Here is a 230,686-nt window from a genome sequence, read left to right as displayed (position 1 = left end):
AAAGAATTCCATCACATTATCTAAAAGCTTTAAAAGGAACTAAAGGATTTTATGAAGCTAGAATTATGTTAGGCTCAGATATCTGGAGAGTTTTTTGCTTTTTCGATAAAGGAAGGTTAGTAATTCTATTGAATGGTTTTACTAAAAAATCTGAGAAAACCCCGAAAAAGGAAATTGATAAAGCCTTAAAGTTGATGGAATCATATTACCGGGAGAAAAACAATAAATGATGGAAACAAAAGACTGGAAGACAATAAAGGATGAAGTTTACGGAGAGAAAGGAACTTCAAGACGAGATGAACTGGATCGGGATTTCGAGTCATTTAAAATTGGACTCATGCTAAGAAAAGCTAGAGAAGAAAAAAATCTGACTCAGGACCAATTAGCAGAGAAAATTGACAAAAAACGAACTTACATTTCCCGGGTAGAAAATAATGGAAGTAACCTCACATTGAAAACCCTGTACGACATCGTCGAAAAAGGTCTTGGGGGAAAAGTGAAAATTTCCATAGAAATGGAAAAATAGAAAGAGATCCTGAAACAAGTTCAGGATGACACAGCAGAACATGTCTTGGCTCTTGGCTCTTGATTCTTATAGCGCAGCGGTCTTCTAAACTATTCCCCCACAAGCTTTAAAATGACCTCTTTATTCACCTCATGTCCGCCATCAAAAGGAATAAACTTCAGGTTCTTTGGGAATAGCTCGCGTATTCTCTTTTCTTCCGACTCCAGAAACTCCTTATTCACAAATGGATCTTCAGTCCCGTAGACGAAGGAGATCTCTGTACCTTCCAAAAAGGCAAAATCCTCTGGCTTTAATTCCTTCGGAATTCTTCCGGAGTTTAGAATGAGTTGTGACGGGCTGATCTTTCTTCTCGCCATCCACCGGGTTACGACAGAGACGCCCTGGGAATATCCAAAAAGTACAAGGTTTTTGGCCCTTTTTAGACCTTCATTTTCATAGACCTCATCGAGGTATGCCAGCACATTCTCAATTTCCATCTCAGTATTCTCACGTGTAGCCCAGGAAGCTCCAACATGCTCATATTTGCCATTGAGGTAGTACTTGGAAGGCGCCTGTGGTGCAATGATATAATTCTTTTCCTGGTTGAAGTGCCTAAAGTACTTCAGGAAATAACGGCTCAGGTAATCAATGCCGTGGAAAACCACCCACACATTTTCAGTTTTGTCGGTAAGTTGATTTAATGTGCTATAGGTATTGGTAGAGCGATAAGAAACTTGCTTTTCATCCATATTATCTGACGGTTTTGTACTTTTACAAAGAAACCAATCTATTTGCTATGACCAAAGAGGAAACTCACGCGCTGTTGAAAAAGATATGCAAAAATACCCTCATGGAAACTCTTGACATCGAGGTTTCTGAAGTAGGGGAAGATTATCTCATCGCCAAAATGCCCGTGACTCCAAAGGTCCATCAGCCAGATGGCGTGCTGCACGGAGGCGCGACCGTCGCTCTGGCCGAGACTGTAGGTAGCATGGCCAGCTTCGTTTTTTTAAATACCGATGATTATTACGTGCGCGGAATCGAAATTTCTGCCAATCATATAAAAAGCATTTCTGAAGGTTTTGTTTACGCCAAAGCCACTTATCTTCATAAAGGTCGTACCACGCAACTTTGGAGCATCAGGATTACAGATGAAGCCGAAAATCTGATTTCTATAGTAAAATTGACCACTATTACCCTTCCGAAAAAGAAAGACAATGCCTGAAGCTGAATTTTTTAATCGGCTGGAGATGCAATATGCTTCAGGTTTGCCTTTTGTAGCGTACCGGAAGCCAATTCTGAACGGAAGTTCCGGAGAAGTGAAGGCTTTCCTGCAGCAGGATGATCAGCTTAATAACACTGAAGATTTTACCGAAAGCGGGTTTGTTTTTGCCCCTTTTGACACCTCAGAAAAAACGATTCTTTTTCCTGAGAATGCTTCGGAAAAACACATATTTGAACAGGTAGTTCCTGAAGAAGTTTCGGCTCCCGTGGCCTCTCAAAAAGGGAGAATTTCGGAAGAAAAAATGTCGGCTCACGTGCAGCTGGTAGCAAAAGCCGTTGCAGCTTTGAAAGCAGGAGAAATGGAAAAGGTTGTGCTTTCCCGAAAGGAAGAGGTGGAATTGGATAACCCGAATCCGCTGAAGCTGTTTAAAGAGCTATTGAAAGCTTATCCAACAGCTTTTGTGTATTGCTGGTTTCATCCAAAAGTCGGCTGCTGGCTGGGCGCGACACCCGAAACTTTGCTGAAGGTAACAGGCACCCGTTTTAAAACCATGGCCCTTGCCGGTACTCAAAAATATTCCGGAACCATGGAGGTGGAATGGGGCGATAAAGAAAAGCAGGAACAGCAATTTGTTACTGATTCAATAGTAGACAACCTTAAATCTTCAGGTGTGGAAGATCTGGAAATATCAGCTCCTTATACTGCAAAGGCAGGGAATCTACTACATATTAGATCTGATATATCTGGCAAAATTCCAAATTCCAAACTCCAAATTTCAGAAAATTCCGGTACAGACGTTCCGCGGAACGTCTCTGCCATTTGGCTCAATATCATCTCGGCCCTACATCCAACACCGGCTGTATGTGGCCTGCCAAAGGAAAAGGCTAAAGCCTTTATTCTTGAAGAAGAAAATTACAATAGGGAATTCTACACCGGATTTCTGGGGGAATTGAATCTTCAGAAAAATGTACAGCGAAGCAGGACAAGAAGAAATGTGGAGAACCTGGCTTATCGTGCAGTAAAAAAAGAAACCGATCTTTATGTGAATCTGCGCTGTATGAAAATTGAAAATGGCAAGGCAGTACTTTTTGTGGGTGGTGGGATCACCAAAGATTCCGTGCCCGAAGATGAGTGGCAGGAAACCGTGAATAAGTCCGAAACGATGAAGAAAGTGCTGTTGAAGTAAATAAAAGTTTTACCATGCCTAACAGCCCCGAAGCTTCGGGACTGTTAGGTCTCCAAAAAGATAAATTTTGAAACATCCAAAAATACCAGTTGCCCGTTCTATAGTTGCACTTTGTGAAGCTAAGGGAATACATCACGTAGTGATCTCTCCCGGCTCCCGAAATGCGCCATTAACTACCGGGTTTGCATATCATCCCAATATTAAAACTTACAGTGTTGTAGATGAGCGATGTGCGGCTTTTGTTGCAATAGGAATGGCGCAACAGCTTCAAAAACCTGTGGCTGTGGTCTGCACCTCGGGCTCTGCATTGCTTAACTATTATCCGGCGGTAGCAGAGGCTTATTACAGCGACATTCCCCTGGTAGTGATCTCTGCCGATAGGCCTGTAGAACGTATCGATATTGGTGACGGCCAAACCATTCGCCAAAAGAACATTTTTGAGAACCATATATTGTACTCGGCCAATCTTCATTCAGAATTAGTCCTGGAAAATGAAGCCAAAGATAAAAAACTTCAGCAGAAACAGTTCGAAAGTAGAAAGCACAATGAGCGGGAGATCAATCTGGCGCTGAATAAAGCTATTGAAGAAAAAGGTCCGGTGCATATCAATGTTCCTTTTTATGAGCCGCTGTACGGTACCGTTGAAGATGTGGAGGTAAATCCGATCCAGATCCTGCCGGAAATTATCGAAAGGACCTATTCCAAAAATCAGCTACAGGCTTATGCTGATCTCTGGAATAAGGCTGCAAGGAAAATGGTAATTGTTGGAGTGTCTTCTCCAAACGCTGTGGAGCAGGAATTCCTTGACCGGCTGGCAAATGATCCTTCGGTCATTGTTTTTACCGAAACCACTTCTAATGTGCAACAGGAGAAATTCTTTACCCGGATTGATACCATAATTGGGCCTATTGAAAAAGACGATAATAAAGAGCAACTGTTTGATAACCTGCAACCGGAGATCCTTCTGACTTTCGGCGGAATGATTGTTTCGAAAAAGATAAAAGCTTTTCTACGCAACTATCAGCCGAAACAACACTGGCACGTGGATCCAAAAAAGGCATATAACACCTTCTTTTGCCTGAACAAGCATTTCGAGACTTCAATAAATTCCTTCTTTAAACAATTTTTTCCGCTTAGCGAGATTTCAGAAAGCAATTACGCAGAATACTGGCAGGAGGTAAGAGGCAGGAGGAAAGAAAAGCATGAGGACTACATGGGAAGGATCCCATATTCAGATCTAAAAGCTATGCAACAGGTGATTCCCTCTGTACCCGAAAATTACATCGTGCAACTTGCGAATAGTTCTACAATCCGGTACGCGCAACTTTTCAGGTGGAAAGAGAGTTTGAAGATTTATTGTAACCGCGGTACCAGCGGGATTGATGGCAGTATCTCAACTTCGGTAGGAGCTGCAATGATTTCAGAAAAACCAGTTTTGATGATCACCGGCGATCTCAGCTTTTTTTATGATAGCAATGGGCTCTGGAACAATTACATTCCGAAGAACTTCAGGATCATCATTTTAAATAACCGGGGAGGAGGGATCTTCAGGATATTACCGGGTGATAAAAATTCTGAAACTTTTGATACTTATTTTGAGACCGTGCACGACCTGACAGCAAAACCTGTTTGCGATCTACATGGATTTCAATATGCTTCAGCAAAAACTTCAGAAGAAATAGAACAGCAGTTAAATGGCTTTTTTGACATCTCAGAAAACCCGAGAGTTCTGGAGATCTTCACTCCGAGAAAAGTGAATGACGAGGTGTTGCTGGAATATTTCAGCTTCGTAAAATAGCCGTTTATTATAAGTAACTTTGCCAAAAATATTTTTATGCTTGCCATTGGAGAATACCATACATTAAAGATCGATCGCGACACAGAGCCAGGATTGTTTTTAAAAGACGATGATGGCAATGAAGTTTTGTTGCCAAATAAATACAAACCGGAAACATTTGAGATAGGGGATGAGCTTGAAGTCTTTGTTTATCTTGACCACGAAGAGCGGCCTGTTGCTACTTCTCTTAAGCCTTTCGTGAAGCTGGATGAATTTGGTTACCTGAAATGTGCAGAGGTGAGCGAGATAGGAGTTTTTATGGACTGGGGGCTGGAAAAACACCTTTTTGTGCCTTTCAAGGAACAGGCAATGAAAATGCGGGAAGGAGAACGTTATCTTATCTTCTGTTATCTTGATGAACTTACTGGCAGGCTGGTGGGTTCTAATAAAGTAGACGCATTTTTGGATAATTCCCAGCTAACAGTTGAGGCTTTTGAAGAAGTTGACCTCATAGTAGCCAATCCCACAGAATTGGGATGGAATGTTATTGTAAATGAGATCCATAAAGGGTTATTATACAAGGATGATGTTTTTCAAAAACTTCATGTTGGTGACAGGTTAAAAGGTTACGTCAGGAAGACAAGACCAGACGGAAAGATCGATATTACTCTGCAGCGTCCGGGATTTCGTAGCATAGAACCTAATGCGCAGGAGCTTCTTAGCTTGTTAGAGGTAAAAGGCGGCTTCCTTGCACTTACCGATAAATCTTCACCTAAAGAGATCGAGAGAGAGGTGCAAATGAGCAAGAAAAGCTTTAAACGTGCCCTTGGAAATCTTTATAAGCAACGAAAGGTTGATATTAAAGACAACGGAATCTACCTTAAATAGGGGGTGTAATTAATTCCTGGAGAACTATATCTTCTTCTTGAGAAAGGGGTATAACCCTGGCGGAAAATAGGAGACTGCATTTCTTCATATGCCGGAATCTTTTTCTTACCGGTATAGATATCGAAGTTTGAACTGCGGTCGTGAATTCTTATATCATTGGTCACTTCAATAAGTGACTTTTCCCCGGTGCTAAGGCCGGGCATGGGTGATTCCATTTCAACTATGCCTTTTTCTTTTTCAAAGCGCTGCTGCTCCATCATAGCGATTAGATTCACCTGTCTCTTTTCATCTTTTTTATCAAAGTTGACCTCCATAAGAGTGAATTTTGATTCAGAAAATTCACGTACAGGCATGGAAAGACTGGGACGTACTTCCCGGGCGCCAATATATATACTCTCTGAGGTATCAAATTCCTGTGAATACCCGCTGATGGTTAATAAGAAGCCTGTCAGTAGGAGGAGTTTTTTCATTTGATTTGCTGTTTGGAAACTTAGAATCAAAAACTGTACAATTTTTAATATACTTAAGCTGAAAGATAAGATTTTTAAAAGCTTTACAGCTATTAATCTTTTACGCGAATAAAGAATTATAAAAATCCTATTTTTGAGTAAAATTAGATACTTATGACCAAACCAGATTATAAAACAGCCAAAGATTACGAAGATATCACCTATAAAAAATCCAATGGTGTTGCACGAATTGCATTTAACAGGCCCGACGTGAGAAATGCTTTTAGACCTAAAACTACCAGTGAATTATATGATGCATTTTACGATGCCCAGGAAGATACTTCAATAGGTGTCGTATTATTGACCGCAGAAGGTCCTTCTTCTAAGGATGGGGTGTATAGTTTTTGCAGCGGCGGAGATCAAAAGGCGCGTGGTCATCAGGGATATGTGGGCGAAGACGGGATGCACCGCCTAAATATTCTGGAAGTGCAAAGATTAATAAGATTTATGCCTAAGGCTGTTATTGCAGTGGTTCCGGGATGGGCAGTAGGTGGAGGCCATAGCCTTCATGTGGTCTGCGATCTCACTCTTGCCAGTAAGGAACATGCGATCTTTAAACAGACCGATGCCGATGTCACAAGTTTTGACGGCGGATATGGATCTGCTTACCTGGCTAAAATGGTGGGACAGAAAAAAGCCCGCGAAATCTTCTTTTTGGGAAGAAATTATTCGGCCCAGGAAGCTTATGAAATGGGAATGGTCAACGCGGTAATTCCTCATGATGAATTGGAAGACACTGCTTACGAATGGGCGCAGGAGATCCTGGCAAAATCACCAACCTCTATAAAAATGCTGAAATTCGCCATGAACCTTACCGATGACGGGATGGTTGGCCAACAGGTATTTGCCGGAGAAGCAACCCGGCTGGCATATATGACAGATGAGGCCAAAGAAGGTCGAAATGCCTTTCTTGAGAAAAGAAAACCTAATTTTGAAAAGAAATGGATCCCATAAGCACCCCACAATTTTCAAATTTTGAAGTAGATGTTGCAGCTCTTCCCAGGTATGAAGAAGTGGAGCTGCATCCCATATCTAAAAAATACCTTGTAAAACTGCAGGTTGGAACTACAATTTCCTTCCTGTTTTTTGCGGTGGGATTAATTGTAGCTTATAAGCTTTCTTCCCCCGAATTTCACAATTATATTATTTGGGCAGGACTGTTCATTTTACTCATTTTTGGATGGACGATTTTTAATAATCTTATGTATGTGAAAAAAAGTGGTTATGCACTAAGGGAACAGGATATTATTTTTAAACGCGGATTTCTTTTTGAACGAATTACAGTTGTTCCCTTTAATAGAATTCAGCACGTTTCTGTAGAACGTTCTTTCCTGGATAAAATGCTGAAGATTTCTACAGTAAAGGTTTTCACTGCCGGAGGTTCGGGAAGTGATGTAAGTGTTCCGGGAATTAAACCTCAAACTGCAATTTCTGTAAAAGAGGAAATTTCGGGACGAATATACAATCATGCCTAATTATAATTTTACTGAGCCTCAACGGCAATCGGGCGTGGGGCTTGTGCTCATCTTTGCGACGTCTCTCTACCATATCGCCCGAAACTTGTGGGTAGTAGTTTTTTATTTTGCGTTCAAGGAAGTAGACCAGCGTACTCTGTTACTTGCAGGTGCAGGATTTATTCTGATATTATTAATAAGCCTGGGATATAGTATCAAATACTTTCTGAATTTCAAATTTCACATTGACGAGAAGAATGAAGAATTCGTGCTTCAAAAAGGGGTTTTTTCGACAGATGTTATTAATATTCCGTTTCAGAAGATACAGCAGGTAAATTTCCGCAGAAACATTCTTCAGCGTGTTATTGGGGTTTACAGTGTTGTTGTGGAGACAGCGGGAAGCCAGGATAAGGAAGTTGAAATAAAAGCACTTTCAGAAGAAAGAGCCAATGCATTGGCAGACCTGCTCATGGCTCATGCTGAAGAAGAAAGGGCAGTAGTACAGGAAGAAGATACAAATCTGGAAGTGGGAGAGGAAAATAAGTCTTCTACTTCTAAAGTGCTACCTGAGTGGGAGCATAAAGTAAGCTTGTTAACGCTTATAAAGCTTGGCCTTACCTCTAATTATTTGCGAGGAGTAGGAATAATTATAGCATTTTATTTTACCCTGCGGGAGCAATTTATGTTTAATGATGAATTGTCTGCTCAACTTCAGGAGCCTCAAGTTTACTGGGCACAGGGGAAATTCATGCTAATTATTTTCCTTTTGATCGTGGGAATGGTATTTACAGTAGGAGAGACGGTCATCAAATATTTTGGGCTCCACCTGCAAAAATTCAGGGATACCTTACAGGTGGAAATGGGCCTTAGAAATAACACCAAAGTAAATTTACGCGCGAGCCGAATTCAGCTTTTGCAAGTCTTGACCAACCCTATTCAAAAGGCAATGCGGCTTTACCAGGTAAAAATTTCTTTAGCCAGTAGCGAAAATGATCTTGAGAAGAACCAGATTAAAATTGTAGGCTTACCACCCGATGTGGTCTCCCAGGTTAAGGAATATTTTTACAAAAACAGGATTCAGGAAGAGTTTACTATTCTTCCCAGTAAATTTTTGCTTTTAAAGAAAATTTCGCGGGGATTAATCCCACTACTCGTAGTAGGCGGGCTTCTTCTTTATTACGTAGAAATGATAACTGTATACTGGTTCCTTTCAATTTCTGCTGCTTACTTACTTTTGTTGGTCTTTTATAATTTTCTTTATTATCGAAACCTCAAACTGGGCGTATCTAAAGAGTTTTTGATCAGGTATTCTGGTGTTTGGATAAAGAAGGAGCAATACCTGGAGATATTCAGATTGCAGGCGATTTCTGTATCTCAACCAATCTGGTACAAAAGAAGGGGGCTTGTTTATCTAACTTTTCATTCGGCCGGAGGGGATATTCAGTTTCCAATAGTAAGGAAGGATGAAATTCAGGCATTAAAGAATTACCTGCTCTACAAAATTGAAAGTACCGAAAAGCACTGGATGTAATTTTTTATGAATTTTGTTCTGAATTCTTCAATTTATCCTCTCTCATTATCACTAATTTAGTTATTATGAAATAAATTATGAAGTTGTAAGTATCTGAAAATAAATTAATTAATCCTGTATTTCTTTTCTGAAGATTGTTTAAATTTAAGTATAAATCTAAAGCTTATGGAAAAGATCTACACCTTATTATTTCTACCTTTTTTGCTGTTTATTAGTTCCTGCAGCCTGGATTCTGTAAGGGAGAATTTTTTTAAAGAAGGGGAAAACGGCTATAATTTCAGGGAGAGCAAAGCCGCCTGGGATGATTTAAAGAAGAAGAACGGTAATTCCTATGAATACACTTTTTTAGAGGAATCGTGGACGGGAGTGGGAAGTGAGACAACTATTATAATTGAAAGAGGTAAAGTAGTTGGCAGGTATTATGAGGCCTTTATTATTTCTGCTGAAAATGGAACTAAAACGATCACAGACACATATGAAGAAACTTCCCGTAAAGAAATTGGAAGCCATGCTGCTGGGGCACCACCTCTTTCTATGGATGATCTTTATAAAACCTGTATTTCTCAATATTTGACCGTGGATCCAGACGCAAATGAGGTCTATTTTGAAACAAATGAGACCGGAGTGATGATTCTTTGTGGATTCAGTTCCTATGGCTGCAATGATGATTGTTACGTAGGGATAAGAATTTCAAAATTTACCTGGAGATAAGAAAAAAGGCCACGTCTTGAAAAGAGGTGGCCTTTTTAATATCAAACGTTGCTCTACTTCAATTGTGGAAATTGCGCAGGATTGGACTCGTGCATGATGTCATACACCTTCTCAAAGATATCTTCTACAGAAGGTTTTGAGAAATAATCTCCATCTGTTCCGTAGGCAGGTCTATGATCTTTTGCAGTAAGAGTTTGGGGTTTACTGTCAAGATATCTCCACGCGTCCTGTTCTTCCATGATCTTTTGCATAATATAAGCCGAAGCACCTCCGGGAACATCCTCGTCTATGACAAGAAGTCGGCTTGTCTTCTCAACGCTTTTTACAATATCTTTATTAAGATCAAAAGGAAGTAAAGACTGCACATCAATAACTTCGGCGCTTATTCCAACTTCCTGAAGTTCACGTGCAGCTTGTTCAACGAGTCGCAAAGTAGATCCATAGGAAACCAAAGTAATATCATCACCTTCATTCATGGTTTCCACCACACCAAGCGGAGTTTTGAATTCTCCAAGATTATTTGGCATTTTCTCTTTTAGACGATATCCATTAAGAGATTCTACAATTAGAGCAGGTTCATCACTTTCAAGAAGTGTATTATAAAAGCCTGCCGCTTTGGTCATGTTTCTTGGTACCAGGACGTGGATTCCACGAATTAAATGAAGAATACCACCCATAGGGGAACCACTGTGCCAGATCCCTTCCAGGCGATGGCCACGCGTTCTTATGATGAGCGGTGCTTTTTGCTTTCCTCTTGTTCTGTATTGAAGAGTAGCCAGATCATCACTCATGATCTGCAAGGCATAAAGAAGATAGTCGAGATATTGAATCTCGGCGATTGGACGCAGACCTCTCATTGCCATTCCTATTCCCTGTCCCAGGATAGTTGCTTCACGAATCCCGGTGTCGGCAATTCGCAATTCTCCATATTTTTCCTGAAGTCCTTCCAGTCCCTGGTTGACATCTCCAATTTCTCCTGTATCCTCTCCAAAAATGAGAGTTTCAGGATATTTTCCAAAGATCTTATCAAAGTTCTCTCTTAAAACAAGCCTTCCGTCTACTTCTTCAGTGTTGTCGTCATAAGAAGGAGCAATTGCTTCGATTTTAAGAGCATTAAACTCTGAAGAACTGTAAAGGTGGCTGCTGTATTGTGGCCGCACCTCTTCAGTATATTTTTCAATAAAATTAAGTAACTCCTGTCTTGCTGGAGATTCTTCTCCTCTTAAGAATCGCAGAGCTTTTCTACTTGCAACAAGAATATCCCTTTTTAGAGGTTCCTTATTCCCTTGAAGTTCATTTTTTAGCTGAAGAATAAAATTTTTATTCTGGCTGCTCTCGGCAACTCTTTGAAGTACAGGTATAACATCCTGCAATTTATTCTTTACAGGAGCTGTATGAGCTTCCCAGGCTGCTTTCTTGCCATCTCTTACCTGCTTCTTAATATCTTTTTCAATATCCTGAAGCTCCTCATCTGTAGCTATATTGGTTTCTATCATCCACTCCCGCATCTTTATGTTACAGTCGTGTTCACGTTCCCATTGCAGTCTTTCTTCACTTTTATACCGCTCATGCGAACCCGATGTGGAGTGCCCTTGCGGCTGGGTAAGTTGCTGGACGTGGATCAAAACAGGAATATGCTCTTCACGGGCGATTTTATTCGCCTTCTCATAAGTTTCTATAAGAGCAGGGTAATCCCAACCGTTAACTACAAAAATTTCATAGCCATTGTTTTCTCCTTTATCCCGCTGAAAACCTTTTAATACTTCGGAAATATTTTGTTTTGTAGTTTGGTGCTTTGCATGCACAGAAATCCCATATTCATCATCCCATACATTCATTACCATTGGTACCTGTAGTACTCCGGCTGCGTTAATGGTTTCCCAGAACAACCCTTCACTGGTACTGGCATTACCAATAGTTCCCCAGGCAATTTCATTTCCATTTTTGGAAAAATTTTCTGAATCTATGCCTTCAACATTCCGGTAGATCTTGGATGCTTGTGCAAGTCCCAATAGTCTTGGCATTTGTCCTGCAGTAGGAGAAATATCTGCACTGGAATTTTTTTGTTCGGTAAGGTTTTTCCAGGTCCCATCATCTTTTAAACTGTGGGTGGCGAAATGTCCTCCCATCTGTCTTCCGGCCGAACTGGGTTCCTGGTCAATATCTGTAGTGGCGTATAAGCCGGCAAAAAACTGCTGGATATTAAGAGCGCCAATTGCCATCATAAACGTTTGATCCCTATAATAGCCTGAACGGAAATCTCCATTTTCAAAAACTTTTGCCCATGCCAATTGCGGCACTTCCTTGCCATCACCAAAAATTCCAAACTTGGCTTTGCCGGTAAGTACCTCGCGCCTTCCCAAGAGACTACATTCCCGGCTGGTTACCGCCAGTTTGTAATCACTTAATACCTGCGCCTTAAAATCTTCAAAAGAAATCTCACTTTTTGAGGATGTTTCACTCTGCATAACACGTTTTTATAATTAGCACAAATGTACAGAAAACAATGATTATTTACAATTCAACGATGTGCGTGATTATTTATTTTTTAATAACTAAAAGACGATATTATTGAGATTCTTTTAATAAAAAGAGAAGCAGGGGATAATCTTTAATTAAACCAGAATTTTTTAGAACCAGCTTCGGGTAAACAATCCTGCCAGGGTTTGAATATCCAAAGTGGCAATAAATCTTATCTTTTGATCATAATTGCCTTCTGCAAACTCCCATCCTTCACTGGAGTGGACCGGCAGGAAGATCTCAAAATAATTCTGAACCAGACTCAGTCTTATACCGGAATCGTAAAGCAACTTGGCGTACTGATTTTTATTTTTAACAAGCCCCACATCGCTATAAGCATAGATCCATTTCCAAAGAGTGATATTTCCGTTTATGGTGGTGATCCATTGGTTGGCAAATTTAGGCTCAAGCATAGACTTGAAACCACCTTCTGCCAAAATAATTTGCTGGCTGAATAATCCCGAGGTTTCACTCCTTCCGTAGTAATTATAATCAAATAGATAATCTGTGGGACGGTCGAGTGCAAAACTGAAATAATCACTGTTGGGCATGTCATTGTACAAAAATGCTCCTCCGAAGAACCTCAGACTTATTTGTCGGTCACTTTTTAACAGCTTTCGGTATTCAAGGGTCAAAGAAGATTTGCTGAATTGCTGTGCTACCTGAAAGTCAACAGATCCCGAGAAATGGGTGACCAAACCAGGGTTGCTGTACAGGTAATTTATATTGAACACACTGTAATCTGGCACCTCAAGGTTTGTCAATTCATTTTCGTCTCTGTAAACATTTACGTTGCGCACCATTATTCTTTCTTTGGGACTTTGTCTCAAATAGGAATCTCTAAAATATAATGACAGGTAGGGAGTAAGACGTTGGTACATGAGGTCATAACCAAAGGAAAACCTACTTCCTCCTATACCATAGTTTATCAGGTATAAATCCTCATCAAAGAAAATTTTATGTGACACCCCGGCGCTCCCAACAATTGTTTTGCTTTTTGATGCATAAAAAGGAGACAGGTTATACTCAAAATTTCTATCGAGGACGGTTTTATTATAAACTTTAAGACCCAACGCCAGGCCGTCATACAGGTTATACTGGAACTCGGGCATGAAGAAAACCTGTTGATAACGGGGATCTTCAATATCCTTAAACAGACGAAACTGCAGGGGCCGGTTCATTATTCCTCCTACGGTTCTGTAGTTATTTCTCCTGTTAATTTCGGGAACAATTCCTTCATGATTGACTGCTACCTGTTCTATGCGCGTCGCAGGAATGTATACAGTACGTACGTCGGGAGAATGTTCGACCCAGGTTTTATAAACGATTTCATCATCATTAAGGCCGTATACCTGGATAGGAGCAGTCGTTCCGGTTTTATTCCTAAGGGTGATACGAAGTGAATCTCCTTCTCTGGAAAGACTACGTATTTTAAAATCGATTTTATCTTTGGTCGAAACATAATCATTAAAAAACCAGCTCACATCCTTCCCGGCATTCGAAGTAAGAATATCACGGAAATCTTCGGCTTCCACCGGTCTCAGTTTGTAACGTTCAAAAAATTCTTTAATGGAATAGGGGATAGTATTATCTTCCAGGAATTGATCAAGATATTTAAAACCAACACCTGCCTTAAAAGGGTTGGCTAAATTTTTATTAAACTTTATCAAGGAATCCTGAGGAGAGCTTAAAGGTTGATCCAGATGTTTACGAGCAATGAACAAATACATTAAAGGGTACTGATCATTAAATTCCAGGGTGGAAGCATGAAACCAGCGGATGCCAAAAACGTCACTCAAACTCCCCATTAATTTTAGATCTGGATAAAATTCATCAATGTATTCCATCATCATATAAATGTGGATTCCGTCGAAGATCCATTTTTCTTCCCGCGGATTTAACATGAGGGAATTTTCCAGGTAATTTTCTGTGATGTTTTTGAGTTGTTTTAATTCATAGCCAAAACCATCTGGAAAGGGTCTCAAAAATTTTGGCAATTGATTAAGCCCAAACACAGGGTTTGAAGCGTAATCCTGCTGGGTTGCCAGTATAACGGGATGTGGATAGGAACCTAAATTATTTTGAAGGAAATTTACAATTCGGTTGACAAAGAAAGCTTTCATACCAATGTTAACTCCGCTATCGGTAATATTTGTCAGTACATGAAGACTGTCTACTTGAATATCATCAAAAATAGCCTCTGTGGTAAGATGTAATTCTGTGTCAAATCTTTCTTCCCCAGTTAAAAAAACTGTTTTTTGATCTCCTTTGGGTTCAATCCCTTTCATCTTTAAAGCAGATATAGCTGAAAGGTTGGAAGGGATTGTTAATGCTATATCCAGATCCAGTTTAGGAAGATGGAGATCATTCATATTCTTATGGCTGTAGACTTGCCAGCCATCATTGTATACTCCGGGAGCAATGAACCAATATCTCAACTGGTAGTTTCCCTTGTTTTGATATCCATAACGGGTGAATTCATCGCTGGGGATCTTTATACTGTAATTTAAATTAATGGTATACTTTTCCTGCGGAGCTATGGGTTGTTCGGGAATAATCCTGATCAGGTCGGGCTGGTCCTTTGGCCGCTCCCATCTGAGGAGGTTTAAGGAATCTCCCATAATTGTATTTATGGTAGTTCCTCCTCTTTTATAATCCCGGGCGAAATGAAAATCCCGATCATAATCTTCGAAAAACCTACGGGCAAGTGGCGTTCGTGTGTCTGAAAAAGCATTCATCCAGTCGCTAAGATAGATCTCCCTTAAAGTGTCGCTACTGGTATTCCTGTACTCCAGTTTTTGTTTTATGTACAGGGATTTTATAGTATCGTTGAGCTCTGCTTTAATAAAAACATTATGTTGCCCGAAAAGAGGTAATGTGAGGAAGGCAAACAGAGAAAAAACAATGAGTTTTGTGTTCAAATTTTCTAATGGAGATAGTAGTTCAGACTAAAACGATAATGTGATGCAAGATATTATTTCAAAGCACAATATGGAACATCTTAAAAGAATAATTCCTAAGTTTAAAAAAAAATTAGCATAGTGGCTAAGAGATAAGAGTGCTTCAGACAAAAAAAAATCAGCCTTGTCAAAAAGGCCGATTTTAGAAAGAATTTTTTCCGAAGGGAATTTTAGAAATTAGGACTAAGATTGTATTCGTCATAGAACTGGTCCAGAATTTCGATAACCTCATCGGCAGAGTCAACTACCTGGATGATATCAATATCCCCACTGCTAATATTTTGAAAATTATCAAGTAGAGTGCTTCTCACCCAATCAATCAAACCTCCCCAAAAATCTCTTCCCACCAGGATTATTGGGAATTTATCAATTTTATTGGTCTGGATGAGAGTGATGGCCTCAAATAATTCATCAAGAGTACCAAACCCACCCGGCATGACTACAAATCCCTGAGAATATTTTACGAACATCACCTTTCTTACAAAGAAGTAATCGAAATTGATGTTTTTGTCATTATCTATGTAAGGGTTGTCGTGTTGTTCAAACGGAAGGTGGATATTAAGACCTACAGAGGTTCCACCGGCAAGATGAGCACCTTTGTTTCCCGCCTCCATGACTCCGGGACCGCCTCCTGTTATTATTCCATAACCGTGCTCCACGATTTTTTTAGCCACTTCTTCGGTCAATTTATAGAATTTGTGATCTGGTTTGGTGCGGGCAGATCCAAAAATAGATACACAGGGGCCTATCTGACTTAATTTTTCATACCCATTAACAAATTCCCCCATGATCTTGAAGATCGCCCAGGAGTCATTCGTTTTTATTTCATTCCAGCTTTTATTTCTTGTTTCTGTTCTCATAAAATTTTCAAATTGCGGCTAATTTAACTCTTTTTGAAGAAAACTTGCGGTGTAGCTTTTCTTGTCTTTTGCAACTTCTTCGGGAGTTCCCTTTGCCACTACTTTTCCTCCTTTTTTTCCTCCTTCATAGCCAATATCAATAATATAATCGGCCATTTTAATTACGTCCAGATTGTGCTCAATAATAAGGACAGTATTCCCTTTATTTGCAAGTCTGTTCAGAACCTCCATTAAAACCCTAATATCTTCAAAGTGGAGACCTGTGGTGGGTTCATCCAGAATATAAAATGTGTTGCCGGTATCCCTTTTTGAAAGCTCTGTGGCAAGTTTTATTCGCTGGGCTTCCCCGCCGGAGAGGGTAGTGCTTTGTTGTCCCAGAGTAACATATCCCAGTCCCACATCCTGGATAGTTTTTAATTTTCGATATATCTTCGGAATGTTCTCAAAGAAAATCACAGATTCATTAATGGTCATTTCCAGCACATCAGATATAGATTTGCCCTTATACCTTATTTCCAAGGTCTCGCGATTAAATCTTTTACCCTGGCAGGTTTCACATTCGACATACACATCTGGCAGGAAGTTCATTTCAATAACACGTAATCCACCACCTTTACATGTTTCGCATCTTCCGCCTTTTACATTGAAACTGAAACGGCCCGGTTTATACCCACGTATCATAGCTTCGGGAGTTTTTGCAAAAAGATTCCTGACTTCAGAAAAGACTCCTGTATAGGTTGCAGGATTAGAGCGCGGTGTACGACCAATGGGAGTCTGATTAATGTCTATCACCTTATCAATATGTTCAAGACCTTTAATACTTTTATAAGGCTTTGGTTTTTTTACTCCATTAAAATAATGAGCGTTCATAATAGGATAAAGAGTCTCATTAATTAAGGTGGATTTCCCGCTTCCGGAAACCCCTGTTACAGCGATCATTTTCCCTAAAGGAAAACTTACCGAAACGTTTTGAAGATTATTTCCGGTTGCGCCTGTGAGATCGATTTTTTTACCATTGCCTTTTCGCCTCTTTTCCGGAACCTCAATTTTCATGCTTCCGTTAAGATAATTAGCAGTAATTGTATTGTGCTTTCTAATTTCCTGTGGAGTACCCTGACTAATGATCTCTCCACCGTGTCTTCCGGCTTCGGGACCAATATCAATTACATGATCGGCCCTCTCAATCATGTCTTTATCATGCTCTACCACAATGACCGAATTCCCCAGATCTCTTAAAGACACAAGAGAATTTATTAATTTTTCATTATCCCGCTGATGCAGTCCTATACTTGGTTCATCCAGAATATAAAGAACCCCCACCAGCTGGGAACCAATTTGTGTTGCTAATCTAATTCTTTGGGCTTCTCCTCCGGAAAGGGTTTTGGACCCGCGGTTTAAAGAAAGGTAATTTAGACCTACGTCGACCAGGAATTGCAAACGAGTACTTATTTCCTTAATAACTTCGGAAGCGATCTTCTGTTGTTTTTCTGAAAGTTCCTTTTCTAGATCTTTAAACCAGTCAGCAAGATCTATAATGTCTTTTTGTGCGAGTTCTGCAATATTTTTTCCATTCACTTTAAAATAAAGAGACTCCTTTCGCAGGCGTGTGCCCTCACATTCGGGGCATTTGATCTTATCCATATATTCCTTTGCCCAACGGCGCAGGGAAGTGGATTCATTTTTTTCATAGGTCTCCTCAATAAAAGTGGCAACACCTTCAAAGTCAATTTTAAATTCTCTTGTAATCCCAAGGGATTTTGAATCTTTAGTAAATTTTTCCTTACCGCCAAACAGAATCATATTCAGCGCTTCTTTAGGAATCTTCTCTACAGGATCTGAAAGGCTGAAATCATAACGATCGGCAATCAACTGTAGCTGATTAAAGATCCAATTCTTTTTTTGTGGTCCATGCGGGGCAAGAGCCCCATTTTTTATACTTTTTGAGGGATCTGGAATTAACTTCTTTTCGTTTACCTTGTGTAGGGTGCCAATCCCGTTACAAACAGGACAGGCTCCTTTTGGAGAATTGAATGAAAAATTGTTGGGTTCTGGATTGGCATAGGAAATACCCGAAGAAGGGCACATAAGATTCCTGCTGAAGTATTTGATCTCACCACTATCCTGTTCCATCACCATAAGAACATTGTCACCATGATACATGGCAGTTTTTATGCTTTCGAAAAGACGTTTTCCAGAGTCTTCATTAGAAGTAACCTTTATTCGATCAACAACAATTTCAATATCGTGGATCTTGTAGCGATCGAGCTTCATTCCTTTTACTATATCCCGAATTTCCCCATCGACCCTCACTTTAACAAACCCCTGCTTCGCAATTTGCTCAAAAAGTTCTCTGTAATGTCCTTTTCGGGACCTTATAACCGGAGCAAGAACATTTATCCTTTTCTCTCCAAAATTTCTGGAGATCAAATCCTGTATTTGCTCATCATTATAACTCACCATCTTTTCGCCGGTGTTATAGCTGTAAGCATCACTGGCCCTTGCAAAAAGCAGCCGTAGGAAATCATATATTTCGGTAATTGTTCCTACAGTACTTCGGGGACTTTTGCTTGTAGTCTTTTGTTCAATAGCAATAACAGGAGAGAGGCCGTCAATTTTATCCACATCGGGTCTTTCAAGTCCTCCAAGAAACTGGCGGGCATAGGCGGAAAATGTTTCAATATACCTGCGTTGTCCTTCGGCATAAATAGTATCAAAAGCAAGGGAAGATTTGCCTGAGCCAGACAAACCGGTGATCACTACCAGTTTCTCCCTTGGGATCTTTACATCAATATTTTTTAAATTATGTACCCGGGCACCGAGTATATCAATAAATTCTTCTGTTACTCCCATGAAATTTTTTTGCAAGGTGCAAAGGTACTGAAACTGCAGTTATTAGGAAAGAAGATGGAATCAGGATAATCTCTCCCACAACATCAGTAAAACATAAATTTTTTCTGATTAATTATTTCTTAAAATTAGCTTTTAAAAGTAAAAATTAGTGTTAATGAAAACCTGAAATGTAGGAATATTAATGTTTTAACTTATTAAAAGTCAGATTATTACTACATAGTTTTGGGATTTATTTTGAAGTAGCTTCCATATCTTTACTAATGAAGATGTATAATATTATTTGCTTTAAATAAATTAAAATACTGTCAAAAGTAGGGGGAATGGCAATATGGAAAATAAATTACTATTACTAATTACTAAAAACCGGGATCTAGCCGATAATTTTGAAAAAGAAGTAAACTGTTCCTTTAGTATTTCTCAAGTGAACAATATTCATGGCGGCTATTCTATAGCTCTTAATATGCTTCCAGATATTATCCTGGTTGATTATTCTTCTCTGGGGCTTGAAAGTCTTAAAAACCTCAGCAATTTTAAATCTACCCATTTTCTTAATAAAAGTTTTCTTTTTCTATTAGGAGACCAGGAAAATAAGAGATTTTTAGATCAGAATTTTAAAGATACCGTAGATGAAATTATCTATGACAAAGGTTGTTATCGTTCTATTGTAAAGGAGATAGAGGAAGCAGTAAAAATTAGAGGTTGCCTTACCAATTACTGGAAAGATTCTTTTATGGGGCTTTTTAACCTGCTGGAATATCCAGTAATACTTTTACAGGATGAAAAAGTTGTGGCCATGAATGATACCTTTAGGAAAGACTTTTTTATTACAGGAAAACAAGAAATTACTCTAACAGATCTGGTAGTTGAAAGAAATAAGAGTAAGGTTAAAGAGACTCTCAGGAAATTTTGTAGAGGCAAACACATGAAAGCTACTACTAAAACTTCTCTTATTATGAATGAAAAAATAAGGGAAGCTAAAATAACTTTTTCAAAACTTGATAAAAATCTTGGTGGACAAATGATCATGATGATCAATTTTACCGGGAATGATTTTCCTCTTAAAGAAGAGGTAGGCTCCAGTTCTCCCGAGACAGAAAAGTATTTTTCCAATTACTGTAATCAGGAAGAGCAGTATTTTACAAAGAGGGAAAAGGAAATTATTGCTTTATTATGTAAAGGTTATAAAACGAAAGAAATTTCTGAGGCTTTGTGCATCTCTGCAAAGACGATTGAGAAACATCGGGCTAACATAATACGGCGCACACATTCAGGAACTATATTAGAAAGTATAATTTATGCTCTAAACCATAAAATGATAGAAATTTGAATAAAAGTAGGGTTTTCCCCCATTGCTTTAGGTTCAGATAAATCCTACATTTAACAGGAATTCTGTTAACACTCTCCCCCCCATTACTCCCCCCTATAATTAAGCAAGTTCATACTTGAGACTATATTTATTAACCATTCTAAATTTCATTAATCAAAAACCTTTTAATTATGAAACACCTTAAATTATCAATGGCATGGCTGGCTGTGCTGGCATTAATCTTTACTTCGTGTAGTAAAGAGGAATCCGACTCCATTACAGGGGATCAGGACAAAATTCAATTGACCTTTGGCTCTTTATTAAATGATTTTAATGATCAAAATAAGCAGGCAGAGCCCGGAGTTTGTACTGATGGTACACCAGGTTATGTACTGGTAGGAATTACAGAGGGAGATGATCCCGATAGCGTTAACTTTATAGATGATGGAGATCCTGGTGATGGTGACGATTTAATCCAGGTAGATCTTAAAAATAATGGAGGGAATTGGGAAACCGAATATTCTGATCTATTAGCTTTACCTGCCGGTGATTATCACCTTCAGCATTTTATAGTTTATTCAGAAGATAATCAGGTTTTGTGGGTTGCGCCCAGAGTGGGAGGCGCATTCGAGGATTATGTAGACAATCCTTTGCCACAGCTTATTTCACTTGCAGCCGGAACTAAACCTTATATTTCTGTAGATGTATTGTGCTTTATTCCCAGAAGTGAAGAAGCCTATGGCTATCCTTTCTTTGACTTTGATGTTGTTGAAGTGGAAAATAGCTACTGTATATTCGTGAATTATTGCTGGGATGAAACCGGTCGTGACTATCCTGCTCATTTCTCTGTAGAGGTATGGTCTGATGAATTTGATGGAACAGAGGTTACACTAAGCAATTATATGAATACTATAACAATGTCGGGTAATAACCCTGCTGCTTCTGTGTTGTGCCTTGCCTTACCAGATCTTGGTGACGATACATATTATGCAAGGGTAACTGTTCGTGATCATGAGTTACTCCCGTACGTGTCGAATTCTGAAGTTGATTATTACGAATTCACCTTTACTCAGGATGATATCGAGAATCAGGAATTAATGGTTCCAGCATATAGACATATTCGATTTGAGTGTGGTCAAGTTCCTCCTCCAGGTGATGATGATGATGATGATATACCCAATGATACTGACAACTGTCCTAATGTGTATAATCCCGATCAAACCAATTCAGATGGAGACAGTCACGGAGATGCTTGTGACAACTGTCCTAATGATGACAACGAGGATCAATTGGATTCTGATGAAGACGGAGTAGGTGATGTTTGTGATCCATGTCCATATGATCCTAACGATGAGTGTAATGTACCAGGTGGATGTGATACAGCCTTCATGTTTGGTGATGTTGAACTTAACAGTCTTAATTATCCAGGAAACAACTGGGGCTGGGGACTTGAAATAGATTTCGATGAGTTCGAGGATGAATATTTTGAAGGAGATGGAGTGTGGATCTTCCCATTGTATGCAGGTGCTGGTCAAAATGACATTGAAAAGGCATGGGAAGCAGGCTCTATTATCGTCACTGTTGTAGGTGAATCATTGAATGTGACTTTTGATCTTAACACTGGGGTTACCATGAATGAATCACATATTTGGTTTTCAAATGATTCATGGCCAGAAAGCAGAGCTCCCGGTCAATTTGACTTGGGTACCGACACTTTTAACCTCGTAGGAGAGGGGCCTTATTACCTGATCGTACACGCAGAAGTATGCGGTCCTGAAGCAGATTAATTTTTATATCTAAAAAATCCGTCCCGGGGGACCGGGACGGTATTTACAACAATGCCTTTTACAAGGTCTAGTATTTATTAACCATTCTAATTATTAATTAAAACTCAATTTATTATGAAAAATTTTAAAATTTCAATTGCCTGGTTGGCAGTTTTTGCGATGATCTTTACCTCGTGTAGTAAAGAGGAAGCTGGAGTAATCTCTGATGATCCTGAAACAGTACAATTAACTTTTGGTGCACTGTTGAACTCTTTTAATCAACAAAATAAACAGGCCAGTTACGAATGTGATTCAGAGGCGGTACCTGCATATGTTATGTTAGGATGGTCTACCGAAGAAGATGCCGGAATGGACGATTATGATCTTATTCAGGTAGATCTTGTTAACAACAATGGATCCTGGGAAACAGTTTATTCTGAAGATCTAGCCGTTCCTGCAGGCACTTATTATTTACAACATTTTGCAGTCTATGACGCAAGTGATGAGGTGCTTTGGGTAGCTCCACGTGAAGGGGGCGCTTTTGCCTCTGAGGTAGATGATGCTCTTCCTTTGACAATTGAATTGGCAGCTGGAACAAAACCTTATATTGATGTGGATGTTCTTTGCTATTTTGCCAGAGAAGAAGTAGCCTATGGTTATCCTTTCTTTGACTTTGACGTTATAGAAGTTGAAAATAGCTATTGTGTATTCGTTAATTACTGTGACCTCGTTGGTGAAGGTGCTACAGGAAGAGAGTATCCAGCTCATTTTAGACTTGATATCTGGTCTGATGGATTTGGAGGTTCTGAACTAGTAACTACTGGAATGAATGAAGTTGATATGACTGGAGACTGGCCAGCTGCTTCAGTACTATGTGTTGCTTTACCTGAAATTGTAGGAGAAGATCTTTATGCAAGAGTAACTGTTTTAGATGATGGACAGGCATATACTCCTGAAGCTGGAGATGTTCATGAATTCAGAATTTCTCAGGCTGATCTGGATGATATTGAGGCTGGAACTCCAGGTTATCAACATTTCAGAATTGGTTGTGATGGAGATACTCCTCCTCCAACAGGATGTATCCCTGCACCGGTAGACGGATGTGTGACTTTATCTTTTGCTGAAACCGTAAGTATTGAAGGTTTCCCAGTTAACACTGATCCGTTCTATCCATTAATGTATAATAATGAACAAGTGGGAGTAATAACTTTTGATCTTGAGTCAGCCGGAGCTTACAGCATGGATGCTTCTATTGATCTCTATGAAGGTTGGACTGCGACTGATGTTGAAATCTCTTTACCCGATTTTGTTAATACAGATATCTGTGTTCAGAATATAGAGGAGAATGATTTCCTTGTGACTTATATGGTCGATGAGAATGTGGTTGTTGATGGAATTAACTTCCCCGTGGCTGTTGAGTTCGATGCAAACATCTGTTTTAATGGTGTAGACTAATATTCAAAAGTTCTTTTAAAACAGTTTAGAATTCTGAAAGCCGTCTGCTTTAGTAGACGGCTTTCAATATCAACGTGTAGTTGAAAATGCTATTTTTTAAGCCAAATTTCTTATCAACAAACTTATTTTTAAAACAATCTATTATGAAAAGAATTAGATACTTAATATTCTCAATGTTTGCTCTAACATTGATATTTACTTCTTGTAGTACAGAAGAAACAAAAGTTAATACTGATGATTCTGAAACAGTACAAGTAACATTTGGAGCTTTACTTAATTCGTTTAATGAACAGAATAAGCAAGCAGATGCTGAATGTAGAGATGGAGTAGAACCAGCCTATGTTATGTTAGGTGGATCTACAAACATGAATGCAGAAATGGGTACTTATGACCTTTACAAGGTAGGACTTATCAATAACAACGGATCATGGGAAACTGCATATTCTGAAGATCTGGCCCTTCCTGCCGGTACTTATTATCTGCTGCATTTTGCAGTATATGATGCAAACGACCAGGTGCTTTGGGTTGCTCCACGCGAAGGGGGAGCCTTTGAAACAGAAGTAGACGATGCACTTCCACTTAGAGTTGATCTTGTGGCCGGAACCAAGCCGTACATTGATGTTGATGTTCTATGTTATTATGCCAGGGAAGAAGCAGCTTATGGATATCCTTTCTTTGACTTTGATGTTATTGAAGTGGAAAACAGCTACTGTATATTCGTTAATTACTGTGATGACGGTACCGGGCGTGAATATCCGGCATACTTCCAAGTTGAAGTTTGGTCGGATGAGTATGATGGTACACCTGTAGTGTTATCCAATAATACAAACACTATTACTCAAGCAACCACAGGTTGGCCCGCAGCTTCTGTACTTTGTATTGCACTACCAGATTTAGGTGACGATACTTTTTACGCGAGAGTAACGGTGCTTAACCATCCCGATCTTGACTATACTGCTGATCCTTCCGACGTTCATCAATTTACATTTACTCAAGCCGATATTGACGGTCAGGAGCTATTTATCCCTGCCTATAACCACATTAGAATTAATTGTGGCGGAGGTCCAGGTGATGTTTGTGATACAAATGTTAGATGCGAACTTAATCTAGAAAATCCTTTAAGTGAAAATTGTAAGTTTACTTACCTTGAAGATTCTGAAGAAGGTTGGGTAAGAATTGACAGCGCGACAGATATCGATCTTTTAGCTTTAATAGGAATGGATGAAGTTGAATTAGGTGCTGTAGATGCGTCGTTGATCAATAATGACGAGATCAGGTTGATTTTAGACACTCCTTACGGAGATAGCGATAGAATGTCGGCTTACGCAGTAGAGGTAAGGCCAAATTCAGGAGGCGCAATGAATACAACCTGTTGGGAAACTCAATGTGCTAACGTTGTGAATGAGTATGGCGAAATTTCCATGACTTTTGACGGCTTCAATTATTCATATCCATTTTATATAAAAGTCGAAACGATTAATTGTTACGATCTGTAGATCTATTCTATAGAAAACAGGGAAAGGGCAACTGGAAAGTTGCCCTTTTTTTATACCCGAAAATTAAATACTCCGAAGCCTGCCGCTTTAAAAACACTATAGAATAAAAAAAATAGATTAAAAGCTTCATAAGACCGGGAAATATTTTTAATAAGTAGCACCAAATTGCATCTTCGCTAAAAAATATAATTGTTAGAGCTGAAGCATGAGAAGACGCGCTTTTAAGTTCATGTTATTTGAAAAGATATATCTAAAGATTATTGTCCGTTTAATAATTACAATGGCAAATAAAACTTGTTTAGAAATAGAGGAGCCCTAAAAAATCATTTTCAGGGTTATGGATCCGGTAAATGGCTTTATTTTCCTCTGCAGAACTTCGGTTTTGACAATCCTGCACAATTAGCAAATCCAATTATTAACAAGAGTATTTTTTACTCTTATGCATAGATTTAAATAAACCTAGTCCGGGAGTATTTTTAAGTTTGGATTTTTATATCTACCAATTCAAGAATTGCAATTGACGAAAAGTCTAGGAATTTGTTACGGGCAACGGCTTTACCAAAAATCAATAGTTGATAATCTCACTTATTTTGTCAAGGCTTTAAAAATTAATTTTCTGAAAATAATTATCTCGTAAGAATTTTCCTATATAATTAAAATTCAGAGTGTTAAAGTTTATTAAAGTTATCTTAAAAGAATTAAAATTTTTATTTTTACCTAAGTTAGATCTGATCAGGTTCTAAAGTTTTAAAAACAAATATTAACACTAAAACTTTTTGTAAAATGTAAAAAAACTCTATGCTCTCATTTCGAATTTTCCTTAAATAGTTAAATTACTATTTAACCTTTTTTTGGCATAGTTATTACAAGGTGTAAAAGCATCATATCGATATTAAGATTTTATTTTGTTTTTAAAAGCATTGTATTTAACTAAAACCTTACGCTATCAAAACACTAAAAAAAATGAGTAACACTAGAATTCCCAAAGTTCAATTGTTACACAAAACAGAAAACCTACTTATGAAAAATTTTAAATTCGCATATATACTTCCTGCAATTGCTTTATTTGCATCTTGTGCAAAGGATAACCCTAACGACCTGGATGAACTAAATGGAACTGATTCTTCCATTAAAGCCTCCAATGAGGAAATGGTAGAAGTTGCCAGTCCAGAGCCGGGCCCGGTAACAGAAGTATTTTACGCCGGTCAGAAAATACCTGTTGAAGAAGTTGGTGGAAATTATGTTTATCAGGGGGATATTATCCTCTCTCCTGACATGGTCACCCATGAAGAAGTAAAACTCGTCTATGAGAAAGATGAAGTACCTTCTGGTAATAAGAGTGTTGGAAGAACTTCAGGAAGATGGCCAGATAACACGGTCTACTATGCTATTGAAAGTGGACTTGATAATAAATCCAGAGTCTATGAGGCTATTAAGCACTGGGAGGCAAACACTAACCTTAAATTTGTGGAAAGAACTTCTCAATCCAGCTATATCTATTTTGTAACTGGCTCAGGTTGTTCTTCATATGTAGGAAGGGTAGGAGGAAGGCAGAATATTACCTTATCGTCCTCTTGTTCTACAGGAAATACTATTCATGAAATAGGCCATGCCGTTGGTCTATGGCATGAACAAAGTCGTGTGGATAGAGATCAGTACATTACTATTCACTACGATAACATCCAGAGTGGAAGAGAATTTAACTTTCACACTTATTCCGCACAAGGTATGGATGGAGACGAGTTTACCAGTACACTTGACTTTGGATCCATCATGATGTATGGAGCCTATTCTTTCTCAAGTAACGGTAAGCCTACTATCACTACAAAAAATGGGGGTACTTATTCTGTTCAAAGATCCAGGTTATCAACTGGAGACAAAACAGGGATTAATAATATGTATCCATACCAGGGAGGAGAGACAACGACCACTCCTGAAACTTATGTCAATGGAGAGTACTATACTATTGAAGGATTAACAGTGCTAAGGTTTTACAATGGATGGTATTATCTAGGGCCATATGGTATGAGAGCAGTAGAGCTTAGAAACGGAATTTGGTATTACAAGTAGACAAAACAACCAGATATAAAAAAACCCGGCTAATTAGCCGGGTTTTTTTATATCTGGTTGTTAATATGACCAACTTCCTGCTGGTTTTGTTCCTCCTCAAATGTTTTTTTTCTATTAATAAGTGGGAATTAATTCCACATTTTTTCGGGTGAGGTTGTAGAAATTTTCTACTTTACTTAAAGGCTCTCCTGAAATCGAAAGGACTGGATTTTATTTTATATAATTTTTAGCTGGAATTTTCGATAAGTAGGGAATTCCCTTATTGTGTTGGTTATCAATTTCATATATATTTACTGAGTTAGTTGCGACAAATATCGTGTAACTAATACTCCCTTGTTACTCCCCCCCGGCAAAGAAAAAGTTGATTTATTCCATTCTGTGATCATGGGTTGTCTAGTATCCTGTAGAGTTGAATTAAAATTATTCTTTTTCAGACGAAAATGTGCTGGATGTAATGCTTCGTCAGTTCCCCTTTTATTAAAACCGGAAACATGTATTTATTAACCAAAACCATTAAATTATGAAAAATTTTAAAACTTCCATGGCCTGGTTGGCCATGTTTGCAATGATTTTCACCTCATGTAGTAAAGAGGAAGCAGGAGTGATCTCTGATGATCCTGAAACCGTACAATTAACTTTTGGTGCACTGTTGAACTCCTTTAATCAACAAAATAAGCAGGCAGTTTACGAATGTGATGCGGAGGCAGTACCCGCTTATGTGATGTTGGGATGGTCTACCGAAGAAGATGCCGAAATGGACGATTTTGATCTTATTCAGGTAGATCTTGTTAATAATAATGGATCCTGGGAAACAGTTTATTCTGAAGATCTAGCCGCTCCTGCGGGCACCTATTATTTGCAACATTTTGCAGTTTATGATGCAAGCGATCAGGTACTTTGGGTGGCTCCACGCGAGGGAGGATCTTTTGCTACTGAGGTAGATGATGCTCTTCCTTTGACTATTGAATTGGTAGCTGGGACAAAACCATATATTGATGTTGATGTTCTATGTTACATAGCCAGAGAAGAAACTGCTTATGGATATCCTTTCTTCGACTTTGACGTTGTAGAAGTAGAAAATAGCTATTGTGTCTTTGTTAACTATTGTGACGATGAAACAGGACGTGATTATCCAGCTTATTTCAATATTGATGTATACACTGATGCCGCTATGACAGATGAAGTTGGTATTTCTAATGATACGAATGTGATTACAATGGCAGGAGATTGGCCTTCAGCATCTGTGTTATGTTTTGCATTGCCAGATCTTGGAGATGAAACTTACTACGCCAGAGTAACTGTGTTGAATCATGATGATCTCGACTACACTGCAAATGAAGGAGATTATTACGATTTTGAAATTACTCAGGCCAGTATAGATGCACTGGAAGTACAAATACCAGCTTACCATCATATAATTTTTGAATGTGGTGACACTACAGAATGTAATCCTAATGATCCTGATGCAGATTGTGATAATGATAATGTACCCAACTCTGTAGACGAATGTCCCGGAACTCCTCCTGGTGTTCAGGTAAACGAGCTAGGTTGTGAGGATATACAAGTTCCTGGAAGAGATATCGTGGTATTCAACGATATTAATCTTTTTAAAAATAATTTTATGACAGATCCCGACAATGTGAGACTGGTCCAGAATCTCGTGACTTATACTACAGAGGGATCGAGGAATGATGGCGACGTTGTAATAATGGACTTTGGACGGGGTGCAGAATGTGCTACCGAAAATGGAAATGGCGAATGTGTTGAAGGCAATTGGGATACCATGAGAAATACGATCCAGAACGAAGGTTTTTCTATCACTGATATTTATTCTACTTCTGGTTCTATAACCTCTATCCCAAGTGATGTTAAAATTATTTTTCTTGTTATGCCAACTGTGGACTATACAGTTGAAGAAATTAATACCCTTAAAGCATTTGCTGCTCAGGGAGGTAGAATTGTTTTTGTTGGTGAGTGGGATGGTTACTATTCTTATATTACTGTACAAAATCAATTTCTCCTAAACATGGGAGCTGTTCTACACAATACAGGTGGAGCTGTAGATTGCGGCGCTGTTGAACTTCCAGAATCGTCTAATCGTTCCCATCCCATAATGGAAGGGGTTGGAAGTGTATTAATTGGTTGTGCTTCGGTTATTGAACCGGGTCCTAACGATTTTGCTTTATTCTATGATTCATCCAATACCCAAGTATTGGCAGGAGTAGCAAAAATAGATGTTACCCCGCTTGGAGGAATGGCGAGTCCAACAGGGGTCTCTAAAAAGACTCTTAATAATAGAACAAATGATCTTAATTCAAAATCCTCCTCAGGATATTAGATCAATAAAATATTTTCTAAAACCCGGCTTTTTGCCGGGTTTTTTGATTTAAATTTTGCAGAATGTTAATTTTATGGTTTTATAATCGTTTGGACGTTAGCTGGTTCCACTTTGATACTGTGTAAATTTTCCACATCTTACTCCTCAAATATGAGGTATTTCTACACAATGATTTTTATTGATAAGATTCGCGTCTTTCTACTGTAAATTATTCTGGTTGAAATTAAAGCTTACCATAGATTTAAAATACCGCATGTAAAAATGACTATTTTGAAAATCTACAGGGAAGAAATTTTTTTGCAAGAATACTCCTGCAGTTGAGGAAAAAATTCCTGGAATTCTTCAGAGAAGTCATCGTAATGCTCTTGAAGATCATTGACTGCACGATCCATTTGAACAATATTTTTCGTCCTGATGTTCATTTGATATAAGATCCTGGCAATTCCTTCAATACTCGCATAGCTCAATAACCAGTTTTCAGAAATCATGTAAGGAAGGAATCTTTGAATAGGAGCAGGTAAAAGATCAAATTTCCTTTTTAGCAATTTATAAAAAGTAGCAACAAAATTTTCCAGCGGAATTTCGGAGTATTCCTCCCAGCGGGAAGCAAGAAAGTGGTCGTAATAAATATCCACAATTACTCCACTGTAGTGACTGTAATTCTTGTGTAATTTTGCAGAACTTTTCTTTACAAGAGGATGAGAATCGGTGTAGGAATCAATAGCCCGGTGCAGGAGAATGCCTTTTTGAACTTCAGGAGGATAGGCGAGGTACTTTTTTCCTTTAATGGAATCCGCGATAAAATTCCCCAGGATTACATCTTCATTGTTTCCGGAGAGATATATATGAGCTAGAAAATTCATACAGGCTAAGGTAATTAATCTCTCTGTTTAATTTTTGTTAAGGTTTGTGACGGCTTCAGAAGGACTGTATCTTTGTGCTGCCTTGATTTTTTTGCTGAATTCCTTCCGCAGAAAAATAAGTTTAGAAAATGGCATTTTTGACAAACCTTTAAAATAAGTCTATGACTCTTATTAAATCTATTTCCGGAATTCGCGGAACCATTGGAGGAAAACCTTCAGAAAATCTTACACCTATCGATGCAGTGAAGTTTGCTGCCGCTTATGGAAGCTGGCTCAAGAACAGCCGTAAAGGGAAAAAAACGACGGTAGTAGTAGGTCGGGATGCAAGGATTTCGGGACATATGATCCAACAACTGGTAATGAATACACTTACAGGCCTGGGGATTGATGTTATTGATCTTGATCTTTCGACAACGCCTACGGTTGAGGTTGCAGTTCCAATGGAAAAAGCAGATGGGGGAATTATACTTACCGCAAGCCACAATCCAAAGCAATGGAATGCTTTAAAGCTGCTCAATGAAAAAGGCGAGTTTTTAAGTGGAGATGAAGGAGCTGAAATTCTGGAAATAGCAGAAAATGCCGATTTTTCTTTCGCAGAAGTGGATGACCTGGGAAAAGTAAAGCGAGTGGAACATTATATCGATACTCATATTGAAGAAGTGGTAATGCTTCCCTTGGTTGATGCTAAAAAAATTGCTGAAGCAGGATTTACTGTTGCAGTAGATGGGGTTAATTCCACAGGTGGAATCGCTATTCCGAAATTATTGAAGAGGCTGGGAGTGAAGGTGATTGAACTTTATTGTGAACCAACCGGGGAATTCCCTCACAATCCCGAACCTTTGAAAGAACATCTATCTGACATATGTAATGTTGTGAAAAAGCAACAGGCAGATTTGGGAGTTGTAGTAGATCCAGATGTTGACAGGCTTGCTTTTATAACTGAAGAAGGGGAAATGTTTGGGGAGGAATACACTTTGGTGGCTTGCGCAGATTATGTTTTAAGTAAAACCCCAGGAAATACCGTTAGTAATCTTTCTTCTTCACGTGCTCTTAAGGATATCACCATAAAACATGGAGGTAGTTATGAAGCCAGTGCTGTAGGTGAGGTAAATGTTGTGGAATTAATGAAGAAGAACGATGCCGTCATTGGTGGTGAAGGTAACGGAGGTATTATCTATCCAGAGCTTCATTATGGTCGGGACAGCCTCGTAGGAGTAGCTCTGTTTTTGACCTTTTTGGCAGAAAAGAAGATGAAGGTATCTGAACTGCGAAAGACCTACCCTTCATATTTTATGAGCAAGAATAAAATAGAACTTACTCCGCAGCTTGATGTAGATAAAATTTTACAGCAGGTGGAACAGAAATATTCAGGGGAGCAGGTAAGTACGGTAGACGGTGTGAAAATAGATTTTCCGGAACATTGGGTACATCTTAGGAAATCCAATACAGAACCTATTATAAGAATTTATACCGAGGCAAAGAGCCAGGAGAGGGCAGATGAAGTAGCTCAAAAGATGATCGGTGAAATAAAAGAGATTGCTAATCTTTAATGATTACAGCATCCCGGGATTTTGGAGCATTCCTATGTTTCCATCTTTTGTGAGTCCATAAGTAGTAACGGGGCTCCTGTTTGATTTGACTTTCCAGTTTATCAAAATAATTCCGGGTGATGAAAAACTGCCGTTCCTTAGCCGGTTCATATGAAATGGTTTTAAAAGAGGCTTCATAATAGCCTCTTTTAACTTTTTCTACATGTAGGTAAACTACTACCATATCCAGGGAATGGGATAAATGTTCCAACCCCAAAAATACAGGTACATCTACTCCCATAAAGTTTGTCCAGGCTCGGGCCCGGGAGATTTTTGGGGATTGATCTGCGATCATTGCATAAACTCCGCGAATTCCCTTTTTTTCATTTTCAGTAATTACCCTTGTCGCCTTGGTTGTGGAAATAAGAACACCTTCATAGCGACCTCTAATGTCTTTGGCAAGTTGATCGAAATAACGGTTTTTCACCTTTTTATAAACCCCGAAACCTTTATAGTCCAGCCCGTAAAGCTGCAGGGCATTCATCCATTCATAGCTGGCGTAATGTCCGCAGGCTAAAAGGATACTTTTATTCATGTCCCTAATCTTCTGAATTTCTTCAATGTTGGTAAATTTAAATCGCTTTTTTAGCTCTTCATTGGAGATAGAGAGACTTTTTATCATTTCAAGAAACATATCCACCATATGCCGGTAAAAGTCTTTCCTAATCTTTTTAAGTTCAGTGCCCGATTTTTCGGGAAATGCTAGTTTCAGGTTTTCTAGTACCGTCTTCCTTCTGTATCCAACCAGGTAAAAAACAACAAGAAAAACAAGATCCGAAAAGAGGTAGAAGAGCCTGAAGGGAAGAATTGAAATAAGCCACAAAAACGGGTAAACCAGCCAGAAAACTAAACGCTGCATGAAAAAGTCATTTAGGCAAATATATGGTATATTTGGCACTAAATTTTAGCATTAATGGGAGATTTCGACCTGGTTACCATTCTAGTCATAGCAGCCAATATTATTTTTTCGTTCAAAGGTTTTAAGGATCATTCGTTTTTCGAAAAATACAAATTCAACTCTGCAGCGGTAAAAAGGGGTGAGAAGATAAGGATCCTGACTTCAGGATTTTTACATGTAGATACTGCGCACCTTTTTCTTAACATGCTCACCTTGTTCTTCTTTGCCGATATAGTAATTGCCTCGCTTGGCAGTATTAGTTTTTTGCTAATCTATTTTGCCAGTTTGCTTATTGGTAATTTACTTTCCTATTACTTTCATAAAGATGAATTACAATATAATGCTGTAGGAGCCAGCGGCGCCGTCTCAGGGATTATTTATGCCGGTATATTGCTTTACCCGGAAATGAGCCTTTATATGTTTTTTATCCCCATTCCTATCCCGGGATACGTTTTTGGTATTGGCTACATGCTGTACTCTATTTACGGAATGAAAAACAGGATAGGAAATATTGGCCACGATGCACACTTCGGAGGTGCTGTAGGCGGTTATATTCTAACCCTAATTCTTGTGCCGCAATTGTTTACAACAAGTTTGTTGATGGTTATTTTACTTGCAATTCCCATTGTTTTACTTTTTTTCCTACAAAAAACCGGGAAAATCTGACATTGGCACTGAAATTGAAATTTCAGAATTAATTAATTCAATAATTATGAAAAAATATCTTCTCTTAATTGCCATTTTAGGATACTCATTAGGTTTTGCTCAGGAAAAACCTATTCCTTCAATTTCTGTACTTGGAACCGGAACTGTAAACATAGTTCCCGACAAAGTTCTTATCAATTCCAGAATTGAACATACTGGAAAAACAGCTGCAGATGTTAAGCGGAAAAATGATAAAGTGGTAGATCAGGTCATTAAATTTTTAAAATCCCAGGGAGTGGTCTCAAAAAATATTCAAACCGAATATATAAGGCTCAATAAAGAAGTTAATTATAATACAAAGGATACAATGTATTCTGCCAATCAGGCGATTTCTATTGAATTATTGGATCTGAAGGATTATGAAAAGATCATGTCTGGTTTACTTGATTCAGGATTGAACAGGATTGATGGTATTGAATTCAGGACCTCTAAAAAAGATGCTCTCCAATCTGAAGCCCGGAAAAAGGCAGTTTTGAATGCAAAAATGAAGGCTGAAGAATATGCAACTGCCTTAGGGCAGAGTGCGGGCAAGGCAATTCATATTTCGGAGGTGCAAACAGATCATTATCAGCCTGTTTACAGGGTGATGGAAATGAAAGCTGACAGTGCGGAGCAACAAAGTATCGCACCGGGAGAAATGGAAATTACAGTAAAGGTCAATGTTGAATTTCTACTTAACTAAAATATAGTATTGTAATAAAAAAAGGGTGCCCATGGGCACCCTTTCCAATTTTAAATGTAATTAGCTTCAGAAAGCCTAGTTATTTAAAACCTCACCAACTTTTTCTCCAAGGGCTTCTCCTCTTAGATCTTTTGCAATGATGTTTCCATTTTCATCTAAAAGAAAGGCTGCCGGGATAGCCCGAATTCCGTATTCCACTGCTACAGGATCCTGCCAGAACATTAGATTGGAGACATGGTTCCATTCTCCAAGATTATCATCTTCAATAGCCTGGATCCATTTTTCTTTTTGCCCGGGACGGTCCAGGGAAACCTGGATGATATTGAAGCCTTGATCGTGATATTTCTTATATACTTCCACAATATTTGGATTTTCTACACGACATGGTTTACACCAGGAAGCCCAGAAATCCACAAGGGTAACCTTTCCAAGAGCATCGCTTAAAGCAAGCTCATCTCCCTGTGGGGTAGGAGCACTAAAATCAGGAGCTTTGCTGCCCACAGCGGTTTTACTCATTTTATCGAGGCGTGTTTTTACTGTTTTTGCCAAAGGAACCTCTTTAACTTCGGGACTTAATTGATTATAAAACCCCATTAATTCTGAAGAAGAGAAAGCTGAAATATTCAACATGTCCTGCAGGATCATTACAGAAACAATAGAATTAGGATTTGATTCGATCAATTCAACTTTCGCCTGTTTATCTTCCTCAAATAACTGTTGCTGAAAAGTCTGTAAGTTTTGCAGGGTAACAGAATCCCTGTTCATCATTGCTTCTCTAAGGGCTGTTCTGTTATCTCCCATTTTCCTGCTTACCTCTCTCACATTCTTAAGGTAGGAGGTTAGTACTTCATTATCTTCTCCTCCAGAAACTTCTGAAGAATAAATACTGTCAGGATACACTTTGAAATCTATAGGTGTATTATCAGCAATATAGACCACGTTTCCACGGGTTCCTTCAATGGTTAGGAAGCTAATCGTAGGTTTTTCTATTTCAGGAAGATCTAATTCGAATTTGCCATCCTGGACTTCTATAGTATCCAGATGCACAACCTGGGTGTTACTGTCATTTAATTCTGAAACAATAACCTTTTGCCCGTCGGGAGCATTCTGTACTGTTCCACTTACACGGTAGCCCTCATTTTCACTTTCACAAGCGGCAAGGAGAACAACCAGTCCAACTAATAAAATTTTACGCATAATTTGTTACATTTTGCACAAAAATAAGGAAGTTAGTGGAGAGAGAATGGTGGAATAGATAAATTAATGTTAATATGAACAAGCGCTACGGCAGCGGGTTCAAAATCCAGTAATTTTAACATATGAAGAATCAAAAGGAATTTCCCCTGGAAATAAAGATCAGTTTTCACAAGATCATTGAGCAGTATCGAAGGCAACTGGAGAATGAATCAAGCAAGATATCCAAAGAGTATCTGGGAAAGATACTAGATTATATTTCCGGTTTTCCTGTTCTGGAAGATGGAATTGAGAACTCCGAATATCTGAATAAATTAAAAGATCCTATTAGGATCCTCATGAAAGATCTGTTTCCGGAAATCCTTTCGGGCACCCAGATCAAAGCGATTTCTGTTCCTTTTCACAACATCATATTTAATTCTACTCTTAAGTTTAGAGAGATACTGGCGGGTGCGGGAAAAGATTTTAGCTTAAATATGAGAGATCTTAGTGAAGACCTTGAATATATATACGCCTGTATTCTAATCCTCAATAAGTATTATGGTTATGACATGGATTTTTCGAGACCGTTATACTATGATATACCCGATGAAAACGGCATTTTGAGGCACTATAGAATTGAACTTGATTCCCATTTTATGGAGCTGGAACCGGGCGAAAATGCTTGTGAAATAACTAAAGACGATGTTGACGAATTGATTCAGAATATTGAGAATGTGGAATTCTGGAAACAAAAATTCCCACCTAAAAGCTGGATTTTTAAGGGTTTCACCATAATTACTCTTACAGATGTGACTGTTGATGATGCGATCTCCGATTTAAAAACAACTTTATTGCAAAGAAATACTTCAGGAAATGAAGAGATGGAGAAGTTTGAGGAGATTTTCAAATCAATATACAAGATTCCAAATCTTCGGGTGGGATTTACCATGTATAACGAACAAGAATCTACTTTTGAGAGAATGATGGGTAATCGTTCTCCAAGTTTTTTACTTCGGGACAAGAAAGCGGTGGACTGCAGGAAAGCTCTTGAGGAGGAAGCTTATCAAAAACTTGTGAGGGAACATAATTACTTCAGCATTCCAAATGTCACAAAATTTTCTGCAAACTCTTCAGAAAATCTTTTGGCAAAATCCCTTAATGACGCAGGTGTGAAAAGTGCCATTCTGGCTCCTATTGCTAAAAATAATATTTTGCTGGGCATGCTTGAGTTGGTCTCTTTTGAAAAAAATGTGCTCAACAGCATAAATGCCACAAAACTTGAAGATATCTTACCTTATATAGTAACGGCTGTAGAACGCAGTAAGGCAGAGTTCGAAAATCGCGTCAAGGCTGTAATACAGAGTGAATGTACTTCCATTCATCCCAGTGTTTTATGGATTTTTGAAAAGGAGGCAAGAAAATTCATCAAAGATCTTGATGAAGATGGGCTTGCATCTTTTAAGGATATCACGTTTGAAGATATTTATCCTTTATATGGAGAGATTGATATTGTCGCATCTTCGGAAGCGCGTAATGAAGCCATTCAAAAAGACTTGCTTGATCAACTGGAATTCATTACAAGTATAGTTTGCCAGGCTGAAGAAATCGAAAAACTGGATATTTATGAGCAGGTGAAGTTCCGTATAAAAGAATTTCAGGATGATCTCGCCGACAGTTTGAGCACCTCAAGTGAACAAAAGGTTTTCAATTTGCTCCAACGGGAAATAGATCCTGTTATGGCACATATAGAAAAACAGACACCGCTTTTAAAGGAAAAAGTAGGTGATTACCGAAAAAACGTGAATTCTGAAACAGGGATAATCTACAATCATCGAAAAAATTATGATGAAGCCGTACAGCAAATTAATCGCACGATGGCCCGTTACATTGATCGTAGACAAATTGATGCCCAGGAGATATATCCACATTATTTTGAACGATATAAGACCGATGGGGTAGAGCATAATATTTATATAGGGGCAGCTCTAACAAATAAAAAAGCCAAACCTTTTGACGAGGTGTATCTATTTAACCTGCGTTTGTGGCAATTGAGCACCATGTGCGAAATGGAAAACCGCTTCTACCAAATACAGGAAAATATGCCTTTGAAACTGGAAGCTGCTTCCCTGATTCTCGTATATAATACAACGCTTTCTATTCGGTATAGGATGGATGAAAAACAATTTGATGTAGATGGAACCTACAATGCAAGGTATGAGATCATCAAGAAAAGAATTGATAAGGCAAATGTAAAGGGGGCCGAAGAAAGGGTGACTCAAAAAGGTAAAATTGCCATTGTGTATTCTAATAGAAAAGATGAAAGGGAGTATTTGCGCTACATCAAATATTTGCAGTCCAAACAGTATCTAGGAGATAAGGTAGAAAAATTAGAGCTTGAAGATGTACAGGGAGTAATTGGTCTAAAAGCCATAAGAGTAGAAGTTTTATACCACTTAAAAAATGAACAACACGAAGAGCAGATCTTCACGTATGAAGACCTGGAAAAGGTGTTAGGCAAGATAGTAGGCGGCAATAAAACTGAGAACCGAGAGGATGATTCCTACCATAAAGATAGTATAAGTAATCCTTAAAAGATAATATTTTCGGTTTAGTACCACTCCCAGCATGTAGAGGTCCTTCATTAGAGATTCATAAACGTCGGTTTGGTTTTCAAGTATTTCGTGCATGGCCCACTCAAACTGTTCATAAGGCATACGATGAAAATTTCCGAAGAACAGCACATTGACATCTCCATTCTTTATTTGCTCCCGGGTGAATTCTCCCGAGGTTACATTTGGACGGGTTGACATTATTGCTCCTATTATCGAGGCGACGCTAAAGATCATTAAGATAAAAACCGGGAGCATCATAACCGTACTTGAGTTGGCAGGGGAAGTGAGATCGGGAATGAAATTAGCAATGGCCAGGGAAATGATGATGGCATTGACCGATAGGAGTATGTTGGCTTTGGCATCTGCAATATCACTTAATTTAAGATGATTTCGCATCGTGACTCTAAACAGGGTCTGTATCCCACGGTCTGGGCTCTTATCTTTATATTTTACCTTAAGCCGGGCTTTGGCTTCTTCTTTAGCTAATTTCTTTTTAGCTTTTCTTTCTTTATTGAGTAGGTCGTATAGATTTTTATCTTTTTGTTCCTTCCAGTTCTCCCTCGCGTACTGCGTGTAATATTGATGCCGCTCGGTAAATAGTTCAATATTTTGTTCAATCCATTCCTGGTGTGAATAATTTTTGATCTTCTGAAGTTTTAACTCCTGCCGAAGAAATTCGCTTGTTTCTTCGAAGTAATCTTTTGCGAGGTGAGACGTGTCAGCATCTTTAATGATTTTCTCATCAAGCTCTTTTGGCTCCGCCTGCATCCTGGAAGCCATAATTATCCTGGTAACATCTTCAATAAGCGCCTTGTCTGCATTCTGCTTTTCCAGCCACTCTCTGGCTATTTCTGCACTTTTTTCTTCGTGACCTGCATATTCTTCGATATAACCTGTGTCATGTAACCAGGCAGCCAGGAGTAGCGGCTCCTCGTGTTTAACATGAATTTCAGATTTTTCGATTAATTCTTTAGTACTTTTAACGACCCTCTGAGTGTGCTTAAAATTGTGATAAATGAATGTATTGGGTAATTTTTTTCTGAATAAATCCTGTACAAATATTTCAGCTTTATCGGTAAGAGTTGTCATTCAGTTGTGGTTAGATTTGCACCAAATTACAAAAAAATCCCCCCAATAGTTTTGTATGAGAAAAAATAACAAATTTCTAACACTGGTATTGTTTATTGCTATTACCGCCTGTTCTCCGCACTTAAATCAGCTTTATTACGCCGAAGATGAACCTATAGAAGATTTTGGATATCCTGAGGATAAAGTAGTTGAGAAATCATTTTATCTTTTGGGAGACGGAGGTTATTCCCCTCCTGGAGGTTCTTCTGAAGCATTACTCGCTTTTAAAACCTATATCGACTCAGTTAAGCAGGTTGGAAATTATACCATTTTTATTGGAGATAATGTTTACCCTGCAGGTCTTGTTGCAAAAGATCACCCCGATAGGGAGCTTATGGAGTACCGTCTGGATGCTCAAATAGATGCTGTAGAAAATTATGACGGCAACCTCTTTTTTGTTCCGGGAAATCATGATTGGTATAACCAGGGATTGACCGGCCTTAAAAGACAGGCGGACTACTTAAGAGAAAAACTGAATAGAGAGGATGTCTTTTATCCTGAACCTGGCTGCGGATTAGCTTCTTTTGAAGTAAGCGAGAATATTCAGGTCGTGGTGGCTGATTCTCAATGGTTTTTGGAAGATTGGGATGAGCACCCAAAAATAAACGATGACTGTGCTGAAATTAAAACCCGGGAAGCCTTTTTCCAGGAAATTGACAGTGAATTAAAGAAGAACCAGACAAAAACTGTTGTATTTGTTATTCATCATCCCCTCTATACTAACGGGCTTCATGGAGGAAACTTCAGTTTAACAGATCACCTTTTTCCTACCCAACGTAAACTCCCATTACCGATACTTGGAACTCTGGCGAATTTTATAAGAACTACAGGAGGAGTCACCAGTACAGACCTCCAAAATGAAAGGTACAAAGGAATGAGAAAACGAATTGAAACTATTGCTTCCCGGTGGGGGAATGTAGTTTTTGTTTCGGGGCACGATCATTCTATACAGTACATTGAACACGACAAAATAAAACAAGTAGTGTCAGGATCGACTTCCAAGGCATCTTATGTAGGATTAGGGAACGATGGATTGTTTGCTTATTCGGGTCAGGGATTTGCCGCTCTGGATATTTTTGAAGATGGGTCCTCCTGGGTTAGTTTCTATGGGAGCGTAGATAAGCGACCTAAACTTTTATATCAAAAAGAAGTTATCGCCGCACCGGAACCTTTTAATATTGATACTTTGTCTACTTCTTTTCCCCGCAGTGTAGTGGAGTCGGTTTATGAACCCAGGGATACTAATGTATCTCAGGCCTATGAAAGTATATGGGGAGACAGGTACAGGGATTTGTACGGGACAGGAGTGGAGGTTCCCGTTGCCGTTCTGGATACCTTGTACGGCGGACTTACTGTAGAAAGAGCAGGCGGTGGTCATCAAACGCGATCTCTAAGATTAAAGGATAAGCAGGGAAGAGATTATAACATGCGGGCACTTGAAAAAAGTGCCGTGCAATTCCTTCAAACGGTTGCCTATAAAGACACTCCTGTAGAGACTAAATTCGAAAATACCCTTGCCGAAGATGTAATTAAAGATTTTTACACCTCTGCGCATCCTTATGCTTTCCTTGCTATACCAACATTATCACAGGCAGCAGGGATTAATCATACGAATCCGCAGTTGTTCTATGTTCCCAAACAGAAAGCTCTTGGAGATTTTAACAGTGAGTATGGGGATGAGTTGTATATGATCGTGGAGCGACCCGAAGGAGCCTGGACAGGTTATGAATCCTTTGGTAGGCCAAATCACGATATTGAAAGTACGGCGGGAGTTTTTGAACGTCTGCGAAGGGACGAGAAATACACTCTTGACGAATCTACCTATATAAGAGCAAGAATATTTGATATGCTTGTGGGGGATTGGGATCGGCATGAAGATCAATGGAGATGGGCTGAAATTGAAGATGAGGAAGGAAATCACCTTTTTAAACCCATACCCAGAGACAGGGATCAGGTTTTTTCTAATTTTGATGGTGCCTTTTTGAATACCTTAAGAGGATTAACAGGATTTGCCAATCAATTTGCTGTTTATGATGAAAACATTGTTGATATCGAATGGTTTAATTCGGCCGCTGTTGGTCTGGATAGAAGCTTAATTCAAAATTCCAGTAAAGACGAATGGCTAAGGCAGGCGGAGTTTCTTCAGGAGCATGTTACAGATGAAGTAATTGAAGAGGCCTTTGAAAAGCTTCCGAAGGAAACCAGGGGCGAATCTACACAACGCATCATAAAAAATCTCAAAGCAAGAAGAGATAATTTGGTGGATATTACCAGGAGATACTACAATTATTTTGCTGAATTTGCCATAATTTCTGCCACAGATAAAGATGATCACATTGAGGTTGAACGTCTTCCTGAAGGCAAAACCCGTGTATCAATTTACAGGATCAAAGAAGGGGAGAAGGCAGATGTTGTGAGCAACAGGGTATATGATTCTCAAGTGACCGAAGAATTGTGGATCTATGGCCTTGATGACGACGATATTTTCGAGGTTTATGGAGAAGCTTCCTCTTCAATTCTTGTGAGGATTATTGGAGGACAAAATAATGATATTTACAGGATCAAAAATGGCAAAAATGTGAAGGTTTATGATTACGAATCTTTGCCTAATACTGTGGAGATCAACAATGGAGCAGATATTACTTTTACAGATAATTATGAGGTAAATGTCTTTGATAAGGATCGGAAAATATTTTCTACAAGTGCCATACTTCCGGTAGTTGGATATAATCCCGATGATGGATTTCAGGTTGGCTTAAGCACTTCCTTTACTAAGTATGGTTTCCGTAGAAATCCATTTACAGCCCAACATAGATTTAAAGCGGGTTATTATTTTGCCACTCAAAGTTTTGATTTGCGTTACCAGGGTGAATTTGCCAATGTTTTTGGAAACTATAATTTTCTTGTTGGAGGACATTTTACGAACCCCAGTTATACCCGTAATTTCTTCGGATTGGGAAATGAAACTGAAAACTTTGAAGAAGAACTTGGAAAGGACTACAATCGGGTACGTATTAGTAGAATTGGTGGAGAAGCGGGAGTGGTGAAAGATTCACCCTTTGGGCGTTATTATAAATTAGCAGCAACTTTTGAAGGGGTGCAGATAGAAGAGACAGTGGATCGTTTTCTCTCTTCGGAATATATGAAGGAAACCAATTTTTTTGAACGGCAATATTTTGCAGGTATTGAAGGTGTTTTTCGCTATGAAAGTTACGATGATGTGCTTAATCCTTCAAATGGAATGAAATTCGAATTCATTGGTGGTGGAAAAATGAATACCGGAGAGACAGAGAATATTTACGCTTTTATAACACCGTACCTTGGGTTTTATAAAGCCATAAGTCAAAATAATAAGTGGGTTATAAATACCCGCGTAAATGCAGAAGTTCTTTTTGGTGATGATTTTGAATTCTACCAGGCTGCTACTATAGGTGGGGCCGAGAATTTAAGAGGATTTAGAGAAGAACGTTTTACAGGAGAAAGCGCTTTTGTTTGGGGTAATGATCTAAGATATAGTTTTGACGAGTTTAAAACTTCTTTTATTCCTCTTCAAATAGGGGTATTTGCCGGATATGATCTAGGCCGGGTGTGGTTGGACGGAGAGAATAGTGATCTTTGGCATGACAGCTACGGCGGCGGATTTTGGATAACCGGAGCAGATGCACTTTCTGCTAAAGTGAATTTATTTTCGGGAGGGGAAAAACTACGTTTCAGTTTTAGCGTGGGTATGAACTTCTAGTTTTCACCGGGAGAGAATAAGAGGATGATTTTTAACCATCTTTATATTGATATAGGAGGTTAAAATCATCCTTTTAATTACCCTTTTTGAAACCTAGAAATTTCTAATATTTTATTTTCAGAAGATGTTAGGCTTATCAGTTAAACCAGATAGAGCAAATTTTCTTTCCGATTTTTCAGAGCCATTAAAAAAGCCTTTTAAAGCGGACTTTTTCTAATAAAGAATAATCCGCTTTTTTCTTTTATGGGAGTTTCGGTTTAAGATTCTCCTTCAGAAGAAGGTTTTTGAATATTTAACCTGTTATTGAATTCCAAGGTTCGTATTGGGAATGGAATATTGATGTCGTGTTGATCGTATACCTTCTTTATAGCGATAATAGCAGCGCTTCTTGCTAAAAGTATATCTCGATTTGAAGTTACATTACTCCAGAATCTAACAACAAAATTAATGGAACTGTCACCAAATTCATTATACATAAATTCTACTTCCTCGCCCTTTTTTTGAGGGTAAAGTTCAGAAAGGGTATTAATGGTAATAGTCTTTACGAGTTCAAGGTCGGAGTTGTAAGCCACACCGCAATTCACCATTATACGGGATCTTGAAGTGCGGGAAAAGTTTTTAAATGGCGCATCGATAACCTGTGAGTTAGGAATAACTACATAATTATTATCTGCTTCCCTTATTACAATGCTCCTAAGGTTTATTTCCACAACTCTCCCGGCGTAACCATTATTCTCAATCCAGTCTCCAATTTGAAGTTCAGGAAGGAAACTTAATAGGATACCTGAAAAGGTATTGTTTAAAGTTCCCTGCAGGGCGAGACCTACGGCCAAACCGACTACCCCGGCACCTGCCAGAACAGAAGTAAGAATTGTATTCAAATTTAGCAGCCCCAGTGCAACAAAAAAACCAATTGCAATAACCACCACCTTCATGATCTTGATGGTTATTTCGCGAATTGAGGCTTGTCTTACCTTGAACCGCAGGAGCCTGTCCAGCAATTTTCCAAGATACTTTGCTGCAAAAACAAAAAGGATAAATACTAAAACCGCTAAAATGAAATTAGGCAAACCCAGGATTATTGAATCCAGCCATTCGCCTAATTTCTCCCAGATCCCTTCTACGGAATCCTGAATATCAAATCTTTTCGCCATTTATACTATACCGGCTTATGTTGTTCGGAAGTTTTCATTTTCCATGCATCCAACATCCAGCTGGTTTTTTCCAGTTCTCTAATATAAGCTCCAATGAGATCAATAGTACCTTCATCTCCTCCTTTATCAGCCACTTCCACTACCTTACGCATTTGTTTTAAAAGGGTGCCATGATCATCCAAAAGGTTTTTGATCATTTGAGAGTCAGAGAGATCAGATTTTGATTCCTTCAGGTTAGATTTTTCCAGGTACTCACTTAAATTACTGGTAGGTTGATATCTTAGCGTAAGTATACGCTCAGCGATCTCATCAACCTTTATTTTTGCGTCATCATAAAGCTCTTCAAATTTTTCGTGAAGGTCAAAGAAATTCTTCCCTATGACGTTCCAGTGATAATTACGGAGTTTCTGGTAATATAAATGATAATCGGCTAACAGAACATTAAGTTCCTGAACTGTATTTGACGTCTTTTTAGCGTCTAGACCTAAATAACTCATAGTTTTTGTTTATAGTTTTTGTGATTAGTATTCAAATATACAATTAGTATAGGGTAAATCCAAGTTTATTCTGAAGTTGGGCGATTGCTCTTAAGATCCAGTTTTTTCAATAGTTCTTCTGAAATTTGACCTGAAGTGTAGTTAAAGCCATCTACGAGAACACCTTTTCTTCCCGAAGATGTGGTAATTGCATAAATAGTAGCTTCATCTCCCGGGTTAGAAGCCCCTTCGAATCTATACACTTCATCTACCACAAATTTTTGGTTGAAAAATTTCTCCCTTTCTTCACTGGATTTTATTTTCTCATCAAGAAGGTTAAAATCTTCTTCGTATCCTTCTTCAGTCCTCAACATATTTAGGGTTTGAGACAGAGTTCCTTTTTGTTTCATTATTGCCTTTTTTGGTTCAGGATTAAATTACGTTCAAGGTTTCATCTTTGCAAATGGAAGGGCTGGTTTAGTAATTATTTAACGCAGCTACTTCTCGCCGTCTTTTTTGCCAAAATTGAAAAAGCCAAAGGGTAGGATTAAAAGGAAGAAAAAGTACCAACCGGTAAGGAGACCAAAGATTGTAATAAGGGCAGCAATTATGTAAAACCAGTAGCTGGTAAAAAATTTCATTTCTAACTCATTTTAAATTAATATATAAATTTCGGCTGAAGTTTCAGGCTAAAAATACCTCAATTAACGCGGCTTTATTACATTTGTGATTAATCCCTATATTCTTTTCAAAATGAAAACCAGAATTACCCTGAAGGAACTGGCTAAATTGCTGAATGTATCTGTGTCTACAGTTTCAAAAGCATTAAATGACAGCCCTGAAATTAGTCCTAAAACAATTGAAAGGGTAAAAGAGCTGGCAGCTCTGCACAAGTACCGCCCTAATCCTACCGCCGTTAATTTGAAAAGCAGTAAAAGTGGAACTATAGGAGTTATTATACCTAATATTGCGAATTCATTTTTTGCGAAAGTTCTCTCCGGGATGGAGGCCAGTGCACAACGTGAAGGATTGCAGGTGATAACCTATATTTCTAATGAATCTCATGAAAGGGAAAAACAAATAGCCGAAATGCTTACTGCTGGCTTCGTGGATGGAGTCCTTATAGCAATTGCTGAAGAAACCCAGAGAAAGAAAGATTTTGATCACATTATGAATATTATACAATATGATATTCCGGTAGTGCTTTATGATCGTATTGATTTTGACATGCCGGTGGATAAAGTAGGAATTGATGACAGAAAGATCTTTTATGATGCAACCCGGGATCTTCAAAGTAAAGGCGTGAAAAAGATCGGTTTGGCTACTTCCATTCACCATATGGGAGTGGGTAAGGCACGAATTGAAGGTTACCGGAAGGCTTTGGGTGAAGACTATACCTTTTTTATCGCTAATTCGGCCAAAATGGAAAGTCTTAAGGAAAAGATCTTAATTATGATATTAGAGGATAAGGTCGAAGCTGTCTTGTGCAGTGATTTTGATAGTACAATGCTTACCTACAGGCTCGCTTATGAAAATAAATTAATCATTCCTGAAGATCTGAAGATCATTGGGTTCATACGGGGAGGATTAGCTAAATATCTTACTCCGTCGGTTAGTTATGTTGATCAGTCTCCCGATAAAATAGGGGCAAAGGCAATGGAAGTCCTTATTGGAAGGATCAATAGAAAAAAAACGGGTCCAAAAGAAAAAATTTTAATCGATACTGAAGTAGTGCACTATGAATCTACCCAGTTTCCGGAAAAAGAAGCTTCTTTAAGAGGAATTTAATAAAAACCTTACAGCAAAGTTTTACCTTTGACGGCAAATTAAATAATTAACCCAAATTTTATTAAATGAACAGCAAACAATTTGAATTGCTCAGTTCTTCAAAAGTATTGGTCACCGGGGGTGCCGGATTCATAGGTTCCAATCTCTGCGAGAGCCTTTTGAAATTAGATGCCAGGGTAGTTTGTCTTGATAACTTTGCTACCGGAAAAAAAGAAAATCTTTCTGCAATTATTGATCATAAGAATTTCAATTTAATTGAAGGTGATATTAGAAATATTGAAGACTGCAAAAAAGCAGTCTCAGGAGTAGATTATGTGTTACATGAAGCTGCGCTGGGTTCAGTACCTCGCTCCATAAATGATCCGATCACCAGTAATAATGTCAATGTTTCCGGATTTGTAAATATGCTGGTTGCAGCAAAGGATGAAGGGGTGAAAAGGTTTGTTTATGCTGCAAGCTCTTCAACGTATGGAGATTCTGAAGCTCTCCCAAAAGTGGAGGACAAAATTGGAAAACCTCTTTCTCCCTACGCTATTACAAAATATGTGAATGAATTGTATGCAGATATTTTTCATTCTACTTATGGTCTGGGCACCGTGGGTTTACGTTATTTCAATGTCTTTGGAAGAAAACAGGATCCTCACGGGGCATATGCCGCTGTTATTCCAAAATTCGTCATACAGTTCATGAAGCATGAAAGTCCCGTAATTAACGGTGATGGCACCTACTCCAGGGATTTCACTTATATAGATAATGTCATCCAGATGAACCTGCTTGCTTTGACTACAGACAATAAAGAAGCACTAAACCAGGTTTATAATACAGCAGTAGGGGACAGGACGAACCTTAAGGAGCTCACCGAGCTTTTGAAAAAATATCTTACCCAATACGACCCTGAAATAGCAAATGTGGAAGTAAAACATGGACCCAATCGGGCAGGGGATATACCGCATTCCCTGGCTTCAGTAGATAAAGCAAAAGAATTATTAAATTATGATCCCAAGTATAGAATTGAAGATGGTCTGAAAGAGGCTGTTGACTGGTACTGGGAAAATTTAAGATGAAAAGTTGCTAGAAATGGGCATTAGAATTAATGTTTTTTCTTTCTTCATCACCACATGGGTGCATTCATTATAGTTTTATGAGCGAGCAATTCGAAATTATTTCTTGGGATACCGATTTTTTTAATTTTAATGTGGCCAGACTAAAAGCCGATACACTTAAAGACAGGAAAGGCTTAACCTTATTAGAAGAGATTTATAACGAGGATATTAAGCTAGCTTATTATGTGAGTGAAAATCCCTTATCTGAAAGTCTTAAGGAAAATCCTTTTTATAAGTTTTATTTGGTAATGACGAGAATTCCTATCGTTAAACAGCTGAATGAAGTTAACGATTTTCATAGAAATATCAGTTTTTATTCTGACGATTATCCCGATGAGGACCTAATAAAATTAGCTCAATTAGCGGGAGCTCAGGGGAGATTTGGAAATGATCCCAATATTACTAAAGAGCAGTGTGATGAAATCTTTGAAAATTACATAATCAATTCAGTGAACAAGAAAATGGCCACAGAGGTCTTGGTGTACAGGGAAAATGAAAGGATAATTGGATTTTCCACTTTAAAGGTAGGAAATGGGATCGGATATGCTCCTCTTTTTGCGGTTGCCCGGGAATACGAGGGAAAAGGTATTTCCTTTGCATTGATGAGAGCAGCAGAGTCAGTAATGTTTTCAAAGGGAGTAACAAAGGTATTAAGCGGCACCCAAAATTTAAACAAAAAAGCATTAGCAATTTATAAACGTTACGGATTTGAACTTAAAGAGCCCGAGTACGTTTATCATTTATGGCAAAAATAATTTTATGAAAGACGAAAAAAGAATTGCACTTATTGGGTTAGGCTATGTAGGCCTTCCCTTGGCAAGATTATTTGCTACGAAATACCCGACAATTGGTTTTGATATTAACAGAAAAAGAGTAGAAGAACTCAGGAAAGGGAAGGATACAACTCTTGAAGTTGAAAATGATGAATTGCAGGAAGTACTGGTGGAATCCCCTTCTAATGAAAATGGGCTGTACTGCACTGCAGAACTTGAGGATATCAAAGACTGTAATTATTTCGTGATCACTGTACCTACACCTGTAGATAAAAATAACCGGCCTGATCTTACTCCGCTGTATAAAAGTAGTGAGTCTGTGGGAAAAGTTCTTAAAAAGGGTGATATCGTAATTTATGAATCTACAGTTTTTCCTGGAGCAACTGAGGACGAATGCGTTCCGGTGTTGGAAAGAGTGAGCGGCATGAAATTCAATGAAGATTTCTTTGTAGGCTACTCTCCGGAAAGAATTAATCCGGGAGATAAGGAGCATACGGTAGAAAAGATCTTAAAGGTGACTGCGGGCTCTACTCCTGAAATCGGGAAAAAGGTAGATGAGCTTTACTCTTCAGTAATTACTGCCGGTACCCATCTGGCACCCACGATAAAAGTGGCCGAAGCAGCAAAAGTAATTGAGAACTCTCAGCGTGACATTAACATTGCCTTTGTCAATGAACTTGCGAAAATCTTTAATATGATGGAGATCGATACCCAGGCGGTATTAGAAGCAGCCGGCACCAAGTGGAACTTTCTTCCGTTCAAACCAGGTTTGGTTGGTGGTCATTGTATTGGAGTAGATCCTTATTACCTGGCACAGAAAGCTCAGGAGATCGGTTACCACCCTGAGATCATTTTGGCAGGAAGAAGAATGAACGATTCCATGGGACAATATGTTGCCTCGGAAGTTGTGAAGCTAATGCTCCAGAATGATCAGAAGGTGAAAGGAGCAAATATTCTTGTACTGGGAATAACTTTTAAAGAAAATTGTCCGGATGTACGGAACACGAAAGTGGTAGATGTCATTAAAAATCTGAGAGAATACGGTACCAATATCACTATCTACGACCCACTCGCAGACACGGACGAAGTGCAGCATGAATATGGCCTCACCACTACAAAAGAATTGCCTAAAGAAAAATTTGAAGCAGTTGTATTGACTGTTGCCCATAAAGAATTCCTGGATCTCGACCTCGATCAGTTCAAAAACGGACAGACGGTGATCTATGATGTAAAAGGAGTGTTGGGGGGCAGGTGTGATAAAAAGCTTTAGCCTCCAACCCCTATAGGTGAGCGATGAACCATTAAAATAAAATCTGATATTTTAAAGGATCTGGATTCTAAAAAATCCAAAAAATCCGCAAAACCCTTTAAGATCAGTGAAATCAATATCATGAAAATAAAAAACATATGTTGCATTGGCGCCGGTTACGTAGGAGGGCCTACAATGGCAGTAATCGCGCAGAAATGTTCAAAAGTTAAAGTTACTGTCGTAGATATTAACGAAAAGAGGATAAAGCAATGGAATGACCCCGATGTCCAAAACATCCCTATCTATGAACCTGGACTTTCTGAAATTGTTGAAGAGACAAGAGGAAAAAATTTATTCTTTTCTACAGATGTAGACAGGGCGATAGATGAGGCCGATATGATCTTCATTTCCGTAAACACACCAACAAAGACTTATGGAATTGGTAAAGGCATGGCTGCCGATCTTAAATATATTGAGCTTTGTGCCCGTCAAATTGCGGCAGTAGCTAAGAATGACAAAATAGTAATTGAGAAATCCACGTTACCGGTAAGAACAGCAGCTGCCCTGAAAAATATTCTGGATAATGCAGGAAACGGAGTAAAGTACCAGATCCTTTCCAATCCCGAATTTCTTGCGGAGGGTACTGCAGTTGAGGATCTGAGAAATCCGGACAGGGTATTGATCGGTGGGGATGTGGAAACCGAAGAAGGTCGGGAAGCAATGGATGCCCTGGTGAATATTTATGCTTCGTGGGTGCCCAAAGAGAGGATCCTGACCACCAATGTCTGGTCTTCAGAATTATCCAAACTTACTGCAAATGCTTTTTTGGCGCAAAGAGTATCTTCCATTAATGCAATTTCAGAATTATGTGAGAAGACAGGAGCCGATGTGAATGAAGTTTCCAGGGCTGTTGGAATGGATAGCAGGGTAGGATCAAAGTTCCTGAAGGCTTCTGTAGGTTTTGGAGGATCCTGTTTTCAAAAGGATATCCTGAACCTGGTTTATATCGCCAGAACCTACAACCTTCAGGAGGTTGCTGATTACTGGGAGCAGGTCATCATCATGAATGACCATCAAAAAAGGCGCTTTGCCGCCAATATGGTCCAAACCATGTACAATACTGTTGCCGGTAAAAAAATTGCCTTACTTGGCTGGGCCTTTAAAAAGGATACCAATGACACCCGTGAATCGGCAGCGATTTATGTAGCCGATTATCTCCTCAATGAACAGGCGGAGATCGTGGTTTATGACCCAAAAGTGACAGAAGAGCAGATATATTCAGATCTTGACTATCTGGGAAGCCGTAGCGGAGATGCCAACCGTCAGGCAGTAACGGTTGTAGATTCGCCCTATGAAGCTTGTGAAGATGCACATGCCATTGCGGTACTTACAGAATGGAATGAATTCAAAGAACTGGATTGGCAAAAGCTATATGATCAGATGCTGAAGCCTGCCTTCCTGTTCGATGGTAGGAGGTTGCTGGAGCCAAAGACGAAAAAGGAAATAGGCTTCGAGTTTTATGCTATAGGAAATTAACAGAGTTCAATTTTCTCTTTTAACCCTTTAATTTGATTAAAAAATAATTGAACAATGATGAATAATCCAAACCTTCAAACCGCGATCATGGCAGCTCTTAAGGCAGGACGAGCTATTATGGATATTTATAAGGAAGAGGATTTTCAAATAGTGCAGAAAAAAGATGAATCTCCTCTCACAATAGCTGATGAACGAGCGAATGACATCATTAATAAGTATTTAGTTCCTACTGGTATTCCAATTATTAGTGAAGAGAATAAGCAAATATCTTATGAAAAAAGGAAAAACTGGACTAAATGCTGGATAGTTGATCCTCTTGATGGTACAAAAGAATTTATAAAACGGAATGGGGAATTTACGGTTAATATAGCTTTAATTGAAGAGGGTAAGCCAAAGTTAGGTGTCATATATGCCCCGGCATTGCAAATGCTATACTTTGCTGATGTTAACGACGGGAAGGCGTATCGGGTGTCTGTCAATACGACTACAGAGCAATACGAAAAATTCAAGGATGGAACTGAAGAAATTCGACCTAAGGCGGCAGGTACTTTTATAAAAGTGGTGGGGAGTCGCTCCCATATGAATCAAGATACTCTTGATTTTATTGAAGACCTGAAGAAAAAGGGAAAAGAGGTTGAAGTGGTTTCTAAAGGCAGTTCCCTTAAGTTTTGTCTTGTAGCTGAAGGTGCTGCCCAGATATATCCGCGTTTTGCACCTACCATGGAATGGGATACAGCTGCGGGGCAGGCTATTTGTGAGGCTGTAGGTTTAAAATGCCTTCTGAAAAATTCTGGAGAGTCAATAACATATAATCGGAAAAATTTGTTAAACGACCACTTCTTCGTCTCCTATGAAGGATAAATCCTATAAGCGTCACCTGGCCAAAGCCGTGACCTGGAGAATTGTTGGTACGTTAGACACCATAGTACTGGCATGGTTAATTTCCGGGGAGCCTGTGATAGGATTACAGGTAGGTGCTGCTGAAGTAATTACAAAAATGATCTTGTACTACCTTCACGAGCGTGTTTGGTTTAAGGTGAAACTCGGGATTAAGAAAAATGGTGATGATAGTAAGAAACGTCACATCGCTAAAACCTTTTCCTGGCGCGCGATTGGAACTATGGATACGATGCTACTTGCCTGGATTATTTCGGGAAACCCAATGACAGGAGTAAAAATTGGTGTTGCTGAAGTGGTTACCAAAATGGTTTTGTATTACCTGCACGAAAGAATATGGTATCGTATAGATTTCGGTCTCCCCAACCGAAGAAGCAAAGAAGCAAAAACAGTGATGTATGAAAAATGAAAAAAGAGAAAACTTAAGAAAAGTAGAGAGTGGAACTATTAAATGAAAAAATTAAATCCCAAAGCCCAACCCCGAATTTGAAAACTTCGCAAACAAAATTAACAAATCAACAAATTAACCAATTAACCATTCACGAATTAACCAGTTAACAATTCCCCATGTCTACCAATATTACCAAACATAATTACCATATCACCAGGAATGATCACAACCGACAAAATGGTCATAATTCATTTGTGATTTGGTTTACAGGACTTTCAGGTTCGGGAAAATCCACCATAGCAAATAATCTTGAAAAGGCACTATTCCACAAAGGAATAAAAACCTATTCCCTTGACGGGGATAATATACGTAGTGGTCTGAATAAAGGACTTACATTTTCTCTGGAGGATCGAAAAGAAAATAACAGAAGAATAGCTGAAGTGGCGAAATTATTCATGGATGCTGGAATCGTCACCGTTACGGCTTTTATTTCACCCTTGAAGCAGGATAGGGAGGAAGCGAGAAAAATAATCGGGGAAAGTAATTTTTTAGAAATTTATGTAAACACTCCACTCTCTATTTGTGAAGAAAGAGATGTCAAGGGGCTCTACAAGAAGGCCAGAGCCGGAGAAATTGAAAATTTTACAGGAATTAGCTCTCCCTATGAAGCTCCTGAAGAACCTGCTTTAGAGATCAGGACGCAGCAAATGTCCATAAATGAATCCATTGAAAAGATTACAGAATATTTAAAGGTAAAACTAAAAAATAATGAGTAAATATTATTTGAATTATTTGGATGAACTGGAATCAGAGGCAATTTATATTCTTCGGGAAGTTTGGGCCCAATTTGAGAATCCGGTAATTTTGTTTTCGGGAGGAAAGGATTCGATCCTGGTTACTCATTTAGCTAAAAAAGCCTTTTATCCTGCAAAGATTCCTTTTGCCCTGATGCATGTGGATACCGGGCACAACTTTCCAGAAACAATTAAATTTAGAGATGATCTTATTAATGAATTGGGAGTTAAACTAATTGTAGGATCTGTACAGGAATCAATTGATAAAGGAAGGGTAGCTGAGGAGAAAGGGAAAAATGCGACAAGAAATGCTTTACAAATCACAACCCTGTTAGATGCTATTGAAGCTAATAAAGTTGATTGCGCAATAGGCGGTGGTAGGAGAGATGAAGAAAAAGCACGGGCTAAGGAACGTTTTTTTTCTCATCGGGATGATTTTGGCCAGTGGGATCCAAAAAACCAGCGTCCGGAACTTTGGAACCTGCTAAATGGGAAGCATTTTGAAGGTGAACATTTCAGGGCTTTTCCGATAAGTAATTGGACAGAAATGGATGTCTGGAATTACATAAAAAAAGAAAATATTAGTATTCCGTCCTTATATTTTGCTCATGAACGAGAGGTTATTTGGAGAAGTAATTCCTGGATTCCGGTTTCAAAATTTTTAACAATGGAAAAAGGCGAAAAATTAGAAACGAAAAAAATTCGTTTCAGGACCCTTGGTGATATAACCATTACGGGAGGAATTGAATCTGATGCCGACACGCTTGAAAAAATAGCTATGGAAGTTTCGGCAATGCGGAAAACTGAACGCGGAGACCGATCGGATGACAAACGGAGTGAAACGGCTATGGAAGACCGAAAAAAGCAAGGATATTTTTAGATAATAAACTATTATGGAAATCAATAATAACCAATTACTTAGATTTACAACAGCAGGAAGCGTTGATGATGGGAAAAGCACCTTAATAGGACGGCTACTATACGACTCTAAATCAATATTCGAGGACCAGCTTGAGTCTGTTGGTAATACCAGCGCGAAAAAAGGTTACGATGGGATAGATCTTGCTTTGTTTACAGATGGTTTAAAAGATGAAAGAGAACAGGGGATTACTATTGATGTGGCCTATCGTTACTTCACCACCCCTAAACGTAAATTCATAATAGCCGATACACCTGGGCACATTCAGTATACCAGGAATATGGTTACGGGTGCTTCCACTGCTAATGCCGCGGTTATCCTGATAGATGCACGTCATGGAGTAATTGAGCAAACAAAGCGTCATTCTTTTATTGCGTCCTTATTAAATATTCCGCATTTGATTGTTTGTATTAACAAAATGGACCTGATAGATTTTTCTGAAGATGTTTATAACAAGATTGTGGGACAGTTCGAAGAATTCTCTTCTAAACTTTTGATGAAAGATGTTCGATTTATTCCAATTAGCGCTTTAAATGGAGATAATGTGGTTAATAGGTCGAAAAACATGGAATGGTACCAAAACGGCACATTATTAAGTACATTGGAGAATCTTCATATTAGCAGTGATATCAATAAAATTGATGCACGGTTCCCGGTCCAAACCGTACTGCGTCCGCAAAATGAGAAATTCAGGGACTATAGAGGATACGCAGGAAGAATTGCCAGCGGAATTTACAGGGTAGGGGATGAAGTTGCCGTGTTGCCTTCTGGTTTTACCTCAAAAATCAAATCAATAAACGCCGGGAAACAGGAGGTAGATGAAGCTTATGCTCCAATGTCTATTGCGATGACATTAGAAGATGATATTGATGTAAGCAGAGGAGACATGATTGTAAAAAAGAACAATCAACCTGAACAGGAACAGGAGTTTGACGTAATGCTTTGCTGGTTAAACAATGAGGCCATAAAACCCCGAACAAAATATACCATCATGCATACTACCAATGAGGAAAGGGCGATGATTAAAGAGGTGGTTTATAAAATGGATATCAATAGTTTTGAACGGGATAGTGAAAATTCAACATTAGAAATGAATGATATCGCCAGGGTGAAAATTAGAACTACCAGAAGTCTTATGCTGGATTCTTATAGGGATAATCGGATTACCGGAAGTATAATTCTAATAGATGAAAACACTAATGAAACAGTAGCAGCAGGTATGATTGTGTAATTTATAACTATATAAATATGAAGTTTATTTCTATTATGGCAGATGAACGTAGTGGATCCACTTTCGCCGGGACTTACGCTCAATATTATGGCAAAAAAGTCTTTTATATCGGTGAATTGGATAATGGTCTTATAAGAATGGTTCAAGGAAGAAATGGTACTTGCAGTTGTGGAGCAAAATATTTGGACTGCCCAGTGTGGGGACAAATCATGCTAGATGTGCAAAAAGGTGTGGATCTAAAAAAGATTATAATGAAAATTCAGGAAATTACAGGAGCTGAGGTTATTGTTGATTCTTCAAAAGATATTAGTTATCACCAAAAATTTAGAGATATTTTTGGTAATAACCATTCCACCATTCATATCAAAAGAAATCCAAAAGGAGTCATTTTGTCACGAATGAAAAGCAGAAAGAGGAGAATTAAAAAAGGAAACCATCCAAAACCTCACATTGCCAATAAGTATAATTCCATGATGATTTACGATTGTATTACGTGGTCATATCGAAATTCATGGATGGAAAATTTTAAAATAAAAGGTAATAATTTGGACTTGACATACGACCTTCTAGATGTTGAATTACCTTCGAAGCTTTTAAAATTTTATAAAGAAAATGAAATAGAAGTGGAGAAAAAAAAGAAAGATGATCATATAATAATGGGAAATAAATTTACCCGAATGGGTGATATTGAAAGTGATATTAATGTGAGTCATTCGTGGGTAAATGATTTGCAGCTATTTCAAAAGGTTATTGTTGATGTTTCTACTTTACCGGTACGTCTTTGGTATAAATATAAGTTTAGAAAAACCGCTTGATTAGGAGATAATTTTAAGTCTTTAATTTTAGGGGAATAGGCCTTCAAAAATTCTTTCCAGGGAAAAGATAATTATCCACACAGGTCCTCATAAAATAGAAACTATCTTTCTGCAGCACCACTATCCTTAATAAGCGATCTTTTAAAGGTATTTTATAATTTAATTTAAGTAAGTATTAAAATGATTCACATATGAGACAACCAAATGAAATTAAGATTCTCGTCACCGGTGCTGCCGGATTTATTGGGTTTCATCTGGTTAAACAACTAGTGAATCTTCATTACAAAGTTGTAGGTTTGGATAATCTAAATTCATACTATGATGTAAACCTTAAGTTGGACAGATTGAAGGAACTCGGAATTCCTGAAGAATCAGCAAAGTGGTATAATCGACGGATAACTAGTTCTACCAATGATAAATTTGTCTTTGTAAAATTAAATCTTGAAGATAGGGAGAAGCTTCCACTACTATGTCAGGAGGAAAAATTTGATATTGTCTGTAATCTTGCAGCCCAGGCCGGGGTTCGTTATAGCATAGAAAATCCGGAAGCTTATATTGACAGCAACCTTACAGCATTTGGAAATTTACTGGAGTGCTGCCGTCACAATAGGGTTAAGCGGCTTATTTACGCCAGTAGCTCCAGTGTATATGGACAAAATGAGAAAATTCCTTTTTCAACAGAGGACAGAGTGGATAAACCGGTAAGCCTTTATGCAGCTACAAAAAAGAGCAATGAATTGATGGCTTATACCTATAGCCATTTGTATAATTTGGAGACCATAGGTCTTCGTTTCTTTACGGTCTATGGCCCATGGGGAAGACCCGACATGGCAATGTTTCTTTTTACGGATGCAATAAGTAAAGGAAAACCAATCAAAGTCTTCAACAACGGAGACCTGGAAAGAGATTTTACTTTTGTTGACGATATTGTTGAAGGTATGGTCAGGATTATTGAAAAAGAAATAATAAATAAGAACGAAAATTATTCCCTTTACAATATCGGCAACAGTAAACCTGTCAAACTGCTTGATTTTATTAATGAAATTGAGAAACAGCTGGGGAAAATTGCAGAAAAGGAAATGTTACCTATGCAACCTGGGGATGTAGAACGTACCTGGGCAGATGTTACCTCTCTTCAGGAAGATTTCGGTTATAACCCGGAAACTTCTATTTCAGAAGGGGTGAAAGCATTTGTGAACTGGTTTAAATCCTATTATAATTAGAAGGAACTTATCAACCCAGTAAGGATTCAAATTTTGGACTAATTTTTTTCATTTCTTTAAGATAAAGCTACCTATTGTAGTGACTCAGAAACTCTATCTTTGCAGCAATTAATAATTTTGATCTAATCTCAATTTATAAGGCAGTATAATGAAGTTTATATTTATTTTTTTGATTAAAAGTTTTATTTAAATAAAAGATAATTGATAAAAAAATTCGTTAAAAAATATTTCGAAAGCTTTGCTTTTTTCTATTCTTTTCTCGGTTACAGGATTTTTATAATTGTAGGATTTAACCTTTTAATTGGGATTTTGGATGGCTTTGGTTTGACCATGTTTTTACCTTTGTTACAAATGGTAGATGGCTCTTCCAATGTAGATTCCGACAGTATGGGGAAGTTAAGTTTTCTCGTCGATTTTCTTCAAAATTCGGGAATACCCTTAAACCTTTTTAGTGTTTTGGTTTTTATGGCCTTTTTCTTTTTTGCAAAAGGAATTACACAGTATCTGGCCGGCATTTATAAGGTTAGTGTGCAACAATGGTTCATGAAAAGGTTAAGAGTGAGTAATATAAGGGGACTCAATAACCTTTCTTATAAATATTTTGTTACTTCAGATGTAGGACGTATACAAAATACACTGACAGGGGAGATAGGCCGAATTTCCATAGCCTTTACTAATTATTTCAAAGCTCTGGAATATGGTATTCTGGTTATGATTTATATGGCATTTGCGTTTAGCGTTGATGCCCAATTTGCTGTTTTAGTGACTATTGGTGGGGTTCTCACTAATTTTTTATATAAGAGTTTATATAAGAATACCAAAGGAATATCCCGAACCCTTACAGGAGAAACCAATGTCTTTCAGGGATTAATTATTCAAAATGTTGCCAACTACAAATATTTAAAAGCTACAGGCTCTTTAAAAAGGTATGCTGAGAAATTAGAGGAATCCGTAAAGGGCATTGAAAAAAGCAATAAAAAGATTGGTAAACTTGAGGCTTTGTTAACAGCAGGAAGAGAGCCAATTTTAATAAGTGTTGTAGTAGCTGTCATCTTTATTCAGACGACCTATCTGGGATCACAATTGGGTCCAATTTTAATTAGTCTTGTTTTCTTTTACAGAGCCTTGAATTATCTAATGCAGATGCAGGTAAGATGGAACAAATTTCTTTCAGTCTCCGGTTCTTTGGAAAATATTGTTGATTTTGGAAAGGAATTAAGGGCTAACAAAGAAACAAAAGGTAAAGAGGAGCTAAAAGGACCCGTGGAAAGGTTTCAGTTAAGAGATGTTTCATTTTATTATGATGAAACCATTGTGATAAATAAGATCTCTCTCGAAATTAATAGTAAAGAAACCGTGGCTTTTGTGGGGGAAAGTGGTAGCGGAAAAACCACGTTAGTAAACATCATAGCCGGTCTTCTGCCAATAGACAGAGGAGAGTTTTTAATAAATGGTTTGAATAGCAGACAAATGGATGTTAGGAGCTTACAGAAGCGTACCGGATATATTACCCAGGATCCTGTAATATTTAACGACACAGTATTTAATAACGTTAGTTTCTGGGACGAAAAAACGGAAACCAACCTGAGGAGGTTCTGGAAGGCGGTACAGCAGGCTGCCATTCTCGATTTTATTGAGGAGCTTCCGGACAGAGAAGATGAAATTCTTGGCAATAACGGTACAAATTTAAGCGGTGGTCAAAGACAGCGAATTTCCATAGCAAGGGAACTTTATAAAGATGTGGAAATCCTCATCCTCGATGAAGCCACTTCGGCTTTGGATTCGGAAACAGAGCGTGCCATCCAGCAAAATATAGATGAGCTTAAAGGGAAATATACCATATTGATTGTAGCTCACCGAATTTCGACAGTGAAGAATGCAGATAGGATTGTAGTTATGAGTAAAGGAAAAATTACAAATATTGGAGCTTTCAAGTCACTTATTGAGTCATCCCCTTATTTTAAGAAATTGGTGGAGCTCCAGGAAGTATAAATTATCATAATATGAAAGGAATTATATTAGCGGGCGGTGCAGGTTCAAGATTGTACCCCATTACAATATCTGTTAGTAAGCAACTTTTACCGGTATATGATAAGCCAATGATCTATTATCCGCTATCTGTATTAATGCTTGCAGGGATCAGGGAGATCCTGTTTATAACCACTCCTCATGATCAGGCAGCTTTCCAAAAACTTTTAGGGGATGGTTCCCATGTGGGTTGTAATTTTCAATATACCATTCAGGAGGAACCGAATGGTCTTGCTGAGGCCTTTACTATAGGGGAAGAGTTTATCGGGAATGATAAGGTGGCCCTGGTATTGGGAGATAATATTTTCTATGGAAATGGATTTGGTAGTTTGTTGCGTAGTAAGGTTGATGTGGACGGCGCATCTGTGTTTGCTTATCCAGTCCGCGATCCGGAAAGGTATGGAGTTGTTGAGTTCGATGAAGATCAAAAAGTAAAAAGTATCGAGGAAAAACCAAAAATACCAAAATCTAAATATGCCATACCGGGTTTATATTTTTACGATAACAAGGTTGTGGAATATGCCAAACAGGTAGAACCATCGGCAAGGGGAGAGAAAGAGATATCTACAATAAATCAAATGTACCTGGAGGCGGGAAATTTGGAAGTGGGAGTAATGACCCGGGGGATGAGCTGGTTTGATACCGGGACAGTGGAATCTCTTGATGATGCAACAGAGTTCATACGTGTTCTTCAAAATAGACAAAGTACTATGATAGGATGTATAGAGGAGGTGGCGCTAGTTCATAAATTTATAACGAAAGTAGATTTTGAAAAAGCAATAGACAGGTATGGCAAAAGTAAATATGGTGAGTATTTAAAAAATTTGCAAAATGAAAGCTGAAATAATTGACTTACCAAAATATGAAGATCCTCGAGGAAATTTATCCTTTTTAGAAGAAAATAACCATATCCCTTTTAAAATTGAAAGAAGTTTCTGGATATATGATGTTCCGGGGGGAATGACACGTGGAGGCCATGCATTTAAAGAACAACAAGAATTTATTATAGCCTTATCCGGAAGTCTGGAAGTTAGGGTTGATGATGGGAAGCATAGTGACATTTTCACACTTAATAGATCTTATTATGGACTATATGTGCCAAAGGGTTATTGGAGACAAATGCAAAATTTTAGCACAAATTCGTTAGTTATGGTTTTAAGCTCTACTGTTTTTTCTGAAGAGGATTATATCCGTGATTATGATGACTTTTTAAAATTTAAAAATTAGTATGAAAACTTCTGTTTACGATTGCTCTGTTGTAGAATTGCCCAAGCACAGCAATAGATCTGGAAATATCACAGCTATACATAATCACATCAATATTCCGTTTGCCATTAAAAGAGTATTTTACATTTATGATATTCCTGGAGGAGAAAACAGGGGAGCCCATGCACATATAGAATGTCATCAGTTTCTTATAGCCGCAGGGGGAAGTTTTGAGGTCGAATTGGATGATGGAATTAATAAACGAACGATAAATTTGAATAGACCTTATTTTGGACTTCACATACCACCTGGAATATGGGCGGCTGAAAAATCTTTTTCCTCCGGAGCCGTTTGTCTGGTTTTTGCCTCTCACGTCTATGAAGAGGAGGATTATATTAGAAATTATGTGGAATTTCAGGAACTAAAATTAAAAGAATGATAGAGTGACTGTAAATGTTATGATTCCCAGATCTAAAGAATATCCGGAAGCTTCTGAGATTTGAATAGACAATGAATTGAAATATAGGATGGTGATTTTAATCACCCATACTTGGATCTCTTCATATTCCACTCCGAATTTGGACATTAGAGAAAGGTTTTTCATAGAGGGTAGTATTTTTGATTTTTGCATCACAAAAATTTTATGAAGAAGATTATATAGGGTTATAACTAATATTTAAATTACATTGAATGAAATATTTTGTTGGACAAAAGGAGTCCGTCACTAAACAAATAACAGAAGCGGATGTAAAGACTTTCGCTTCTATCTCAGGAGATATGAACCCTGTACATTTAAGTTCAGAATTCGCGCAGAAAACTATATTTCGCAAACCTATTGTTCACGGAATGCTTTGTGCGAGTTTGATAAGTAGTGTTTTGGCGAATAAGCTTCCTGGTAATGGAACAATTTATTTAGGTCAAGATTTGCGTTTTCTCGCTCCTGTTTTCCACGGAGATGTTCTTACTGCTGTGGTAGAAATAGCTGAAATTCTTCCTGAGAAAAAACACCTCATTTTTGAAACTTATGTCGTTAATTCAAAGGGTGTTAAAGTAATAAAAGGAACAGCAAGAGTTAAACCTTCTAATTTCGAGACGTAAGATGATAAATAGAAATAGAATTGATGTGCTTTACCGTTACAGTCCCTTTTCTGTCGATAGAAATATTGATAAAAAAAAGATTATTGCGTCATGGACTAACATGTTAACAGAAAGAAAAAAATACATTTTTAGTTACAATTCTGAGAATGTCGAATTCTACTTTGATATAAATAAATGGGAATCCGATTACTTCGGTTTATCTTCTGTTGTTTTGTATTTTATTAACTACGGAAAGGCAGACAGAAATATTTTACAAGAGGCTTTTGTTGCATTCAAACAAAATCTCAAATCAAAGCTACCTCATGGTTATATTATAACCACAGAGATACCTTCTGAAGACAATTTCATTCTTCAATTTTTAAATTCCATTAAGTTTCGTACTGTAGAAACTCGACTACATTACTTAAAAAGTGATTTGGAAAATTTAAATTTATCACGTTTTTCTATTCGGGAAGCAACTAAAGGTGATATTCGAAATTTAAAGAAGATAGCTATGTCAATGAGAAATGACTTTGATCGATTTCATTCTGACTGGTCTTTTGACAATGAAATAGCTGATAATTATTTATCCACATATATAGAGAATTCAATAAACGGTTATGCTGATCTTGTTATTGTTCCTGACGACCCTGAAGTACCTTCAGATTCTTTTTTAACGGCCAATTTCTTAGAAGATCATTGGCCGGAATTAAATTATTCTATTTCCAAAATGACTTTATCTGCTGTGTCCTCTACTACTAATAAAGGATGGTATAAAAAATTGATATCGGAAATGACTTATCTACTAAAAGAACGTGGAGCTAAGTCAATTTTTATGAATACGCAATCTACTAATATTGCAGTGCTAGTGACATGGGAAAAGCTGGGCTATAGGATTGGAAGAGTCTCACATATATTAACTTGGAATACAAATGATTAAATTTTTAGATCTTCAAAAAATGAATGCCTCTTATGCACCTCAATTAAAAGAGGTGGCTTCTAAAGTTATAGATTCCGGCTGGTATCTACAGGGAGAAAATCTTAAAGCTTTTGAATTTAACCTTTCTAAATTTACTGGCAGTGATTACTCTGTGGGTGTAGGAAATGGTTTAGACGCACTTCGTTTAATTTTTAAAGCTTATTTGGAAATGGGATTTATGGCGGAAGGTGATGAGGTCATTGTTCCTGCCAACACATATATTGCATCCATTTTAGCAATTACAGATAATAGGTTAAAGCCTATATTTGTGGAACCTAATTTAGATTCTTATAATCTCGACATTTCAAAAATTGAAGAAAAAATCTCTTCCAGAACAAAAGCTATTATGGTTGTTCATTTATATGGACAGGTATGTTGGAGTGAAGATTTGGAAAATATTTCTGAAAAATACGGTTTAAAAATAGTAGAGGATAATGCTCAGGCTATAGGTGCAGAATTTAGATATAGTAACGGGAACATAAAAAAAACTGGTACGTTGGGCGATGCTGCAGGTTTTAGTTTTTATCCTGGTAAAAATCTTGGAGCTTTAGGTGATGCTGGTGCGGTAACTACCGGTGATAAAGAGTTGAGTGAAATTATTCGTGCTATAGGCAATTATGGTAGTAAAGAAAAATATATAAATGAATATCAGGGTTTAAATAGCAGAATGGATGAAATTCAGGCTGCATTTTTAAATGTAAAACTTAAATTTATTCAAAGTGATAATCAAAAGCGACGGGAAATAGCTGAAGATTATTTAAAAAATATCAACAATACGTCCATTACTCTTCCATTTATTGAGGGTGACATATCCAATAATCAATCCCACACTTGGCATTTATTTGTCATTCGTACATCTAATAGAGAAAAATTAGGAGAATTCTTGCACCAAAACGGTATTCAATCATTGGTTCATTATCCTATACCACCCCACAAACAAAAGGCATATAAACAATTTAACCATCTCGACTTACCCATAACTGAAAAGATTCATAGAGAAGTTTTAAGTCTACCTATAAGTCCGGTTTTAACAAACAGTGAAACATCAGAAATTATAAATGTTATTAATGACTTCTGAACCAATTCGTAAAATTATAAAATATTTTGCTGGTTTTGCTGGAGTAGGTGGCATTGTTACTTTAATATCTTTAATTGGAATCTATATTTTTATTGAGTTATTTCAATTTCCACTTCTTATAACATACATTGGTATTTACTCTGCGACTATTTTGCTTTCATACTTGTTAAATTCTCTGCTGGTATTTAAATCATCATTAAATACAAAAAAAGGAATAAAATATATTGGTATATACTTGTCAGGAATGATTTTAGGCGTGGCCGTTCTTTGGATTTTCGAAAAAATTTTACCTTTTGATGATTATATTCTGGCGTATGCTGTAATTCCTATTACCATGATTTGGAATTTTGTTTTGTCTTATCTGTTATTTAAACCCTCTTCAGTATGTTAAGTCTTATTTTATTATCATATCATAGTAATGAGCGCTTGCAAAATGTATATCACAGCGTCTCAAATATTCTATCCAAAGAAGATATCAAGTTCGAATTAATCATTATTGACGATGGTTCTACAGATAATTCCTTTCAAATTGCAAAACAACTGGAATTGGAAAATAAAAATGTCAAGGCTTTCCAATTAAGTAAAAATTATTCATCCCATTATGCCATTTTTGCTGGTTTAGAGGTTAGTCAAGGTGATTGTGCTATGCCTATACCAGATGATGAGCAGCAACCATACGCCAGCATTGTAGATATGTATCGTCTTTGGGAAAACGGATCTAAAGTTATAATACCATATAGAGAGAAAAGAAATGATGGTGTTATAAACGATTTATTATCAAATACCTATTACAAAATAATCAACTTATTGTCAGATGTCAATTTTCCTAAGGGAGGAGCTGATTCTTTTTTTATTGACCGGGAACTAATAGATTTAATTAATCAGAGGATTCATCCAATTAATACTTCAAGTATAATTGAAGTTCTCCGGTTAGGATTTTCACCAGAATTTTATCCTTACGAGAGGGTTAAAGGTGTAAATACCAAAAGCCGATGGACTCTGAGAAAAAAAGTGCGATTGTTTAAGGATACCTTCTTTTCCTCTTCCACCTGGCCGGTAAAGGTGATTACTAATTTAGGACTGTTTTTCTCTTTGGTCGCCTTCCTGATTATTTTATCTTATACATACATTCGCTATTTTGGCAATCCTTTATTTTGGGGCGAACTTTTACCAGGCTGGACCAGTACAATAGTCATTGTTTCCTTTTTTAGTGGACTAATATTATTTTCTTTAGGAATAATAGCTGAATATATTTGGCGTATCTATGAAGAAGTAAAAGATCGACCCGGTTATATAATTAAAAAATAGAATAACTTAGTTCTTTTCGGGTTCTTAAATATTTTTTTCAAAATTATATCCCCTATTCAAAGCATTTAGCTATTACTGCGAAACTACCTCAATTAAAAATCTTCCCAATGGGTACTGTAAATTCAAAAGCCCTTACCTTCTTTCTTATAGGTTTTTCAATCGTTTTTTTAAATTTTTTGCCCTTAATTTATTTAGGGAAGGATAGCTATGTAATGGTCCACGATAATCTTGATGGCGCAATACCAGCCTATAAATTTATTGCAGAAAGTGGTATGCTTTTTTCGTCAAATGTGTCTTCTGTGAAAGGAGCAATGGGAGTATTGCCACGATTAGCACATCCCTCAGAAATGGATTTTATAACCTTGTTATATTATTGGTTAAACCCTTGGTGGGCCTATTTCACAAACCTGTTATTGATTCGGGTTATTGCTTATGTTTCCATGTTTCTGTTACTCTTTAATTTCACTAAAGAAAAAACCACAAAATCAATATTCTTGATTACCTCCTTTTCCCTTTTATTTTCATTGTTACCATTCTGGCCTTCCGGCGGACTTTCCGTGGCAGGTCAACCCTTAATCTTATACTTGTTTCTATTACTTTTTAGGAAAAATAAACACTGGTGGATTTTTGCTCTAATATTTATTTATACTTTTTACAGTAGCCTTGTATTATCCGGGCTCTTTCTCGGCTTTGGCTTGTTTTGCTGGTTGGTGTGGGATATGCTTAAGAATCGAAAGATAAATTTCCATTTTCTCATTGGGTTTGCAATACTGGTTTTAGGCTATGTATTTTCAGATTATCGGCTATTTCTATCCGTTATAGATCCCGGGGATTACGGTTTTATAAGTCACAGGGAGGAAATGGTTCCGGTATTCCATACAGAATTATTAGGAAAGATTCGTAGTTTCTTTTTGAACGGTCATTACCATGCCGCTAAGTTACCCCTTGTTTTTGGAGCCTTGATCCTTGTTTTATCCCCGCTGGTCTTATTAATGAAGAAATATAGAGATAATTTACTTGTTATATTTTTAGTAGCTACATATTTGTGTGTTTTTTTTGCTTCCGTTTCTAAATGGGAAGGAATCTCATTTCTATATGATCAAATGCCGTTCTTAAAAGCTTTTCAGATCACCAGGTTCTTTTCCTTAATCCCGGTTTTAATTTTTGTGACTGTTTACCTGCTTTATAATAAACTTTTATTAAAAAGTAAAGTCCTCATAGGAGTGGGTACTTTTATACTTCTCTTCGCGTTTGTTGACATAGTGAGGATGGATATGAATATTAGGAATTTAGCTAAAGAAAGTATAGGTCTTGAAGTAAAGGATCCCACCTTTGAAGAATTTTATTCAGATGCTCTATTTAAAGGAATAAAGGAAAAAATAAATTTTGACGATGCAAAGGTGCTAACTTTCGGAATCCATCCTGCAGTGGCACAGTATAATAAAATAACAACTCTGGATGGTTATTCGTCTAACTACCCTTTATACAAGAAACGCCAGTTTTTAAGCTTTTTAGGCGAGGATTGGGTTAATGAAAATCCTGAGAATTATAATTATATTCAGGATTGGGGAAGTAGATTATATATCCTTCAGGATAAATTTCAAGATCAGGTCCGATATAAATGGGAGGCTGAAGCTAGCCAGGAAACTAAACTGCAGCTAAATTGGGGACTTATTAAAACTTCAGGAGTTCAATACCTGCTTTCTACTAATCCCATTTTAGATGAAGAAGTTTCTTTAGTTGAAATTTTCGACGATTCAAAGTCAGCCTGGAAAATATTTTTATATCGCTTGTGAAAAAAAGTAATTTTTATAGTTTTAATTGTTCCGATAATCAGGTTCAGCAATTTTAAATTTTTCAATAACCAGAGTTGGCTAATAGCGATTTTTAATCCCAATACTGATTGGATTTCCTGTTAAAGTATAATTAAATTACCTGATCTTATCTCACGTTGAGTTTTAAAGTTTTTATCTTTAAAAATTCTTAAAAATGATACTCATATATGTTAGATTTATCTGGTAAATCTGTCCTTATTACGGGCGGAACAGGTTCCTTAGGAAAAGCATTAACTGCACATATTCTAAAAAAATCCCCTCAGATTAAAAGACTCGTCATTTTCTCCAGAGATGAGCAAAAACAATTTGAAATGGCACAGGATTATCCTTCCTCCGAATTCCCTCAACTTCGTTTTTTTATAGGGGATGTGAGGGATTATGAAAGGGTGAAGAGAGCTTTTCGTGGAGTGGATTATGTAATTCATGCGGCAGCTATGAAGCATGTCCCAATCGCCGAATACAACCCAATGGAATGTGTGAAAACTAATATTCTTGGGGCAGAAAATATAATCAATGCCTGTACCGATACAGGAGTGAAATCAGTGGTGGCCTTGTCAACAGACAAAGCAGCGGCGCCAGTCAATTTATATGGTGCTACAAAACTGGCTTCCGATAAATTATTTGTTGCAGCCAATAATATTGTGGGATCTAACCCTATTCGTTTTTCTGTCGTTAGATATGGTAATGTAATGGGGTCCAATGGTTCTGTGATTCCTTTCTTTCTTAGAAAAAGGAAAGAAGGAATTCTTCCTATTACCGATCCTACCATGACCCGCTTTAATATTTCATTGCAGGGTGGCGTGGATATGGTCATGCATGCCCTTGAGAATGCCTGGGGTGGTGAAATTTTTGTCCCGAAGATTCCTTCATATAAAATTACAGATGTGGCCGAAGCGATAGGGCCCGACTGTGAAAAACCGGTAATTGGGATTCGCCCAGGAGAAAAAATACATGAAGAAATGATTACTTCTTCAGATTCCTTCTATACCTATGACCTGGGGAAATATTACGTCATCGTTCCTACTACCCATCGCTGGAAAGTTGAAGATTTTGTAAATGAATTCAATGCAGAAAAAGTACCCATGGGCTTTCGGTATAATTCTGGAGAAAATACAGAGTGGGAGTCTGTAGATAAATTGAGAAAATTAATCAAGGAGCACGTGGATCCTACATTTGAAGTGCCGGCTTATGAGAAATAGTATTCCTTATGGTAGACAAAATATCACTCAGGAAGATATTGAAATTGTAATCGAAACTCTTAAATCAGATTATTTAACCCAGGGTCCAAGGATTGCCGAATTTGAAAAGGCTTTTGGGCAATATTGCGGGAGTAAATATGCGGTTGCAGTCTCCAATGGAACTGCAGCATTACATCTTTGCGCATTGGCTTTAAATGTAAGGGAGGGAGATAAAGTGATTACCACACCAATAACTTTTGCGGCATCAGCCAATTGTGTTAGATATTGTGGGGGAGAGGTAGTTTTTGTCGATATAGATCCGGAAACTTACCTACTGGATATTGAAAAAGTTCGTAAACTACTTGAATTTTCTCCAAAAGGTACTTATAAGGGAATTATTCCTGTAGATTTTGCCGGCAGGGCTGTAGACTTGGAAAAATACAGGTCTTTGGCAGATGAATATAATCTTTGGATCATCGAAGATTCCTGTCATGCACCCGGTGGTTTTTTTACTGATTCTTTAGGTAATAAGCAGGTGTGTGGCAACGGAAAATTTGCAGATCTTTCTATTTTCTCCTTTCACCCCGTTAAACATATTGCCAGTGGCGAAGGAGGGATGATCACTACAGATGATAAGGGCCTGTATGAAAAATTACTTCAGCTAAGAACCCACGGAATAGTAAAAGATGATGAAAAATATCAAAATTCAGTAGAATTTGCCCAGGGGACTGAAAAATCTCAATTCTCAGATCTTAATTCTCAAGTCTATCCCGGATGGTACATGGAAATGCAGGATTTGGGGTATAACTATAGAATAACCGACTTCCAGGCTGCTTTAGGATTGAGCCAGCTAAAAAGAGCAGATGAAGGACTGGAGCGACGCCGGGAAATAGCTTTAAAGTATGAACAGGCTTTCAGGGAAAAAGAGTTTATAAAGGGACAGTCCGGTATAGTAAAGGGACATGCATATCATTTATATGTCATTGAAGTTGAAGACAGGCTTGGATTATACAATTTTTTAAGGGAACAGAAAATTTTTGCTCAAATACACTATATTCCATGTCACCTGATGCCTTATTACCGGGAGCGGGGATGGAAAGAAGGTGACTTGCCTAATTCCGAAACCTATTATAGAAACTGTATTAGTTTACCTATGTTTCCTGCTCTTACGGATGATGAACAATCTTTTGTAATTGAAAAAGTCAATTCTTTTTATGATAAAAAATAAAATTGGATTAGGGACGGTACAATTCGGCTTACCTTATGGTATTTCAAATACCAAAGGACAAACTTCCCCTCAAGAAGTGAAGAATATTCTGGAGTTGGCGAAGAGGGAAGGAATTGATCTTCTGGATTCAGCATCAGCCTATGGAAATGCAGAAGAAATTTTAGGCAAAAATGATCTTCAGAGTTTTAGAGTGGTCTCTAAGTTCCTACCAGCTGCTGCAGGAAAAAAAATTGAAGAGCAACTTGATCAAACGCTAAATAATTTAGGCAAAAACTCATTATACGCTTATTTAGCACATAAACCTTTACATCTTTTAGGGTCTCCGGGTGAGTGGGAGCGCCTACAGGAATTTCAGCAGAAAGAAAAAATTCAAAAAATAGGCTATTCGCTTAACGAACCCGAGGAACTAGAAAGGTTACTGGATGCCGGATTAATGCCAGACCTGGTTCAAGTTCCTTACAATTACTTTGACAGGAGATTTGAGGATCAAATTGTTGAGTTGAGAAAGAATGGTTGTGAGATTCATACCAGGTCTGCTTTTTTGCAGGGCCTTTTTTTTAAAGATCCCGAAGAATTACCCGAATATTTTCAAGATGTGAAGTTAACAATTCAGGAACTACAGGAACAAAAAGAATCGCTAGCGGGGAAACTTTTGAAGTTTGTATTAGAACGATCTTTTATTGATCGGGTAATTGTAGGAGTAGAAAACAGTAATCAACTGCAACATAATCTTCAGTCTGTTTCTGCCGAAGGAAAATTACCCGAACTTAGCAAAGTAATTTCAGAAAACATTTTAATTCCTTCCAGATGGCCGAAAAAATAAAATTAGGAGTAATTGGAATGAGCGAAGGGAATGGGCATCCATACTCCTGGAGTGCTATATTTAATGGATACGATCGGGAATTTATGAAAGAATGTCCTTTTCCTGCTATTCCTGCATACCTGGAAAAACAAAATTTTCCGGAAGATGGTTTGGGGGAATTTGGGGAGGTAACTCATATTTGGACTCAGGATAGGGAAATTTCAGATCATATTGCCAAAGCTGCAAAAATTCCCCTCGTAGTACAGGAAATTGAGGACCTGATAAACAAGGTTGATGCGGTGCTTTTAGCAAGGGATGATTCTGAAAACCATCTTGAGATGGCGAGGCCATTTCTCAATGCCGGTTTACCGGTTTTTATTGATAAGCCTTTTGCGATTAAACTTTCAGATGCAGAGAAAATGCTTTCCCTTAAACAATATGAAAGTCAGATTTTCACCTGTTCTGCGATCAGATTTGCTGAGGAATTAAGGTTGACGGAGTTGGAAAAAGAGGAATTGGGGAAAATCTTATACATAGAAGCAGGAATTAGTAAATTATGGGACACCTACGCTATTCATGTTCTGGATCCCATGCTGGTACAGATTCCAGATAGAGGGGAATTAAAAGAAGTGAAGACCATTAAAAATGGTGAAATCCATCAGACTTTAATATCATGGGAGAATGTAAGTGCGTATGTAAAAGTTACCGGCCCGCATTCAACCCGACCTTCACTGATTTTTTATGGTCAAAAAGGGAAAATAGAAAAAAGTTTTTCCGATACATATTCGTGTTTTAAAAGCTCGTTACTTCACTTTATAAAACAGGTTAAAAGTAAAAAGTTACTTATAGAAGAAAAAGAAACTATGGAACTGGTAAAAATTTTAGAATGGGGAAAGAAATAAAGATATTATTGGTGGGACTGGGCTCCATAGGTAGAAGGCACCTAAAACATCTTCAAAAGATCAAAGAAGTGCGTCCTGCGGCTTTACGTACCAGGAAAGGGGAGTTGTCTAACGAAAGTGGAATTCAGGAATTTTTTAGCCTGAAGGATGCTTTAAATTTTAAGCCTGATGGTGTAATTATTTCAAATCCTACTGCCTTGCATGTTGAAACAGCACTTCCTTTCCTAAAAAATGGAATTAAAGTTCTGATAGAAAAACCTATTGATACTTCAATTGAGAATGCTGAAAAATTACGTCCATTTGAAAATTTTATCCGTGTCGCTTATTGTTTGAGGTTTCATCCTCAAATCAACTTTTTAAAAAAAACTTTTGAAGAGGAGCGACCTTTTAAAGTTGGATTTAAACGATCTTTTTATTTACCAAACTGGCATCCTTACGCCGATTACCGGAAGGAATATACAGCTTTAAAATCTTTAGGCGGGGGAGTGATTAGAACCTTGAGTCATGAGATAGACTTATCTTTGGATTGGTTTGGAATGCCCGGAGATATTGCAGGAAGAGTAGATAAAATTTCCTTTTTAGATATTGATACCGATGATTATGCTTTTTTCACCTTTAAAAGCGGAAAAAATACCCGGATAAATTTTGAATTGGATTTTTTCTCTCCTGCTAATGTTAATCAGGGAGAAGCATTTACGGTTAATGGCAAGTATGAATGGAGTAGTCAGGGTGTATATTTTACATCTTATGAGAAGGGAGAAAGAGAAATGGTTTTTTCAATTCCCCCTGAAGAACACCTGGAAATGTATCAAAATCAAATGGAAGATTTTTATGATTTTATAAAAACCGGGGAAAGTAAAAATACCAGTCTGGAAGAAGGAATAAATGTCTTAAAAATAATTGAGCAAGTTGAAAACAAATAGAAAAGTAATTGCAATTATACCGGCACGGGGTGGCTCAAAAAGAGTTCCCAAAAAGAATATTATCGATTTTAATGGAAAGCCCCTTATTGCCTGGACCATAGAAGCAGCAATGGAATCAGGCTTATTCGACAAAATTATAGTAAGTACAGATTCTGAAGAAATCGCTGAAGTTTCTAAAAAATTTGGTGCCGAAGTGCCTTTTTTGAGGGATACTGCCGCAGATGATCACAGTCCGGTAAGTGACGCCACCCTCCGAACCATCCTGCAATTAGAGGAGCAAGGGGAGTTTTATGATGATGTGGTACAGTTATTTGCTGTTTGTCCATTGCGGAACGCGGGAGATATCAAAAACAGTTATAATTTTTTCTTAGATAAGAATGTTCCATTTGCACTTTCCTGCTATAGGTATGTCTGGATGAATCCATGGTGGGCGGTAACCCTGGATAAAGAAAATAAACCTGATTGGATATTTAAGGATAAAAGAAAGAGATCCCAGGATCTACCTGATCTTTACTCACCTACAGGAGCTATCTGGATCGGAAAAGTAAGTAATTTAAAAAAGGAAAAATCTTTTTATGGGAAAGGTCATGTGTTTTGGGAAATGGATTGGAAAAGAGCGGTAGATATTGATAACTATGATGATATTGAACTGGCTACAGCTTTAATGAGTCTAGGTGTAAAAGGCAATGAATAGGTTTAAAACTAAAAAGGAATTTATTAATGGATTGGCGGATTTGGAGGCGCCGAAAGGCTTTTCATGGGATCTTATAGGAGAAAAATATGCCCCCGATATAGTGAGGTGGAGAAATGATCCGGAAATTCTATCTTTTATGGAAATGGATAATAAATTAAAGCTTGAAGAGCAACTAAGATTTCTGGAAAACTATGATTCTTTTGATAGAGTAGATTTAATTCTTTCGGCAAAAAAACCGGTGGGAGTATTTAATATTAAAAATTTTGAAAGTCATCCTGAATATGGTGCCATTATGGGCGAAGCTGATTATAGGGGAAAAGGTCTGGGATCTCAGGTAAAGCTCTTGATTTTTAAATATTGGTTCATTACATTGAACAAGGAAGAAATCTTTGTCAAGAACAAATTGTCAAATAATAAGGTCATAAAATCCAATGAAGGTTGGGGTTTTGAAAAATACAGAGAAGAAGGAAATTACATTATGCTCAGGTTGAAAAAACAGGATTTTCTTGATAAAAAACTTCAGTCATGAAAGTTTATTTTTTAACTGAATATTCTAAAAATGTAGGTTTTGGACATTTAAGCAGATGTTCCTCCCTGGCAGATGCTTTTCTTTTAAAAAATTATGAGGTTCTATTTTTAATAAGGGAGTGGACAGATGAATTGCTGGAACTTGATTATCCGAAGAAAAGAATAGAGTGGAAAGACATAGATCAGTTAAAAGCACTAGTCTCTGAAGAAGATCTTATTGTTTTTGATTCATACAGAGTAGATAAAGAAGTTATTGACTCTATTGCTGCAAAATTTACCCATGTAGCTTCAATTGCCGATTCAAAGATGAATTATGCCAGCAATGGGGTGGTAGTAATTGGAAGTGTTTATGGAAAGGAAATTGATTTTCCCTCGTATGTAAATGGAACAGAGTATTTAGCAGGACCCGAATACGTGCTTTTCCGGAAGATATTCTGGAACATTGAAAAAAGAAAATTAAGAGACTCAATTGAAACGGTACTAGTTAGTCTTGGAGGTCACGCTAACAAGAGGGTGCTGGAAAAAATAATAAGCGTTTTATCGATCCATTTAGATTCTGCAAGCATAAAAATTTTAGGTCATGCAGATATTGAATTTTCGGAAAGGACAAAAAATTTGGGCTTTTTAAAACCTTCAGATTTGTTAGAAGAATACCTTACTGCAGATCTGGTGGTCACCAATGGAGGACAAAGTCTTAACGAGGTTATTCTGCTGGGAATTCCTGCAATTGGTATTTCTATTTTCGATAATCAAAGTAGGAATTTGCACACCTGGAACAAATTGGGAGTGCTAAAGAACTATTTAGATGCAGATTCTGAAAGTTTTCCTGAAGATCTGGAAGACTCCATTACTGATATTAAGAATCTTTCCGCTCGTATGCGACGAACTTCAAAAGGGAATGGAATCTTGGACGATAAAGGCGCTTTAAGAGTAGTAGAGCACATAGAACAAAAATGGAAGAACATAGAGGAGGATGGTTTTGAGAAACGATAGCCATCTTTCTAGAAAAACAAATAAAAGGAAAAATGAAAGAAAGCAATTTATATATTATAGCAGAACTTTCTGCCAATCACAACAATGACTTTAATTTGGCAGTAAAGACCATTGAAGCCATGGCTAAAGCTGGAGCTGACGCGGTAAAAGTTCAGACCTATACTGCAGATGCGATGACTATAGATGTAAAGGATGAAGATAACCCTTATTTTAAACCAAAAGAATCGGGTTTGTGGAAAGGTTATCGTCTTTACGATCTTTACACCGAAGCCTCAATGCCTTATGAATGGCAGCCAAAGCTTCAGAAAATAACTGAAGATCTGGGGATGGAATTTTTCAGTTCTCCTTTCGACATTAAGGGGGTTGATTTTCTTGAGACGCTAAATGTTCCCAAGTATAAAATCGCATCTTTTGAAATTACCGATATACCTTTAATTAAGCATGCAGCTTCCAAAAAAAAACCCATGATCATTTCTACCGGTCTTGCGGAGATTGAGGATATTGAGTTGGCGGTACAAGCTTGTAGAGAGGTAGGGAATGATGATATAACATTGTTGAAATGTACTTCTCAATATCCTGCTACAGTGGAGGACGCCAATCTCTTAACTATTCCCGATCTTGAACAAAGATTTAAGGTAAAGGTCGGGGTTTCTGACCATACGATGGGTAGTATAGTTCCCATAGTAGCTGTTAGTCTTGGTGCTAAAGTTATCGAGAAGCATTTTATTTTAGATCGCTCATTGGGTGGGGCAGATTCAGCTTTCTCTATGGAACCGGAGGAATTTGCTGAAATGGTGAAAGCAGTACGGGAAGCAGAAAAAGCATTGGGAGAAGTCGTTTACGAAGTAACTGAACCTAATAAACTACGACGCAGATCACTTTTTGTTGTTAAAGACATAAAACAAGGGGAGATTTTTACAGAAGAACATATAAGGTCTATTCGACCGGGTCATGGACTTGCTCCCAAGTATTATGAAATTGTATTGGGACAGAAAGCGATGCAAGATATTAAGAGAGGTGAGCCTCTAAAAGAAGAACATTTTTCTAGTTAGATAAAAATACAAGGAATGAAATCATTTATAATTTTATCTGAAAAGAAATGGCATAAAGCACTTTTTGATGGATTAAAAGAAAGAAATCCAGATTTTAACTGGATTCTCCTAGACAAAAAAGATGATTTTTCTCTTGATAAGTTACAAACAATTGAGCCTGAAAAGATATTTATTCCTCATTGGTCTTATATTATACCTGCAGAAATTTATGAAAATTTCGAGTGTGTAATTTTTCATGAAACAGATCTACCTTTTGGTCGGGGTGGCAGTCCGATCCAGAACTTAATTTCCAGGGGCATTAATGACACAAAAATTTCTGCATTAAAAGCTGGAAAAGGTTTAGATACGGGGCCAGTATACTTAAAAAGAGAATTAAATCTTAATGGTACAACGAGAGAAATATTTATTAGGTGTTCCGCCATAATCCGTGAAATGATCGAGGAAATAATTTATAATGAAGTAACGCCTTTGCCACAGGAAGGAGAAGTTGTAAATTTCAAAAGGAGAAAGCCTGAAGATGGGAATCTAAACTACCTTAAAGAAGTTAAAAAAATGTATGATTACATAAGGATGTTAGATTGTGAGGGATATCCTCCAGCATTTATTGAAAACGAACACTTTCGTTTTGAATTTACAAGAGCTTCCTTACAATCAGATAAAGAAATACTGGCAGATGTTAGAATCATTAAAAAATAAAAGAATTTTAGTAGTTGCAGCACATCCCGATGATGAACTCTTAGGATTAGGAGCAACTATGTATCAACTGAATAAATATTACTCTTGCAAAACCCGCGTGGTCATTTTGGGAGAGGGAATAACTTCAAGAGCTGATGAAAGAGACCCTGAAGTGTGGGAAAAAGAATTGAGGATTCATAATGAGAATATAAAAAGTGCGCAGCAGGCAATAGGCTATAATTCCGTAAAAACCTATAATTTGCCAGATAACAGGTTTGATACCGTACCGCTTTTAGACATTATAAAAATTATTGAAAAAGAAAAGAACGATTTTCAACCTGAAGTGGTTTTTACTCATCATGGTGGTGATGTAAATATTGATCATCAACGTACCTTTGAAGCGGTGGTAACAGCCACACGTCCCGTAAAAGGTGAAGTTGTGAGAACAATTATTACATATGAGACTCCTTCAGGTACCGAATGGCGTGCATCTACAGACCCGAGACATTTTATTCCAAATATGTTCGTGGAAGTTAATGAAGAGGCTGTAAAAGCAAAAATAGCAGGTATGGAAAGCTATGAATTTGAAAAAAGGAAGTATCCCCATCCAAGATCACCTGAGGCTTTAAAAATTCATGCACAGCGGTGGGGAATAGTAGTGGGAAAAGAATTTGCTGAGGCATTTTCAATTGTAAGATGTATATCTTGATTTTTTAAAAACTTTCTTAAAGGGGGGATTTCCAATGGATCAAATTTTCATACGAGTTGACGGTAATGTCGAGTGGGGTATTGGGCATTTAATTAGAAGTTTAGGCTTAGCTCATATGCTAAAAAAAGAATTTTATGTCCATTTTTTTTGTCTCCATGTGCCCCAGAGTATCGCAGAGGAAATTCGAAAAGACTTTATATTCCATAAAATATCTACCGAGGAAGAATTTTTGTCGGAAATCACTGGAGCAGAAATAGTTGTTCTTGACCACTATCGCTTAGGTTCTTCCTATCAAAAAAAAATAAAAAATTTGGGAGCAAAATTGGTATGTATAGACGATAAACATGATCAGGAATTTTTTGCCGACCTAATTATCAATCATTCTCCTGCAGTACAAGTTAACCATTATAAAGCTCAAGATTATACTTCTTTTGCCTTAGGACCTGAATATGCATTGCTAAGGCCTTCTTTTTTTAAAAATTTTCATGAAATAGAAAAGAAATTTTCCAAGAAAAACATATTTATCTGTTTTGGAGGAGCAGATTATAAGAATATCTCAAAACAAATTCTTGAGCAGGTAAGTTCTTTTGACTATTTTGAACAAATTACTGTAGTAGTTGGACCAGCTTACCTTCACCAAAAATCTCTAAAAAGTTTGGTGGATGAAGATGAGCGAATTAATTTATTGGATTCAATTAATGAGGAAGAGATGCTATTAGCAATGGCAACTTCGGGGTTAGCCATTGTTCCTGCGAGTAATGTGTTATATGAAGTAGCGGTAACAGGTGCTCAACCTATAATTTACTTTAATGCAAATGTACAGCATGAATTACATGAATATCTTTTGAATAATAGCAGGGCTCCTTGTTTAGATGTGCATGATTTTGATCCACACGCTTTAAAAGTAGCTATAATCAAATCTCTGAATCTTAATAACAAAGAACCTTTCTTTCTCAGAGAAAAGATCTTAAATTCTCCAGGTAATAATTTAAAAAAAATTAGGCAATTGGTGAATTCTTCAGCTTCAAAAATTAGAATTCGATAAATAAAGTGGTAATATTTAAGGTTTAGATGGCCGTAAAATAAAATAAAATGGAAATTGCAAATTTTAGGATCAAAAAGGGAGGACCGGTTTTTATAGTGGCAGAATTATCTGCCAATCATGGTGGAGATATTGAAATTGCCAAGGAATCTATAAGAGCGGCTAAACGGGCAGGGGCAAATGCGGTTAAGCTTCAAACCTACACCGCTGATTCTATGACCATTAATGTTAAAAGAGATGATTTTAAATTAAAGCAAGGGACAGCCTGGGATGGTTATTACCTTTATGATCTGTACAAATTAGCATACACTCCATGGGAGTGGCATCAGGAATTGTTTAGAACTGCAAAACAAGAAAATATAATTTGCTTTTCCAGTCCATTTGATTTTAAAGCAATTGAATTACTAGAAGAATTAAACACTCCGGCTTATAAAATTGCTTCTTTTGAAATTACAGACATTCCATTAATTGAGGAGGTGGCGTCCAAAAAAAAACCTGTAATTATTTCTACAGGAATTGCCGGTGAAGATGATATTGCTCTGGCCATAGAAACTTGTAAAAAAATGAGAAATAATAACATTGCCCTCTTGAAATGTACTTCTCAGTATCCGGCACCAATTGATGATGCAAATTTGAGTATGATACGAGATCTGGCCAGAAAGTACAATGTGATAAGTGGTCTTTCCGATCACACCATAGGAAATACGGCTCCGATTGCCGCCACTTGTTTAGGGGCACAAATTATTGAAAAACATTTTATTTTAAATAAGGAAGTAGGAGGGCCTGATTCTTCTTTTTCAATGGATGAAATAGAATTTACTTCTATGGTTAAAGCAGTTCGGGAAGCCGAAAAAGTGGTGGGCAATATTGACTATAAACTTAGCGAAAATCAAAAAATTGCCAGGGAATTTTCAAGATCGCTTTATGTAGTTGAGGATATAAAAGCAGGAGAAGATTTTACAACAAAGAATGTGAGGTCTATCAGGCCGGGTTATGGTTTGCATCCCCGCTACTTCAATGAAATTCTTGGTAAAACATCTTCAAAAAATATTGAGCGAGGTACAGCTTTAACAGAAGAGCATCTGGATTAAAATTTTGATATATGACCCGAAGAAAAAGGCTTTTCATTATCGCGAATACCACGCATTACCTTAATATTAAAACTTATATTAAAACCCATTCACCAGCAGATAATTTTGTAGTTCTTACCATACGGCGTTTTAAAGGCTACAGCGATTTTTATGATAGAATAAAGCATGATCCTGATTTTGAATTACTTAAAATTATATTTGTCGATCAGAAAAAGAAATTTCCTTTTCATTATTTAGATATTTTCTCCATTATGGGGAATATAAAAGGAGTAAAACAAAAACACCCTGAATTTGACGAAGTTCTTTTTTCCAATTACAATTCCTGGGTTCAGCATTATCTGCTAAATCAATATAAGCTTATTAAGCCTATACTTATTAGTGATGGAACCGGAATTTTTACAATTGCTGATTTAAGAAAAACCAGTATTGCAATTCCTTTTGCGGGGAGTAAATTTTTTATTAATAAGGTTTTGGGGCTAAAACCACTCGAGAGCTTACATTTTTATTCCCAGGTACCTGTAAATGTTCCCGACCATGATTCAGTAGAAATTTTCGGGTTTTCAGCATCAAATTCAACTACTGTTGATGAAGAAAAGGTTTATTTTGTTGGAAGTCCTCTGGTGGAATTAGGATACCTTGAAAAGCAAAATCATATTGATTTTCTTCACCGGATAAAAAACCAGTTTGAGAATAGTAATTTTATCTATTTTTCTCATCGTAGAGAAAAGGAAGAGAATCTTGAGGATTACAAATTTTTGGGGAAAATCACGCGAGATAGTATTCCGTTTGAAGAAAGAATGGAGAAAGAGGAAGAATTACCTGGAATAGTTATCTCATATATTTCCTCTATTTTAATTAATCTACCTCAGGTGTATCCACAGGTAAAGTTTTACTATCGATCTTTAGATAAAAATGATCTTAACATCAATATGAACTTCAAAGAAAGGTATATTGAATTGACGGAAAATTTCAAAAAAATGGAAGGAGATAATTTCAAAGAATTAAAAGTTCAATAATTAAATTTATGAGGAATTTTTCAGTTATAATACCTACCTACAATAATGCAGTTACAGTAATAAGATCTATTAATTGTGTTATTAACCAAACCTTCACCAATTGGGAATTAGTGATTGTAGATGATGGTTCAACGGACGATACAGAAAAACAAATTTCACCATTCTTAGAAGATGATCGAATAAAATATATAAAACAGAAGAATCAGGGAGTTACTGTAGCGAGAAACAAAGGAGCTTCCGTAACAACAGGAGAGTTTATTTGTTTTCTCGATAGTGATGACGTAGTAAGTGAGAATTGGTTACAAGATTTTTATGATGTGAAGAATGCTAAAACAGGTTATATAAGTTGTGGTTACATCATAAAGGGTGAAAAATTATTTCCAAGAGTGAAAAATAAAATTTCAGATGCAAAATATTCTTCTTTAGCAGGCACTTTTTCGGTAAGAAGAGATGTTTTTGATCAAATAGGTGGCTATGATATCTTATTGATACAAAGTACAAATTGGGAAATGACTGCTCGTGCTATAGAAAATTGTAAAAAACGAAACCTAGGAATTGACTATACCACGAATTGCAATTTCGAATACATTATGCATAATGATCCTATGTATACAAATAATCGTGATAGACAAAGAGCTGAGGCCACTTTATATTTACATAATAAGTATAAAGATTCAGGAATTCTTCATTTTAGAAAAAATGGGTTTTTAAAATCTTCAGCAGTAAATTATGTGAGGGTAGGTGAAATAAAAAAAAGTAGAAAGGTATTTCATAAGCTATTAAAAGAAGATTTTTCATTAAAAAATGTGGCTAACTTAATAGCTTTTGAAATTCCATTCTTAAGAAGAAAATTGTGGCTGAGAAAATCTCCAAACAAAAAGTAGATAAATGAAAGTTTTATTTGTAATAGACACCATAAATGGGTCGGGTGCCGAAAGAAGCCTTGTAGAAATATCCCAACATTTTGAGAAATACACTCCGGTATTTGTACATCTATATAAAGGAGACCAATTAAAACCAAATTTGGAAGAATCGGGAATAAAAGTTTATTCCCTAAATATTCCCGGACCAAGGAATTTTTCAAAAGCAGCAAAGGAACTGGAAAAAACCTATGATAAGGAAAAACCAGATATTATCCATTCCACCTTGTTCCGGTCAGATGCGGTGACCCGTAAACTTAAATCAAAATATGATATTCCGCTGGTAAGCAGCTTTGTGAACAATTCTTATAATAAATTAAGGTTTCAAAATCAACCACTTTCTATGCAACTTAAGTTAAAACTGGTTCAGTTTTACGATACCTATACTTCAAAAAAAGTTGATTTTTTTATCTCTAATTCAGAAACCATTAAAACATCCAAAGCTAAATCTACCAACGTGAATTTAGATAAGGTTAAGGTGATTTACAGGGGAAGGGATGTGGATAAGTTTGCAAACGTAGGGAAGACAGAAGAGTTGATAGGGTTAAAAAGATCCCTAGGAATAATAAATCAAAACGTACTCTTAAATGTTAGCAGGCTTATTGAAAGAAAAGGGCAATTGGACCTTGTAAATGCCATGCCGGCTATTTTAAAAAAATTTCCTGATACGGTGCTTTTAATTGCAGGCCACGGGGTTTTTGAAGAAAAATTAAAGAACCGGACAAAGGAACTTGGTATCGAAGATAAAATCAAGGTATTGGGAAGACGACGGGACGTTCCACAACTACTGGCAATTGCAGATCTTTTTGTATATCCAAGTTATTTCGAAGGTTTGCCAGGAGCCCTTATTGAAGCAATGCTGTCTGAAAAGATAATTGTATGTTCAGATATTCCCGAAAATATGGAATGTGTGAATGACAAATCGGCCATTATTTTTAAAAGGGGAAATGTTGAATATTTAACCCAAAATGTCGTAAAGGTACTGGGAAATAGGCAGCAATTCGAACCTTTGGGAAAAGAAGCAAGGAAGATTGCCGTAAAGAAATTTGATATAGACAAGGTTGCTATGGAATATGAAAAAACCTACGATCAATTACTTGGTGTAAAAATTTAATGAAAATAAGTAAGGATCTATAATGAGGGAAAAATTATACAGTGTTTTAAGTAAATTTCATTTCTTCTTTAAAAAGAAGTATGCCCGGCAATTGAGAGTGCTGGCATACCATAAAGTACCGGATGAAGTAGCCTTCGAAAAGCAGGTAATATATCTAAAATCCCAGTATAACATCATAGGTATTCCCCAACTACTTTCCCATTTTGAGGAAAAAACGCCTCTGCCTAAAAATGCCCTGTTAATAACCTTTGATGACGGTGATATTAGTGTTTTAAGGAATGGATTACCAGTCTTAAAAAAATACGGTTTAAGCAGTTCTTTGTTTATTATTACCGGTCTTGTAAATACTTCTGAAGATGTATGGATAAAAAGAGTAGAGGCAAAGGAGATGAAAGAAGGAAAAACATACCGGCAGGCCAGGGAAATGGTGAAGCATTTTAAACAACTATTAAATGCAGAACGCATTGAAAGGATGAAGGATTATCCCAAGGTTTTTGCTGAACAATTAAACAGTGATGATTTAAAAGAAATGCAAAGAAGTGGGATGTTTATAGGTAACCATACCCATACCCATCCTATGTTGGACAGGTGTACCACAGATGAGATTTCAGAAGAATTAATTAAGGGAATGAAGGTCTTCGAGGAGTTACACTTACCGGGCTTTAATATATTTGCTTATCCAAATGGCAATGCCGATAAACAAACCACTAAAGTACTGGCAGATTTCAACATGAAACTGGTCTTTTTATTTGACCATAAAATTAATGGTAAGATCCTAGATCCTCTTCATATCTCGCGAATTCGGGTAGATAGTGATACTGAAATGGCAGAATTTAAAGCAAAAGTATCGGGTGCCCATCCCTTTATTTTTAATTTGAGAAAAGGAGATTAAGTAAAAATTATACAATATGGAGTTTAGGGAAATTGATTATGCGCAGGATATTAATGAAATAATTGATTTGCTGAACGCTAATTTTGAGACAAATCATACAAAAGAGGCCTTTCTTTGGAAACATTTTCACAACCCTTTTGGCAAATCATATGGCTTGCTTGCAGTAGATGATCACAAGATTGTGGCTTTGAGGATGTTTATGAGGTGGGAATTTTGCTGTGACAATAAAATTATAAAAGCTATTCGTCCTGTAGATACTTGTACAGATCACGATTATAGAGGCAAAGGACTGTTTAAGAAAATTACTCTTCAGGGTCTGGAAAATATCAAAGATGAATACGATCTTATATTTAACACGCCGAATGAAAATAGTAAACCCGGCTACCTTAAAATGGGATGGAAAGAAATTAAAGGTAGTCTCACGTATAAGGTAGGTGCAATAAATTTTTTAAAGCAGGCGCAGCCTTTTAAAAATGTGAGTTCAAGTGATATAGATTTTCATAATTCCTGGTTGGAAGGCGTTTCTTGCCAAACCAATATTTCAGAGCAATACTTGGAATGGCGATATCGGGATCCAAATTATAAAATAGCTAAATTTTCAGATGGGGGAATTGTAATTTATAAGTTGACCAAACTTAAAGGAATAAATACGATCATTTTAATAGATGCTTACGGGCACCAGAAGACCCTTAATAGCAGAGTTCGTTCTGTATGTTTGAAAAATGCTGCAATGGCGGTTTATTATTTCACCAATTTAAAAAATCAGCAATTGACTTTTATTTTTAAAATAAAAAAGGGACCCCAAACGGTAGTCTGTAAAGACGACCAGTTCGGAATTAATGAAAAAATAGATTTTTCTGTAGGTGATCTTGAGGGGAGGTTATAATAAAATTAATAGATGAAAATTCTTCAATTGGTTACAAAAAGGCAATATAGGGGCGCAGAAGTTTTTGCTGCAAACTTAAGTGCAGAATTAATTAAACTTGGCCATGAAATAATATTTACGGGTTTGTATAAAAATGAAGTAAATATTCTGGAGGTGAACAAAGCAGATAACCGGGATCTTTCCCCTGCTAAAAGTGGTAGTTTCTCATTTCCCCTTCTAAGAAGCCTTGTAAACCTGATAAAGGAGAAAAAGCCCGAAATTATTCAATGCAACGGTTCAGATACTTTAAAATATATGGTCGCGGCTTCTTTTTTTATTCCTAAAACCCCAATAATTTATCGTAACATTAGTATAATTAGCGAATGGCTTTCCAATCGTCCCAAACATTTGATCTATAAAAGTATATTTAAAAGAGTGGATCATGTCTCTTCAGTAGGAGATCAGGCTATAGAAGATCTAATAACTACTTTCAATTACCCCCGAAATCAAACTTCCGTAATTAGAAGAGGAATCCCTGTTAAAGAAATTGATAATGCAAAGCAGCGGGCAATACTTATTAATGAGTTAGGTTTAAATGAAAAAGACCAAATTTCCATGCATATTGGAAATTTCAGTCCTGAGAAGAATCACCAGTTCCTTCTTAATATTTTTACAGAACTAAAGGATACCCATCCACACCTAAAGCTAATTTTAGTAGGGACGGGCGATCTTTTTGAAGAAATAGAAAAGCAAATAGCTGAAAAAGACCTGCAACAAACTATATTTTTAACCGGTTTTAGAAAGGACATTCCTGAACTACTGGCTGCTGCAGATTGTTTTCTTCTTGCGAGTAAAATCGAAGGTGTGCCGGGCGTAATCCTGGAAGCGGCCGCCCAAAAAAAACCTTCAATTGCAACGAATGTCGGCGGAGTTAGAGAGGTTTTAAAAAACGAAGAAACAGGATTTATTATTGATGACTTTGATCAAGATGAATTTGCGAGTAAACTTATTCTTCTAATGAATGATGGGGGATTGAGAGCCGAAATGGGGGAAAATGCCTACAAACTGGTTTTAACAGAGTTCAATCCAAAGAACAATGCCCAAAAGTTTGAGGATATTTATACTCATTTAAATTTAGATTATAAGAAAAATTAATTTCCGGGTACGAACAACTGTTCAGAGTTTTCCATTTATTTTAATGAATCTCAGATAAATTCCTCCAAATGATTTCCTAAAATTCTTAAATAAGAGTTGATAAAAGTCCCTGAACGATTTTATCATCCACACATCGAAAAAGCTCTTTTTTGTAATTGCGTTTAAGTAAATTTCTGAAAATTAATTACTTAAAACTTAAATTATGAAAAGGATTTTTATTTTATTTTTCATTGTGTCGCTGACAGCATGTTCGGTGGATACTGAAATTTCAGATTTGAACTCTGAATATGAGGAGCTGAATGCTACAGTAAACATATCAGAGGAAGATTGTTCCTGGATTTCTTATGATTTTGAAGAATATGGACAGGTCTCTGTTATTAATGATGAGGATTTAATTTATATCAAGCTTGTAGCATCATCAGGCTATGAATTAACTTCTGCAAAGATGCATGCTGCAGAAGTCAGTGAAAGCGGATCGAGAACGGGCAATTTTCCTACCGTAGGAAATGGCAATTTACCTCCCGGTAAGATGGAATTTAATAAAGATGCAGTAGCTGGAAGTAATGAAATCATCTTTGAACTGGATAAATTAAAATATGATAGTTCAGAAATTCTAATTGCAGTACAGGCAACTTTTACCCAGGGAGAACACACCTTTAGTGCCTGGGCAGGAGATGAAGAAGGTAAAGCAGGAGGATGGTTGTATTTTCAATATGATTTCCAAAACTGTGAGCAATGTAAAGAAGAAGTTTACGCTGGCCCAGATTATGATATTACTTTTACTACTGCATACCAAATGAAAGATTTGGATACCGGTGCAAAGATTGATAGATTTTTTGCAAATCTTGTTACAGAAAATGAGAATAACGACATAACTTTGCTACAGGGAACCTTTGAACCAAGTATACAAGATTTCAAAAATCAGTATTTAGTTGAGGGAAAGAGAGAGTTTATAATAACCTATACCGTAGGTGAAGGTGTTTGTGAAGATTCGGCTGCGATTAAAATTGAAGTTGAAGAATCAGACGAGGCGACTATAGATATTCAAGTTATAGAAGAATAGATATTTTTTTTCAAAATTATATAAGCTGCTCACATAAAAAAGGGGGCAGCTTTTTGTTTTGGATCTTTCCCATCCTTGAAGGGGATGAAAGATATGGACTACTAATAATACTTAAAATCTTACAAAGATAGTGATAAAAAGGAAAATTCCTCTCCCTTTTATCGATAATATCAGTTCTTTAGCGATTAGTTATGCAAAGACATAATCTTTGTTTTAAGTTTATATCATAAATCTAAATTAATTGCCATGAAAAAAATTTTACTATTTGCTTTAGCCATAGGCTTAATCTCCTGTTCTAAAGAGGAACTTGATTTAAATGAAACGGAATTCAATGAATTAAATGCCATTGTAGAAACCTATGGATGTGCAGGGCCTGACGATTCCAAGACCGTTACACCACAGTTTGTGAATGAAAATCTTTACACAGCAGCACGTATAAAAAGATTTTATTTAGATTTATTAGCTAATGACGTTAGTAGAAATGGGACGTTTAATCCTACAATAAGTGAAATTGCAACTGCTTATTTAGATAACCCATTAGGAGATTTCACTACAACTTATACTGTTAACGATGATATCTGTCAGGATTCTGTAAATCTAACGCTGACTGTAGCTGAGCCTGTAGAAGATGTCTGTAATGCAAATGCAGGGTCAGATCAAACACGAACTATTACTCCTGAATTTATCCAAGAAAACCTTTATACTCAGGCAAGGATTAATAGATTTTTCCTAAACATGTTGGATGAAGGAGTTAGTGAAACGGGAACATTTAATCCTACGGTTTCTGAAGTTATAAACGATTATTTAAATAATGGTTTAGGTACGTATACTACTACTTATACCGTTGGTGAAGGTGATTGCCAGGATTCAACAGATCTTACATTAATTATCGCAAAAGCTTGTGATGTAAATGCAGGTTCTGATAATACGATCACTGTAACTCCACAATATGTAGATTCAGAATTGAATACTGACGCCAAAATTGATAGATTCTTTTTGAATCTATTAGATGAGGGTATAAGTGAAACTGGTAGTTTTTCTCCTAGTATTCAGAGTATCAAGGAACAGTATATAATGAACGGCAATGGTACCTATACAACTACTTATACTGTTGGAGAAGGTAGTTGCCAGGATTCAGCTGAACTTACTCTAATTGTAGAAGATGCATGTACTATAAATGCGGGAGCAGATAAATATGTTACAGTAACTAATGCATTTGTTAAGAGTAACCTTTATACGGCAGCAAGAATTAAAAGATTTTATCTAAACCTATTAGATGCTGGTGTTAGTAAGGAAGGAACATTTGATCCTACAATTTCTCAAATTGCATCAAGTTATCTTGAAAATAATATTGGAGAATTTACGACCATTTACACTGTGGGATCAGGAGATTGTCAGGATACTGTTGATTTGACAATTAATATTGTTGAATAGATAGATGAAAATTTTATTAGAAAAGAACGCCCAAAGAGGCGTTCTTTTTTTATGTGATCAATTTTGTTCCAGTTTAAATAAATTGAATAAAAACACAGTTGATTTAACAGAACGAAAAAATTGGATGCTGATGGAGATAACTTTTAGTTTATTTTATGTGTTTTGAGGTTGGACACATTCGCTTATTCCCGTAGTTTTGTGTTTCTTCAAATCTACCTAAAAACTTAATGGGAAAAATCAAAGTACTTCACATAATTAAGTCTCTTGGAAGAGGGGGGGCAGAAATGTTACTTCCTGAAACCCTTAAATTACACGATCAAGAAAAATTTGAATTCCATTATCTTTATTTCCTTTCCTGGAAAGATCAAATGGTAGAAGCTATTAAAGCAGCGGGAGGTAAAGTGACCTGTTTCGAAGCAAGCGGAAATATCAGATTAATGTTGCAGCATAAAAAGGTATTGACCTATTGCAGAAAGGAAAAAATAGATCTTATTCACTGCCATTTACCTTGGGCGGGATTTTTAGGAAGATCTGTTCATTTTAGACTTAAGATTCCACTTTTGTATACAGAACATAATATGCAGGAAAGATATCATCCCGTTACAAGAACAATCAATAAATTGACTTTTAATTATCAGTCTGCAGCAATCGGAGTTTCTAATGATGTTTCAAATTCAATTGAACATAATATAAAACCAAAAATTCCTGTAATCACTTTATTAAACGGAGTGAATACAGATGCTTTTGTAAGGTGTCCCGGAGCTGGCGAAGATATAAGAAACCAGCTCGGAATTCCTGCCGATTCAATTGTCATAGGAAACGTGGCAGTTTTTCGGTTTCAAAAACGTATTGTTGAGTGGTTGGAGGTATTCAAAGATCTGTCTAAGAATAACAACAGGGTATATGGAATTGTAGTTGGAGCCGGACCTCTGGAGGATGAAATTAAAGCTGAAGCTAAGAAACTTGGTTTGGAGGGGAAAGTATTTTTTCCCGGACTTATTACAGAAGTTAAGCCATATTTTTCCATGATGGATATTTTTATGATGAGTTCTTCTTTTGAAGGCCTTCCTATTGCCTTACTTGAAGCTATGAGTATGGAATGTGCTGTTGTAAGTACAAATGCCGGAGGAATAAAGGAGGTGATTACCGATAAGAAAGATGGACTTTTATGTGATGTTGAAGAATGGCAGAGTTTATCTAATCTTTGTCAGGTGCTAATAGAAGATGAAGCTAAGCTATTGGATCTTAAAAAAGCTGCCCGAATGAAGGTGGTGTTAGATTTTAGTTTGGTAAGAATGGTAAAGGAACTCGAGGATCTGTATGTAGACCAAATGTGAAACTTAGGAAGGTGAATCTTATTCTTGAATGGTTTTTTGTCCTTTTGCAGATCCTATAAAGCCAAATAATATAACTTTTTTTTAAAAATATGGTGATAAGAAAGGCCACAGAAACAGATATTCCTGAAATTCTTAAGGTGCTGAAGGCGAGCTTAGGAGAAACTTCGTCAAGAAAAACAAAAGATGTATGGAAATTTAAGCATGTAAATAATCCTTTTGGAAAATCTCTGGTCCTAATTGCCCTCGAAGGAGATGCTGTTATAGGTGTACGTGCATTTATGCGATGGAAATGGCAGCGGGGAGAGAAAGTTTATTCCTGTTTTCGTGCTGTAGATACTGCTACGCATCCCGATCATCAGGGGAAAGGGATCTTTAAAAAACTTACCTTGGAAGCTATAAAAATTGCAAAAGTTGAAGGAGGGAATTTTATTTTTAATACTCCAAATGATCAGAGTCTACCAGGTTATTTAAAAATGAATTGGAAGGAAGTCGGCAAACTTAAGGTTACTATTTCCCCGACCAGTCCTTTTTTGTGGTTTAAGAAAGTGAATATAAAATATGATATAATAAGATTAGCTGGAAAGGAAGATCTTAATAACTTATGTGCGGGTAAAAATTTTAATATATCTCGTGAGGGAACTGAATTTTTTACACCTAAAACAATGGAGTATCTTTTCTGGAGATATGAAAATAATCCTTTACAGCAATATGAAGTCTTTTCAGATAATGGGTTATACCTTGCCGGATATATTAAAATAAGAAATTATTCCAGGGAATTAAGAATATCCGAAATTATTGTTTCTGATGATGCAAAACTTACAAAAGCTCGTAAAATGGTGAAGGCCTGGGCTAATAAATTTGGAGCTACAGTAATTAGTGCGGCAGAAGATCATGAACTTTATTCAAAATTGAAATTTTCTGGAGGCTACGGGCCGGTTATGACCGTAAGAAAGTTGAATTTATCTTCAAATGAAGATGAAGAAACCAAAGAGCTAAATAATTATAGATATAGTTTAGGTGACTTAGAGTTATTTTAGATGATTGGAGCCATATTTCTAGCGTTGTTCTTATATCTGGTAAATCAGGGGATTTTTGGGTTTTTTCGCAAGAGGCATAAGTTTTTTTCCATTTCTCTATTAAACAAATTATATTTTTATCATTTAATATTTTGGTTAACATATTATATCTATGCGTTAAACAATCCTTCGGATTCTAAGAACTATTATAGAAATACCCGCTCGTTTACAGGAGACTGGTTTGATCTTTATGGTACCAGTACTACCTTTATTGATTTTATAGCTTACCCTTTTACGAGTGTTCTGGATCTTCCCTACGTGGTAGTAATGGTGATATTTTCCTGGATAGGGTATCTTGGTTTTATATTTACCTACCTTTTTATTAGAGAAAATATTCCGGTTAAGATCAAATTATTTAAACGCTGGGATTTCTTATTCGTCTTACTGTTTTTGCCAAATATGCACTTTTGGACATCATCGCTCGGAAAAGGGTCAGTTATATTTTTAGGGATCATGATGTTTGTATACGCTTTAAAAGAACCAAAGAAGAGGTGGTTTTTTATGGTTTTGGGAGCTTTAATCACATATCATGTCAGACCCCATGTTTTCATGTTCTTGGCAATTGGAGCAGGTCTCGGATTCATGAGTGGAAATAAAAAAATTTCCATGCCACAAAAAATATTGGCCTTTGTTATGATGATTGGAATATTAATTTTAATTCAAGACCAGGTTTTGGCAGTTGTAAATCTTAATGAATCTGAAAATGTTGTGGAAGATTTTCAAGATTTCACCTCGTCCAGAGCGGAAGGCTTGAGTGAGGATGCAGGGTCTGGAGTTGATATGGCTAATTATCCTTTACCTGTAAAGTTATTTACTTTTTGGTTTAGACCATTGTTTTTCGATGCTCCGGGTATTCTCGGTCTTATTGTGTCAGCAGAAAACCTGTTATATCTTATCTTAGCTTTTAAGATAGTGAAAAGAGATTTTATAACTTTTATAAGGAAATCACCTTCCTTGGTTAAAATGAGTTTCGTAGTATTCTTTATGACTTCCCTTGCTATGACTTTTGTAATGTCTAACCTTGGAATTATAATGCGGCAAAAATCTATGGTAATGTATTTTCTTTTTTTCGTTATCTACTACTATTTGGCAAGCAAGAAATATCAAAGAATTTTAAAGATCAGAGAAATCAAAAGAAAAAAAGGTGAAATAATAAAGGTAACATAGATCAAAGCACGAAAAGACTGGTTTAATAGCTAAAAATTCCTGCTCTATTTGTCTTTAAATTTTTATAATAAATTTATGATCAGAAGAATAAGCAACAAGTTTTGATCTTTTGAAATTCCTCATCTTTATTTTAAAAGTTTAGCTTGTGAAGGAATTAAACTTTAGATCCAAATAGTTTTGAATCTGGAAAATTTTAATGAATTGTGAAAATACAAGGAACAGCGGATGATAAAAAACTCTTCATACTCTTTTTGAATGCCAATTGATCAACATCTTATTAAAAATTGTAAAAAAGTTTAAAGGCTTATGAATAATGGGCATTTAGTTATTTCTTTAGATATGGAGCTTCTTTGGGGGATTTTTGATAAAGTGGATTACAGAGAGCGAGAAACCTACTTCAGAAATACCCGTAGAATAATTCCACAAGTATTGAGAATATTTAGAGACTATGATATCCATGCTACATGGGCTGTTGTTGGAATGCTTTTTAATAAAAATTGGAAAGAATGGGAAAATAATATTCCAGAAAGACTACCAAAATATACTGAAAAACAACTCTCTCCCTACATTTTTGCAAATTCCATTATAGAAGCACCAGGTACAGAAAAATATGTTTTTGCCAGGGATCTAATCCACATAATTCAAAAAACACCATTTCAGGAGATAGGTACCCATACTTATTCGCACTTCTACTGTTTGGAGCCGGGACAAGATGTTGAGGATTTTAAGCAGGATTTAAAAAAAAGTATTTTGCTTGCCAGGAATATGAATATCAATTTAAGATCTCTTGTTTTTCCTCGAAATCAATTTAATGAGAAATATCTTGAGGTTTGCCGGAATTTAGGAATTGAAAGTGTTCGTTCAAACCCAGAAGACTGGTACTGGAAAAATACCCAAACCGATTCCCTTGTCACGAAAGTTTTCCGAACAGGAGATGCATATTTTGGTCCTAGGAATAAGTCTTATTTTTACACAAAAGAACAAAATAACCCTATATCTCAGAAAGCAAGTAGGCTATTGCGTCCGCATTCCCCGAACAAAATTTTAAATACTTTAAAAATTAAAAGAATCAAATCAGAAATGACATATGCTGCCCGTAATAAACAGATTTATCATTTGTGGTGGCATCCCCACAATTTTGGAAACTACCCTGCTGAAAATATTAATGATCTTAAAATTATTCTAGACCATTTTAAATTGTGCAAAATGAAATATAATTTTCAATCTGCCAACATGAATGAAATTAATACAATATTTAAAGAGCAAAAAGATTAAAAAGAGAATTCCATTGAACAGTTGACTGTCATTCAAGGTTTAATAAAAATTTCATTTTCATATTTTTATTTCTGACATAATACCGAACATATTCGTTTCAAATTTAAAGTTTTTTATTAACAATTATTTAAGGTCTTCCATTTCTAAAATGTATGGTTTTACCTCAGGATTCATTCTATGCCCAAACTCGTTCGTATTACTACCATTCCACTTTCTCTTGAAAAACTTCTGGAAGGACAGCTTTCTTTTATGAATGATTACTTTGATGTGATTGCAGTTTCGGCCGAAAAAGAACGGCTTGAAAAGTATGGTCGGGAGAATGGTGTCGGCACCTTTCATGTAGAAATGACAAGAGAAATTACTCCTTTAAAAGACCTTAGAGCAGTGTTTAGGCTTTACCGGTACTTTAAAAAAGTTGAACCAGAAATCGTTCACACTCATACTCCAAAAGCAGGAATTGTGGGAATGTTGGCTGCAAAGATGGCGGGAGTGCCAATACGGTTACATACCGTTGCCGGAATGCCCCTAATGGAAACTGTTGGTATTAAAAGAAAGATACTTGAGCAGGTGGAGAAGTTTACCTACAGTCTTGCATACAAAGTTTATCCTAATTCCCATGGACTGAAGGAAATTATTTTAAAGGAAGGTTTTGTAAAGAAGGGGAAACTTAAGGTTCTGGGAAAAGGCAGTTCCAATGGTATAGATACCGTCTATTTTGATCCGGACCGATTTTCCGCAGAAAACAAAACTTCCCTGCGCAAGGCATGGAAGATACCCGAAGATGACCTGGTATTTATTTTTGTTGGTCGACTGGTTTCGGAAAAGGGTATTAGCGAATTGGTTTGCTCTTTCCAAAGACTGCAACTTCAATTTCCGAAAATGTCATTGCTTCTGGTGGGACCTTTCGAGGAAGAACTGGATCCACTTTCTCCTTCAATTCATAGAATAATCGAGAAACATCCAAAAATCACTGTTACGGGTTACCAGGTTGATGTGAGGCCATTCCTGGCAATTTCTGATATTCTGGCATTTCCAAGTTACCGGGAAGGATTTCCTAATGTAGTAATGCAGGCGGGAGCAATGGAGCTTCCTTCAATTGTAAGCGATATCAACGGCTGTAATGAGATCATTTCAGACGGGATTAATGGTATTGTAATTCCAGTTAAAAATGAGAAAAGTCTTTTTAAGGCAATGGAAAAACTGGTTGCAGATGAAAAATTAAGGATGGAACTCTCTAAAAATAGCCGGGAAAAAGTTTGTAAAGATTATGAACGCAAAGAATTCTGGCATATTTTGTTAAAGGAATACAAAACCTTGGAGCAGGAAATTACAAAAGCCTAATTTAGCCAACCAGGAAATTTCCTAACTGTATATGTACAGAAACATTATTAAACCTTTGCTCGACTTTTTAGCTGCTTTCACTGGATTATTGCTCCTCAGTCCTTTCCTGCTTTTCTTAACTTTGTTACTTACCATTGCAAACCGGGGAAACCCATTCTTTCTGCAACGGCGTCCGGGAAAGAACGGAGAAATTTTCCGAATTATTAAATTCAAAACCATGACAGATGCTAAAGATTCTGATGGAAATTTGCTTCCCGATTCTGATAGACTAACAGCAACCGGAAAATTTGTGAGAAAGACTTCTGTAGATGAAATTCCACAATTGATCAATGTTCTTAAAGCAGATATGAGTTTGGTGGGTCCTCGCCCTTTACTCCCGGAATATTTAGAGCTTTATACTCCGAGGCAGCAGAAACGACATTTGGTAAGACCGGGAATTACCGGTTGGGCACAGGTCAATGGAAGGAACGCAATTTCCTGGAGCAAAAAACTGGAGTTGGACGTTTGGTATGTAGAGAATTTATCTTTTCTGGTGGATATAAAGATATTGTGGATGACCTTCCTAAAAGTTATAAAATCTGAAGGGGTGAATACAGCGAACATGGCTACAACAGAGCCGTTTAATGGAAATAATTAATGAATATCTACGGTGCCAGCGGACATGCAAAAGTGATTATTGATCTTGTTCATTCAAGGATGGAAGAGATCCACCATATTATTGATGATAATAAGGCGATAACCGGAATATATGAATATCCAGTAGTTCATGAAATAACACCTGAAATTCTCAAGAAAAAGACCATTATTGCGGTAGGGAATAATCTAATTCGAAAAAGAATTGCTTTGAGGCTCAAAGGAAATTTCTTTCGGGGTATTAGCCACGCCACGGCAACTGTAGATAAATCAGTGGAATTAGGGAATGGTTCGGTAGTCATGGCAAATGCCGCCATTAATGCCGATACAATAATTGGAGAACATTGCATCTTAAATACAGGTAGTATCACCGAACATGATTGCCTGCTTGAAGATTTTGTGCATATTTCGCCCGGTGCTGTTTTGGCAGGGGGAGTGAAAATTGGCGAAGGTTCCCATATTGGCATGGGGGCTTTAGTAATTCCAGGGATTAAAATTGGCAAATGGTGTACAATAGGTGCCGGTGCAGTAATTATTGAAGATGTCCAGGATTTTTCCACTGTGGTGGGTAATCCGGGAAAAGTGATTAAAATTTCTGAAATTAATGATGAACAAATCTAAGATCTATTTATCCTCTCCTCATATGGGAGGAAATGAAAGAAAATACATTGACAAGGCTTTTGAGGAAAACTGGATTGCACCCTTAGGTCCGAACGTTTCAGGTTTTGAAGAAGATATTGAAAAATATTTAGGTGAGGGGGTGAATGTTGCAGCATTAAGTTCCGGTACTGCAGCTCTTCATTTGGCGCTTATTCTTTGTGGTGTGGAACGAGCGGATGAGGTTTTATGCCAGAGCCTTACCTTTGCTGCATCGGCTAATCCAATTATTTACCAGGGTGCAACACCAGTTTTTATTGATAGTGAAGAAGAGACTTTAAATATTTCACCGGAATATTTAGAAAAAGCAATTATAGATAGGATTGAAAAAGGCAAAAAACCAAAGGCTATTATTGCGGTACACCTTTATGGGATGCCATATAAAGTGGATGAAATCCACGCTATAGCCGGGAAATATGATATATCGGTAATAGAGGATAGTGCTGAAGCTTTGGGGAGTACGTATAGGGGGCAAAAATGTGGCACCTTTGGGAAATACGGCATTCTTTCCTTTAACGGGAACAAGATCATCACTACCTCCGGAGGAGGAGCCCTTGTTACGAGAGATCGTAAAATGAAAGAAAAGGCGATCTTTCTGGCTACCCAGGCAAGAGATGCCGCTCCACATTACCAACACAGCCAGATTGGTTATAATTACAGATTAAGCAATGTATCGGCTGGAATTGGGAGAGGACAAATGGAGGTTCTTGATGCACATGTGTTGAATAGAAGAGAGATGAACGAATTTTACCGGGAGCTTTTCAGCACAGTAAAAGAGGTAAAAGTATTAAGTGAGCCTGAAAATACTTATTTTTGTAACCATTGGCTCACGGTCATTAAAGCAGAAAATAATGGTGATTTTGATACAAGTGCTCTAAGGGAGCATCTTGAAAAATACAATATTGAAAGCAGACCTCTCTGGAAGCCTATGCACCTGCAGCCTGTGTTCAAAGACGCTCCTTTCTACGGAAATGGAGTTGCGGCGGCGGCTTTTGAAAGTGGATTATGTCTTCCCTCAGGTTCAAACCTAACAGAGGAAGAAAAAAACAGGATAAGAACTGCAATTAAAGATTTTCTGTAGTTATAAAAGTTTTGAAAATAAAAATATATGGGTAGGAAGTTAAATTACGCCCTTAGACAAATTTTATCCAGCGAAAGTCGGCTGGATATTAGAAATATAAAATACCTCCCGAGATGGGCCATTCTTGGTATTGATATTTCAATAATTGTTGTGGCCGACCTCCTTACCGGTATCGCTTTAAGAGATCTTACATCCAATTTCTATGACTTCCTTTCTGTTTATGAAAGGATGTTTCTTGTAGTAGGGGTAAACATTTTTTTCTTTTTTGTTTTTAGAACCTACTCTGGTTTAATAAGACATTCTTCCTATGTGGACGCGCTTAGAATTATGTTGGCGTGCTTCAGTACTTTTGTCACCCTTATATTTGTCAATTATCTTACCTATTTCTTAGTTGGAGAAAAAATTTATTTGGTAGCGGGATTAATTTTTTATTTCCTGGTGTCGTTTTCATTACTTTTCCTTTTCAGGTTATCTGTAAAGCAACTTTACGAATATTTCAAGGCTACACAAAAGAATCAGAACCTTGAAAAGGCAGTAGTTTTTGGGGCTGATGAAAATGCCATCTCAATTGCAGGCGCTTTAGAAATTGAACATCCCAAACGATTTGACATCCGCGGATTTATTACTAATGACAATACCCGTCGAAATATTCGTATTTTGGGAAAACCTGTGATATATAATGGTTTAAAAGTAAGTGCAGAAGCCAAAGCTTTAGGGGCCTCAGCTTTGATACTTTCTGAAAATACCCTGACAGCTGAAGAAAAATTTTCCCTTGTTGAGGAGTGTCTTGAAAATAATATTAAAGTCTTTAATGCTCCCATTGTCTCTAATTACGAAGATGAGCAATCTGTTTCTAATAAAGTAAAATCACTGCAGATCGAGGACCTTTTAGATCGGGAGCCTATTCTTTTAAATAAGGAAAACAAAAGACAGCAGTTAACAGGAAAAACAATTTTGGTAACCGGAGGTGCAGGTTCTATTGGGAGTGAAATTGTAAGGCAGGTGGCGGAATATAAACCTAAATTACTTATCATTCTTGATCAGGCAGAGACTCCCATGCACAACTTGCAATTAGAGATACAGGGAAAATTTCCTGATCTTAATTTTAATTGTATTATCTGTGATGTTGGGAATAGAAAACGGCTTGAATTGTTATTTCAGAAAAGACAAGTTGACGTGATCTATCATGCTGCAGCCTATAAGCACGTACCTTTAATGGAAGCTAATCCTCATGAGGCGGTATTTGTAAATATTCAGGGGACTAAGAATCTTTCCGATCTTGCGTTGGAGTACAAAGTAGGTCATTTTGTAATGGTATCTACAGACAAGGCTGTGAATCCGACCAATGTTATGGGGGCTTCCAAAAGAGCGGCAGAGATGTATGTGCAGGCTTTGTATCACTCTGCCTGTTCCAATATGGAAGGTGGAACAAAATTCATCACTACCCGCTTTGGAAATGTGCTGGGTTCAAATGGATCAGTGGTACCTCTATTCCGGAAACAAATTGAAAAAGGAGGCCCGGTGACAATAACGCACCCGGATATAATTAGGTATTTTATGACTATTCCTGAAGCCTGTCAATTAGTCTTAGAAGCCGGCGCAATGGGAAAAGGTGGGGAAATTTTCATATTTGACATGGGCGAACCTGTTAAGATTATGGATCTGGCTATTAAGATGATAAAGTTAGCTGGATTTATTCCAAACAAACAGATTGGAATTAAAATTACAGGTTTAAGACCGGGAGAAAAACTTTATGAAGAATTGCTAAGTGATAAAAGTAAAACCCTTCCCACCCATCACAAAAAAATAATGATCGCAGTAGATACTCCGGGAAACTATGAAGAAATAAATGTTTCAATCGAGAAGATTATAAAATCTGCAAGTAAATTGAAGAGTCATAAAGTCGTGGGTAAACTCAAAATGCTGGTACCTGAGTTTAAGAGTAAAAACTCGACCTTTGAAAAACTTGACAAACTAAGTTCTATTCCGAATCCTGAAAAGAAAACTATTTAATGATAAATCTGAAATTTGAATATTTTAACCGGTTCCTTGGTTTTGCACTTGCAGTATTGTTCTTTTCATCCTGCGCTACGAGAGACGAGATCGTTTATTTTCAGGGAATAGAAGACTTACAGAATTTCAATGCTCCTGAAAATTTTCAGGCGGAAATTGAAGTGAATGATGTATTGCAAATTGATGTTTCTTCTTTAAATCAAGAAATTGTTCAACCCTTTATTATGACTTCTTCATCCCGTCAGGGTGGGGGTGGTCAAAACTCTCAGATGCAGGGATATCTAGTGGATATTGACGGTAATATAAATTTCCCGGTTCTTGGGGAAGTACCTGTTGTGGGTAAGACAAGGGAAGAACTGGAAGAATTTTTTACTGTCCAACTTAAAGAATACGTTCGCGATGCTGTTGTTCGTGTAAGGATTATGAATTTCAAAGTTACAGTTGTAGGGGAAATTGGTAGTTCAGTCATTGAAGTAACTGACGAGAGATTATCCATTATTCAGGCAATTGCAATGGCTGGCGACGTGTCTTATGATGGCAAAAGAGAAAATGTTTTGATTGTAAGAATGCAGGATGGAAAGCTCGTTCATGGGAGGGTGGATCTTACCAGTGCCGAGGTTTTTGAGAATCCATTTTATTACCTAAAGCAGAATGACATCGTTTATGTTGAACCCACTTATAGAAGGGTCAAATCTGCTGGATTTATCAATAGCTGGCAGGGGATTGTTTCAATAATAACCACCGGGTTTAGTTTATTTTATTTATTTAATAATATTTAATGGAAGAATTACAGGAGTTTTCTGAAAAGGAAGAATCTAATTTTGACCTTAAGGCAGAAATATTTAAGTACTTGATTCATTGGAAATGGTTAGTATTTGGCTGCTTGTTGGGTCTATTTATTGCTTTTTTATATAACCGTTACACCATTCCGGAATATGCGACGAAAGCAACGATGATGATGTTGAGCGATGAGGAAAATAATGTGGTTGGAGCCATGCCATCGGGAGGTACGTCGATATTGGCGCTTGGGGAAAATTCTCTTGAGAATCAGATTGTAACACTAAGATCCAAGAGACTGGTGGAAGGGGTTGTGGATGAACTTAATTTAAATATAGTCTACTTCCTGGAGGGAAAGGTCATTGCAGTTGAGGCTTATGAAAATTCACCCATAAAAATTGATTTTTTATCGCCTCCGGAACTTGTGCATCAATCATACCTTGATCTTACTGTTGTTCCTCAATCTTCCCAGAATTTTCTGCTCGTTCAGGAAGAGAAGGAATTTTCAGAAAATTTTAAATTCGGCCAAACAATTAATCTGGAGGGTCTGGAGTTTAAAATAACTTCTAGAAAAGAAATAAAAAATTCAGTTCCGGTAAATGTAAAAGTATTGCCGCTAAAGGAAGTTGCCAGAAATTACATAGAAAAAATGACGGTTGCTCCTGAAGGAAGGGCAAAAGATATATTGTCCTTGTCTATTGTTGGAGAGGTCCCTGAAAAATCAAGGGATTTTCTCAATACTCTAATGGTTCATTTCAATGACGATGGAGTGGCTGACAAGCGCCAGGTGGCAGAAAGTACAACCGAATTTATTCAGAATCGCCTGCAATTGATTACTCAGGAATTGGATTCAGTAGAAGGAGGAATAGCTGAATTCAAAAGAGAAAATCGCCTTATGGATGTTGGAAGTACTGCCAGTCAATATATGTCACGGGCAACAACCGCAGAGCAGGGAATATTTGAACTGGAAACACAATTAATGATTCTGGAGGGAGTGAGAGAAACTCTTTCCTCTGCCGATCCTTACCAATTATTGCCTGAAGGGGTAGGCATTGAAGGTGGAGGTCTTGGAGGTGCCATAGGAAGTTACAACCAGTTGGTTCAGCAACGACAGGCTTATCTCCAAAGCGGGACAGAAAAGAATCCGGTCGTTGAAACAATAGATCAACAATTAAATTCTTTAAGAGAAAATTTGCTTAATAATATTGAACAAACAGAAAGTTCAATAAATATACGACTGAGGGAGCTCAATCAATTGGAGGAGCAGGCCGAAGGACAATTTAGCACCTTTCCCGGTCTCGAAAAAGGAATACGAAGTATTGAGCGTCAACAACAAATTAAAGAGGAGCTATATTTATTTTTACTCCAAAGACGGGAAGAATCGGCAATTTCATTTGCTGCCACCTCCCCGGTTGCCAAAGTAATCGATCCGGCCTTCACATTGGATGAACCTATAGACCCTAAGCCATGGCTTATTCTTACCGGAGGTGGAGTAGTTGGCTTTCTTATCCCTTTACTGGTAATCTTTGGTATAAATTTCCTTGACACTAAAGTCCACCACAAAGGGGATTTACAGCCACTTATTAAAGATGTTCCCTTCCTGGGGGAGGTTCCTAAGATAGGTAAGGAAGAATCTGAGGTCATACAGTTAAATGATCGATCTCCTCTCGCAGAATCATTTAGAATTTTAAGAACTAATCTTGCCTATTTGGTGCAGTCAAGGAATAAAGAGAAAGCTGAGGTTATCTTTGTGACTTCCACCGTAAAAGGTGAAGGAAAGACCTTTGTCTCCTTTAATCTTGCCCGTACTCTTGCCAGTACCGGGAAAAAGATTTTACTTATTGGAGCCGATGTGAGAAATCCTCGTATTCATAAATTCGTTGGGGGCACAATGGAAAGGAAGGGACTTTCCGATTTTCTTTATAACAGGGATATAAAGGCAGAGGATGTAATTGATCCCATGAATCAGGATAATATTCCTGTTGATGTAGTATTTTCCGGCTCAATACCACCAAATCCTGCTGAACTTCTTATGAATGACAGAATGGAGGAATTTATTACAAGCCAAAAAACCAATTATGACTTTATTATTGTAGATACAGCACCTACAATGATAGTTACCGACACCCTCTTAATTAGTCCTTTGGCTGACACTACTATGTATGTGGTAAGGGCCGGTTTTACTGAGAAGAAGCTACTGGATTTTCCTAAAGATCTTAAACAACAGGGGAAACTAAATGGCGTGGCTATAGTTTTAAATGATGTTGATTATTCCAAATTTTCCTATGGGGCAAAATATGGCTACTCCTACGGATACGGTTATGGATATGCAGCCGATGAGGATAAAAAGGGATTCTTCAGCTTCCTTAAAACCCCCTTTAGTAGAAATTAAAATTTTTCATTTTAATTATCCCCGTCAGGGATTTGAAACCCTCACAGGGCTGAATGGCTAAGAACATTACTCATAAACGAAGATTGCTCTTATCGGACATCATAATCCTGGATACCTGACAGATCTAGTAAGAAGCGTCTCTAACATGAGCCTGAAGAGCTAAGACAAATCAGCCCGGGGCAACGCTCTGGGATAAATTATTATAATTATATAATGCCAATAATTATATAATGCCAGCCTGAAGGGCTGGAACAGGGTTGAGATAAAGGATAAATATTTTGCAGGTTATTTTGGAATAAGCCTTTATATGCCGCTCCGCCGGAGCTTTTCTCACAATACTTCCGTAGTTGCTATAAATTTTCCGCTCCTCCGGAGCTGATTTGTAAAGAATGAAGCTCCAGAGGAGCGACATGTTTATAGAAATATTTTACCATATTCTAATGAGCGCCGGAGGTGCGGCATACCATCAAAATAAAAAAATCTCATAGGTCCCAAAGACCTCTGTAAGTCATGATTCCTCAATTCCTGGTTTTTGCTCTTTTCGAAAACAATTAAAAAGAGAAAGTATCTCTGGTTCGTTGAATAACCGGTAGAACTAGGTCCAGTTGTTTTTTAGACAATTGCGCCCCTGAAAGTTTTTCCAAATGTCGCGTTTGATGAGTATCGGTTCCCAGAAAATCGATCATCCCCTCTTTCAGGAGGCTAAAAGCGATTTCCTGCATATTTTTCCCGTAGTGACCCACAAGACTTAATGCATTAAGCTGAAATAAGCAGCCTCTGTTTTTAAGATCTGTATAATTATTTAAAGATTTTGAATGAAAAAAGGCGTAGCGTTCAGGATGAGCTAATACCGGCTTGTACTGCTGAGTTTGAAGTTGGAATAGAATCTCATGTAGATTTATGGGTGCCTGGAAGTAAGACATTTCTACCAGTACTAAATTATCTTTTAAAGTAAGTAGACGCTCCTTTCCTAACAGCTCCATGAAAGCCTGATCCATCATGTATTCTGCTGCAGCCTTTATTTTTATGTTCCCTTCTCCTTCTTTATCCAGTCTCTTTTGAAGGTCCTCAAGGGCTGCTTTTATTGTTTGTGGCGTGTTTGGATAGTAATCATTCATCACATGCGGGGTTGCGATAAATTGTGTTATCCCTATTTCTTTAAAGTAATGAATTAATTTTAAAGAATCTTCCACTGTGGGTGCACCATCATCTATTCCCGGCAAGATATGATTGTGAATATCAATGAAATCTTCAAGATAATCTTTGAGATTATACTTCTTCTGAAAGAAACTAAACATACTTCTATATTAAAAAATAAAATTACTGTTTTTCTGTCAGAGTATATTGAGCTTTATCGGAAGAATACTACTTTTGCCATACAAAAAAATATAGTTATCAAGAAGCTCCCCTTCCTATTGTTATTATTCATTTCTGCTGTACAATCGCAGGAAATTGATTATTTTCTTTCAGCTACAGGTCAGGGAATAGTATATACCGGAGAAGAGAGTCCGTTTTGGATACATTCAAATCAGAGGGGAAGAATTGATGAAATGACTAATATTAGTTCCTGGGTGAACGGTCGTGGAACCTACGAATTTAGGAATGGCGGTATTTTAAAGGGGGGGCTTGGTCTACTTTACCACGATGGATATTCAAATAAACTACAATTAGATGAATACTTCGTGAGCTACGAAAATAGTTGGTTTGAAACCTATGCTGGAAGAAAACAAAAGGAAGAAGTTTTTAGCGGGCTCAGTGCTACTAACGAAAGTGTGCTGTGGTCTCTCAATTCGAGACCAATTCCCGGAATAACCCTCCAAATGAAGCGTCCCCTTATGTTTTGGAATACTGGGATTGGGTTTAAAGCATCATGGGAAGAATTCTTTTCAGATGAGACTGACAGGTACATTCAAAATATAAGAATTCATCATAAGAGTTTTCATCTGGTTTTTGATAGAATAAGAAACTTTGAAATAATTGGGGGAGTTCATCATTATGCGCAGTGGGCAGGAAAATCTCCGGAATATGGGGAACTTCCTGCAGGTTTTGATAATTATTTAAAGGTTATAACCGGGGGGAGCCTTACCGGGGGAACTGGCTTTATTGGGGAGCAGGAAATTAACGGATTAGGTAATCATCTCGGGGGTTATGAGCTTCAAATAAACACCTCCTATTCTCACTTTGATATTTCGCTGGTATATAATACAATTTTTGAAGATTTTTCCGGCATAAAACTTCGTAATACCCCCGATGGTCGCTACGGAATCTTTATTGAAGACAGGGAACCTGAAAAATTGGTGCAGGCTTTAATGTATGAGTATTATTTTACCCGTCACCAAAGTAAGACCTATCCAACTACAGATGGGAAGGATAATTATTTTAACAATCATCTATATCAATCCGGATGGACTTATAAACAACGGATTATCGGGCTACCTTTTATAATGCTTGATGAGGAAAGATTTAGAGTAGCACATAATAATATTGTCGCGCATCATATTGGGATAAGTGGAAGTGCATTCTATTATTATCCCTATAAATTTCTTGCAAGTTACAGAGCTAATTACGGAGCAAAAGGTGGGACTTCCAGGCCGATTGAAAGAATTATTTCGACTTATCTTGATGTAAACGTATGGCAGGAATTTGTAAATGTAAATCTTCAGATTGGAGCAGATCTTCATTCTGAAAAATCTTCAAATGTCGGCTTCGGACTTCGGGTAAGCAAAAATATTTTCTAAAGGTTGATTTTCTGTGAGGAGTAAATTTTCGCACTGTATATTGAGAACCATTTTACCTGTAGATTCCTAATTCAAAAATTCGCACCTCTAAATTCGTACTTAAAACTTCCTGTTACTCGTCTTTAAAAAGTATCGTATAACTTAAATATATTCCGGCAACAGCGGCTAACATAAAAAACAGAATTGCAAGCCCCGGGTAACCAAAAATCATGAAAGGGGAGGGGACACTCATCAGCATCGCTGCTCCAATGATCATGGCCGCGATAATAAGTCCCAGAGTTATTCTATTGGCAACTTTTTGAAAACCATCGGTAAATCTTTTTTCATCAATAGCGTCTATTTTAAAACGGAATTCGTTCCTGGCCAGGTTTTCTGTGATCTTATCCAGCCGGTCAGGCAGATTTTCAGCCAGTTTCTTGGAATCCAGAAAGACTGAAAAGATATCTTCTGGTTTCAATTCATTAATCATCTGATCCTGAAGTAATTTATTCATGTACCTTCTTACCGCTTCTCTCAGGTCATATTCAGGTGCCAAAAAGGCTATTATTTGATCCATGTTTAATAAGATCTTTCCCAGAATATTTACTTCCACGGGAAGAAGAATACCATTCCTGGCGGCACTCCGGTTCATTTGAACAAGCAGTCTTCCTGTTTGCATATCCTGTGCGGTACTGTGGCTACTTTCCTGCACCATGATGCTAATTTGTCTTCTGAATTCTTTTTCAGAAGCATGTTCAGTGATTTCGCTCATGCTTAGAAGAATGGTTGCGATCTCTTCTCCATCATTCTTACTTAAACCTAATAGAAGCCTTAGCAGGTAGTCCTTCATCTTTTTGGAGAACTGGGCTACCATTCCAAGATCCATAAGAGCAATCTTTTCATTCTCTAAAAGATGTATATTCCCGGGATGTGGATCGGCATGTACGAAACCGTCAGAAACGATTTGCTTTAGGTAAGCCTCGATAAATTCATCTACAAGTGCTGTATAATCGTTTTCGGTCTTTTTGAGGGGAGAAATACTCGTGATTTTTTTCCCTTTTACATACTCCATTGTTAGCACCTTGGAGGTAGTGTAATCGGGAATAGGCTGTGGCACAATGAGCCTGGGGTATTCCTTTAGATTAATACCTAAGGTAACCAAATTATTTGCTTCCCTAAGATAATCCAGTTCATGAAGCATAATACGTCTTAACTCCCCCAGGACATCACTAAACCCGTATTTCTTACCAACATCGGTATGCTTTACAGCCAGGCCGGCCATTTCTTCCAGGGTATCAAGGTCTTCCATGAATTTTTTCCTGATTCCCGGTCTCTGGACTTTCACAGCAACTGTTTTGCCCGACCTCAATTCCGCCAAATGTACCTGACCTATAGAAGCACTGGCTAAAGGTTCTTCCTCAAAATAGTTAAAGGCCTTAGAAATTTTTGTACCTAATTCATTTTCCACAATTTCCTGAACTTCCTCATAGGGAATGGTGGGATTGTCATCCTGAAGCGTCGCCAGGGCCTCCAGGTATCTATCTGGTAAGAGATCGGGGCGGGTAGAGAGCAGCTGTCCTAATTTTACATAGGTGGGCCCCATTTGTTTTAGATCCTCTACCAGTTCTTCTGGAGATTGTTCAAAATCATCGAACTTTCTGGCCGTTTCTTCCTCCATTGCGTTAGATGCAGTTTCATTTAAAAGGTCACTGTTCCAGTACTTCAACATGAAACTCAAAAATTTCTGGTAACGTTCAAGATTATTGGGGAGAATAGACATAAAGATTTATATGTTTATATATAGATGAAGTTAATGTTAAAAGTAGGGTATTAAACACCACTAAAAGACGGTTTAAAATATTTTTAACTGAAGTAGTGTGCAGTATGTTCTATCCTTTTGAAGTCGGACCACATAAAATGTTGAACTTTTGTTCGGTTACAACAGTCTGAAAGAAAATCATTTAAAAGAATAACTTTTTTTGAGGAGTAAAAAAGCATAAAAAGGTTTGCAGAAATGTATATGAACACATACATTTGCAACCGCAAAATATTTGCAAGTTCATTACTAAAAGGAGAGTTGCCAGAGTGGTTAATGGAGCAGTTTGCTAAACTGTCGACGAGCAATTGTCGCGTGAGTTCGAATCTCACACTCTCCGCTGAATAGTTCAAGGTTTTTGGTTTCAAGTTCAAGGTTCCAGTAATAGGAATCTTTAAATTATGACAACCTGGAACTTTAAACTTTGAATTAAGAGCGAAGCTCTTACTCGGGGTGTAGCGTAGCCCGGTTATCGCGCCTGCTTTGGGAGCAGGAGGCCGCAGGTTCGAATCCTGCCACCCCGACGAACCTCCATATATGGAGTATTAAAAACCCTGTAAATCCTTGATTTACGGGGTTTTTCATTTTTAACAGTATCATATAATATCATTAAATATGATAAGTTTGGTGAATGATTCGGTGAACGATTTGTTAAGCCAAATTCTCTATCTTTCTAAGGCATAAAGTTGAAATTTTAGCTCGTCTGCAATTAATCTATTGTTCAACTAAAGACGTTCAAAATGCCTGATTTTACTACATTCTCCGTTCTTTTCTTCGTTAGAAAAACTAGCGCAGACACTTCAAAATTTTTAATTTATGCACGAATCACTGTTGATGGAAAACGTGCAGAAATCAGTCTAAAAAGATCCATTCCGGTGAATAAATGGGATCCAAAAAAGGGAAGAGGAAGAGGGTCTGGACAAGATGTAAGAGTATTGAACCAGTACTTAGACCAAGTTTATACCAGGTTACTGGAATGCCATAAGCAGCTCTGTTCAGAAAATAAGAAGATATCTGCCTTAAATATCAAGGCACGCTACCTGGGCAATGATAAAGAGCATAAGAGCCTCCTGGAGCTTCTCAAGTACCATGACTCTCACATGAAGACTATCCTGAAGAAGGGAACACTAAAAAATTATGGAACAACAGAGATCTATGTTAAAGAATTTCTGGTAAAAGAAAAAAATATAAATGATCTCCATCTAAACGAGGTCAACTACCGGTTCATTACTGATTTCGAAAATTTCCTGAGAACCTATTCAGCCAGGATCAGCCGGAAGACTTGTGGAAATAATGGAACCATGAAGCATTTGGAGCGGCTAAAGAAAATGCTCAATCTGGCAGTTAAGATCGGGTGGATGACAAAGAATCCTTTTGACAGCTTTAAATTTCGATTTGAGAAATATGAGAGGCAGTATTTGTCTAAAAGAGAACTGGAAATTTTAGAGGCTACAACTTTTACTCGCTCTTCATTGGAAAAGGTAAAAGATATTTTTGTTTTTTCCTGTTACTCGGGTCTTTCCTATGTTGATATTAAAGAATTAGTACCTGACCAAATAGTAAAGGGAATAGATGGTATTAACTGGATCTACACCAAACGGCAAAAAACAAATGAAACGGTAAAAGTTCCACTTTTACCCAAAGCTCAGGAGATTCTTTCTTTGTATTTAAAAGAAAATGATACTCCCAATTCTGAAACCCTGTTCCCAGTCTTTTCTAACCAAAAGGTAAACAAGTACTTGAAAGAGATTATGGAGCAATTAAATATAAGGAAGATCATCACCTTTCATTCGGCCCGTCACACTTTTGCCACAACCATTACTTTGTCGAATGGAGTTCCCATAGAAACAGTCTCTAAACTTCTTGGCCACACCAAACTCTCAACTACACAAATCTACGCTCGGGTCCTGGAGACTAAAGTCAGTTCGGATATGTTGCTGTTGAAAGAAAAAATTGAAGCAAACGAAGCGAAGCGAAGTGCTGCAAGCCCAAATCTACCCAACTAATACTATGTTGTGAGGCAGGTTTAAAAGAAGGATTTTTATTAGGCTCTTTGTGAGATTCGGCAAAAACTTTTTGCTATAAATATCTCTTTTTGTTTGCGACCACCGGGAGCAATCATTTTTGTGCCCACAGGCACACATCTTGAATTAAAAGTTTAAAAAGAAGAAAACCTGATGAAACTTTTAAAGTAGAGTAGTTAAAAAATATCCTAAACTTGCCATCAGTTATTTGAGGTTGAAATACTAAAAATAGTTATTAAAGAATGTACCCTATTACGGGATAGATCCAGGACTTGATTCAATGAAAGATTTGTGAGTTTCAAAACAGAAAATAGAATTTATAATTTTATTCATTATCTTTAAAAAGCAAAAAGGAGCAAATAATATTTTTTCTTTAAGTTCTTAGAAATAAGTGAATGATTCGGTGAATGAATCATAGATTTACGCGTTAAGTCGTTGAAAATAAATAGTTTATTCTTTGTGAGAATATCCTGCCACCCCGACAAATCAAAGCCCTGCACGAAAGTGAAGGGCTTTTTTGTTTTAACCGAGACCCGAACTTGTTCGAGGTCGAAGGATGAAACAAAAAAGACCGTGCAGGCGACAGCCTGCGGGCTTTGTTTTAGTTCCACCCCCACAGGATCACCGACCGCAGGGAGGTAATCCTGAAGGTAGAAGTGGGGAGTTAAAATTACGCACTGATAGTTAAAAAATTACTCAAGATTTAAACTTGCTCACAAGCCGAAAGAACAGCAAAAAAAGACCGTGCAGGCGCTAGTCTGCGCAGGGCTTTGAGTGGTTCCACCCCCACAGGATCACCGACCGCAGGGAGGTAATCCTGAGATACACCCGAATTTGCTCACAAGCCGAAAGAACAACAAAAAAGACTGTGCAGGCGCCAGCCTGCGGGCATTGTTTTAGTTACACCCCTGTATGATTGCTTAGTCCAGAGACCACTTTTCAAGTTTATCTAGAACAGAAGATTTATAGCTCCTGCTTATAGGTATTGCTTTTCCTTTGATTTCAAGATACTCATTGGTATAAGATTCCAAAGCAGCTAAAGAAACAATAAAGGAGCGATGGGTGCGGATAAAACCAGACTCCGGTAGTTCTTTTTCAATGTTGCTCATAGTTTCCCTTATTACAATTTTATCGGTGCGGGTGTGGATCCTTAGGTAATCGTTTAGGCTTTCGATATAACAGATTTCAGGAAAATTTATTTTGATCATTTTACGGTCTGATCTTACGAACATGAAATCATTCTGCATTTCCTGCTTTTCCTGCACCTGCAGCTGGTGGTTCTTAAAATGAACATTGTAAAAGGAGTTCACCGCTCTAAATAGTCTATCAAAGGAAATTGGCTTTAGTAAATAATCTACAGCCTGGAGATCGAATCCGTCTACAGCATATTCCCTGTACGCGGTAGTGAAGATAATTTTAATATCCTTACTGATGGTTCGTGCAAAGGAAAGACCAGAAATTTCGGACATATTGATATCCAGAAATATTAGGTCCACCTTATGTGCATCTATTAAAGTAAAAGCTTCGTTTGCTCCGGCACAGGAACCCACAATGGTGATATTGTCAATCTTTGACAGGTGTTCTGCTATGATCTCCCTGGCTGTAGGCTCATCATCTACAATTATACAGGCAATTTTTTCAACCATGTGGTAATGATTTTAAATAGTTTAAGGAAAGTTGTGCTTCAAAAGAATTTGCATTCCTGTGGAGGCTAAGGTCAAAATTTTTCCCGTAAAGTAATTCCAGGCGTTTTTCAAGGTTAGTCAGTCCTAATCCATTTTGCCGTCGGGAATTTTCCAGATCTTTAGTGGAATTTTTTACGTTAAACCACAATTTCTCATCATCAATTGTAAGATCGATTTGAATAGTCAGTTTTCCATCTGTAATTTCTCCATGTTTAAAGCTGTTTTCTACTAACGGAATGAGCAACATAGGTGCAATGTTGATATTAGTGAGCTCTGCCGGAAAATTCATCACCACAGATAAACTATTCCGAAACCTGGTCTTTTCCAAAGCAATATAATCCTTTATATGATCTATCTCGCTGTCGAGACTCACCCACGGCTTATCTACCTGATACAACAAATAATCCAACAGGTTTGATAATTTTAGGATCATATCGGGGGTTTCTTCAGATTTCTTTAGAGCATGACCATACATTGTGTTAAGGGTATTGAACAGGAAATGAGGATGGACCTGCATTTTTAGATAATGCAGTTCCTGTTCCTTCAGCTTTAACTGTGCCTCCAGGATCTTATTTTCAAGGGTTTTATTTTCAGCTTCAGAAGAATAATTCTGCTTCAGGAGGATGAAAGCACTTACAGCAACCACCACGAGATAAACCAGGGTCATCATAAAAAGGAGGCTTCGGCTAACGGCAGGCATTCCGCGGTAATTCATATTCATTATGAAAACTAATCCGTAAAATATGGAGATAACAATGGCAAATGCAGATATAATTAAGGTGTAAACGCTATAAAGGCTGAACAAAAGATATTTTTTCCGAAGCAGGAAGCGGGGTATAAGGTAATAGATAACTGTGTACGTGGTAATCATCGTTACCGGAAGCAGGAAAATCGAAAAGGAACCGGCGTATTTGAGATCCTCATTTGAACTTCCAAGGAGGTAAGAGAAAAAAAGAAGTACCAACAGCCAGAAAAAGGCATGCAGCAAAATTTTCCTGAAAAAGAAATGTAGGTACCGGTTTAGCATCATAAAAGCTACAATATCTAATTTATTTGAGAATTATAACTTCTTTCTGCGATAAACGACTGTTTTAATACCTTTTTTAACTGTCAGCGAAAAGAGTACGACCATTTGAAGTGCCTATGCCGTTAAAAAAGGGTTCCAAACCGTAGTTCACCTTTTTTTTCGGGCGGCATCAGGAAAAGTCTATAGATTTGGCTAAACCAACATTAAAAATCACGGACATGACAGCCATAGCGATTCAACAGGAAGTTCAAAGAAGTATTTTCGAGGAATTAGGAAGAAGATTGGAGGAAGGAGGATTTTTCATAATGATGTTGATATTAATTGTAGGTATCTTGGGGATCATACTGCTGGTAAGAGGTATCTTTTTTGCCCGTAACAAAAACCCCCGACTTTTGAAAATGATCATCCTGATAAATTCTCTTGGACTTTTTGCCCTGGTACTCGGAATTTTCGGACAATTAATAAAACTTATAAATACCCTGGACTATCTTAGTTCTTTTGAAGATACCACTCCCCGGGATTTCGCAGATGGTTTAAAAATGACCATGTTACCAACTCTTTTCGGCGCTTTTATATTTCTTGTGACAAGGTTTTCTACCATTGTTTTAAACTGGATAAAACCACTCTCGGAAAATGACATTTGAAAGCCTGCTCTTTCCTAAAAAACGTCACTTTATAATTTTTAAAAATAACAATCATGAAAAATATTTTCATTCCTCTACTCTTCCTTGCGATGGGTGGGCTGGCAAATGCACAAAACATTCAAAGACTTGAAAAAGTGGACAGCCTGTTCAATATTCTTGAGAACAATGAAATGGCCATGGGAAGTATATCCATTTTTTCGAAAGGGAAAGAGGTCTACCAACGTTCCATAGGTTACTCAGAGTTGGAAAATGCTTCGGAAGCAGATGCAGCAACCATCTATAGAATTGGTTCAATAACAAAAACCTTTACCGCCGTTGTGATCATGCAACTAATTGAAGAAGACAGGTTAAAACCTGATACTTTTTTGCAACAATTTTTTCCGCAGATTCCAAATTCAGATAAAATAACCATTAACCATTTATTAAGGCATCAAAGCGGTTTATTTAATGTGACAGATGATGAAGATTTCAGGTCCTGGATGCTGAAGCCTCAGAGCAGGGAAGCCATGCTGAACCGGTTCGTCAAAAACGGAATTCTTTTTGAACCTGCGGAAAAAGCTCAATATTCCAATACGAATTATTTATTGCTTTCGTATATAGCTGAAGATGTTGAGGACAAAACATTTGCCGAAATTGTAGAGGAAAGGATTATTAAGAAACTTGACCTAAAAAACACCTTTTACGGAGGTAAAATTAACCCTGAAAATAATGAGGCTCGCTCCTATGTCAAATCTGAGGACGCATGGCAGGTAACTCCCGAAACAGATATGAGCGTACCCATGGGTGCAGGAGGTCTGGTTTCGACACCCAAAGATCTTAATATTTTTTTCTACCACTTATTCGAAGGAAATCTGGTATCAGAAATTTCTTTAGAAGCCATGAAAAATACAGAAAATGGAATTGGTTCAGGGATAATGAAACTTCCGTTTAACAACATGGAGGTGTACGGCCATGGTGGCGGCATAGATGGGTTTTCATCTATTGCAGTTCATTTTCCCGGGCAGAAGTTAACTGCAGCATATACTGCCAATGCTTCAGATTATCCTATGCAGAACCTGTTCCAGGTTATAATTAAAATTGTACTGGGTTTTGAGTATGAACTTCCGGAAAGCTTACTGGCCGACTCCACGCCTCAGAATTAAAGCCAGCTAATGGCTCAATCTTTTAAACAATTTTTCCGCTTCCTCTCCTTTATGTATTTGTAAAATTTTAATAATCAAATATTTATAATTAATTTATGTAACAATTTTATCTTTACAAGTCTTCCACCGACTATTTTTGTATTAATGTTTAACTTCTAAATATTTAAATATGAAATCAAAAAATCCTGTTGTTTGGTTTGAAATTTATGTTGACGACCTTGAGCGAGCAAAGAAGTTTTATGAACACGTACTGGAGGTAAAATTAAATGAACTTCCATCGTCTAGTGACAGTAACGATGAAATGAAAATGTTGGCTTTTCCAATGGAAATGGAAGAGGATGGTGCAAGTGGAGCCCTGGTTAAAATGACAGGCGTTGGTGCAGGCGGAAATTCTACCATCATTTATTTTAGAAGTGAAGATTGTGCTGTTGAGGAAAAAAGGATTTCAAATGCCGGAGGAAAAATATTCAAGCCTAAAATGTCAATTGGGGAATATGGTTTCATAGTCCTGGCCTATGATACAGAAGGTAATATGTTCGGAGTTCATTCACAGGTATAAAAACCATTTAATAATTTGATTACAAATTAAATATTATTCTTCAAACAACATACTGATTGTTCAAAGCAAATTGAAATTTTGTAAGTAGAAAATAGAACCATCTTAATAGTTCAAAAGAGATTAAATCCCGTACCACCGGTGACATTTGTTACCCCTTAAATACATGCTGTAGTTTACCTTTAATTGAGGTTCTCAATTAGAACCTTTTATATTATAGTGTTAAACTAAAATAGGAGGTTATGAAAAAATTTTTACTTCTGGTACTGTGGATTGTGCCGGTACTAATGCCAGACAAGATTTGGAGCCAGGTGAACGAATTTCCTTATCCGGAAGGATTCGAACAAACCTTTATGAACCAAAATGAAAATTTTATTCCGAACTGGTTCGGAAACCAAGTAGACGGGACAAGAATTTTTCAGGAAGATAATTTTACAAAATCTGGAGATCATTCTCTGGGGCTCTGGCCTGTAGTAGAAGAGGGGGAAGATGAGGAAGAGGTGGAGATCTTTACCCAGGTTCATCTTGATCTTAGTGGCATGGAGAATGTCGCGGCCAGGTTTTGGGTTGCTACGCGTGCCACAGGAGCCATGAAACATGTCAAATTATTCATGCAGGTTTCAACAGATGGTGGTCTTAGCTTTGGATCCAGAGTCCTTATGGGTTCAGATCACCGTGGCTTCAACAATGTGGATTCCGATTTTACAGAATTTGTCTATGCCTTGCATCCTGAGGCATTTGACAATTCCAATGTGATGTTGCGCTTCCTGACCAAAGCAGGAGCCCGTAAAGGGACCGCTGCAAAGGTTTTGATCGATGATGTATATATCTATGCGGCCGAGCATGATATATTTCCTCCGCTTGCCCTTGAGCCCAAGCCATTAAGTATAAATCAAATAAGCATTAAATTCAGTGAACCGGTAAATAGCACTGCCCTGAATGTTTCAAATTATAGTCTGAATTCAATTCCTGTAGAAGGGATGGCTGAAATTTCTCCTGAAGGAGATGTGGTTATCCTCAATTTAACTTCTCCCATTGCTATTGGAAAGTATTATGAACTTGGAATAGCCAATATTGAGGATTTGGCAGGTAATGTAGTGTTACCAATGACCTCAGAAATTATTTACAATCCCCTGCAGGAAGGATTGGTGATCACAGAGATCATGTATGATGAACCTCCTGCAGAACATAATGACAATCTTGAATTCATTGAATTATATAATGTTACCGATGCGCCTATTGAACTGGGTGGTCTAAGGATCAAAGGAGGGATTACCAGTGGGCGCTTACCTGAATATACCCTTGAACCCGGCGCATATTGGATCACTGCCAAAAATGCCACAGTTTTTACCGATTTCTTCGGAATTCCTGCTTATGAATGGCACGGAGCGAATCTCAGCAATGACGAACCCGAAACGATTTACATTATTAACACCGATCATCATTCTGATGTTCAAATAGACCTGGTAACCTATAGTGTGGGTTCGCCATGGCCTGAAGGTGCTGCCGGCGGTGGCTACTCAATGGTGCTTTGCGATGCTACTTTGGATAACAACGACCCATTAAATTGGAGTGAAGCTACACAATTTGCAGGTACATATAATGAAAATAAAATCTATGCAAGTCCCGGAAAAGGTTGTTGTACTTCTGAAATTTTGGTGGATGCCGGACCGGATAAAATTGTGTATACCGGATTGCCTGAAAAATTTAGCTGTACTGAATTATCTGTAATGGTTTCAGGAGGAACACCTCCATACACCTACAGTTGGACATCGTTGCCTGCTTCAGGCAAACCTAAAGTGCAGGTTTGTCCTGCAGTCACCACGAAATATATAGTGACGGTCACAGATGCAGAAGGCTGCTCTGGTATTGATGAGATTACTGTTCTAGTGTCAAATATTTCAGGGAAAGATAAAATCGAATTGTGTTATTCCGGAAGAACCTTAAGAGTACCACCGGCTGCAGTAAAAAATTACCTTTCTAAAGGAGCTGAACTGGGATCTTGTGAAACGGTTACCTCAATTGCAGGTTTAGGAGAGGAAATGGTTGAGATCAATATTTTTCCAAATCCATCAACCGGTCCCGTAAATTTTTCTTTCAAGCCTCTTGTTCCGGCTGAGGCTGCTGCTAAGATTGTGAATTTCAGTGGACAAAATATGAGAACCCTATTTTCAGGTAAGGTGTTGGCCAATAGAGAATACAATTTTGATTTGAATGCCGGATCTTGGCCAGCCGGAATCTACTTTTTTATTGTAAAAACCGAAGGACATACTTACTCACGACAGTTTTTATTAAGGAAATGATTAGGCGGGTTTCTAAAAAGATAATTACAGCCAGAAAACAAGCTGATCCACAAAGGTAACTCCTTTATAGATTCGCAGTGGTATTTGTTCCTTTTGAAGGTAACATAGGTCACTAAATATTCTTCATTTATTGAGTAGCTTAATTAGATAATTAAAATATGTGTAAAATGAAAAAGCTATTGATTTTATTGGCGTTTCTGGTCATTACCCCAACTATAAGTGAGGCTCAGGACCAGGTAAAAGATCAGGATCGGGATCAAACCAGACTAATGATGGTAGATGGGGATCTACTACAAATAAGGGATCGGGATCAGGTTCGGTTGAAGGACAAAATTACCCTTAATGACGGTACGGTGCTTAGTACCAATGGTCGTTATGTAACAAGGGATGGTGATAAATTACGGTTAAGAGATGGGGAATGTCTCGACATGGACGGCGTTAAATACAATAACGAATACCAGTACAGGTTTAAGGTAATGCAGGAAAATAAAGGTCTTTCTCAGGAACAAATGAGAGAAAGAAACCAGAACCGTACACAGTTAGTGATGATGGATGGTGAGGTTTATCAGGTAAAGAATCAGGAGCAGAGCCGGGTTCAAAATCAGTTAGCTCTCAATAATGGTGCAACGATTAATCCTGATGGCACCTATCAAATGAGGGATCAAAAACAACTAAGACTCCGGGATGGGGAATGTCTTAACCTGGATGGACAAAAATATCAAAACATTCTGCAGCATAGAAAAATGGTCATGCAGAAGAATATGAATCAACAAAAGAATATGAACAAACCGCCAATGCAAAAAAAGGTTCAGAAAAATATGCAAAAGGGTGCTACTGCAGCCAATAAAAAAAGGAATAATTAAAAAGGATATGTAAAAGAGAGTTTTCCCGAAAACTCTCTTTTACATTTTTAACTGAAACATGAAAATTATTATCACATTTTTCCTGTTACTTATGGTGGTTCAGGGAAATCTAAAAGCTCAAACTCCCGAAGGGTCTACCTCAGATTTTTCCTATTTTCTTGGGGATTTAAGCTATATAAATGATGCTGTTTTTATGGGACGCAGGGATTCTATTGCAGCCCCATACGCTTATGCTTCAATGGGTTATTTTGACAAGTCGGGATTTTATGGAAACGCTTCCGCATCATATTTGGTTTCTTCGGCGGAAGAAAGATTTGATCTGTTCCTGATTAGCGCCGGATACCTTTTAACAAACAAAAATTTTACTGTAGGAATTTCAGGTACTAAGTATTTTTTTGATGATGAAAGTTATAATGTCCTATCTGAAATTGAAGGAGACATTACTGGTTTGGTGAGTTATGATTTCAGGGTTACAGAACTTACTCTTAGTGGAGCCAGTTATTTTAGTAGTAGCAGCTCTCCCGATTTTACAGTGAATTTGATGATCGATCGAAATTTTTATGCGATCAACAAAAAATTGGTAATTAGCCCAGCTCTTATTCTAAGCGCCGGAACCCAATACTTTTATGAAGAGTATTATAATACCAGCAGACTTGGCAACCGAAAAGGAGGGGGAAGCGAACAGCAGGGACCAGGAAATGGACCCGGCGGACCGGCCATGATGCAATCTGAAGTTATTAATGTGAGCATATCTGAAGCATCAGAATTTAATATCCTGAACATCGAAGCACAACTTCCTTTACAGTACTACTACAAATCCTTTATTTTTTCTTTCACACCTATGGTGTCATTTCCCCAAACCAGTGCTACAATTACAACAGAGAGTGCTGTTTATAAGGAAGACCTGGAAAGTGTTTTCTACTGGTCTGCCGGAATTAGTTACTGGATCCAGTCTGGAAAATAACTACAGACAATCAGCTTAAAGACTTTTTATTATACCTAAACAGAGGCTAAGAAGTAACAATAGAGATAGTTAGAGGATTCCTGAAGATTAAAAATTCAAGGAATTGGAGCTAAAAAAATCCGGCCCGCAGGTAATTGCGGGCCGATACTATTCTATTTAATTCTGAAGTATAATTATTTAATCAACATGCATAGCGGGAATGTAGCCCGGGAAATTGATCTTGTTCAAGAAATTTACTAAAATTAAAAATTGAAATCCTGAAAGGATAGAAGGAGATTAATTGTAAGTTATAAATTCAGGTTTATATTTCTATTGTTCCTTCTTTTAATTAGTTTAAAGCTGGGGGATTGATTATGATGAAGTGATTATATAAAAGGACAAAGGCCTCATTTAAACGTCTTAAATCCAATTGAGTTATTATTGATGGGTAGAGGTTCCTTTTGGATAGAAATGGTTCAGAAGGATGGTTGCTGGGAGAGCAATAGGCATCATTTTATTAAATTACAAGGGAAGCTTTTCGATTATCCCATTCCTTTAAAAATAAAATCCGGGATTTTACCAACCCCGGATTAAGATTTCTGTATTATTAACAGTAACTAAGTAGATTATTTACGACTGTTACCTTCTGCCACCTTGGTTACCTTTACCGCCGCTGTTACCACCTCCGGCACCACTATTGCCGCTGCCGCTGCCTTTTTGATCAGTTAGCTTTACATCTATGTAGGTTAAATTATAATCAGGAAGAATTCCTGTTATTCCACCGCCTGAATCAGGTTCCGCAGTTATGGTGATTTCTTCTCCTTCCTCTTTTGGTACTACAAAGGTTACTTCATCAAATTCAGTATTTAAATCAGGAATGGGAGCATTAGAATCCAGCACAAAAGTAATTCTATAGGTGCCTTCTCCGTCACCGGTTTTACGAGTCACCCAGTTGTACCCATAGATCACTTTTCCCTGTACATTAATTTCTGCACTATAACCAGAAGGTCCATCAATATTTTCCCATACTCCACCTTCAAATAACGGTGTACTAATATCACCTTCCCAGGAGGAGGTAGTAGAATTCCAGTCTAAAGAAGGAGGTTGATTTCCTGGTAATTCATTGATCTTTTGTATCACCAGCTTAGCCATACCTGAATAAACTGTTGCAACAGGACTTTGGTAGATAACTGCCTGTGGTCCTGCTTCACTTCCTATTGTTTGAGCGCCCCAGACTTCTGTCAAACCAGATTGGCTTTCATCTTCGATTTTCATCGTATAAGCTTTCATGGGATAATCTAAAACCTTAGATAGAACTACTTCCACCCTAATTTGTGAACCATATGGCCAGTCTTTTGCTTCAAGGTTATCCCCCCAGTCAATACTGCTAATGCTAAGCAATTCCAGGTCATTTGTTGGATTTGTTTCGTCAATTGATGCAGCGAGAGGATCAAAAGATTCCGCCTGCCAGGTATTAAGAGGATCATTTTGAACATAATAATCAAAGCCATCTGCAGTAAAGTAAAGTCCATTGAAGACATCTTCACCAAAAGTTCCGCGAAGCGGTTTGGTAACACCATCCGACCAGATTACGGGAAATGATAGGTTATTTCCTGTTTTTTCAGCAGCGGGAGCCTTTTTTCCACCTGGAGCAGTAATAATAGCTTTAGCATCTAAGCTTTGGGTTTCAAGCTCTTCTTTTTCATATCCAGTAAAAGAGATCATGAGCACGGCAAGAAGTGCCGATTTTAAAATGGTAAGTCCTACTTTCATTAGATAATCGATTTTTATGGTTATTATTAATTATTATATATTAAGTTAAAGAACAGTTTATGGCTCCGAAATAACTAATACACCCTTGTGTAAAGACTAAAGTTCTTTAATTGAAGATTAAAATCACTCATTTAAGGACTGATATGGCATGCTCGCATAGCAACTAAAGGATCAAATTAGTTGTTGCCCCCTCATTTTTAATTTAATTTGAAGAATCGATCTCAGTAGAATCATTGTTATTTAAATCTTAAAATAGTTAAATTGTTGTTACATAATATGTTGCGAATAAAAGAATGATTTTTATCATGTCCAATGAAGACATTTAATACTATTTTCCTTCTTAAATAGAGTTACTATTAAAAATCATCACTATGGAAATCGTGAATTTTACAAGCCCGTGTTTTCCTCCCCAAATTTTTCAACCTTTCTGTGAAAAAAGCGATGGTTTATTTTTTAAGAAAGGGGCAATCGATTTATCAGGAAGGTAGTACCCCATTGGGAGCTTACTTTGTAGAAAAAGGGAAAGTAAAAATTAGTAAAACAGGAAGCCTTGGAAAAGAGAAAATTGTGAAGATTGCTATCCATCCCGAATTACTTAGTTTTTCTGACCTTTTCTCCCACCGAAAATATACAACCTCTGCCGAGACCCTCGAAGAGACTTATCTTTTGTTCCTTTCTAAAGAGGATTTCTGGAAAGTTGTAAATAATAATCAGGAAATATTCTCTTATCTGCTTTGTCGGCTTGCAGAAGATATAAACAGGATCGAGGAAACAGTTACCGATCTGGCTTATAAACCTGTGAGAGGCCGTCTTGCCGATGCAATTTTATCCCTGGTTGATTCTTTCAACGGCACCGACGGCTCCTCCCATTCAATCTGCCTAACCCGAACCGATCTTGCAGGATATGTAGGTACGGTAAAGGAGACTGTAAACAGACTGTTATCTGAATTGAAAGAGGAGAAGATCATTTCCACTCTGGGTAGTCGCATAGATATTCACGATAGGGAGAAACTCAATAAGATAAGCAAGCTCTATAATTAGATACCAAATGATCGAAAATCCCTGCATGGAATTGTTTTAACTCAACATGTTTTTCTTAGAATTAATTCTCAACTCTAACCCCAGAGAGAATATAAATATGATCTAAATTGTTTACCCTATTTAATCCTTTTCTGCCTAAATTTGTACTCCAAACAGGAAAAGAATAACTGTTATTTTTCTAATTTTAAACCAAATCACTTTTTTGGATCTGGAACCCTCATACCAATCACGATTTGACGCACTTCATTGTTGTGTCCTTATTCCTACATACAATAACCACAAGACCTTGCAGAGGGTAATTGATGAAGTGTACAATTACACCAAAAACATCATAGTGGTGAATGACGGTTCCACCGATAATACCGAACGCATCCTCGAAAATTATTCTTTTCTGAAGGTGATCAATATTCCGGTAAACAAAGGAAAAGGTAATGCGCTGAAAAGAGGCTTTAAGGAAGCTCAAAAAATGGGTTACAAGTATGCCATTTCAATGGATTCCGATGGGCAGCACTTCCCCGATGATCTTCATGTATTTCTTGATGCCCTGGAAGAACACATTACTTCCCAACCCGACCTTTTGGTTATTGGTTCCCGAAAAATGGACGATCCTACCGTGCCCGATAAAAGTAGTATTGGAAACCGCTTTTCTACCTTTTGGTATTGGGTGGAAACCGGAATAAAATTGAAAGACACTCAATGTGGTTACAGGCTTTACCCTCTTGAGGCTGTAAACTCTCTCTCTTTATACACCTCCAGGTTTGAACTGGAGATCGAAGTGATCGTAAAAGCAGCGTGGAGCGGGGTGAAGGTGATCAATCTTCCTGTGAAGGTACTTTATGACCCTCAGGAAAGGGTCACGCATTTCAAGCCCTGGCAGGATGTGGCAAGAATTACACTATTGAATATTTACTTTGTTTTTGTTGCAGCTTTCTACATTGCACCCCGTAATCTTCTGCGGAAGTTTCGATCATCAAAAGAAAATTCTCCAAAAAAGACGGTGTCTAATGAAGTTCACCTGGAATAGTCTTCCTAATTAGCTTTTTTGACACACCAGCACCACTTTTTCTTCATTCTTAAGGGTAGTAAAGAATAAGTAAGAATCCCCTCCTTCTTTTAATTGGAGTTGCTTCCTAAGGTCTGCAACTGTTTCAGGAAAATTGCGGGTGGAGATATTGGCTTTTTTTAACTGCAGCTTCTTCTTTAGCTGTTTTTTTCTGAAAGGCAGTACCTGTAGGATCTTAAAACGCCTTCCGGGGAATTCTACAGGTTTTTCTGAAGTAAACAGCTGGGTGTTGGGATGAAGTTTATTAAGTCCAAGATCCTTTCCTAAGGCAGCAAATAGACCGCTTTTCATTATTGCTGCATTGGGTTCATACAGAAATTCCTCAGGATCCTGGTAATTTTCAGGAAGATTTTGCCCAAAAGAACTTTCATAGATCTGCTCTCCTTTCTTCTGAAAATTCACCGTTTTAACCCGGATTACTTCCGAAGCATTTTTCTTCAGGATCCAAAGCAGTTCTTTTACATCATTTTCGACAGCGACAACATGGATTTCATGGACATTCTCTAACTCGTTAAGCCCGGCCTGCAGGTCGAGCAGGGGAGAGGTCTTCACGAGGATATTGTTTGCCTTCTCCTGAAGTAATTTTATGTGTTCGGGAACATTGGGTAAACATTCAGAAAGGAAAAAGACCCGCCCTCCCGCTTCGTCTCGGCGGGAAGGATCAATGTAGATCCAATCGAATTTTTCAGTCGTTTTTTTTAGAAATCCAATTCCATCCCCGGCTTCAGAAATGACATTTCTGGCATTCAGTATTTGAAAATTATGAGAAGCGATTTCCTGCAGTTCAGGATTAAGTTCAAAATGTCTTACTGTTTTTACCTTATTCGCAAAGTAATAGCTATCTATTCCAAACCCCCCGGTAAGATCCAGAAGCCTGTCACCTTCAATTAAAGAAGCTTTGTATTTTGCAGTGATTTCAGAAGAAGTTTGCTCCAAATTAACGTTGGGAGGATAAATGATCTCACGGGTTTGGAACCAGAGTGGTAATTTTTTCTCTGCTCTTTTTTTTCCTGAAAGCTGCACCAAAAGCTCTTGGGTAGAAATACCTTCAAAAGGACTACCCTGAAATGCCATTTTTGACACCTCAGTTTTATAGTTGTTCTCTAAAAACTCCTGAACCTCGTTATTTAGAAGTTTCCGGTTCAATTATAGATCCCTTGTTAATCGTTTTACGATCTTATATTCACTTAAAGATTCTTTAGCAATCACCTTGATCGCGGTATAGAAAGGCACAGCAACCACCATTCCCAATATTCCTGAAGTTAATCCCGCTATAAGAATTACCAGGAAGATCTCCAGGGGATGGGACCGTACACTGGCCCCGAAAATAAGGGGCTGATTAATAAAATTATCGATCAACTGACAAATAAGATACCCGGACATTACATACATAAGCTGCGGCAGAATAATTGTTTGGAAGTCGGCTCCCAGGTTGCTGGAAATGACAAAAAGCGAAACTAAAATTCCGGCTATAATTGGTCCCAGGTAGGGCACGATATTCAGAAATGCGCAGATGAAGGCAATAGCAATTGGATTATTGATCTCGAACAGAGATAACAAAATGCTGTATAAAATAAAGAGAACCGTGATTTGCATGGTGAGCCCGACGAAATAGCGGGATAATAACACTTTGATCTTATTGAAGACCCGCTGGAACTTATCTTCGTGGCCTTTATTGGCAAAAACCAATATACTGTTGAGCATTAGGCGGCTGTCCTTGAGAAAGAAGAAGGAAATAAATATTATGGAAAAAATTGCGATCACTCCCGCTCCTAAAATTCCAAAGAAATTATTAAGATATCTTGGGATGGTAGAAAGATCAAAATTTCTTACAAATTCTGTTTGTTTGATGCCTTCAATGATGTTGATCTCTTCAACCCCAAGATAATTGTTGATCTGGTTATTTAACTCGTTCAAATCCCGGGTAAAAGCGTCCATATCTATTTGTCCCAGGTTTTTACTCTGTTCCACTACGATAGGAATAAAAATGGTGATCAAGCCAATGAAACTGCTTAAAACCAGCAGTAATACAATTACCACCGCAAATTTATTAGGTATCTTTAAATGATTTTTCAGGAAAAGTACGACTGGTCGGCCCACAAGTGAGATCACCCCGGCAATAGCAATGTATACCAGTACAGACTGTATGAGATATAGAAAATAAAGAAGAAAAACCACCCCCAGTATTATGGCAATGGCGCGGAGGATTCCGTAGGAAAGTTCTTTTTCGTTCACGGGGTAAATATATTATTTCTCATTGAACTGGCTGCAGCCTTTTTGTGATTTCAAAAAGTGCTATTGCCCCAGCATGAGTAACATTCATGCTGCTGTTATCTCCAAACATTTCAATATGAAGCAGATCATCGGCCATTTCCAGGATTTCTTTTTTGACTCCCCGGCTTTCATTTCCCAGCACCAGGGCCACTTTCTCCTGATCCTGAAAATTACTTTCCTGAACCGGAATACTTCCCGATGCCACTTCCAGGGCCAGAATTTTATATCCTTCAGTTTTTAATTCCCTGCAAACAGCTTCGGAATTTTCCTGTTCCTCAAAAAGCACATTTTTTATTGTAGCCCTGGCTGTTCTCTTCAACCTGTTACTTTTTAAATCTACCGGGCTTTCACAAAAGATAAGCTTCTCAATTCCAAAGGCATCGGCCAGCCTAAAAAGGCTGCCCATATTCGCCGGACTTGAAATTCCATCAAGAATAAGAACAATAGGGAATTTTTTCTTTTCGAAAGTAGTGGAATCGTGTGTTGCCTGCATTAGTTGGAAAAAGCAAATTTTACAATGTTTGCTCCCATTTGAAGAGCCTTTAATCTCACCTCTTCTGGATCATTGTGCACCTGTGGATCTTCCCAGCCATCACTAAGATCGGTTTCAAAGGTAAACAGGCACAGAAGCCTTCCATTTTCAAAAATGCCAAAGGCCTGCGGACGAAGTCCGTCGTGTCCATGGATCTTTGGCAGGCCATTGGGATAATTAAATGCTGCAGAAAAAATGGGATGGGAGGCGGGAAGTTCCTCGAGCTCTTTTTCAGGAAAAACTTTTTTAAGTTCCCTCCGAATGAATTCATTCATTCCGTAATTGTCATCGATGTGCAAAAATCCTCCTCCCAGGAGGTAATTCCGAAGATTTAATGCGTCTTCATCACTAAAGAACACATTGCCATGACCGGTCATAAAGATCAATGGATACTGGAAAATGTCTGTACTGCCCGGTTCCACCGCCCCGGGTTGGGGGTCAATTGACGTCTTAATATTTTCGTTACTAAACTGTATAAGATTGGGAACCGCAGTAGGGTTGCTGTACCAATCGCCGCCACCGCCGTATTTAAGGACTGCCACCTGCTGCGCCTGTAGATTTACGGCGAAAAAAGTAAATATGAAAAATAGCAGCACTTTGTTCATGTCTCTAAAATAGCAAAAAGGAATGTTATTCTTCTTCATTGATCAATGCAGCCGTATGGCAGGCCACCACAGCTGCGGTTTCAGTTCTTAACCTGCTGTTTCCAAGGCTTACCGGTTTCCAGCCTGCTTCTAATGCCATTTTGATCTCTTCGGGGGAAAAATCTCCTTCGGGACCGATTAAAATGGTCGCCGAAATGCCTTTTTTGAGACTCCCTGAAAGTAATTTTCTTGGCATGGAATCTTCACAATGTGCAATAAACCTCGCTTCGGGATGATCTTTCTCTATAAAATCCTTAAAACTGATTGGTTCATGCAACACCGGAAACCTGGTGTGCAGGGACTGCTTTAGAGCACTCTGGATCACTCTTTGAAAGCGTTCAGATTTCACGACTTTACGTTCACTGTGATTACAAATCACCGGCGTGATCTCCTGGATCCCAATCTCTGTGGCCTTTTCCAGGAACCACTCATAACGATCGTTCATTTTTGTAGGGGCTACCGCAAGGTGTAAATGATATGATGCCGGTGCCTCCTTTTCAGTTTTCAAAATGCGGGCCGTACAGTTATTGGCTTCGGCCAGGGTGATTTCTGTTTTGAAGATCCAGCCTTTCCCGTTGGTGAGGTGCAGGCGGTCCCCTTCACGCTTTCTAAGGACCTTCACAATATGTTTGCTCTCCTCCCTGGAAAAGCGAACTTCCTTATGATCTTCAGTTACTTCAGGATGAAAAAAGAGCTGCATGGTTTACATTTTAATTCTTGCTGTGGCGGTTACTCCAAGATCGGCAAAATCTTCAGAAATAAATTTGTAATGGCCGGCAATGGCGATCATCGCTGCATTATCTGTAGTATACTCGAATTTTGGAATATATGTTTTCCAGCCGTATTTAGCCTGTGCTTCCACAAGGGTTTTCCTGATACCACTGTTGGCCGATACGCCTCCCGCAATGGCAATTTCTTTTATACCCGTTTGTTTCACTGCTTTTTTTAGTTTATCCATAAGAATATTAATTATGGTGTGCTGAATTGAAGCGCAGATATCCTCAATGTTTTCTTCAATAAACTTAGGGTCTTCCTTTAACTGTTTCTGAATAAAGTAAAGAATAGAGGTTTTTAAACCGCTGAAGCTAAAGTTCAAACCTTCCACTTTTGGTTTGGGAAAAGGAAATGCTTTTGGATTACCCTTTTGAGCATTTTTATCTACTAAAGGACCACCGGGATAGGGAAGACCAAGGATCTTTGCACTTTTATCAAAAGCTTCTCCCACTGCATCGTCCAGCGTTTCTCCAATTACTTCCATTTTAAAATAGTCTAAAACTTTTACGATCTGGGTGTGACCCCCGCTTATTGTTAGAGCAAGAAATGGGAACTTTGGTTTTTGAAAATCTTCCTCCTCAATAAAGTGGGCGAGGATGTGAGCCTGCATATGGTTAACGTCCAAAAGCGGGATATTAAGCCCTAAGGAAAGTGATTTTGCAAAAGAGGTTCCTACCAAAAGAGAACCCATTAAACCGGGACCCCGTGTAAAAGCAATTGCAGAAAGATCTTCTTTCGTTACTCCGGCCCTGGAAAGAGCTTCATGAATTACGGGTACAATGTTCTGTTGGTGAGCTCTGGAAGCCAGCTCGGGCACCACCCCCCCATACTTTTGGTGGACCTCTTGAGTCGCCACAACATTAGATAGAATTTTACCATTATGAAGTACTGCGGCAGCAGTATCATCACAGGATGATTCAATGCCGAGTATGTAAATATTTTGTACTGCCATCCCTAGTATTTAGGCCCGAAAATTGTTAATATTGTTCGCAAAGTTATAACTAAAAAAACTATCAGAAAATTCTGGAAAATACTAGGTAAAGCGCTGCTCTCTCTGCTGCTTATTTTCATCATTTTGTTGATCGTATTTTCCATTCCCTCTGTACAAACTTTTGTCGCACGAAAAATCACAGATTCCCTTAAAGAATCTAAAGATGTGGATATTAGGATTGGTCGGGTAGGACTCACTTATAGTGGGAAGCTTAATTTGAAGGATGTAATAATCCTCGACCACCACCAGGACACTCTTATTTTTTCTGAAAGAATAAAAACTTCGGCTACCAGTCTAAGAAGTATTTACAATAATAATCCCACCCTGGGAGCTACTACGGCAAGGGAGCTTTCCATGCATATGAAAGTTTATGAAGGGGAGGAGCGGGATAATCTGAATATCTTTCTGAATAAACTGAAAGGTCAAAAAAAGAAGGAGCCAACTCCTTTTATGCTCAAGGTTGCCAGGCTGGAAGTAGTTGATGGAGATTTTAGCTACACAAACCAAAATTTAAATACTCCTGAAGTAATCAATTTAGATGAGCTAAACATTTTGGCCAGCGATCTCCTGGTTGAAAATTCAGATGTTTATGTAGATATCGAAAGGCTTTCCGGGTTCGAGAACAGGGGAATCCGGGTGGATTATTTAAGTACTAATTTCGGCTATACTTCCGAAGAAATGGTCCTGGAAGATCTCCAGATCGAAACTCCCTATTCGAAAATCGATTCGGACATTCGATTTGATATCACCAAAGGCTTTGCCGGTTTTATAAATAAGGTGCCTGTTGAAATGACCCTAAGGCCATCAATCATCTCTACAAATGACCTGGAGCCATTTTACGACAAATTCGGGAAGGACCAAAAGATCAATATTTCTACCACGCTCGACGGAATTTTAAATGATTTTATGCTGGTCGACCTTAAAATGAACGGCCTTGACCGTACCCGTCTTGAAGGAGACCTGCAAATCACAAATTCTTTGTCCTCAATGGAGGGTGAATTTTCGTTAAATGGCGAGATCACCAATCTTTCCACGAATTATTATGATCTTATTAATCTACTCCCGGGTTTGTTACGGGATAAATTGCCTAAAGAACTAAGGGAGCTGGGGAACGTTCAGCTCGAGGGGGATATTTTTGTTTCAGAAAATTCATTGTCTACAGATGCTAACCTTTTCTCACAATTGGGAACAGCCCAGGTAGATCTGGAAATGAAAGGCTTTGGGGAAGGCGTGATCACTTCTTATAAAGGTCGCCTGGTGGTACGCGATTTCAATGTTGGGCGGCTGGCCAATGTGCAGGACCTGGGAACCACTTCCTTAAATGTCACTTTTGACGGGAGAGGTTTTACCACCGAGACTCTTAATACGCAGGTGCAGGGAAGTATATCAAAGCTCGTGTTCAAAGATTACGCCTATAATAATCTCAAGCTGCGGGGTACATTAAAAGCTCCTCTTTTCAACGGAAATGTGATCTCTCTGGATCCTAATCTTCGGATGGAATTTAACGGGCTCGCAGATTTTTCTGCCGATATCAATGTGTATGATTTTGAAGCCTCTGTTGCGCATGCCGACCTGGCTGCTCTAAATCTTGTTCAACGGGACAGTATCTCTAATTTTCAGGGGGATGTCATCATGAACATTGAAGGCACTAACCTTAACAATTTTGAAGGAGAAATTTATCTGTTGAATACTTCTTATAAAAATGATAATGATACTTATATGTTCAAGGATCTGGAAATTACTTCAGATTTTGATGGGCCTGTAAGAACTATAGAGGTGCATTCGCCAGATGTTATTAATGGTACTATAGAAGGAATATTTGACATTACTGAAGTTCCTGCCCTGGTCGAGAATGCGGTAGGAAGTCTCTACACTAACTATCGTCCCAATAAGATCACAACCGACCAATACCTCAATTTTGATTTTGATATTTACAATAAGATCGTAGAAGTCTTTTATCCGGAAATTGCACTGGCGCCCAATACCTTCATCCGCGGAAGTGTGGAATCTGATGAATCTGAGTTTCGGTTAGCTTTTCGATCTCCTCAAATAGAAGCTTTCAATAACTTGTTTGAAAAGGTTAATATTCAGGTAGATAACTCGAACCCGCTTTTCAATACCTTTATAGAAATTGATAGTGTTGCGACCAGCTTTTATAACATAAAAGATTTCAATCTTATTAACGTTACGCTTAACGATACGCTCTTTATGCGATCGGAATTTAAAGGTGGTCCAAAAAGCAACGATGAGTTTAACCTGAATTTGTACCACACTATTAATGAGAATAACAATTCTGTAGTTGGCTTACAACCTTCAGACTTAAAATTCAAAGAAAGTGTTTGGCATCTTAATGAGGAGGGAAACAGGTCCAACAGGATAATTTTCTCTAAAGGATTTAATGATGTAGTAATTGATTCCCTGGTGCTTAGTCATGAAAATGAGGAAATTCGGCTATCAGGAGTGATGCGGGATTCTACCTATAAGGATTTTCAAATGGAGTTTGACGACGTAGACCTGTACAAGATCACTCCCGAAATTCCAAGTTTGGAAATGGGAGGTATAGTTAACGGTTCTCTGAACCTTTTGCAGCAGGATGGTGCTTACTACCCTAACACTTCTCTTACAGTAAATGATCTCACTCTTAATGACCAGATGCTGGGAATTCTTAACCTGGACGTAATGGGCAATCGGGATCTAAGTCTCTATAATGTCAATACATCCCTTAGAAATGCCGGATTGGAATCACTTTCGGCTATTGGAGAAATCTCTGTCGAAGAGGATTCTCCTGAAATTGCGCTGGATGTAGATCTTAAAAATTTCAACATGGCAGCTTTCAGTCCGTTGGGAAAGGATGTTATTAGTAATATAAGAGGGCTGGTTTCGGGAGAAGCCTATATTTCAGGAGATTACCGAAATCCTGAAATAGAGGGAAGGCTTTTTCTTGATAATGCCGGCCTGTCTGTTCCTTATTTGGAAGTTGATTACGCCTTTGAAGAAGGAGCCGTGGTGAATCTGACTCAGCAGCAATTCAATTTTGACGAAATTGGAATAACCGATACCAAATACAATACAAAAGGTATTCTTGATGGCACTATTTCACATACAAACTTTAGAGACTGGGTTTTAGGATTGAACGTTTCTACCGACCGGCTTTTAGTGCTGGACACCGAATATGACGAGGAGGCCCTTTACTATGGTACCGCGTTCATTGGGGGAAATGCTTCAATTTACGGCCCCACTTCAGAACTTGTAATTGATGTGATAGCAGCCACTCGTAGAGGAACGGTTTTCAAAATTCCAATAAGTGATTCTGAAAGTATTGGAGACAACTCTTTTATCCACTTTTTAAGCCCCGAGGAGAAGGCTGCACGCCTTGCAGGGGAAGAACTGGAATTCCAGGAGGTAAAAGGGCTGGAGCTTAATTTTGATCTGGATGTCACCAACGATGCTTTGGTGGAACTGGATATTGACGGCAGTATTCTTCGCGGAAGAGGAGCAGGTACTTTGCTAATTGAGATCAATACCCTGGGGAAATTTAATATGTGGGGTGACTTTATTGCAAACACAGGAGAATACATTTTCAACTATGGGGCGCTTCAAAAACGGTTTGAAGTAAGACCGGGAGGAAGCATCAACTGGAATGGGAACCCTGCACTTGCCGATCTCAATATAAGCGCTGTTTATGAAGGTCATGCAAACCCTGCGATCATCCTGGACAATCCGGGAATTAGCCGAAGAATACCGGTAGAAGTAGTGATCAACCTGGAAGGTGAACTGGTACAGCCCGACTTTTCCTTTGACCTGGAATATCCTAATGTTGCTTCGACGGTAAGGTCTGAACTCGAATATAAAATTGAAACCAGTGGTAATAGTGAAGCCCAGGCGTTCTCCCTGTTGGCCCTGGGGCAATTTTACACGCCCGACGTATTTGGAGGCAGTGCTGGAAGTGCCATTTTAGGAGGGGTTTTCCAAAGTGCATCTTCAGGGCTGTTTAGCAGCCTGGTGGGAGACGATGGAGGTGTATTTGAAGTTGGTCTTAATTATGAACAGGGCTCCCGAACTCCCGAACAATCAATGGCAGATCGGTTTGGAGTCACCCTTTCCACGCAGATAAGTGAACGGGTACTTATTAATGGCCAGGTGGGAGTGCCTGTAGGAGGTGTTACCGAAACAGTTATTGTGGGTAACCTGGAGATCGAATTCCTGTTAAATGAAGAAGGAAACCTTCGGGCGAAGATCTTTAACAGGGAAAACAATATTCAATACCTGGGAGAGGAGTTGGGCTTCACCCAGGGAATCGGACTTTCTTACCAGGTGGATTTTGATACCTTTAAAGAACTATTACGAAAAGTTGTAGACAGGGAAATCTCGAGCTCAGCCATAAAAGAGGAAGAGGAAGAGGAAGAAGGCCCGGTTGAGAAAGAGAAGAGTCTTGCGCCAGATTATATCCGGTTCCCCGGTGCCGACGATCTATAAAAGAACAGGGGCTCAAAAATGGCATTTTTGAGCCCCTGTCATATTCATTTTTGATCTTTTGTTATTTTTCTTTACTTAACTGCGATCATACTTATTTCCACATTTACAAATTTTGGAAGATTCGCCACCTCCACAGTTTCCCGTGCCGGGGCTGTCGCTTCATCAAAATATTTGGAATAAACACCATTGATCCTGGCGAAATTATTCATGTCACTAATAAAGATTGAGCTCTTCACCACATTTTCAAAGTCCATTTCGGCTGCACCCAGTATGGCTTTAAGGTTGCGCATTACCTGTTCTGTCTCCTCTTCAATATTTTTCTGTTCCAGTTCCCCGTTAACGGGATTAATTGCGATCTGTCCCGAAATGTATAAAGTGTTTCCGCTTAAAACAGCCTGATTGTAAGCTCCTATTGGCGCCGGAGCATCTTTGGTTTGAATGATGGTTTTCATATGGTTTAGTTTTTATAGACTTCTGTCTCTTTCTCTCCTTTTTTCATATTTTATATCCCTCAACAAGGAAGACTTGATCCCTATGAAGAAATTCCACTGCTTATAAACTCCAAAAGGAGTCCAGCTAAAGGTCATTCTCCAGCTTTCAAGATCCCGTGCAAAACGCAGCTGGGTATGCGTGAAACCTGTATTTACAAAATCATAACCCGAGGAGGCACCAACAGTCCATTTTGGAGAAAATTCCACATCTCCCGAGAACATAAGGGAGTGTGAGGAAATATCATTTTGTCTTGCGTTGTTACTGTAGTTCATAGCATAAGCCAGTCTAAGGTTCCACGGTATCTCAAAATTGTACCATGAGTTTTCCTTCCCCTCTTCATCGGGCATATCAGTTTCTTTTTCGTCATAGAAAGTACCATCAATGTCCATATCTTTTCCAAAGAGATCATCGGGCCTTCCTCCATTTCTGAAAGTTTGATTTTCAAGCCTGTTGACGTTTTCTTTTCCACCTGAAAAATCCTTGCTCGAGAAAGAATATCCAAAACTTACGTTTGCATTAGTGAGCCTGAAGAGACTTCCGCCATTTTCAATATTTAATTTATCTATGCGACGGTTGGCGTTGTTTAAAGCATAAATATCAAGATTACTTCCAAAATTGATATCCAGCTTGTTCTGTATCACCGGGATACTTCCACGTATGCTGATAGGGGAGAGCTTTAATGAATCTCCTGCAAGATTATAGGAAGTGCTAATATTGAAGTTATTTAGCAGTTTTACCTTCCGTGGTTCGGCATCTACGGAATCTTTCACCTTGGCTTCAAAAGTATTGCTTAACGACAGGCCAATGGAACTGGAAAAGATTTTTCCCGGAGGTCCATACAGGGTACCCTGAAATCGAGAATAATCTACAACACGTTCTTCCCGTCCATCTGTCTCGGGGATAACATATTGATCGTAATAGTAATCAAATCCCGGATTGATATTATAACTTATAGAAGGACGCATCACGTGCCGAATTGCCTGATACTTACCATCACCGCTAAAAGTTTTCATCCCATAAATGGTAGTACCTATACTGGTATTGAAATTGTAGGTGCGAAAAGAGTCAAAACCACTCACAGTATCTACAACCTCCAGACGGGCTTCCTCGTCATATGATCTTTCAAAGGTTTTGAAAACCCATGACTCGGTATAATTTGTCCCTGCACTTACGCTTAAGTAGTTGAACAACTTAAAATTTGTGGTAAGCGGAATGGTGTGCTGTGCCCCAAATACCGCATCTTTAAACATTTCGGGTGTAAAGAAAAGCGAATCTGAAGTCCGGAATCTGTTCTCGCCCCGAAAGTTGTACTGGAAATTTATATTCTCAATAATCCCCTTTTTGGAACCCACTTTTGGCTCGAAAGGATAAACTCTCGCCATACTTGCCTGCACTGTTGGCAGGGTCATATTTATTTGATTGGTATTGGTATTTTGACTGTGTGTGGCAGTGATGCTGAGGTTTACCTGCGGCTCAATATTGAATGTTTTAGAATATGATACCGAAGAAGTTAAGGTATTAGTTAACCTATTCCCCGTGTTCATTTGGTTGGTAGAGGCCTGGTAATAGTCGCTACTACCAAGGTTAACGGCTGCTGAGAACCTTGAAGAAGGATTTGCTTTTGAATCCTGGCTGTGGTTCCAGCGCAGATTGTAAATAGTACCTTCAGAAAAATCGGGAAATCCCCTTTCACTGTTTATTTGCTTTTCATATCTAAAGCTGAGGTTACCCCGAAATCTGTATCGCAGGGCATAAGAAGATTCCATTCTTAACCCGTAACTCCCGTTAGTGTAATAATCTCCCAGCACCGTTAGATCTACATAATCATTAATGGCAAAATAATAACCTCCATTTTGCAGAAAGAATCCGCGGTTGTTGTCATCCCCAAAGGATGGAATTATAAATCCTGAAGTCTGTTCATCGGTCATTGGAAAATAGCCAAACGGAAGACCTAAAGGAGTAGGAACATCGGCAATGTACATATTCACCAGGCCGGAGACTATTTTTTTATCGGGCACCAACTTGATCCTTCTGGCATAAAAATAATAATCGGGGTTTTCTTCATTAGGGGAGGTGGTAAACCTCACATTCTTCATGTAATACACCGAGTCATTTTCACGCTTAGTAATTTGACCCAGCACTTTAAATTCTCCCTGATCTGTTCGGGAATTGAAGACGAGGGCTTTTTCAGAATCAAAATTAAAACGAATAGAATCCGGGCGCACCACATTCTGGGCCTGCGTGAATACGGGTTTTTGAGTATAAACTCCAGCCGTATCTACAATTCCGTAGGCATAAACTTCATTACGTTCATTGTCGAGAATGATCCTTCCTGCGGTAATATTGATATCGCCATAGGTCACTTCGGCATTATTATAAAGGTATATCCTGTTTTCGCGCGGACTAAGGCGCATGTAGTCTTCTGCTGTATAAACAACTCTATCGGCGAGCATTTCCCGTTTTGGTCGTACAGTATCTTGTGGAGTAAGTGTAATTACAGGAATTGGAGCTTCTATTTTTATAGAGTCCTGGATGGGTTGTACAGGCTCACGTTCTGCAGGGATGCGGATACCTTCTTTGGTTTTAATTTCCTGTGCTGTGGATTTTGAGGCTAAAGAAAGCAAAAAAATACAGCAGGAAAGTATGTAAAGTATCTTTGTTCGCAATGGTAGTTATGCTATTTTTGTATGGTGTGGCTCGTTTTTTGAAGTCTCAAAATTACATATATTTTTTAAGGTACCTTTTGAGTTCACTAAAAATAATAAGCACCCCAATGAACCGTTATTTCAATATGAAAACGAATTTTCTTGCAATTATAATATTTTTTACTGCTATTAATCCTTTAATGGCTGCTTCTGTAGTAGGAGATCCACCGCGCGATCCCTTTGTAGTCGTGTTGGATGCGGGGCATGGAGGTCAGGATCCCGGTAACACCTGGAACGGTTACAAAGAAAAAGGAATCGCTTTAAATATCGCCCTTATGGTTGGTGCCGAACTTGAAAAGATTCCGGATATTAAAGTGATCTATACCCGTAAGTCGGATGTTTTTGTAACCCTGGCAGGAAGAGCACAGATAGCAAATAAGGCCGAAGCAGATCTTTTTGTTTCTATTCACATGAATGGTCATAAATCCCAGGCCCAGGGTACCGAGACTTTTGTACTTGGGCTTCACCGTAACCAGGACAACCTGGAGGTGGCAATGCGTGAGAACCAGGTAATCTTTCTTGAGGAAGATTATGAAATGACCTATGACGGCTTTAATCCCAATTCTCCTGAATCGTATATAGGACTCACCCTGATGCAGGAAGAATATCTGGATCAAAGTATTTTGCTTGCAGATTTTATTCAGAAGAATTTCACAAACATAAATAAACGGGTTAACCGGGGAGTAAAACAGGCAGGTTTCCTGGTATTGAGGGAGACCTATATGCCCAGTGTACTTATAGAAGCAGGATTTTTAAGCAATAGATCCGAAGGTGCCTTTCTTAACAGCGCCGCCGGTCAGGCTGCGATTTCTGAATCTATCGTTCGTGCTGTAAAGGATTACAAGAATTCGATGAATCTTTCTATTCTGGATAATATAGAAGCTAATCCTCCTATCGAGCTCACACAGGAATCTGAAGATAGACCGCTTGATGTATATGATGGAATAACCTTTAAGGTGCAATTGGCGGCATCAGGTAAAAAGCTGGATCCAAATTCAAGAAATTTTAAAGGATTGAACCAGGTTTCGAGAAATAAAGAAGGAAAGCTTTTCAAATATTACTACGGTGCATCTTCCAGTTATTCCCAGATACAGGATTTGCATGATAAGGCAAAACGTACCGGTTTCCCCGACAGTTACATAGTCGCATTCCGTGGAAATGAGAAGATCAGCGTTAATGAGGCGTTAAAAACAAAAATGGAATAGTCCTTCTTTACTATATAAATTTTATATTTGTCCCTAATCAAATAGGACGATTTTTGTGAAATATACTAAGGAGGTTAAAACTGCTCTTTTGGCCATAGTTGCCATTCTTCTGTTCATTTTTGGATATAGCTTTTTAAAAGGTAAAAACTGGTTTGATTCCAGCAGGACCTTTTATGCCATTTATAATGATGTAGAAGGGCTTTCGCCTTCATCCCCGGTGACTATTAACGGACTCAAGGTAGGAAGTGTAACCAAGATTGGCTTTTTAGATACCTCAGGCAGGCTGGTGGTAACCTTTTCTGTTGATAATGCTTTTCCTTTTTCTGAAAATAGTGTTGCCCAGATCTATGGAGGAGGACTTATTGGCGGAAAATCCCTGGCTATACTTCCCGAGTATGAGCCGGGAAACATTGCAGAATCGGGAGATACTTTACCTGGTCAAATAGAAGAGGGACTACTGGAGCTTGTTAACGAAAGGCTAACACCTCTTCAGGAAAAAGTTGAGAAAGTTATTGTAAGTACAGACTCCCTTATAAATTCCTTTAACGAGGTAATGAATCCTACTACCCGTCAAAATTTAAAAAATAGTATTGCTAATCTGAACGCAACTATTGCTTCCTTAAATAATTCGGCAAACACGGTAGAAGGTGTTTTATCTGAAAATTCTCCAAAGCTAAACCGCACTTTCACCAATCTTGATGAAATGGCCGAAAACTTCAGTAATTTTTCAGATACCCTTTCTCAATTCGATGTGAGAAAGGTAACAGAGGATCTGGAAACGGCAGTGGCTAATTTTGAAAATGTTACCGAAAAACTTAATTCGGGAGAGGGAACCGCAGGCAAACTACTCAATGATCCTTCAGTCTTTAATAATCTTGAAAGGGCAACCAACCAATTGGATGCATTGATACAGGATGTGAAATTGAATCCAAAACGTTACGTACATTTTTCTATCTTTGGAAAAAACCCGGGTCCTTATTCGCCCCCTCGAGATTCATTAAAATAATCAACCAACCATGCAGATCCTTGCACAAATCGCCTTTATCCTTGCCGTCGCAATTGGGTTAGGTATTTTTATTCGCAACATCCGGAGGATGATCCGGAATATTAAACTGGGGCGGGAAACCGACCGAACCGACAATCCCGGAGAAAGATGGGGTAAAATGGCTAAAATAGCCCTTGGGCAGTACAAGATGGTGCGCAGGCCTGTATCGGGTATTATTCACGTCATTGTTTATCTCGGTTTTATTATCATCAACATAGAAGTCCTGGAAATTATAATTGACGGGATCTTTGGCACTCACAGAATTTTTGCCTTTGCCGGTTCTTTCTATAGTTTTCTTATAGGTGCTTTTGAAATCCTGGCTTTACTGGTTCTTGTAGGAGTGTTTATTTTCTGGATAAGACGTAATATTTTGACCATTCAGAGATTCAGGGCCAGAGAGCTTACAGAGTGGCCAAAGAACGACGCCAATTACATCCTGTACTTCGAGATGGTACTTATGTCGCTCTTTCTCATCATGAATGCTGCCGATTATCAATTACAGCTTAATCTTGCTCCTCACTATGCTATGGCTAGTGGAGAGATCGCCGGTGCTTTTCCGGTAAGTAGCTTTTTACTGCCTCTCCTGGATGGTTTTGCTAATTCCACACTCATAATTATTGAAAGAACAGCCTGGTGGTTACATATTTTAGGAATTCTTTTCTTTTTGAATTACCTGTACTATTCAAAGCATCTCCACATACTTCTGGCTTTTCCAAATGTTTACTATTCCAAGATTAAACCTAAAGCAGAATTTGATAACATTGAAGCTGTGACCAAAGAAGTGCAGCTAATGATGGATCCGGATGCTGATCCATTTGCTGCTCCGGCAGAGCCTGAAGGGGAAGCAGAGGGGGAGCCCGAAAAATTTGGGGCCTCAGATGTTTTTGATCTCAACAGGGTTCAATTGCTAAATGCTTACACCTGTACCGAATGTGGACGATGTACAGATCAATGTCCCGCGAATAACACCGGTAAACTGCTTTCTCCAAGAAAGATCATGATGGATACCCGGGATCGTTTGGAAGAAGTGGGGGAGAACATCAACAAGAATGGAAAATTTGAAGATGATGGGAAACAACTTCTCGATGATTACATCCTAAGGGAGGAAATTTGGGCATGTACGACCTGTCAAATGTGTATAGAGGCTTGTCCTGTAGGGATTGATCCACTTTCTATAATTGTAGAGATGAGAAGGTACCTAATGATGGAACAAAGTGCCGGACCGGCAGACCTGAATAATGCGATGGGTAACATCGAGAACAATGGAGCACCATGGCCTTACAACCAAATGGATCGCTTAAATTGGGCAAACGAAAATTAATTACAAAATTGGCCTTTTTGAGGCTGCAATAAAAAATACAATGGCAGAAAATATTAAGGTGCCTACCATGGCAGAATATATGGCCGAAGGAAAGAAACCCGAAGTCCTTTTTTGGGTAGGTTGCTCCGGAAGTTTTGACGACAGGGCAAAGAAAATCACTAAAGCGTTTGTGAGGTTGCTAAATAGGGCGAATGTAGATTTTGCTGTGCTTGGAACCGAAGAAAGTTGTACCGGGGATCCTGCAAAACGTGCCGGAAACGAATTTCTTTACCAAATGCAGGCTGCCGGAAATATTGAGGTTTTAAACGGGTATGAGATCAAGAAGATCGTAACCACCTGTCCTCACTGTTTCAACATAATTAAAAATGAGTATCCAGGTCTTGGAGGGAATTATGAGGTAATGCATCACACTACTTTCCTGAAATCTTTGCTGGAAGAAGGCAAGCTAACAGTAGAAGGCGGAAAATTCAAGGGCAAAAGGATCACTTTTCACGACCCCTGTTATTTAGGTCGGGGAAATGGAATTTATGAAGCACCCCGTGATCTATTAAGAAAACTTGAAGTTGAATTAGTGGAGATGAAAAGGTGTAAAAAAGACGCCATGTGTTGTGGTGCCGGGGGTGCCCAGATGTTTAAGGAACCCGAACCCGGAAAAGAAGATGTCAACGTAGCGCGTACAGAGCAGGCAATTGAAGTTAAGCCGGAGGTAATCGCTGCCGGATGTCCTTTCTGCAACACGATGATGACAGATGGGGTTAAGTCCAAGAACAAGGAAGACAATATTGCAGTAATGGATATTGCAGAAATGATCGCAACTGCAGAAGATCTATAGTGCAGTAACTTAAATAAAAAAAGGGAGGGTCCAAAAATGACATTTTTGGACCCTCCCTTTTTTTATACTTTCTATTTCAGTTTTAAGGTTTCTTCTTCGGGTTTTTTATTTCTCACCAGGATGAGGATATCATCTTCGGTGAGTCCTTCTTCAATATAATCTCCCTGTTTTCCCTGGAGGTAAGCATATTTCTCAATATTTGTTTGGTATTCGGGGCGGGGAAGGACTTTGTTTTTATCCCCGTAACCTTTTAAGTAGGCGATGACCACTTCATCGTCTGTGGCTTTTAAATGTTTCTGTTTGTCGTACCTGGATAAAAGCAATATGGCATCGGAAAGGCCCTGTTGCTGCATTTCTAAATAAGAGTTTCCTCCTGCTGCGTGAATTGGCTCATTGTAATAAACACAAATAGGTGCTGTAACAGTGTAGCAGTATGATTCTACGTAATTGTTTAGTTCATCCCAAATGCTTCCAACCTCCACATGAATTTGCTTTTCCTCACGCAGCCATGATATCAGTTCTGGGAGCTGTTCTTTTTTCGAACGGTAGCCAAGTTTTCTTGCCTTTTTAAAAAGTTCCTTCTCCTTTGTGTCCATAGAACAAATTTAGAGGAGGAAACTTCAGGAATTTATGATTTTTATCAGCTTGTGAAATGCTTTTACCCCGGAATTACAAATGTTGGTAAGCGGAAATCACACAACTTTAACCTTCTCAAATTGGAATCCCGCCTTCAAATCTCTTATTTTTGTATCACTAAATTATATCCAGAAAATGTTTGTCCCATTTGAAACTTTACCAGATAGTTCCCGCGTGTGGGTCTTTCAGGCAAACCGCTCTTTTACAGAGGAAGAGCAGACCGAAATTAAAGAAAAACTTGAGGCTTTTATTGAGCAATGGACTGCCCACGGCGCCAATCTTCAGGCTTCTTATGAAATGCGCTACAAGCGATTTATTATTCTCGCTCTTGACCAGAAAATGAATGCGGCCACAGGATGTTCCATAGATGAATCTGTACGCTTTATTCAGCAGCTTGAGAAAGATTATAATGTCGATCTTCTTGACAAGATGAATGTTTCCTATAAGCAAGGGGAGTTTGTGGCTTATAAAACGCTTACAGACTTCAGGAAAATGGTCAAAGAAAAAGCCGTTTCTCCCAAGACTATTGTCTTTAATAACCTCGTGAACAATAAAGCTGAATATCTTTCAGACTGGGAAGTTCCTGCATCTGAAAGCTGGCACAAGCGTTTCCTAAACTAATGAAAATTAAAAGCAGCCCCTTTTTAGGCCTTTTTTTGGCCTCGTTCCTTATTACCCAAATTTCATTTTCCCAAACGAGCCCTTTAATTGCTGAAGATGTAGAGCAACAAAGGCAATGGGTAGACAGCATCTATGATGCTATGACCCTGAAGGAAAAAGTTGGGCAGCTTTTTATGATTGATGTTTTCTCGTCAGATCCTCCTTCAAAAATTGAAAAAGCAAAAGAATTGGTGGAGCAGCATTATGTTGGCGGGGTGATCTTTTCCAAAGGAGGTCCTAAAAGACAGGTGAAGCTCCATAACGAATTGCAGGAGCTTACCAAAATCCCATTGCTCATAGGTATGGATGCAGAGTGGGGTCTTGCGATGCGTCTCGATTCTACCTATGCTTATCCCTGGAATATGACACTGGGCGCTATTCAGGATGAAAACTTAATAACAGAAGTGGGAGCCAGTATAGCCCAACATTCAAAAAGGCTGGGGGTGCACATGAATTTTGCCCCGGTTGTCGACATTAATACAAATCCCGAAAACCCTATTATTGGCAACCGTTCCTTTGGCGAAAACAAAACCAATGTTACCAGTAAGTCCATTGCCTTTATAAAAGGGATGCAAAGGGAAGGTGTCCTTGGAAGCGCTAAACATTTTCCGGGGCACGGCGATACCGAGAGGGATTCTCATAAAACCCTGCCCGTTGTTGATTTTTCCCGTGACAGGATCTTTAGAGAGGAGCTCTTTCCATACAGGGAATTAATAGCCGAAGGCCTCAGCAGTGTTATGGTAGCGCATTTAAATGTTCCCAGCCTCGAAGAACGTATAGAATTTCCTTCCAGCCTTTCTCATGAAATAGTCACCGGTATTTTAAAGGAAGAATTAAATTTTAACGGACTTATAATTACTGATGCTCTCAATATGAAAGGCGTGGCCAACTTTGACGAGCCGGGAGAAATAGATCTGGCGGCATTTTTGGCAGGAAATGATATTTTACTCTTTTCTGAAGATGTTCCTAAAGCTTCGGAATTGATCATAGAAGCCTATAATAAAGGCTTGATTACTGAAGCCCGGCTGAAGCATTCCGTCAGGAAAATTCTTTACGCTAAATACAAAGTAGGTCTAGATAAATATGAACCTGTAGACCCCGTATATGTCATCGAAGACCTCAATAGCATTCGTAATGAGGTACTTGCTCATAAACTCTATGAAAATGTAATGACCGTGATCAAAAATGACCGGTCTACCCTACCCATACGGGATTTGGAAACCAGTAAGATCGCGTATGTGCATTTTGGAGAGGACTCCGGGAATGCCTTTTTTGAGCAATTAAATCGCTATGCACAGGTAGATTCGGTTTCAGCAGAAAATCTGAATGTGCTTTTAGACAAACTCGATGCTTACAACCAGGTGATCATAGGATACCATCAATCTTCTGCTTCTCCCTGGAGTGGTTTCAAATTGAATCAAAAAGAGCAGACCTGGCTTTATGAAATCGCGAGGAAAAATAAGGTCATTCTCAATATTTTTACCAGTCCCTATGCCTTACTTGACCTGGAAACCACTGCCAATTTTGAGGCCATACAGGTAGCTTATCAAAATACCATTCTTGGACAGCAAAAGGCTGCACAGGTTATTTTTGGGGCTCTCGAAGCCAAAGGGAAACTTCCTGTAAGTGCCGGGAATAATTTTCCCGTGGGCACCGGCTACAGAACGCGTAACCTCGAACGCCTGTCTTATGGATTGCCAGAACAGGTGGGAATGAATTCTTACAAACTGAACAAAATTGACGACCTCATTCAAAAGGCGTTAGATAAAAAAATGACCCCTGGATTACAGGTGCTGGTCGCACGTAAGGGAAAGGTTATCTACGAACGAAATGCAGGCTACCATACCTATGAGAAGGAAATACCGGTACAGGCTTCAGATGTTTATGATCTTGCTTCCCTTACCAAAATTCTTGCTACTCTTCCGCTTTTGATGGAGCTTGTAGACCAGGATGAAATCGATCTTGAGACGACATTGGGGGAGATGTTACCATCCTTCCGCGGAAGCAATAAAGAGCAGGTCACCATTCTGGAAATGCTCTCGCACTACGCCCGATTCAAAAGCTGGATTCCTTTCCATAGGATGACTATTGATAAGTATACCAAGCGACCAGATGTAAAATATATCCGTTCTCAACAGGACAGAGGTTACAATGTACAGATAGCCGAAAAAATGTACGTTAGGAATGACATTAGGGACACGGTGCTAAAGATCATTAGGGATAGCGAACTTGAAAGAAGAAAGACCTACAAATACAGTGATCTTCCTTTCTATCTGCTCAAATTTTATCTGGAGGATATTTACGGGACTTCCCTGGAGTATCTTACCCAAGACCATTTTTATAAATCTTTAGGTGCTCATAACACCACCTATTTACCTCTTAAGAAGTTTCCAAAAGAAAGAATTGTTCCTACAGAGAATGACAAAAACTGGAGAAACCAGCTCCTGCAGGGGTATGTGCATGATGAAGGAGCTGCACTTTTGGGAGGAATTGGTGGCCAGGCCGGTTTGTACTCCACAGCCAATGACGTGGCCAAGATCATGCAAATGTATTTGAATGGTGGGCAATATGGAGGTAAAATTTATTTTGACCAGGAGACGGTTGACAAATTTAATACCTGCTATTACTGTGAAGATGACGTGCGGCGTGGGGTAGGATTTGATAAACCCCAGTTGAGTGATGCCGGTCCTACCTGTGGATGTGTTTCCATGACCAGCTTTGGTCATAGTGGATTTACCGGAACTTTTACCTGGGCTGACCCCGATGAAGAAATAGTTTACGTATTTTTAGCGAACCGTATTCATCCTTCTGCAGGAAACAATGAAATAACGAGGGAGAGCATTAGGTCAAATATTCAGGAACTTATTTACGAAGCTATAGAACGCTGATACATGAAAATAGGCATTGTTTGTTACCCCACCTTTGGTGGAAGTGGTGTGGTTGCTACAGAATTGGGAATGGCACTCTCCAGGAGAGGCCACGAGATCCATTTTATTACATATAAACAGCCGGTAAGGCTGGAACAACTTTCGCATAACATACATTTTCATGAAGTAAATGTTCCCGAATATCCACTTTTTCATTATCAGCCATACGAGCTTGCATTAAGCAGCAAACTGGTTGACATGGTGAAACTTCATAAGATAGAGGTGCTTCATGTACATTATGCTATCCCTCACGCTTATGCAGGTTACATGGCAAAAAAGATGCTGGAGGAAGAAGGAATCTACCTGCCAATGGTGACCACCCTTCATGGAACCGATATTACCCTGGTGGGAAACCATCCTTTCTACAAACCGGCGGTAACTTTTAGTATAAACAGCAGCGATGTCGTGACCTCGGTTTCCCAGAGCCTTAAAGCAGATACATTGAGGCTTTTCAACGTTAAGCGTGAGATCAATGTGGTGCCAAACTTTATTGATACCACAAAATATACTCAGTCAATTAGCAACTGCCAAAGGACGATGCTTGCCGAAAGTGATGAAAGGATCATTACTCACGTAAGTAACCTGCGGAAAGTGAAACGTATTAGGGATGTGATCATGATCTTCTACGAGGTTCAGAAAAAGCTAAAATCCAAGCTCATTATGGTAGGGCAGGGGCCGGAAAGGGAAATGGCCGAAGAACTGGTACATGACCTGGGGCTGGAGGAAAAAGTCTTATTTCTGGGGGAATCTCACGAAATAGATAAGGTCCTAAGCTATTCCGATCTTTTCCTGTTGCCTTCTGAAAAAGAAAGTTTTGGACTTGCGGCTCTGGAGGCAATGGTCAATGGGGTACCAGTGATCTCTACGAATACCGGCGGACTTCCGGAAGTCAATAAACAAGGATTCTCAGGTTTTTTAAGCGATGTGGGAGAGGTTGGAGAAATGGCAGCAAATGCCATACGTATCCTGGAAAATGATGAAACGCTAAGAAAATTTAAGGACAATGCCCGTCAGCAGGCCTTTGTATTTGATGTGTATTCTGTAGTTCCCCTTTACGAAGATCTGTACCAGAAGGCTTTAGATCTGGTGCAAAAAGAAAAGGCTGCCAAAAAATAGATTTTTGACAGCCTTTTCTTTTTATTAATTGATCTTCTAGAACTGATACCTGATACCTAATGCAATATCAAAATCCACGTCATCACCATAATCATCTAGACCTAATTCTGGTCTAAAATCCAGAGATAGTAACAGTGGGAAATCAAAATTATATTCGATACCTATGTCTCCGGCTGCAAGAGCGAAAAACTCGCTGTCATCAGAATGATCGTGATCATCATCAAAGCTTCTGGATCCTAAACCGGCACCAGCGCCTGCATACCAGTTGAAGCCTCCTTCAATATTCCAAACCCACTGGTATAGACCAACAACTTTAAAAGCATCATAATGACCTCTATCTCCCCAGCCTAAATCGAATTCCAATCTATTGTTTTCAGAAAGACCATGTTGATAAGAAATTTCTGTTCCAAATCCTCCACTGTCACCTAAGCGTAGACCCAGGGCATGATCGGCAATATTTTGTGCTTGAGAATTAAGGGTAAATCCTAAAATACATAAAGTCAGTAAAACAATTTTTTTCATATCTTTTCATTTAATTTGTTCCTACAAAATTAGACTATCTGTCATACCAACTACTCCCACCTTCAGCTAATTAAATGTTAATGTTAATTAAGACCTGTTAATCGGCCGTTCAATGGTCTGATAATTATACAACTATGAATGATAAGCTTAAGAATTTTAGCGGTAATCTGGAAGGAGATCTTTTTTACGATTCTCTTTGGCGTAGAATATTTGCTACAGATGCTTCTGTGTACCGCACTATACCACAGGCAGTTGCCTGTCCAGCAACGGTCCAGGATATAAAAGAACTAATTTCTTTTGCCCGCAGGAATAAAACATCGCTTATCCCAAGAACGGCAGGTACCTCGCTTGCCGGGCAGTGTGTTGGCGAGGGTATAGTTGTAGATGTTTCCAAGTACTTTACAAAAATACTTGATCTAAATGTTGAAAAGAAGACCGTAAAGGTGCAGCCCGGGGTAATTAGGGATGATCTAAATCGTTTTCTCCAGGCATATGATCTATTTTTTGGTCCCAACACTTCTACCTCCAATCGTTGTATGATAGGTGGAATGGTGGGCAACAACTCCAGCGGTACCACTTCAATTAAATATGGCGTCACCAGAGATAAGGTGGTTGAGATGAAAGTGTTGTTGAGTGATGGTTCTGAAGCTGTTTTTTCTGAAATAACTTCGGAAGAATTCAGCAACAAATTGCAGCTGGACTCCATGGAAGGGGAGATCTACCGGAAATTATACGAGGAGCTGAAGCCAGAGGTTGTACGTCAACAGATCACTGCGGGTTTCCCAAAACCCGAAATCCACCGCCGCAATACTGGATATGCAGTAGATGAGCTTATTTTAGCCGAAGTCTTAGGTGGAAATGAAGAGAAGATCAATATATGCAAGCTCCTTTGCGGCAGCGAGGGCACCCTTGCGTTCACAACAGAAATTACCCTGCAGCTGGATGAACTGCCACCTTCAAATGCTGTAATGATCGCAGCCCATTTTGATTCGGTTGAAAAATGCCTGCAGGCCGTGGTGCCCGCTATGAGACATTCATTGTTTACCTGTGAAATGATGGATAAGGTGATTTTGGATTGCACCAAAAACAGCCTTAAATACAAAGAGAACAGGTTTTTTATAGAAGGGGATCCTGCAGCTATTCTCATGCTGGAAATAAGAGCAACTTCTCAAAAAGAACTCACAAACAGGACGGCCGAATTGCTTAAAACGCTCACAGATTCCGGATTGGCATATGCACTTCCAGTGCTGCGAAATGATACCATTGAACTTGCTCTGGAATTGCGAAAAGCAGGATTAGGCCTTTTAGGAAACATAGTGGGCGATCGCAAAGCCGTTGCTTGTATTGAGGATACCGCAGTAGCTGTAGAAGATTTGGCTGCCTACATTTCAGAGTTTTCTCAATTGATGAAGAATTACGGGCAGGAAGCAGTGTATTACGCTCATGCCGGGGCCGGAGAATTACACCTGCGACCAATTCTCAATCTTAAGAAAGATGAAGATGTAGCCCTTTTTAGGAAGATCACCGAAGATGTCGCTTCCCTGGTGAAAAAATATGGGGGTTCCATGAGTGGGGAACACGGTGACGGTAGAGTGAGAGCAGAATTTATTCGCTTTATGATAGGGGATGAGAATTACGACCTTTTAAAAAGGGTAAAATACATCTTCGATCCCGGGAATATTTTTAATCCCGGAAAGATCATTGATGCGCCTCCCATGGATGAAAGTTTGAGGTATGAGCCGGGGCGGGAGGAACCGGAGATTGAAACGCTCATGGATTTTTCTGATTCCCTCGGAATTCTTAGAGGTGCCGAAAATTGCAACGGAAGCGGAGACTGTCGTAAACCTGCCGAAGCGGGTGGGACCATGTGCCCAAGTTATCGCGCTACCCGGAACGAAAAGGATACTACCCGCGCCCGTGCTAATGCTTTGCGCGAGTTTTTGACGAATTCGAATAAGCCCAACCGGTTTGATCATGAAGAGCTAAAAGAGATTCTTGACCTTTGCATTAGCTGTAAAGGCTGTAAAAGTGAATGTCCTTCTAATGTTGATATGGCTGCTTATAAAGCTGAGTTTCAATATCAATACAAGCAGGTAAATGGAAGTTCCATTCGCTCCAAAGCTTTTGCTTTTAATGCGGAGATGAATAAAAAGACATCGAAAATTTCCCCTTTTTCGAACTTCATGTTTTCTAATTCATTGACTTCAGGAATCCTGAAAAAGGCTATGGGAATTGCTTCGCAGCGCAGTTTGCCACCACTTTCGCGTCAAACTTTGTCTGCATATTACCAGAAAAATCAAAGGAAAATTAAGGATCCTATTAAGACCGTTTATCTTTTCAATGATGAATTCACAAATTATCTGGATTCTGAAGTAGGAGTGGCGGCAATAAAACTGCTCAATGGATTGAACTATGAAGTAAAGATCATAGATCATCCCGAAAGTGGCCGCGGATTTATTTCAAAAGGGTTTTTAAAAGAGGCCAGGGAGGTAGCCAATAAGAACATTGGGATATTTAAGGAAATAATTTCTGAAGAAAGTCCTCTTTTGGGATTAGAGCCTTCAGCAATTTTAAGTTTTCGGGATGAGTATCTCAGGCTGGCCGATGATAAACCAGCTGCAGCGCGGGTATCCAAAAATGCCTTTTTGCTGGAAGAATTTTTCAAGAAGGAAGTAATCGCCGGAAATATAACTGCCGACTCTTTTACTTCAGATAAAAAGAGGATCAAGTTACATGGGCATTGTCACCAGAAGGCACTTTCGGGGATTGAAAATACATTTGTGATGCTAAACCTTCCGCAGAATTTTGAGGTAACAGTAATTCCTTCGGGTTGTTGCGGGATGGCTGGTTCTTTTGGGTATGAAAAAGAGCATTATGAAGTGAGCATGCAAATAGGGGAACAAACGCTTTTCCCCGCAGTGAGAAAAGCTTCCGAAGAAACTGTAATTGCAGCTCCCGGGACCAGCTGCCGCCACCAAATATTTGACGGAACAGGGAAAAAAGCTCTTCATCCAGTGTCGATCATGGCAGAGGCTCTCAAATAACATTTTCAAATCTTGGCTTAAAAAATTACATTTGCTCAAAATCACCTTCAATGGCAGGGAATTCCTTCGGAAAACTTTTTAGACTTACCACTTTTGGGGAATCTCATGGCGAAGCTATTGGAGGAATAATTGACGGTTGCCCCGCCGGACTCACAATTGACCTCGAAAAGATTCAGCAGGAAATGGATCGGCGTAAACCGGGACAATCGGCTATCGTTACCCAGCGTAAAGAACCCGATAGCGTGAAATTTCTTTCGGGCATTTTTGAAGGCAAAACCACCGGAACTCCCATTGGTTTTACAATTGAAAATTCCAATCAAAAATCCAATGATTACTCGCACATTAAAGATGTGTACCGCCCTTCTCACGCCGATTACACATACGACCAAAAGTATGGTAACAGGGATTACAGGGGTGGTGGAAGATCTTCGGCACGGGAAACTGCCTGTAGAGTAGCCGCGGGAGCTATTGCAAAGCAACTGCTTCAGGATATAAAGATTACAGCTTATACTTCCTCGGTAGGAGGCATTCAGCTTCAGAAGAAATTCCAGGAGTTGGAGCTTTCAGAAATAGAAAAGAATCCTGTACGCTGTCCCGACTCTGAGACTGCAAAGCGAATGGAAACCTATATCAAAGAAATTCGGTCGCAGGGCGATACTGTAGGTGGAGTAGTGGAGTGTGTGATTTCCAACGTTCCTAAAGGACTGGGAGAACCTGTTTTCGATAAACTTCATGCTGCCATGGGCGCAGCCATGCTTTCCATTAATGCTGTAAAAGGATTTGAATACGGTAGCGGGTTTGCCGGATCGGCCATGAAAGGCAGCGAACATAATGACCTTTTTGAACCTGATGGTTCAACTATTTCGAATTTTAGCGGCGGGATTCAGGGAGGAATTTCCAATGGAATGGATATAGTTTTTCGGGTCGCATTTAAGCCTGTCGCCACAATTATGCAAAAACAGAAAACCATTAATGCTGAAGGGCAGGAGGTGGAAATGAAGGGTAAGGGCAGGCATGACCCATGTGTGGTGCCGCGTGCTATCCCTATTGTAGAAGCTATGGCAGCACTGGTACTTGCAGATTATTATTTATTGAACAGAACGTCGAAAATATAATTTCAGAGATTTTATAATATGAAAAAATTAGCACTGCACTGGCAGATTTTACTGGGAATGGCAGCCGGGGTGATCTTCGCCCTTATCATGACCAATTTTTCCTGGGGAGCCGAATTTATTAATGACTGGATAAAACCTTTTGGAAATATCTTCATTAATGCCCTAAAATTGATTGCAGTGCCCCTAATTTTAGCTTCGCTTATTAAAGGGATCTCCGATCTTAAGGATATTTCCAAATTATCAAAAATGGGTACCCGCACCATTTTGATCTATATAGGGACAACCCTTATTGCAGTTTCCATTGGTCTTGTACTGGTGAATTTAATAGAACCCGGTAATGCCATTGCTGAAGATACCAGAAACGACCTTATTGCCAGTTACGAAGGTGATGCGAATATGCGAATAGCCGATGCTCAACGACAAAAGGATGCAGGCCCGCTACAGGCGCTGGAGGATATAGTCCCGGGGAATATTTTTGCTGCAGCAAGTGATAACGGCAATATGCTACAGGTGATCTTTTTCGCAATCTTTTTTGGACTCGGTCTAATTCTCATTCCAGAAGAAACAGCGAGACCCGTAAAAGCCTTTTTTGATGGTTTTAATGAGGTTATTCTTAAACTTATTGACCTTATCATGCTTGCGGCTCCATATGGTGTCTTTGCGCTGTTAGCTGCCCTGGTAGTCGAATCACCCAGTACCGATCTCTTTGCGGCACTTGCCATGTATGGAGTTACCGTCCTGGCAGGACTTGCTCTAATGATCGGGGTTTATATATTGATCGTGTGGGTCACCACGGGAAGAGACCCGGCCTTCTTTGAAAACGGGATAGCTCCTGCTCAATTGCTGGCTTTTTCTACGAGTTCAAGTGCAGCGACCTTGCCTGTGACCATGGAAAGAACCGAGGAACATCTTGGAGTTCACGAAGAAGTTACAAGTTTTGTATTGCCAATTGGGGCTACCATTAACATGGATGGTACCAGCCTTTATCAGGCGGTAGCCGCGGTATTTATAGCCCAGGCTTTTGGAATGGATCTTACCATAGGTGCACAACTGGGAATAATTGCTACCGCCACCCTGGCTTCAATAGGTTCTGCAGCGGTTCCCGGTGCGGGAATGGTAATGCTGGTAATTGTCCTTTCACAGGCAGGCATCCCCGAAGCCGGTCTTGCCCTAATCTTTGCTGTTGACAGGCCTCTGGATATGTGCCGTACCATGGTAAATGTAACAGGGGATGCAGCAGTTTCCATGATGGTAGCAAAATCTGTAGACAAGCTGGGAGATCCGCATGAGAGAAAATGGGATGAGAATCTTCCAAAAAAAGAGAAAGTTCATTAATATATAATTAGTTCCAGCCTTACAGGACTAAAGGACATTATTATAAAAAAGCCCGGATCCAGGATCCGGGCTTTTGATTTCGATACTATTTTAAGAAGCCATAATTGGTTTATGGAGATTCGGCGAGATTGTAAAATATCAGTTTAACATATCAACCATAGATTAGATTTACCGGGAAAAAAGCCATTATGGTTGATTAAAGCTATTCTCACTTTTATCATTTTTTTACATCCCAAAGCTTGCGAGGTTTGGGAGAATTCCTTGTATTTGCCCGGGAAAAATTTTTAACCTGAAATTCCTCAGTAATGACCGATAAAACCCGCGATTACTATAAAACACTTTTGGAGATCGACCAAAACCTCGACCGGCTTGTGCGGGAAATCGATGTGCTGAATTATTTGAATCCGTTAAATATTGAGCAGGAAAAAAAACGCTTTTTTGGGTCTAAATTTTCTGAAGATCCTGTTTTTAAATACAGGAAATTAAAATTCGATCCATATACTCTGCAGCGACAACTATTCAGCCAGCGGCTGGAGGATATTCCCGATGAGGATATTTACAAACTTTACTACGATGCTATTTATGAGTATTCAGGTTTAGTGCAGTGCGTGGCTACAGTGGGAAAAGGAAAGAAATTTTTCTATAACTCCTTGAGGGTGTTTGAAACTCCTACAGAAAAGGATGTCAAAAATGCCAAATTCATCCTTCACTTCCACAAAGAAGAAGACGCCGAAGAAATGGTGCCCCGGTATAATGCCGATCAGGCACAGGCGTATTTTCAGGCCTTTGGAGAGCATTATCCTTTTAAATTCAAGATAAGACAGAGCAACAGTATTACGGGAGCCGCTATGGCGCTAAATTCCAGAGAGCTGGTAGTCAAGAAGAATAGAAAATTTAGCGACAATGACCTAAAAGTCCTTGCCAATCATGAGATCGGGGTCAATATGCTCACTACTTTTAATGGTTTGGATCAGGCACTAAGGATATTCTCCCATGGATTCGCCAATAATCATCCGACCCAGGCAGGATTAGGGATCTTTAGTGAATACATGAGTGACAGCCTTAGCTTAAAAAGGGTAAAAGAACTGGCCTATCGGGTTTTAGCAGCCGATAGTCTCATAAAAGGCTACAACTTCAGTGATACTTTCGATCTTTTATACAGTCAATATAAACTGGACAGGGAGACTTCATGGTTAATAAGCCTTAGAGCCCACCGCGGCGGAGGATTCACCAAGGACCATCAATACCTGCCGGGCCTTAAGAAGGTCTATGACTACTATTCTGCCGGAAAAGATATGGGGCTGCTGCTAACAGGAAAGGTTGCCCTGGAAGACGCCGAACTTATTGAGAAGCTTCAGCAGAAAGAACTGGCTCAAAAGAATACTTATTTTCCTCACTCTTTTAAAGAAAACAAGAACACAAATGAAAAGCTCAAATTCCTGCTGAGCAACCTCAAGTAAACTACTATTTTAGGAAGAGAGCCTGCAGCTCGGGAGTAGGTGTCATGCAGGTATCCTTTTTGCCAAACCAGCTGTAACGGTTATTTGCAACAAAGCTATAAATGCCATCTCTAAAACCTTCGGGAAGGGGTTTGAAATACTTAAGCCATGAATAACCTTTAAGGTGTTTGGATATTTCTATCGCTGCAGTTGACTTGTGATAATAAGCAACTCCGGGTTCAATAAGAATTACCGAATCCAGGTTTTCTGTGTCGATTCCTCTTTCATTAATGATTTGACGGCCCACATCGCTTTGAAGGGGTGCAAATCTAAAGACATCATCTACATCATTTTTGATAATTGTTTGTACCGTTTTGTTACAAAGATTACAAACACCATCAAAAAGGATGATCTTTTTATTTTCAGGGAAATTTACCATAATTTTTCTTTTTCTATTTTTTTCGTTGCACCAGTTCCAGTTGGTCCACAGAGACCGAGGTGGTGAAAATTCCGTAGTTGACTTTAGCATTTCCTTTTTCGAGGCTGTCAATACTACCAACGGCTTTACCGTCCTGCATTCGCACCCGGTCACCCACTTTTAATACCGGTTTTGGTTTTGCAATTTCTTCTTTTGTTTCTTTTTCCTGTTTTTCTTTTTTCTTCTTTCTTATTTCTTCCACCTTTTTTTTGGCTTCCTGCATCACCTTCTTTTCTTTGGCCTTTTCTACCTTTTTCTCTTTAGCCGTAACTTTCTTACGTTTGGAATTTTCCACTTCCACGATCTTGAGGAATTCGGCAATTAGCTCTTTCTTGCGTTTGTTCTGAAAGTACTTTTCGCTTATTTCATTGATCTTGTTTCCTAAATAGATCAAACGTTGATTGCTGTCATACAGCTCCTGAAAGTTCTCCAGTTTCTGCTGAATCCGGGCGTTTGTTTCTTCCAGTTTTTTCTTTTCCGACTCTGTCTTCTGTTCCTTGGTCTTTAAAGCTGTTGTCGTCTTGGAGAGTTTCGATCGTTCCTTCTGAAGGTCGGCAATACTTTTATCGAACCTTATTTTCCCACGTTCCACTTTCTTTTTTGATCTATTGATGAGGCTATAGGGAATTCCGTTTTTTTGAGCTACTTCAAAAGTAAAGGAGCTACCGGCTTCTCCCATGTGCAGCTTGTAAAGAGGCTCAAGGGTTCGTGCATCAAACAACATGTTTGCATTAATAACATGCGGCAGCTCATTAGCCAGCATCTTTAAATTGGCGTAATGGGTGGTCAAAATTCCAAAGGCTCCTTTTTCATAGAATACCTCCAGAAAAGTTTCTGCCAGGGCGCCTCCTAATTCAGGATCACTTCCTGTTCCAAATTCATCTATCAGAAAAAGGGTTTTTTCATCCACCTTTTTCAGAAAGTAATTCATGTTCTTAAGCCTGTAACTGTAGGTACTCAAATGATTTTCGATACTCTGATTATCTCCGATATCGGTAAGGATCTTATCGAAAAAGCACATCCGGCTGTATTCGTGCACCGGAATAAGCATCCCGCTTTGCACCATTACCTGAAGCAGGCCAATTGTTTTAAGGGTAATACTCTTACCACCTGCATTAGGCCCTGAGATTACGATGATTCGTCGCTCTTTATTTAATTCGATCGTCTGCGGAAAAGTTTTCTCGTTTTTCTTTCGATTATTGAGCAACAGCAAGGGATGGTAAGCATCAATTAACTCCAGTTCCCGGTCCTCCTTAGATATTTTGGGCATAACGGCATCCATTTCCATGCCGTACCTGGCCTTGGCCGCAACAACGTCTATATCGCTCAGGAAATCCTGGTAATCGATCAACAAAGGACGATACGGCCGAATGAAGTTTGTAAGCTCCTTCAGGATCTTTTTGATCTCCTCCTTTTCCTCATATTCGAGGTTGTTCAGCTCTCTTGTATAATTATAGGTAGCTTCGGGCTGAATATATACAATGCTTCCGGTTTTAGAGTTGCCTAGAATTCCGCCTTTCACCTTGCGCCGGTGCATGGCCGAAACTGCAAGAACCCGAATATTATCCACCACGGTCTCGCGTATGTCATCGAGATATCCAAGATTATTATAGTGGGTAAGAGCACTTCCAAAACTGGCGTTAATTCGCCCTTTTACGTGCCCTATATTTCTTCTTATCTCCTGAAGCAGGGGAGAAGCATCATCTTTCACCTCTCCAAAGCGATCAATCACCTTGTTTATCCTTTCAATGATTTCCGGAGTATATTCTACTGCCGAGGCTGTCTCATTAAGACAGGGGTAGATTTCCTCAAACTTTCTAAAGAATTTTATGAGTGTATTGGCAGTTTCAGAAATTGATCCAATCTTCCTGAAGCTGGAGGCTTCCAGCCGTGTTTCTTCAATTCCTAAATATTTAATTTCCTGATCTATTGCATCAAACCCATGATTGGGGATGCGACTTTCCTGCTGGTAAGAAGAGACATATTCATTCGTCTGCCTTAGCGAAAAAAGTGATGTTTGATAACTGGAAAAAGGGGCTATTTCAAGAGCTTTATCCTTTCCCGGCCCGGTAACCGTGTATCGGCTAACCTGCTGACAAACTGTGGGAAATTCCAGGTCTTGAAGAGTCTTGGCTGTAACTTTGATCATATAAAATTTCCCTATTTTTGGGAAGCCGCAATTTAACCATAATTATGACCTTTAACATTACCCAGAATTGGAAAAAAAAGTTAAATCATGAAATGGAACAGCCTTATTTCAAGGAACTTCTTCAATTTGTGACTGCAGAATATGAAGCGAATGATTGTTTTCCCCATCCCGATAATATATTCAAAGCTTTTGAACTCTCTCCCTTTGAGGAAACTAAAGTGGTAATTATTGGGCAGGACCCCTATCATGGTTATGGCCAGGCTCATGGTTTATGTTTCTCGGTTCAACCTAATACCAAGGTTCCACCTTCTTTGGTCAATATTTTTAGAGAGATAAAAGATGATTTGGAAAAACCTGTACCGGCACACGGAAATCTTCAGCATTGGGCAGAACAGGGAGTTTTGATGCTTAATGCAACACTTACTGTGCGGGCAGGACAAGCCGGTTCACACCAGAGAAAAGGATGGGAAAAGTTTACAGATGCTGTTATTTCAATTCTTTCAGAAGAGCGGGAGAATCTGGTGTTTTTATTATGGGGAACTCCTGCACAAAAGAAAGGTAAAAAGATCGATAAGAACAAACATCTTGTGCTCACCAGCGGTCATCCTTCTCCATTAGCTGCAAATCGTGGATACTGGTTTGGCAACAGGCACTTCAGCAAAACCAATGAATACCTGAAATTTTTAGGAAAAGAACCTATAGACTGGTAGATTAGAATCGGTAGCCCACATTAACTGAAGGTAACAGGATAATATCGGGAGAATTTTTGTCGAAGAGGTTTCTTCCTATTCCAAAGGAAACATCGATCAAAAATCCTTGTTTAGCCACCCATTTTCCACCTACGCCTACACCAAGACCTATATCTGTGTATTCAATTAGTACTTCTCTTTCTTCTAACTCTCCTGTTTCAGCGTCCTTGAACTCCATTTTCACTTCGTTATCTCCATTGGAAAACATCCCAAAGGCTTCTGCATAATAACCCCAGGCAGTATTTTCTTCCTGCAGGAAATATTTAAACCTTCCGGTAATAGAGAAATCCTTGGCGTAAACTTTGGAAAGGTCCACGTCCTCGCCTTCATTCTTGTTGAATACTTTAGAAAATATCTCAACCCCGGCCGAAGTATGATCGTTGATCACCCGTTCATATCCTACATCCAGGGCTCCGAAAACCAATAGATTTAAAATATTGAGGTGAACTTCACTTTTAGTAGTATCTCTCCTAAAGATCATTTCCTGTTGCAATTGCTCCTCCAGTGCGATCGTGTCTTCCTGTATTTCAATATCCTGCGCGGCTACAGGTAGGGTGAAGGTGAGTAAAATGAATAAAGTAAATCTTGTAATATAGTTCATAGTATTTTTTTTAGTGGGGGAGGAAATCAAGATTGTCCTTCATCTCAGAAATTAATCCAAGTTCTTTAAGCTGTTCCTGTACCTTGTGGATCTCCTCGACCGAAAGTTGTTTTTGACTCCAGTTGGTGATCTTTAACCACTGTTTAATATCTTCCTCCTTCTGGTCATATTTCTTTGCAAGAGCCGTTTCTATTTTAGGGATCTCTTTGAATTGACGCGTTAGATTGTTTAACGTCTTAAGCATAGTTAGTATTGCGGCCGGTTCTCTGTCCCTAAAGTCTTTGTTCACGGCAATGACAAAACAGGACCATGGCGTGGGACAATCACCTATCCTCCGGAAAATTCCTTTGTCTACCAGTGGTTTGGTAGTGAAATGTTCCCACATGAAATAACCTGCTTTTCCCGATTTTAAGGCTTCAATGGCGCCATCAATATCACCTACTACTTCAAATTCTAACTTGGAAGGATCCCAGCCAAGATTCCTCGCATTTACATAAGCCATTAAATGTGAACCCGACCCATACCTGCTAATGGCAACTTTTTGATCTTTAAGGTCTTCCAGGGTCTTGAAGTTGGATTCTGCAGCCACATGTATTCCCCAAATAAGAGGAGAAGCGATGTATTCCTGCACAATAACTGCATCATTACCGTTATGGATATCCTTTATAATACCTTCAGTAAGAATAACGGCTACGTCTATTTCTTTACTTCGCATGGCTTTGCACATGGCACCCGTGCCATCGGGAAAATCTCTCCAGGAAAGATCAAGGCCGTTCTCTTTAAATTTCCCCTCGTCGATAAGAAGATGCCAGGGAAGATTGAAATGTTCAGGTACTCCACCTACTTTTATACTTCTCATAAGGCATGCTTTTCCTTTAAATAATTGTAGATCTCATACTGCGATCTTATTTTTTTTTCTCCCGGTTGTGGCTGTACAAAATTGTTTTTTTCCTCCGGGTCCTGGATTCGGGCTTTGACATTGTCATTGAACTGGATCTCCAGTATATCTTTAAACTCCCTGGCGATATCTTTGTCATACACGGGAGCAATTACTTCTATCCTACGATCAAGGTTTCGGGTCATCCAGTCGGCGCTGCCAAAATAGAGTTCTTCATTTCCGTCATTTTCAAAGAGGTAGATTCGGCCGTGTTCCAGGAACCTGTCGACAATACTCGTCATGTAAATATTTTCACTTAGATCCTTAACACCCGGCACCAGGCATGTAAAACCTCTTACCAGCAGCCTTACTTTCACGCCGGCTTCACTGGCGTCATACAAAAGATCAATGATCTCCTTATCTTCCAGGCTGTTCATTTTTGCTTTAATTCCAGCCTTTTTACCCATCCTGGCATTGGTGATCTCTCTGTTGATCATGTCAGAAAAGGTTTTTCTTGTGGAAAAAGGTGATATGAGAAGGCGCTTTGCACGGGGAATAATTAATTCTCCCTCCAGAACAAGAAAGACTCTGGAAAGTTCGGAAGTTATTTTTTCGTGAGCGGTAAAAATAGCGTGGTCACAGTATATTTTAGAAGTCTTACTATTAAAATTCCCTGTACCTATGTAGGCATAGTCTTTAAGTTCGTTATTTTCTTCCCGGCTCACCAGCAGGATCTTGGAATGCACTTTAATCTTGGGGTAACTATAAATTACTTTAGCGCCCGCGTCTTCGAACTTTCGTCCCCAGTCAATATTATTTCTTTCATCAAATCTTGCCTTAGCTTCAATAAAAATGGTGACATTTTTGCCATTTTCGAGAGCCGAGAGCAGGGCAGAGGTCACCACAGATTCATCTGCAATTCTGTAAATGGAGATCTTGATTTCTTTTACCAGGGGATCATTAGCAGCCTGATGTATGAAACGCTCCACATACTCGAAAGACATGTAAGGAAAATGTACCGACTGGTCTTTTTTTGAAATTTCGCTGAAATAATTTTCAGCGTTTTCTAAAACAGAATGTTTTACCGGAGGTAAGTCTTCATAATGTAAAGCCGGATTATTACTGGGATCGGGAAAAGAGAAGAAGTCGCTGAAATTATGGTATCTGCCACCGGGCATCATGTCAATTTTCCCCAGTTTAAGGGTTTTCCGCAGAATTTTTTGATCTCCTTCCGGCATCCCCGCATCATACAATAATCGTGTAGGTTGACCGTCTGTTCGCTGCTTTAGGGACTCATAGATCTTTTCGGCCAGCAGCCCGTCTATTTCATCATCAATATATAATTCAGCATCACGCGAAAGTTTTATCTCATAAATTCCTTCAATTTCTTTCTGCGGAAAAAGTTCAGGAATATTGACTTTTACGATATCATCTAAAAACGTGATTTTATGTTCCGGGGTTTCAGTAGAAAACTTTATAAATCTGTCGCATTCGTCTGTCGGTATATTTACCACCCCAAATTCAGATTTATCTTTAAAAGAAACAACGAAGTAGAGGGCATTGTTCTTTAGAAAATAATCTTTCCCTCCGGAAGTGTCAAACATTTCCGTATCAATACACTCCCTGATTTTTTTGAAATACCTGCGGGCAAATTCTTCCTGGTGGTCATTATAATCTTCCCGGTGAACCAGGTAAATTCCGGCGGTTTCAAGTTCCGGAATGATTTGCTCCCTATAGATCTCGCCAAACCTGTTCTGTTGCTCCCGTACCTCTTTAAGAATTTGCTTTACCGTTTTATTTGGCTTGAGTGCAAGTTTTTTCCTAATGCTTTTCTCAACCCGTTTCATCTGCCTTAATTGAGAGACACGTACCCGAAAGTACTCATCAAGATTCATTGAAAAAATTGCAAGGAATTTTAGCCTCTCGTACAGGGGAGTGGTGCTGTTTTGTGCTTCCTGAAGCACTCTTTCATTGAAACTCAACCAGTTTAAATCGCGATGCCTTGTAATTTTCTCTTCAGGCTTTAACATAGGGAGGGATTTAGCCAAAAATACAAATATGAGGTTAGCGTGCTTTTAATATTCTGTTAAATGAAATCAAACAGAAAGCAGCTTTTCCAGTGTATATTTGATGGTGTTATCAACCGCCTTTGCCCCATCTTTCGTGAAATTTCCCGTTGCTCTGTTAGCAATGATCGCGTTTAGAGAAAGGGCTTTATGGCCCAGCATTTTCGAAAGTCCGAAGATTGCCGAGGTTTCCATTTCGAGATTAGTGATCTTTTTTCCTTTAAAGCTGAAAGCTGCCAATTTATCCTTCATGTTATCGTCCCTTAGTGGTAATCGAAGAACACGGCCCTGTGGTGCATAAAACCCAACATTTGAACCTGTAAAACCGGAGAACACCTCTTCACTCATAAATGTTTTGACCAAATTAGAATCGGCAGGAACTACGTAAGGTTTACTGTTCCTTTCATAGGTATTAAGGTGGTCTTCAATGGCCTCATTAAAATCCTGAAGTTGCACGTCATCACTCTGGTAGTAATGCAATAAACTATCAAAACCAACTGCCAGTTCGCTTATCACAATTGAATCTACAGGAATATCTTTTTGTATTGAGCCCGAGGTTCCAATGCGTATAATATTGAGGCTGGTTTTATTTTCTTTGATTTGGCGGGTTTCAAAATCGATGTTGACCAGGGCGTCAAGTTCATTGAGCACAATATCAATGTTATCTGTTCCAATTCCCGTGGAAATTACCGAAATCCTTTTTCCTTTGTAAACACCTGTTTGGGTGTGAAATTCTCTTTTTTTAATTACCACATCTACTTTATCAAAGTATTGGGTGATCTTGTCTACCCGGTTTTGATCTCCCACCAGTAAAATAGTGTCGGCAAGATGTTCAGGTTTTAAATTGAGGTGGTATATGCTGCCGTCAGGGTTCAGAATTAATTCTGAAGCTGCTAAATGATTCATGTTATAATTTTAATATGTCGTGGTTATCGGGGTCGTAAAGGAAGTCGTATTTTCTAACGCCGCCGTAATATTCATCATCTTTTAAATTCTGGTAGTAATTTTTTGTGCCGTTAAGGGCTTTGAGGCCATCATCATTTAGAGATAAACCATTTTCTGAAGACTCATAAAAAGGACTGAGTTTATCTAAAACCCTTTGCATCTGCACATCTACATAACCATAATAACCCTGGTATTGTAAAGCGTATCCTAAAAGGTGATTTACCGATGTTATTTTATGTTCACGAATGAGCTTCAAAACGTTTACCTCCAGGGTATTTAGCCCGGTTTTCACACTGGGGAACCGCTCGATATGTGCTCTGATAGAACTGGACAGATATTCAAAATTTGTAGTTTTTTTGATTTCTGAAGCCAGGCGTTTAGGGTTTTTACTACAGTAAAGTTCCCAAATAAGTTGTGCAGTTTGAATGTCCTCATCGGTCAAAGATATTCTTTGCTTATAATGCTCCTTAAGGTGTTTGGGAGAAAGCTGAGACAGGGGAGCCATTTCTTCCTCTCCCTTTAATTTACGGCTGCATACCAGCGAAAAAGGACCAATCTTTTTATTCTGAAGCAGGAAACTAATTAGAGCGAGCATATTCATATGAGAGAAAAGATCGAACTCAAACCATAAAACTACCTCGTCATAATTATTTATGGCGGCCAGCTTTACCAGTTCTGCCAGGAATTCTTTTTGATATCTATCCTCTGTGATTTTATATTTCTCGCAAAGAAAAGTCTTTCGAAGTGTTACAAACTCTTCGTCCCCCACATCCATGGAGGCAGGGCCTTCACATAACATCTCCCGCCAGGTGATGACATCTCCCGGAAGTTTTAGGTTTAGGATCTGTTCCGAAAGGTCATCTCCATTGGTGATATGTAAAATTTTCTTTTCCTCCATAAAAATATTTTAGCCTCCTACACGCTTTACCTTGTATCCCATGTCACTAAGATAACTCATTACTTTATCACGCACTTCTCCCTGAATGATGATTTCTCCATTTTTGACAGAGCCACCCACACCACATTTCTTTTTTAAGTCTTTACCCAGGGCGGTGAGATCTTCATCTGTGCCGATGAAGCCTTTTACTACCGTCACCTTTTTACCGGCACGTCCTTTTGAGCTGTAATGTGCTTCCAGGAGTTGATCCTTAGGTTTTAATGTCTCTTCCTTTTCATCTTCATGAATGTCGGGTTCAAAATCTTTGTCTGTCGAAAAGACAAAGCCCAAATCCTCCAGTCCCATCTTCTTTTTAGCCATGAAATTATTTTTTGAGTCCTATCTCGACCAGTCGCTGGTGAAGAAATTCCCCTGCAGTAATATCGGGATAAGTTTTTGGATGCTCATCATCAATACATTCTTCCAGACAATTTAGTGGCATTTCGCTGCGCGGGTGCATGAAAAACGGAATGGAATATCGGGGAGTGCTCCACTGCTCCTTTGGAGGGTTCACTACCCGGTGGATTGTGCTTCGAAGTTTGTTGTTGGTATGTCTTTCCAGCATATCCCCAACATTGATAACTAATTCATCCTCTTTTGGAATGGCGTCAATCCATTCACCGTCTTTTCTTAAAACCTGAAGACCTCCTGTGGATGCCCCCATTAACAAGGTGATTAAGTTAATGTCACCGTGAGCTCCTGCCCGTACTGCGCCTTTTGGCTCTTCGGTGATAGGAGGGTAGTGAATAGGTCGTAATATACTGTTTCCGTTGCTTGCCCAATGATCAAAATAATGTTCATTCAGGCCAATATAAAGAGCAAGTGCTCTTAGTACATAGATGCCGGTTTTTTCAAGCATCCGGTATGCCTCCATCCCTGTGTGGTTGAAGTCTGGAAGTTCTTCTACCTGTACGTTCTCAGGATATTCTTCAGTAAGATTGGCATCTTTGGAAGGTTCCTGTCCAAAATGCCAGAATTCCTTAAGATCCCCTTCTTTCTTTCCTTTAGCATGTTCTTTTCCGAAGGAAATGTATCCTCGCTGGCCCGCAAGGCCTTCAATTTCATATTTCTTTTTAGTTTCGACCGGAAGATCAAAAAAGTTCTTTACTTCTTTATATAGCTCAGAACTAAGATTATCGCTTAAAAAGTGATTTTTTAAGGCGACAAATCCTATTTCTTCGTAGGCTTTACCTATTTCGTTTACAAATTTTTGCTTTCGCTTCGGGTCATCAGACAAAAAGTCTGCGAGGTCAACACTGGGAATGTTGTTCATTTCCATAAGATCATGTTTTATATGTATCACAAAGTTAAATAAATTACTAAGAGTGCAGTGGGGTTTAGATTTTTCTTAATAACAAGGAGTTCAAATTTAATTACATTTGAGAAATCAATTCTTACTTATGGAAATTAGAGAAACTCCATTTCAACCAAATATAAAATTCGACAGGACCGGTTTTCAGGATGAGCAGCTCCTCACATTTTACAAGGCCTTATTAAAGCCGAGGCTAATAGAAGAAAAAATGCTGGTGCTGTTAAGGCAGGGAAAGATTTCTAAATGGTTCAGCGGGATTGGACAGGAGGCTATTTCTATTGGAGTGACACTTTCTCTTGATAAAGATGAGTATATCCTGCCAATGCACCGTAATCTCGGAGTATTTACAGCGAGAGAAATTCCACTTTTCAGATTATTCAGCCAATGGCAGGGAAAAGCATCTGGCTTTACAAAGGGTCGGGATCGTAGCTTCCATTTTGGCACCCAGGAATTCAAGATCGTGGGGATGATCTCACATTTGGGGCCACAATTGGGTGTGGCCGATGGAATTGCCCTGGCACACAGGCTTCAAAAAGAGCAAAAGATCACTGCAGTTTATACCGGCGAAGGAGGGACCAGCGAAGGAGATTTTCATGAAGCTCTTAATATAGCCTCGGTGTGGCAACTACCTGTATTATTTTGTGTGGAGAACAATGGCTATGGACTTTCCACCCCAACATCTGAACAATTCAATTGCGAGCATATTGCCGACCGGGCTTTAGGTTATGGTATGGAAGCCCATATCATTGACGGAAACAATATTCTTGAGGTGTACGAAAAGATCTCTCACCTGGCCGAAAGTATGCGTAAAAACCCACGACCCGTTTTAGTGGAATTCAAAACCTTCAGAATGCGCGGGCATGAAGAAGCCAGCGGAACAAAATATGTGCCCAATGAATTAATGGAGGAGTGGGCAAAAAAAGATCCTGTGGACAACTTCAAAGAATTCCTTTTAGCCGAAAATATTCTTTCTGAAGATCTGGATTCCAGTTTTAAAAGTGAAATCAAAAAGGAAATAGACGAAGATCTTAAAAAGGCCAATGCAGAACCTTTTATTGATTTTGATGAAACTAAAGAGTTAAATGATGTGTACAAAGACTTTGTGTATGAAGAAGTTAATCATTCTGAAGAAACTGAAGAGCTCAGGTTCATAGATGCAATTTCAGGAGGCTTGCGCCAATCCATGCAGCGTCATGAGAATTTGATTCTTATGGGGCAGGATATAGCAGAATACGGCGGAGTATTTAAGATCACAGAGAACTTCGTTCAAGAATTTGGAAGGGAAAGAGTACGCAATACTCCCATTTGTGAATCCGGAATTGTAGAAACAGCCATGGGTCTTTCCATAAAAGGAATGAAGGCTATGGTGGAGATGCAGTTTGCCGATTTTGTGAGTTCAGGATTTAACCCGGTTGTAAATTATCTGGCCAAAGTTAATTATCGCTGGAACCAAAATGCCGATGTGGTTATAAGAATGCCTTGTGGGGCAGGAGTTGGAGCAGGACCATTCCACAGTCAGACTAATGAAGCCTGGTTTACCAAAACACCCGGTTTGAAAGTAGTTTATCCTGCATTCCCATATGATGCTAAAGGCCTGTTGAATACAGCAATTAATGATCCCAACCCTGTACTTTTCTTTGAGCATAAGGCGCTTTATCGCAGCATAAGGCAACAGGTGCCAAAGGATTATTATTCACTGCCCCTGGGGAAAGCAGCATTATTAAAAGAGGGGGATGATATAACGGTTATCAGTTTTGGGGCTGCCGTGCACTGGGCTTTGGAAACTCTTGAAACCCATCCCGAAATAAAAGCAGATCTATTGGACCTGCGAAGCCTGCAGCCTTTGGATACTGAGGCTATTTTTTCTTCAGTCAAGAAAACAGGAAAAGTCATTATTCTTCAGGAAGATAGTCTTTTTGGAGGCCTGGGATCGGATATCGCAGCCATGATCGCTGAGAACTGTTTTGAATTCCTGGATGCACCGGTAATGCGGGTCGCCAGCCTCGAAACCCCAATCCCGTTCTCAAAAGCCCTGGAAGAAGGTTACCTTCCTAAAAAGCGTTTTGAAGATAAAATTCTTGAATTATTGAAGTATTAAGAAAGAATTGGCTGGATCTTTTATTTGTTGGGATATCTTTACAAAAAAATTGTTAAATAAGTAATAATCTTTTGTGTGGCGGGAGGTCGAAATGTAATTTAGAGTAACTAATCACTAAAACCTTAAATTATGATACGATTAATCGTTATCTTTTTAATTATTGCAATTATTGCAGCCATTTTTGGATTTGGGGGAATTGCAGAAGGTGCTGCCGATATTGCGCAGATTATCTTTTACATCTTCCTTGTTCTACTTGTAATAGCCCTTATAAGCAGATTATTTAGAAGGTAATTGTAGACGAAACAAATCCAGTGTCATTGAAAAATTAAATCGTCATGACATTGGATTTTTTATTAATCAAAAATTAAAGAATGAAAAAGATTGTTTTTTTATTTTTCAGCTTAGCTTTCTTTGTATCATGTGGCTCAAGTCGCGTAGTAGACGAAGCCAGGGAAACCATGAGAGGAGACTGGCAATTGACCAGTATAACCTATCCCGGGAATGATCAAAATGTTCAGGTGTCCCTGTTGAACGATATCCCTGCAAGATGCCTGGAAGGCAGTACCTGGATGTTCGTGTCGAATAATAATACAGGGTCCTATGAACCATCTGGTATCGGCTGTGATGGGAATGCACAATTTTTTATCTGGTCTATCGACGGAGCGGATGGAGCAATGGGAAATTACGACCTAATGCTTAAACCGACGAACGACAATTACAAATCTGAACTAGGTAACCAGGGTTACAGGATCAATCTCACTCATCTTTCGGGTGACCAAATGACGTGGGAACAAACTGTAAACTTTGAAGGAATGCCCTTTACAATTAAAATGAACTTTAATAAATAATTGAATTTACTATGAAAATGAGACAGAACAAATTATTTGCTTTTTTATTTACAGCCCTTATACTTTTTGTAGGATGTGATGCCACAAGAAATGCGAATAATAAACAAAAAGGAACCGTTATAGGTGCCACAGGTGGTGCCGTGGTTGGCGGAGTTGTTGGTAATAATGTAGGTGAAGGAAATACTGCCTTAGGAGCCATTATTGGTGGTGTTGTAGGTGGTGCTGCCGGAGCGTACATTGGAAACCGAATGGACAAACAAGCCCAGGAGATCGAACAGGAGATCCCGGGAGCAGAAGTAGAAAGAGTTGGTGAAGGTATAAATGTGACTTTTGATGAAACCAGCGGAGTATATTTTGCTACAGACAAATATGCAATCGAAGGCCAGTCCAGAGAAGCTTTAATGAAGCTTGCAAACATCTTTCAGGAATATCCCGATACCAATATACTTGTAGAAGGACATACAGATAATACAGGAAGTGATGCGTATAACCTTACCCTTTCAAAGAACAGGGCACAGGCGGTAACAAATTTCCTAACCAGCCAGGGAATCTCTCGTGGCAGGATTGAAACAAAGTGGTATGGTGAGGCCCAACCTAAGTATGATAATTCTACTGTAGAAGGACGTTCCAAGAACCGTAGAGTAGAACTTGCTATTGTAGCCAGTGAAGAACTTAAAGAAGAAGCAAAAGAACAGGCCGGCAATTAATATTCCGGTAGAAAGTATAAAACCCGGTATATGCCGGGTTTTTTTATTCCCAAGAAAAACTGAATGAGCAAGAACAGGATCATTATTGTTGGTGGCGGCCTGGCAGGTCTAACAGCAGCCATACATCTTGCTCAAAAAGGGCAAAAAATCACCCTTTTTGAGAAGGATAGTTTTCCTCATCATAAAGTCTGCGGGGAATATCTTTCTAGGGAGGTTAAACCCTATCTCGATGATTTGGGCGTTCCGCTAAATGAATTGCAACCAAAGATTATCGATAAGCTTTTATATAGCACGCCTTCTGGCCGGTCTGTGAATGTAGACCTGCCTTTGGGTGCTTTTGGAGTTAGTCGCTATGCGTTGGATAATTTGTTTTATGAAACTGCTAAAGCAAATGGAGTAGAAGTCATTCAGGAAAAGGTGCTGGAAATTAAATATTTAAAAGATCATTTTAAAGTTATTACTTCGGAAGAGGAATATCTGGCAGAATTTGTTCTGGGTAGCTTCGGAAAAAGGTCTCTTCTGGATAAAAATCTGGAAAGGAAGTTTTTTAAGGAACCGGCGCCATGGATGGCAGTAAAAAGCCATTACCGGCTGAAGGATTTTCCTGATGACCTTGTTGCCTTACACAATTTTAAAGGTGGCTACTGCGGACTCTCCCGAACAGAAAACGGTGATATTAATATGTGTTACCTGGCCACTTATGAAAGTTTCAAGCAACACAAGGATCCAGAAAAGTTCAATGAAAAAGTACTTCGGAAAAACAAGTTTTTGGATAACTTCCTTGCGGAAGCCTCTCCGGTATTCGAGCAGCCGCTTACTATTGCACAAATATCTTTCAGTAAAAAAGAAGCCGTGGAAGATCACGTGCTTATGCTGGGAGATGCCGCAGGTCTCATTCATCCGCTTTGCGGGAATGGGATGGCCATCGCAATTCACAGCGCTAAAATTGCTTCCGAAGAAATCCTTGGACATATAGAAACTGCAAATAGTCGGGAAGAAATGGAGCTGGCCTACCGGCAAAGGTGGGAAAAAACCTTTTCCGGGAGATTTTCAACAGCAGGATGGCTACAAAAGATACTGTTGAGGGAAAAACTTGCAGAAGTTTCTCAAGCTCTCATCTCAGGTTTTCCCTTTCTGCTGCCAAAGATCATTAAGCAAACCCATGGAGAACCTATTGAATAATGGTGAATACTACACATAGATCTAACCAAAAGGAGATCATGGACGATCTTGATATGCAGGGAGAAGAGCTGGAAAAAACTTTGAAGGACCTGGATAAGGTAAACCTTTGGCTTGGAGGCAATGAAATCACTGTTGAAGGGGTTAAAAAACTCCTAAAAAGTTGCTGCTACACAAGACCAATAAGGATCATTGATGTGGGTTGCGGCAACGGAAGTATCTTGAAAGAAGTAGCTGACTTCGGGCGCAAAACCGGGGAAAAATTTGAGTTATTGGGAATAGACGCCAATCAAAATGCAATGACCATTGCAGAAGAAAATCTTTCGGCTTATCCCGAAGTTTCTTTTAAAGGGATGGATGTATTTTCCGAAGAATTTAGAGCACTGGAAGCAGATATTATTTTATGTACCTTGACGCTGCATCATTTCAGCGATGAGCAAATAAAAGAGCTAATGAAGATCTTTACGCAAAAGGCCGGTCTTGGAATAGTCATTAACGACTTGCAAAGGAGCAGCACTGCGTATTACCTTTTTAAGGCTTTTTGTGCTGCTTTTGGAATAAGGAAGATCAATCGTAAAGATGGTTTAACTTCCATCCTTAGAAGCTTTAAAAAAAAGGAACTGAAAAACTTCGGAAAGGACCTCCAGGTAAGCCGGCAGGAGATCAACCCAAAATGGGCCTTTAGATATCAATGGATCTTATATAAATAGAAGAAAAGAATGAGTGTAAGAATAACGACTGTAGCAAAACAACTCCCACCATACTCCCGCGAGACCCAGGAGGTAATTCCCTTTGTAGAAACCTGGCTGGATGGACAGGAGGAAAGGTATAAACGTAAAGTGATCAAGATCTTTGAAGGAGCTGCGGTTGATAAACGATATTCCATAATGGAACCTTCGGAAGTTTTTACTGCGACTTCCTTTGAAGACAAGAATAATATCTACTCCAGGGAAGTAAAGAAGCTGGGTTCCGGGGTGCTAAAAAAGGCACTGGGGCAGGCAAATTGGGAGGCCGATTCTATTGATTTTATCATTACGGTAAGCTGTACCGGTATTATGATCCCTTCCCTTGATGCATTTCTTATCAATGAGCTGCAAATGCGGCAGGATGTCACCCGCTTACCGGTAACCGAGATGGGCTGTGCCGCAGGAATCTCGGGTATGATATATGCTAACAATTTTCTAAAAGCAAATCCCGGGAAGAGAGCTGCAGTTATTGCGGTTGAGAGTCCTACCGCAACCTTTCAGCTTGAAGATTTTTCCATGGCCAATATGGTGAGCGCTGCCATTTTTGGTGACGGTGCGGCCTGTGTTTTAATGTCTTCGGAAGAGGAGGCTGTTGGGCCAAAAATAGTGGGCGATGATATGTACCACTTCTTTGATGCCACTCATCTCATGGGATTCGACCTTACCGACCTCGGACTAAAAATGGTTCTAGATCCCGATGTGCCTCAGACCATAGCCGATCATTTCCCCGAGATCATTCACCCTTTCCTGGAAAAACATAATTCTTCCATTGAAAAAGTGGACCATCTGATCTTCCATCCCGGAGGAAAAAAAATTGTACAGACAGTTGAAGATCTTTTTGGTAAATTAGGTAAGAATATAGATGACACCAAGGAGGTGTTGCGGCTCTACGGTAATATGAGCAGTGCAACTGTACTCTATGTTCTGGAAAGATTTCTTAATCAGCCAATAAAAAAAGGGGAACAGGGACTTATGCTGAGTTTTGGACCCGGATTTTCGGCTCAAAAAATACTTTTGGAATGGTAAAGGATTTTGAAGGAAAAGATTACTGGGCCCTTGTGCTGGGCGGGAGTAGTGGACTTGGCTTTGCTTCGGCAAAAAAGCTGGCCCAACATGGAATGAATATTCTTGTAGTTCACCGGGACAGGAAAGATGATCTGCCCGAAATAAAATCGGCTTTTGATGAGATTCGCGACCTGGGCGTAAAACTGCATTCCTTTAACCGCGATGCCACCAGGAAAGACCGGCGGGAAGAGATAAAAAGTGAAATGCAGGAGATCATGGGGGAGACAGGAAAAGTACGAACCATGATCCACAGCATCTCGAAAGGAAATTTAAAATCCATGAAGGGAGAAGAACCTACCCTTCGCAATGATGATTTTCAGCAAACCATTGATGCCATGGCCATAAGTCTTTACGACTGGACGCGCCTGATCTATGACGCCCATTTATTTTCAAAAGACGCCAGGATACTTTCCTTTACCAGTGAAGGAAATAGTAAAGCCTGGAAGGACTATGCAGCAGTTTCGGCAGCCAAGGTTGCCCTGGAAGCAATTACCCGCAGTATCGCCCTGGAATTTGCTCCGGAAGGTATCCGCGCCAATTGTATCCAGGCGGGAGTAACGGTGACCCGTTCCCTCGAATTGATCCCCAGTTATGAAACCCTACGACAGCACGCTCTTAAACGTAATCCTTTTAAGCGGCTCACTACCCCGACAGATGTAGCTAACGCTGTTTACCTTTTAAGCAAGGATGAGGCAAGCTGGATCACTGGAACTGTAATCCCGGTAAATGGAGGGGAACATCTTAAGTAGTTAGTAGTTAGTAGTTAGTAGTGAATAGTTAATAGATAACCTAAAAATTGATGGCTTCTGCTTATTTTTTAAAGATTAAAAATTGGCAACTGGCAGCGCGTAACCCGCAACTCGAATCCCGTAACCTGTAACCTAAAAAATTGAATATTAAAAAGAAAATAATAGAGCTTCTTCCCTATTCCGAACCTTTCCTTTTTGTGGATGAGCTGGAAGAGGTGACCGAAAATGGCATTTCAGGAACTTATACATTTAAAAAGGACGCCTATTTCTACCGTGGACATTTTAAGGATAATCCTGTTACTCCCGGTGTGATCTTAACCGAATGTATGGCCCAGATCGGGGTGGTTTGCCTCGGAATATTTCTTCTGAAGGACAGGGATCTTGGAAACTTTGGAGTTGCTTTATCAAATGCAACAGTAGATTACTATTTACCTGTTTTGCCCGGGGAAAAAGTGAAGGTAGTTTCTGAAAAAGAATATTTCAGGTTCAACAAGTTGAAATGTAAAGTACAAATGTTTAATGCTGAAGAAAAACTCGTTTGCAGGGGAGAAATTTCAGGAATGATAAAAGCTGAATGAATAGAAGAGTAGTAATAACAGGAATGGGCGTGGCCGCTCCCAACGGAGTGGGATTAGCCGCATTTTCTGAAGCTCTTAAAAAGGGCAAAAGCGGAATAAGACTAATACCCGAGCTGGAAAGGCTGAAGTTTAGGTGCCAGATCGCGGGGCAGCCTGAAATTCCTGAGGAAATGCTGAAGGAGTATTTCACCGACCTGGAACTGCGGGGTCTTAACAGTAGCGGAATAGTTTACGGAATGATCTCAGGTGTTGATGCCTGGAAAGATGCAGGTCTACCTATAGGGCCCGAAGCAGAAACCAACTGGGACAGTGGGATCATCTTTGGAACCGGGATCCTGGGAGTCGATAAATTTCGTGAGGGGATCTACCTTATTGATGATAAAAACACTCGCAGGCTTGGTAGTACTACTGTGATACAAACAATGGCCAGTGGGATTAGCGCTTATCTAAACAGCAGGCTCGCCTGTGGGAATCAGGTAACTACCAATTCCTCGGCCTGTACTACAGGAACTGAAGCTATTTTAATGGCCGCCGACAGGATTCGCTCAGGAAAAGCAAAAAGAATCCTGGCGGGAAGTTGTGGCGAAAGCGGACCTTACATTTGGGGCGGATTTGATGCTATGCGCATTTTGCCGCACAAATACAATGACAATCCGGAAGCAGGATCCAGACCCATGAGCGAATCGGCTGCAGGATTTGTGCCGGGGAGTGGAGCAGGGGCCACGGTTGTTGAAGATCTTGAATCTGCCCTGGAAAGAGGGGCGAAGATCTATGCCGAAGTTCTTGGGGGGCACGTTAACAGCGGCGGCCAAAGAAATAAGGGTTCCATGACAGCTCCTAATTCTGAAGGTGTAAACAGGTGTATCAAAAATGCCATTTTTGACGCCGGAGTACGGCCAGAAGAACTGGATGCCATTAATGGTCATATCACCGCCACTTCCATGGATGCAACCGAAATTAGGAATTGGAGCGAAGCCCTTGATCTTAAAGGGAATGATTTTCCACATATTAACAGCCTTAAAAGTCTTACCGGCCATTGCCTTAGTGCGGCTGGAAGTATTGAAAGTGTAGCGAGCGTACTTCAGATTTCTGAAGATTTTATTTTTGGAAATATTAATTCCGAGGACCTGCATCCAGAAATTGAAGAGATAGTGAACCGCGAGAAAGTTCCGGAAAAAACTATTTTTAAGGAGGTAAATAATGTTGCCAAAGCAAGTTTTGGATTTGGAGATGTGAATGCGGTGGTGATTTTTAGTAAATTCCGGGATTAGTGATTATAATTAGTGGTCAGTGGTCAGTGGTCAGTGATCAGAAAAAAAATGAGACCTCACAGACTTTAAAAAAACTATAAACTTTGAACCAAAATATGGAAACAAAAGAAATCATTTACTGTCTCAAAAAAATTGTGAAACCATATGTTCAGAACGATCTTGCATTTCAGGATTTTGGACAGGACACAGATTTTATAAAGGACCTGGAGATAAATTCGGCTAACCTTGTAGATATTGTGCTGGACGTAGAAGATGAATTCAATATCGCTATTGACAACGACTCCATGGACAATATGCTTACAGTAAATGATGCCGTGGAGATCATAAAAACCAAGCAAAAAGAACAGTGATAGGCAATGATGTGATAGACCTGGAACTGGCCGGCAGCCAAAGCAACTGGCGCCGAAAGGGCTTTTTACAAAAAGTATTTTCCCCGGCCGAACAGGAAATCATTACCACATCAACAGATGAAGACAAACTAGTATGGCTTTTATGGAGCATGAAAGAAGCTGCGTATAAAGCTCATCAACGAGAATTCCAATTGCCGAGAAGACTAAACTGGTTGATGCAGGAATGCTCAATTTTAGAAATGACTTCAGGAAATGCTACAGGCACAATAGAAATTGAAGGTCATTTATATTCGTCTTCTTCAGAAATAACTTCAGAATATATCCACACTTCAGTAGAAAAAATACCTGCATCTGGTTTCAAAAATGTTATTTTGGAAGGCTCTTCTTCCGCAGTAAAAAAGCTACTCATTACAAAAGTGGCCGAACATTTTGATGTGGAGCCACATGAACTTCAGCTTAAAAAAGATGCACAAGGAATGCCTTTTTTGAGCAGGAAGGAATGCATTTTTCTCGATCGTTTTTCTTTTAGTGGTCATGGCAGGTTCAGCGCCTATAGCCTGTCGTTAATTAACTGTGAAACCTCAGTTAAACAGTCTTAAGGGCTTTGGACGATTTTGGGTGTGATTGTATCTTTAAATTGAATCCAAAAATTAGAAATACATGAAATCTGTCGATAAGAAAGAAGTTATTAGCAGCCAGTCGGCTGAATTTATTCAACAAGCTGAAGCGGGGAAATTCCACAAGATGATCCCTGATACCTTTATAATCAAAATGGATAATGGCGCCCAGGGATATGCAATTAGGCACCTTAACAGACAGGATATGCTCCTTATTGATACTACTGCTCCAGGGGCCAAAAAAGGAATCAAACACCTGGTGGAAGAAGGATATAAGATCAAAGGTATATTAGTGACGCATAAGGACGCGCTTCAAAAAACATATGCTCCTCTTAAAGAAATTTCTGAAGATGCAGGCGGTGCTCCAATTTTTAGTCACCCTGTGAATAATACCAATACAGATTTTAACGTACGGGATATTAATTCCAAAAATGATATTTTCAAACACTTTTCTATTGAACTAACAGATTTCCCTTCAAAAAGCGGGGAAACAGCTGTAATTTATTCGGAAATTAATGAAGGAATGATCTTCGCCGGGAACACTGTTGAAGCCACTCCTTATGACCAGGAAGGGAATGAGATCAAAAGAGCCGATACCGGTAGCGAAAATAAGAATCGCGGGATCGCAGAGAACTGGAGAACGTACACGAATGAATTCAGGTATTTCTTTCCTTATAAAGGGAAGCCAAAATTTAATCTTTCTGAAGGACAGCAAAAGGATCTAATAGTAAAACTGGGTAATACAGGAGAAGGTGGAAGTAACCACAATCTATAATTACCTAAAAAAGAATAGGATAACCAACTGCCACCGGTCTTAAATGACTTTGGCGGTTATCAATCGCAGGATGGGACTATTCCCTGAAGTATTTTCGCGTTGGCCTCAATTTTCAAGGTTTAATAACCTTAAAAGTTCCGGCAAACGTATATGGAAGATGCTTTTCGGTTAGTCCTTTTCTTATTTAATAAACTCCCGGTTCACTTGCTCCAAATATAAGATATTGTTAAAACACCCATGATTCCGTGGGAAAATTGATAATTTAAAGGAAATAAATCTTCAAGAAATGTCAAAACTCAACGTCACCCAAAAATTAATTAAAGAACATCTTCTACAAGGGGAAATGACCCCGGGCAAGGAGATTGGAATAAAAATTGACCAGGCCCTACTGCAGGATGCCACGGGAACCCTTGTACAGCTGGAATTGGAAGCTATGGGATTAGATCGTGCTAAAACAGAAGTTGCTGTGCAGTACGTGGATCACAACCTGTTACAGACAGATTTTAAGAATGCAGATGATCACGCATTCCTGCTTTCCGCTTCTCAACGATTTGGAATTTGGTACAGTAGACCGGGAAATGGAGTGAGTCATCCTGTACATATGGAGCGTTTTGGAAAGCCCGGCAAAACCATGGTGGGATCAGATTCCCACACGCCGGCAGCAGGATCTTTAGGAATGCTGGCGATTGGAACCGGAGGACTTGATGTGGCTGCCGCAATTGCAGGCCAGCCATACTTTGTGAAGATGCCACAAGTGATGGGAGTGAAGCTAACAGGGAAAATGCCCGACTGGGTAAGTGCAAAAGATGTGATCCTGGAGATGCTGCGACGATATGACGTAAAAGGCGGAGTAGGGAAAGTGATTGAATATTATGGCCCGGGATTAAAAGAATTAAGTGCCATGGACCGGCATGTTATTGCCAATATGGGAGCCGAACTAGGTGCAACCACTACTGTATTTCCAAGTGATGAAATGACACGAAAATTCCTGAAAAGCCAGGGCAGGGAAGAGGACTGGACAGAATTAGTAGCCGATGAAGGTTGTTCTTATGATCTTGAGGATGAAATCGTACTGGATGATCTTATCCCTCTTATTGCCAAACCTACCAGTCCCGGAAATGTTGTTCCTGTGAGAGAAGTGGAAGGACTGGAAATTGGCCAGGTGGTTATAGGATCATCTGCAAACCCAGGCGTCAGGGATTTTTGGGTAGTTGGAGCCATAGTGGATGGCAAAGCTACACGCGAAGAAGTTTCTTTTGACGTTAATCCAACTTCAAGACAGGTAATTCAAAATCTTATCGCTAACAAAGGATTCGAAAAATTGATCGCAGCGGGAGCACGTTTTCACCAATCTGGTTGTATGGGATGTATTGGGATGGGACAGGCACCGGCTTCAGATACCATTAGTTTAAGGACCATGCCACGGAATTTCCCCAGTAGGTCTGGAACAGAAGATGATCAGGTTTATTTGTGTAGTCCGGAAACTGCTGCAGCATCGGCCCTTACCGGAAAGATCACAGATCCCCGGGACCTTGAAAAGCTGTATGATATGAAATACCCGAGGTATGAATATCCCGAAAAAGAGCTTATTAATACCATGATGTTGGTAGCACCACCCGAAAATGGTTCTGAGGTAGAACTTAAGAAAGGGCCGAACATCAAATCTCTTCCATACATTGAACCCTTGAGAGAAGCCTGTGACATTCCGGTTTTGCTCAAAATGGGTGACAATGTATCCACCGATGAGATCCTGAGGGCAGGAGCAGAAGTGCTGCCTTTTAGAAGTAATTTGCCCGAAATTAGTAAATTCTCCTATTCTGTAATTGATGACACTTTTTATGACAGGGCACAAGAAGCCAAGGATCATTATGGAGGTCATGTGGTGGTAGCAAAAGATAATTATGCTCAGGGCTCAAGTAGAGAGCACGCTGCACTGGCTCCAAAATACCTGGGACAGATCGCTGTTATTGCAAATTCTTATGCTCGAATTGCATGGCAAAACCTCGTAAACTTCGGAATTTTACCTCTGGAATTTATTGATATTGCCGATTATGATAAGATAGAGCAGGGGGACCAGGTGAACCTTCTCAATTTAAGGGAAGACGTGAAAAACCGAAATAACATAAAGGTAACTGTAGAAAAACCAAATGGTCAGCGTGTGGAGTTTGAAACCAGGCACACTATGAGTGACAGGCAAATACAGGTGCTTCTTAAAGGAGGAATTATTAATGAATTCAAGGAACAATTAAAGAATCGTGAAGTTGGAGCTGTAAAGGAGAACACAGTAACCGATAACGAAAGGAAACAGGTTAAATAAGACTGAATATAAGACCAGATAAAAAAAGACCCGGATTTTCATCCGGGTCTTTTTAGTTCTGCTTTTCAGGATGTTTGATGTGTACTTCCATTCCTATAGTTTCTGAGAATTCGGCGACAGATTGCAGGACATTCTGCCGTGCGTCCGGTAAAGCAATGATCTCGAGAGAAGGGGATTCACTAATTTTGCCTATAAAGTGGAGGATCAGAAAGTTTTCGGGTCTGCCAGATGCTTTTGAAAGTATTTCCGGGTCTAATCCCTGGGATGTGGAGACAAAAAAGGCATTTTGAGGCGCTGTTTTTTGAAGTTCCCTGTAGAAGCTTTTTTTATCCTCAAGATCTTCTGCCACGGCCTCAATTATAAGTTGTGCATTGCCCGCAGCTTCAGTAATATCCATAGAGTAAGCAATATTGGCAAGCGCAGCGTCTATCTGTTCCTTTGAGGCTCCGGAATTTTGCTGATAATTATCGCCAAATTCGCGAAATCTTGTCCTGGCTTCTTCCAGTAAACCATAATCCCGGTCATAAACAGTAACGTCAATATTATTAAAGGCAATATGAAAAGCCAAACGGGCACCAAAATTTCCGGTTCCAAAGACAGTTACTTTTTTTATGTTCATAGCAAATAGGTTTTAAGTACCTTAAGGTCCTAATTAACCTTCTTAAAAGCTGTCAAAAGAATACTAATTGTGTTTATTTTCAGACTACTTTAACTGACGATAAGAAGCAGAAAATGAAGCAGGAATGTGGAATGTACTGTAAATCAATTCATGAAATTTCGTAATTTGAAAAGAAAACTGAATGTTATGAAAAAGCAGATATCATTATCGGTCATATTTCTTTCGTTAATACTGGTTTCCTGTGGAAGTCAAAACAAAGGAACTGCAGATTCCCCGGAGTATAAGCAGATGGTGGAAATGGTTAGGGACCTGGAATTTGAAATTGAAAATGAATGGGCCAATCCCACACAATACAGCCGGGTGAATTTGATTGGAAACCCCAACCATATAAAATTTGAAAATGACAGTGTAGAAGTTTTTCTTCCTTTTTTTGGCGAGCGGTATGCGGGTGGCGCTTATGACAGTGATGGTGGCGCTATTCAATACAAAGGAGTTCCAGAGAAGCTGCAAATAGAAGAAAATCTCAAAAAAGGAGCTGTGAATGTCATTTTTGAAGGTAATAGGAAAACAGAAAATCTTAACTTCTTTATTACAATCTATCCTAATGGCGTGGCCCGAACTTCTGTGACCTCGACACAACGGGAGAAGATCTCTTACGACGGAAGAATAGTCAACCGGCAGTAAATTGATATGGCAGATCTAAAAATCAAGCAAAACGATGCCAGCGTAACAGATTTCCTGGACCAGATAGAAAATAAGCAACGGCAATCGGACTGTCGGGAACTTTTAAAAATGTTTTCTGAAGTAACGGGTGAACCCGCAAAAATGTGGGGAGAAAATATGATAGGTTTTGGGAAGTATCATTACAAGTATAAATCTGGTCACGAAGGAGATTGGTTTCTTACGGGATTTTCTCCCCGTAAGCAGAACCTAACAATTTATATAATGACAGGATTTAAGGAATACAACGATATTCTGGAAAACCTGGGGAAATATAAAACATCGTCTTCCTGTTTATATGTGAAGAAACTGGAGGATATTAATAGGGAGAAGTTAAGTAAATTGATAAGGAGGTCGGTTGAGGATTTGAGGAAGAGGTATAATTAAATGTCTTCTCCTTTTCAAATATTCTATTTTACATAATATAAATTATAGTGCAAATTGAGCCTTTTAAAAAAGGAATGCTGGTTTGTAATTCTTAGACCTCAGTACGTTTTACCGCGTCAGGTTCTTTTGGTTATTAAAGCTGTACTTAAAAGCGTCCCTTATAGTTCATTTTGTAAAAAAAGATTTTATACTTCCACTTTACATCAGTGACCTTAATTCTGAATTTTTCTGGTTGCCCTAATATTTAACCGTGTGTACCTACGGCCAATTTGTTCTAAGTTCCTTCAGCATATATTAAATGAGGATTTCAGAAAATTACCTAACTTATGCGACCTAACTGTTAAATTGTTAAATAATGAAAAACAAGTTTTTAAAGTTGTCCTCTATTCTGTTATTTTCGGTTTTAACGGGAATTAGCGGGATCCAGGCTCAGGAAATACAAGGTTCCTGGGAAGGGAAATTAAATGTGCAGGGCAATGAACTGCCCTTGAAATTTGATATCACAAAAGAGAATGACTCTCTTTCCGGAACTATGGATAGTCCGCTTCAGGGAGCTTTTGGATTGCCACTGGACAAGGTCGAACTGGAAAATAACCAGGTTACCCTCGCCTACGCCCAAATTGGGGCAACTTATACAGGTACCCTTGAAGGGGAAACCATTACCGGAACTTTTAAACAGTCGGGACAGGAATTTCCTTTGGTACTTCAGAAAGTTGAGAAAACAGTTCCGGGAGATCAATCCCTGCCTTCTTCCGAAAAGGAATTAGAGCAATTGGCGGCATACGACCAGGGAAAGTACAAATATGATGTAGAGGATTATTTTGCCAAACCAAAGGCCAGTTCATTCCAGTTTTCTCCGGAAGGTAAATATATGTCCTACAGGGAAAAGGATGAAAATGCTAAAAACCATGTCTATGTGAAGAACCTTGAAACCGGTGAAATCACTCAGGCGATTGTAGAAAAGGAAGAATTGGTACGTGGCTATGGCTGGGCTAATGAGGATAGACTACTCTATGTAATGGACAAAGGTGGTAATGAAAATTACCATTTATATGCAGCAGATGTTGATGGTTCAAATACAATGGACCTAACTCCGTTTGAAGGTGTACAGACACAGATTCTTGACATCTTAAAAGATGATAAGAACCACGTTATCGTTGCCTTGAACAAGGAAAATGCACAGGTTTTTGAACCTTATAAGGTGAATATTAAGACCGGAGAGATGGAAAAGTTATACACGAATGATGATATAGCAAATCCCATCATGAATTACCTGTTTGACAAGGATGGAACGTTAAGAGGTTTTGTTCGCCTGCGTGAAGGTGTTAATATGGATCTTTACTACAATAAGGATACAGAAACGAAGGATTTTGATGTCGTAAAGCAAATTAACTGGAAAGACACTTTTAGTCCTACGTTAAATTACGCAACAGATTATCCGCATGATGCATACGTAGTTTCCAATCTTGAAACAGACAAAAACACGGTTTATCTATACGACCTGAAAGAAGACAAAGTGATCAAAAAATTGTTTTCAAATGACAATTATGATATTTCTGGAGTCTCCCTGTCACGACACCGGGATTACGAATTGGATTATTACTCTTATGAAGGGGAAAAAAGGGAAATCGTGCCGGTAAGTGACTACTATAAAAAGTTACATAAACGAATCACCGAAGAATTTCCAGATAAGCAATATTCTATAGCCGATAAGACCGATAACGAAAGTAAATATCTAATTTTCCTGCAGAGTGATAAGTTATACGGCGAATACTGGTCTTATGATGTAGAGGCCGATGAATTTGAATTGTTGTACAACTTGATGCCCCAGCTAAAAGCTGAAGATATGGCCGAAATGAGGCCTATTAGTTTTAAAAGCCGGGATGGCAAAACCATACATGGTTATATTACACTTCCAAAAGCCGCTTTAGAAGGGCAAAAAGTTCCGGTGATAGTTAATCCTCATGGTGGACCACAAGGAATTAGAGATTCCTGGGGTTTCAATCCCGAGGCGCAATTGTTTGCCAGCCGCGGTTATGCTACACTACAGGTGAACTTCAGAATTTCCGGGGGTTATGGACGCGAATTTATGGAATCTGGCTTTAAGCAAATTGGAAGAAAAGCTATGGATGATGTTGAAGATGGTTTAAAATACGTGGTCGACCAGGGCTGGGTAGATCCCGATAAAGCCGCTATTTATGGAGGCAGCCATGGTGGATATGCCGTATTGAGAGGACTTACAAAAACTCCGGATCTTTATGCTGCGGGTGTAGATTACGTGGGGGTTTCCAATCTATTTACTTTTATGGAAACCATTCCTCCATATTGGAAGCCTTATGAGCAAATCCTAAGGGAAATTTGGTATGACGAAAAAGTTCCTGAAGAAAAAGCCATTATGGAAGAAGTTTCACCGGTGTTCCATATTGACAAGATCAAAAAACCATTGTTCGTGGTTCAGGGAGCTAATGACCCACGCGTAAATATTGATGAGTCCGATCAAATTGTAAGAGCATTACGTGCAAAAGGTGTTGATGTGCCTTATATGGTAAAATATGATGAGGGACATGGTTTTGGAAAGGAAGAAAACAGGATCGACCTTTATAAGGCAATGATGGGCTTTTATGCCAAGCATTTAAAGGACGAGGAACTTCAACCGCAATTCCAGGATTAATTTCTGAATTACCTTTTACTAAAAGAATCTCTCTGAAATAACATTTTTGGAGAGATTTTTTTTAATCCTTTTTCTGAAAAGTTAATTGGCCAAAAATTTTAATTAATTAACCTTTTCACCAAGAATGTCCCTAATGATCTTGAGATGATGCTCTGTATGTATTACCAGGAATTTTGTAGTTTCATCTCTTTTGATATGCCCAAAATAAGGATGCTCAAAAAAGGCATTTTTGGCAAGCTTTGGAATACCGGTAATTTTGCGACTCGCTCTTGATATTTGATCCTGCAGTTCTTCTGCGGAAATATTCTCCTCCGGAATAACCTTTTTTGGAGCCCTGGCTTTTCCTCTCGGAATTTTCCCGGTAAGATAAACCAGTTCCTTTTTCCAGCTGAATTTCCATTGGTAGCGAGCAGGGTCTGAGATGTCCAGTGAGCCAAGGATCGAATGGATGACCTTAAGATTATGTGCCAGATGCCAGCCAACGGGCGCCCCTGATACTTCTGAATTTTGCTGAGTATTATATTTTATATAATCCTGCATTTCTTTTAATTGGGCCTGTAGAACTTCAGCTTTCATGAGGTCTATTCTTGATTTTCTTAAAAGTAAGTAAAAATAATAAACCCGTAACTTCCGAAAAATCACGGGTTTTAAAATTTTATCTTTTCAAATCACTGGTAATTAACTAAGTATGTTCTACCGGGGTAAAAACCTTCATAATACCCGCCGCCAAATCTTCCATGAATTCTTCGATTTCCTCTAAGAAATCCTGTTCCTTCTGTTTTCTGTTTATTGTTAAATGGATAACAATGACTTCTGGTTCAGGAGGAAATCCGGTAGTAACCGTCCAGGTAAGGGCATTTGGACACTCCTGTAAGGCGAAACGCAAACCTCCGGCAATAGGATGGGACGTAAGTGTGAATTCTCCCCACACCCCTCCTATTCTCACCCGGTCATCTTCTATTTCCTTTAAAGGAAGCAGCTCACTACTGTAAATACTCAGATTTTCGAGAGAAAGTAGCGATCTAAGCTCAGCTTCTGAAGTCTTGACACTAACAAATTTAAAAAATTCCATTCAGTTTACTTTAAATATTCATTAAGCTAATTCTTTACTCTTCGTCAAATTCTCCTGGATATTAGCAGGAACAGGTTGATACCCATTGAAATCTGTACTAAATGTTGCCCGTCCCTTTGTAAGGGAACGGAGTTCGGTTGAAAAACCAAACAATTCAGATTCTGGTGCAATACATTTTAGAACCTGGTAATTATCTTCACTTTCAATCCCCTGGATAATAGAGCGACGGCTTTGAAGTTCGGTCATGACATTTCCCACCATTTCTTCAGGCACCTTTACAGTAAGATCAAGAGCAGGCTCCAAAAGTTTAGGAGCTGCATTTAAAAACGCTTCTTTAAAAGCATGTGCCCCTGCAATTTTAAAGGAAATATCATTAGAATCCACCGAGTGCATTTTTCCGTCGTAGATCATGGCTCTAACATCACGAATATATGAACCGGTCAAAGGACCTTTTTCCATAACTTCAATGATCCCTTTCATAACAGAAGGTAAATAACGTTGATCGATGACCCCTCCAACAATGCAGTTATAAAAAACCAATTTCCCGCCCCATGGCAGATCGAGCTCTTCTTTTCCCCTGATATTAAAACCTTCGGGTTCAGGCATTTTTTCCTCCCAGGGTTCAATTTTCATATGCACTTCTGCAAACTGACCGGAACCACCCGACTGTTTTTTATGTCTGTAATTTGATGCTGATGGTCGTTGGATGGTTTCCCGGAAAGAGATTCTTGGTTTTTCAAAGCTTGCCTCTACACCATAAACGTTCCTGAGGAGCCAATCTATTGTTGCAAGGTGAAGCTCGCCCTGGCAGGCCAGGATCAACTGCCTGGTTTCGTTGGAAAAAGAGATCTCCACAGTAGGATCCTGGCTGTGGATCTTTTTCAATGCATCATTAAGTTTTTCCTCATCCTTGGTATTCATAGCAGAAACCGCTCTCCTTATCCTAGGCTGTGGATATTCTATTGGTTTGATAGAAACTTCCTCTCCGGGTGCGGCCAGGGTGTCATTGGTTTCGGTATGTTTTAACTTAAGGGTGGCTCCAATATCCCCCACTACCAGTTTGGAAATAGGATTTCTTTCTTTACCATCCATAATAAAGAGCTGATTAAAAACCTCTGTTTCCCCATTTCTGGTATTCACCAGCTTATCATTTATTCTTACCTCTCCCCTTTTTACCTTAAAAAAGGTCACTTGTCCTAAATTGGGTTGATGGACAGTTTTAAAGACGAATAAAACAGGGGGTGCTTCAGTTTTAGGTAAAATATTTTTTCCTTCTGCACTAACTTCAGGTTTTAAATCAATTGCTGCGGGAGCGACATTATCGATAAAGCCCATGAGTCTTCCGCTTCCCATATCATTAAGAGCAGACATACAGAAAACCGGAAACAGGTCATAGTTGAGCATACCGGCTTTTATTCCTTTGCGCATTTCATCTTCGTTAAGGGATCCCTTTTCAAAGAATAATTCCATTAACTCCTCATCATTTTCGGCAGCTTTTTCCACCAGTTCGTTGTGTAAAGCAACGGCTGTAACCTTTTGGTCGTCAGGAATAGGGAATTTTTCGGGTTTTCCTCCTTCAGCAGAAAATCGATACATTTTCATTTTAAGAACGTCAATGATACATTGTGCACCATCAATTACAACCGGATATTGAATTTTAACTACCTTATTCCCTACCAGGGATTTAATACTATTAAAACTTTTTTCGAAATTGAGTCCCGGATGATCAATTTGATTAATGACGAACACGGTAGGTTTATGGAATTCTTTAATGTAATTCCAAATGATCTCTGTCCCTACTTCTACCCCGTACTGGCCATTGAGGACAGTGACTATGGTATCGGCCACTCTAATGGAGGAAATGATCTCTCCTATATAGTCGTCCAACCCGGGGGTGTCGATGATATTGATCTTATAATTTCGCCATTCTGTATGCAGAGGAGTTGCAAATATTGAATTTCCTTTTTCGTGCTCAATATCATGGTAATCTGAGACTGTATTTTTTGCTTCTACAGTACCGCGCCTGTTAATTAAACCGGCTTCGAATACCATGGTTTCTGCCAAAGTGGTTTTACCGCTATTATGAGCGCCTACAAAGACCACATTTTTGATGTGTTTATCATCGTAAATCTTCATCTTTTGATAGTTTTAATGGAACAAGAAGGAGAGAAATTGAGAAAATTCCGGAATTAAATGCTGAGAAGTAAGTATGGATATCCATTAATTCCCGTAATTATAATTAAAATCTGCTCTATAAATTTATTCATTTTTAATTTTAAAATTTTAGGATAACCAGTTTATTTAGCTTAATCCTGATCAAAATCATAAACCCAAACCTCTTGAGTTTGAAAATTTATAATCTAAGAAATAAGTACAATTACCGATTCCCTGTAACGTTTCAATAAACAGGGAGTCTTATTCTTAAACAAAAACTTTATTCATGAAGAAAATAATCTATGTTCTGGTATTGACTGCCATGGCTATTGGGTGTAAAAGTCCACAAGTTCCTGGAACTACTGTTCAACCCATTGTTGCCACCCTGGATTTGGTAAATGTCAAGGATGATAAGGTCATGGTTACTGTGGATCCCGGCGAGATAAAAACTGAAACTATTGTCTTTTTTATTCCCAAGACTGTTCCCGGCACCTACTCTACTTCCAATTTCGGAGCTTATGCAGAGAATCTTAAAGCTTATGATTACAAAGGAAATGAGCTCCCGGTAACCGCCTACGATGAGAACAGCTGGAGCATTTCAAATGCCACCCGCCTTGATAAAGTGACTTACTGGATGAATGATACATTTGATGTTCCGGGAGAAGGAGGAATTTACTCCATGGCGGGAACTAATATCAATGAGGATAAAAATTTCCTTCTGAATCTTCACGGGTTCGTGGGTTATTTCAACGATCTAACTGAAGAACCTTATCAACTGGAAATTATTCGATCTAATGATCTTTATGCCGGGAGTGCCCTTGATATTGCTGAATCTTCAGAAGTTAGTGCAGGAAGAACCAGAGATATATTTCGTGTCAACCGATATTTTGAGGTGACCGATAATCCTATTATGTATGCGGCGCCCGATACTGTGAGTTTTAAAGTGGATAAAATGGATGTGCTCCTACACGTTTATTCGCCTTCCCAAAAATTCAATGCTCAGGATTTCAAACCTGCTATGGAGAAAATGATCACTGCCCAAAAGGACTTTTTAGGTGATATTGATAACACCGATAAATATGCGATACTCCTGTATTTATCTGCTACCCCGGGAGAAGGCGACGCTGCAAATTTTGGCGCTCTTGAACATCACACTTCTACAGTTGTTGTTATGCCCGAACAAATGGGGCAAGAGGCACTTAACAAGTCTCTAACAGACATAGTTTCTCACGAATTTTTTCACATTTTGACTCCGCTGGGAGTACATTCAAAGGAGGTGCATTATTTCGACTACAATGATCCTCAAATGTCACGTCACCTATGGCTTTACGAAGGAGTTACAGAATACTTTGCAAATCTATTTCAGGTGAACCAGGGGCTTATTACAAATCAGGATTTCTATGACAGGATGCAGGAAAAGATAATGGTATCAAAGAATTTTGACGACACCATGTCCTTTACAGAAATGAGCCAGAACATACTTGAAGATGAATATAAAAACAGCTATTACAATGTGTACCAAAAAGGAGCATTAATTGGAATGGCCCTGGACATTAGATTAAAGGAATTGAGCAATGGAGAAATGGGTTTGCTTGATCTTATGAAGCAACTAACACAAATGTATGGTAAAGACAAGCCATTTGAAGACGAAGATCTTTTTCCGGTAATAACAGAATTAACTTATCCCGAAATTGGAGAATTCTTAAATACATATGTAAGCGGGAATACTCCTATCCCCTACAACGAGTTTTTTGAAAAAGTAGGTTTGGAAATGCGGGAAGGAGAACTTCCTGTTGATTATTTCCTTCAGGATCCTTCTACTCCTTACATCACAGTAAATGAGTCCGGCGAAATTGTCTTGAGGGATGATTTGTCATTGAGCACTTTCTTTGAAGAACTTGGATTAATGGCGGGAGATAGAATCAAAGCTATTAATGGAAAATCCTATAATGTTCAGAATGTTTATGATCTTATTGGAGATTCTGCGAACTGGTCTGTGGGAGATCCTATAAGTTTCACCATTGAGAGAAATGGAGAGGAACTAAAAGTAGAAGGAAAGGTAGTTGAACCAATGTCTACCGGAAAACGGCTCGTGGAGATCATGAACCCAACAGCTGAACAAATGGAATTGCGTCAAAGCTGGTTAAAATCTTAAAACATAAAAAAAGAGCGGCAGTATTTACTGCCGCTCTTTAATATACCTTCTAAAAAAGGAAATATTTATATCTTCTTTACTCTTACTGCATTCATACCCCTAGGGCCTTTCTCCAGTTCAAAAGTAACTTTGTCGTTCTCTTCTATTTCATCAATAAGACCGGTAACATGTACAAAATACTTTTCCTGGCTGTTGCTGTCAAGAATAAAACCAAAGCCTTTGGAATGATCAAAAAAGGAAACTTTTCCCTCCTTACTAAAATCATTTTCTTCGTCTGACTCCTCTTTCTTAGGAATACCAATTTCAATACTTTCAGCGTCAACTTCCACTTTCTGAGAAGGATCTGGCGGAGTATCTGTAAGATTGCCAAATTCATCTACATAAGCAAATTCAGAGACAGAATCTCCACTTGCCTTTCTTTCTTCCTTCTTTTTCTTCTTTTCTTCACGCTTTTTTAAGCGCTTCTTTTCTTTTTCAATTTTGTTGTACGTCTGTTGTGATTTTGCCATTAGCGATTTAATTGGATTTCAAATGAATATAAAGTTTTTAGTTGAAGTTCAAAAAAAATTCGGGGAAAAAATCAGGAGAAGAAGATTTACCTTAAAATAATTCAGGACTTGAACTAAAATGCAAAGTTATAATTTCTTTTTATTTATTAGTACAATAATTTATCGCTGAAATCCAGTTTTTTACATTTTCAAAGAAATTCTTTGTTAAAATGTCATTTTTGAACCGCATAGGCATCCAGCGGCTCTTCAAAAGCAATAAAAAGCACACAGGGACCAGAACCTCCACACCTTGCCGAATGTGGTTTTTTTGCAGGTCCATAGGCATAGGAACCTTCTTTTAATTTCCGGGTTTGTTCTCCCTCATAGGTAACTTCCATTTCTCCCGAAAGCAGCACCATACGTTCGGCAGAGGTATGGGCATGATTGGGAATATCTGAACCTGCAGCTACTTTAAACAAAATATCTACATTCCTTTTAGAAGGATCTCCATGAAGAACAGCGATCTCACATCCATCAGGCATAAATTCCGGGCAGGGTCCCCATTGTAAATCTTTATCATTCATGGTACGAACGACAGAATTGGTAGAATCAACTGCCCTTTCCTGAGCTATAATTCCTGCTGTAGAGAACATTAAAGCAAAGAGCATCAACATTCCTGATAGTTTTTCATTTTTCATAACCTAAGGTTTTACTGGTTAATAGCTGAAAATTGGGGAGCAATAATAATCAAAGTTTCAGGTAAAGCAATTTAATAAAACCTGATTATCAATATGTTAAACCCTAATGTACGCAAAAAGAAAACTTAATCGGGAATTTATTTCTCCTTTACAGGAACAAGGTACACGGGGATCTTTGTTTTTTCCAGGACCTTTTCGGCTACCGTTCCAAGTAAAAGCTTTTCCAGGACAGAATGGCTGTGGGTTCCCATGACCAGCATACTTGCCCCCCACTCCTCTCCGTAAGCCATTATGGATTTAGCTGTATCACCTTCGGCCAAATGTGTCTTTACCTGGGGGTCATTAAGATGTTTTTGTGCCTTTTCCAGGAATTCTTCAGCAATATTCCTCATTTCCATGGCCACATCGAGGTCCGGTCCCATTCCCGAATAACCATCATATCCCATAAATGTTGGATAATGAGCCCCATAGAAGCCTACATCATCTAATACATGAATGAGACAAACTTCAGCATTCAAATTTTTTGCAAGTTCATATCCTTTTTGGGCAACCTTTTCAGAGACGGGATTGTAATCTACAGCAATAAGTACTTTCTTCATGTTGAGGTTTTATTTAAAATTACAAAAAATAAGCAGATCATGTAGGCTAGATGAAACACTGCTTTTAAATTACTGTTTAGCAGATGTTTAAATTAAATTTGTGGCCATTATCTTTTTGAAAATCTTGAATATTCGTATCTTTAAGTGTTTCTAAAAACTGGATCTCATGAAAACTACAAGAGAATCTGCCCGGGAAGAAAGTCATAAAAAAGTTACACACGATCTGCAGGAATTGCTGGAAAAAAATTATGACGCAGAAAAAGATTACCGAACTGCCCGGGAACGTGCAGAAAGTAAATCTTTAAAAGAATTTTTTAAAAAACAGGCGGTGAGAAGAAATCATTTCGCTACAGAAATTGATAAAGAACTGCATTCCTTGAATGAACATCCAAAAGATTCAGGTTCCACAGTAGGTAACCTTAAAAGGACCTGGATCAATTTAAAAACTTCTCTTGGAAAGGATACAGATAAAGTCCTTTTGAAGGAATGTGTCCGTGGTGAAAAAAACAGTCTGGAAGAGTATGAGAAGAAATTAAATAAGGAAAAATACCCTGCTAAAATTGAAGAAGTACTACGCAGGCATATTTTAGAAATGGAGCAAACTATTTCTGAAATAAAATCTAAAGAAGATTTTCATTAATCCAATCTATTAAACATTCTTAAAGACTCCATAAACCATGGAGTCTTTTTTTGTATGCTTCTTAAGTAGTGTTATGTTTTTCTTTAGGTCCTGTTAAACCTCTGTTTTCTTTCTTTTGAAAATTTATATTGAGTGGAGACCCTAATTTATTTACTGTTAATTATTAATTTTTGGAATGGGAAAAAACAAGCTCAAGCGAACTTTAGGATTTTGGGATGTATTAATGTTTGGTGTAGGCGGGATAGTTGGTGCCGGTATCTACGCAATAATTGGAAAGGCCGCCGGACTAAGTGGAAATATGCTCTGGCTTAGTTTTGTGATAGCCGCGACTGTTGCTTTGCTTACAGGACTTTCTTACGCAGAATTTGTAAGTCGTTACCCGGACTCTGGAGGAAGTTTTGAATATATGAAACAGGGCCTTGGGAAGAAAACTGCTTTTTCAATGTCAATTTTTATTGTTTTTACGGGAATTGTGGCTGCTGCAGCAATTGCCATAAGTTTTGCAGATTATTTAAGCAGACTTGTTAATGTCCCCAACTGGATCCTAGTCATAGGAATTATACTTCTTATGGGAGCTTTTAATATCATTGGTGCAAAGTACAGTTCATATTTTAATGCATTTGCCACAATAGTCACCTTAATAGGACTGGCAGCAGTTGTAGTAGTTAGTATTCCTGAATTTGGAACCACTCCCCTTCTTGAAACCAATGATGGAGGATGGATGAGCCTTTTTGCAGGAGGTGCTTTAATCTTTTTTAGTTATATAGGTTTTGAGGACCTTGTAAAAATGGCCGAAGAGACCAAAAATCCAAAGGTCAATATGCCTAAAGCTGTGATCATGAGTGGTCTTATTGTACTACTTGTTTATGTATTGATCGCAATTAGCTCGGTAAGTGTATTAGATTGGAAACAACTATCAAATTCTAATGGACCTCTGGCCGCAGTTATTGAAGCCAAACTTGGTGCCTGGGCCGCGACCTCCCTGGTGATCATAGCCCTGTTTGCTACCAGCAAGACCATCCTGAGTAATATCCTTGGAACTTCCAGGCTGCTTTACGATGTAGCAAGGGACAGTGATAAATCCTGGCTTAAAAAGTTCACCACAATATCGGGGATTGGAAATGCGCCGAATTACGCGATCATCGCCATTTCTCTTGTTGCTATAGGATTTGGGTTAATAGGAAATCTTAAGATCGTTGCCAGTCTTAGTAATATTTTCATTTTTATTGTATTTGCAATGGTAAATATTGCACTGCTTAATTTGCGACACAAGAAGCGAAACGAGAAAGATGAAAAACCTCCGTTCTATATTCGGTTCAATGTAAATAATATTCCCTTGCCCACAGTTCTTGCATTAATTACCATCCTAATTTTGTTTGGTTTTAATATCTACAACCTGTTCCAGGGAAATCTTTAATGAATTACTGCTTTACCACAACAAGGCTGGCGCGGGAACCGGTGAGTAGGTTCCATTCCTTTCTAACTACTTCCCTGCCCTGGTCATCATAGACCCTGAGCTCAGCAGTATTTGGTCCCGATGTTCCCTGGTTAAGGGCTTCAAATTCAATGTTATTTAGTCCGCTGTCGAGATTAACCATAATGGGCGTAAAAGAAGCGCCCAGGGACATATTCCTGTTGATAACGACACCGTTTACAATGATCTTTACTTTGTCACCATCAATGTATTCGTGATCGCGGCAATATAATTCTACATAAACTCCGGTGGTGATGAAATCTCCTAAATACTGGTCCTTGCGGAATTCTTCCCGAATCTCTTTGTCTTTTGTAAATGCTTTAGGAGTGAAATCCTTTCCTTTAAAGGTCATGAGCCCGTTTTGATCTGTTCTCATGCTGAAGGATTTTTCTTCTTTCTCACCCAGTTTTATGGATTCACTTTCGGCACTAAAAATGCCTTTTTTGGAGCTTAAGCTGTGATTGCCTGAAGATTTCTTAAAAGATGAAGATTCACTTCCAGTTTTTGGCGCCATAAGTTCCCCCGGAGCTCTAACAGGAGCTGTGGGATTATCAATCTGAGCCTGCGCAACGTAAGAAGCAAAGCAGAAAATAAGTAAAAATATATTTTTCATTACCAGAATATTCTTCATCATTTAGATATCAAAAATTCAACCACTTTTTTTCTGAAGAAAAATTTCCCTGGAAACCAGCTAAAAATTTAACTGCATTTTAACCGCTAAAGCTCGGGTAAATATAAGATTATCTGTAATTTAATTAAAAACAAAACCATGACAAAGAAAGAAGAACAACCAAAAAATAAGACAGAAGACATGAACCGCGACAAGGATACGAAATACAATTCGGATATTACTTCTGAGGATAAGAATGTATTGAATAATCAAAGTCAGGATCAAAAGAAAGGAGACTATTTCAAGGATAGAGATGAACCTATTGATTACGCTGGTGCCGATCTTGATATTCCGGGAGAGGCAGATCGAAAATTTAATCCTACTACCAACAAACCCCAGGACGTGGAGAAGGAAAGGCGGCCTAAAGAATCTGCTAATTCCAATGATAATATAGAGTCACAAACAAATACTGTTTATAAAGGCGATAAAGCTGAAAAGTATAAAGATCCTTCAGAAAAGACGAGAGATGAGAAGTCTCAAAAATAATAGAAAAGCCACCTAAAAAGGTGGCTTTTTTTATCGCTTTTCTCTGTACTGAATGTATCGGCTAACGTCAATGACATATGAGGTGATTGCCGAAATTTTCAATTTGGGACCCTCTGCAAATTTATAGATATCACAAAAGCCGAATTGTTTTTTTTGGCCCAGGCGGTTTCTACTCACCACCACACCTTCGACAATTCCGTGGGTGGCATTAAAAAAGATATTTTCAATCTCAATATCAACAGATGGCATTTCTTTCATTTGGTCTAAGACCTCCTTGAATTCAGCTTTGCCCGAAATATCCTTCTCCCCCACAATTTCCCAGCATATGTCATCTGTAATATGCTCCATGAAGAATTCTTCATCCCCATTGATGTAAGCTTTATTTACATCTCTCAAAAATTTCTCTTTCTCGCTCATTATTAAGTCTATTTTAAACGCAACTAATTGTGAAGCAATATTTTAAACAACTAAATATACAAAATTTCTTTTTCACCTATACGGCCGAAAACCTTGGCTATTTACTAAAGTTTTTAAAGAAGAGGCAAATTTCTTTAAGAATAAATCCTTCTTTGGTATCCCGGATAATTTAATCATATAAATCTCTTCTAAAAATGCCACTTTTGAAACCTGAGAAAGTAGAGGTTTTGGATTAAAAATTTTTAACTTTGATCTTCCTTCAAATACAATTTAATTTTATGCACGTTCACCACCTACTCGAAAAGAATTCTATTGCCAACACCTTTATTTCTCAACTACGGAATGTTGATATTCAAACCGATAGACTCCGATTCCGAAGAAATATTGAGAGATTGGGAGAGATTTTGGGGTATGAGCTAAGCAAGAATTTTCATTTTGAAAATAAGGAAGTAAGGACTCCGTTAGGTACCGCTAACGTATCCCTTCCTACAGAGGAGCTGGTGATTTGCTCAATACTACGAGCGGGACTACCTCTTCATACCGGTTTACTTAATTATTTTGATGCTGCAGAAAACTCCTTTATTTCTGCTTACCGTCATCACCCCAATAATGATGAGGAGTTTGAAATTCTTGTAGAATATCTGGCCTCGCCTTCCCTTGAAGGAAAAACTCTCATTTTGGCTGACCCTATGCTGGCTACCGGCCGCTCATTTGTGAATGTTTTGGAAGCTTTAAAAAAGATGGGGAATCCAAAAGAAATTCACCTTGTCGCGGTCATAGCTGCAAAAGAAGGAATAGCATACCTGGAGGAAAATTTTCCTGAAAATTCACACCTTTGGGTAGCTACCATTGATGAGGAATTAGACGAGAGAGGTTATATTGTTCCCGGCCTTGGAGATGCTGGAGATCTTTGTTTTGGTCCAAAGGAGCAGCATTAGAACGGGTATCCAATTGCGAAGTTAAATACCGGCTCTGTAAGTCTTGGATCCCAACGGTCCCCTTCTTCAAGCCACGGAATGCGCAAGGGTGCCGCAAGATCAAATCTTATGACGAAGCTTTGAATATCAACCCTTAGTCCTACTCCTGCCCCTACTGCAACCTCATTTAAAAAGTTTGAACTAAAAGTACCTTTTTCAATAAGCTCTTCCTGTTGCTCTGTCAATTCATCCCCGGGAGGAAGATTATTTCTTTCGGTATTCCAGACATTTCCTGCATCTGCAAATACAGCTCCTTTTAAGATTTGGAAGATGGGGAAGCGATATTCCACATTGGCCTCCAATCTTATATTTCCCATTTGATCATAATAGGAAAGATCTCCCTGTGGTTTGTAAGTTCCGGGACCAAGTGATCTAATTTGAAAGGCCCTGATGCTGTAAGGTCCTCCGGCAAAATATTGACGGCTGAAAGGCATAACATCAGAATTCCCGTAAGGAACTCCGAGTCCGGCAAATAATCGGGTGGCAATGGTTTGCTCAGGGCTTAGTTTAAAATGATAACGAAAATCGGCATCGGCTTTTGCGTACTGTGCGAACCTGAGGCCCAGGAAGGTCTTGGGAGTCTCTCCGCCGCTCAATGCATCCAGAATATTCCCTGTTAGATCCAGGTTGGCATTTAGGAAAAACTGGTGAGTATCACTGGCATCTACCATTCCATTATAAATAAATGAATAAGTAAGACCCGCTATAAATTGTTGATCAAAACTACTTGCGAGGAAAGGGTTTTCTTTAAGAATTTCTCCAAATCTGTCCGATTCATTTAGCTGCACGTAGTCAACCGAAAAAGGATTCAATTCGTGAGTAATGTACCTGTTGGCTTTCCAAATGTAGCCGAAACTCCCTGAAACCGAAAACAGGTTAAAGAGGCCAGTTCGATTAAGATATTCAAATCCCGCACTTATTTTTGTCTTTGGAATGGAATATTCGAACCAGTTGCTATTTATCTCAATTATTGGAAAAAGCATTCTGGGAATAATAAAATCTGAATTTAATCCCAGGATGATACTGGTATTTCCAACATCCGAATCGGCAGAAAGTTGTTGTTCGTAGCCAACTTTCCCCGTGAGTTTAAGAATTTCCCCCCCGTGGAAGAGATTCCGGTTGGTGTAGGTCAATGCCAGGTGTGGTCCTGCGAAATTGTTGGATTTGGTAACGGCCTGTAATTCTGCACGTATTGATCTTTTATTGAGTGGTGACAGGAAGATATTCGCTTCCAGGTAACCTATACTATCGGTAGAAATTGAATCTAAAACGTCATACCTTATGTTCACGAATTTATAAGTTCCCAGGGAAGTGAGGCGTCTACTTGTCCTTCCCGATTCAGTCGGGCTGTAGAGCTCCCCTTCTTTAATCAATATATAAGGATCTAATTTTTCGGGTTTAAAGAAGACTTCATTCTGGATGTAGTTCCTGCCGTTATATCGTACTGTGTCCCGGTCAATAGAATCGGTGCCAATTGCATAGTTAGGATAAATATTAACCCGTTTCACTTTGTAGGGTTTAATCGCTTCCTCCGGCACCTGCTTCTTAAGGCGTAAAAAAAGATCGAACTTCTTGCGGTCATATTGATTGGTATCAGATTCGAAGATGAGGAAGTTATTACTGAAGTTGTAATAACCACGTTCTTTTAGAGCAATATCTATTCGCTCCCTTTCCAACTTTAGAACAGAAAGATTAAAAGGTTCTCCTTCATCAATAAGAGATTCTGAAAGGGTTTCCTTGATCTCCCTATAGATCCTGAGGGAATCATTATCCATTCTGTATTTTTCGAGCACATAAGGTTCCTCCGGAAGTGTAGCGTGATATGAAATAGAAGCTAACTTCTGCTTTCTCTTTTCTTCCAGAGTGAAATCAACCGTGCTGTAAAAATACCCCCTGTTCTCTAACCGGTTTTTAAGTAGTTCTTCTGTATGATAGGGATCAACATCTGAAAGATAAACCGGTTCTTCCCCGAATTTTCTATTCAGAAATTTATTTATAAACCCCGGTTTCTCCTTCTGTGCTTTATAGTGGAAGTACAATCCCCACCGCGTGCCCAGGAATTTTGCATTTGGTGAAGGAGTAAGTAAGGTTTGTAGCTGATTTTTAAGATCTTTTTTGTTTGCTATCTCATCCTGAGAATCGAGTTCAATATCTGCTCCAGTATATAATAATTCATCTTCGGGGATAAATTTTTTGACGCTGCAAGCCTGCAGCAAAAAAATAGCTAAAAATAAAGTAAGTCCTAAAAATGCCTTTTTTGACATGCTATTGTTCAGTTTTTTCAGGTTCATTCTGGTTTGCCTGCTGTTTTCTTTTCTCTTCACTCAAAATCTGGCTCCAAAGCTCCCTAAATTTATTGAAGTCCTGTGTAAAAATCAGGGAAAGGCCACTTATGATCAATTGACCATCTATGACATTCTCATAACTCCTTCTTCGGAAGGCTTCCAGTCTTAATCTCCCATCTTCTGTAAGGAGATATTCCAGGCTAACATTTCCAATCACAGGAGTGCTTTCCTCAACCTGGCTGCTACCCTGTAAGTCTACCTCACTTCCCACACTCACAATAAGACGGTCGTCAAATAGCTTTTTTTGAGCGGTAATATCCAGCTGTGTCCTCTCTTCGGGAGCAGCTCCCTGATAATCTGTATACGAGTCGAGCCCAAAATTTAGATCCACACCGGTTTCACCTAATAATCTGTCTGAAAATACATTTAATTGATCTGAAATGGCTGAATTTAAATTATCCCGTGCAAAGGACAGAGTACCGCCACTTGCTCCATCACTTCCCGAATCGGGGAAGAACCTGTTGAGGACAAGGAGAGAAAATACCTGCTTATTAAGTTCATTTTCCTGTTGATTCAACTGCTGAACCCTGCCATAGACCTGTCCGCTAAGAGACCCCTGTTCATCCTCGGGCATATCCAGGCCGAAAGATATTGTAGGAGCATTGATCTCCCCTCCTATTTTGAGGTATACAAGGAATTCCAGCTCCTGTCTATACCTTTGCCGAACATCCATATCAACAGATGTAAGCTGAGGTGCCATTAAAGCCGAAGCGGAAGTTTCAACACTATAGGATGCCGTAATATTAAGATCTGCATCCAGGGGATCTCCCGCCCATACAATACTACTGCCTTCCATGATATTAAATTTCCTGGTGACCAGGTTATAAAGGCTCATTTCATAATGACCATCCTGCAGTTCCAGCCTACCCGACATGGTAGTCCTTCCATTGGGGTAAATATCGAAAAGAAGTTCACCTTCCCCTGTCCCGCGGAAGTTATCTCCTGTTTCTTCGCTAATAATGACTGTAAAAGTTGCATTTTCTTCTACCGAGATATAGGAATTCATCTTAAAGCCCGAAAATGAAACCGCATCTTCCTCCTCTTTCGTTTGGGTAAGGATCTGGTTTGGATTCTCCCTGTTCACAAAAACAACTACTCCCTCCCGCTCTTCAAGTTCCACATTGGCTTCAGGAATTATATAGGTGAGGTTGGTCTCTTCCCCTACTGTAAGATCCATTTCAACAATAGGCAATTCAAGATCGCCGGTAAGGGAACCTGTGACATCAACTACCGCTTTGCCGTAAAAGAGTTCGTTAGCGCCTTCTTCAGAATTAACGACTGTGAAATTTTCAGCATTAAAGCTAAGATCAAATTCAGGATTGAGGTAAGTCTCCGTCAGGACAGCCCCATCAAGAATAAATTCATTGTTGTTCAAATCCCGGATCATGAAACTCTCCATATAAATCCCCTCGTTGTTTATTCGTAGGTCTTCGTCTGGAAATACAAAGGGAGCACCTAAAGCAGCAACGGTAAAAGCTGCATTATTAAAATGGATTTTCCCTTCATATTGAGGTTCCATAGTGGTGCCGCTAACCGATATTGCTCCCGAGAAGCTACCGTCTGCCGCTGTGATAGCGTCATCTGCAAAGTTTTCAATAACCTCCATTTTAATTTCGTTAAGGTCCAGCTGGAGATCGAGGTTTGCTGTTTTCTCCGAAGCTATATAAGAACCTGTAAGGTCAAGATCTGCATTTCCTCTAAGAGCAAGATCTATGTTATAGGTATCCCCACCGGTACTATTTGCATCAAGGGAAAGTTCTCCCAGCGGCACATCCAGGACTCCAAATTCATTGATCTTAAGATCGGCAACAAGTCCGGTGGTTCCAAAAGGCTCTTCAATGACAAAACTTCCATTCATGCTTCCTGAGGCCAGAACTTTTTCGGGATTGAAATAAGAAAATATCGATGCAAGCCTAAAATTATCGAACTCTATTCCTATGTGTTCTCCTGCTATTCCATCAATTTGATTTGAGGCCCGAAGCAACTGGTTGTTACGTGTAAGTTCAAATTGGTTAAAATTCCACTCATTTTCCCCAATTAAAATAGCATTGTCGGGGTCTATTTCCCAGGGCGCAGCATTCAGGATGAGTTCTTCGGGATCAATGTGAATTCTAAGCACATCATCTACTTTGGATACCAGGGAACTAAAATGCATAAGGCGTTCGCCTTCATAATTGGAAGTGAAATCCAGTAATAGCTCTTCATTTACCAGTTCCCCTTCCAAAATGGTCTCTTTAATAGCCAGTGGTCCTGTATTTAGACGTTTTAAACCAAAATCAAAAGCAAGTTTCTCTCTGTCTGAAGCCATATTGAACTGCAGACTGTCTATTTCACTCCCAAAGTAATTTACATAAGGCAGACTTACCTGAGCCGCGAGCTCTCTGGTTTTCTCTTCAAAATCCACTCTTACTTTTAATGTGTCCATTTCTTCTAACTGCGGAAGAAAAACATCTTCCAGAATTGGGGATGGACTAACTTCTGCTCGTAATTCAATATTGACAGGATTTTGAACCGTATCCAGCTGATTTTCTACGCTGTAATAGCTTTGATAATGCCTGTCAAGAGCATTTATAAAATCCATGGGCCCGGCATTAGAACTTAGCCGAAGATCGAGCATACGGTTGTCAACATCAATGGAAGTAGTATCGGGTCTCACATGTGTAAGAAGGTCGACAGACCCCAAGAGATAAGTTTCATCATCATATACAAAAACCCCTTCATTAATGCTTCCCACCATGTCAAAACTTTCAGCGTTACCTTCAAAAGTTGCTCTAAGATCAAGTCCCGTATTGATTTGTCTGTTAGTTAAACCAAGCGCTTGTAAATCGGCTCCAATAAGATTGAGGTTTAAAGCCACTTTTGGGGCGACAGAATCCAGTTCCACAAAGCTTTGGAGCTCCATGTTAAGATTTTCATCCTTATAATCTACATTGGCAAAACCATCGCCGTCCTCTAGTTCGGCATAAAGTTCAATATCCTCAAACTGGTAATCATTATAGGTGAAGCTGGAAATATTTCCATCGGCCATGGCATCCAGTTCATTTAAATTGGCTCCTGAACCCGAAGCTTCCATTTGCATACTAATAGACCCCAGGGCTTTATTCTGAAGGAGTTGTCCCAGTTCTAACTCAGTAACCTTAAGATCTGCGTTGAAAGCAATTTCCGGAGCGGTGACAAATCGTCCATCCACATCGATTTTTCCTGCGGAAGAATTGAGGATCGCATCAACAGATATATCTTCTGGTGTTCCACTGAAATTTCCCGATAAACTTATTTTTTCAGGAAGTTGGATTCCAAGGTCCAGAGGTTCTAAAAAGCCACTAAGATCGGCCCGGGAAGAGTTAAATTTAAGTTGTGGAAGATCAAATCTTAAATTATCTGGATCTGTGGCATTATAAATAGTACCACCCGTGGATGAAAGCGCAGTATTGCCCCAGTTTATATTCGCACTCTCAATAGATATTTTCGATAATTCTCCACTGGCAAAAAGACTTCCGGAAAGGTCTTTTTTGGCAAGTTCGGCAATGTATTCGTTCTGCTGAAGATCTGGCTGGAACCTGTACAAATCCTGTAGATCCACATCAAATCGTGGAAGGTTAAGATCCACGGTCGCATTTTCAGGATTTTCAATAAAAGAATTGAGAGATTGATAATCAATCACCAAACTTCCTTCCACCATATTGCCATTTAACTTGAGAAGTAGATCCTGCAACAGCATTCTATCTTCGTTGATGCTGGCGACAAAATTTGTTCTACTCAAGTCCAATCCTGAAGCTTCCCTGAAATTAAGAGCTTCTACTTTGGCTTCAAGAGATTGATTTGCCAAAATAAGCTCCGGGATTTTTAGATCCAGGTCTTTAAGTCCAACAGCTTCAGGATTGAACGTGCCGGGAGTTGGCCTGCTGTCATCAACCCAGTACCTGAAATCTATATTCTGAATACTTAAATCCTGAGCTTTTACCTCCCATTCCGGCCATTCGAAACCTTCGGTCGCTGTAGAATCTGAAGCAGTTTGTTGTTCTGCTTCAGCAATAGCTGTGGTTTTTGTTTGTAGATATATTCTTGAATCGTTCAAATCAAGTTGATCGATAACGACAAGTGTATTTTCCAGATCTACTGCGGGTAATTCGAGGTACAGGTCATTTATATCCACATCGGCTACAATACCGTCGGGAACAGAGGTGTAGGATCCGGCAACGTTATTTAGCTTCAGGTTTTCGGCAGACAAAAAAGGTAATGGGATCGTGTCTTCCTGCGGAGAATCGGGAGCAGGTTTGGTTTGGGCATATTTGAAGCGGGTATTTTTCAGGATAACATCTCCGGCTTCAAAACGCATGCTGTCCAACTCGAATTTCTGCATCTCAAGCAGCAAACGTCCCAGGGCGACTTTGGTGTCAATTCCCAGGTACTTGTCATCATAGGTAAGCCTGAAATTTTCAATGTTGATATCCCCCAACCTAACTTCCATCGCAGAAGCAGTAGTATCTACAGGTGTTGTGGTAGCAGTAGTGTCGGCCGTTGCAAAGGCTTCCGTCAGGAAATCAAAGTTAAAACCCTGAATGGTATCTGTTCGATCAATATTTGCTATTCCTCCGTTCCAGTCCAGGCTATTGAGATAAAAACCTTTACCTTTTATAAGTGGCATTAATGAAATATCGGCTTGAAGTTCCCTGCTATATATTAATGTGTCCCCTTCTTCATCTTCCATATAAAGACCTTCCAAACTTAAATCTCCGCCAAAAGTGATAAAAAGTCGGTCGACCTCTACCACTGTATTAGTTTTGTTAGTAATGTAGTTTACAAGTTTGTCTACAATAATTCCCTGTCCCCATGGGCTGCGAATGAAGAGTAATAAAAGAAAAATGAAGATAAAAATCCCGAGCAGGATCTTAAAAAATAATTTTAAGCCTGAACCTCTTTTCTTTTTTTCCTTTTGATTTTTTTTTGTTTCCAAAGATTGACTGTCTACCTGATCTAATATATTTCTTTTAATCCTTATTCTGAAATCCCTGAAGGTAAAAGCCTGTTAAACAACACCTTCCGAAAATGGCTTTTTTGCCTGGAATTTTTCTGGAGAATTCTCTTCGAAAAAGATAAAAATTTCCCCGGGAGCAACCATTTTATTAGGAATAATTTGGCAACAGGCTGGAGCAACTGATAATCTTTCGTTAAAAATAAGGAGCTAAAAAAGCCTTTTCTATAATTTCGACCCAATTAAACCGTTTCCATTGTCAGGGTAAAAATTAAAACCCCCGATAATTTAAAACAAAAACTGAAAATCATGAAAAAGACTCTTACCGTTACGGTACTGGCAGCAACAATGCTGACTTCTTGTGTTTCCAAAAAGAAATATGTAGCTCTTGAGGAGGATTACAATAATACACGAAGTAATCTACAGCAAACTCAGGTGGAAAAAGAAAAACTTGAAGAAAGGTTGAATGCCATTGAACAAAGAGTAGCAGATTACAACTCGAGAATTAATTCTCTTACTGAAGAAAATGATCAAAAATTAGAAATGAATGAGCTTACGGCAATGTCTAATGCCAACAAGCGCAAGATGAGAGAAACTCTTAGGAAAGTTGACCCTGCGAAACTTGCAGAAGCCGAAACTCTTGAAGATTCCATTAGCCTTGCAGTAGCTTACAATTTGGAAAGCGAAATTAGCAGTGGTTCATCTGAGGATGTAGACATTACTGTAGATAAAACTGTGGTGATGATTAACGTATCAGATAAATTGCTTTTTAGAAGCGGAAGCCATAGAGTGAGCAGAGACGCCTATCCACTTTTGGAAAAACTGGCAGAAGTTATTAATTCTGAACCGGCTATGGAAGTGATGGTAGAAGGCCATACAGATTCGCAGACAATGGTAGAAAATTCTTACATCCAGGATAACTGGGAATTGAGTGTTAGACGATCTACAGCTATTGTAAGATTGTTACAGGATAGATTCAACGTTGATCCTGAAAAATTAATTGCGGCCGGACGCAGCAGCTATAAGCCTGTAGCCGACAATGACACAAGGGAGAACAGAGCTCTTAACAGAAGGACAAGAATTGTCATCCTGCCAAACCTGGATAAATTCCTTGCTTTGCTGGATTCAGACAAATCGGCTTCACAGCCTGTAGATTCTTCCAATAACTAAGAATTAAGTTTAGATAGGAAAGTAAAAGAGGCCATTATGGCCTCTTTTTTATTTGCGTTTAAGCCAGTGGAAATCGAGTGAATGTTTCCCTGCGCCTGTAATTAACAGGACGGTAAAATTGAGAAGATATATAAGTGCAAGTTCTTTTCGCTGAAAGGGATCGGCAGCATGAATCACGAAAGCGGCAGTGAACATTGTAATTATTAGCGGGATTACAGCAAGGCGTGTTCCCAGTCCCAAAATAACCAGGATCGAACAAATAAATTCTGCAAAGACAGCTAATGCAAGGGTTGTCGCCATCCCAAGACCGGCAGGATCGGCAAATACTATTTCTTCACTTCCAAAAAGGTTTAGGAGTTTGGGATAACCATGAGTGAGCATGAGACCGGCTGCACCCAACCTCAGGAACAATAGCCCAAGATCAATTTTAGCAAGTTCCAGGTTGGTAGTATAGGTGTTTTTCATAAATGTAATTTGGTTAAATATATGAAAGATCCTTAAATTCTTTAAAGAACTGAATATAAGACTATATCGTTGTAGCTTTTAACTTTGTGTATTTCATCGATAATTTTATGCACTTTATCTGATTTATTCTAATAATTTTTCTTAATATTGGTTTAGAAATAAATTGAAGTGAAAAAGGTTTTTATTCTAATGCTAATAATACTGTTATCCGGGACCGGTATGTCATATGGACAAACCAGTGCCACAGCTTCCTTTACTGCTTCGGCTACCATTATTCAGCCTATTGGAATTACCACTACTTCAAACATGAACTTCGCCAATCTCGATGCCAAATCTGGAGGAGCAGTAATTCTCACCCCCGAGAATACCAGGATAAGTACAGGTGACGTAGCCCTGGCCGAAAATGCTGCAGTTTCTGCCGCATCTTTTGAGGTAACAGGAGAAGAAGGATTTGCTTTTTCTATAAGTCTTCCCAAAGATGAATTTTTACTGGCTAACGGCAGCGAAAGCATGATCATAAAGGATTTTACAAGTAGTCTCGCCAATGGTGGAAGTCTCACCGGAGGCTCAAAAATTGTAAGGGTCGGAGCAACCTTAAAGGTTAATCCAAACCAAACGCCGGGCATTTACAACAGTCGGTCACCTATGAACGTCACTGTTAATTACAATTGATCCTTTGGTAATAATCAATATTACTACTCCTCTAATTCCCTGGATTTTTTTTAATTATGTAGTTCAACTAATTTTTTATTGGTGCAACGATTGGTTTTTTCAACCTGCTTAAGCCTCATTTTTAAATGAAGTCTACTGCCCTACCTACATGTTCTAATCCTTTTTATTAATGTTGATGACATTTCCTGTTAATTCCTCCAGCAGGGAGCGATAAAAGCACACTGTTTTATACTGAACTATTCATTTTATTTCCAGCCGAAACAAGGTTAGGTGTTCCAAAAAGGATCTTCTAAAACAAGAAATAGTCCCAGCCTTTATTAATAGGAGGTTTATACGGGGCAAATTTCCTCCTTTTGTGCAAATTATCGTGAGAATTACCTTCCAGGCTATCTTTAAAAGAGCTTCAGATTCCAAAAAAAATCTAATAATGTGCATTTCAACGAATTTCTGCCGCCCTTATCGACTTTTTTTGTAGGAGCTTTCCTTAGGGAGTATGTTTGCCCCGTTAAATAATTAGAAACCCAAATTAATATTTACATACCCCTAAAAACCTACTTACCATGAAAAAAATTACTTTTATTTTATTCGCTCTTATCGCCGGAACTACTTTTGCACAAACCAACAATGATTCAAATAAAGCTACCGGTACTGCAACAGTGAATGCTGAAATAATTAGCCCAATCGAAATCACTTCTGGTTCTGTTCTTAATTTTGGAAGAATTATTGGAGATGCAGAAGGTGGTACTGTTACTGTTTCTACTGCAGGGGAAAGAAGTTTTGATAATAATGATCTCAATGCACCAACCACAACTTCATTACCAAGTGCAGCAGCTTTCAAAATAACTGCTGAAAATGAGTATCTATACTCTATTTCAATTCCATCTATTAAATTAGAAGGTGCTGGAGATGACATGACTGTTAATTTTGAACACAATATGAAGGACGAAGGTAATGCAGGTTCCGGTGCCGAACAGACTTTATTAGTTGGTGGAGACCTTCTTGTAAATGGTGGGCAGGATGCTGGTGAATACACTGGAACTGCAACAGTAACTGTTTCTTACGAATAAATAATTTTATTTAAATTATATAGAACGCCGCCCTTGTGGCGGCGTTTTTTGATTTTGCTTATCTTGTTTAACTAACCGCCAACAACCCAAATGAATAAAGTCTTATGCTTATTTATTTTCCTGCTGATCTCCACGCAAACATTTGCGCAGGCATCAGCTTCGGCAACGGTGGAGAGCCGGGCTACAGTAATAGATCCTATTAAAATTGATAAGACTGTAGATTTGGATTTCGGAAATGTGATCTCTGCCTATAATCCCGGGACAGTGATTTTAACGCCAGAAGGTTCAAGAGTAGCATACGGAGTACAAATATCTTCTTCCTTTCCCGGTACTGTGAATCCTGCTCAGGCCGTGGTTACTCATGGAAACAATAATTATTCTATTACCCTTCCTGAGTCCTTTATTCTTTTCAACAGTGAAAATCCCGATCAACAATTAATCATAGATCAATTCACTGTAGCTCCAGAGGAAGGCGTAATTTCTGACATAATTAAAATTGGAGCAAGATTAAACCTTGAAGCCAACCAGTCCGCAGGCTTCTATACAAATTCTTCAGGGTTTAATGTCACAGTGTCCTATAATTAATTTTAAGATATCCTTAACGATCTTGTCTTCTTTTACTTACATTTGTGTTAGGTGAAAAATCCAATAGAATTCAGCCCCCGCATGAATAAAAAATTACTACAGTTTTCAGTTCTTATACTATTATTTTTCTTTCCAACAATTTCTCTTGCTCAGGGAGATCTAATGATCATGCCCAAGAGGCTGGTTTTTGACGGTTCTCAAAGATCTCAGGAGATCAATCTTGCAAATACAGGAAGTGATACTGCTGTTTATGCTATTTCTTTTGTCAATTATAAGATGACAGAAAGTGGAAATTTCGAACAGGTCGATTCTCCTGAGGAAGGTCAGCGATTTGCAGAAGGTAATCTTCGATATTTCCCCCGCCGGGTTACCCTTGCTCCTAACGAAGCACAAACTATTAGAGTACAGGTTACCCGAACAGGAAATCTGGAACAGGGAGAATACCGTTCTCATATGTATTTTAGGGCTGTAGAAGAGCAAACTGCATTAGGACAGGAAGAAGCCAAGGAAGCGGAAGGAATATCAATTAACATCAAAACCGTTTTTGGAATAAGTATTCCAATTATTATTAGAGAAGGAGCATCTACTACACAAATTAATTTATCTGATATTTCTTTAAACATTGAAGGTGAAAATCCCAAGCTTTCGTTGGTGATTAATAGGTCGGGCAACATGTCGGTATATGGCAACATTAAAGTAGATCATGTTTCCCCTGAAGGAGTCACTACCGAAGTAGGAATGGTGAAAGGAGTTTCTGTTTATACTCCGAACAAAAAAAGAATCTTTTCCTTTGAATTACGAAGTGCCGGGGAAGCGGATTTGAGCACCGGGAAACTTAGAGTAAGTTATTCTGAAGACATAGGAAAAACTTTAGCTACAAAAGAAATTCCCCTGAACTAAATGAAAAAAAACTCCCCCAGGTTTATTAATTTTTTAAGAATTGCCGTCTTGTGGGCGGCGATGTTTCTTACTTCATTTTTATCGGCTCAGGTAGGAGACCTGGATGTTGGAAAAGGTGGTTGGGTCATTCCAGGGGGAGAGAAAGAGACCTATCAAAATGTGACATTAAAGAATAATAGCTCTGTTCTTGAAGTAAATGGAACGCTCATAGTTAATGGGAACCTGGTAATGGACGGTAATAATTCTCAATTTATAATGGGTCCTGACGCTTTAGTAGTAGTGTATGGAAATTTTATAGCACATAATCAGGTTAATATTTCTGTTTCCAGTTTTCTAATAGTGTATGGTGACTTTTCTCAGAAAACAGGAAGCGGGCAAGCCGAAATTGACGCTACTAATGGGAATATCTACATTTTTGGTGAGGTTGATGAAAAGTGGAGTAATTTTGATACCTGTACTGACTATGAAGGCAATGTGTCAGAATTGGGAACAGAGGCTTGTGATTATGGAACCGGGGACAATTTTGAAGATAATTTTGAAGATTTTCCTGAAGAATATAAAGATGCAGTAAACTGTTATGATCTAACTTCGATTTCTAATCAGGAGGTTTGTGAGGGTGCTCAGGTCATTTTTAGTGTTGCTGAAATTACTAATGCTGCCGTTAAGTACGAGTGGCAGGAAAAAACTGCATCTACAGATTGGGTTGTGGTAGAAAACAATCCAAATAGTTATAGTTATACAATTTCTAATACCTCAGTAGAAGACAGTGGTAAACTTTTTAGGGTAGTTGTACGACCTTCCGATCCAACGAATTCGGCTTGTAAAATTTCCATTTCAAAGAAGGTGCTTCTAACAGTAATTACTTTACCTGTTCCAGTAGTATCCAGCAATTCCCCCGTATGTGAGGGAGGTGGTATTGAACTTAGTTCTTCCACCATTCCAGGAGGTACTTATCAATGGACAGGACCTAATGGTTTTACTTCAAGTGAACAAAATCCTGTTATTCCAAATGCCAGCCAGGCAAAGGCAGGAGAGTATTCGCTTGTTGTTACTAATGCCAATGGTTGTAGCAGTAATCCCCAGAGGACTAATGTGGTAGTAAATAATTTACCTGTTCCTGTATTATCAAGCAATTCCCCGGTATGTGAAGGAAGCGATATCCAGCTTTATTCTTCTATATCAGGAGGTACTTATCAATGGACAGGACCTAACGGTTTTACTTCAAGTACACAGAATCCTGTTATTCCAAATGCCAGCCAGGCAAAGGCAGGAGACTATTCGCTTGTTGTTAGTAATGCCAGCGGGTGTACTAGTATAGTTTCACATATAACTATAAGTATTATAAACAAGTCGGAATGGACCGGTGCAGAAGACACCAACTGGAATAATATTAATAACTGGAGTTGTAACTCCCTTCCTACTTTGAGTACGAATGTTACTATTCCTGCGAACTTAAACAAGTATCCGGTGGTAAGCACTGGAAGTAATGCGCTTTCAAAAAATCTTATTATTGAAACCGGAGCTTCTGTTACTGTTATAGATAATTGGTTAAGAATAACCGGGACTTTAACTAATGATAATTATTTAAATGCCTCTGCCGGAAGTATTTCCTTTGAGGGAGCTTCAGCACAAACTATTCCTGCAGGAGCTTTCGAGAATGACAGAATTTTAAACTTAAATATTGATAACTCCGCCGGAGTTACTTCCGAAGCTACTATAGAGATCATCAATTCTTTAAAGGTAGAAGCAGGAATATTTTACACCGGTAATGGCCTCACTCTGGTTTCTGGTGAAACAGGAACCGCTTATATTGATGGCAGCGGCACAGGACAGGTTTCCGGAACTGTTACACTGCAACGTTACCTTTCTAATGCTTTTGGCTATAAATATTTCAGCACTCCCTTCCAAAATTCTACGGTGGATGATCTTGCGGCCAATTTTGATCTCACAAATTCTGAAACCGGTTTTCCTCACCTTTATGAATATTTTGAAAACAGAACGTACGATGAAGAAAATGACCTCACAGGCTGGCAAAAATATTTGGATCTGGCTGCACCTTTAAATCCGGGTACTGGATATGCGATTAATACAAGTGGAGCGACCGATGCTTTAACTCTGGAGCTATCAGGAATTGTTAATGATGGTCCTATAGATGTAACTCTCGAAAATAACAATGGCACCTATACCAATGGCTTTAATCTGGTGGGGAACCCCTACCCTTCGCCCTTAGATTGGGATTTAATGGTTGAAGATCTTGAAGGCATTGATAATGGTATCCATTTTTTTAAAGCAAGCGCCGATAACAGATACACCGGAACTTATATATCTTACGTGGACGGAGTTTCTACAGATCCTGCCTCAGGTATAATTCCATCCATGCAGGGATTTTTTGTGAGGGTAAGTGATCCTGATAATGGGATTTATCCTGCTACGGCTAATCTGCAATTTACCAACGCTGCAAGAACCGGAAATCAGGTTTCTCATAGTTATTACAAGGCCAAAAATAAAGCTGAAGTTCCTCAAATTCGGTTATCTGCAGGCTTTGAAAATGAAGAAAATTCAGATGCGACAGTAATTTATTTCAGAAATGGAGGAACTCCCGAATTTGAAAAAGAAATAGATGCTCAAAAAATCCTAAATACGGCTGTTAATGTTCCCAGTCTGTATAGTTTGAGTTCAAAAAAGGAAAAACTTTCTATTAATGCTGTATCCAGTCTCAACACCGAAGCAATGGAAATTCCTCTTGGGATAAGTGCTGAAAGATCTGGTGAAATGAGACTTGTTCTTTCCGAAGCTACAAACCTTTTCCCCTCTCTTCACATTTATCTGAAGGACAACAAAAAGAAAATCCTGAAAGATCTTGCCAGGGATCCTGAATATTCTTTTACCTCTCAAAAAGGGGAAAACAATGATCGTTTTGTTTTGGTGTTTTCTTCGGAAAAATTATCTCCTGCAGAAATAGCAATGGCTATGGAAGATTTTGCCGTTTTCAATGAGAACAAAGAATTTGTGGTAAGACTGAACCTTCCGTACTATGAAGAAGGAAAAGTTATTCTTAGTAATATGTCAGGACAGGTCATTCAAAGCAAATCCGGATCTGGAAAAGAGGAAGTCAGGTTTAGCGGAATTACGGCTTCAGGGATGTACCTGGTAACGCTGACAACTGAAAATGAAAGCCAAACCAAAAAAGTAATTATTAAAGAATAAAGAATGACTGGAAAAAGCTATTTCATATTCATGTTTTTGAGCCTCTCCAGTATAGTTTATTCTGAAGTAGCTGCACAGGAAAATCCACCTATTCCAGTAACTGTTGAAGTACGAAATGCCCAGGGTTTAAATTTTGGATCATTCACAGTAGGAACTAACGGTGGAAATGTTTTTATGAGTCCAAACGGTAATCGCACGGGTGATTCAGATGTACATTTGTTGAATGTGGGACAGCCTTCTCATTATGCGATCTTTGACGTATATGTAAATCCGGGTACTCTCCTACAGATCCAGGGAGTTTATGATTTTCCTCTGGAAGGACCTTCTGGTAGTGATGTCACTTTAACCATTGATCCAAATAGAGATATAAGCACCGGGCAAACTTTTATAACAACTCAAAATCCCCACGAGGTTCTTGTAGGTGGACAATTAAAAATTCCAAATGGTAGCTCAGGTCCCGCCGGAAGTTATAATGCAATGTTTACAATAACATTTATTCACGAATAGCCGCAAGAAAATTAATGCCAACTACTTCCCCCAAAAAAATATTTTTCTCAGCAAAAATTTCTCACATCTGTTTTTTGTTGTTTTTTGGGTTATTCACTTCAGTGGCAACAGCTCAGCAATTCCAACAAGATTATGATGAACTAGGCGTTGAAATGAACATTTCAAGGCTGGGAACTTATGAAATTCCCATTGCTATTAAAGGAGAAGATGCCTATTTACCCGTTGAAGTGCTTTTTGATCTTCTAAAGATCAAGCATGAAACCAATAACGAGATTCTCAGCGGATTTATCATTCATCCTGATTCTTCTTATACTATTAATTGGCAAAGACCAGAGATCGTCTATAAAGGAAAAACCTTCAGCCTTTCCAAAAATGACATTTTAGTCACTCCTTCTGAGAGATATTTGCATTCAGATCTATTCGGGGAGATCTTTGACCTTAATACAAACTTTTCTTTCCGAAGTCTTTCCGTGGAACTGGAAACAGATAAGGAGTTGCCTGTGATAAAGGAAATGCGCCTGCAAATGATGAGGGAAAATCTTGACAGGGTGAAAGGAGTGGTCGTGCCCGATACTTTAATTCCTGCGCGATATCCATTTTTCAAGCCGGGAACTCTCGATTGGGGCGTGGTTACCACACAACAAACCGATTTTGAAAATGATAACCGACTTATGCTGGGGCTGGGAACTATGTTCCTGGGCGGGGAAACTAATTTAATGTTGAACTATTCGAGCAGGTTGCCATTTTCATCACGTAACCAGTTTTACCAGTGGCGCTATGTGAATAATGACAACAAATACCTGACACAGGTAACTGCTGGACGTATTTTCTCCAGAGCCACTTCTTCCCTCTTTGCACCAGTCTCGGGAGTACAGATCACTAATAGTCCGCTGCAAAACCGACGCTCATTTGGAACTTACCTCCTTAATGACTACACCGAACCGCGCTGGACGGTCGAGCTTTATGTAAATAATGTCCTGGTGGCTTTCACCGAGGCAGATGCTTCAGGGTTCTACAGTTTTGAAGTGCCGCTTATGTATGGGAATACTGCAGTGAGTCTTCGTTTCTACGGCCCCTGGGGAGAAGAACGCATTGAAGATCGTGTGATCAATATACCCTATAATTTTGTTCCGAAAAATGAACTGGAATATACTTTAAGTGCGGGAATTGTTGAAAATGAAGACTGGAATCGCTTTAGCAGGGTGAATCTTAATTATGGACTGAATAATGCTATTACTATTGGTGGTGGGGTGGAATATCTTTCTGAAGTTACCAGTGGTGAGGTCATGCCTTTCGTCAATTCCTCCATGCGTATTGCTTCAGGTTTATTGTTCTCGGGAGAATACATGTACGGCGTCAAAGGTGAAGCTCTTTTAAGTTATCGCTCTCCACGAAATATTCAGGTAGACCTTAATTATATTAATTATAATGAGGACCAGACGGCGATAAATTTTAATTATCTGGAGGAAAGAAAAGTAAGTCTTTCTACTCCTGTTCGCACCAGATATTTCTCCATGTTTAGCCGCTTTAGCGTGAACCAGATCATTATGCCCACTACCGAGTTTACAACAGCCCAGCTATTGCTATCGGGTGCACTGTTTGGTATTAGCACTAACTTTACAACTTACGGCCTTTACAACGATCGTATGGACGAGCCCACTTTGTACAGCTCCTTATCCCAAACTTACCGTCTGCCTTATAAATTCCTTTTTTCTCCTCAAATCCAGTACGATTTTAGTCGGGAAAGATTTAACAATCTTATCCTGGAAGTGGAACGTCCGGTTTTTCGGCAGGGATTCTTGAATCTCGCCTACGAGAACAACTTTTTACGGGATGCTCATATTTTTGAAGTGGGACTGCGCTATGCGTTCAATTTTGCACAAACTTCGGCCACTTCACGAATTGGAAATAGAAATTCCTCTTTTGTACAATCGGCCAGGGGAAGCTTAATGCTCGATGACAATACGGGTTATGTAATGGCAAGCAATCGCACTGCCATGTCACGAGCGGCGATTACGGTAATTCCGTTCCTGGATCTAAACCACAACGGAGTCAAAGATCCTATGGAACCTGGAGTACCCGGTCTTGAACTTAAAAACCGAAGTGGCCGCGTTACATATAATGAAGATGAAACGATTCTTCGTATAACAGAACTACAGCCCTATATTGATCTTCTCCTTGAATTAGATCCTGTAAGTCTTGACAATATTGCCTGGAAGATCCCGAATTCGAAGATCCTCGTGAAAACCCAGCCTAACCACTTCAAAGAGATCTTCGTTCCTGTAGAAGTCCTGGGAGAAGTTGGCGGAATGGTATATTTTAACCACGGTAACAAAATTAGCGGCCAGGGCAGGATCTTAATCAATATTCTGGACCAAAAAGGGCAAAAAGCAGCTGAGCTTCTGAGTGAAGGCGATGGATACTTTAGTTATCTCGGACTTGCTCCAGGGAAATACACTGCGGAAATTGATCCTGAACAGCTGCAGAAGCTAGGGTATAAAGCAATGCCTGAAGCAGTAGAATTCGAAATCAAGGTGGATCAATATGGGGATATTGTAGATACTTTAGAATTCGTTCTTTCGGAAAAATAGTTTTTTGCCACGAATTCACGAATGTCTTTTTTTCAGGCGCAGTAGAATTTCTTCGTGTTCTTCTTTTGATTTTATTTTTCTTGGTGTAAAATTTTCGGAAATAAATTTCTGCGCTCTTTGCTTTTCTTTGCGCTCCTCTGCGTGAAAAAGATCCATCTAATTTCTATCAGGTTTCCACTCCGTATGAAAAAACTCTCCTCTGGGTTTATCCTTTCGTTCGTAGGTGTGAGCACCAAAATAATCCCGCTGCGCCTGGATCATATTGGCCGATGACTGTTCAGTAGTAAAACTTAGCAGATAATTTGCCGCTGCACTCATCACCGGTACAGGAAAGCCGGCATTTAAAGCTTCTCCCACTATTTTGGTCAGGGACTTCCTGTATGTTGATATTTCCTGAACAATGTCGGGATGCATTAAAATATGCTGTTGATGATCTCTGAATTTTTCAACCAAGTCTTCCATTAGTTTGCTTCTTATGATGCATCCATTGGTCCATATCCTCGCAATTTCAGAAAGGTTAAAGTTCCAGCTGTATTCTTTAGAAGCTATTGAAAGCAGATCAAATCCAATAGCGTGATTAATAATACTTGATGCCTTAAAAGCTTCAAAAAGGGCATTTCTCAGCTCTTTTATCTTTCCTTTCTCTAAAATTTGTGATTCGTATTCTTTCGCAGCCGCTGTGCGGCTTTCTTTCATCCCGGAAATATTTCTTGCCATTACTGCAGCACTTATGGTATCCAGTGGTACTCCCAGTTCCAAAGCAGCATTGGTGGACCATCCGCCTGTGCCTTTTTGCTTAGCTGCATCAAGGATGTTGTCGAGTAAAAACGTTTCATCTTCCTTCTTCCGAAGAATGTCAATTGAAATTTCCAGAAGATAACTTTGTACTTCCCGGTTCCACTCTTCAAAAAGATCAGTGATTTCCAGGGGATTTAGACCGGTGTGGAATCTTAATAAATGATAGGTTTCGGCAATGACCTGCATTTCTCCGTACTCAATGCCGTTATGTACCATCTTAACGAAATGACCAGATCCATCTGGTCCAATGTAAGTACAGCATGGATCTCCATATTTATCCCGTGCTGAAATTTTCTCCAGGATAGGCCCTACTCTTTTGTAAGAACTTTTAGGTCCGCCGGGCATGATGGAAGGTCCTTTTCTTGCTCCTTCTTCTCCACCCGAAATTCCCACGCCCATAAACAAGATCCCCTTTTCCTTTAGTTCCTTTTCTCTCCTGATGGTATCTTTATAATGGGAATTTCCACCATCAATAATGAGATCATCTTTGTCCAGGTAAGGAAGCAGATCTTCAATGACAAAATCGATCACTTTCCCGGCATTCACCATGAGCAGGATATTTCTGGGTCTTTCGAGGCTTTGAGTAAAAGTCTTAAGCTCATCAAACCCTTCGAAATTCATTTCAGTGTTTTCTGAAACAAAATTCTTAGCTATATCGACCTCGATCTTATCCACGTGCCGGTTATAAACCGCAACCTTGTAGTCTTTTGAAGCCATGTTAATGGCGAGACTTTGTCCCATCACTCCCAGACCAAAAAGACCTATTTCAGCTTTTTTCTTCAAATTTTCCATGATCTCACTTATTATTTGTTCGGGAGATTGATCCACATCAATATGAATTCCATAGGAAGGCAGTTCCAGGGTTTCATACTGCGACTGCAGCAGCTCCGGCTTAAAATAATGACCTTTCCTGCCGGTAATCCTTTTGTGAATTACATCATAATCCGAATGCAAAAAGATCCACCTAATATCCTCCTGCGGCAGGACCTTCAGCTGTTCCCGGTACTTTTCCTTTAAGGCTGAACATGCCAGAACAGCGCCCGATTTCCCCTGCCATTCGGTAATTTTTAAAGCAAGATTCTCCAGCCATTCCCGGCGATCCACATCTTTAAGGGGAATCCCGGCTTCCATTTTTTCTACATTTTCTTTAGGGTGGAAATCATCGGCGTCAAAAAAGGGTATTTCCAGCTGCTTTGCCAGTAGTCTTCCGATAGTAGTTTTGCCAACTCCCGAGACACCCATTACTATATATACTTTCTGCCGAATCATAAGTAACTTATAGTGAGGATCTCCAGTTCCTGTAACTCTCCTCCCATTTGGACTTTTGCCGTTTCTCCTGATTTTTTCCCGGTGAGGGCTTTTGCGAGAGGTGCTAAAAAGGCAATTTTCCCCTGTTTTACATCTGCTTCATCTACTCCCACAATAGTAAAAGATTGTTCTTTTCCTTTTTGAGATCCCGGTAAAAAGTAAAAACTAACGGTTGCACCAAATCTCACCTCGTCCTTTGGTTGTTCTTCAGGTTTAAGAATACGTGCCGAACCCAGCCGTTCATTAAGCAAGTTTAGCTTTCCGTCTATCACTGCTGTAGCATGTCTTTTATCCTTATCGCTACTTATATCAAGATTCTTCCTCTCTTTTTCCAGCTCTTCCCGTTCCTCTAACAACTGTCTGTGTCCCTGCGGAGTAACATAATTGGTCACTCCCGGAGGCAAGGCTGCACGTGGCGGAATAAACGGTGCTTCTTCCTGGTCCTCTTCCTTTACAAATCCGCGGCTCATAGTTCTCTTTTTATTAAAGGTCACAAATTACCCGCACAATTCAAAAATTGTATTAAATCCTGTTAATTTTGGCGTATGTCTCAAAAGAAACTTTTAGTTATAGGTTATGTTTGGCCCGAACCAAAATCCTCGGCGGCGGGTGCAAGAATGATGCAGCTGCTGGAATTCTTTCTTAATGAAGGGTTTTCCATCACCTTTGCCTCCACGGCTGCAAAAACAGAATTTATGGCCGATCTCTCTTCCCTCGGAATTACTTCGGAAAAGATCGAGCTCAACAACGAAAGTTTTGATGTTTTTCTGAAAAAAATCTCTCCCGAAATTGTCATTTTTGACAGGTTTATGATGGAAGAACAATTTGGATGGAGAGTGGCTGAAGTTTGTCCGGAAGCAATCAAAATTCTGGATACAGAAGATCTGCATTTTCTACGGAAGGCCCGGCATGAAGCTGCAAAAACCGGAAATCAACTAACTCCTTCCCTTCTCTTTTCTGATGTGGCAAAACGGGAAATTGCCAGCATCTACAGGTGCGATCTAAGCCTCATCATTTCTCCCACCGAAATAGAATTGCTCACAGAAACCTTTGGAGTACCTAAAAACCTGCTGTTTTATTTGCCTTTTATGCTAAAGCAGGTATCAGAAGAAAAGAAAAGCCGGCTCTTAACTTTTGAAGAGCGAAGGGATTTCATAAGCATAGGCAATTTTTTACATGAACCCAATAAAGACGCTGTTCTACAGCTCAAAAAAGAAGTTTGGCCACTAATCAGGGAAAAAATGAAAGAGGCAAAAATTCACATTTTTGGAGCCTATATTCCGCAGCAGATTCTTGAGTTGCACAATGAAAAAGAAGGGTTTCTTATTCACGGCCGGGCTGATTCGGCAAAAACTGAAATTGAAAAAGCCAGAATTCTGCTTGCTCCCATACGTTTTGGTGCCGGAATAAAAGGAAAATTTACAGATGCAATGCGAGTAGGAACCCCTACTGTCACTTCGCACGTTGGTGCAGAAGGTATGGCAGGAAACTTACCCTGGAATGGAGCAACAGCCGATGATCCTGCCGCTTTTGCCGAAGCTGCGGTAAAGCTGTATGAAAATAAAAAAGAATGGAAAGAAGCTCAGGAGAACGGATTTGAGTTATTAAAATCCAATTTTTCAGAAGAAGTACATCGGGAAAGATTGCGGGAGAAACTTCAGGAAATTTCAGAAAAACTTGAACAGCACAGAAATTCCAATTTTACCGGTCTTATGTTGAAGCATCATAGCCTTAGCAGCACAAAATATTTATCAAAATATATAGAGGCCAAAAATAAGAATCGCCCGTAAAAACGGGCGATTCAATCCAAACAAATAAACTAACAACTCAAAATGAGCAACTAGGTCTTCTTCACTATTTTTCCTTCAAAGAGTTTGTGGTGCAGCAGTTGTAATGCCTGCACTTTATTTTTGGTGTCGACCAGCAGGGAAATGTTATTGCTGCTTCCGCCGTAAGAGATCATCCTCACCGGCAGGTCATTTAGCAGCTCAAAAAGCCTGAATGTCTCGTGATCATTGATCACCCCCTCGCCTACCACACAAATAATACTGTGATTTGAATCCACTGTAATTTCCCCGTATTCGTCCAGTTCGTAAAGGATCTTATCTAAATTTTGTGTGTCATCAATGGTAAGGGAAATGGCGATTTCTGAAGTTGTGATCATATCGATCGCCGTTTCATGCTTATCAAACACATCGAAGATCTTTTTTAAAAATCCGTGCGCCATCAACATCCTGTTCGATTTGATCTTTATAGCCGTGATTCCGTCTTTGGCTGAAATAGCTTTTAATCCGCTGCCGTGGACTTTGGAAGAAATGCAGGTACCGGGAGCTTCGGGTGTAAAAGTGTTCTTCAGGTAAATAGGGATATTCCTCTCCTTTACCGGAGAAACAGTTTGTGGATGCAGGATCTTTGCTCCAAAATAAGCAAGCTCTGCAGCTTCTTCAAAAGTTAGATGGGTAAGAGCCTGAGTATGATCTACAAATCTTGGATCATTGTTGTGGAAACCATCAATATCTGTCCAGATCTGTACCTCGGTTGCATTTACAGCCGCACCTATAATTGTAGCCGTGTAATCACTGCCACCGCGTTTAAGGGTACTAACATTCTTATTTCGATCAATTCTTATAAAACCCTGTGTGATATACACTTCGGAAGTTACTTCACGTTTTAGCGTTGTTTTAAGAAGTTCCTGAACTGTTTGGATATGGGGATTCTCCACATTTGAAACCTGCATAAAATCTTTAGCATCGAGCAAAGTATTTGAAACTCCCTGCACTTCCAGGAATTGGGAAAAAATGAGGCTTAAAAAAGTCTCGCCAAAAGTGATCACCGCAGCTTCAGATAATGGTTTGAGGTGCAGGGTTTCCTCTAGTTGCTTATATAATTCGAGAAAGAGGTTCTCGGTAAGTTTTTTGGTTTCCTTATTTTCAATAAGTTCTTCAATGAGTTGCAGGTGCTTCAGCTTTATTTCAAACATTAACCCTTCTACCTGCTGTTCATTTCCGCTCTTTTGAGACTCAGCAATTTCTACCAGCTTATTAGTGACACCAGACATGGCTGAAACCACCACGATTTTCCGGCCTTTTTGACCTCTTATAATTTCTTTGACATTACGAATGCTTTCCGCAGAGCCAACAGAAGTTCCACCAAATTTTAAAATTTTCATACTACTAATTGAAGCTGCATAATTACAAGATGAATCCAAGGGATTAAAAAAAATCACATCTTTTTTATACCTTTGAACAAATTGTATATTATTTAACAATGAAAACGATCAGTACGTGTGTTCATGACATTATAAAACACCAGCCTTTTTTGGATGATGCGCTGGCCCGAAATATTATAAACTTTAGTTCCCTTGCTGTTGATTTGCAACCGCAAGTGGAAAAGGAGATGAGAAAACCGGTAAAACAAGGTTCCATTATTATGGCGCTACGACGTTATCATCCCAAGAGAAGTAAGTTCACAACAAAAAATTTCCGGGAGCTGGGGGACATGATCGTGAGGTCTGGAATTACGGAATACACTTATCTCAATTCTCAAAATATTGTTGCGCGAAAGGCAGAATTGCTACACGAGATCAAAGATCAAACAGGTATTTTTCTAAACTATTCCAGCAACTTTCAGGAAAGTAATTTCCTGGTCTCTACCAGTCTGCAGCCGTTGATCGAGAAAATTTTTCAAGAGGAACAGCTCGTTAGTATATCAGAAGAGCTTTCGTCTATCACCATTGCCCTGCCCGAGAAGAACACCAAAACAGTGGGACTTTATTTTTATATTTTTAAGCTCCTGGCTTATGAAGGAATTCCGGTTTATGAGATCATTTCGACCTCCAACTATTTCACGCTTTTTCTGGAAAAAGAATATCTCAATCAGGCATTTTTGCTCATGAATGAGATCAAATCTTCTTAATTCATGTTGTAGATCCACAACTCATTTTGATGGTTCATTGGAAGGTACAGTTTTTTGTCATTTTCGAGATACAGGATGTCTCCGGAACTTTTTTCTGAAGCAAGTACTTCCTTAAGGTTTCCTTCGAGATCAATAGTATAGATCTTTCCAGTGGCCCAGTCTGAAACATAGTATTCTCCGTTCCCTTTTGACTGAATTCCATCCATATTACCAATACCCTCCTTTGAAATCCGCGTAATTTCTCTAGTGCTCCGGTCAACTTTAAGAATGTTCCCATTTTGATCATCTCCCCAGGCGGCAACAAGTATATATTCTGGGGTCACAAATAGACCGTTTGGTTTTTCCAGCTCAGGACTATTAAGCCACTCTTCAATTACTCCCTCTTCATTCATTCTATATATGCTGCTTTGGGCAAGATCTGAAAAGAATATATTTCCTTCTTCATCCATGGCGAGGTCATTAAGAGATTCTGCACCTTCAACCGGGATTCGTTGAAGAATTTCCCCGGAATTTAAATCCATTTCAATGAGGTGTTTGATATCGGTAACATACAGGCGATCTCCTTTAACAAGTAAACCTTTAGGATCATTTAATCCGGAGATCCAGGAATGCTCCTGATCTTGCCATTTTCTGGAGATCCTTGAGATAAATCCATCTCCTTCGGTCCTGCCACCCATATTAGAGACATAAAAATAATCGTACTTTTCGTCAAAGATCACAGATTCGGGATGGCTAAAACCGGGTAATTTCAATTCAGGAGTATTATTTTGCTCCTGCCCTATCGCAGTCATTCCGCAGAAAATAATGAGTAGAATAAAATATTTCATGTTTTTCTTTTCAAGATAGCAATTTTCTTTTTTAGTAAGCTTTTATGGAAACTAATTAAAGATATCCTAAACCTGTTGGCTCATAGCAAGGGACCATCTATTTTTGATGGAAAGAAAAATTGCTATGAGAAAGATTATTAGAGCCCTATTGGCGGGCTGGGGAGCAAAAAAACTTGGAGGTAAAACCGGTTGTGGTTGTTTTGGAACTATAATCGTTTTTATTATTCTTTGGTGGCTCCTCTCCAATTTGGGTATCTAATAATCTTTTCTATTGGAAGAAATATCCAAAACCTATGGTGAACATGATTAAACCATAGAAGTAATGTTCCAGGCTCACGTTGAGCAAACTCCTTGTCTTATAATAGTTATGGATAAAAATCCAGCCGGCGAGAAAGGTTGCAATTGGTGCAACCCAATTGTCATAGATGAAATGTGTGAGACCGAAAACTATCGCATTGCTTAGCATCAGCAGATATTTTTCCGGCACTATTTTATGATACCTGTGGAAATAGTAAACTCTGTAAATGATCTCCTGAGGGAAAACCGAAGCCAGGGGATACAAGAAGAAAGTTATCGCATAGCTTTTAAAATTTTCTACAGGATATAAAAAGAACAATTCAGGAAAAATCCAAAAAGTAAACCATACTAGTAAAACGGTTATAATGAGCATCCTGGCAACACTTTTTCCCAGGTAGTCTTTTTTAAACCTGGTAAGAACTCTCCTGTCAAATTTTGGATCTAACAGCAACAGGAAGAGGAAAAAAACCGCAATAAGTACCAGGGGAATGATCTTATACCATCCATCAAGAAATGCATTGACCAGGAAAGGGAAGAAAATATAAAAAACTATAAATTCCACAACCATGAATGCTGCAGAATTGTAGACGATCTTAAGATTCATTGCCAGATTTGCAGAAAAGATAAAAATTATGAACAAGAAGCTTTAACACGCTAACAAAAATATAAGAAATTATTACTCTGTTTCAAGATTCTCCTCCTCTTCCATTCTGCTACGCACTTTTCTTTGCCGTAGAAGATCAATGATATTGAAAAGGACTATACAGAATGCGATCCATATTAATCCTGCCACAAATCCCCCAGCAACATCCGATGGGAAGTGAACTCCAAGATAGATCCTGCTTAAGCCAATGAAGAAAATTAGTGCAGAAAATAAAAGGGTAAGAAAAAACCTGAGCCACTTATTCATTTTAATATGAAAAACTAAATAAATAAGGAAACCGTAATAGGCCATTGCACTCATGGCGTGCCCGCTGGGATAACTTAGAGATTCAACCACAACCAAATGTTCAATAGTAGGCCTGGCGCGATTAAAAGCTTCTTTTAAAGCCATATTGGCAAGAGCCGATAAGATCACCACTCCCAGAAGTTGAAGGATGAATTTCTTGTTTTTGAGTTTGAAAAAGAAAAAGATGGCGGCGATCGTTGTTGCAACCAAGTAAGCGTAAACATCACCCAGATCTGTTACGAATTGAAAAAATTGATTTAGAGCGGGGGTTCGAAAAGAAGTTACATAGTCTGTTATCCTGTTGTCAAAGTTATCAATAGTTTCCCCCTGCACTTTTTCGGTCAATTCCACAAAAAGGTTGGTACCCAGGATGAAGACCAGAAAAGCAAAGAAGATTAATAGATAAAACGGAAAATCCGGATTTTTCCAGGTTACATGTTTTTTATAAAACTCAACAAATTCATTGATGTACTTTTTTGAAACCTGTACCATTAATAGTCAGTTTTATTTCCCCGTTTCATCTTTTGCGGGAAAGGCTATTTCTACTTTTCTTCTACCCCACTTTAGGGCTTTTTCTCTATCGGTGCCCATATAGATGTCGATTTTATTTCTCCATCTTGGGTGCATTTTATCATTTACAATAAACACTCCTTCAAAACCTTCGATTTTTACAGGAGTATTAAATTTTAGTCCCTTTCTTATAAGATCCCTCGAAACGGCAATGGACTGCACGTCGGGCTTTAGGGTGTCTCCCCAGGCCGTGATAAGAGGATTTCCTTCCCCCTGTTGCTTAAGGGAATTATATGCAGAAGCAGTAACAGAGATCTTTTGCCATTCTTCAAAATTGTACTTTTCAGCTTCAGGTTCATTACAACTTTCCAAAGTGGTCATAAGGATAAGCGGCAGTACCAGGAACTTAAAAAAAATTTTTATAGAGAACATAATTACCAACATACCAAAAAAATAAGCGTTTTACAATTATAGGCTTCAGTCTTAACCCTTCTTTAAGAGAGAATGTGAAACTACGGGTAAAACTTCTTTTTTTCCCGATTATTTTCATTACCGCGGAATATTTTTAGGAAATAAAAGACTAAAGAGGTCATTCTTTGGTGGTCCATCTTATAAATGGTATCTTTGCACTTTCGAAATGAGATATTTCTCAGCGCTGTTAAGGTCCTTCCTTTTTATTTTCTGTTTGATTCCCATTTCCCAAATATTTAATTGATAAAAAATTTATTATGAGTCAGGTTAAAGAAAATGACACTGTAAAAGTTCACTACACCGGAAAACTTACCGATGGACAGGTCTTCGACAGTTCTTTGGAAAGAGAACCAATCGAATTCACAATGGGACAGGGACAACTTATCCCGGGATTTGAAAAAGGTTTGCTTGATATGAAAGTGAATGAAAAGAAAACCGTTGAAATTCCATCTGAAGAAGCTTATGGTGCTCCAAGAGAAGAATTGATTCAGGAAGTTGATAAGAGCCAGTTACCTGAAGAAATTAAGCCAGAGCCAGGAATGGGATTGGTTTCAAAAAGCCCCGATGGTCGCGAAATGAACCTTGTGGTAAAAGAAGTAAAAGAAAATTCAATTGTTGTTGATGGGAATCACCCATTGGCAGGAAAAGATCTTGTATTTGACCTTGAAGTGGTTGAGATCAAGTAATTGAAACAATTTTCTGTATAAAAAAAGACCTGCAAAATTTGCAGGTCTTTTTTTATACCCTGTAATGCCGGGTTAATCGTTATGCATAAATTTTTGCTTGGAAATAAGTTGTTCCTGAGTTTCCTCATTGGCAGGATCGGGCACACAACAATCCACTGGGCATACTGCTGCACACTGCGGTTCATCGTGAAAACCAACACACTCGGTACACTTATCGGGCACTATATAGTAGATCTCATCACTAAGCGGTTCCCGTGCCTCGTTGGCATTCGTAGCTTTTCCATTGGGCAATACTATGTCGCCACTAAGATCTGTTCCGTCTGCATATCTCCAGTCATCTGCACCCTCATATATTGCTGTATTAGGGCATTCTGGTTCACAGGCACCACAGTTGATGCATTCGTCGGTTATTATAATTGCCATAGGTTATTTTTATTCTAAATTTGCACAAATTTAAAGCCAAATCAGTTCTTAAACAAATAAGGAGATGACAATCGAGCAGCGTATGGAAAGGTTGGAGAACCTTGGACGGTTTTTAAAACAGTTCAAAAGATCGGGAATTGACAAAGATGAAAGCCTGGAGCATAATGATCCCTATTTTGATCTACTGAAGGAAAAGATTGAAGTTTCGGTGCATCACAACGGCTGGTTCACTCTGGAAAATGTACTTTTTTCCATGGAACAATGGAGCGAGGCCCTTACCAGAGAAAATCTTCAAAAATGGCTTTCACAATATGAATTTGAGGATGTGAAACCCAAAACAGTGGGGATAGTAATGGCCGGAAATATTCCTCTGGTTGGTTTCCATGATTTTATTTCGGTCTTGGTTAGTGGTCACAAGGTGCTGGTAAAACAATCCTCCAATGACAAACTGCTTTTACCCGTCATTGCCGATTACCTTAAGGCTATTGCTCCCGAATGGAAGGAGAAAATCGAGATCCTCCCCGACTCTGCCGACGGAGCTTCAAAAATGACAAATTACGATGCTGTTATTGCCACCGGCAGTAATAATACCTCAAGATACTTTGAATATTATTTCGCCGGAAAGCCTTCAATCATAAGAAAGAACCGGAATTCGGTTGCTGTTCTTACCGGCGATGAAACTCCTGAAGAGCTCTCTTCCCTGGCCGAAGATATCTTTAGATACTATGGCTTGGGCTGTAGAAATGTTTCGAAATTATATGTACCCAAAGATTATGACTTTAATGCCTTTTTTGAGGCGGTATACGGTTGGAACTCAATTATAAATCAGGCGAAGTACGCGAACAACTACGATTACAACAAGGCAGTTTATTTAATGAGCCAGTTTAAACTGCTGGAGAATGGATTCCTTATCCTTAAAGAAGATAATTCCCTTAGCTCTCCAATTGCGACTTTATTTTATGAGCAATACAAGGATCTTGACGCTGTAAAGAAGGAATTAGAGAGCAGAAAAGAAGAAATTCAATGTATAGTTGGAAAAGACATTTTTGAAGAGGAAATTGCTTTTGGCCAAACTCAACAGCCTAAGTTGTGGGATTATGCAGATAATGTTGACACTCTTGATTTTTTAACCCAAAAAGTTTAAAAACTTCAGTTTTTCGCTAAAAAATCCTTCTAAATTATCATTTCAATAACAAGAAGTTGCCTTTGATTTTCTCATATTTGTAATTGTTAAAAAACAAACATGAAAAAACATAATTATAGCGCCGGACCTTGTATTCTTCCGCAGGAAGTATTTGAGGAGGCATCACAGGCAATATTAGATTTCAATAATTCAGGATTATCCATTCTTGAGATTTCCCACCGCAGCAAAGACTTTGTAGATGTTATGGAGGAGGCTCGTAACCTTGCTCTTGAGCTACTTGGGCTGGAAGGTAAAGGCTATAAAGCCCTTTTCCTGCAGGGAGGTGCAAGCATGCAGTTCTTAATGGCTCCTTATAACCTGCTAAAGACAAAAGCAGCTTACCTTAATACAGGTACATGGAGCACAAAAGCCATTAAAGAAGCCAAGTTTTTTGGCGAGGTGAAAGAAGTGGCCTCATCTGCCGACAGAGATTTTAAGTATGTTCCCAAAGGATATTTTATCCCATCTGATGTTGATTATTTCCATTGCACCAGTAACAATACGATCTACGGAACCCAAATGAAGGAATTCCCAAATACGCCGAAACCTATGATCTGCGATATGAGCAGTGATATCTTTTCGCGGCAAATGGATTTTTCAAAATTTGATCTTATTTATGCGGGGGCACAAAAGAATATGGGACCTGCAGGAACTACTCTTGTGGTGATAAAAGAAGATATTCTTGGTAAAGTAGATAGATCTGTACCATCCATGATGGACTATCGTGTGCATCTTAATAAGGCCAGCATGTTCAACACCCCGGCAGTTTATGCGGTATATGTATCTATGCTTACCCTTAGATGGCTTAAGAAGAACGGCGGAATTGCAGGAAGAGAGGAACGCAATGAGAAGAAAGCTAACCTGCTGTATTCAGAGATAGATATAAATCCCCTTTTTGATGGTTATGCCGACAAGGCAGATCGTTCAAACATGAATGCCACTTTCACTTTAAATAATGATGATCTAAAGGAAAGTTTTGACGCTATGTGGAAAGAAGCCGGGATCAACGGTCTTAATGGGCATCGCAGCGTTGGTGGATATCGAGCTTCCATGTACAATGCCCTTTCCCTGGAAAGTGTACAGGTACTGGTAGATGTCATGAGTGAACTTGAAAGAAAAGCCTAACCATAAATTTTTCAAATGAAAATTTTAGCAAACGACGGTATTGCATCGGGCGGTAAAAAACAACTCGAAGACGCCGGAATTGAAGTTGTAACAACAAAAGTAGCCCAGGAACAGCTGGCTAATTATATCAATGAGAACAAAGTAACCGGAATCATTGTTCGCAGTGCGACCAAGGTACGTGAGGATCTAATCAATTCCTGCCCTAATCTTAAGATCATTGGTCGTGCAGGCGTTGGAATGGACAATATAGATGTGGCTTACGCCCGCAGCAAGGGAGTGCATGTATTCAACACTCCTGCAGCTTCTTCGGCCTCTGTAGCCGAACTTGTTTTCGCACACTTGTATAGCGGTGTACGCTTTCTTCATGACTCCAATCGCAATATGCCTCTCGAGGGAGACTCCCGTTTTAAGGAACTTAAGAAAAGTTACGCCGGAGGCCGTGAACTACGAGGAAAGACCCTTGGAATTATTGGTTTTGGACGCATAGGACGTGAAGTCGCAAAGATCGCTTTAGGGATTGGAATGAAAGTTATCGCCAGTGACAGGACTGAAGGCGAAGCAGAGGTCACCCTTGAATTTTACAACCACCAGGAAGTCAAGATTCCAATTAAAACCGAACCTGTTGAGCAGCTTATAGAACATTCAGATTTTATAACGCTGCATGTGCCGGCTCAAAAGGAACCTGTAATAGGAAGGGATCAATTTCAAAAAATGAAGGACGGGGTTGGTATCATCAATGCCGCACGTGGCGGAGTTGTGGATGAAGTTGCTCTTGTTGAAGCTCTTGAAAGCGGAAAAGTATCCTTTGCCGGTCTCGATACCTTTGAACACGAACCTTCTCCTGCTATTAAAGTGCTTATGAATCCTAATGTTTCTTTAAGTCCGCACATCGGTGCAGCTACGAAGGAAGCCCAGGAAAGAATTGGCTATGAGCTTGCTGAAGAGATCATCAGGGTCCTGAAATAATTCTTTTCAAAAATGACATTTTTTAAAGATGCTTCTGTTAAAGGAAGCATTTTTTTTGGTTAAAACCCTCGTACAGTTTAGTGCGAGCCTCATATTTTTTGTAAATTAAAAAGAAAAACTATGGCTTCAATATTAGACTTTTTAGATACTGAAAAAGGAAAGGAATTTGTTCAGAAATCCAGTGAAGAGGTGAACGAATCCCCCGATAAGGTAAAATCGGCATTGGGAATGGCGCTTCCTATGATCATGGGTGCAATTAAAAAAAATGTAGATTCTCCTGAAGGTGCAGAAGACCTGAACCGGGAACTTAAAAAAGAAAAGCATGATGGATCTGTCCTGGACAAGCTTGGTGTGGGCGGACTTTCGGGCTTGATGGGAGAAGGATCGGGAATTCTGAGTCATGTTCTGGGTGGTAGTCAATCAAAGATTGCTTCGGCCGTTGGTTCGGCAATTGGGATGGATGCTTCCAAGGTGAGTAAACTCCTTCAAATGGCTGCCCCTGTAATAATGGGAATCCTGGGGAAACAGAAAAGAAAAGATAACATTGACAGCGGTGGCGGAATTTCAGATCTTGTTGGATCTGTACTTGGAACCAATTCTTCCCACGACCAGTCTATGTTGGAAACCTTTATGAATTCAGATAAAGGAGGAAAGATTGCAGATGATATAGCTGGCAAGATCTTTGGTAATAAAGATAAGTCCAAAGGATTGGGCAGCTTCTTTAAAGGATGATACTATGAAAAATCTGTTGTACATATTGTTGTTGGGCCTGTTTATTTACAGCTGCTCCTCCACCCGTGACCGTGATATGCGAGCGGGGGAAGGAGTGGTCGAAAATGACACCGTAAGAATAGCCAATGACAGCCTTGAGTACGAAATTATAATTATTGATCCCGGATTTTCATATTTTCTGAATTCCATGGCGCGTCCAGAAGGTTATTATTCTCAAGACTACCTGGAAAATAAGAACCGGTTTTTGGTAACAGATTATAATATTAGGGTACACAATCCCCAGCGCTATGACCCCAACATCTATGAAATGGAAATCAACTACGATCCCAACATAGATTACGGCTACGATGTTAATTATAAGCTTTATAACTATTTTGTTTATCTCACCCGAAAGCATGATCAACGTTTCTCTGTCCCCACCCGATTGTGAGCCACGGAATAATTTAAACAAAATGTAGTTGTAGATTTTCTTTATTATATTTGCCGCATGAACAAATTGAAGCAACGCTGGGGGATTTCTTCCAACTGGCAAATTTTAATTATTTTCATAGTCTTTGGACTTACCGGTTCCTCATCTTTGTATGTGGCTAAACCGGCCCTTGAATTTCTTGGTTTGACGCGAATGAACTTTTCTTCAGACCTGTTGGGAGGAGTGGGTTATTATGCGCTACGTATTCTAATGATCTTCCCGGTTTACCAGGTTCTTTTGGTGACTTACGGCTGGATCTTTGGACAATTCAGATTTTTCTGGCAATTTGAAAAAAATATGCTTTCCCGACTAGGGCTTGGAAGGATCCTGAAATAATATGAAGTTGTGGCAAAAAATAACGCTGGTCCTGTTCACAGGATTGATCCTCTTCCCTTCGGCAGTAGATCTCGCTCATGTTTTTGCCGGCCATCAACATTACTCCTGTAATCATTATGCCGAATCACATTTCCATCAGAAGTCGGTGGATTGTGATATTTTTCATCTTCAACAGAATTCTTTTTCCATTCCTGCTATTCACTCATGGGTATTTTACACCCCCGAAATTGATAATACTTCCGTAGGAAAGGATTACATCTATTTAAGTACGTTTCAAAAACTGCATTTTTCGCTTAGAGCACCCCCTGCCCTTTCGTAAGATTCCGAAGAATATCTTCAAGTTTTTATAACGTATTTAAAAAATATCCATGAAAAATATCTTTTTTGGACTGCTATTATTAGTAGTCTCCAATGCCTATAGCCAGTATTCGGTAGAAGGGAAAATAATAGAGTCTAACACAGAACAACCGGTAATTGGAGCTACAGTTCAGCTTCAAAAACCTGAAAGAGTAACAATTACCGATCTTTCCGGAAGCTTTTCATTTGATGATTTATCGGCTGGTTCCTATTCCCTCGTCATATCCTCTCTTGGCTACGGTACCAGGACCTACAAATTCGATCTGCCCGGGAACCAGGACCTGCAAATAGAACTTTCTCCCACTGCTATAGAAATGGAGGAAATTATTGTATCGACCCCTTTCCATCAACTACAAAGTGAAAATGTGATGAAGGTGGAACGCATCACGATAGAGAGTCTCGATCGCACCGGAGGAAACCGGCTTACCGACGGAATTAGCCAGATTGCCGGGGTAGAAACCATTACTACAGGTTCGGCAATAGGTAAACCTGTCATTAGGGGACTTAGTTCTAATCGCGTTCTGGTTTATGCCCAGGGCGTACGCCTTGAGAACCAGCAATTCGGTGATGAACACGGGCTGGGATTGAGCAGTTCGGGAATTGAAAGTGTTGAAGTTATAAAAGGTCCTGCCTCCCTTCTTTACGGAAGTGATGCCCTGGGAGGAGTCCTGTATCTTAATTCTGAACGTTTTGCACCTGCAGACTCCACTCTTATTGATGCCGAAACTGCTTATTACACCAACACTGAAGGTTTTGAATCCAATGCGGGAGTAAAAACTTCGGGTGACAAATTTAAATTTCTATTTCGTGGGAATCTTGCAACACACAGTGATTACGAAACAGGAGAAGGAAAAAGAGTTACAAATACCCGTTTCACAGAGTATGATCTAAAAGCCGGTTTTGGATACCGTGACGATAAATATAAAGGAGACCTGCGTTATAACCTCAATAGTAGCTTTTCGGGGATACCTGAAGAAATTGGACTTCAAAGTACATCCAAAAGTAAAATGAACCCATACCAGCAGGTAGACAATCATATTTTGAGCATTGAGAATTCCTTTTATTTTGACGATTCCAGTCTGGACATTACTCTGGGTTATCTTTTCAATAATCGAAAGGAATTTGAGGAGCATCATGAAGAGGAAGAGCACGAGGGAGAGGAAGAGCATGAAGAGGAGCATGAAGAAGAGCATGGACACACCGAGGGAGAGCCTGCACTGGAAATGCACCTGGAAACCATTAATTATGATGTGAAATACCATTTCCCTGCTCATGGAAAATTTGAAACCATTGTGGGAGTACAGGGAATGTTCCAGACGAATAAAAATTTAGCCGAAGAAATTCTCATCCCCGATGCCCGAACCACCGATGCGGGAATCCTGGCCACCACTCATTATCATCTTGAAAAAATAGATTTCCAGGCAGGATTGAGATATGATTTCAGAAAAATTTCAGCTGACGGTTATGAAAATCATGACACCGAGACCGATGTGCCTGCACTGGAGCGGGATTTTAACAGCTATAATGGTGCCCTTGGAGTCAAGATCGACCTTACCTCGAATTTTACTACAAGACTTAATGTTGCCACAGGTTTTAGAGCTCCCAACCTGGCAGAACTAACTTCCTATGGAAGTCACCATGGTACAAACCGTTTTGAAATTGGTAACCCGGATCTTGATAATGAGCAAAATTATCAGCTTGATCTGGCAATGGAATTCAGGAATGAACATTTTGAGATCTATACAAATGCTTTTTATAATTCTATCAATGATTATATTTTCCTGAATCCCACAGGAGAATTTCTTGATGAAAATCCTGTTTTTGAATACCAGCAGAATGACGCTAAACTTTACGGAGGCGAAGCAGGTTTACATATCCATCCACACCCTCTTGACTGGCTGCATTTTGAAAGTAATTACGAGCTGGTGATTGGAGAGCAGGAAAACGGAAATTACCTGCCGCTTATTCCTGCCCAATCCATCCTGAACACCATTTGGGTGGAATTACCTGGTGGAGACCTCTTTACCAATGGCTATGCAAGTATTAGTTTAAAGTCTGTATTTGATCAGGATAGAACCGGCTTGTTTGAAACCGAAACAGCGGGTTACTCTATTTTAAATGCAGGATTTGGTACTTCAATAGCATTAAATTCGCTGAACATAGATTTGAGGTTATCGGGTACAAATTTGCTGGATAAAACTTACATCTCCCACCTTTCCCGCCTCAAGCCGGAAGGTATTCCTAATATGGGAAGAAATATTTCTCTGGGAGTTGGAGTAAAATTCTAGAAAAGAAATAAAGACAAAAAAAGGCCGGTTGCTCTAAAGCAACCGGCCTTTTTATTTATCAAAACTCCACTTCTTAACTTCTCACTTTGATTGGGCGCAGCTCTCCGAAATCCTCTCCTTTTTGCCACACGAAAGTATAAAGCCACATAAGGGTAAAAGTTGGCACTATATCACTAAATGGCAGGATCTCTTCCACGAATACCAGAACAGAGGCTAATTTCCCCTTTTTCCCGGGGTACATGGCAGACATTTTCTTTGCGGCATATGGTGCCCACAAAAGATCTAAGAAACCCCCTACTAATGGGATTGCTCCACTTGCCATACCAATAGCATCGTAAACCAATCCTTTGATCAATAATTTTCTTTTATCTGAGTTCATCTGTTTTTTGCTTTTCCTCTTATATTACAAGAAAAGTGCCAATTTTGATCAAGCTTCACTTTTGACCTTTTCTGAAAAGGTGTGCTTTAATTTCTGAACCTTCGGGTCTATGATCACCCTACAATACGGCTGATTCCGGTTTTGGTTGTAATAATCATGATGTTCCTGCTCGGCCATATAAAATTCTCGTGCCGGGGAAACTTCAGTCACTATAGGATCCTTAAAAGTCTTCTCTGCCTGCAATTTTTCAATGACTTTTTTTGCTGTTTCTTTTTGTGCTTCAGAATGATAAAAGATGGCACTTCGATATTGTGTTCCAACATCATTTTGCTGCCGGTTAAGTGTTGTAGGGTCATGGGTTGCAAAGAACATGTACAGCAATTCTTCAAAAGTGACAGTTTGGGGATCAAATTTTATCTCTATTGCTTCAGCATGACCGGTTCTTCCCGAAACCACTTCCCGGTATGGCGGATTTTTGATCTTCCCCCCGGTAAATCCCGATTTCACTTGTTTCACTCCTTCTATTCGCTGGAAAACAGCTTCGGTACACCAAAAACACCCTCCGGCCAAAGTGGCCTTTTCCAATTTTTTTTCTTCCATTTTTTCTTTTTCCAAAAAATAGGGAAAAACCGCCAACCTTCCAACTATAAAATTTCAGGATTTCGTAACATTGCATTTAAGGACAACACTTCCGTAAATTCGACCTAATGCTCCCTAATATTCGGCTCTTATTTTTGCTTTTAATGATCCCGGGAACGCTGTTTTCTCAGCAAAATGAACTTCCGCAGAAGAAAACCTATACAGCAACCAGAATAGATCAAAAACCCGTCATTGACGGAGTGCTTGATGATGCCATTTGGAATAATATTCCCATGGCTACAAATTTTGTCATGTATGAGCCGGGAGATGGGAGCCCTTCCCGCAATACCCATACTACCGACGTTAAAATCGCGTATACCGATGAGGCAATTTACCTGGCGGCTTATCTCTACGATGAAGAACCTTCTAACATCAGGCGCGAATTTGCCCAGCGCGATAACCTACCAACAGCCGATTATTTCTTTTTTGATCTCAATACCTATAACGATGGAGAAAACCAGACGCGGTTCTACGTAACTGCAGCGGGTACCCTTGCCGATGCCAAAATGAAAAGGGAAAATGAAGATTTCGCCTTCAATGTGGTGTGGGAAGCAAGAGTATCTATGGACGAAAAGGGCTGGTACGTTGAAATGGAGATCCCCTACTCTGCTTTGCGATTTCCAAACAGCAAAGAACAGTTGTGGAGTATGCAACTGGGGCGGCATATAAGCTTCCTTAATGAAACCTATGTTTGGAACTATATCAATAAGTCCCTTGGAGCAAGTACTCATTATAACGGCCTTTTAAAGGGTGTACAGGATATTGATGCACCTGTTCGCCTTAGTTTTTATCCATACGTCTCGGGAGAAGTTAATTATTACAAGGATGAAACTACTACTGCATTTAACGCAGGCATGGATTTTAAGTATGGAATCAATGATGCTTTTACCCTAGATGCAACTTTGATCCCAGATTTTGGGCAGACTGCCTATGATGAAGTTGAATTGAACCTGGGACCATTTGAGCAGACCTTTGGCGAAAACAGGGCTTTTTTTACTGAAGGAACCGAACTTTTTACAAAAGGTGACCTCTTTTATTCCCGCCGAATTGGAGATACGCCAATAGGATTTAACCAGGCCCAGGATGCCCGGTTGGAAAACGAAGATATTGTCGATAATCCTGAAACTACTAACCTCCTGAATGCTTTAAAGATCTCGGGAAGGACAGAAAATGGCCTGGGAATAGGTTTTTTTAATGCCATTACCGAAAAACAAACAGCCAGGTACTACAACAAATTGACGGAAGAAAGCAGAGAGCTTATAACAGAACCTCTGGCAAATTACAACATCTTTGTGCTGGACCAGCAATTTGATCAAAAGTCTTCTGTTTCTCTTATAAACACGAATGTTACAAGAGAAGGTCACTTTAGAGATGGTAACGTAACTGGTTTCTTATTTGATGTTTATAACGCAAGCAGTTCCTTCAATTTTTCCGGGGAAGCAAAGATGAGTCGGGTGAATTATCCCAATAGTAATAAAACCGGATTTGCATCCAAACTTGGGTTTTCCCGCACCAAGGGAAAGTTCCGCTACGGGGTTTCCCATGACTTCGCCAATAAAACTTACGACATCAATGATCTGGGGCTTAATTTCATCAATAACTACAATAATTTTCTCTGGGAAACTTCATACAGGATCTTTGAGCCTCAGGGAATTTTTAACCGTTTCAATATAAGCCTCTTTGGAGATCACCAGCGGCGGTATGATCCCGATGTTGCTGTCACCACGAGCTTTGGTTCCAGTTTCTTCGGAATGACCCGTGATCGTTTTGCTTTTGGGGGTTCGGCCGGTTACAGTACCCCTTTTAAAGATTTTTTCGAACCAAGAAGGGATGATTATTTCATTGAATATCCTGAAAATACTTCGGCTGAAGTCTGGATCTCTTCAGATTACCGAAGAAGAATTGCTTTGGATTCGCGATTGGGATACAACAAATATTTGGGGACAGATCACGGGAAACTCAACTTCAGCTTTAGTCCGCGGTTTAGAGTCAGCAATAAATTTTTGCTCATATATTCCTTTGAATACAGGGAGGAAAATGACCGGGAAAGTTTCGTGACATTGCTGCCCAAAAATGTCATTTTTGGCACCCGCGATATGCGCAGCATTGAAAATTCACTTCAGGGTAGTTATAACTTCAACACCCGCGAAGCCTTGAGCCTTAGCTTCAGGAATTTCTGGTCTTCGGCAGACTTTGCAAGAAATGATTTTTCCCGCCTGCTAAATAATGGAAGCCTCGTTGCTTATGATTACGACGTAAATGAAGAAAATGATCCAAATGCAAATTTCAATATCTGGAACCTTGATTTAAGTTACCAGTGGAGGTTTGCTCCCGGTAGCGAATTGATCCTGCTCTATAGAAATTCCATTTTTAAGATCGATAAATTAAGTGAATTGAACTATACTGAAAGCCTGGACAACCTTTTTAGCCAGCCTGCAAGGCATAATCTTTCCTTGCGCATTGTTTATTATTTAGATTATAATACCATAAAAAATACTATTTAAGGTTAATATTGCAATTATGATAGAAGCCCACAATATCCACAAAAGTTACAATGACCTGCATGTTTTAAAGGGGGTTGATCTACATATTCTCAAAAGTGAGATCATTTCTATTGTGGGAGCTTCGGGTGCCGGGAAAACCACACTGCTACAGATCCTGGGAACACTTGAAAAACCAGATAGGAATAAAGAAAGCGTCTTAAAAGTGAATGGAACCGACGTATATTCCCTAAATTCACGGGAGCTCGCGAAATTCAGAAATGAAAATATTGGTTTTATTTTTCAGTTCCATCAATTGCTTCCGGAGTTTACCGCTTTGGAAAATATTTGTATCCCGGCCTTTATTGGGAATCGTTCCAGGGTCGAAACAGAAAAACGAGCCAAAGAGCTACTTGGGTTTTTAGGACTTTCAAAAAGGGCCGATCATAAACCGGCCGAAATGAGTGGCGGGGAACAACAACGTGTGGCCGTAGCACGCTCTCTTATTAATAATCCCGGAGTTATTTTTGCCGATGAACCCTCGGGTAACCTTGACAGTGAATCTGCCGAGAATTTGCACAAACTTTTCTTTGACCTTCGAAAAGAGTTTGGACAAACCTTTGTGATCGTCACCCACAACGAAGAACTTGCAAATATGGCCGATAAAAAGCTAACAATGGTTGACGGGAAAATAATTTAAGGTGCCTGTTGCTGGTTGCCTGTTGCCTGTTGCCGGTTCGAGGTTTAAGGTTTAAGGTTTAAGGTTTGTGGAGTCCTAAATAGAGTTGACCATTTTTAGAAGTTGGTTATTAATCTATTCATTGTAAAATTACTAATTCCTTTTTTAATCTCTGTTCAAATTCTACTGGTGTGAAGTGATCAATGGAACTATGGCCTTTTTCATAGTTATACATATACACAGCTTTATCTAAATTTCTATTCAAACTTTTAAAATCTTTAGGATTATATCCTTTTATGTAGCTGTTTTTAATAGTTCCATTTATTCTTTCTGCATGTGGATTTTCATATACAGTCTCACACATACTATTTCTTAAACAGC

At 38.9% G+C, this 230,686-nt stretch carries 203 protein-coding genes and 2 tRNA genes (1 of these 205 cut by a window edge); 144 read left to right on the top strand and 61 right to left on the bottom strand.

Translation table 11 applies throughout. From position 1 onward, the window contains the following. Together LA313_RS02805 and LA313_RS02800 are read left to right on the top strand one after the other, a co-directional pair. A protein-coding gene (locus tag LA313_RS02805) for a type II toxin-antitoxin system RelE/ParE family toxin (protein ID WP_228913577.1) crosses the window boundary here: on the top strand, positions 1-230 show its 3' portion. It extends 118 nt beyond the left edge of the window; the window shows 230 of its 348 coding nt (coding positions 119-348); its start codon lies beyond the left edge, outside the window; the stop codon is at positions 228-230. Further along, the gene (locus LA313_RS02800; protein ID WP_333473546.1) at positions 230-526 is read left to right on the top strand and encodes a helix-turn-helix domain-containing protein; all 297 of its coding nucleotides are present in this window, start codon (positions 230-232) and stop codon (positions 524-526) included. Before LA313_RS02805 ends, LA313_RS02800 begins: the two co-directional genes overlap by 1 nt. A gap of 89 nt (positions 527-615) precedes the next feature. On the opposite strand, the gene LA313_RS02795 is transcribed toward LA313_RS02800, so the two are convergent. Beyond that, positions 616-1,254 carry an alpha/beta hydrolase gene (locus tag LA313_RS02795; RefSeq protein WP_228913092.1) on the bottom strand — a complete coding sequence of 213 codons (639 nt, stop codon included), beginning with the start codon at positions 1,252-1,254 and terminating at the stop codon, positions 616-618. 47 nt (positions 1,255-1,301) lie between these two features. Here LA313_RS02795 and LA313_RS02790 point away from each other — a divergent pair, with 47 nt between their 5' ends. The 4 genes from LA313_RS02790 (at position 1,302) to LA313_RS02775 (ending at position 5,581) form a co-directional block, all read left to right on the top strand. Continuing rightward, entirely contained in the window at positions 1,302-1,730 is a 429-nt protein-coding gene (locus LA313_RS02790) for a PaaI family thioesterase (protein WP_228913091.1), read from the top strand. After that, positions 1,723-2,916 (top strand): chorismate-binding protein, encoded by a 1,194-nt coding sequence (locus LA313_RS02785; protein WP_228913090.1) that lies wholly within the window; start codon positions 1,723-1,725, stop codon positions 2,914-2,916. Before LA313_RS02790 ends, LA313_RS02785 begins: the two co-directional genes overlap by 8 nt. A 67-nt stretch (positions 2,917-2,983) precedes the next feature. Beyond that, on the top strand, positions 2,984-4,714 hold the full coding sequence (menD, locus tag LA313_RS02780) for a 2-succinyl-5-enolpyruvyl-6-hydroxy-3-cyclohexene-1-carboxylic-acid synthase (RefSeq protein WP_228913089.1): 1,731 nt from the start codon (positions 2,984-2,986) through the stop codon (positions 4,712-4,714). A 36-nt stretch (positions 4,715-4,750) separates the two neighbouring features. Beyond that, positions 4,751-5,581: a CvfB family protein gene (locus tag LA313_RS02775; RefSeq protein ID WP_228913088.1), complete on the top strand. Its 831-nt coding sequence runs from the start codon at positions 4,751-4,753 to the stop codon at positions 5,579-5,581. Here LA313_RS02775 and LA313_RS02770 read toward each other — a convergent pair. After that, on the bottom strand, positions 5,569-6,051 hold the full coding sequence (locus LA313_RS02770) for a hypothetical protein (RefSeq protein WP_228913087.1): 483 nt from the start codon (positions 6,049-6,051) through the stop codon (positions 5,569-5,571). The genes LA313_RS02775 and LA313_RS02770 overlap by 13 nt on opposite strands. A 153-nt stretch (positions 6,052-6,204) precedes the next feature. Here LA313_RS02770 and LA313_RS02765 point away from each other — a divergent pair, with 153 nt between their 5' ends. From LA313_RS02765 to LA313_RS02750, 4 genes are all read left to right on the top strand, one after another. Further along, positions 6,205-7,044: a 1,4-dihydroxy-2-naphthoyl-CoA synthase gene (locus tag LA313_RS02765; protein WP_228913086.1), complete on the top strand. Its 840-nt coding sequence runs from the start codon at positions 6,205-6,207 to the stop codon at positions 7,042-7,044. Continuing rightward, on the top strand, positions 7,032-7,565 hold the full coding sequence (locus tag LA313_RS02760; protein ID WP_228913085.1) for a PH domain-containing protein: 534 nt from the start codon (positions 7,032-7,034) through the stop codon (positions 7,563-7,565). The genes LA313_RS02765 and LA313_RS02760 overlap by 13 nt, the downstream gene beginning before the upstream one ends. Continuing rightward, complete coding sequence (locus LA313_RS02755; RefSeq protein ID WP_228913084.1) at positions 7,558-9,075, top strand: PH domain-containing protein; 1,518 nt, start codon at positions 7,558-7,560, stop codon at positions 9,073-9,075. Before LA313_RS02760 ends, LA313_RS02755 begins: the two co-directional genes overlap by 8 nt. A gap of 165 nt (positions 9,076-9,240) precedes the next feature. Beyond that, positions 9,241-9,786, top strand: a complete 546-nt coding sequence (locus LA313_RS02750) for a hypothetical protein (protein WP_228913083.1) — start codon at positions 9,241-9,243, stop codon at positions 9,784-9,786. A gap of 53 nt (positions 9,787-9,839) precedes the next feature. Here LA313_RS02750 and LA313_RS02745 read toward each other — a convergent pair whose 3' ends face one another. The 4 genes from LA313_RS02745 to uvrA all read right to left on the bottom strand — a co-directional run bounded on the left by LA313_RS02745 (position 9,840) and on the right by uvrA (position 18,976). After that, complete coding sequence (locus LA313_RS02745; protein ID WP_228913082.1) at positions 9,840-12,254, bottom strand: alpha-ketoacid dehydrogenase subunit alpha/beta; 2,415 nt, start codon at positions 12,252-12,254, stop codon at positions 9,840-9,842. Between the two features lie 162 nt (positions 12,255-12,416). Beyond that, positions 12,417-15,227 (bottom strand): gluzincin family metallopeptidase, encoded by a 2,811-nt coding sequence (locus tag LA313_RS02740; RefSeq protein WP_228913081.1) that lies wholly within the window; start codon positions 15,225-15,227, stop codon positions 12,417-12,419. 209 nt (positions 15,228-15,436) lie between these two features. After that, complete coding sequence (locus tag LA313_RS02735) at positions 15,437-16,126, bottom strand: LOG family protein (RefSeq protein WP_228913080.1); 690 nt, start codon at positions 16,124-16,126, stop codon at positions 15,437-15,439. Between the two features lie 18 nt (positions 16,127-16,144). Continuing rightward, a complete protein-coding gene (uvrA, locus tag LA313_RS02730) occupies positions 16,145-18,976 on the bottom strand; it encodes an excinuclease ABC subunit UvrA (RefSeq protein WP_228913079.1) in 2,832 nt (943 codons plus the stop codon). Positions 18,977-19,304: 328 nt separating this feature from the next. On the opposite strand from uvrA, the gene LA313_RS02725 reads away from it, so the two are divergent. The 6 genes from LA313_RS02725 to LA313_RS02700 all read left to right on the top strand — a co-directional run bounded on the left by LA313_RS02725 (position 19,305) and on the right by LA313_RS02700 (position 29,407). Further along, positions 19,305-20,303, top strand: coding sequence for a response regulator transcription factor (locus LA313_RS02725; protein ID WP_228913078.1), 999 nt, complete (start codon positions 19,305-19,307; stop codon positions 20,301-20,303). A 170-nt stretch (positions 20,304-20,473) separates the two neighbouring features. Then, on the top strand, positions 20,474-22,069 hold the full coding sequence (locus tag LA313_RS02720) for a thrombospondin type 3 repeat-containing protein (protein ID WP_228913077.1): 1,596 nt from the start codon (positions 20,474-20,476) through the stop codon (positions 22,067-22,069). A gap of 114 nt (positions 22,070-22,183) precedes the next feature. Continuing rightward, a complete protein-coding gene (locus tag LA313_RS02715; protein ID WP_228913076.1) occupies positions 22,184-23,503 on the top strand; it encodes a hypothetical protein in 1,320 nt (439 codons plus the stop codon). A gap of 173 nt (positions 23,504-23,676) precedes the next feature. Then, entirely contained in the window at positions 23,677-24,999 is a 1,323-nt protein-coding gene (locus tag LA313_RS02710; RefSeq protein WP_228913075.1) for a hypothetical protein, read from the top strand. A 1,020-nt stretch (positions 25,000-26,019) separates the two neighbouring features. Further along, entirely contained in the window at positions 26,020-27,069 is a 1,050-nt protein-coding gene (locus tag LA313_RS02705) for a M12 family metallopeptidase (RefSeq protein ID WP_228913074.1), read from the top strand. A 520-nt stretch (positions 27,070-27,589) separates the two neighbouring features. After that, positions 27,590-29,407: a hypothetical protein gene (locus tag LA313_RS02700; RefSeq protein ID WP_228913073.1), complete on the top strand. Its 1,818-nt coding sequence runs from the start codon at positions 27,590-27,592 to the stop codon at positions 29,405-29,407. Positions 29,408-29,685: 278 nt separating this feature from the next. Here LA313_RS02700 and LA313_RS02695 read toward each other — a convergent pair whose 3' ends face one another. Beyond that, positions 29,686-30,270, bottom strand: coding sequence for an acyl carrier protein phosphodiesterase (locus tag LA313_RS02695; RefSeq protein WP_228913072.1), 585 nt, complete (start codon positions 30,268-30,270; stop codon positions 29,686-29,688). Positions 30,271-30,431: 161 nt separating this feature from the next. Between LA313_RS02695 and glmM the strand changes: the two genes are divergently transcribed. Then, positions 30,432-31,820 carry a phosphoglucosamine mutase gene (glmM, locus tag LA313_RS02690; RefSeq protein WP_228913071.1) on the top strand — a complete coding sequence of 463 codons (1,389 nt, stop codon included), beginning with the start codon at positions 30,432-30,434 and terminating at the stop codon, positions 31,818-31,820. Here glmM and LA313_RS02685 read toward each other — a convergent pair. Further along, positions 31,810-32,718 (bottom strand): lysophospholipid acyltransferase family protein, encoded by a 909-nt coding sequence (locus tag LA313_RS02685; RefSeq protein WP_228913070.1) that lies wholly within the window; start codon positions 32,716-32,718, stop codon positions 31,810-31,812. The genes glmM and LA313_RS02685 overlap by 11 nt on opposite strands. Before the next feature lie 54 nt (positions 32,719-32,772). Here LA313_RS02685 and LA313_RS02680 point away from each other — a divergent pair, with 54 nt between their 5' ends. Beyond that, complete coding sequence (locus LA313_RS02680; protein ID WP_228913069.1) at positions 32,773-33,423, top strand: rhomboid family intramembrane serine protease; 651 nt, start codon at positions 32,773-32,775, stop codon at positions 33,421-33,423. Between the two features lie 46 nt (positions 33,424-33,469). Then, the gene (locus tag LA313_RS02675) at positions 33,470-34,144 is read left to right on the top strand and encodes an SIMPL domain-containing protein (protein ID WP_228913068.1); all 675 of its coding nucleotides are present in this window, start codon (positions 33,470-33,472) and stop codon (positions 34,142-34,144) included. A gap of 75 nt (positions 34,145-34,219) precedes the next feature. Here the strand turns inward: LA313_RS02675 and LA313_RS02670 are convergent, their stop codons facing one another. Beyond that, positions 34,220-35,341, bottom strand: a complete 1,122-nt coding sequence (locus LA313_RS02670) for a TlpA disulfide reductase family protein (protein WP_228913067.1) — start codon at positions 35,339-35,341, stop codon at positions 34,220-34,222. A 122-nt stretch (positions 35,342-35,463) separates the two neighbouring features. On the opposite strand from LA313_RS02670, the gene LA313_RS02665 reads away from it, so the two are divergent. After that, on the top strand, positions 35,464-37,911 hold the full coding sequence (locus tag LA313_RS02665) for a GAF domain-containing protein (protein WP_228913066.1): 2,448 nt from the start codon (positions 35,464-35,466) through the stop codon (positions 37,909-37,911). Here the strand turns inward: LA313_RS02665 and LA313_RS02660 are convergent. Next, the gene (locus LA313_RS02660) at positions 37,831-39,021 is read right to left on the bottom strand and encodes a Pycsar system effector family protein (RefSeq protein ID WP_228913065.1); all 1,191 of its coding nucleotides are present in this window, start codon (positions 39,019-39,021) and stop codon (positions 37,831-37,833) included. The genes LA313_RS02665 and LA313_RS02660 overlap by 81 nt on opposite strands. 55 nt (positions 39,022-39,076) lie before the next feature. Between LA313_RS02660 and LA313_RS02655 the strand changes: the two genes are divergently transcribed. Next, positions 39,077-42,799, top strand: a complete 3,723-nt coding sequence (locus LA313_RS02655) for a metallophosphoesterase (protein WP_228913064.1) — start codon at positions 39,077-39,079, stop codon at positions 42,797-42,799. Between the two features lie 257 nt (positions 42,800-43,056). On the opposite strand, the gene LA313_RS02650 is transcribed toward LA313_RS02655, so the two are convergent. The 4 genes from LA313_RS02650 to LA313_RS02635 form a co-directional block, all read right to left on the bottom strand. Then, on the bottom strand, positions 43,057-43,953 hold the full coding sequence (locus LA313_RS02650) for a mechanosensitive ion channel family protein (RefSeq protein ID WP_228913063.1): 897 nt from the start codon (positions 43,951-43,953) through the stop codon (positions 43,057-43,059). A gap of 5 nt (positions 43,954-43,958) precedes the next feature. Then, complete coding sequence (locus tag LA313_RS02645) at positions 43,959-44,450, bottom strand: Dps family protein (RefSeq protein WP_228913062.1); 492 nt, start codon at positions 44,448-44,450, stop codon at positions 43,959-43,961. Between the two features lie 65 nt (positions 44,451-44,515). Further along, positions 44,516-44,839 carry a phosphoribosylpyrophosphate synthetase gene (locus LA313_RS02640; protein WP_228913061.1) on the bottom strand — a complete coding sequence of 108 codons (324 nt, stop codon included), beginning with the start codon at positions 44,837-44,839 and terminating at the stop codon, positions 44,516-44,518. Positions 44,840-44,926: 87 nt separating this feature from the next. After that, positions 44,927-45,070 carry a hypothetical protein gene (locus tag LA313_RS02635; RefSeq protein WP_228913060.1) on the bottom strand — a complete coding sequence of 48 codons (144 nt, stop codon included), beginning with the start codon at positions 45,068-45,070 and terminating at the stop codon, positions 44,927-44,929. Between the two features lie 112 nt (positions 45,071-45,182). Here LA313_RS02635 and LA313_RS02630 point away from each other — a divergent pair, with 112 nt between their 5' ends. The 54 genes from LA313_RS02630 (at position 45,183) to LA313_RS02365 (ending at position 100,684) form a co-directional block, all read left to right on the top strand. Then, complete coding sequence (locus LA313_RS02630; RefSeq protein WP_228913059.1) at positions 45,183-46,217, top strand: LacI family DNA-binding transcriptional regulator; 1,035 nt, start codon at positions 45,183-45,185, stop codon at positions 46,215-46,217. Between the two features lie 65 nt (positions 46,218-46,282). After that, positions 46,283-47,281 (top strand): SDR family oxidoreductase, encoded by a 999-nt coding sequence (locus tag LA313_RS02625; RefSeq protein ID WP_228913058.1) that lies wholly within the window; start codon positions 46,283-46,285, stop codon positions 47,279-47,281. Between the two features lie 77 nt (positions 47,282-47,358). Beyond that, positions 47,359-48,075, top strand: coding sequence for a GNAT family N-acetyltransferase (locus tag LA313_RS02620; protein WP_228913057.1), 717 nt, complete (start codon positions 47,359-47,361; stop codon positions 48,073-48,075). A gap of 4 nt (positions 48,076-48,079) precedes the next feature. Beyond that, positions 48,080-49,363, top strand: coding sequence for a nucleotide sugar dehydrogenase (locus tag LA313_RS02615; RefSeq protein ID WP_228913056.1), 1,284 nt, complete (start codon positions 48,080-48,082; stop codon positions 49,361-49,363). Between the two features lie 120 nt (positions 49,364-49,483). Then, positions 49,484-50,878 carry a nucleotide sugar dehydrogenase gene (locus tag LA313_RS02610; protein ID WP_228913055.1) on the top strand — a complete coding sequence of 465 codons (1,395 nt, stop codon included), beginning with the start codon at positions 49,484-49,486 and terminating at the stop codon, positions 50,876-50,878. Positions 50,879-50,932: 54 nt separating this feature from the next. Further along, positions 50,933-51,739: a 3'(2'),5'-bisphosphate nucleotidase CysQ gene (gene cysQ, locus LA313_RS02605; protein WP_333473543.1), complete on the top strand. Its 807-nt coding sequence runs from the start codon at positions 50,933-50,935 to the stop codon at positions 51,737-51,739. Next, entirely contained in the window at positions 51,729-52,184 is a 456-nt protein-coding gene (locus tag LA313_RS02600) for a DUF2061 domain-containing protein (protein WP_228913054.1), read from the top strand. Before cysQ ends, LA313_RS02600 begins: the two co-directional genes overlap by 11 nt. A gap of 158 nt (positions 52,185-52,342) precedes the next feature. Next, the gene (gene cysC / locus LA313_RS02595; protein WP_228913053.1) at positions 52,343-52,942 is read left to right on the top strand and encodes an adenylyl-sulfate kinase; all 600 of its coding nucleotides are present in this window, start codon (positions 52,343-52,345) and stop codon (positions 52,940-52,942) included. Beyond that, positions 52,935-53,840 (top strand): sulfate adenylyltransferase subunit CysD, encoded by a 906-nt coding sequence (gene cysD, locus LA313_RS02590; RefSeq protein ID WP_228913052.1) that lies wholly within the window; start codon positions 52,935-52,937, stop codon positions 53,838-53,840. The genes cysC and cysD overlap by 8 nt, the downstream gene beginning before the upstream one ends. 13 nt (positions 53,841-53,853) lie before the next feature. Continuing rightward, positions 53,854-55,110 (top strand): sulfate adenylyltransferase subunit 1, encoded by a 1,257-nt coding sequence (locus LA313_RS02585; RefSeq protein ID WP_228913051.1) that lies wholly within the window; start codon positions 53,854-53,856, stop codon positions 55,108-55,110. 17 nt (positions 55,111-55,127) lie between these two features. After that, entirely contained in the window at positions 55,128-55,925 is a 798-nt protein-coding gene (locus LA313_RS02580; RefSeq protein WP_228913050.1) for a hypothetical protein, read from the top strand. Positions 55,926-56,116: 191 nt separating this feature from the next. After that, complete coding sequence (locus LA313_RS02575) at positions 56,117-57,148, top strand: NAD-dependent epimerase (RefSeq protein WP_228913049.1); 1,032 nt, start codon at positions 56,117-56,119, stop codon at positions 57,146-57,148. A 201-nt stretch (positions 57,149-57,349) separates the two neighbouring features. Further along, positions 57,350-59,140: an ABC transporter ATP-binding protein gene (locus LA313_RS02570; RefSeq protein ID WP_228913048.1), complete on the top strand. Its 1,791-nt coding sequence runs from the start codon at positions 57,350-57,352 to the stop codon at positions 59,138-59,140. A gap of 11 nt (positions 59,141-59,151) precedes the next feature. Further along, positions 59,152-60,018: a glucose-1-phosphate thymidylyltransferase RfbA gene (gene rfbA, locus LA313_RS02565; protein WP_228913047.1), complete on the top strand. Its 867-nt coding sequence runs from the start codon at positions 59,152-59,154 to the stop codon at positions 60,016-60,018. Further along, positions 60,008-60,403 (top strand): sugar 3,4-ketoisomerase, encoded by a 396-nt coding sequence (locus LA313_RS02560; protein ID WP_228913046.1) that lies wholly within the window; start codon positions 60,008-60,010, stop codon positions 60,401-60,403. The genes rfbA and LA313_RS02560 overlap by 11 nt, the downstream gene beginning before the upstream one ends. 1 nt (position 60,404) lies before the next feature. Beyond that, the gene (locus LA313_RS02555) at positions 60,405-60,821 is read left to right on the top strand and encodes a sugar 3,4-ketoisomerase (RefSeq protein ID WP_255702460.1); all 417 of its coding nucleotides are present in this window, start codon (positions 60,405-60,407) and stop codon (positions 60,819-60,821) included. 251 nt (positions 60,822-61,072) lie between these two features. Beyond that, positions 61,073-61,480: a MaoC family dehydratase gene (locus LA313_RS02550; RefSeq protein WP_228913045.1), complete on the top strand. Its 408-nt coding sequence runs from the start codon at positions 61,073-61,075 to the stop codon at positions 61,478-61,480. 1 nt (position 61,481) lies between these two features. Further along, on the top strand, positions 61,482-62,399 hold the full coding sequence (locus LA313_RS02545) for a hypothetical protein (RefSeq protein WP_228913044.1): 918 nt from the start codon (positions 61,482-61,484) through the stop codon (positions 62,397-62,399). Next, positions 62,392-63,516 carry a DegT/DnrJ/EryC1/StrS family aminotransferase gene (locus LA313_RS02540; RefSeq protein ID WP_228913043.1) on the top strand — a complete coding sequence of 375 codons (1,125 nt, stop codon included), beginning with the start codon at positions 62,392-62,394 and terminating at the stop codon, positions 63,514-63,516. Before LA313_RS02545 ends, LA313_RS02540 begins: the two co-directional genes overlap by 8 nt. Then, on the top strand, positions 63,506-63,907 hold the full coding sequence (locus LA313_RS02535) for a GtrA family protein (RefSeq protein WP_228913042.1): 402 nt from the start codon (positions 63,506-63,508) through the stop codon (positions 63,905-63,907). Before LA313_RS02540 ends, LA313_RS02535 begins: the two co-directional genes overlap by 11 nt. Beyond that, the gene (locus LA313_RS02530) at positions 63,901-64,824 is read left to right on the top strand and encodes a glycosyltransferase (protein WP_228913041.1); all 924 of its coding nucleotides are present in this window, start codon (positions 63,901-63,903) and stop codon (positions 64,822-64,824) included. Before LA313_RS02535 ends, LA313_RS02530 begins: the two co-directional genes overlap by 7 nt. A gap of 107 nt (positions 64,825-64,931) precedes the next feature. After that, positions 64,932-66,620 carry a DUF6044 family protein gene (locus tag LA313_RS02525; protein ID WP_228913040.1) on the top strand — a complete coding sequence of 563 codons (1,689 nt, stop codon included), beginning with the start codon at positions 64,932-64,934 and terminating at the stop codon, positions 66,618-66,620. A gap of 206 nt (positions 66,621-66,826) precedes the next feature. Beyond that, entirely contained in the window at positions 66,827-67,858 is a 1,032-nt protein-coding gene (gene pseB / locus LA313_RS02520; protein WP_228913039.1) for a UDP-N-acetylglucosamine 4,6-dehydratase (inverting), read from the top strand. Further along, positions 67,848-69,065, top strand: coding sequence for a UDP-4-amino-4,6-dideoxy-N-acetyl-beta-L-altrosamine transaminase (gene pseC / locus LA313_RS02515; RefSeq protein WP_228913038.1), 1,218 nt, complete (start codon positions 67,848-67,850; stop codon positions 69,063-69,065). The genes pseB and pseC overlap by 11 nt, the downstream gene beginning before the upstream one ends. Further along, positions 69,052-69,888 (top strand): aldo/keto reductase, encoded by an 837-nt coding sequence (locus LA313_RS02510; RefSeq protein WP_228913037.1) that lies wholly within the window; start codon positions 69,052-69,054, stop codon positions 69,886-69,888. Before pseC ends, LA313_RS02510 begins: the two co-directional genes overlap by 14 nt. Continuing rightward, positions 69,873-70,769 (top strand): Gfo/Idh/MocA family oxidoreductase, encoded by an 897-nt coding sequence (locus tag LA313_RS02505; RefSeq protein WP_228913036.1) that lies wholly within the window; start codon positions 69,873-69,875, stop codon positions 70,767-70,769. Before LA313_RS02510 ends, LA313_RS02505 begins: the two co-directional genes overlap by 16 nt. Beyond that, entirely contained in the window at positions 70,754-71,692 is a 939-nt protein-coding gene (locus LA313_RS02500; protein WP_228913035.1) for a Gfo/Idh/MocA family protein, read from the top strand. Before LA313_RS02505 ends, LA313_RS02500 begins: the two co-directional genes overlap by 16 nt. Next, a complete protein-coding gene (locus tag LA313_RS02495; RefSeq protein WP_228913034.1) occupies positions 71,679-72,386 on the top strand; it encodes an acylneuraminate cytidylyltransferase family protein in 708 nt (235 codons plus the stop codon). Before LA313_RS02500 ends, LA313_RS02495 begins: the two co-directional genes overlap by 14 nt. After that, positions 72,379-72,915: a GNAT family N-acetyltransferase gene (locus LA313_RS02490; RefSeq protein ID WP_228913033.1), complete on the top strand. Its 537-nt coding sequence runs from the start codon at positions 72,379-72,381 to the stop codon at positions 72,913-72,915. Before LA313_RS02495 ends, LA313_RS02490 begins: the two co-directional genes overlap by 8 nt. Then, positions 72,912-73,907, top strand: coding sequence for a hypothetical protein (locus LA313_RS02485; protein ID WP_228913032.1), 996 nt, complete (start codon positions 72,912-72,914; stop codon positions 73,905-73,907). Before LA313_RS02490 ends, LA313_RS02485 begins: the two co-directional genes overlap by 4 nt. A gap of 32 nt (positions 73,908-73,939) precedes the next feature. After that, positions 73,940-74,959, top strand: coding sequence for a pseudaminic acid synthase (gene pseI / locus LA313_RS02480; protein WP_228913031.1), 1,020 nt, complete (start codon positions 73,940-73,942; stop codon positions 74,957-74,959). Positions 74,960-74,974: 15 nt separating this feature from the next. Next, positions 74,975-75,655: a methionyl-tRNA formyltransferase gene (locus LA313_RS02475; RefSeq protein WP_228913030.1), complete on the top strand. Its 681-nt coding sequence runs from the start codon at positions 74,975-74,977 to the stop codon at positions 75,653-75,655. Beyond that, positions 75,633-76,343: a PIG-L deacetylase family protein gene (locus LA313_RS02470; RefSeq protein ID WP_228913029.1), complete on the top strand. Its 711-nt coding sequence runs from the start codon at positions 75,633-75,635 to the stop codon at positions 76,341-76,343. The genes LA313_RS02475 and LA313_RS02470 overlap by 23 nt, the downstream gene beginning before the upstream one ends. 34 nt (positions 76,344-76,377) lie before the next feature. Continuing rightward, positions 76,378-77,388 carry a UDP-2,4-diacetamido-2,4,6-trideoxy-beta-L-altropyranose hydrolase gene (gene pseG, locus LA313_RS02465; protein ID WP_228913028.1) on the top strand — a complete coding sequence of 337 codons (1,011 nt, stop codon included), beginning with the start codon at positions 76,378-76,380 and terminating at the stop codon, positions 77,386-77,388. A gap of 95 nt (positions 77,389-77,483) precedes the next feature. After that, complete coding sequence (pseI, locus tag LA313_RS02460; RefSeq protein WP_228913027.1) at positions 77,484-78,476, top strand: pseudaminic acid synthase; 993 nt, start codon at positions 77,484-77,486, stop codon at positions 78,474-78,476. An 11-nt stretch (positions 78,477-78,487) separates the two neighbouring features. Further along, positions 78,488-79,492 carry an alpha-2,8-polysialyltransferase family protein gene (locus tag LA313_RS02455; RefSeq protein WP_228913026.1) on the top strand — a complete coding sequence of 335 codons (1,005 nt, stop codon included), beginning with the start codon at positions 78,488-78,490 and terminating at the stop codon, positions 79,490-79,492. Positions 79,493-79,500: 8 nt separating this feature from the next. Beyond that, a complete protein-coding gene (locus tag LA313_RS02450; RefSeq protein ID WP_228913025.1) occupies positions 79,501-80,376 on the top strand; it encodes a glycosyltransferase family 2 protein in 876 nt (291 codons plus the stop codon). A gap of 4 nt (positions 80,377-80,380) precedes the next feature. Next, positions 80,381-81,526: a glycosyltransferase family 4 protein gene (locus LA313_RS02445; RefSeq protein ID WP_228913024.1), complete on the top strand. Its 1,146-nt coding sequence runs from the start codon at positions 80,381-80,383 to the stop codon at positions 81,524-81,526. A 22-nt stretch (positions 81,527-81,548) separates the two neighbouring features. After that, positions 81,549-82,418, top strand: coding sequence for a polysaccharide deacetylase family protein (locus tag LA313_RS02440; RefSeq protein ID WP_228913023.1), 870 nt, complete (start codon positions 81,549-81,551; stop codon positions 82,416-82,418). 16 nt (positions 82,419-82,434) lie between these two features. Further along, positions 82,435-83,304, top strand: coding sequence for a GNAT family N-acetyltransferase (locus LA313_RS02435; RefSeq protein WP_228913022.1), 870 nt, complete (start codon positions 82,435-82,437; stop codon positions 83,302-83,304). Positions 83,305-83,316: 12 nt separating this feature from the next. Then, positions 83,317-84,438 carry a glycosyltransferase family 4 protein gene (locus LA313_RS02430; RefSeq protein ID WP_228913021.1) on the top strand — a complete coding sequence of 374 codons (1,122 nt, stop codon included), beginning with the start codon at positions 83,317-83,319 and terminating at the stop codon, positions 84,436-84,438. 202 nt (positions 84,439-84,640) lie between these two features. Then, positions 84,641-85,501 (top strand): hypothetical protein, encoded by an 861-nt coding sequence (locus LA313_RS02425; protein ID WP_228913020.1) that lies wholly within the window; start codon positions 84,641-84,643, stop codon positions 85,499-85,501. 246 nt (positions 85,502-85,747) lie between these two features. Beyond that, the gene (locus LA313_RS02420) at positions 85,748-86,935 is read left to right on the top strand and encodes a hypothetical protein (RefSeq protein ID WP_228913019.1); all 1,188 of its coding nucleotides are present in this window, start codon (positions 85,748-85,750) and stop codon (positions 86,933-86,935) included. A 227-nt stretch (positions 86,936-87,162) separates the two neighbouring features. After that, complete coding sequence (locus LA313_RS02415; protein WP_228913018.1) at positions 87,163-88,272, top strand: glycosyltransferase; 1,110 nt, start codon at positions 87,163-87,165, stop codon at positions 88,270-88,272. Between the two features lie 89 nt (positions 88,273-88,361). Continuing rightward, positions 88,362-89,309, top strand: a complete 948-nt coding sequence (locus LA313_RS02410) for a GNAT family N-acetyltransferase (protein WP_228913017.1) — start codon at positions 88,362-88,364, stop codon at positions 89,307-89,309. A 306-nt stretch (positions 89,310-89,615) separates the two neighbouring features. Further along, entirely contained in the window at positions 89,616-90,515 is a 900-nt protein-coding gene (locus tag LA313_RS02405; RefSeq protein WP_228913016.1) for a hypothetical protein, read from the top strand. 306 nt (positions 90,516-90,821) lie between these two features. After that, positions 90,822-91,790, top strand: a complete 969-nt coding sequence (locus LA313_RS02400) for a polysaccharide deacetylase family protein (protein ID WP_228913015.1) — start codon at positions 90,822-90,824, stop codon at positions 91,788-91,790. A gap of 177 nt (positions 91,791-91,967) precedes the next feature. Next, complete coding sequence (locus LA313_RS02395) at positions 91,968-93,131, top strand: glycosyltransferase family 4 protein (RefSeq protein ID WP_228913014.1); 1,164 nt, start codon at positions 91,968-91,970, stop codon at positions 93,129-93,131. A 31-nt stretch (positions 93,132-93,162) separates the two neighbouring features. Further along, entirely contained in the window at positions 93,163-93,768 is a 606-nt protein-coding gene (locus LA313_RS02390; protein ID WP_228913013.1) for a sugar transferase, read from the top strand. Beyond that, positions 93,768-94,385, top strand: a complete 618-nt coding sequence (locus LA313_RS02385; protein ID WP_228913012.1) for an acetyltransferase — start codon at positions 93,768-93,770, stop codon at positions 94,383-94,385. Before LA313_RS02390 ends, LA313_RS02385 begins: the two co-directional genes overlap by 1 nt. Further along, positions 94,372-95,502 carry a DegT/DnrJ/EryC1/StrS family aminotransferase gene (locus LA313_RS02380; protein WP_228913574.1) on the top strand — a complete coding sequence of 377 codons (1,131 nt, stop codon included), beginning with the start codon at positions 94,372-94,374 and terminating at the stop codon, positions 95,500-95,502. The genes LA313_RS02385 and LA313_RS02380 overlap by 14 nt, the downstream gene beginning before the upstream one ends. Positions 95,503-95,529: 27 nt before the next feature. Then, a complete protein-coding gene (locus tag LA313_RS02375) occupies positions 95,530-97,515 on the top strand; it encodes a polysaccharide biosynthesis protein (RefSeq protein WP_228913011.1) in 1,986 nt (661 codons plus the stop codon). Further along, positions 97,515-98,294 (top strand): polysaccharide biosynthesis/export family protein, encoded by a 780-nt coding sequence (locus LA313_RS02370; RefSeq protein WP_228913010.1) that lies wholly within the window; start codon positions 97,515-97,517, stop codon positions 98,292-98,294. The genes LA313_RS02375 and LA313_RS02370 overlap by 1 nt, the downstream gene beginning before the upstream one ends. Further along, positions 98,294-100,684 carry a GumC family protein gene (locus tag LA313_RS02365; protein WP_228913009.1) on the top strand — a complete coding sequence of 797 codons (2,391 nt, stop codon included), beginning with the start codon at positions 98,294-98,296 and terminating at the stop codon, positions 100,682-100,684. The genes LA313_RS02370 and LA313_RS02365 overlap by 1 nt, the downstream gene beginning before the upstream one ends. A gap of 551 nt (positions 100,685-101,235) precedes the next feature. On the opposite strand, the gene LA313_RS02360 is transcribed toward LA313_RS02365, so the two are convergent. Next, positions 101,236-101,982, bottom strand: a complete 747-nt coding sequence (locus LA313_RS02360) for a tyrosine-protein phosphatase (protein ID WP_228913008.1) — start codon at positions 101,980-101,982, stop codon at positions 101,236-101,238. Between the two features lie 252 nt (positions 101,983-102,234). On the opposite strand from LA313_RS02360, the gene LA313_RS02355 reads away from it, so the two are divergent. After that, positions 102,235-103,422, top strand: coding sequence for a capsule assembly Wzi family protein (locus LA313_RS02355; RefSeq protein ID WP_228913007.1), 1,188 nt, complete (start codon positions 102,235-102,237; stop codon positions 103,420-103,422). A gap of 112 nt (positions 103,423-103,534) precedes the next feature. Here LA313_RS02355 and LA313_RS02350 read toward each other — a convergent pair whose 3' ends face one another. Then, positions 103,535-105,181 (bottom strand): ABC1 kinase family protein, encoded by a 1,647-nt coding sequence (locus LA313_RS02350; RefSeq protein WP_228913006.1) that lies wholly within the window; start codon positions 105,179-105,181, stop codon positions 103,535-103,537. Positions 105,182-105,472: 291 nt separating this feature from the next. On the opposite strand from LA313_RS02350, the gene LA313_RS02345 reads away from it, so the two are divergent. From LA313_RS02345 to LA313_RS02335, 3 genes are all read left to right on the top strand, one after another. Continuing rightward, a tRNA-Ser gene (locus LA313_RS02345) sits at positions 105,473-105,557 on the top strand. A gap of 109 nt (positions 105,558-105,666) precedes the next feature. Further along, a tRNA-Pro gene (locus LA313_RS02340) sits at positions 105,667-105,741 on the top strand. 216 nt (positions 105,742-105,957) lie between these two features. Next, positions 105,958-107,223 carry a site-specific integrase gene (locus LA313_RS02335; protein WP_228913005.1) on the top strand — a complete coding sequence of 422 codons (1,266 nt, stop codon included), beginning with the start codon at positions 105,958-105,960 and terminating at the stop codon, positions 107,221-107,223. A 938-nt stretch (positions 107,224-108,161) separates the two neighbouring features. Here LA313_RS02335 and LA313_RS02330 read toward each other — a convergent pair. Both LA313_RS02330 and LA313_RS02325 read right to left on the bottom strand, forming a co-directional pair. Beyond that, the gene (locus LA313_RS02330) at positions 108,162-108,887 is read right to left on the bottom strand and encodes a LytR/AlgR family response regulator transcription factor (RefSeq protein WP_228913004.1); all 726 of its coding nucleotides are present in this window, start codon (positions 108,885-108,887) and stop codon (positions 108,162-108,164) included. After that, entirely contained in the window at positions 108,880-109,956 is a 1,077-nt protein-coding gene (locus LA313_RS02325; RefSeq protein WP_228913003.1) for a sensor histidine kinase, read from the bottom strand. The genes LA313_RS02330 and LA313_RS02325 overlap by 8 nt, the downstream gene beginning before the upstream one ends. A gap of 215 nt (positions 109,957-110,171) precedes the next feature. On the opposite strand from LA313_RS02325, the gene LA313_RS02320 reads away from it, so the two are divergent. From LA313_RS02320 to LA313_RS02295, 6 genes are all read left to right on the top strand, one after another. Beyond that, the gene (locus tag LA313_RS02320; protein WP_228913002.1) at positions 110,172-110,597 is read left to right on the top strand and encodes a MotA/TolQ/ExbB proton channel family protein; all 426 of its coding nucleotides are present in this window, start codon (positions 110,172-110,174) and stop codon (positions 110,595-110,597) included. 53 nt (positions 110,598-110,650) lie between these two features. After that, positions 110,651-111,739, top strand: a complete 1,089-nt coding sequence (locus LA313_RS02315) for a serine hydrolase domain-containing protein (RefSeq protein WP_228913001.1) — start codon at positions 110,651-110,653, stop codon at positions 111,737-111,739. Positions 111,740-111,908: 169 nt separating this feature from the next. After that, positions 111,909-112,298 carry a VOC family protein gene (locus LA313_RS02310; protein ID WP_228913000.1) on the top strand — a complete coding sequence of 130 codons (390 nt, stop codon included), beginning with the start codon at positions 111,909-111,911 and terminating at the stop codon, positions 112,296-112,298. 239 nt (positions 112,299-112,537) lie between these two features. Beyond that, positions 112,538-114,598: a lamin tail domain-containing protein gene (locus LA313_RS02305; RefSeq protein WP_228912999.1), complete on the top strand. Its 2,061-nt coding sequence runs from the start codon at positions 112,538-112,540 to the stop codon at positions 114,596-114,598. 167 nt (positions 114,599-114,765) lie between these two features. Further along, a complete protein-coding gene (locus LA313_RS02300) occupies positions 114,766-115,461 on the top strand; it encodes a DUF6799 domain-containing protein (RefSeq protein ID WP_228912998.1) in 696 nt (231 codons plus the stop codon). Positions 115,462-115,519: 58 nt separating this feature from the next. Continuing rightward, positions 115,520-116,425 carry a hypothetical protein gene (locus tag LA313_RS02295; protein WP_228912997.1) on the top strand — a complete coding sequence of 302 codons (906 nt, stop codon included), beginning with the start codon at positions 115,520-115,522 and terminating at the stop codon, positions 116,423-116,425. Between the two features lie 618 nt (positions 116,426-117,043). Here the strand turns inward: LA313_RS02295 and LA313_RS02290 are convergent. Continuing rightward, a complete protein-coding gene (locus LA313_RS02290) occupies positions 117,044-118,177 on the bottom strand; it encodes a hypothetical protein (RefSeq protein ID WP_228912996.1) in 1,134 nt (377 codons plus the stop codon). Between the two features lie 429 nt (positions 118,178-118,606). Here LA313_RS02290 and LA313_RS02285 point away from each other — a divergent pair, with 429 nt between their 5' ends. Together LA313_RS02285 and LA313_RS02280 are read left to right on the top strand one after the other, a co-directional pair. Further along, positions 118,607-119,218, top strand: coding sequence for a Crp/Fnr family transcriptional regulator (locus LA313_RS02285; RefSeq protein ID WP_228912995.1), 612 nt, complete (start codon positions 118,607-118,609; stop codon positions 119,216-119,218). 202 nt (positions 119,219-119,420) lie between these two features. Continuing rightward, positions 119,421-120,242 carry a glycosyltransferase family 2 protein gene (locus tag LA313_RS02280; RefSeq protein WP_228912994.1) on the top strand — a complete coding sequence of 274 codons (822 nt, stop codon included), beginning with the start codon at positions 119,421-119,423 and terminating at the stop codon, positions 120,240-120,242. Between the two features lie 9 nt (positions 120,243-120,251). Here the strand turns inward: LA313_RS02280 and LA313_RS02275 are convergent, their stop codons facing one another. From LA313_RS02275 to tsaD, 6 genes are read right to left on the bottom strand one after another with little or no spacing between them, the layout of a single operon-like run. Continuing rightward, positions 120,252-121,427: a THUMP-like domain-containing protein gene (locus LA313_RS02275; RefSeq protein ID WP_228912993.1), complete on the bottom strand. Its 1,176-nt coding sequence runs from the start codon at positions 121,425-121,427 to the stop codon at positions 120,252-120,254. Next, positions 121,428-122,516, bottom strand: coding sequence for an AI-2E family transporter (locus tag LA313_RS02270; protein WP_228912992.1), 1,089 nt, complete (start codon positions 122,514-122,516; stop codon positions 121,428-121,430). Between the two features lie 19 nt (positions 122,517-122,535). Further along, a complete protein-coding gene (locus LA313_RS02265; protein ID WP_228912991.1) occupies positions 122,536-123,048 on the bottom strand; it encodes a TrmH family RNA methyltransferase in 513 nt (170 codons plus the stop codon). After that, positions 123,048-123,692, bottom strand: a complete 645-nt coding sequence (locus tag LA313_RS02260) for a DUF4159 domain-containing protein (protein ID WP_228913573.1) — start codon at positions 123,690-123,692, stop codon at positions 123,048-123,050. The genes LA313_RS02265 and LA313_RS02260 overlap by 1 nt, the downstream gene beginning before the upstream one ends. A gap of 25 nt (positions 123,693-123,717) precedes the next feature. Continuing rightward, complete coding sequence (locus LA313_RS02255; RefSeq protein WP_228912990.1) at positions 123,718-124,431, bottom strand: 16S rRNA (uracil(1498)-N(3))-methyltransferase; 714 nt, start codon at positions 124,429-124,431, stop codon at positions 123,718-123,720. A 3-nt stretch (positions 124,432-124,434) separates the two neighbouring features. Then, positions 124,435-125,457, bottom strand: coding sequence for a tRNA (adenosine(37)-N6)-threonylcarbamoyltransferase complex transferase subunit TsaD (tsaD, locus tag LA313_RS02250; RefSeq protein WP_228912989.1), 1,023 nt, complete (start codon positions 125,455-125,457; stop codon positions 124,435-124,437). 123 nt (positions 125,458-125,580) lie between these two features. Here tsaD and LA313_RS02245 point away from each other — a divergent pair, with 123 nt between their 5' ends. After that, the gene (locus tag LA313_RS02245; RefSeq protein WP_228912988.1) at positions 125,581-129,972 is read left to right on the top strand and encodes a translocation/assembly module TamB domain-containing protein; all 4,392 of its coding nucleotides are present in this window, start codon (positions 125,581-125,583) and stop codon (positions 129,970-129,972) included. Positions 129,973-130,043: 71 nt separating this feature from the next. Here the strand turns inward: LA313_RS02245 and LA313_RS02240 are convergent, their stop codons facing one another. Together LA313_RS02240 and LA313_RS02235 are read right to left on the bottom strand one after the other, a co-directional pair. Further along, a complete protein-coding gene (locus LA313_RS02240; RefSeq protein ID WP_228912987.1) occupies positions 130,044-130,424 on the bottom strand; it encodes a Rid family detoxifying hydrolase in 381 nt (126 codons plus the stop codon). Between the two features lie 12 nt (positions 130,425-130,436). Beyond that, positions 130,437-133,130, bottom strand: a complete 2,694-nt coding sequence (locus tag LA313_RS02235) for a putative LPS assembly protein LptD (RefSeq protein WP_228912986.1) — start codon at positions 133,128-133,130, stop codon at positions 130,437-130,439. Positions 133,131-133,255: 125 nt separating this feature from the next. Here LA313_RS02235 and LA313_RS02230 point away from each other — a divergent pair, with 125 nt between their 5' ends. The 4 genes from LA313_RS02230 to LA313_RS02215 are packed head-to-tail and all read left to right on the top strand — an operon-like array spanning position 133,256 to position 137,572. Next, the gene (locus LA313_RS02230) at positions 133,256-134,374 is read left to right on the top strand and encodes an N-acetylmuramoyl-L-alanine amidase family protein (RefSeq protein WP_228912985.1); all 1,119 of its coding nucleotides are present in this window, start codon (positions 133,256-133,258) and stop codon (positions 134,372-134,374) included. A 55-nt stretch (positions 134,375-134,429) separates the two neighbouring features. Further along, positions 134,430-135,380: an MlaD family protein gene (locus tag LA313_RS02225; RefSeq protein WP_228912984.1), complete on the top strand. Its 951-nt coding sequence runs from the start codon at positions 134,430-134,432 to the stop codon at positions 135,378-135,380. A 10-nt stretch (positions 135,381-135,390) separates the two neighbouring features. Continuing rightward, the gene (locus tag LA313_RS02220) at positions 135,391-136,740 is read left to right on the top strand and encodes a 4Fe-4S dicluster domain-containing protein (RefSeq protein ID WP_228912983.1); all 1,350 of its coding nucleotides are present in this window, start codon (positions 135,391-135,393) and stop codon (positions 136,738-136,740) included. 40 nt (positions 136,741-136,780) lie between these two features. Next, positions 136,781-137,572, top strand: coding sequence for a (Fe-S)-binding protein (locus tag LA313_RS02215; RefSeq protein WP_228912982.1), 792 nt, complete (start codon positions 136,781-136,783; stop codon positions 137,570-137,572). Positions 137,573-137,643: 71 nt separating this feature from the next. On the opposite strand, the gene LA313_RS02210 is transcribed toward LA313_RS02215, so the two are convergent. Beyond that, entirely contained in the window at positions 137,644-138,168 is a 525-nt protein-coding gene (locus tag LA313_RS02210) for a hypothetical protein (RefSeq protein ID WP_228912981.1), read from the bottom strand. Between the two features lie 175 nt (positions 138,169-138,343). Here LA313_RS02210 and LA313_RS02205 point away from each other — a divergent pair, with 175 nt between their 5' ends. The 3 genes from LA313_RS02205 to bshA are packed head-to-tail and all read left to right on the top strand — an operon-like array spanning position 138,344 to position 142,911. Next, complete coding sequence (locus LA313_RS02205) at positions 138,344-138,829, top strand: ABC transporter ATPase (protein ID WP_228912980.1); 486 nt, start codon at positions 138,344-138,346, stop codon at positions 138,827-138,829. Next, positions 138,829-141,756, top strand: coding sequence for a glycoside hydrolase family 3 N-terminal domain-containing protein (locus LA313_RS02200; protein WP_228912979.1), 2,928 nt, complete (start codon positions 138,829-138,831; stop codon positions 141,754-141,756). The genes LA313_RS02205 and LA313_RS02200 overlap by 1 nt, the downstream gene beginning before the upstream one ends. A 3-nt stretch (positions 141,757-141,759) precedes the next feature. Then, the gene (gene bshA / locus LA313_RS02195; protein ID WP_228912978.1) at positions 141,760-142,911 is read left to right on the top strand and encodes an N-acetyl-alpha-D-glucosaminyl L-malate synthase BshA; all 1,152 of its coding nucleotides are present in this window, start codon (positions 141,760-141,762) and stop codon (positions 142,909-142,911) included. Between the two features lie 36 nt (positions 142,912-142,947). On the opposite strand, the gene LA313_RS02190 is transcribed toward bshA, so the two are convergent. Next, positions 142,948-143,433: a hypothetical protein gene (locus LA313_RS02190; RefSeq protein WP_228912977.1), complete on the bottom strand. Its 486-nt coding sequence runs from the start codon at positions 143,431-143,433 to the stop codon at positions 142,948-142,950. A 134-nt stretch (positions 143,434-143,567) separates the two neighbouring features. Here LA313_RS02190 and LA313_RS02185 point away from each other — a divergent pair, with 134 nt between their 5' ends. The 4 genes from LA313_RS02185 (at position 143,568) to LA313_RS02170 (ending at position 150,387) form a co-directional block, all read left to right on the top strand. Then, positions 143,568-146,477: an FAD-binding and (Fe-S)-binding domain-containing protein gene (locus LA313_RS02185; protein ID WP_228912976.1), complete on the top strand. Its 2,910-nt coding sequence runs from the start codon at positions 143,568-143,570 to the stop codon at positions 146,475-146,477. A 50-nt stretch (positions 146,478-146,527) separates the two neighbouring features. Then, on the top strand, positions 146,528-147,592 hold the full coding sequence (gene aroC, locus LA313_RS02180) for a chorismate synthase (RefSeq protein ID WP_228912975.1): 1,065 nt from the start codon (positions 146,528-146,530) through the stop codon (positions 147,590-147,592). An 18-nt stretch (positions 147,593-147,610) separates the two neighbouring features. Next, positions 147,611-148,927, top strand: a complete 1,317-nt coding sequence (locus LA313_RS02175) for a dicarboxylate/amino acid:cation symporter (RefSeq protein WP_228912974.1) — start codon at positions 147,611-147,613, stop codon at positions 148,925-148,927. 305 nt (positions 148,928-149,232) lie between these two features. Next, positions 149,233-150,387 carry a flavohemoglobin expression-modulating QEGLA motif protein gene (locus LA313_RS02170; RefSeq protein ID WP_228912973.1) on the top strand — a complete coding sequence of 385 codons (1,155 nt, stop codon included), beginning with the start codon at positions 149,233-149,235 and terminating at the stop codon, positions 150,385-150,387. Between the two features lie 4 nt (positions 150,388-150,391). On the opposite strand, the gene LA313_RS02165 is transcribed toward LA313_RS02170, so the two are convergent. Both LA313_RS02165 and LA313_RS02160 read right to left on the bottom strand, forming a co-directional pair. Then, on the bottom strand, positions 150,392-150,805 hold the full coding sequence (locus LA313_RS02165; protein WP_228912972.1) for a thiol-disulfide oxidoreductase DCC family protein: 414 nt from the start codon (positions 150,803-150,805) through the stop codon (positions 150,392-150,394). Between the two features lie 13 nt (positions 150,806-150,818). Further along, positions 150,819-152,993: an endonuclease MutS2 gene (locus LA313_RS02160; protein WP_228912971.1), complete on the bottom strand. Its 2,175-nt coding sequence runs from the start codon at positions 152,991-152,993 to the stop codon at positions 150,819-150,821. Positions 152,994-153,037: 44 nt separating this feature from the next. On the opposite strand from LA313_RS02160, the gene ung reads away from it, so the two are divergent. After that, positions 153,038-153,703, top strand: a complete 666-nt coding sequence (gene ung / locus LA313_RS02155; protein ID WP_228912970.1) for a uracil-DNA glycosylase — start codon at positions 153,038-153,040, stop codon at positions 153,701-153,703. Position 153,704: 1 nt separating this feature from the next. Here ung and LA313_RS02150 read toward each other — a convergent pair whose 3' ends face one another. From LA313_RS02150 to LA313_RS02120, 7 genes are all read right to left on the bottom strand, one after another. Continuing rightward, positions 153,705-154,343, bottom strand: a complete 639-nt coding sequence (locus tag LA313_RS02150; RefSeq protein ID WP_228912969.1) for a hypothetical protein — start codon at positions 154,341-154,343, stop codon at positions 153,705-153,707. Between the two features lie 10 nt (positions 154,344-154,353). Then, complete coding sequence (locus tag LA313_RS02145; protein WP_228912968.1) at positions 154,354-155,202, bottom strand: substrate-binding domain-containing protein; 849 nt, start codon at positions 155,200-155,202, stop codon at positions 154,354-154,356. Beyond that, the gene (ppk1, locus tag LA313_RS02140) at positions 155,199-157,250 is read right to left on the bottom strand and encodes a polyphosphate kinase 1 (protein WP_228912967.1); all 2,052 of its coding nucleotides are present in this window, start codon (positions 157,248-157,250) and stop codon (positions 155,199-155,201) included. The genes LA313_RS02145 and ppk1 overlap by 4 nt, the downstream gene beginning before the upstream one ends. A 66-nt stretch (positions 157,251-157,316) precedes the next feature. Continuing rightward, positions 157,317-158,192 carry a nucleoside phosphorylase gene (locus LA313_RS02135; protein WP_228912966.1) on the bottom strand — a complete coding sequence of 292 codons (876 nt, stop codon included), beginning with the start codon at positions 158,190-158,192 and terminating at the stop codon, positions 157,317-157,319. 1 nt (position 158,193) lies between these two features. Continuing rightward, on the bottom strand, positions 158,194-159,129 hold the full coding sequence (locus tag LA313_RS02130) for a DUF1835 domain-containing protein (RefSeq protein WP_228912965.1): 936 nt from the start codon (positions 159,127-159,129) through the stop codon (positions 158,194-158,196). A 9-nt stretch (positions 159,130-159,138) separates the two neighbouring features. Next, positions 159,139-159,489: a translation initiation factor gene (locus tag LA313_RS02125; RefSeq protein WP_228912964.1), complete on the bottom strand. Its 351-nt coding sequence runs from the start codon at positions 159,487-159,489 to the stop codon at positions 159,139-159,141. Positions 159,490-159,493: 4 nt separating this feature from the next. Continuing rightward, the gene (locus LA313_RS02120; RefSeq protein WP_228913572.1) at positions 159,494-160,441 is read right to left on the bottom strand and encodes an isopenicillin N synthase family dioxygenase; all 948 of its coding nucleotides are present in this window, start codon (positions 160,439-160,441) and stop codon (positions 159,494-159,496) included. A gap of 127 nt (positions 160,442-160,568) precedes the next feature. Here LA313_RS02120 and LA313_RS02115 point away from each other — a divergent pair, with 127 nt between their 5' ends. The 14 genes from LA313_RS02115 to LA313_RS02050 all read left to right on the top strand — a co-directional run bounded on the left by LA313_RS02115 (position 160,569) and on the right by LA313_RS02050 (position 173,780). Beyond that, entirely contained in the window at positions 160,569-162,578 is a 2,010-nt protein-coding gene (locus tag LA313_RS02115; RefSeq protein ID WP_228912963.1) for an alpha-ketoacid dehydrogenase subunit alpha/beta, read from the top strand. Positions 162,579-162,707: 129 nt separating this feature from the next. Beyond that, entirely contained in the window at positions 162,708-162,869 is a 162-nt protein-coding gene (locus LA313_RS02110; protein WP_029033028.1) for a DUF1328 family protein, read from the top strand. A gap of 80 nt (positions 162,870-162,949) precedes the next feature. Continuing rightward, on the top strand, positions 162,950-163,426 hold the full coding sequence (locus LA313_RS02105) for a lipocalin family protein (RefSeq protein ID WP_228912962.1): 477 nt from the start codon (positions 162,950-162,952) through the stop codon (positions 163,424-163,426). 11 nt (positions 163,427-163,437) lie between these two features. Beyond that, the gene (locus LA313_RS02100; protein ID WP_228912961.1) at positions 163,438-164,133 is read left to right on the top strand and encodes an OmpA family protein; all 696 of its coding nucleotides are present in this window, start codon (positions 163,438-163,440) and stop codon (positions 164,131-164,133) included. Between the two features lie 63 nt (positions 164,134-164,196). Next, positions 164,197-165,315 carry an NAD(P)/FAD-dependent oxidoreductase gene (locus LA313_RS02095; protein WP_228912960.1) on the top strand — a complete coding sequence of 373 codons (1,119 nt, stop codon included), beginning with the start codon at positions 164,197-164,199 and terminating at the stop codon, positions 165,313-165,315. Beyond that, positions 165,315-166,022: a methyltransferase domain-containing protein gene (locus LA313_RS02090; RefSeq protein ID WP_228912959.1), complete on the top strand. Its 708-nt coding sequence runs from the start codon at positions 165,315-165,317 to the stop codon at positions 166,020-166,022. Before LA313_RS02095 ends, LA313_RS02090 begins: the two co-directional genes overlap by 1 nt. Positions 166,023-166,031: 9 nt before the next feature. Further along, entirely contained in the window at positions 166,032-167,084 is a 1,053-nt protein-coding gene (locus LA313_RS02085) for a type III polyketide synthase (protein ID WP_228912958.1), read from the top strand. After that, positions 167,078-167,872, top strand: a complete 795-nt coding sequence (locus LA313_RS02080; RefSeq protein ID WP_228912957.1) for an enoyl-ACP reductase FabI — start codon at positions 167,078-167,080, stop codon at positions 167,870-167,872. The genes LA313_RS02085 and LA313_RS02080 overlap by 7 nt, the downstream gene beginning before the upstream one ends. A gap of 140 nt (positions 167,873-168,012) precedes the next feature. Continuing rightward, positions 168,013-168,450 carry a 3-hydroxyacyl-ACP dehydratase FabZ family protein gene (locus LA313_RS02075; protein WP_228912956.1) on the top strand — a complete coding sequence of 146 codons (438 nt, stop codon included), beginning with the start codon at positions 168,013-168,015 and terminating at the stop codon, positions 168,448-168,450. Next, complete coding sequence (locus LA313_RS02070; RefSeq protein WP_228912955.1) at positions 168,447-169,721, top strand: beta-ketoacyl-[acyl-carrier-protein] synthase family protein; 1,275 nt, start codon at positions 168,447-168,449, stop codon at positions 169,719-169,721. Before LA313_RS02075 ends, LA313_RS02070 begins: the two co-directional genes overlap by 4 nt. Before the next feature lie 95 nt (positions 169,722-169,816). Further along, entirely contained in the window at positions 169,817-170,071 is a 255-nt protein-coding gene (locus tag LA313_RS02065; protein ID WP_228912954.1) for an acyl carrier protein, read from the top strand. Continuing rightward, positions 170,068-170,670 (top strand): 4'-phosphopantetheinyl transferase family protein, encoded by a 603-nt coding sequence (locus LA313_RS02060; RefSeq protein ID WP_228912953.1) that lies wholly within the window; start codon positions 170,068-170,070, stop codon positions 170,668-170,670. The genes LA313_RS02065 and LA313_RS02060 overlap by 4 nt, the downstream gene beginning before the upstream one ends. A 61-nt stretch (positions 170,671-170,731) precedes the next feature. Then, positions 170,732-171,463 (top strand): hypothetical protein, encoded by a 732-nt coding sequence (locus LA313_RS02055; protein ID WP_228912952.1) that lies wholly within the window; start codon positions 170,732-170,734, stop codon positions 171,461-171,463. Between the two features lie 286 nt (positions 171,464-171,749). Further along, a complete protein-coding gene (locus tag LA313_RS02050) occupies positions 171,750-173,780 on the top strand; it encodes an aconitate hydratase (RefSeq protein ID WP_228912951.1) in 2,031 nt (676 codons plus the stop codon). 52 nt (positions 173,781-173,832) lie between these two features. Here the strand turns inward: LA313_RS02050 and LA313_RS02045 are convergent, their stop codons facing one another. Next, positions 173,833-174,399, bottom strand: a complete 567-nt coding sequence (locus tag LA313_RS02045; protein ID WP_228912950.1) for a 3-hydroxyacyl-CoA dehydrogenase NAD-binding domain-containing protein — start codon at positions 174,397-174,399, stop codon at positions 173,833-173,835. 186 nt (positions 174,400-174,585) lie between these two features. Between LA313_RS02045 and LA313_RS02040 the strand changes: the two genes are divergently transcribed. The 3 genes from LA313_RS02040 to LA313_RS02030 all read left to right on the top strand — a co-directional run bounded on the left by LA313_RS02040 (position 174,586) and on the right by LA313_RS02030 (position 178,177). After that, on the top strand, positions 174,586-175,083 hold the full coding sequence (locus LA313_RS02040) for a DUF4251 domain-containing protein (RefSeq protein ID WP_228912949.1): 498 nt from the start codon (positions 174,586-174,588) through the stop codon (positions 175,081-175,083). Between the two features lie 6 nt (positions 175,084-175,089). Continuing rightward, the gene (locus LA313_RS02035) at positions 175,090-175,506 is read left to right on the top strand and encodes a DUF1801 domain-containing protein (protein WP_228912948.1); all 417 of its coding nucleotides are present in this window, start codon (positions 175,090-175,092) and stop codon (positions 175,504-175,506) included. Between the two features lie 355 nt (positions 175,507-175,861). Continuing rightward, positions 175,862-178,177: a S9 family peptidase gene (locus tag LA313_RS02030; protein ID WP_228912947.1), complete on the top strand. Its 2,316-nt coding sequence runs from the start codon at positions 175,862-175,864 to the stop codon at positions 178,175-178,177. A 102-nt stretch (positions 178,178-178,279) separates the two neighbouring features. Here the strand turns inward: LA313_RS02030 and LA313_RS02025 are convergent, their stop codons facing one another. The 3 genes from LA313_RS02025 to LA313_RS02015 form a co-directional block, all read right to left on the bottom strand. Beyond that, positions 178,280-178,753, bottom strand: a complete 474-nt coding sequence (locus LA313_RS02025; protein WP_228912946.1) for a DUF1569 domain-containing protein — start codon at positions 178,751-178,753, stop codon at positions 178,280-178,282. Positions 178,754-178,859: 106 nt separating this feature from the next. After that, positions 178,860-179,249: a hypothetical protein gene (locus LA313_RS02020; RefSeq protein ID WP_228912945.1), complete on the bottom strand. Its 390-nt coding sequence runs from the start codon at positions 179,247-179,249 to the stop codon at positions 178,860-178,862. A 21-nt stretch (positions 179,250-179,270) separates the two neighbouring features. Beyond that, entirely contained in the window at positions 179,271-181,385 is a 2,115-nt protein-coding gene (locus tag LA313_RS02015; protein WP_228912944.1) for an elongation factor G, read from the bottom strand. A gap of 304 nt (positions 181,386-181,689) precedes the next feature. Between LA313_RS02015 and LA313_RS02010 the strand changes: the two genes are divergently transcribed. Continuing rightward, positions 181,690-183,558, top strand: a complete 1,869-nt coding sequence (locus LA313_RS02010) for a M61 family metallopeptidase (protein WP_228912943.1) — start codon at positions 181,690-181,692, stop codon at positions 183,556-183,558. Positions 183,559-183,623: 65 nt separating this feature from the next. On the opposite strand, the gene LA313_RS02005 is transcribed toward LA313_RS02010, so the two are convergent. From LA313_RS02005 to LA313_RS01995, 3 genes are all read right to left on the bottom strand, one after another. Beyond that, positions 183,624-184,067 (bottom strand): cold-shock protein, encoded by a 444-nt coding sequence (locus LA313_RS02005; RefSeq protein WP_228912942.1) that lies wholly within the window; start codon positions 184,065-184,067, stop codon positions 183,624-183,626. 212 nt (positions 184,068-184,279) lie between these two features. After that, a complete protein-coding gene (locus tag LA313_RS02000; protein ID WP_228912941.1) occupies positions 184,280-184,744 on the bottom strand; it encodes a cupin domain-containing protein in 465 nt (154 codons plus the stop codon). Positions 184,745-184,881: 137 nt separating this feature from the next. Then, complete coding sequence (locus LA313_RS01995; RefSeq protein ID WP_228912940.1) at positions 184,882-185,343, bottom strand: universal stress protein; 462 nt, start codon at positions 185,341-185,343, stop codon at positions 184,882-184,884. A 166-nt stretch (positions 185,344-185,509) separates the two neighbouring features. Here LA313_RS01995 and LA313_RS01990 point away from each other — a divergent pair, with 166 nt between their 5' ends. Together LA313_RS01990 and LA313_RS01985 are read left to right on the top strand one after the other, a co-directional pair. Then, positions 185,510-185,983: a ferritin-like domain-containing protein gene (locus LA313_RS01990; RefSeq protein ID WP_228912939.1), complete on the top strand. Its 474-nt coding sequence runs from the start codon at positions 185,510-185,512 to the stop codon at positions 185,981-185,983. Between the two features lie 175 nt (positions 185,984-186,158). Beyond that, positions 186,159-187,400 (top strand): APC family permease, encoded by a 1,242-nt coding sequence (locus LA313_RS01985; protein WP_228912938.1) that lies wholly within the window; start codon positions 186,159-186,161, stop codon positions 187,398-187,400. Between the two features lie 4 nt (positions 187,401-187,404). Here the strand turns inward: LA313_RS01985 and LA313_RS01980 are convergent, their stop codons facing one another. Beyond that, positions 187,405-188,070, bottom strand: a complete 666-nt coding sequence (locus LA313_RS01980; protein ID WP_228912937.1) for a hypothetical protein — start codon at positions 188,068-188,070, stop codon at positions 187,405-187,407. A 156-nt stretch (positions 188,071-188,226) separates the two neighbouring features. On the opposite strand from LA313_RS01980, the gene LA313_RS01975 reads away from it, so the two are divergent. Next, a complete protein-coding gene (locus tag LA313_RS01975) occupies positions 188,227-188,613 on the top strand; it encodes a hypothetical protein (RefSeq protein ID WP_228912936.1) in 387 nt (128 codons plus the stop codon). Between the two features lie 30 nt (positions 188,614-188,643). Here LA313_RS01975 and LA313_RS01970 read toward each other — a convergent pair whose 3' ends face one another. Further along, positions 188,644-189,030 carry a nuclear transport factor 2 family protein gene (locus LA313_RS01970; RefSeq protein ID WP_228912935.1) on the bottom strand — a complete coding sequence of 129 codons (387 nt, stop codon included), beginning with the start codon at positions 189,028-189,030 and terminating at the stop codon, positions 188,644-188,646. A gap of 278 nt (positions 189,031-189,308) precedes the next feature. On the opposite strand from LA313_RS01970, the gene upp reads away from it, so the two are divergent. Then, the gene (gene upp / locus LA313_RS01965) at positions 189,309-189,968 is read left to right on the top strand and encodes a uracil phosphoribosyltransferase (protein WP_228912934.1); all 660 of its coding nucleotides are present in this window, start codon (positions 189,309-189,311) and stop codon (positions 189,966-189,968) included. Here the strand turns inward: upp and tamL are convergent. Beyond that, positions 189,965-192,298, bottom strand: coding sequence for a translocation and assembly module lipoprotein TamL (gene tamL / locus LA313_RS01960; protein ID WP_228912933.1), 2,334 nt, complete (start codon positions 192,296-192,298; stop codon positions 189,965-189,967). The genes upp and tamL overlap by 4 nt on opposite strands. Next, positions 192,273-197,306, bottom strand: coding sequence for a translocation/assembly module TamB domain-containing protein (locus LA313_RS01955; RefSeq protein WP_228912932.1), 5,034 nt, complete (start codon positions 197,304-197,306; stop codon positions 192,273-192,275). Before LA313_RS01955 ends, tamL begins: the two co-directional genes overlap by 26 nt. 327 nt (positions 197,307-197,633) lie before the next feature. On the opposite strand from LA313_RS01955, the gene LA313_RS01950 reads away from it, so the two are divergent. Then, positions 197,634-198,494 carry an OmpA family protein gene (locus LA313_RS01950; RefSeq protein ID WP_228912931.1) on the top strand — a complete coding sequence of 287 codons (861 nt, stop codon included), beginning with the start codon at positions 197,634-197,636 and terminating at the stop codon, positions 198,492-198,494. A 48-nt stretch (positions 198,495-198,542) separates the two neighbouring features. Here the strand turns inward: LA313_RS01950 and LA313_RS01945 are convergent, their stop codons facing one another. After that, positions 198,543-198,959, bottom strand: coding sequence for a DoxX family protein (locus tag LA313_RS01945; protein ID WP_228912930.1), 417 nt, complete (start codon positions 198,957-198,959; stop codon positions 198,543-198,545). A gap of 189 nt (positions 198,960-199,148) precedes the next feature. Between LA313_RS01945 and LA313_RS01940 the strand changes: the two genes are divergently transcribed. The 7 genes from LA313_RS01940 (at position 199,149) to LA313_RS01910 (ending at position 208,488) form a co-directional block, all read left to right on the top strand. Continuing rightward, positions 199,149-199,631 (top strand): DUF4402 domain-containing protein, encoded by a 483-nt coding sequence (locus LA313_RS01940; RefSeq protein WP_228912929.1) that lies wholly within the window; start codon positions 199,149-199,151, stop codon positions 199,629-199,631. Between the two features lie 560 nt (positions 199,632-200,191). Next, positions 200,192-200,698: a DUF4402 domain-containing protein gene (locus LA313_RS01935; protein ID WP_228912928.1), complete on the top strand. Its 507-nt coding sequence runs from the start codon at positions 200,192-200,194 to the stop codon at positions 200,696-200,698. Between the two features lie 90 nt (positions 200,699-200,788). After that, a complete protein-coding gene (locus tag LA313_RS01930) occupies positions 200,789-201,283 on the top strand; it encodes a DUF4402 domain-containing protein (RefSeq protein WP_228912927.1) in 495 nt (164 codons plus the stop codon). 81 nt (positions 201,284-201,364) lie between these two features. Beyond that, complete coding sequence (locus LA313_RS01925; protein ID WP_228912926.1) at positions 201,365-202,183, top strand: fimbrial biogenesis chaperone; 819 nt, start codon at positions 201,365-201,367, stop codon at positions 202,181-202,183. Beyond that, positions 202,184-205,390, top strand: coding sequence for a T9SS type A sorting domain-containing protein (locus LA313_RS01920; RefSeq protein ID WP_228912925.1), 3,207 nt, complete (start codon positions 202,184-202,186; stop codon positions 205,388-205,390). A gap of 3 nt (positions 205,391-205,393) precedes the next feature. Then, the gene (locus tag LA313_RS01915; RefSeq protein WP_228912924.1) at positions 205,394-205,897 is read left to right on the top strand and encodes a DUF4402 domain-containing protein; all 504 of its coding nucleotides are present in this window, start codon (positions 205,394-205,396) and stop codon (positions 205,895-205,897) included. Between the two features lie 101 nt (positions 205,898-205,998). Further along, on the top strand, positions 205,999-208,488 hold the full coding sequence (locus LA313_RS01910; RefSeq protein ID WP_228912923.1) for a hypothetical protein: 2,490 nt from the start codon (positions 205,999-206,001) through the stop codon (positions 208,486-208,488). A gap of 156 nt (positions 208,489-208,644) precedes the next feature. On the opposite strand, the gene gndA is transcribed toward LA313_RS01910, so the two are convergent. After that, entirely contained in the window at positions 208,645-210,555 is a 1,911-nt protein-coding gene (gndA, locus tag LA313_RS01905) for an NADP-dependent phosphogluconate dehydrogenase (RefSeq protein WP_228912922.1), read from the bottom strand. Beyond that, positions 210,552-211,064: a GreA/GreB family elongation factor gene (locus LA313_RS01900; RefSeq protein ID WP_228912921.1), complete on the bottom strand. Its 513-nt coding sequence runs from the start codon at positions 211,062-211,064 to the stop codon at positions 210,552-210,554. Before LA313_RS01900 ends, gndA begins: the two co-directional genes overlap by 4 nt. Before the next feature lie 75 nt (positions 211,065-211,139). Between LA313_RS01900 and LA313_RS01895 the strand changes: the two genes are divergently transcribed. Next, positions 211,140-212,384, top strand: a complete 1,245-nt coding sequence (locus LA313_RS01895) for a glycosyltransferase family 4 protein (RefSeq protein ID WP_228912920.1) — start codon at positions 211,140-211,142, stop codon at positions 212,382-212,384. 50 nt (positions 212,385-212,434) lie between these two features. Here the strand turns inward: LA313_RS01895 and LA313_RS01890 are convergent, their stop codons facing one another. Beyond that, entirely contained in the window at positions 212,435-213,763 is a 1,329-nt protein-coding gene (locus LA313_RS01890; protein ID WP_228912919.1) for an aspartate kinase, read from the bottom strand. Between the two features lie 98 nt (positions 213,764-213,861). On the opposite strand from LA313_RS01890, the gene LA313_RS01885 reads away from it, so the two are divergent. Next, the gene (locus LA313_RS01885; RefSeq protein ID WP_228912918.1) at positions 213,862-214,509 is read left to right on the top strand and encodes a hypothetical protein; all 648 of its coding nucleotides are present in this window, start codon (positions 213,862-213,864) and stop codon (positions 214,507-214,509) included. Here the strand turns inward: LA313_RS01885 and LA313_RS01880 are convergent. Continuing rightward, positions 214,506-215,336: an SMP-30/gluconolactonase/LRE family protein gene (locus LA313_RS01880; protein ID WP_228912917.1), complete on the bottom strand. Its 831-nt coding sequence runs from the start codon at positions 215,334-215,336 to the stop codon at positions 214,506-214,508. The genes LA313_RS01885 and LA313_RS01880 overlap by 4 nt on opposite strands. A gap of 124 nt (positions 215,337-215,460) precedes the next feature. Between LA313_RS01880 and LA313_RS16340 the strand changes: the two genes are divergently transcribed. Beyond that, positions 215,461-215,595, top strand: coding sequence for a hypothetical protein (locus tag LA313_RS16340; RefSeq protein ID WP_255702456.1), 135 nt, complete (start codon positions 215,461-215,463; stop codon positions 215,593-215,595). A gap of 9 nt (positions 215,596-215,604) precedes the next feature. On the opposite strand, the gene LA313_RS01875 is transcribed toward LA313_RS16340, so the two are convergent. From LA313_RS01875 to LA313_RS01865, 3 genes are all read right to left on the bottom strand, one after another. After that, positions 215,605-216,237, bottom strand: coding sequence for a CPBP family glutamic-type intramembrane protease (locus LA313_RS01875; protein WP_228912916.1), 633 nt, complete (start codon positions 216,235-216,237; stop codon positions 215,605-215,607). Positions 216,238-216,309: 72 nt separating this feature from the next. Next, positions 216,310-217,074 carry a phosphatase PAP2 family protein gene (locus tag LA313_RS01870; RefSeq protein WP_228912915.1) on the bottom strand — a complete coding sequence of 255 codons (765 nt, stop codon included), beginning with the start codon at positions 217,072-217,074 and terminating at the stop codon, positions 216,310-216,312. A 12-nt stretch (positions 217,075-217,086) separates the two neighbouring features. After that, positions 217,087-217,524 (bottom strand): 3D domain-containing protein, encoded by a 438-nt coding sequence (locus LA313_RS01865; RefSeq protein ID WP_228912914.1) that lies wholly within the window; start codon positions 217,522-217,524, stop codon positions 217,087-217,089. A 296-nt stretch (positions 217,525-217,820) separates the two neighbouring features. Between LA313_RS01865 and LA313_RS01860 the strand changes: the two genes are divergently transcribed. After that, positions 217,821-218,249: an FKBP-type peptidyl-prolyl cis-trans isomerase gene (locus LA313_RS01860; protein WP_228912913.1), complete on the top strand. Its 429-nt coding sequence runs from the start codon at positions 217,821-217,823 to the stop codon at positions 218,247-218,249. 72 nt (positions 218,250-218,321) lie between these two features. On the opposite strand, the gene LA313_RS01855 is transcribed toward LA313_RS01860, so the two are convergent. Next, entirely contained in the window at positions 218,322-218,672 is a 351-nt protein-coding gene (locus LA313_RS01855; RefSeq protein WP_228912912.1) for a 4Fe-4S dicluster domain-containing protein, read from the bottom strand. 64 nt (positions 218,673-218,736) lie between these two features. Here LA313_RS01855 and LA313_RS01850 point away from each other — a divergent pair, with 64 nt between their 5' ends. From LA313_RS01850 to LA313_RS01815, 8 genes are all read left to right on the top strand, one after another. Beyond that, positions 218,737-219,816 carry an acyl-CoA reductase gene (locus LA313_RS01850; protein WP_228912911.1) on the top strand — a complete coding sequence of 360 codons (1,080 nt, stop codon included), beginning with the start codon at positions 218,737-218,739 and terminating at the stop codon, positions 219,814-219,816. A gap of 99 nt (positions 219,817-219,915) precedes the next feature. Next, entirely contained in the window at positions 219,916-220,980 is a 1,065-nt protein-coding gene (gene serC / locus LA313_RS01845; protein ID WP_228912910.1) for a 3-phosphoserine/phosphohydroxythreonine transaminase, read from the top strand. A 15-nt stretch (positions 220,981-220,995) separates the two neighbouring features. Next, on the top strand, positions 220,996-221,946 hold the full coding sequence (locus LA313_RS01840; protein ID WP_228912909.1) for a D-2-hydroxyacid dehydrogenase: 951 nt from the start codon (positions 220,996-220,998) through the stop codon (positions 221,944-221,946). Positions 221,947-222,066: 120 nt separating this feature from the next. Beyond that, complete coding sequence (locus LA313_RS01835) at positions 222,067-222,678, top strand: DUF937 domain-containing protein (protein ID WP_228912908.1); 612 nt, start codon at positions 222,067-222,069, stop codon at positions 222,676-222,678. Between the two features lie 4 nt (positions 222,679-222,682). Further along, the gene (locus LA313_RS01830) at positions 222,683-223,108 is read left to right on the top strand and encodes a DUF6146 family protein (RefSeq protein ID WP_228912907.1); all 426 of its coding nucleotides are present in this window, start codon (positions 222,683-222,685) and stop codon (positions 223,106-223,108) included. Positions 223,109-223,165: 57 nt separating this feature from the next. Beyond that, the gene (locus tag LA313_RS01825; protein WP_228912906.1) at positions 223,166-223,483 is read left to right on the top strand and encodes a DUF6787 family protein; all 318 of its coding nucleotides are present in this window, start codon (positions 223,166-223,168) and stop codon (positions 223,481-223,483) included. 1 nt (position 223,484) lies between these two features. Next, complete coding sequence (locus tag LA313_RS01820; protein WP_228912905.1) at positions 223,485-223,802, top strand: hypothetical protein; 318 nt, start codon at positions 223,485-223,487, stop codon at positions 223,800-223,802. A 49-nt stretch (positions 223,803-223,851) separates the two neighbouring features. Then, the gene (locus LA313_RS01815; protein ID WP_228912904.1) at positions 223,852-226,128 is read left to right on the top strand and encodes a TonB-dependent receptor; all 2,277 of its coding nucleotides are present in this window, start codon (positions 223,852-223,854) and stop codon (positions 226,126-226,128) included. A 73-nt stretch (positions 226,129-226,201) separates the two neighbouring features. Here LA313_RS01815 and LA313_RS01810 read toward each other — a convergent pair whose 3' ends face one another. Together LA313_RS01810 and msrA are read right to left on the bottom strand one after the other, a co-directional pair. Next, a complete protein-coding gene (locus tag LA313_RS01810) occupies positions 226,202-226,507 on the bottom strand; it encodes a hypothetical protein (RefSeq protein ID WP_228912903.1) in 306 nt (101 codons plus the stop codon). Positions 226,508-226,555: 48 nt separating this feature from the next. Next, positions 226,556-227,107, bottom strand: a complete 552-nt coding sequence (gene msrA, locus LA313_RS01805) for a peptide-methionine (S)-S-oxide reductase MsrA (RefSeq protein ID WP_228912902.1) — start codon at positions 227,105-227,107, stop codon at positions 226,556-226,558. A 107-nt stretch (positions 227,108-227,214) separates the two neighbouring features. Here msrA and LA313_RS01800 point away from each other — a divergent pair, with 107 nt between their 5' ends. Both LA313_RS01800 and LA313_RS01795 read left to right on the top strand, forming a co-directional pair. After that, complete coding sequence (locus LA313_RS01800) at positions 227,215-229,650, top strand: DUF5916 domain-containing protein (protein ID WP_228912901.1); 2,436 nt, start codon at positions 227,215-227,217, stop codon at positions 229,648-229,650. 16 nt (positions 229,651-229,666) lie between these two features. Beyond that, positions 229,667-230,326 carry an ABC transporter ATP-binding protein gene (locus LA313_RS01795; protein ID WP_228912900.1) on the top strand — a complete coding sequence of 220 codons (660 nt, stop codon included), beginning with the start codon at positions 229,667-229,669 and terminating at the stop codon, positions 230,324-230,326. 118 nt (positions 230,327-230,444) lie between these two features. Here LA313_RS01795 and LA313_RS01790 read toward each other — a convergent pair. Next, positions 230,445-230,686: integrase core domain-containing protein (locus LA313_RS01790; protein ID WP_228912899.1), on the bottom strand; the 242-nt coding region annotated here is incomplete at its 5' end.

This window comes from Salinimicrobium sediminilitoris (genome assembly GCF_020866905.1).
In the GTDB taxonomy this organism is placed as follows: Bacteria; Bacteroidota; Bacteroidia; order Flavobacteriales; family Flavobacteriaceae; genus Salinimicrobium; species Salinimicrobium sediminilitoris.
Note: the sequence above shows the minus strand (reverse complement) of the source record. Positions and strands in the feature narration are given on the sequence as shown.

Coding starts and splice junctions, on each gene's coding strand:
- LA313_RS02800 (WP_333473546.1), top strand. CDS start 230: ATGGAAACAAAAGACTGGAAGACAATAAAGGATGAAGTTTACGGAGAG.
- LA313_RS02795 (WP_228913092.1), bottom strand. CDS start 1,254: ATGGATGAAAAGCAAGTTTCTTATCGCTCTACCAATACCTATAGCACA.
- LA313_RS02790 (WP_228913091.1), top strand. CDS start 1,302: ATGACCAAAGAGGAAACTCACGCGCTGTTGAAAAAGATATGCAAAAAT.
- LA313_RS02785 (WP_228913090.1), top strand. CDS start 1,723: ATGCCTGAAGCTGAATTTTTTAATCGGCTGGAGATGCAATATGCTTCA.
- LA313_RS02775 (WP_228913088.1), top strand. CDS start 4,751: ATGCTTGCCATTGGAGAATACCATACATTAAAGATCGATCGCGACACA.
- LA313_RS02770 (WP_228913087.1), bottom strand. CDS start 6,051: ATGAAAAAACTCCTCCTACTGACAGGCTTCTTATTAACCATCAGCGGG.
- LA313_RS02765 (WP_228913086.1), top strand. CDS start 6,205: ATGACCAAACCAGATTATAAAACAGCCAAAGATTACGAAGATATCACC.
- LA313_RS02760 (WP_228913085.1), top strand. CDS start 7,032: ATGGATCCCATAAGCACCCCACAATTTTCAAATTTTGAAGTAGATGTT.
- LA313_RS02755 (WP_228913084.1), top strand. CDS start 7,558: ATGCCTAATTATAATTTTACTGAGCCTCAACGGCAATCGGGCGTGGGG.
- LA313_RS02750 (WP_228913083.1), top strand. CDS start 9,241: ATGGAAAAGATCTACACCTTATTATTTCTACCTTTTTTGCTGTTTATT.
- LA313_RS02745 (WP_228913082.1), bottom strand. CDS start 12,254: ATGCAGAGTGAAACATCCTCAAAAAGTGAGATTTCTTTTGAAGATTTT.
- LA313_RS02735 (WP_228913080.1), bottom strand. CDS start 16,126: ATGAGAACAGAAACAAGAAATAAAAGCTGGAATGAAATAAAAACGAAT.
- uvrA (WP_228913079.1), bottom strand. CDS start 18,976: ATGGGAGTAACAGAAGAATTTATTGATATACTCGGTGCCCGGGTACAT.
- LA313_RS02725 (WP_228913078.1), top strand. CDS start 19,305: ATGGAAAATAAATTACTATTACTAATTACTAAAAACCGGGATCTAGCC.
- LA313_RS02720 (WP_228913077.1), top strand. CDS start 20,474: ATGAAACACCTTAAATTATCAATGGCATGGCTGGCTGTGCTGGCATTA.
- LA313_RS02715 (WP_228913076.1), top strand. CDS start 22,184: ATGAAAAATTTTAAAATTTCAATTGCCTGGTTGGCAGTTTTTGCGATG.
- LA313_RS02710 (WP_228913075.1), top strand. CDS start 23,677: ATGTTTGCTCTAACATTGATATTTACTTCTTGTAGTACAGAAGAAACA.
- LA313_RS02705 (WP_228913074.1), top strand. CDS start 26,020: ATGAAAAATTTTAAATTCGCATATATACTTCCTGCAATTGCTTTATTT.
- LA313_RS02700 (WP_228913073.1), top strand. CDS start 27,590: ATGAAAAATTTTAAAACTTCCATGGCCTGGTTGGCCATGTTTGCAATG.
- LA313_RS02695 (WP_228913072.1), bottom strand. CDS start 30,270: ATGAATTTTCTAGCTCATATATATCTCTCCGGAAACAATGAAGATGTA.
- glmM (WP_228913071.1), top strand. CDS start 30,432: ATGACTCTTATTAAATCTATTTCCGGAATTCGCGGAACCATTGGAGGA.
- LA313_RS02685 (WP_228913070.1), bottom strand. CDS start 32,718: ATGCAGCGTTTAGTTTTCTGGCTGGTTTACCCGTTTTTGTGGCTTATT.
- LA313_RS02680 (WP_228913069.1), top strand. CDS start 32,773: ATGGGAGATTTCGACCTGGTTACCATTCTAGTCATAGCAGCCAATATT.
- LA313_RS02675 (WP_228913068.1), top strand. CDS start 33,470: ATGAAAAAATATCTTCTCTTAATTGCCATTTTAGGATACTCATTAGGT.
- LA313_RS02670 (WP_228913067.1), bottom strand. CDS start 35,341: ATGCGTAAAATTTTATTAGTTGGACTGGTTGTTCTCCTTGCCGCTTGT.
- LA313_RS02665 (WP_228913066.1), top strand. CDS start 35,464: ATGAAGAATCAAAAGGAATTTCCCCTGGAAATAAAGATCAGTTTTCAC.
- LA313_RS02660 (WP_228913065.1), bottom strand. CDS start 39,021: ATGACAACTCTTACCGATAAAGCTGAAATATTTGTACAGGATTTATTC.
- LA313_RS02655 (WP_228913064.1), top strand. CDS start 39,077: ATGAGAAAAAATAACAAATTTCTAACACTGGTATTGTTTATTGCTATT.
- LA313_RS02650 (WP_228913063.1), bottom strand. CDS start 43,953: ATGGCGAAAAGATTTGATATTCAGGATTCCGTAGAAGGGATCTGGGAG.
- LA313_RS02645 (WP_228913062.1), bottom strand. CDS start 44,450: ATGAGTTATTTAGGTCTAGACGCTAAAAAGACGTCAAATACAGTTCAG.
- LA313_RS02640 (WP_228913061.1), bottom strand. CDS start 44,839: ATGAAACAAAAAGGAACTCTGTCTCAAACCCTAAATATGTTGAGGACT.
- LA313_RS02635 (WP_228913060.1), bottom strand. CDS start 45,070: ATGAAATTTTTTACCAGCTACTGGTTTTACATAATTGCTGCCCTTATT.
- LA313_RS02630 (WP_228913059.1), top strand. CDS start 45,183: ATGAAAACCAGAATTACCCTGAAGGAACTGGCTAAATTGCTGAATGTA.
- LA313_RS02625 (WP_228913058.1), top strand. CDS start 46,283: ATGAACAGCAAACAATTTGAATTGCTCAGTTCTTCAAAAGTATTGGTC.
- LA313_RS02620 (WP_228913057.1), top strand. CDS start 47,359: ATGAGCGAGCAATTCGAAATTATTTCTTGGGATACCGATTTTTTTAAT.
- LA313_RS02615 (WP_228913056.1), top strand. CDS start 48,080: ATGAAAGACGAAAAAAGAATTGCACTTATTGGGTTAGGCTATGTAGGC.
- LA313_RS02610 (WP_228913055.1), top strand. CDS start 49,484: ATGAAAATAAAAAACATATGTTGCATTGGCGCCGGTTACGTAGGAGGG.
- cysQ (WP_333473543.1), top strand. CDS start 50,933: ATGATGAATAATCCAAACCTTCAAACCGCGATCATGGCAGCTCTTAAG.
- LA313_RS02600 (WP_228913054.1), top strand. CDS start 51,729: ATGAAGGATAAATCCTATAAGCGTCACCTGGCCAAAGCCGTGACCTGG.
- cysC (WP_228913053.1), top strand. CDS start 52,343: ATGTCTACCAATATTACCAAACATAATTACCATATCACCAGGAATGAT.
- cysD (WP_228913052.1), top strand. CDS start 52,935: ATGAGTAAATATTATTTGAATTATTTGGATGAACTGGAATCAGAGGCA.
- LA313_RS02585 (WP_228913051.1), top strand. CDS start 53,854: ATGGAAATCAATAATAACCAATTACTTAGATTTACAACAGCAGGAAGC.
- LA313_RS02580 (WP_228913050.1), top strand. CDS start 55,128: ATGAAGTTTATTTCTATTATGGCAGATGAACGTAGTGGATCCACTTTC.
- LA313_RS02575 (WP_228913049.1), top strand. CDS start 56,117: ATGAGACAACCAAATGAAATTAAGATTCTCGTCACCGGTGCTGCCGGA.
- rfbA (WP_228913047.1), top strand. CDS start 59,152: ATGAAAGGAATTATATTAGCGGGCGGTGCAGGTTCAAGATTGTACCCC.
- LA313_RS02560 (WP_228913046.1), top strand. CDS start 60,008: ATGAAAGCTGAAATAATTGACTTACCAAAATATGAAGATCCTCGAGGA.
- LA313_RS02555 (WP_255702460.1), top strand. CDS start 60,405: ATGAAAACTTCTGTTTACGATTGCTCTGTTGTAGAATTGCCCAAGCAC.
- LA313_RS02550 (WP_228913045.1), top strand. CDS start 61,073: ATGAAATATTTTGTTGGACAAAAGGAGTCCGTCACTAAACAAATAACA.
- LA313_RS02545 (WP_228913044.1), top strand. CDS start 61,482: ATGATAAATAGAAATAGAATTGATGTGCTTTACCGTTACAGTCCCTTT.
- LA313_RS02540 (WP_228913043.1), top strand. CDS start 62,392: ATGATTAAATTTTTAGATCTTCAAAAAATGAATGCCTCTTATGCACCT.
- LA313_RS02535 (WP_228913042.1), top strand. CDS start 63,506: ATGACTTCTGAACCAATTCGTAAAATTATAAAATATTTTGCTGGTTTT.
- LA313_RS02530 (WP_228913041.1), top strand. CDS start 63,901: ATGTTAAGTCTTATTTTATTATCATATCATAGTAATGAGCGCTTGCAA.
- LA313_RS02525 (WP_228913040.1), top strand. CDS start 64,932: ATGGGTACTGTAAATTCAAAAGCCCTTACCTTCTTTCTTATAGGTTTT.
- pseB (WP_228913039.1), top strand. CDS start 66,827: ATGTTAGATTTATCTGGTAAATCTGTCCTTATTACGGGCGGAACAGGT.
- pseC (WP_228913038.1), top strand. CDS start 67,848: ATGAGAAATAGTATTCCTTATGGTAGACAAAATATCACTCAGGAAGAT.
- LA313_RS02510 (WP_228913037.1), top strand. CDS start 69,052: ATGATAAAAAATAAAATTGGATTAGGGACGGTACAATTCGGCTTACCT.
- LA313_RS02505 (WP_228913036.1), top strand. CDS start 69,873: ATGGCCGAAAAAATAAAATTAGGAGTAATTGGAATGAGCGAAGGGAAT.
- LA313_RS02500 (WP_228913035.1), top strand. CDS start 70,754: ATGGGGAAAGAAATAAAGATATTATTGGTGGGACTGGGCTCCATAGGT.
- LA313_RS02490 (WP_228913033.1), top strand. CDS start 72,379: ATGAATAGGTTTAAAACTAAAAAGGAATTTATTAATGGATTGGCGGAT.
- LA313_RS02485 (WP_228913032.1), top strand. CDS start 72,912: ATGAAAGTTTATTTTTTAACTGAATATTCTAAAAATGTAGGTTTTGGA.
- pseI (WP_228913031.1), top strand. CDS start 73,940: ATGAAAGAAAGCAATTTATATATTATAGCAGAACTTTCTGCCAATCAC.
- LA313_RS02475 (WP_228913030.1), top strand. CDS start 74,975: ATGAAATCATTTATAATTTTATCTGAAAAGAAATGGCATAAAGCACTT.
- LA313_RS02470 (WP_228913029.1), top strand. CDS start 75,633: ATGTTAGAATCATTAAAAAATAAAAGAATTTTAGTAGTTGCAGCACAT.
- pseG (WP_228913028.1), top strand. CDS start 76,378: ATGGATCAAATTTTCATACGAGTTGACGGTAATGTCGAGTGGGGTATT.
- LA313_RS02455 (WP_228913026.1), top strand. CDS start 78,488: ATGACCCGAAGAAAAAGGCTTTTCATTATCGCGAATACCACGCATTAC.
- LA313_RS02450 (WP_228913025.1), top strand. CDS start 79,501: ATGAGGAATTTTTCAGTTATAATACCTACCTACAATAATGCAGTTACA.
- LA313_RS02445 (WP_228913024.1), top strand. CDS start 80,381: ATGAAAGTTTTATTTGTAATAGACACCATAAATGGGTCGGGTGCCGAA.
- LA313_RS02440 (WP_228913023.1), top strand. CDS start 81,549: ATGAGGGAAAAATTATACAGTGTTTTAAGTAAATTTCATTTCTTCTTT.
- LA313_RS02435 (WP_228913022.1), top strand. CDS start 82,435: ATGGAGTTTAGGGAAATTGATTATGCGCAGGATATTAATGAAATAATT.
- LA313_RS02430 (WP_228913021.1), top strand. CDS start 83,317: ATGAAAATTCTTCAATTGGTTACAAAAAGGCAATATAGGGGCGCAGAA.
- LA313_RS02425 (WP_228913020.1), top strand. CDS start 84,641: ATGAAAAGGATTTTTATTTTATTTTTCATTGTGTCGCTGACAGCATGT.
- LA313_RS02420 (WP_228913019.1), top strand. CDS start 85,748: ATGAAAAAAATTTTACTATTTGCTTTAGCCATAGGCTTAATCTCCTGT.
- LA313_RS02415 (WP_228913018.1), top strand. CDS start 87,163: ATGGGAAAAATCAAAGTACTTCACATAATTAAGTCTCTTGGAAGAGGG.
- LA313_RS02410 (WP_228913017.1), top strand. CDS start 88,362: ATGGTGATAAGAAAGGCCACAGAAACAGATATTCCTGAAATTCTTAAG.
- LA313_RS02405 (WP_228913016.1), top strand. CDS start 89,616: ATGGTGATATTTTCCTGGATAGGGTATCTTGGTTTTATATTTACCTAC.
- LA313_RS02400 (WP_228913015.1), top strand. CDS start 90,822: ATGAATAATGGGCATTTAGTTATTTCTTTAGATATGGAGCTTCTTTGG.
- LA313_RS02395 (WP_228913014.1), top strand. CDS start 91,968: ATGCCCAAACTCGTTCGTATTACTACCATTCCACTTTCTCTTGAAAAA.
- LA313_RS02390 (WP_228913013.1), top strand. CDS start 93,163: ATGTACAGAAACATTATTAAACCTTTGCTCGACTTTTTAGCTGCTTTC.
- LA313_RS02385 (WP_228913012.1), top strand. CDS start 93,768: ATGAATATCTACGGTGCCAGCGGACATGCAAAAGTGATTATTGATCTT.
- LA313_RS02380 (WP_228913574.1), top strand. CDS start 94,372: ATGAACAAATCTAAGATCTATTTATCCTCTCCTCATATGGGAGGAAAT.
- LA313_RS02375 (WP_228913011.1), top strand. CDS start 95,530: ATGGGTAGGAAGTTAAATTACGCCCTTAGACAAATTTTATCCAGCGAA.
- LA313_RS02370 (WP_228913010.1), top strand. CDS start 97,515: ATGATAAATCTGAAATTTGAATATTTTAACCGGTTCCTTGGTTTTGCA.
- LA313_RS02365 (WP_228913009.1), top strand. CDS start 98,294: ATGGAAGAATTACAGGAGTTTTCTGAAAAGGAAGAATCTAATTTTGAC.
- LA313_RS02360 (WP_228913008.1), bottom strand. CDS start 101,982: ATGTTTAGTTTCTTTCAGAAGAAGTATAATCTCAAAGATTATCTTGAA.
- LA313_RS02355 (WP_228913007.1), top strand. CDS start 102,235: ATGACTAATATTAGTTCCTGGGTGAACGGTCGTGGAACCTACGAATTT.
- LA313_RS02350 (WP_228913006.1), bottom strand. CDS start 105,181: ATGTCTATTCTCCCCAATAATCTTGAACGTTACCAGAAATTTTTGAGT.
- LA313_RS02335 (WP_228913005.1), top strand. CDS start 105,958: ATGCCTGATTTTACTACATTCTCCGTTCTTTTCTTCGTTAGAAAAACT.
- LA313_RS02330 (WP_228913004.1), bottom strand. CDS start 108,887: ATGGTTGAAAAAATTGCCTGTATAATTGTAGATGATGAGCCTACAGCC.
- LA313_RS02325 (WP_228913003.1), bottom strand. CDS start 109,956: ATGATGCTAAACCGGTACCTACATTTCTTTTTCAGGAAAATTTTGCTG.
- LA313_RS02320 (WP_228913002.1), top strand. CDS start 110,172: ATGACAGCCATAGCGATTCAACAGGAAGTTCAAAGAAGTATTTTCGAG.
- LA313_RS02315 (WP_228913001.1), top strand. CDS start 110,651: ATGAAAAATATTTTCATTCCTCTACTCTTCCTTGCGATGGGTGGGCTG.
- LA313_RS02310 (WP_228913000.1), top strand. CDS start 111,909: ATGAAATCAAAAAATCCTGTTGTTTGGTTTGAAATTTATGTTGACGAC.
- LA313_RS02305 (WP_228912999.1), top strand. CDS start 112,538: ATGAAAAAATTTTTACTTCTGGTACTGTGGATTGTGCCGGTACTAATG.
- LA313_RS02300 (WP_228912998.1), top strand. CDS start 114,766: ATGAAAAAGCTATTGATTTTATTGGCGTTTCTGGTCATTACCCCAACT.
- LA313_RS02295 (WP_228912997.1), top strand. CDS start 115,520: ATGAAAATTATTATCACATTTTTCCTGTTACTTATGGTGGTTCAGGGA.
- LA313_RS02290 (WP_228912996.1), bottom strand. CDS start 118,177: ATGAAAGTAGGACTTACCATTTTAAAATCGGCACTTCTTGCCGTGCTC.
- LA313_RS02265 (WP_228912991.1), bottom strand. CDS start 123,048: ATGCAGGCAACACACGATTCCACTACTTTCGAAAAGAAAAAATTCCCT.
- LA313_RS02260 (WP_228913573.1), bottom strand. CDS start 123,692: ATGAACAAAGTGCTGCTATTTTTCATATTTACTTTTTTCGCCGTAAAT.
- LA313_RS02255 (WP_228912990.1), bottom strand. CDS start 124,431: ATGCAGCTCTTTTTTCATCCTGAAGTAACTGAAGATCATAAGGAAGTT.
- tsaD (WP_228912989.1), bottom strand. CDS start 125,457: ATGGCAGTACAAAATATTTACATACTCGGCATTGAATCATCCTGTGAT.
- LA313_RS02240 (WP_228912987.1), bottom strand. CDS start 130,424: ATGAAAACCATCATTCAAACCAAAGATGCTCCGGCGCCAATAGGAGCT.
- LA313_RS02230 (WP_228912985.1), top strand. CDS start 133,256: ATGAAAACGAATTTTCTTGCAATTATAATATTTTTTACTGCTATTAAT.
- LA313_RS02220 (WP_228912983.1), top strand. CDS start 135,391: ATGCAGATCCTTGCACAAATCGCCTTTATCCTTGCCGTCGCAATTGGG.
- LA313_RS02215 (WP_228912982.1), top strand. CDS start 136,781: ATGGCAGAAAATATTAAGGTGCCTACCATGGCAGAATATATGGCCGAA.
- LA313_RS02210 (WP_228912981.1), bottom strand. CDS start 138,168: ATGGACACAAAGGAGAAGGAACTTTTTAAAAAGGCAAGAAAACTTGGC.
- LA313_RS02205 (WP_228912980.1), top strand. CDS start 138,344: ATGTTTGTCCCATTTGAAACTTTACCAGATAGTTCCCGCGTGTGGGTC.
- LA313_RS02200 (WP_228912979.1), top strand. CDS start 138,829: ATGAAAATTAAAAGCAGCCCCTTTTTAGGCCTTTTTTTGGCCTCGTTC.
- bshA (WP_228912978.1), top strand. CDS start 141,760: ATGAAAATAGGCATTGTTTGTTACCCCACCTTTGGTGGAAGTGGTGTG.
- LA313_RS02190 (WP_228912977.1), bottom strand. CDS start 143,433: ATGAAAAAAATTGTTTTACTGACTTTATGTATTTTAGGATTTACCCTT.
- LA313_RS02185 (WP_228912976.1), top strand. CDS start 143,568: ATGAATGATAAGCTTAAGAATTTTAGCGGTAATCTGGAAGGAGATCTT.
- aroC (WP_228912975.1), top strand. CDS start 146,528: ATGGCAGGGAATTCCTTCGGAAAACTTTTTAGACTTACCACTTTTGGG.
- LA313_RS02175 (WP_228912974.1), top strand. CDS start 147,611: ATGAAAAAATTAGCACTGCACTGGCAGATTTTACTGGGAATGGCAGCC.
- LA313_RS02170 (WP_228912973.1), top strand. CDS start 149,233: ATGACCGATAAAACCCGCGATTACTATAAAACACTTTTGGAGATCGAC.
- LA313_RS02165 (WP_228912972.1), bottom strand. CDS start 150,805: ATGGTAAATTTCCCTGAAAATAAAAAGATCATCCTTTTTGATGGTGTT.
- LA313_RS02160 (WP_228912971.1), bottom strand. CDS start 152,993: ATGATCAAAGTTACAGCCAAGACTCTTCAAGACCTGGAATTTCCCACA.
- ung (WP_228912970.1), top strand. CDS start 153,038: ATGACCTTTAACATTACCCAGAATTGGAAAAAAAAGTTAAATCATGAA.
- LA313_RS02150 (WP_228912969.1), bottom strand. CDS start 154,343: ATGAACTATATTACAAGATTTACTTTATTCATTTTACTCACCTTCACC.
- LA313_RS02145 (WP_228912968.1), bottom strand. CDS start 155,202: ATGAGAAGTATAAAAGTAGGTGGAGTACCTGAACATTTCAATCTTCCC.
- ppk1 (WP_228912967.1), bottom strand. CDS start 157,250: ATGTTAAAGCCTGAAGAGAAAATTACAAGGCATCGCGATTTAAACTGG.
- LA313_RS02135 (WP_228912966.1), bottom strand. CDS start 158,192: ATGAATCATTTAGCAGCTTCAGAATTAATTCTGAACCCTGACGGCAGC.
- LA313_RS02130 (WP_228912965.1), bottom strand. CDS start 159,129: ATGGAGGAAAAGAAAATTTTACATATCACCAATGGAGATGACCTTTCG.
- LA313_RS02125 (WP_228912964.1), bottom strand. CDS start 159,489: ATGGCTAAAAAGAAGATGGGACTGGAGGATTTGGGCTTTGTCTTTTCG.
- LA313_RS02120 (WP_228913572.1), bottom strand. CDS start 160,441: ATGAACAACATTCCCAGTGTTGACCTCGCAGACTTTTTGTCTGATGAC.
- LA313_RS02115 (WP_228912963.1), top strand. CDS start 160,569: ATGGAAATTAGAGAAACTCCATTTCAACCAAATATAAAATTCGACAGG.
- LA313_RS02110 (WP_029033028.1), top strand. CDS start 162,708: ATGATACGATTAATCGTTATCTTTTTAATTATTGCAATTATTGCAGCC.
- LA313_RS02105 (WP_228912962.1), top strand. CDS start 162,950: ATGAAAAAGATTGTTTTTTTATTTTTCAGCTTAGCTTTCTTTGTATCA.
- LA313_RS02100 (WP_228912961.1), top strand. CDS start 163,438: ATGAAAATGAGACAGAACAAATTATTTGCTTTTTTATTTACAGCCCTT.
- LA313_RS02095 (WP_228912960.1), top strand. CDS start 164,197: ATGAGCAAGAACAGGATCATTATTGTTGGTGGCGGCCTGGCAGGTCTA.
- LA313_RS02090 (WP_228912959.1), top strand. CDS start 165,315: ATGGTGAATACTACACATAGATCTAACCAAAAGGAGATCATGGACGAT.
- LA313_RS02085 (WP_228912958.1), top strand. CDS start 166,032: ATGAGTGTAAGAATAACGACTGTAGCAAAACAACTCCCACCATACTCC.
- LA313_RS02080 (WP_228912957.1), top strand. CDS start 167,078: ATGGTAAAGGATTTTGAAGGAAAAGATTACTGGGCCCTTGTGCTGGGC.
- LA313_RS02070 (WP_228912955.1), top strand. CDS start 168,447: ATGAATAGAAGAGTAGTAATAACAGGAATGGGCGTGGCCGCTCCCAAC.
- LA313_RS02065 (WP_228912954.1), top strand. CDS start 169,817: ATGGAAACAAAAGAAATCATTTACTGTCTCAAAAAAATTGTGAAACCA.
- LA313_RS02055 (WP_228912952.1), top strand. CDS start 170,732: ATGAAATCTGTCGATAAGAAAGAAGTTATTAGCAGCCAGTCGGCTGAA.
- LA313_RS02050 (WP_228912951.1), top strand. CDS start 171,750: ATGTCAAAACTCAACGTCACCCAAAAATTAATTAAAGAACATCTTCTA.
- LA313_RS02045 (WP_228912950.1), bottom strand. CDS start 174,399: ATGAACATAAAAAAAGTAACTGTCTTTGGAACCGGAAATTTTGGTGCC.
- LA313_RS02040 (WP_228912949.1), top strand. CDS start 174,586: ATGAAAAAGCAGATATCATTATCGGTCATATTTCTTTCGTTAATACTG.
- LA313_RS02035 (WP_228912948.1), top strand. CDS start 175,090: ATGGCAGATCTAAAAATCAAGCAAAACGATGCCAGCGTAACAGATTTC.
- LA313_RS02030 (WP_228912947.1), top strand. CDS start 175,862: ATGAAAAACAAGTTTTTAAAGTTGTCCTCTATTCTGTTATTTTCGGTT.
- LA313_RS02025 (WP_228912946.1), bottom strand. CDS start 178,753: ATGAAAGCTGAAGTTCTACAGGCCCAATTAAAAGAAATGCAGGATTAT.
- LA313_RS02020 (WP_228912945.1), bottom strand. CDS start 179,249: ATGGAATTTTTTAAATTTGTTAGTGTCAAGACTTCAGAAGCTGAGCTT.
- LA313_RS02015 (WP_228912944.1), bottom strand. CDS start 181,385: ATGAAGATTTACGATGATAAACACATCAAAAATGTGGTCTTTGTAGGC.
- LA313_RS02010 (WP_228912943.1), top strand. CDS start 181,690: ATGAAGAAAATAATCTATGTTCTGGTATTGACTGCCATGGCTATTGGG.
- LA313_RS02005 (WP_228912942.1), bottom strand. CDS start 184,067: ATGGCAAAATCACAACAGACGTACAACAAAATTGAAAAAGAAAAGAAG.
- LA313_RS02000 (WP_228912941.1), bottom strand. CDS start 184,744: ATGAAAAATGAAAAACTATCAGGAATGTTGATGCTCTTTGCTTTAATG.
- LA313_RS01995 (WP_228912940.1), bottom strand. CDS start 185,343: ATGAAGAAAGTACTTATTGCTGTAGATTACAATCCCGTCTCTGAAAAG.
- LA313_RS01990 (WP_228912939.1), top strand. CDS start 185,510: ATGAAAACTACAAGAGAATCTGCCCGGGAAGAAAGTCATAAAAAAGTT.
- LA313_RS01985 (WP_228912938.1), top strand. CDS start 186,159: ATGGGAAAAAACAAGCTCAAGCGAACTTTAGGATTTTGGGATGTATTA.
- LA313_RS01980 (WP_228912937.1), bottom strand. CDS start 188,070: ATGAAAAATATATTTTTACTTATTTTCTGCTTTGCTTCTTACGTTGCG.
- LA313_RS01975 (WP_228912936.1), top strand. CDS start 188,227: ATGACAAAGAAAGAAGAACAACCAAAAAATAAGACAGAAGACATGAAC.
- LA313_RS01970 (WP_228912935.1), bottom strand. CDS start 189,030: ATGAGCGAGAAAGAGAAATTTTTGAGAGATGTAAATAAAGCTTACATC.
- upp (WP_228912934.1), top strand. CDS start 189,309: ATGCACGTTCACCACCTACTCGAAAAGAATTCTATTGCCAACACCTTT.
- tamL (WP_228912933.1), bottom strand. CDS start 192,298: ATGAACCTGAAAAAACTGAACAATAGCATGTCAAAAAAGGCATTTTTA.
- LA313_RS01950 (WP_228912931.1), top strand. CDS start 197,634: ATGAAAAAGACTCTTACCGTTACGGTACTGGCAGCAACAATGCTGACT.
- LA313_RS01945 (WP_228912930.1), bottom strand. CDS start 198,959: ATGAAAAACACCTATACTACCAACCTGGAACTTGCTAAAATTGATCTT.
- LA313_RS01940 (WP_228912929.1), top strand. CDS start 199,149: ATGCTAATAATACTGTTATCCGGGACCGGTATGTCATATGGACAAACC.
- LA313_RS01935 (WP_228912928.1), top strand. CDS start 200,192: ATGAAAAAAATTACTTTTATTTTATTCGCTCTTATCGCCGGAACTACT.
- LA313_RS01930 (WP_228912927.1), top strand. CDS start 200,789: ATGAATAAAGTCTTATGCTTATTTATTTTCCTGCTGATCTCCACGCAA.
- LA313_RS01925 (WP_228912926.1), top strand. CDS start 201,365: ATGAATAAAAAATTACTACAGTTTTCAGTTCTTATACTATTATTTTTC.
- LA313_RS01920 (WP_228912925.1), top strand. CDS start 202,184: ATGAAAAAAAACTCCCCCAGGTTTATTAATTTTTTAAGAATTGCCGTC.
- LA313_RS01915 (WP_228912924.1), top strand. CDS start 205,394: ATGACTGGAAAAAGCTATTTCATATTCATGTTTTTGAGCCTCTCCAGT.
- gndA (WP_228912922.1), bottom strand. CDS start 210,555: ATGATTCGGCAGAAAGTATATATAGTAATGGGTGTCTCGGGAGTTGGC.
- LA313_RS01900 (WP_228912921.1), bottom strand. CDS start 211,064: ATGAGCCGCGGATTTGTAAAGGAAGAGGACCAGGAAGAAGCACCGTTT.
- LA313_RS01895 (WP_228912920.1), top strand. CDS start 211,140: ATGTCTCAAAAGAAACTTTTAGTTATAGGTTATGTTTGGCCCGAACCA.
- LA313_RS01890 (WP_228912919.1), bottom strand. CDS start 213,763: ATGAAAATTTTAAAATTTGGTGGAACTTCTGTTGGCTCTGCGGAAAGC.
- LA313_RS01885 (WP_228912918.1), top strand. CDS start 213,862: ATGAAAACGATCAGTACGTGTGTTCATGACATTATAAAACACCAGCCT.
- LA313_RS01880 (WP_228912917.1), bottom strand. CDS start 215,336: ATGAAATATTTTATTCTACTCATTATTTTCTGCGGAATGACTGCGATA.
- LA313_RS16340 (WP_255702456.1), top strand. CDS start 215,461: ATGAGAAAGATTATTAGAGCCCTATTGGCGGGCTGGGGAGCAAAAAAA.
- LA313_RS01875 (WP_228912916.1), bottom strand. CDS start 216,237: ATGAATCTTAAGATCGTCTACAATTCTGCAGCATTCATGGTTGTGGAA.
- LA313_RS01870 (WP_228912915.1), bottom strand. CDS start 217,074: ATGGTACAGGTTTCAAAAAAGTACATCAATGAATTTGTTGAGTTTTAT.
- LA313_RS01865 (WP_228912914.1), bottom strand. CDS start 217,524: ATGTTCTCTATAAAAATTTTTTTTAAGTTCCTGGTACTGCCGCTTATC.
- LA313_RS01860 (WP_228912913.1), top strand. CDS start 217,821: ATGAGTCAGGTTAAAGAAAATGACACTGTAAAAGTTCACTACACCGGA.
- LA313_RS01855 (WP_228912912.1), bottom strand. CDS start 218,672: ATGGCAATTATAATAACCGACGAATGCATCAACTGTGGTGCCTGTGAA.
- LA313_RS01850 (WP_228912911.1), top strand. CDS start 218,737: ATGACAATCGAGCAGCGTATGGAAAGGTTGGAGAACCTTGGACGGTTT.
- serC (WP_228912910.1), top strand. CDS start 219,916: ATGAAAAAACATAATTATAGCGCCGGACCTTGTATTCTTCCGCAGGAA.
- LA313_RS01840 (WP_228912909.1), top strand. CDS start 220,996: ATGAAAATTTTAGCAAACGACGGTATTGCATCGGGCGGTAAAAAACAA.
- LA313_RS01835 (WP_228912908.1), top strand. CDS start 222,067: ATGGCTTCAATATTAGACTTTTTAGATACTGAAAAAGGAAAGGAATTT.
- LA313_RS01830 (WP_228912907.1), top strand. CDS start 222,683: ATGAAAAATCTGTTGTACATATTGTTGTTGGGCCTGTTTATTTACAGC.
- LA313_RS01825 (WP_228912906.1), top strand. CDS start 223,166: ATGAACAAATTGAAGCAACGCTGGGGGATTTCTTCCAACTGGCAAATT.
- LA313_RS01820 (WP_228912905.1), top strand. CDS start 223,485: ATGAAGTTGTGGCAAAAAATAACGCTGGTCCTGTTCACAGGATTGATC.
- LA313_RS01815 (WP_228912904.1), top strand. CDS start 223,852: ATGAAAAATATCTTTTTTGGACTGCTATTATTAGTAGTCTCCAATGCC.
- LA313_RS01810 (WP_228912903.1), bottom strand. CDS start 226,507: ATGAACTCAGATAAAAGAAAATTATTGATCAAAGGATTGGTTTACGAT.
- msrA (WP_228912902.1), bottom strand. CDS start 227,107: ATGGAAGAAAAAAAATTGGAAAAGGCCACTTTGGCCGGAGGGTGTTTT.
- LA313_RS01800 (WP_228912901.1), top strand. CDS start 227,215: ATGCTCCCTAATATTCGGCTCTTATTTTTGCTTTTAATGATCCCGGGA.
- LA313_RS01795 (WP_228912900.1), top strand. CDS start 229,667: ATGATAGAAGCCCACAATATCCACAAAAGTTACAATGACCTGCATGTT.